At 59.3% G+C, this 227,907-nt stretch carries 228 protein-coding genes, 1 pseudogene and 1 riboswitch (2 of these 230 cut by a window edge); of the genes and pseudogenes, 102 read left to right on the top strand and 127 right to left on the bottom strand.

All coding sequences use genetic code 11. The features are described 5' to 3' along the window. Both aspS and ACRAWE_RS05580 read right to left on the bottom strand, forming a co-directional pair. Nucleotides 1–811: the 5' end (the start) of an aspartate--tRNA ligase gene (gene aspS, locus ACRAWE_RS05585; protein WP_019452809.1), read on the bottom strand. The gene continues 974 nt to the left of window position 1, outside the view; the window shows 811 of its 1,785 coding nt (coding positions 1–811); it begins with the start codon at nt 809–811; the stop codon falls past the left edge of the window. 74 nt (nt 812–885) lie between these two features. Further along, nucleotides 886–1,077 (bottom strand): FmdB family zinc ribbon protein, encoded by a 192-nt coding sequence (locus tag ACRAWE_RS05580; RefSeq protein WP_033632845.1) that lies wholly within the window; start codon nt 1,075–1,077, stop codon nt 886–888. 254 nt (nt 1,078–1,331) lie between these two features. On the opposite strand from ACRAWE_RS05580, the gene ACRAWE_RS05575 reads away from it, so the two are divergent. The 5 genes from ACRAWE_RS05575 to cmoB all read left to right on the top strand — a co-directional run bounded on the left by ACRAWE_RS05575 (nt 1,332) and on the right by cmoB (nt 5,085). Next, the gene (locus ACRAWE_RS05575) at nt 1,332–1,910 is read left to right on the top strand and encodes a hydrolase (protein WP_029988797.1); all 579 of its coding nucleotides are present in this window, start codon (nt 1,332–1,334) and stop codon (nt 1,908–1,910) included. 47 nt (nt 1,911–1,957) lie between these two features. Beyond that, nucleotides 1,958–2,773, top strand: a complete 816-nt coding sequence (locus tag ACRAWE_RS05570; protein ID WP_025159809.1) for a DUF72 domain-containing protein — start codon at nt 1,958–1,960, stop codon at nt 2,771–2,773. 102 nt (nt 2,774–2,875) lie between these two features. Continuing rightward, on the top strand, nt 2,876–3,271 hold the full coding sequence (locus ACRAWE_RS05565; RefSeq protein WP_004932387.1) for an MAPEG family protein: 396 nt from the start codon (nt 2,876–2,878) through the stop codon (nt 3,269–3,271). A 102-nt stretch (nt 3,272–3,373) separates the two neighbouring features. Then, nucleotides 3,374–4,117, top strand: a complete 744-nt coding sequence (cmoA, locus tag ACRAWE_RS05560) for a carboxy-S-adenosyl-L-methionine synthase CmoA (protein WP_432525083.1) — start codon at nt 3,374–3,376, stop codon at nt 4,115–4,117. Then, a complete protein-coding gene (cmoB, locus tag ACRAWE_RS05555) occupies nt 4,114–5,085 on the top strand; it encodes a tRNA 5-methoxyuridine(34)/uridine 5-oxyacetic acid(34) synthase CmoB (protein ID WP_432525082.1) in 972 nt (323 codons plus the stop codon). Before cmoA ends, cmoB begins: the two co-directional genes overlap by 4 nt. A 36-nt stretch (nt 5,086–5,121) precedes the next feature. Here cmoB and ACRAWE_RS05550 read toward each other — a convergent pair whose 3' ends face one another. The 3 genes from ACRAWE_RS05550 to cutC all read right to left on the bottom strand — a co-directional run bounded on the left by ACRAWE_RS05550 (nt 5,122) and on the right by cutC (nt 8,562). Continuing rightward, nucleotides 5,122–6,972, bottom strand: coding sequence for an FKBP-type peptidyl-prolyl cis-trans isomerase N-terminal domain-containing protein (locus ACRAWE_RS05550; protein ID WP_432525081.1), 1,851 nt, complete (start codon nt 6,970–6,972; stop codon nt 5,122–5,124). Continuing rightward, a complete protein-coding gene (locus tag ACRAWE_RS05545; RefSeq protein WP_025159811.1) occupies nt 6,969–7,373 on the bottom strand; it encodes a hypothetical protein in 405 nt (134 codons plus the stop codon). The genes ACRAWE_RS05550 and ACRAWE_RS05545 overlap by 4 nt, the downstream gene beginning before the upstream one ends. A gap of 430 nt (nt 7,374–7,803) precedes the next feature. Continuing rightward, nucleotides 7,804–8,562, bottom strand: a complete 759-nt coding sequence (gene cutC / locus ACRAWE_RS05540; protein WP_063918640.1) for a copper homeostasis protein CutC — start codon at nt 8,560–8,562, stop codon at nt 7,804–7,806. 101 nt (nt 8,563–8,663) lie between these two features. Here cutC and ACRAWE_RS05535 point away from each other — a divergent pair, with 101 nt between their 5' ends. Next, on the top strand, nt 8,664–9,812 hold the full coding sequence (locus ACRAWE_RS05535) for a MalY/PatB family protein (protein WP_432525080.1): 1,149 nt from the start codon (nt 8,664–8,666) through the stop codon (nt 9,810–9,812). Here ACRAWE_RS05535 and ACRAWE_RS05530 read toward each other — a convergent pair. Then, nucleotides 9,809–10,375: a VOC family protein gene (locus ACRAWE_RS05530; RefSeq protein ID WP_198636054.1), complete on the bottom strand. Its 567-nt coding sequence runs from the start codon at nt 10,373–10,375 to the stop codon at nt 9,809–9,811. The two genes, ACRAWE_RS05535 and ACRAWE_RS05530, sit on opposite strands and share 4 nt — an antisense overlap. An 827-nt stretch (nt 10,376–11,202) precedes the next feature. Here ACRAWE_RS05530 and argS point away from each other — a divergent pair. Next, nucleotides 11,203–12,933, top strand: a complete 1,731-nt coding sequence (gene argS, locus ACRAWE_RS05525; protein WP_432525079.1) for an arginine--tRNA ligase — start codon at nt 11,203–11,205, stop codon at nt 12,931–12,933. A gap of 64 nt (nt 12,934–12,997) precedes the next feature. On the opposite strand, the gene murJ is transcribed toward argS, so the two are convergent. From murJ to rimJ, 4 genes are all read right to left on the bottom strand, one after another. Further along, nucleotides 12,998–14,533 (bottom strand): murein biosynthesis integral membrane protein MurJ, encoded by a 1,536-nt coding sequence (gene murJ, locus ACRAWE_RS05520; protein WP_025159812.1) that lies wholly within the window; start codon nt 14,531–14,533, stop codon nt 12,998–13,000. A 106-nt stretch (nt 14,534–14,639) separates the two neighbouring features. Further along, nucleotides 14,640–15,560, bottom strand: coding sequence for a Gfo/Idh/MocA family protein (locus tag ACRAWE_RS05515; RefSeq protein ID WP_432525078.1), 921 nt, complete (start codon nt 15,558–15,560; stop codon nt 14,640–14,642). Continuing rightward, nucleotides 15,553–16,197 carry a YceH family protein gene (locus ACRAWE_RS05510; RefSeq protein WP_432525077.1) on the bottom strand — a complete coding sequence of 215 codons (645 nt, stop codon included), beginning with the start codon at nt 16,195–16,197 and terminating at the stop codon, nt 15,553–15,555. The genes ACRAWE_RS05515 and ACRAWE_RS05510 overlap by 8 nt, the downstream gene beginning before the upstream one ends. A gap of 9 nt (nt 16,198–16,206) precedes the next feature. After that, nucleotides 16,207–16,791 (bottom strand): ribosomal protein S5-alanine N-acetyltransferase, encoded by a 585-nt coding sequence (gene rimJ / locus ACRAWE_RS05505; RefSeq protein WP_025159814.1) that lies wholly within the window; start codon nt 16,789–16,791, stop codon nt 16,207–16,209. Between the two features lie 345 nt (nt 16,792–17,136). Here rimJ and mdtH point away from each other — a divergent pair, with 345 nt between their 5' ends. The 5 genes from mdtH (at nt 17,137) to ACRAWE_RS05480 (ending at nt 21,830) form a co-directional block, all read left to right on the top strand. Beyond that, nucleotides 17,137–18,342, top strand: a complete 1,206-nt coding sequence (mdtH, locus tag ACRAWE_RS05500) for a multidrug efflux MFS transporter MdtH (protein ID WP_074054003.1) — start codon at nt 17,137–17,139, stop codon at nt 18,340–18,342. Between the two features lie 73 nt (nt 18,343–18,415). Further along, a complete protein-coding gene (locus tag ACRAWE_RS05495; protein ID WP_019452827.1) occupies nt 18,416–18,664 on the top strand; it encodes a hypothetical protein in 249 nt (82 codons plus the stop codon). Between the two features lie 127 nt (nt 18,665–18,791). Further along, nucleotides 18,792–19,439, top strand: a complete 648-nt coding sequence (gene grxB, locus ACRAWE_RS05490; RefSeq protein WP_063918491.1) for a glutaredoxin 2 — start codon at nt 18,792–18,794, stop codon at nt 19,437–19,439. 34 nt (nt 19,440–19,473) lie between these two features. Beyond that, on the top strand, nt 19,474–21,114 hold the full coding sequence (locus tag ACRAWE_RS05485; protein WP_432525076.1) for an ABC1 kinase family protein: 1,641 nt from the start codon (nt 19,474–19,476) through the stop codon (nt 21,112–21,114). A gap of 152 nt (nt 21,115–21,266) precedes the next feature. Further along, nucleotides 21,267–21,830 (top strand): lipoprotein, encoded by a 564-nt coding sequence (locus ACRAWE_RS05480; RefSeq protein WP_432525075.1) that lies wholly within the window; start codon nt 21,267–21,269, stop codon nt 21,828–21,830. A 55-nt stretch (nt 21,831–21,885) separates the two neighbouring features. Here the strand turns inward: ACRAWE_RS05480 and yebF are convergent, their stop codons facing one another. The 5 genes from yebF to cspE (ACRAWE_RS05455) all read right to left on the bottom strand — a co-directional run bounded on the left by yebF (nt 21,886) and on the right by cspE (ACRAWE_RS05455) (nt 24,815). After that, nucleotides 21,886–22,245 carry a protein YebF gene (gene yebF, locus ACRAWE_RS05475; protein ID WP_019452830.1) on the bottom strand — a complete coding sequence of 120 codons (360 nt, stop codon included), beginning with the start codon at nt 22,243–22,245 and terminating at the stop codon, nt 21,886–21,888. Between the two features lie 70 nt (nt 22,246–22,315). After that, complete coding sequence (gene yqfB / locus ACRAWE_RS05470) at nt 22,316–22,624, bottom strand: N(4)-acetylcytidine aminohydrolase (RefSeq protein ID WP_432525074.1); 309 nt, start codon at nt 22,622–22,624, stop codon at nt 22,316–22,318. Between the two features lie 39 nt (nt 22,625–22,663). Then, nucleotides 22,664–22,987: a YebG family protein gene (locus ACRAWE_RS05465; RefSeq protein ID WP_019452832.1), complete on the bottom strand. Its 324-nt coding sequence runs from the start codon at nt 22,985–22,987 to the stop codon at nt 22,664–22,666. 88 nt (nt 22,988–23,075) lie between these two features. After that, nucleotides 23,076–24,458: an ATP-dependent RNA helicase DbpA gene (gene dbpA / locus ACRAWE_RS05460; protein ID WP_432525073.1), complete on the bottom strand. Its 1,383-nt coding sequence runs from the start codon at nt 24,456–24,458 to the stop codon at nt 23,076–23,078. Between the two features lie 147 nt (nt 24,459–24,605). Then, nucleotides 24,606–24,815 (bottom strand): transcription antiterminator/RNA stability regulator CspE, encoded by a 210-nt coding sequence (gene cspE, locus ACRAWE_RS05455; protein WP_004927572.1) that lies wholly within the window; start codon nt 24,813–24,815, stop codon nt 24,606–24,608. 246 nt (nt 24,816–25,061) lie between these two features. Between cspE (ACRAWE_RS05455) and purT the strand changes: the two genes are divergently transcribed. Then, the gene (gene purT, locus ACRAWE_RS05450) at nt 25,062–26,240 is read left to right on the top strand and encodes a formate-dependent phosphoribosylglycinamide formyltransferase (RefSeq protein WP_063918494.1); all 1,179 of its coding nucleotides are present in this window, start codon (nt 25,062–25,064) and stop codon (nt 26,238–26,240) included. Nucleotides 26,241–26,274: 34 nt separating this feature from the next. On the opposite strand, the gene ACRAWE_RS05445 is transcribed toward purT, so the two are convergent. Both ACRAWE_RS05445 and ACRAWE_RS05440 read right to left on the bottom strand, forming a co-directional pair. Continuing rightward, a complete protein-coding gene (locus ACRAWE_RS05445) occupies nt 26,275–26,520 on the bottom strand; it encodes a YoaH family protein (protein WP_063918495.1) in 246 nt (81 codons plus the stop codon). A 62-nt stretch (nt 26,521–26,582) separates the two neighbouring features. After that, on the bottom strand, nt 26,583–27,584 hold the full coding sequence (locus ACRAWE_RS05440) for a glycosyltransferase (protein WP_432525072.1): 1,002 nt from the start codon (nt 27,582–27,584) through the stop codon (nt 26,583–26,585). Nucleotides 27,585–28,115: 531 nt separating this feature from the next. Here ACRAWE_RS05440 and pabB point away from each other — a divergent pair. The 4 genes from pabB to ACRAWE_RS05420 all read left to right on the top strand — a co-directional run bounded on the left by pabB (nt 28,116) and on the right by ACRAWE_RS05420 (nt 33,730). Further along, the gene (gene pabB / locus ACRAWE_RS05435) at nt 28,116–29,489 is read left to right on the top strand and encodes an aminodeoxychorismate synthase component 1 (RefSeq protein ID WP_211130116.1); all 1,374 of its coding nucleotides are present in this window, start codon (nt 28,116–28,118) and stop codon (nt 29,487–29,489) included. Beyond that, nucleotides 29,486–30,064, top strand: a complete 579-nt coding sequence (locus tag ACRAWE_RS05430; protein ID WP_063918497.1) for a CoA pyrophosphatase — start codon at nt 29,486–29,488, stop codon at nt 30,062–30,064. Before pabB ends, ACRAWE_RS05430 begins: the two co-directional genes overlap by 4 nt. Nucleotides 30,065–30,512: 448 nt before the next feature. After that, nucleotides 30,513–31,877, top strand: a complete 1,365-nt coding sequence (gene sdaA / locus ACRAWE_RS05425; protein ID WP_025159820.1) for an L-serine ammonia-lyase — start codon at nt 30,513–30,515, stop codon at nt 31,875–31,877. Between the two features lie 266 nt (nt 31,878–32,143). After that, nucleotides 32,144–33,730: an EAL domain-containing protein gene (locus ACRAWE_RS05420; RefSeq protein WP_019452840.1), complete on the top strand. Its 1,587-nt coding sequence runs from the start codon at nt 32,144–32,146 to the stop codon at nt 33,728–33,730. A 16-nt stretch (nt 33,731–33,746) separates the two neighbouring features. Here the strand turns inward: ACRAWE_RS05420 and ACRAWE_RS05415 are convergent, their stop codons facing one another. Further along, nucleotides 33,747–35,291, bottom strand: a complete 1,545-nt coding sequence (locus tag ACRAWE_RS05415; protein ID WP_063918498.1) for a TerC family protein — start codon at nt 35,289–35,291, stop codon at nt 33,747–33,749. 562 nt (nt 35,292–35,853) lie between these two features. Between ACRAWE_RS05415 and manX the strand changes: the two genes are divergently transcribed. The 5 genes from manX to mntP all read left to right on the top strand — a co-directional run bounded on the left by manX (nt 35,854) and on the right by mntP (nt 40,023). Continuing rightward, complete coding sequence (gene manX, locus ACRAWE_RS05410) at nt 35,854–36,813, top strand: PTS mannose transporter subunit IIAB (RefSeq protein WP_025159821.1); 960 nt, start codon at nt 35,854–35,856, stop codon at nt 36,811–36,813. A 56-nt stretch (nt 36,814–36,869) separates the two neighbouring features. Next, entirely contained in the window at nt 36,870–37,670 is an 801-nt protein-coding gene (locus tag ACRAWE_RS05405) for a PTS mannose/fructose/sorbose transporter subunit IIC (protein ID WP_015378156.1), read from the top strand. Nucleotides 37,671–37,685: 15 nt separating this feature from the next. Next, nucleotides 37,686–38,528 (top strand): PTS mannose transporter subunit IID, encoded by an 843-nt coding sequence (locus tag ACRAWE_RS05400; RefSeq protein WP_015378157.1) that lies wholly within the window; start codon nt 37,686–37,688, stop codon nt 38,526–38,528. 54 nt (nt 38,529–38,582) lie between these two features. Beyond that, on the top strand, nt 38,583–39,041 hold the full coding sequence (locus ACRAWE_RS05395) for a DUF986 family protein (RefSeq protein WP_432525071.1): 459 nt from the start codon (nt 38,583–38,585) through the stop codon (nt 39,039–39,041). A 217-nt stretch (nt 39,042–39,258) separates the two neighbouring features. Further along, nucleotides 39,259–39,442, top strand: a riboswitch (yybP-ykoY riboswitch). Between the two features lie 11 nt (nt 39,443–39,453). Continuing rightward, nucleotides 39,454–40,023, top strand: a complete 570-nt coding sequence (gene mntP / locus ACRAWE_RS05390; RefSeq protein WP_025159822.1) for a manganese efflux pump MntP — start codon at nt 39,454–39,456, stop codon at nt 40,021–40,023. A 63-nt stretch (nt 40,024–40,086) separates the two neighbouring features. On the opposite strand, the gene rlmA is transcribed toward mntP, so the two are convergent. After that, the gene (rlmA, locus tag ACRAWE_RS05385) at nt 40,087–40,905 is read right to left on the bottom strand and encodes a 23S rRNA (guanine(745)-N(1))-methyltransferase (RefSeq protein WP_432525070.1); all 819 of its coding nucleotides are present in this window, start codon (nt 40,903–40,905) and stop codon (nt 40,087–40,089) included. 161 nt (nt 40,906–41,066) lie between these two features. On the opposite strand from rlmA, the gene pgeF reads away from it, so the two are divergent. Further along, nucleotides 41,067–41,783, top strand: a complete 717-nt coding sequence (gene pgeF / locus ACRAWE_RS05380) for a peptidoglycan editing factor PgeF (protein WP_019452846.1) — start codon at nt 41,067–41,069, stop codon at nt 41,781–41,783. Nucleotides 41,784–41,835: 52 nt separating this feature from the next. On the opposite strand, the gene cspE (ACRAWE_RS05375) is transcribed toward pgeF, so the two are convergent. From cspE (ACRAWE_RS05375) to ACRAWE_RS05360, 4 genes are all read right to left on the bottom strand, one after another. After that, entirely contained in the window at nt 41,836–42,045 is a 210-nt protein-coding gene (cspE, locus tag ACRAWE_RS05375) for a transcription antiterminator/RNA stability regulator CspE (RefSeq protein WP_002221949.1), read from the bottom strand. 41 nt (nt 42,046–42,086) lie between these two features. Continuing rightward, nucleotides 42,087–42,203, bottom strand: a complete 117-nt coding sequence (locus tag ACRAWE_RS05370; protein WP_002211058.1) for a DUF2627 domain-containing protein — start codon at nt 42,201–42,203, stop codon at nt 42,087–42,089. Nucleotides 42,204–42,271: 68 nt separating this feature from the next. Continuing rightward, nucleotides 42,272–42,439: a hypothetical protein gene (locus tag ACRAWE_RS05365; RefSeq protein ID WP_154746349.1), complete on the bottom strand. Its 168-nt coding sequence runs from the start codon at nt 42,437–42,439 to the stop codon at nt 42,272–42,274. A gap of 443 nt (nt 42,440–42,882) precedes the next feature. Then, entirely contained in the window at nt 42,883–43,908 is a 1,026-nt protein-coding gene (locus ACRAWE_RS05360; protein WP_211130118.1) for an MBL fold metallo-hydrolase, read from the bottom strand. 219 nt (nt 43,909–44,127) lie between these two features. Between ACRAWE_RS05360 and ACRAWE_RS05355 the strand changes: the two genes are divergently transcribed. Next, nucleotides 44,128–44,418 (top strand): hypothetical protein, encoded by a 291-nt coding sequence (locus tag ACRAWE_RS05355; RefSeq protein ID WP_063918500.1) that lies wholly within the window; start codon nt 44,128–44,130, stop codon nt 44,416–44,418. A gap of 41 nt (nt 44,419–44,459) precedes the next feature. Here ACRAWE_RS05355 and ACRAWE_RS05350 read toward each other — a convergent pair whose 3' ends face one another. The 3 genes from ACRAWE_RS05350 to ACRAWE_RS05340 form a co-directional block, all read right to left on the bottom strand. After that, entirely contained in the window at nt 44,460–45,821 is a 1,362-nt protein-coding gene (locus ACRAWE_RS05350; RefSeq protein ID WP_019452849.1) for an amino acid permease, read from the bottom strand. A 175-nt stretch (nt 45,822–45,996) separates the two neighbouring features. Then, nucleotides 45,997–46,233: a DUF4060 family protein gene (locus tag ACRAWE_RS05345; RefSeq protein ID WP_004927680.1), complete on the bottom strand. Its 237-nt coding sequence runs from the start codon at nt 46,231–46,233 to the stop codon at nt 45,997–45,999. 76 nt (nt 46,234–46,309) lie between these two features. Next, on the bottom strand, nt 46,310–46,612 hold the full coding sequence (locus tag ACRAWE_RS05340) for a phage protein NinX family protein (RefSeq protein WP_019452850.1): 303 nt from the start codon (nt 46,610–46,612) through the stop codon (nt 46,310–46,312). A 169-nt stretch (nt 46,613–46,781) separates the two neighbouring features. Between ACRAWE_RS05340 and fos the strand changes: the two genes are divergently transcribed. After that, the gene (gene fos / locus ACRAWE_RS05335; RefSeq protein ID WP_154746353.1) at nt 46,782–47,189 is read left to right on the top strand and encodes a fosfomycin resistance glutathione transferase; all 408 of its coding nucleotides are present in this window, start codon (nt 46,782–46,784) and stop codon (nt 47,187–47,189) included. 38 nt (nt 47,190–47,227) lie between these two features. Here the strand turns inward: fos and ACRAWE_RS05330 are convergent, their stop codons facing one another. Further along, complete coding sequence (locus tag ACRAWE_RS05330; protein WP_019452852.1) at nt 47,228–47,503, bottom strand: YebO family protein; 276 nt, start codon at nt 47,501–47,503, stop codon at nt 47,228–47,230. A gap of 80 nt (nt 47,504–47,583) precedes the next feature. Continuing rightward, complete coding sequence (locus ACRAWE_RS05325) at nt 47,584–47,742, bottom strand: PhoP/PhoQ regulator MgrB (protein WP_004927688.1); 159 nt, start codon at nt 47,740–47,742, stop codon at nt 47,584–47,586. 161 nt (nt 47,743–47,903) lie between these two features. Here ACRAWE_RS05325 and ACRAWE_RS05320 point away from each other — a divergent pair, with 161 nt between their 5' ends. Next, complete coding sequence (locus tag ACRAWE_RS05320; RefSeq protein ID WP_004927690.1) at nt 47,904–48,137, top strand: YobH family protein; 234 nt, start codon at nt 47,904–47,906, stop codon at nt 48,135–48,137. A gap of 40 nt (nt 48,138–48,177) precedes the next feature. Here ACRAWE_RS05320 and ACRAWE_RS05315 read toward each other — a convergent pair whose 3' ends face one another. Then, nucleotides 48,178–48,417, bottom strand: coding sequence for a DUF2766 family protein (locus ACRAWE_RS05315; RefSeq protein WP_025303170.1), 240 nt, complete (start codon nt 48,415–48,417; stop codon nt 48,178–48,180). Nucleotides 48,418–48,601: 184 nt separating this feature from the next. On the opposite strand from ACRAWE_RS05315, the gene ACRAWE_RS05310 reads away from it, so the two are divergent. Continuing rightward, nucleotides 48,602–48,814 carry a YccJ family protein gene (locus tag ACRAWE_RS05310; RefSeq protein ID WP_004927694.1) on the top strand — a complete coding sequence of 71 codons (213 nt, stop codon included), beginning with the start codon at nt 48,602–48,604 and terminating at the stop codon, nt 48,812–48,814. Nucleotides 48,815–49,261: 447 nt separating this feature from the next. Next, nucleotides 49,262–49,648 (top strand): helix-turn-helix domain-containing protein, encoded by a 387-nt coding sequence (locus ACRAWE_RS05305; RefSeq protein WP_432525069.1) that lies wholly within the window; start codon nt 49,262–49,264, stop codon nt 49,646–49,648. Nucleotides 49,649–49,672: 24 nt separating this feature from the next. Here the strand turns inward: ACRAWE_RS05305 and ACRAWE_RS05300 are convergent, their stop codons facing one another. The 5 genes from ACRAWE_RS05300 to lysM all read right to left on the bottom strand — a co-directional run bounded on the left by ACRAWE_RS05300 (nt 49,673) and on the right by lysM (nt 52,554). Then, nucleotides 49,673–50,026, bottom strand: a complete 354-nt coding sequence (locus ACRAWE_RS05300; RefSeq protein ID WP_019452855.1) for a DUF1304 domain-containing protein — start codon at nt 50,024–50,026, stop codon at nt 49,673–49,675. A gap of 427 nt (nt 50,027–50,453) precedes the next feature. Further along, a complete protein-coding gene (locus ACRAWE_RS05295) occupies nt 50,454–51,395 on the bottom strand; it encodes a pirin family protein (RefSeq protein WP_432525567.1) in 942 nt (313 codons plus the stop codon). Between the two features lie 106 nt (nt 51,396–51,501). Further along, nucleotides 51,502–51,666 (bottom strand): hypothetical protein, encoded by a 165-nt coding sequence (locus tag ACRAWE_RS05290; RefSeq protein WP_019452857.1) that lies wholly within the window; start codon nt 51,664–51,666, stop codon nt 51,502–51,504. Nucleotides 51,667–51,689: 23 nt separating this feature from the next. Next, nucleotides 51,690–51,845 carry a hypothetical protein gene (locus tag ACRAWE_RS05285; RefSeq protein WP_019452858.1) on the bottom strand — a complete coding sequence of 52 codons (156 nt, stop codon included), beginning with the start codon at nt 51,843–51,845 and terminating at the stop codon, nt 51,690–51,692. A gap of 262 nt (nt 51,846–52,107) precedes the next feature. Beyond that, nucleotides 52,108–52,554 (bottom strand): peptidoglycan-binding protein LysM, encoded by a 447-nt coding sequence (lysM, locus tag ACRAWE_RS05280; protein ID WP_019452859.1) that lies wholly within the window; start codon nt 52,552–52,554, stop codon nt 52,108–52,110. A 228-nt stretch (nt 52,555–52,782) separates the two neighbouring features. Here lysM and ACRAWE_RS05275 point away from each other — a divergent pair, with 228 nt between their 5' ends. Together ACRAWE_RS05275 and ACRAWE_RS05270 are read left to right on the top strand one after the other, a co-directional pair. Further along, nucleotides 52,783–52,974, top strand: coding sequence for a YebW family protein (locus ACRAWE_RS05275; RefSeq protein ID WP_004934567.1), 192 nt, complete (start codon nt 52,783–52,785; stop codon nt 52,972–52,974). Nucleotides 52,975–53,096: 122 nt separating this feature from the next. Beyond that, on the top strand, nt 53,097–53,321 hold the full coding sequence (locus ACRAWE_RS05270) for a biofilm development regulator YmgB/AriR family protein (protein WP_063918502.1): 225 nt from the start codon (nt 53,097–53,099) through the stop codon (nt 53,319–53,321). 79 nt (nt 53,322–53,400) lie between these two features. Here the strand turns inward: ACRAWE_RS05270 and ompC are convergent, their stop codons facing one another. From ompC to ACRAWE_RS05240, 6 genes are all read right to left on the bottom strand, one after another. Further along, complete coding sequence (gene ompC / locus ACRAWE_RS05265; RefSeq protein WP_063918503.1) at nt 53,401–54,483, bottom strand: porin OmpC; 1,083 nt, start codon at nt 54,481–54,483, stop codon at nt 53,401–53,403. Between the two features lie 567 nt (nt 54,484–55,050). Further along, nucleotides 55,051–56,034, bottom strand: coding sequence for a succinylglutamate desuccinylase (gene astE, locus ACRAWE_RS05260; RefSeq protein WP_432525068.1), 984 nt, complete (start codon nt 56,032–56,034; stop codon nt 55,051–55,053). A gap of 10 nt (nt 56,035–56,044) precedes the next feature. Next, on the bottom strand, nt 56,045–57,385 hold the full coding sequence (gene astB / locus ACRAWE_RS05255) for an N-succinylarginine dihydrolase (protein ID WP_019452863.1): 1,341 nt from the start codon (nt 57,383–57,385) through the stop codon (nt 56,045–56,047). A 52-nt stretch (nt 57,386–57,437) separates the two neighbouring features. Then, entirely contained in the window at nt 57,438–58,910 is a 1,473-nt protein-coding gene (gene astD / locus ACRAWE_RS05250; protein WP_025159823.1) for a succinylglutamate-semialdehyde dehydrogenase, read from the bottom strand. Continuing rightward, a complete protein-coding gene (astA, locus tag ACRAWE_RS05245) occupies nt 58,910–59,944 on the bottom strand; it encodes an arginine N-succinyltransferase (protein WP_432525067.1) in 1,035 nt (344 codons plus the stop codon). The genes astD and astA overlap by 1 nt, the downstream gene beginning before the upstream one ends. A 52-nt stretch (nt 59,945–59,996) precedes the next feature. Continuing rightward, nucleotides 59,997–61,211, bottom strand: coding sequence for an aspartate aminotransferase family protein (locus ACRAWE_RS05240; RefSeq protein ID WP_019452865.1), 1,215 nt, complete (start codon nt 61,209–61,211; stop codon nt 59,997–59,999). Between the two features lie 641 nt (nt 61,212–61,852). Here ACRAWE_RS05240 and ACRAWE_RS05235 point away from each other — a divergent pair. Next, nucleotides 61,853–62,827 carry an alpha/beta hydrolase gene (locus ACRAWE_RS05235; protein WP_063918505.1) on the top strand — a complete coding sequence of 325 codons (975 nt, stop codon included), beginning with the start codon at nt 61,853–61,855 and terminating at the stop codon, nt 62,825–62,827. A gap of 2 nt (nt 62,828–62,829) precedes the next feature. On the opposite strand, the gene ACRAWE_RS05230 is transcribed toward ACRAWE_RS05235, so the two are convergent. From ACRAWE_RS05230 to ACRAWE_RS05205, 6 genes are all read right to left on the bottom strand, one after another. Beyond that, nucleotides 62,830–63,798: an ABC transporter ATP-binding protein gene (locus ACRAWE_RS05230; RefSeq protein ID WP_019452867.1), complete on the bottom strand. Its 969-nt coding sequence runs from the start codon at nt 63,796–63,798 to the stop codon at nt 62,830–62,832. After that, nucleotides 63,788–64,774 carry an ABC transporter ATP-binding protein gene (locus tag ACRAWE_RS05225; RefSeq protein ID WP_019452868.1) on the bottom strand — a complete coding sequence of 329 codons (987 nt, stop codon included), beginning with the start codon at nt 64,772–64,774 and terminating at the stop codon, nt 63,788–63,790. Before ACRAWE_RS05225 ends, ACRAWE_RS05230 begins: the two co-directional genes overlap by 11 nt. Then, nucleotides 64,771–65,721 (bottom strand): oligopeptide ABC transporter permease, encoded by a 951-nt coding sequence (opp4C, locus tag ACRAWE_RS05220; RefSeq protein ID WP_063918507.1) that lies wholly within the window; start codon nt 65,719–65,721, stop codon nt 64,771–64,773. Before opp4C ends, ACRAWE_RS05225 begins: the two co-directional genes overlap by 4 nt. A gap of 4 nt (nt 65,722–65,725) precedes the next feature. Next, a complete protein-coding gene (locus ACRAWE_RS05215) occupies nt 65,726–66,682 on the bottom strand; it encodes an ABC transporter permease (protein WP_432525066.1) in 957 nt (318 codons plus the stop codon). A 48-nt stretch (nt 66,683–66,730) separates the two neighbouring features. Then, on the bottom strand, nt 66,731–68,386 hold the full coding sequence (locus ACRAWE_RS05210; protein WP_432525566.1) for an ABC transporter substrate-binding protein: 1,656 nt from the start codon (nt 68,384–68,386) through the stop codon (nt 66,731–66,733). Between the two features lie 187 nt (nt 68,387–68,573). After that, on the bottom strand, nt 68,574–69,992 hold the full coding sequence (locus ACRAWE_RS05205; RefSeq protein WP_019452872.1) for a PLP-dependent aminotransferase family protein: 1,419 nt from the start codon (nt 69,990–69,992) through the stop codon (nt 68,574–68,576). Between the two features lie 144 nt (nt 69,993–70,136). Between ACRAWE_RS05205 and ACRAWE_RS05200 the strand changes: the two genes are divergently transcribed. The 3 genes from ACRAWE_RS05200 to ACRAWE_RS05190 are packed head-to-tail and all read left to right on the top strand — an operon-like array spanning nt 70,137 to nt 72,714. Next, nucleotides 70,137–71,537 carry a cytochrome ubiquinol oxidase subunit I gene (locus ACRAWE_RS05200; RefSeq protein WP_004934615.1) on the top strand — a complete coding sequence of 467 codons (1,401 nt, stop codon included), beginning with the start codon at nt 70,137–70,139 and terminating at the stop codon, nt 71,535–71,537. A gap of 2 nt (nt 71,538–71,539) precedes the next feature. After that, entirely contained in the window at nt 71,540–72,547 is a 1,008-nt protein-coding gene (gene cydB / locus ACRAWE_RS05195) for a cytochrome d ubiquinol oxidase subunit II (protein ID WP_063918510.1), read from the top strand. Between the two features lie 14 nt (nt 72,548–72,561). After that, nucleotides 72,562–72,714 (top strand): DUF2474 domain-containing protein, encoded by a 153-nt coding sequence (locus ACRAWE_RS05190; RefSeq protein ID WP_004934619.1) that lies wholly within the window; start codon nt 72,562–72,564, stop codon nt 72,712–72,714. 9 nt (nt 72,715–72,723) lie between these two features. Here the strand turns inward: ACRAWE_RS05190 and ACRAWE_RS05185 are convergent, their stop codons facing one another. From ACRAWE_RS05185 to ACRAWE_RS05055, 27 genes are all read right to left on the bottom strand, one after another. Next, entirely contained in the window at nt 72,724–72,990 is a 267-nt protein-coding gene (locus tag ACRAWE_RS05185) for a hypothetical protein (protein ID WP_063918511.1), read from the bottom strand. Further along, the gene (locus ACRAWE_RS05180) at nt 72,987–73,211 is read right to left on the bottom strand and encodes a hypothetical protein (RefSeq protein ID WP_004934623.1); all 225 of its coding nucleotides are present in this window, start codon (nt 73,209–73,211) and stop codon (nt 72,987–72,989) included. Before ACRAWE_RS05180 ends, ACRAWE_RS05185 begins: the two co-directional genes overlap by 4 nt. A 106-nt stretch (nt 73,212–73,317) precedes the next feature. Next, nucleotides 73,318–74,403: an acyl-CoA desaturase gene (locus ACRAWE_RS05175; protein WP_198636572.1), complete on the bottom strand. Its 1,086-nt coding sequence runs from the start codon at nt 74,401–74,403 to the stop codon at nt 73,318–73,320. Further along, nucleotides 74,400–75,482 carry a fatty acid desaturase family protein gene (locus ACRAWE_RS05170; RefSeq protein ID WP_432525065.1) on the bottom strand — a complete coding sequence of 361 codons (1,083 nt, stop codon included), beginning with the start codon at nt 75,480–75,482 and terminating at the stop codon, nt 74,400–74,402. The genes ACRAWE_RS05175 and ACRAWE_RS05170 overlap by 4 nt, the downstream gene beginning before the upstream one ends. Continuing rightward, the gene (locus ACRAWE_RS05165) at nt 75,475–76,608 is read right to left on the bottom strand and encodes a sterol desaturase family protein (protein ID WP_432525064.1); all 1,134 of its coding nucleotides are present in this window, start codon (nt 76,606–76,608) and stop codon (nt 75,475–75,477) included. Before ACRAWE_RS05165 ends, ACRAWE_RS05170 begins: the two co-directional genes overlap by 8 nt. Continuing rightward, a complete protein-coding gene (locus ACRAWE_RS05160) occupies nt 76,605–77,222 on the bottom strand; it encodes a phosphatase PAP2 family protein (protein ID WP_019452878.1) in 618 nt (205 codons plus the stop codon). The genes ACRAWE_RS05165 and ACRAWE_RS05160 overlap by 4 nt, the downstream gene beginning before the upstream one ends. Next, complete coding sequence (locus ACRAWE_RS05155) at nt 77,219–78,505, bottom strand: F390 synthetase-related protein (RefSeq protein ID WP_063918514.1); 1,287 nt, start codon at nt 78,503–78,505, stop codon at nt 77,219–77,221. The genes ACRAWE_RS05160 and ACRAWE_RS05155 overlap by 4 nt, the downstream gene beginning before the upstream one ends. Next, nucleotides 78,502–79,308, bottom strand: coding sequence for an MBL fold metallo-hydrolase (locus ACRAWE_RS05150; protein ID WP_019452880.1), 807 nt, complete (start codon nt 79,306–79,308; stop codon nt 78,502–78,504). The genes ACRAWE_RS05155 and ACRAWE_RS05150 overlap by 4 nt, the downstream gene beginning before the upstream one ends. Next, the gene (locus ACRAWE_RS05145; protein ID WP_019452881.1) at nt 79,301–80,317 is read right to left on the bottom strand and encodes an NAD-dependent epimerase/dehydratase family protein; all 1,017 of its coding nucleotides are present in this window, start codon (nt 80,315–80,317) and stop codon (nt 79,301–79,303) included. Before ACRAWE_RS05145 ends, ACRAWE_RS05150 begins: the two co-directional genes overlap by 8 nt. Further along, nucleotides 80,314–81,321 carry a 3-oxoacyl-[acyl-carrier-protein] synthase III C-terminal domain-containing protein gene (locus tag ACRAWE_RS05140; protein WP_019452882.1) on the bottom strand — a complete coding sequence of 336 codons (1,008 nt, stop codon included), beginning with the start codon at nt 81,319–81,321 and terminating at the stop codon, nt 80,314–80,316. Before ACRAWE_RS05140 ends, ACRAWE_RS05145 begins: the two co-directional genes overlap by 4 nt. A 273-nt stretch (nt 81,322–81,594) precedes the next feature. Continuing rightward, nucleotides 81,595–82,272, bottom strand: a complete 678-nt coding sequence (gene narI / locus ACRAWE_RS05135) for a respiratory nitrate reductase subunit gamma (protein ID WP_019452883.1) — start codon at nt 82,270–82,272, stop codon at nt 81,595–81,597. Nucleotides 82,273–82,274: 2 nt separating this feature from the next. Next, nucleotides 82,275–82,997, bottom strand: coding sequence for a nitrate reductase molybdenum cofactor assembly chaperone (gene narJ / locus ACRAWE_RS05130; RefSeq protein WP_171454218.1), 723 nt, complete (start codon nt 82,995–82,997; stop codon nt 82,275–82,277). After that, on the bottom strand, nt 82,994–84,538 hold the full coding sequence (narH, locus tag ACRAWE_RS05125) for a nitrate reductase subunit beta (RefSeq protein ID WP_432525063.1): 1,545 nt from the start codon (nt 84,536–84,538) through the stop codon (nt 82,994–82,996). The genes narJ and narH overlap by 4 nt, the downstream gene beginning before the upstream one ends. Then, nucleotides 84,535–88,296, bottom strand: a complete 3,762-nt coding sequence (locus tag ACRAWE_RS05120; RefSeq protein ID WP_198636579.1) for a nitrate reductase subunit alpha — start codon at nt 88,294–88,296, stop codon at nt 84,535–84,537. The genes narH and ACRAWE_RS05120 overlap by 4 nt, the downstream gene beginning before the upstream one ends. A gap of 292 nt (nt 88,297–88,588) precedes the next feature. Beyond that, nucleotides 88,589–90,448 (bottom strand): carbohydrate binding domain-containing protein, encoded by a 1,860-nt coding sequence (locus tag ACRAWE_RS05115; RefSeq protein WP_074054879.1) that lies wholly within the window; start codon nt 90,446–90,448, stop codon nt 88,589–88,591. An 11-nt stretch (nt 90,449–90,459) separates the two neighbouring features. After that, nucleotides 90,460–91,203, bottom strand: a complete 744-nt coding sequence (locus tag ACRAWE_RS05110) for a glycosyltransferase family 2 protein (protein ID WP_029988798.1) — start codon at nt 91,201–91,203, stop codon at nt 90,460–90,462. A gap of 7 nt (nt 91,204–91,210) precedes the next feature. Continuing rightward, nucleotides 91,211–92,266, bottom strand: a complete 1,056-nt coding sequence (locus ACRAWE_RS05105) for a glycosyltransferase family 4 protein (protein ID WP_432525060.1) — start codon at nt 92,264–92,266, stop codon at nt 91,211–91,213. Between the two features lies 1 nt (nt 92,267). Further along, nucleotides 92,268–93,173, bottom strand: coding sequence for a glycosyltransferase family 2 protein (locus ACRAWE_RS05100; protein ID WP_019452889.1), 906 nt, complete (start codon nt 93,171–93,173; stop codon nt 92,268–92,270). Nucleotides 93,174–93,176: 3 nt separating this feature from the next. Beyond that, nucleotides 93,177–94,331 carry a hypothetical protein gene (locus tag ACRAWE_RS05095; RefSeq protein ID WP_432525058.1) on the bottom strand — a complete coding sequence of 385 codons (1,155 nt, stop codon included), beginning with the start codon at nt 94,329–94,331 and terminating at the stop codon, nt 93,177–93,179. A 6-nt stretch (nt 94,332–94,337) separates the two neighbouring features. Beyond that, nucleotides 94,338–95,186 carry an ATP-grasp fold amidoligase family protein gene (locus tag ACRAWE_RS05090; protein WP_019452891.1) on the bottom strand — a complete coding sequence of 283 codons (849 nt, stop codon included), beginning with the start codon at nt 95,184–95,186 and terminating at the stop codon, nt 94,338–94,340. After that, nucleotides 95,167–96,465 (bottom strand): flippase, encoded by a 1,299-nt coding sequence (locus tag ACRAWE_RS05085; RefSeq protein ID WP_063918520.1) that lies wholly within the window; start codon nt 96,463–96,465, stop codon nt 95,167–95,169. Before ACRAWE_RS05085 ends, ACRAWE_RS05090 begins: the two co-directional genes overlap by 20 nt. 4 nt (nt 96,466–96,469) lie before the next feature. Next, entirely contained in the window at nt 96,470–98,653 is a 2,184-nt protein-coding gene (locus ACRAWE_RS05080) for a polysaccharide biosynthesis tyrosine autokinase (protein ID WP_019452893.1), read from the bottom strand. A gap of 27 nt (nt 98,654–98,680) precedes the next feature. Continuing rightward, nucleotides 98,681–99,814, bottom strand: coding sequence for a polysaccharide export protein (locus ACRAWE_RS05075; protein WP_063918521.1), 1,134 nt, complete (start codon nt 99,812–99,814; stop codon nt 98,681–98,683). Nucleotides 99,815–99,859: 45 nt separating this feature from the next. Beyond that, nucleotides 99,860–100,909, bottom strand: a complete 1,050-nt coding sequence (wecA, locus tag ACRAWE_RS05070) for a UDP-N-acetylglucosamine--undecaprenyl-phosphate N-acetylglucosaminephosphotransferase (RefSeq protein WP_019452895.1) — start codon at nt 100,907–100,909, stop codon at nt 99,860–99,862. A gap of 173 nt (nt 100,910–101,082) precedes the next feature. Continuing rightward, complete coding sequence (locus ACRAWE_RS05065) at nt 101,083–102,045, bottom strand: NAD-dependent epimerase/dehydratase family protein (protein ID WP_063918522.1); 963 nt, start codon at nt 102,043–102,045, stop codon at nt 101,083–101,085. Between the two features lie 179 nt (nt 102,046–102,224). Further along, a complete protein-coding gene (locus tag ACRAWE_RS05060) occupies nt 102,225–103,127 on the bottom strand; it encodes a winged helix-turn-helix domain-containing protein (protein WP_019452897.1) in 903 nt (300 codons plus the stop codon). A gap of 773 nt (nt 103,128–103,900) precedes the next feature. After that, entirely contained in the window at nt 103,901–105,295 is a 1,395-nt protein-coding gene (locus ACRAWE_RS05055; protein WP_019452898.1) for a NarK family nitrate/nitrite MFS transporter, read from the bottom strand. A gap of 352 nt (nt 105,296–105,647) precedes the next feature. Here ACRAWE_RS05055 and narX point away from each other — a divergent pair, with 352 nt between their 5' ends. Both narX and narL read left to right on the top strand, forming a co-directional pair. Then, a complete protein-coding gene (narX, locus tag ACRAWE_RS05050; protein WP_432525053.1) occupies nt 105,648–107,432 on the top strand; it encodes a nitrate/nitrite two-component system sensor histidine kinase NarX in 1,785 nt (594 codons plus the stop codon). A 10-nt stretch (nt 107,433–107,442) separates the two neighbouring features. Next, complete coding sequence (gene narL / locus ACRAWE_RS05045; RefSeq protein WP_019452900.1) at nt 107,443–108,093, top strand: two-component system response regulator NarL; 651 nt, start codon at nt 107,443–107,445, stop codon at nt 108,091–108,093. Here the strand turns inward: narL and ACRAWE_RS05040 are convergent. Further along, nucleotides 108,090–109,601, bottom strand: coding sequence for a YchO/YchP family invasin (locus tag ACRAWE_RS05040; RefSeq protein ID WP_019452901.1), 1,512 nt, complete (start codon nt 109,599–109,601; stop codon nt 108,090–108,092). The two genes, narL and ACRAWE_RS05040, sit on opposite strands and share 4 nt — an antisense overlap. Nucleotides 109,602–110,027: 426 nt before the next feature. Between ACRAWE_RS05040 and ACRAWE_RS05035 the strand changes: the two genes are divergently transcribed. After that, complete coding sequence (locus ACRAWE_RS05035) at nt 110,028–110,696, top strand: prepilin peptidase (protein WP_154746371.1); 669 nt, start codon at nt 110,028–110,030, stop codon at nt 110,694–110,696. On the opposite strand, the gene ACRAWE_RS05030 is transcribed toward ACRAWE_RS05035, so the two are convergent. The 9 genes from ACRAWE_RS05030 to ACRAWE_RS04990 form a co-directional block, all read right to left on the bottom strand. Next, on the bottom strand, nt 110,693–112,303 hold the full coding sequence (locus tag ACRAWE_RS05030; protein ID WP_432525050.1) for a hypothetical protein: 1,611 nt from the start codon (nt 112,301–112,303) through the stop codon (nt 110,693–110,695). The genes ACRAWE_RS05035 and ACRAWE_RS05030 overlap by 4 nt on opposite strands. A gap of 230 nt (nt 112,304–112,533) precedes the next feature. Next, complete coding sequence (locus ACRAWE_RS05025; protein WP_025159828.1) at nt 112,534–114,108, bottom strand: ABC transporter substrate-binding protein; 1,575 nt, start codon at nt 114,106–114,108, stop codon at nt 112,534–112,536. Between the two features lie 132 nt (nt 114,109–114,240). Beyond that, nucleotides 114,241–114,912 carry an ABC transporter ATP-binding protein gene (locus tag ACRAWE_RS05020; RefSeq protein WP_432525048.1) on the bottom strand — a complete coding sequence of 224 codons (672 nt, stop codon included), beginning with the start codon at nt 114,910–114,912 and terminating at the stop codon, nt 114,241–114,243. After that, entirely contained in the window at nt 114,909–115,751 is an 843-nt protein-coding gene (locus tag ACRAWE_RS05015; RefSeq protein ID WP_154746375.1) for an ABC transporter ATP-binding protein, read from the bottom strand. The genes ACRAWE_RS05020 and ACRAWE_RS05015 overlap by 4 nt, the downstream gene beginning before the upstream one ends. After that, nucleotides 115,741–116,610: an ABC transporter permease gene (locus ACRAWE_RS05010; RefSeq protein WP_432525045.1), complete on the bottom strand. Its 870-nt coding sequence runs from the start codon at nt 116,608–116,610 to the stop codon at nt 115,741–115,743. Before ACRAWE_RS05010 ends, ACRAWE_RS05015 begins: the two co-directional genes overlap by 11 nt. Continuing rightward, nucleotides 116,607–117,662: an ABC transporter permease gene (locus tag ACRAWE_RS05005; RefSeq protein ID WP_154746376.1), complete on the bottom strand. Its 1,056-nt coding sequence runs from the start codon at nt 117,660–117,662 to the stop codon at nt 116,607–116,609. Before ACRAWE_RS05005 ends, ACRAWE_RS05010 begins: the two co-directional genes overlap by 4 nt. Further along, nucleotides 117,662–119,230 (bottom strand): ABC transporter substrate-binding protein, encoded by a 1,569-nt coding sequence (locus ACRAWE_RS05000; RefSeq protein ID WP_063918531.1) that lies wholly within the window; start codon nt 119,228–119,230, stop codon nt 117,662–117,664. The genes ACRAWE_RS05005 and ACRAWE_RS05000 overlap by 1 nt, the downstream gene beginning before the upstream one ends. Before the next feature lie 175 nt (nt 119,231–119,405). Then, the gene (gene cbl, locus ACRAWE_RS04995; protein WP_019452911.1) at nt 119,406–120,359 is read right to left on the bottom strand and encodes an HTH-type transcriptional regulator Cbl; all 954 of its coding nucleotides are present in this window, start codon (nt 120,357–120,359) and stop codon (nt 119,406–119,408) included. A 301-nt stretch (nt 120,360–120,660) separates the two neighbouring features. Continuing rightward, entirely contained in the window at nt 120,661–121,356 is a 696-nt protein-coding gene (locus tag ACRAWE_RS04990; RefSeq protein WP_025159829.1) for a gamma-glutamylcyclotransferase, read from the bottom strand. 500 nt (nt 121,357–121,856) lie between these two features. Between ACRAWE_RS04990 and ACRAWE_RS04985 the strand changes: the two genes are divergently transcribed. Together ACRAWE_RS04985 and chaA are read left to right on the top strand one after the other, a co-directional pair. After that, the gene (locus ACRAWE_RS04985) at nt 121,857–122,675 is read left to right on the top strand and encodes a siderophore-interacting protein (RefSeq protein ID WP_019452914.1); all 819 of its coding nucleotides are present in this window, start codon (nt 121,857–121,859) and stop codon (nt 122,673–122,675) included. Nucleotides 122,676–122,969: 294 nt separating this feature from the next. Further along, nucleotides 122,970–124,073 (top strand): sodium-potassium/proton antiporter ChaA, encoded by a 1,104-nt coding sequence (gene chaA, locus ACRAWE_RS04980; RefSeq protein WP_019452915.1) that lies wholly within the window; start codon nt 122,970–122,972, stop codon nt 124,071–124,073. A 36-nt stretch (nt 124,074–124,109) separates the two neighbouring features. Here the strand turns inward: chaA and lpxO are convergent, their stop codons facing one another. From lpxO to putP, 6 genes are all read right to left on the bottom strand, one after another. After that, nucleotides 124,110–125,012: a lipid A hydroxylase LpxO gene (lpxO, locus tag ACRAWE_RS04975; protein ID WP_019452916.1), complete on the bottom strand. Its 903-nt coding sequence runs from the start codon at nt 125,010–125,012 to the stop codon at nt 124,110–124,112. A gap of 234 nt (nt 125,013–125,246) precedes the next feature. Further along, a complete protein-coding gene (phoH, locus tag ACRAWE_RS04970) occupies nt 125,247–126,035 on the bottom strand; it encodes a phosphate starvation-inducible protein PhoH (protein WP_015378226.1) in 789 nt (262 codons plus the stop codon). Nucleotides 126,036–126,752: 717 nt separating this feature from the next. Further along, nucleotides 126,753–128,051 (bottom strand): iron uptake transporter deferrochelatase/peroxidase subunit, encoded by a 1,299-nt coding sequence (efeB, locus tag ACRAWE_RS04965; protein ID WP_432525040.1) that lies wholly within the window; start codon nt 128,049–128,051, stop codon nt 126,753–126,755. Between the two features lie 11 nt (nt 128,052–128,062). Then, nucleotides 128,063–129,199 carry an iron uptake system protein EfeO gene (efeO, locus tag ACRAWE_RS04960; protein ID WP_019452918.1) on the bottom strand — a complete coding sequence of 379 codons (1,137 nt, stop codon included), beginning with the start codon at nt 129,197–129,199 and terminating at the stop codon, nt 128,063–128,065. A 20-nt stretch (nt 129,200–129,219) separates the two neighbouring features. Next, the gene (gene efeU, locus ACRAWE_RS04955) at nt 129,220–130,065 is read right to left on the bottom strand and encodes an iron uptake transporter permease EfeU (protein ID WP_025159831.1); all 846 of its coding nucleotides are present in this window, start codon (nt 130,063–130,065) and stop codon (nt 129,220–129,222) included. A 244-nt stretch (nt 130,066–130,309) separates the two neighbouring features. Further along, complete coding sequence (gene putP, locus ACRAWE_RS04950; RefSeq protein WP_025159832.1) at nt 130,310–131,794, bottom strand: sodium/proline symporter PutP; 1,485 nt, start codon at nt 131,792–131,794, stop codon at nt 130,310–130,312. Nucleotides 131,795–132,365: 571 nt separating this feature from the next. Here putP and putA point away from each other — a divergent pair. From putA to ACRAWE_RS04935, 3 genes are all read left to right on the top strand, one after another. Continuing rightward, complete coding sequence (putA, locus tag ACRAWE_RS04945) at nt 132,366–136,337, top strand: trifunctional transcriptional regulator/proline dehydrogenase/L-glutamate gamma-semialdehyde dehydrogenase (protein ID WP_025159833.1); 3,972 nt, start codon at nt 132,366–132,368, stop codon at nt 136,335–136,337. A gap of 163 nt (nt 136,338–136,500) precedes the next feature. Next, the gene (locus ACRAWE_RS04940; protein ID WP_019452923.1) at nt 136,501–136,704 is read left to right on the top strand and encodes a type II toxin-antitoxin system HicA family toxin; all 204 of its coding nucleotides are present in this window, start codon (nt 136,501–136,503) and stop codon (nt 136,702–136,704) included. Between the two features lie 12 nt (nt 136,705–136,716). Beyond that, complete coding sequence (locus ACRAWE_RS04935) at nt 136,717–137,130, top strand: type II toxin-antitoxin system HicB family antitoxin (protein ID WP_019452924.1); 414 nt, start codon at nt 136,717–136,719, stop codon at nt 137,128–137,130. Between the two features lie 29 nt (nt 137,131–137,159). Here ACRAWE_RS04935 and tcyN read toward each other — a convergent pair whose 3' ends face one another. The 7 genes from tcyN to ACRAWE_RS04900 all read right to left on the bottom strand — a co-directional run bounded on the left by tcyN (nt 137,160) and on the right by ACRAWE_RS04900 (nt 143,128). Continuing rightward, entirely contained in the window at nt 137,160–137,912 is a 753-nt protein-coding gene (gene tcyN, locus ACRAWE_RS04930) for an L-cystine ABC transporter ATP-binding protein TcyN (protein WP_038876913.1), read from the bottom strand. A gap of 3 nt (nt 137,913–137,915) precedes the next feature. Next, a complete protein-coding gene (tcyL, locus tag ACRAWE_RS04925; protein ID WP_025303237.1) occupies nt 137,916–138,578 on the bottom strand; it encodes a cystine ABC transporter permease in 663 nt (220 codons plus the stop codon). Then, complete coding sequence (gene tcyJ / locus ACRAWE_RS04920; protein WP_019452927.1) at nt 138,578–139,378, bottom strand: cystine ABC transporter substrate-binding protein; 801 nt, start codon at nt 139,376–139,378, stop codon at nt 138,578–138,580. The genes tcyL and tcyJ overlap by 1 nt, the downstream gene beginning before the upstream one ends. 115 nt (nt 139,379–139,493) lie before the next feature. Further along, nucleotides 139,494–140,486: a D-cysteine desulfhydrase gene (locus ACRAWE_RS04915; RefSeq protein ID WP_198636602.1), complete on the bottom strand. Its 993-nt coding sequence runs from the start codon at nt 140,484–140,486 to the stop codon at nt 139,494–139,496. A 124-nt stretch (nt 140,487–140,610) separates the two neighbouring features. Continuing rightward, a complete protein-coding gene (gene fliZ, locus ACRAWE_RS04910) occupies nt 140,611–141,120 on the bottom strand; it encodes a flagella biosynthesis regulatory protein FliZ (protein ID WP_025159834.1) in 510 nt (169 codons plus the stop codon). Between the two features lie 56 nt (nt 141,121–141,176). Continuing rightward, the gene (locus ACRAWE_RS04905; protein ID WP_004934752.1) at nt 141,177–141,899 is read right to left on the bottom strand and encodes an RNA polymerase sigma factor FliA; all 723 of its coding nucleotides are present in this window, start codon (nt 141,897–141,899) and stop codon (nt 141,177–141,179) included. 182 nt (nt 141,900–142,081) lie between these two features. Continuing rightward, nucleotides 142,082–143,128: a flagellin gene (locus tag ACRAWE_RS04900; protein ID WP_211129855.1), complete on the bottom strand. Its 1,047-nt coding sequence runs from the start codon at nt 143,126–143,128 to the stop codon at nt 142,082–142,084. 281 nt (nt 143,129–143,409) lie between these two features. On the opposite strand from ACRAWE_RS04900, the gene fliD reads away from it, so the two are divergent. From fliD to ACRAWE_RS04880, 4 genes are all read left to right on the top strand, one after another. Continuing rightward, nucleotides 143,410–144,810, top strand: a complete 1,401-nt coding sequence (gene fliD / locus ACRAWE_RS04895) for a flagellar filament capping protein FliD (protein ID WP_432525033.1) — start codon at nt 143,410–143,412, stop codon at nt 144,808–144,810. Between the two features lie 24 nt (nt 144,811–144,834). After that, nucleotides 144,835–145,245, top strand: a complete 411-nt coding sequence (gene fliS, locus ACRAWE_RS04890) for a flagellar export chaperone FliS (RefSeq protein WP_019452932.1) — start codon at nt 144,835–144,837, stop codon at nt 145,243–145,245. Next, complete coding sequence (gene fliT, locus ACRAWE_RS04885; RefSeq protein WP_019452933.1) at nt 145,245–145,613, top strand: flagella biosynthesis regulatory protein FliT; 369 nt, start codon at nt 145,245–145,247, stop codon at nt 145,611–145,613. The genes fliS and fliT overlap by 1 nt, the downstream gene beginning before the upstream one ends. A 308-nt stretch (nt 145,614–145,921) precedes the next feature. Continuing rightward, nucleotides 145,922–146,782, top strand: coding sequence for a helix-turn-helix transcriptional regulator (locus ACRAWE_RS04880; protein WP_432525031.1), 861 nt, complete (start codon nt 145,922–145,924; stop codon nt 146,780–146,782). A gap of 476 nt (nt 146,783–147,258) precedes the next feature. Here the strand turns inward: ACRAWE_RS04880 and ACRAWE_RS04875 are convergent, their stop codons facing one another. After that, nucleotides 147,259–148,191, bottom strand: a complete 933-nt coding sequence (locus ACRAWE_RS04875) for a LysR family transcriptional regulator (RefSeq protein ID WP_063918539.1) — start codon at nt 148,189–148,191, stop codon at nt 147,259–147,261. Between the two features lie 128 nt (nt 148,192–148,319). Here ACRAWE_RS04875 and ACRAWE_RS04870 point away from each other — a divergent pair, with 128 nt between their 5' ends. Beyond that, complete coding sequence (locus tag ACRAWE_RS04870) at nt 148,320–148,919, top strand: FMN-dependent NADH-azoreductase (protein WP_063918540.1); 600 nt, start codon at nt 148,320–148,322, stop codon at nt 148,917–148,919. 450 nt (nt 148,920–149,369) lie between these two features. On the opposite strand, the gene fliE is transcribed toward ACRAWE_RS04870, so the two are convergent. Next, on the bottom strand, nt 149,370–149,684 hold the full coding sequence (fliE, locus tag ACRAWE_RS04865; RefSeq protein WP_025159836.1) for a flagellar hook-basal body complex protein FliE: 315 nt from the start codon (nt 149,682–149,684) through the stop codon (nt 149,370–149,372). Nucleotides 149,685–149,998: 314 nt separating this feature from the next. Between fliE and fliF the strand changes: the two genes are divergently transcribed. The 16 genes from fliF (at nt 149,999) to ACRAWE_RS04785 (ending at nt 162,181) form a co-directional block, all read left to right on the top strand. Further along, nucleotides 149,999–151,699, top strand: coding sequence for a flagellar basal-body MS-ring/collar protein FliF (fliF, locus tag ACRAWE_RS04860; RefSeq protein WP_211129852.1), 1,701 nt, complete (start codon nt 149,999–150,001; stop codon nt 151,697–151,699). Then, a complete protein-coding gene (gene fliG, locus ACRAWE_RS04855) occupies nt 151,696–152,688 on the top strand; it encodes a flagellar motor switch protein FliG (RefSeq protein ID WP_004934775.1) in 993 nt (330 codons plus the stop codon). The genes fliF and fliG overlap by 4 nt, the downstream gene beginning before the upstream one ends. Further along, nucleotides 152,681–153,385, top strand: a complete 705-nt coding sequence (gene fliH, locus ACRAWE_RS04850) for a flagellar assembly protein FliH (protein ID WP_432525027.1) — start codon at nt 152,681–152,683, stop codon at nt 153,383–153,385. The genes fliG and fliH overlap by 8 nt, the downstream gene beginning before the upstream one ends. Then, the gene (fliI, locus tag ACRAWE_RS04845; RefSeq protein ID WP_004934781.1) at nt 153,385–154,746 is read left to right on the top strand and encodes a flagellar protein export ATPase FliI; all 1,362 of its coding nucleotides are present in this window, start codon (nt 153,385–153,387) and stop codon (nt 154,744–154,746) included. The genes fliH and fliI overlap by 1 nt, the downstream gene beginning before the upstream one ends. A gap of 20 nt (nt 154,747–154,766) precedes the next feature. Continuing rightward, nucleotides 154,767–155,213 carry a flagellar export protein FliJ gene (gene fliJ, locus ACRAWE_RS04840; RefSeq protein WP_004934783.1) on the top strand — a complete coding sequence of 149 codons (447 nt, stop codon included), beginning with the start codon at nt 154,767–154,769 and terminating at the stop codon, nt 155,211–155,213. Beyond that, nucleotides 155,210–156,439, top strand: a complete 1,230-nt coding sequence (locus tag ACRAWE_RS04835; protein ID WP_432525024.1) for a flagellar hook-length control protein FliK — start codon at nt 155,210–155,212, stop codon at nt 156,437–156,439. Before fliJ ends, ACRAWE_RS04835 begins: the two co-directional genes overlap by 4 nt. 165 nt (nt 156,440–156,604) lie before the next feature. After that, the gene (gene fliL, locus ACRAWE_RS04830) at nt 156,605–157,090 is read left to right on the top strand and encodes a flagellar basal body-associated protein FliL (protein ID WP_015378245.1); all 486 of its coding nucleotides are present in this window, start codon (nt 156,605–156,607) and stop codon (nt 157,088–157,090) included. Nucleotides 157,091–157,095: 5 nt separating this feature from the next. Beyond that, a complete protein-coding gene (gene fliM, locus ACRAWE_RS04825; RefSeq protein WP_004934798.1) occupies nt 157,096–158,100 on the top strand; it encodes a flagellar motor switch protein FliM in 1,005 nt (334 codons plus the stop codon). Further along, nucleotides 158,093–158,509 carry a flagellar motor switch protein FliN gene (gene fliN, locus ACRAWE_RS04820; RefSeq protein WP_004934799.1) on the top strand — a complete coding sequence of 139 codons (417 nt, stop codon included), beginning with the start codon at nt 158,093–158,095 and terminating at the stop codon, nt 158,507–158,509. Before fliM ends, fliN begins: the two co-directional genes overlap by 8 nt. After that, a complete protein-coding gene (gene fliO / locus ACRAWE_RS04815; RefSeq protein WP_019452944.1) occupies nt 158,509–158,913 on the top strand; it encodes a flagellar biosynthetic protein FliO in 405 nt (134 codons plus the stop codon). The genes fliN and fliO overlap by 1 nt, the downstream gene beginning before the upstream one ends. Next, nucleotides 158,910–159,671: a flagellar type III secretion system pore protein FliP gene (gene fliP / locus ACRAWE_RS04810; RefSeq protein WP_004934802.1), complete on the top strand. Its 762-nt coding sequence runs from the start codon at nt 158,910–158,912 to the stop codon at nt 159,669–159,671. Before fliO ends, fliP begins: the two co-directional genes overlap by 4 nt. Nucleotides 159,672–159,692: 21 nt before the next feature. Continuing rightward, nucleotides 159,693–159,962, top strand: a complete 270-nt coding sequence (gene fliQ, locus ACRAWE_RS04805; protein WP_004934803.1) for a flagellar biosynthesis protein FliQ — start codon at nt 159,693–159,695, stop codon at nt 159,960–159,962. Nucleotides 159,963–159,964: 2 nt separating this feature from the next. Continuing rightward, nucleotides 159,965–160,747, top strand: coding sequence for a flagellar biosynthetic protein FliR (gene fliR / locus ACRAWE_RS04800; RefSeq protein WP_019452945.1), 783 nt, complete (start codon nt 159,965–159,967; stop codon nt 160,745–160,747). A gap of 351 nt (nt 160,748–161,098) precedes the next feature. Next, nucleotides 161,099–161,233: a stationary-phase-induced ribosome-associated protein gene (gene sra, locus ACRAWE_RS04795; protein WP_432525021.1), complete on the top strand. Its 135-nt coding sequence runs from the start codon at nt 161,099–161,101 to the stop codon at nt 161,231–161,233. Nucleotides 161,234–161,573: 340 nt separating this feature from the next. Beyond that, on the top strand, nt 161,574–161,840 hold the full coding sequence (locus ACRAWE_RS04790) for a hypothetical protein (RefSeq protein ID WP_015378248.1): 267 nt from the start codon (nt 161,574–161,576) through the stop codon (nt 161,838–161,840). A gap of 14 nt (nt 161,841–161,854) precedes the next feature. Further along, entirely contained in the window at nt 161,855–162,181 is a 327-nt protein-coding gene (locus ACRAWE_RS04785; RefSeq protein WP_019452948.1) for a hypothetical protein, read from the top strand. Between the two features lie 187 nt (nt 162,182–162,368). Here the strand turns inward: ACRAWE_RS04785 and flgL are convergent, their stop codons facing one another. The 11 genes from flgL to flgB form a co-directional block, all read right to left on the bottom strand. Continuing rightward, complete coding sequence (gene flgL, locus ACRAWE_RS04780) at nt 162,369–163,328, bottom strand: flagellar hook-associated protein FlgL (RefSeq protein WP_019452949.1); 960 nt, start codon at nt 163,326–163,328, stop codon at nt 162,369–162,371. Nucleotides 163,329–163,386: 58 nt separating this feature from the next. After that, on the bottom strand, nt 163,387–165,036 hold the full coding sequence (flgK, locus tag ACRAWE_RS04775; protein WP_019452950.1) for a flagellar hook-associated protein FlgK: 1,650 nt from the start codon (nt 165,034–165,036) through the stop codon (nt 163,387–163,389). 206 nt (nt 165,037–165,242) lie between these two features. Then, entirely contained in the window at nt 165,243–166,187 is a 945-nt protein-coding gene (flgJ, locus tag ACRAWE_RS04770; protein ID WP_432525018.1) for a flagellar assembly peptidoglycan hydrolase FlgJ, read from the bottom strand. After that, entirely contained in the window at nt 166,187–167,287 is a 1,101-nt protein-coding gene (locus tag ACRAWE_RS04765) for a flagellar basal body P-ring protein FlgI (protein ID WP_004934816.1), read from the bottom strand. The genes flgJ and ACRAWE_RS04765 overlap by 1 nt, the downstream gene beginning before the upstream one ends. A gap of 10 nt (nt 167,288–167,297) precedes the next feature. Then, nucleotides 167,298–167,999: a flagellar basal body L-ring protein FlgH gene (gene flgH / locus ACRAWE_RS04760; protein WP_004934817.1), complete on the bottom strand. Its 702-nt coding sequence runs from the start codon at nt 167,997–167,999 to the stop codon at nt 167,298–167,300. 83 nt (nt 168,000–168,082) lie between these two features. Continuing rightward, nucleotides 168,083–168,865 carry a flagellar basal-body rod protein FlgG gene (gene flgG, locus ACRAWE_RS04755; protein ID WP_004934819.1) on the bottom strand — a complete coding sequence of 261 codons (783 nt, stop codon included), beginning with the start codon at nt 168,863–168,865 and terminating at the stop codon, nt 168,083–168,085. 18 nt (nt 168,866–168,883) lie between these two features. Beyond that, nucleotides 168,884–169,639 carry a flagellar basal body rod protein FlgF gene (locus ACRAWE_RS04750; protein ID WP_019452952.1) on the bottom strand — a complete coding sequence of 252 codons (756 nt, stop codon included), beginning with the start codon at nt 169,637–169,639 and terminating at the stop codon, nt 168,884–168,886. Between the two features lie 12 nt (nt 169,640–169,651). Then, the gene (flgE, locus tag ACRAWE_RS04745; RefSeq protein ID WP_063918545.1) at nt 169,652–170,875 is read right to left on the bottom strand and encodes a flagellar hook protein FlgE; all 1,224 of its coding nucleotides are present in this window, start codon (nt 170,873–170,875) and stop codon (nt 169,652–169,654) included. Between the two features lie 54 nt (nt 170,876–170,929). Beyond that, nucleotides 170,930–171,607 carry a flagellar hook assembly protein FlgD gene (gene flgD, locus ACRAWE_RS04740; RefSeq protein WP_019452954.1) on the bottom strand — a complete coding sequence of 226 codons (678 nt, stop codon included), beginning with the start codon at nt 171,605–171,607 and terminating at the stop codon, nt 170,930–170,932. Between the two features lie 12 nt (nt 171,608–171,619). After that, entirely contained in the window at nt 171,620–172,024 is a 405-nt protein-coding gene (gene flgC, locus ACRAWE_RS04735; protein WP_004934826.1) for a flagellar basal body rod protein FlgC, read from the bottom strand. Between the two features lie 5 nt (nt 172,025–172,029). After that, nucleotides 172,030–172,443: a flagellar basal body rod protein FlgB gene (flgB, locus tag ACRAWE_RS04730; RefSeq protein ID WP_019452955.1), complete on the bottom strand. Its 414-nt coding sequence runs from the start codon at nt 172,441–172,443 to the stop codon at nt 172,030–172,032. A gap of 160 nt (nt 172,444–172,603) precedes the next feature. Between flgB and flgA the strand changes: the two genes are divergently transcribed. The 5 genes from flgA to ACRAWE_RS04705 all read left to right on the top strand — a co-directional run bounded on the left by flgA (nt 172,604) and on the right by ACRAWE_RS04705 (nt 175,074). Beyond that, nucleotides 172,604–173,257, top strand: a complete 654-nt coding sequence (gene flgA, locus ACRAWE_RS04725; protein WP_019452956.1) for a flagellar basal body P-ring formation chaperone FlgA — start codon at nt 172,604–172,606, stop codon at nt 173,255–173,257. A 129-nt stretch (nt 173,258–173,386) separates the two neighbouring features. Beyond that, a complete protein-coding gene (flgM, locus tag ACRAWE_RS04720) occupies nt 173,387–173,698 on the top strand; it encodes a flagellar biosynthesis anti-sigma factor FlgM (protein ID WP_019452957.1) in 312 nt (103 codons plus the stop codon). A 40-nt stretch (nt 173,699–173,738) separates the two neighbouring features. Then, nucleotides 173,739–174,173: a flagella synthesis protein FlgN gene (locus tag ACRAWE_RS04715; protein WP_019452958.1), complete on the top strand. Its 435-nt coding sequence runs from the start codon at nt 173,739–173,741 to the stop codon at nt 174,171–174,173. A gap of 230 nt (nt 174,174–174,403) precedes the next feature. Next, nucleotides 174,404–174,775 carry a type II toxin-antitoxin system RelE/ParE family toxin gene (locus ACRAWE_RS04710; protein ID WP_211129848.1) on the top strand — a complete coding sequence of 124 codons (372 nt, stop codon included), beginning with the start codon at nt 174,404–174,406 and terminating at the stop codon, nt 174,773–174,775. Next, on the top strand, nt 174,772–175,074 hold the full coding sequence (locus ACRAWE_RS04705; protein ID WP_033632742.1) for a helix-turn-helix domain-containing protein: 303 nt from the start codon (nt 174,772–174,774) through the stop codon (nt 175,072–175,074). Before ACRAWE_RS04710 ends, ACRAWE_RS04705 begins: the two co-directional genes overlap by 4 nt. A gap of 2 nt (nt 175,075–175,076) precedes the next feature. Here the strand turns inward: ACRAWE_RS04705 and ACRAWE_RS04700 are convergent, their stop codons facing one another. The 17 genes and pseudogenes from ACRAWE_RS04700 to flhD form a co-directional block, all read right to left on the bottom strand. Next, the gene (locus ACRAWE_RS04700; RefSeq protein WP_019452960.1) at nt 175,077–175,481 is read right to left on the bottom strand and encodes a flagellar protein FlhE; all 405 of its coding nucleotides are present in this window, start codon (nt 175,479–175,481) and stop codon (nt 175,077–175,079) included. Continuing rightward, complete coding sequence (gene flhA, locus ACRAWE_RS04695) at nt 175,481–177,559, bottom strand: flagellar biosynthesis protein FlhA (protein WP_019452961.1); 2,079 nt, start codon at nt 177,557–177,559, stop codon at nt 175,481–175,483. The genes ACRAWE_RS04700 and flhA overlap by 1 nt, the downstream gene beginning before the upstream one ends. Then, nucleotides 177,552–178,703, bottom strand: coding sequence for a flagellar biosynthesis protein FlhB (flhB, locus tag ACRAWE_RS04690; protein WP_019452962.1), 1,152 nt, complete (start codon nt 178,701–178,703; stop codon nt 177,552–177,554). Before flhB ends, flhA begins: the two co-directional genes overlap by 8 nt. Before the next feature lie 129 nt (nt 178,704–178,832). Then, nucleotides 178,833–179,232 (bottom strand): annotated as a pseudogene (vapC, locus tag ACRAWE_RS04685) (type II toxin-antitoxin system tRNA(fMet)-specific endonuclease VapC). Then, nucleotides 179,232–179,465: a type II toxin-antitoxin system VapB family antitoxin gene (gene vapB / locus ACRAWE_RS04680; protein WP_019452964.1), complete on the bottom strand. Its 234-nt coding sequence runs from the start codon at nt 179,463–179,465 to the stop codon at nt 179,232–179,234. Before vapB ends, vapC begins: the two are co-directional and overlap by 1 nt. Before the next feature lie 125 nt (nt 179,466–179,590). After that, on the bottom strand, nt 179,591–180,235 hold the full coding sequence (gene cheZ, locus ACRAWE_RS04675) for a protein phosphatase CheZ (RefSeq protein ID WP_004934858.1): 645 nt from the start codon (nt 180,233–180,235) through the stop codon (nt 179,591–179,593). Between the two features lie 10 nt (nt 180,236–180,245). Continuing rightward, entirely contained in the window at nt 180,246–180,635 is a 390-nt protein-coding gene (gene cheY, locus ACRAWE_RS04670; protein WP_004934862.1) for a chemotaxis response regulator CheY, read from the bottom strand. Between the two features lie 102 nt (nt 180,636–180,737). Then, nucleotides 180,738–181,787: a protein-glutamate methylesterase/protein-glutamine glutaminase gene (locus ACRAWE_RS04665; protein ID WP_016927288.1), complete on the bottom strand. Its 1,050-nt coding sequence runs from the start codon at nt 181,785–181,787 to the stop codon at nt 180,738–180,740. Continuing rightward, nucleotides 181,787–182,659, bottom strand: a complete 873-nt coding sequence (gene cheR, locus ACRAWE_RS04660) for a protein-glutamate O-methyltransferase CheR (RefSeq protein ID WP_025159837.1) — start codon at nt 182,657–182,659, stop codon at nt 181,787–181,789. The genes ACRAWE_RS04665 and cheR overlap by 1 nt, the downstream gene beginning before the upstream one ends. A gap of 28 nt (nt 182,660–182,687) precedes the next feature. Then, nucleotides 182,688–184,313, bottom strand: a complete 1,626-nt coding sequence (locus tag ACRAWE_RS04655) for a methyl-accepting chemotaxis protein (RefSeq protein WP_432525010.1) — start codon at nt 184,311–184,313, stop codon at nt 182,688–182,690. Nucleotides 184,314–184,389: 76 nt separating this feature from the next. Continuing rightward, on the bottom strand, nt 184,390–186,060 hold the full coding sequence (locus ACRAWE_RS04650; protein ID WP_074053877.1) for a methyl-accepting chemotaxis protein: 1,671 nt from the start codon (nt 186,058–186,060) through the stop codon (nt 184,390–184,392). Nucleotides 186,061–186,255: 195 nt separating this feature from the next. After that, nucleotides 186,256–186,756 carry a chemotaxis protein CheW gene (gene cheW / locus ACRAWE_RS04645; RefSeq protein WP_004934876.1) on the bottom strand — a complete coding sequence of 167 codons (501 nt, stop codon included), beginning with the start codon at nt 186,754–186,756 and terminating at the stop codon, nt 186,256–186,258. Nucleotides 186,757–186,788: 32 nt separating this feature from the next. Beyond that, nucleotides 186,789–188,804, bottom strand: coding sequence for a chemotaxis protein CheA (cheA, locus tag ACRAWE_RS04640; RefSeq protein ID WP_370520157.1), 2,016 nt, complete (start codon nt 188,802–188,804; stop codon nt 186,789–186,791). Next, nucleotides 188,801–189,877 carry a flagellar motor protein MotB gene (gene motB, locus ACRAWE_RS04635; protein WP_019452969.1) on the bottom strand — a complete coding sequence of 359 codons (1,077 nt, stop codon included), beginning with the start codon at nt 189,875–189,877 and terminating at the stop codon, nt 188,801–188,803. Before motB ends, cheA begins: the two co-directional genes overlap by 4 nt. Next, on the bottom strand, nt 189,874–190,764 hold the full coding sequence (motA, locus tag ACRAWE_RS04630) for a flagellar motor stator protein MotA (RefSeq protein WP_015378266.1): 891 nt from the start codon (nt 190,762–190,764) through the stop codon (nt 189,874–189,876). Before motA ends, motB begins: the two co-directional genes overlap by 4 nt. 144 nt (nt 190,765–190,908) lie before the next feature. Beyond that, nucleotides 190,909–191,493 (bottom strand): flagellar transcriptional regulator FlhC, encoded by a 585-nt coding sequence (flhC, locus tag ACRAWE_RS04625; RefSeq protein ID WP_019452971.1) that lies wholly within the window; start codon nt 191,491–191,493, stop codon nt 190,909–190,911. Continuing rightward, nucleotides 191,493–191,843, bottom strand: a complete 351-nt coding sequence (gene flhD / locus ACRAWE_RS04620; RefSeq protein WP_033643537.1) for a flagellar transcriptional regulator FlhD — start codon at nt 191,841–191,843, stop codon at nt 191,493–191,495. The genes flhC and flhD overlap by 1 nt, the downstream gene beginning before the upstream one ends. 1,357 nt (nt 191,844–193,200) lie before the next feature. Between flhD and ydgT the strand changes: the two genes are divergently transcribed. From ydgT to ACRAWE_RS04605, 3 genes are all read left to right on the top strand, one after another. After that, a complete protein-coding gene (gene ydgT / locus ACRAWE_RS04615; RefSeq protein WP_004934895.1) occupies nt 193,201–193,416 on the top strand; it encodes a transcription modulator YdgT in 216 nt (71 codons plus the stop codon). 197 nt (nt 193,417–193,613) lie between these two features. Continuing rightward, on the top strand, nt 193,614–194,033 hold the full coding sequence (gene uspC / locus ACRAWE_RS04610; protein ID WP_019452973.1) for a universal stress protein UspC: 420 nt from the start codon (nt 193,614–193,616) through the stop codon (nt 194,031–194,033). Between the two features lie 84 nt (nt 194,034–194,117). Beyond that, nucleotides 194,118–195,149 (top strand): NADP-dependent oxidoreductase, encoded by a 1,032-nt coding sequence (locus ACRAWE_RS04605; protein ID WP_432525005.1) that lies wholly within the window; start codon nt 194,118–194,120, stop codon nt 195,147–195,149. A 35-nt stretch (nt 195,150–195,184) separates the two neighbouring features. On the opposite strand, the gene pcp is transcribed toward ACRAWE_RS04605, so the two are convergent. Further along, complete coding sequence (gene pcp, locus ACRAWE_RS04600; RefSeq protein ID WP_432525565.1) at nt 195,185–195,832, bottom strand: pyroglutamyl-peptidase I; 648 nt, start codon at nt 195,830–195,832, stop codon at nt 195,185–195,187. Between the two features lie 97 nt (nt 195,833–195,929). On the opposite strand from pcp, the gene ACRAWE_RS04595 reads away from it, so the two are divergent. The 31 genes from ACRAWE_RS04595 to tssH all read left to right on the top strand — a co-directional run. Beyond that, on the top strand, nt 195,930–196,862 hold the full coding sequence (locus ACRAWE_RS04595; protein ID WP_432525003.1) for a LysR family transcriptional regulator: 933 nt from the start codon (nt 195,930–195,932) through the stop codon (nt 196,860–196,862). A gap of 812 nt (nt 196,863–197,674) precedes the next feature. Then, the gene (locus ACRAWE_RS04590) at nt 197,675–198,175 is read left to right on the top strand and encodes a hypothetical protein (RefSeq protein ID WP_154746400.1); all 501 of its coding nucleotides are present in this window, start codon (nt 197,675–197,677) and stop codon (nt 198,173–198,175) included. Between the two features lie 173 nt (nt 198,176–198,348). Then, nucleotides 198,349–200,901, top strand: coding sequence for a DUF2169 domain-containing protein (locus ACRAWE_RS04585; protein ID WP_432525001.1), 2,553 nt, complete (start codon nt 198,349–198,351; stop codon nt 200,899–200,901). Further along, nucleotides 200,898–201,965, top strand: a complete 1,068-nt coding sequence (locus ACRAWE_RS04580; RefSeq protein WP_432524999.1) for a pentapeptide repeat-containing protein — start codon at nt 200,898–200,900, stop codon at nt 201,963–201,965. The genes ACRAWE_RS04585 and ACRAWE_RS04580 overlap by 4 nt, the downstream gene beginning before the upstream one ends. A gap of 30 nt (nt 201,966–201,995) precedes the next feature. Further along, a complete protein-coding gene (locus ACRAWE_RS04575) occupies nt 201,996–202,631 on the top strand; it encodes a DUF3540 domain-containing protein (protein WP_432524997.1) in 636 nt (211 codons plus the stop codon). A 17-nt stretch (nt 202,632–202,648) separates the two neighbouring features. After that, nucleotides 202,649–203,041, top strand: a complete 393-nt coding sequence (locus tag ACRAWE_RS04570; RefSeq protein WP_004934933.1) for a DUF4150 domain-containing protein — start codon at nt 202,649–202,651, stop codon at nt 203,039–203,041. Nucleotides 203,042–203,089: 48 nt separating this feature from the next. Beyond that, complete coding sequence (gene tagV / locus ACRAWE_RS04565; RefSeq protein ID WP_019452982.1) at nt 203,090–203,590, top strand: type VI secretion system accessory protein TagV; 501 nt, start codon at nt 203,090–203,092, stop codon at nt 203,588–203,590. 29 nt (nt 203,591–203,619) lie between these two features. After that, nucleotides 203,620–204,150, top strand: coding sequence for a type VI secretion system lipoprotein TssJ (tssJ, locus tag ACRAWE_RS04560; protein WP_063918557.1), 531 nt, complete (start codon nt 203,620–203,622; stop codon nt 204,148–204,150). Between the two features lie 40 nt (nt 204,151–204,190). Then, complete coding sequence (tssK, locus tag ACRAWE_RS04555) at nt 204,191–205,537, top strand: type VI secretion system baseplate subunit TssK (protein ID WP_025159842.1); 1,347 nt, start codon at nt 204,191–204,193, stop codon at nt 205,535–205,537. A gap of 3 nt (nt 205,538–205,540) precedes the next feature. Beyond that, on the top strand, nt 205,541–206,761 hold the full coding sequence (locus ACRAWE_RS04550; RefSeq protein ID WP_025159843.1) for a DotU family type VI secretion system protein: 1,221 nt from the start codon (nt 205,541–205,543) through the stop codon (nt 206,759–206,761). Next, nucleotides 206,761–210,396: a type VI secretion system membrane subunit TssM gene (gene tssM, locus ACRAWE_RS04545; RefSeq protein ID WP_063918559.1), complete on the top strand. Its 3,636-nt coding sequence runs from the start codon at nt 206,761–206,763 to the stop codon at nt 210,394–210,396. The genes ACRAWE_RS04550 and tssM overlap by 1 nt, the downstream gene beginning before the upstream one ends. 18 nt (nt 210,397–210,414) lie before the next feature. Next, a complete protein-coding gene (tagF, locus tag ACRAWE_RS04540) occupies nt 210,415–211,134 on the top strand; it encodes a type VI secretion system-associated protein TagF (protein ID WP_019452987.1) in 720 nt (239 codons plus the stop codon). A 23-nt stretch (nt 211,135–211,157) separates the two neighbouring features. Continuing rightward, complete coding sequence (gene tssA, locus ACRAWE_RS04535) at nt 211,158–212,192, top strand: type VI secretion system protein TssA (RefSeq protein ID WP_063918560.1); 1,035 nt, start codon at nt 211,158–211,160, stop codon at nt 212,190–212,192. A 123-nt stretch (nt 212,193–212,315) separates the two neighbouring features. After that, nucleotides 212,316–212,852, top strand: a complete 537-nt coding sequence (gene tssB / locus ACRAWE_RS04530) for a type VI secretion system contractile sheath small subunit (protein ID WP_019452989.1) — start codon at nt 212,316–212,318, stop codon at nt 212,850–212,852. Nucleotides 212,853–212,855: 3 nt separating this feature from the next. Continuing rightward, complete coding sequence (tssC, locus tag ACRAWE_RS04525; protein WP_019452990.1) at nt 212,856–214,361, top strand: type VI secretion system contractile sheath large subunit; 1,506 nt, start codon at nt 212,856–212,858, stop codon at nt 214,359–214,361. Between the two features lie 67 nt (nt 214,362–214,428). Further along, nucleotides 214,429–214,812 (top strand): Rap1a/Tai family immunity protein, encoded by a 384-nt coding sequence (locus ACRAWE_RS04520; RefSeq protein ID WP_019452991.1) that lies wholly within the window; start codon nt 214,429–214,431, stop codon nt 214,810–214,812. Further along, nucleotides 214,809–215,300, top strand: coding sequence for a T6SS effector amidase Tae4 family protein (locus tag ACRAWE_RS04515; protein ID WP_025159845.1), 492 nt, complete (start codon nt 214,809–214,811; stop codon nt 215,298–215,300). The genes ACRAWE_RS04520 and ACRAWE_RS04515 overlap by 4 nt, the downstream gene beginning before the upstream one ends. A 300-nt stretch (nt 215,301–215,600) precedes the next feature. Continuing rightward, nucleotides 215,601–216,083 carry an Hcp family type VI secretion system effector gene (locus ACRAWE_RS04510; RefSeq protein WP_019452993.1) on the top strand — a complete coding sequence of 161 codons (483 nt, stop codon included), beginning with the start codon at nt 215,601–215,603 and terminating at the stop codon, nt 216,081–216,083. A gap of 59 nt (nt 216,084–216,142) precedes the next feature. Further along, a complete protein-coding gene (locus tag ACRAWE_RS04505; RefSeq protein WP_071532806.1) occupies nt 216,143–216,628 on the top strand; it encodes a type VI secretion system amidase effector protein Tae4 in 486 nt (161 codons plus the stop codon). Continuing rightward, entirely contained in the window at nt 216,625–216,984 is a 360-nt protein-coding gene (locus tag ACRAWE_RS04500) for a T6SS amidase immunity protein Tai4 family protein (protein WP_019452995.1), read from the top strand. The genes ACRAWE_RS04505 and ACRAWE_RS04500 overlap by 4 nt, the downstream gene beginning before the upstream one ends. A 105-nt stretch (nt 216,985–217,089) precedes the next feature. Beyond that, nucleotides 217,090–217,602 (top strand): T6SS amidase immunity protein Tai4 family protein, encoded by a 513-nt coding sequence (locus tag ACRAWE_RS04495; protein WP_432524989.1) that lies wholly within the window; start codon nt 217,090–217,092, stop codon nt 217,600–217,602. Nucleotides 217,603–217,614: 12 nt separating this feature from the next. Next, the gene (locus ACRAWE_RS04490) at nt 217,615–217,968 is read left to right on the top strand and encodes a T6SS amidase immunity protein Tai4 family protein (RefSeq protein WP_309531272.1); all 354 of its coding nucleotides are present in this window, start codon (nt 217,615–217,617) and stop codon (nt 217,966–217,968) included. 150 nt (nt 217,969–218,118) lie between these two features. Further along, a complete protein-coding gene (locus ACRAWE_RS04485; protein ID WP_432524987.1) occupies nt 218,119–218,379 on the top strand; it encodes a hypothetical protein in 261 nt (86 codons plus the stop codon). A 111-nt stretch (nt 218,380–218,490) separates the two neighbouring features. Then, nucleotides 218,491–220,218 (top strand): type VI secretion system-associated FHA domain protein TagH, encoded by a 1,728-nt coding sequence (gene tagH / locus ACRAWE_RS04480; RefSeq protein WP_432524985.1) that lies wholly within the window; start codon nt 218,491–218,493, stop codon nt 220,216–220,218. Next, nucleotides 220,218–220,991, top strand: a complete 774-nt coding sequence (locus ACRAWE_RS04475) for a PP2C family protein-serine/threonine phosphatase (protein WP_063918562.1) — start codon at nt 220,218–220,220, stop codon at nt 220,989–220,991. The genes tagH and ACRAWE_RS04475 overlap by 1 nt, the downstream gene beginning before the upstream one ends. Before the next feature lie 29 nt (nt 220,992–221,020). After that, on the top strand, nt 221,021–222,007 hold the full coding sequence (locus ACRAWE_RS04470; protein WP_154746409.1) for a type VI secretion system-associated protein: 987 nt from the start codon (nt 221,021–221,023) through the stop codon (nt 222,005–222,007). Between the two features lie 15 nt (nt 222,008–222,022). Next, the gene (locus ACRAWE_RS04465; RefSeq protein WP_370520158.1) at nt 222,023–222,844 is read left to right on the top strand and encodes a type VI secretion system accessory protein TagJ; all 822 of its coding nucleotides are present in this window, start codon (nt 222,023–222,025) and stop codon (nt 222,842–222,844) included. 2 nt (nt 222,845–222,846) lie between these two features. Further along, nucleotides 222,847–223,422: a type VI secretion system baseplate subunit TssE gene (locus ACRAWE_RS04460; RefSeq protein WP_019453002.1), complete on the top strand. Its 576-nt coding sequence runs from the start codon at nt 222,847–222,849 to the stop codon at nt 223,420–223,422. A 4-nt stretch (nt 223,423–223,426) separates the two neighbouring features. Further along, nucleotides 223,427–225,313, top strand: coding sequence for a type VI secretion system baseplate subunit TssF (gene tssF / locus ACRAWE_RS04455; RefSeq protein WP_019453003.1), 1,887 nt, complete (start codon nt 223,427–223,429; stop codon nt 225,311–225,313). Next, nucleotides 225,310–226,380, top strand: coding sequence for a type VI secretion system baseplate subunit TssG (gene tssG, locus ACRAWE_RS04450; protein ID WP_432524981.1), 1,071 nt, complete (start codon nt 225,310–225,312; stop codon nt 226,378–226,380). The genes tssF and tssG overlap by 4 nt, the downstream gene beginning before the upstream one ends. A gap of 56 nt (nt 226,381–226,436) precedes the next feature. Further along, nucleotides 226,437–227,907 carry the 5' portion of a type VI secretion system ATPase TssH gene (tssH, locus tag ACRAWE_RS04445; protein WP_019453005.1) on the top strand. The gene runs 1,184 nt beyond the window's last position, so the window shows 1,471 of its 2,655 coding nt (coding positions 1–1,471); its start codon is at nt 226,437–226,439; its stop codon lies off the right edge, out of view.

Below are 227,907 nucleotides of genomic sequence, written 5' to 3'. Positions count from 1 at the left end.
TCATGACCGGGAAATCGCCCAGATCCACGCCTTTCACGTCCAGCCACAGTTCACGCGCCAGTTTCTCCATCACTTCACGCACCTGATCGGCAGTCATGAAGGAGGTTTCGACGTCGATCTGGGTGAATTCAGGCTGACGGTCCGCACGCAGGTCTTCGTCACGGAAGCATTTGACGATCTGGTAGTAACGATCGAAGCCGGACATCATCAGCAGCTGTTTAAACAGCTGCGGGGACTGCGGCAGCGCGTAGAATTTGCCCTTGTGCACGCGGCTCGGCACCAGATAATCGCGGGCGCCTTCCGGCGTCGCCTTGGTCAGCATCGGCGTTTCGATGTCGAGGAAGCCATGGCTGTCCATGAAGCGGCGCACGAAGCTGGTGATCTTGGCGCGGGTCTTCAGACGCTCGGCCATTTCCGGGCGGCGCAGATCCAGGTAGCGATATTTCAGGCGCGCTTCTTCGCTGTTGACCTGGTTGGAGTCCAGCGGCAGCGGCTCGGAGCGGTTGATGATCTCGAGCGCGTGAGCGAACACTTCCACTTCGCCGGTGGCCATATCTTTATTGATCTGGCTGTCCGGACGCGCACGCACGGTGCCGACGATCTGGATGCAGAACTCATTGCGCAGGTCGTAAGCCTTGTCGAACGCCACTTTCTCGTCCGGATCGAAGAACACCTGCACGATGCCTTCGCGGTCGCGCATATCAATAAAGATCAGGCCGCCGAGATCGCGACGACGATTGACCCAACCACACAGAGTGACTTCCTGGCCCACGTGGGACAGATTCAACTGCCCGCAATATTCAGTACGCATACGCTATCCTTTTACACAGCCGATGCCGCGCCGGGCTACTGCGCCCCTGTCGCGCGGCTGTTATCTGATAAATTCTACTTGTTGCCCGGTTTAAAATCCGTCGCATACCAGCCGGTGCCCTTAAGCTGGAAACCGGAGGATGAGATCAACTTGGTCAACGCGGGCTGCCCACACGCCGGGCAGTCTGCCAGCGGCGCATCGGAAAATTTTTGCAATTTCTCTAACCGATGGTTGCAAGCACCACATGCATATTCATAAATCGGCATAGGTCGTTGGATTAAAGAGTGTTGAAAAAAGGGAGTCATTATAAAGGAAATTCATCCGCCCGATAAGTGCGAACACAGCATTGTTACTGCACTAAATGGCGCGTTTTTGTCCGAATCAACACATCGATTAACAAATTTCCCATTAACCTGCGACAGTTTTTTCACGTAGCCTGACTCTCCCCCGGTTTTGCGCCTTACGCCGCTCGGCTGGCGTGCCGAACAGTTTTTATCCACTTCGCAACGAGATGAAATCCATGCTGAAACTTGACGCCCAAACCACCGCTCTGGTGCTGATCGATTTGCAAAACGGCATTCTCCCTTACGCCGGCGGCCCGCACAGCGCCGATCAGGTCGTGGCGAACGCCGCGTTGCTGGCCGCGCGTTTTCGTATGCTGGGCGCGCCGGTACTGCTGGTGCGCGTCGGCTGGTCAGACTCCTTCGCCGAAGCGTTGAAGCAGCCGGTGGACAAACCGGCTCCCGCGCCCGCCGGCGGTTTACCGGCCAATTGGTGGGAGTTCCCCGCGCAGCTGGCGGTCAGCGACAGCGATATTCGGGTAACCAAACGCCAATGGGGCGCCTTCTACGGCACCGATCTGGATTTGCAGCTGCGGCGCCGCGGCGTCAAATCCGTGGTGCTGGGCGGCATTTCCACCAATATCGGTGTGGAGTCCACCGCCCGCGCCGCCTGGGAGCACGGCTATGAACTGCTGATCGCCGAAGATGCCTGCAGCGCGCAGAGTGCGGAAATGCACCGCTTCGCGTTCGAGCACATCTTCCCGCGGCTGGCACGGGTGCGCGACACCGGCGAAATTCTTGCCGCGCTCGAGCGGTAACGTTAAGTTGTAGCCTGATGAGCTAAGTAAAGGAAGACGACGCCGTGATCTACATCGGACTGCCGCAGTGGCAACATTCGGCCTGGAACCGTATCGGGCTGCGTGATTTGGCGGATTACAGCCGCTACTTCAACTGCGTGGAAGGCAACACCACCTTCTACGCGCTGCCGAAACTGGAGATCGTGCAGCGCTGGCGCGACATGACCGGCGACGATTTTCGCTTCTGCTTCAAATTCCCGTCGGACATCAGCCACAAGGCTGCCCTGCGCAACTGCGCCGCCGAGCTGCAGGCGTTTTACCACTGCCTGAGTCCGGTGCACCAGCGCATCGGCCAGCTGTGGCTGCAGTTGCCCGCCGCCTTCGGCCCCGACGAGCTGCCGCGCATGTGGCAATTCTTCGAAAGCCTGCCGAAGGAATTCACCTACGGCGTTGAAGTGCGCCATCCGGCGTTTTTCGCCAAGGGCGAGGAAGAGCGTGCGCTGAATCAGGGGCTGCATCAGCGCGGCATCAATCGGGTGATCCTCGACAGCCGCCCGGTGCATCACGCCGCCCCCAATAGCGCCGCCGTGCGCGATGCGCAGCAGAAAAAGCCGAAGCTGCCGGTACACGCCCTGGTCACCGCCGACCAACCGCTGGTGCGCTTTATCGGTGGCGATCAACTGACTGACAACCTGCGTTGGTTCGAAGCCTGGCAGCAAAAACTGCCGCTGTGGCAGCAACAGCATCAGCCTTATCTGTTTATTCATACGCCGGACAACGGCGATTCCCCCCAGCAAGCGCAAAAAATTTGGCAACAGCTGCGCCTGGCGATCCCCGATTTGCCTGCGCCGCCGGACTGGCCGGAACAGGATGCACTGTTTTGACCTATTAATCTGACCAATAACATCAAATATTTCCCCGCGACAGTGAATACAATGACGGCTATGATGCTGGCTGCCAGTTTTGGTTAGGGAACGGAGTGAAAAATGGTAAGCGCGCTTTATGTGGTGCTCGGCGCATTGTTGTTGATCAAACTCTCTTATGACGTAGTCAGATTAAGGATGCAGTACCGCGTAGCTTACGGCGACGGCGGTTTTTACGAATTACAGACCGCCATCCGCGTACATGGCAACGCCGTTGAATACATTCCTATCGCTGCCGTATTGCTGGTGATTATGGAGATGAACGGCGCGGAAATCTGGATGATTCACCTCTGCGGCCTGATGCTGATGGCCGGGCGGCTGGTGCATTACTACGGTTTACGCAACCGCGAGGTGCGCTGGCGCCGTTCGGGCATGGCCGCGACCTATATCTCTTTGTTGTTGATGGTGCTGGCAAATATCTTCTATCTGCCGTGGGATCTGATTTTCAGCCTGCATTGATCCCGTTTTATCATCAGGCGGCCGCGCCGCCTGCTTCCGCTCCGCTTTTTTGCGCTTTTCTGTTAGACTACGCAGCTTCGAATTCTGAACTGATTTGCCGCTATGCCAAACCGCGATACCCTTTTCTCCGCCCCCATCGCCAAACTGGGCGACTGGACCTTCGACGAACGCGTCGCCGAAGTGTTCCCCGACATGATCCAACGCTCCGTGCCCGGCTATTCCAACATCATCTCGATGATCGGCATGCTGGCCGAACGCTTTGTGCAACCCGACAGCCGGGTGTATGACCTCGGCTGCTCGCTGGGCGCGGCGACGCTGTCGATGCGGCGGAATATCAAGGTGCCCGGCTGCCATATCGTCGCCGTCGACAACTCGCCGGCGATGGTGGAACGCTGTCGCCGCCATATCGACGCCTTCCGTGCCGAGACGCCGGTCGAGGTTATCGAAGCCGACATTCGCGATATCGATATCGAGAACGCCTCGATGGTGGTGCTGAACTTTACGCTGCAGTTCCTCGAACCCGCAGATCGCCTGCGCCTGCTGGAGAAAATCTATCGCGGCCTGCGCCCGGGCGGCGCGCTGGTGCTGTCGGAGAAGTTCAGCTTTGAAGATGCCGAAGTCGGCGAACTGCTGTTCAACATGCACCACGATTTCAAACGCGCCAATGGATACAGCGAGCTGGAGATCAGCCAAAAACGCAGCATGCTGGAAAACGTGATGCTGACCGACTCGGTGGAGGCGCACAAGGCGCGTCTGCAACAGGCTGGGTTCGAGCATGCCGAAGTGTGGTTCCAGTGCTTCAACTTCGGTTCGCTGATCGCTCTGAAAGCGGGGGATATGCAATGATCGGGTTTGGTGACTTCTATCAGCATATCGCCAAGAGCCCCCTCAGCCACTGGCTGGATACGCTGCCCGCGCAACTCAGCGCCTGGCAGCGGGAGTCGCTGCACGGCAAATTCAAACAGTGGTTCAACTCGGTTGAGCACTTGCCGACGCTGACCCCAACCCGCCTCGATCTGCTGCACGGCGTGCGCGCCGAGATGGAACCGGGGCTGTCGCCGGGCCAGCTCGAAGGTATCGAGAAAATGCTGCGCACCCTGATGCCGTGGCGCAAAGGGCCCTTCTCGCTGTATGGCATCGATATCGATACCGAATGGCATTCCGACTGGAAATGGGATCGCGTGCTGCCGCACATCTCCCCGTTGGCCGGCCGTACTATTCTCGACGTCGGCTGCGGTAGCGGTTATCACCTGTGGCGCATGATCGGCGCCGGCGCACACTTTGCCGTAGGCATCGATCCGATGCAGCTGTTCCTGTGCCAGTTTGAAGCGGTGCGCAAACTGTTGGGCGGCGATCAGCGCGCCCACCTGCTGCCGCTCGGCATTGAGCAGTTGCCGGAACTGGCAGCGTTCGACACCGTGTTCTCGATGGGCGTGCTGTATCATCGCCGCTCGCCGCTCGATCACCTGTACCAACTGAAAAATCAGCTGGTCTCCGAGGGGGAACTGGTGCTGGAAACGCTGGTGGTGGAAGGCGATCGCCACCAGGTGCTGGTGCCAGGCGACCGTTATGCGCAGATGCGCAACGTGTATTTCATTCCTTCCGCCGAAGCGCTGAAATGCTGGCTGGAGAAATGCGGCTTCGTCGACGTGAAAATCGCCGATATGTGCGTCACCAGCCTCGAAGAACAGCGCCGTACAGACTGGATGACCAGCGAGTCGCTGGCTGAATTCCTCGACCCGAACGACCGCAGCAAAACGGTTGAAGGCTATCCGGCGCCGCTGCGCGCCGTGTTGACCGCCAAAAAGCCCTAGCGCTTGCTAATCGGGCCGGCCTGCGCCGGCCCGCATTTACCCGTTGCCGACATCGACAATCCGCAGCTCATAGACCATCGTCGCGTTCGGCGGGATCTGCGGCGCATAGCCCGTTTCACCGTACGCCAACTCCGGCGGCACCACCATCGTCAGCGAGCCGTGATTTTTCAGATGGCCTATCGCCTCGCGAAACAGCGGCGGATAGGCGGAGAGCGGCTGTGACATCACCTTCCCACTGCGATCCATATCCTGAATCACGCTGCCGTCGGTCAAGCTCTCTTTCACCACGATGTCCACCCGCGCATTTTCCGCAATGGCTTCATCACCGGCATAATCGATGCGATACCAGAAGCCGGCTGGCGACTTCTGCGTGCCCTTCTTCTTTTTAAACTCGGCGACGAACGCTTCGCCTTTGCTGGTTTGCGTCTTCGCCGCCTGGCTTCTGGCGTCGTTCACCGCTTTTTCCGACTCCGCCAATGCGCTGGCCAGCTGCGCATCGCTCAGTTGGTAATGGCCGTTGAAGGTATCAATTACGCCGGCCAGCAGCACGGTTTTATCGGGAATGATGCCCCAATTTTTACGCTCCGCCAGCATCGTTTGAATGTCGCGCCCCAGGGCGACACCGGCGGCATAGCTCTGTTGCTCCGGTTTTTTCTTGAGCGTCAGTGCATCCGGCAGCCATTTGGCCCGCGCTTTCAGCCCGTTTAGCTCCTCCTGCAAGGCTTGCTGCGCCTGATGGGCGGCTGCCAGCGCCGTCGCCGTTTTGTCCGCCTGTTGCGCCGCGTTATCCCGCTGCTGCGCTACCTGCGCGCTTTCCGCTACTGCTGTCGCCAAACGTTGTTCCAGCGTCTTAGCATGCTCAGTTTGCTTTTGGTTTTTTTCCTGCAGCTGCGCCAGCTGCTGTTGCAGCTCGCCCGTCGTCTTGGTGGCCTCGGCCTTTTGCTGCGCCAACGCCGCCTTCAGGCTTTTCTCTTGCTGCTCGGCCTGCTGGCGCTGGCTGCCCCGCTCTTTCTGCAGCGTTGCCAGCTGCTGCTGCAGTTCGCCCGCCGTCTTGGCAGCCTCGGCCTTTTGCTGCGCCAACGCCGCCTTCAGGCTTTTCTCTTGCTGCCCGCCCTGCTGTCGTTGGCCCTCCTGCTGTTTTTGCAGCAGCGTCAGCTGCTGCTGGAGCGTATCCTGCGCCTTGGCGGCCTCGGCCTTCTGTTGTTCCAGTTCAGCGGCGGCCGCTTTTTTGTCCTGCTCATAACGCTGGCGCGCTTTATCATTGGCGGTTTGCGCCGCCGTCAGTTTTTCCCGCCAGACCTGCTGCGGAACGTTATCAGACGGTTTAGACAACGTCGCCAACCGTTGTTCCAGCGATGCGATGCGTCGATCTCGCTCCTCGGTTTGTTGCTTTTGCTGCGCTAACGCCGTTTGCGCCGCGGCTATTTGCGCCTGAGCCTGCCGCTCCTGCGGCGTCAGGTTCAACGCCTGCCGCACGCCGCTGGCAAAGTCGCTCAACGCGTTCAGATCGGGTGCCGCTGCCGGTTTATCGGCAGCCGTCAGGGAGGACGCGACGCGCAACGCGGTCAGTTCCTGCTGCAATGATTGAATAGCGGCTTGCTGTTGATCCAATCGCGCATCTTTCTCGCGCAGCGTCTTTTGCAACTGCGCCAGCTGCCTCTTCTGAGTGGCCGCCTCGCGGGGTTGAACCGGCCGGCTCGCCGATTTTTGGGGTTCCTGGGGCTGGGCGGCCGTTGCAGCGGCGTCCGCCGCCGGGGCATCCTGCCGCTGGTAGCGCTCGGCAAATTGCAACAGCGCAGGCACATCGTCATCTGCCACGGCAACCGTTGGCGCAAACGCCAAGGGTATCATCAGGCTCAGCAATGCCTTTCTCGCACGCAGGATCATTTGGCGCGTTCTCCGCGCTCAGCCAGTCCGGTCATCATTGCAGAACTGATGTCCGCACAAAGGCGGTTGGTACGATAACGATACAGCGCGTCGACGGTTTCCTGCGTGTCCGTATTGACCCGTTGGCGTACCCCGGCATATTGCGCTGCACCGCCCATCAAGGTATCGAATTCGCGTTTGAATTTTTGGTACTTTTCGTTATCCATGCCGCGCATCGCGTCCAGTTCGCGCTGACATTGCTGCATGCGTTCGGCCTCACGCTGCCGCTTGTCTTGCTCCGCAATTTCTTCTGCGCTGGGCGGCTTGCTTAAGGTAGAAACAGGCCGTTTGGCGGTCTGACAGCCGGTCAGGGTCAAGGTCAGCAAAAGCGCAGCGGTCAAACAGTGTGCCGTTCGGGTCATTATCGTTATCTCCTTGTTAAGTCCGCCATCAGCGCGTTCTGCGGCTGCGCCGACGGCTCTCCTCAATTGATGCTGTGATGTTCCGGCCATCAGCCAGGCTGTGTTCGGACATGAAAATGCAGACGCAGCATTGAGAGGCATGGCGCCAATCATTCACTGCATCAATGCATATCAAAAAATCATTTAATATTATGATATTTAAAGGATTTTAACTCACAAACTTATCAGCAGGACATAACGATCGCAAGAGGAGTTAAGGCCTGTTCAGCCGCGAAACAGCGTTGGAATGGGCAGAGAGTCTTTACAAGGCATAAAAAAAGCCCCGGCAATACGCCGGGGCCTGGTACTTGCGCGATCGCCGAGGGCTCAGCGTCACGCAAAGGGGTCTTACGGCCCGGAAACCGGTTGTCAAACGCGGTTAGCTGCGTGTTTATGCGCTTTGCGCCAAGGGATCAACCAAGGCCAGCGCGTTTTTCATCGCCTCCACCATTTCGCCATCCACGCAATAATGGCTAAATTCGTCAAACTCGTTGTCGGAGCACATGGTGACCCCCGCCTTGCGGTAACGCATGGTCGACGGCACCAGATGGCCGGAAGAGCTGTGCAATTCGTGCAGGCCGATATCGACAAACTTGTGCAGATTGCTGAGGCGCACGCCAGCGCCCGCCATGATCACCGGCCCCTGACTGGCCTGGCGCAAATCGCGCAGCAGCGGCAGGCCCAGCTCGGCGCTCTGCTGTTGGCCGGAGGTCAGAATGCGCGCCACGCCCAGGTCGGTCAGCTGCTCGAGCGCCACCATCGGGTTCTGACACATGTCGAACGCGCGATGGAAGGTCACCGCCATGCCCTCACAGAGCTTCATCACTTCGCCCATGCGCGGCAGATCGATGTGCCCTTCTTCATCCAGCATACCGACCACCACGCCAGGGAACCCCATCTCGCGGATCTGGCAAATATCCTGCTTGATCACCGCGAAATCCACCGCGCCGTAGCAGAAATCGCCACCGCGCGGGCGTACGATCGGATGTACCGGGATCGAAACCCGCTCGCGCGCCAGACGCAACGTGCCGTAACTCGGCGTCAATCCCCCTTCGCTCTGGCTGGCGCACAACTCGATGCGATCGGCGCCCGCCCGTTCGGCCGTCAGCGCACAGTCGACGCTAAAGCAACAAACTTCCAGTTTTATCATTGTCACCCCCAGATAACGGCCAACATACGGCGGCAATTGTTCATTTCTTTATTTCTCACGTAGGCTCATGCTTAAGCATAAACCGGCTCAGGGTTATCACTATGGCATTCAATTTTGATCAATGGGTAGACCGCAGTCACAGTGACAGCGTTAAGTGGGATAAATATCGCGATCGCGACATCACTCCGCTCTGGGTCGCCGACAGCGATTTCACCTCACCGCCGGCGGTGATCGAAGCCTTGCAGCGCCGCGTAGCGCACGGCGTGTTCGGTTACACCCATCCATCCCATGATCTTATTGAGGTTTTTACCCGCCGCATGGTAGAGCGCTACGGTTGGCACATCAAGCCTGAGTGGATCATTTTCCTGCCGGGCCTGGTGTGCGGCCTGAACCTGTGCGTGCGCGCCTGCACCGATGCCCACCAGAGCACGCTGGCCCCTACCCCGATTTATCCGCCGTTTCGCAAAGCGGCTAAATTCGCCGGACGCCAACACCTCTCGGTGCCGCTGGCGGCAGTGGAGCAACGTTGGGTGTTGGATTTTGCCGCGATACGCGGACGGCTCAGCGGCAACGAAAAGCTCCTGCTGCTGTGCAACCCGCAAAATCCAGGCGGCACCGTTTATCGCCGAGAGGAGCTGTTGCAGCACCATCAGTTCGCCCGCGAACAGGATCTAATCGTCTGTTCGGACGAGATCCACTGCGAACTGCTGCTTGAACCCGGCGTGCGTCATATCCCTTTCGCCACCCTGAACGAAGACGCAGCCCAACGCAGCGTAACCCTGATGTCGCCATCAAAAGCGTTTAATCTCGCCGGGTTGGGCGCCTCGATGGCGATCGTCCCTAATGACGCGCTGCGACAAAAGCTGAAACGCGCGCGCAGCGGCATCGTGCCGGAGGTCAATCTGCTGGCGCTGGTCGCCGCCCAAGCGGCCTATCAATGCGGGCAACCCTGGCTGGACGAGCAGTTGATTTATCTGCGCGCCAATCGCGATCGGCTGACAGAGCGCATCAACGCCATGCCGGGATTGAAGTTGTTGCCGATTGAAGCCACCTATTTGGCCTGGATCGACTGCGGCGCGTTGCCGGTGGACAATCCGCATCAGTTCTTCGAGCGCGCGGGCGTTGGATTAAGCGCCGGTTTGGATTTCGGCGATCGGCGCTTTGTACGACTGAACTTCGGTTGCCGGCGGGCTCTGCTCGATGAAGCGCTCGATCGCATGGCGCAGGCCTGCGCCACGCTGTTCGACTAGCCTTGCTCGCTGGCGACAATGTCCCGAATGGAGTAAGGATGAAACTTGATCGTGACCGTTCCGTCGGTGATGGCCAGGATTGGATTCGGCAATCTCTCGCCTTCGTTTTTTGGCGAGCTTTGCTTCAGCTTGATCCCCGGTGCCAGCAATGCTTCATCGGCAAGATAGCTCAACGCCCGGGCGTGCAGCGTCTGCGGATCGCCGCTCAGGACCAACTCGACATGTTCCCAGCCTTCATGCGGATAGCGTTTCTCCCCGGGATACGGCAGCTCGACACAGTCTATGTGCCACGGGCCCACGACCAGCGGCTGCGACAAATCGAACAGACAGATAGGCCGCCCGTTGATCACCGCCTCGGAAAACAGTGTTCCGCACTGCATCAATCCCTGACGCCAGCGTTCGGCAGTGGCGTTTTGGTGGCAACGCAGGGAAATGTGATCGGCGGTAAACGAGGACAGATCGAGCCGCAGTCTGGCTGCAAATTGTTGCAACGCCTGTTCGAAACGCGGTAGGTCAAGCGTCAGATCGTCAAGCTCGGCAATAGCCTGCAAGGGAGTGGTCATAGAAACCTCAAAACAACGAGCGTAAAGTTAAACGCCGTAATTTACACGGTGGTGGCCGCACTCGCCAGAGATACGCGACAGTTCCTCCGGTTTTCTGACATCGGCGAAGAACAAGAAACCGATATCCTATAAGGGGGGGATATAAAATTGGCAATAAAATAACAAATCAGATTTTTCGCACTTCATTATACTTTTTAATCATGACGCCCGAATTTAAGTTATTTTACACAAGTTAAACCCGCATTGAGTCGTTAAACCGATTGAATTACTTCATTTATCCGGACCCTGATGATGCTTCCAGATTATGCAAAACAAAAAAACCCAACCCGTTGTATAAAAAGAAGATAAAATTATCAGATAAACAAAATCCTAAGGATTATCTTAATTTCGATCTGGGCAATTGATTCACCGAAGCAACTCGGCTACCTTGGAGGAAAATTTAATTCGAGATGATCATTATGCTATTGCTGACGATATCCTTGGTGTTGATAATTATCGCCGTATACGCCATTTACCGTCATTTTAAATCACGCAGCCCCAATACGTTTGGCAGCAAACGTCACAATAAAAAACGTTAGCCTCCAGGCTCTCTCCACCCTGCCTGCTCTTTTCTCGGCCGTACCATTTCCCACCTTCTGACAATCGACCTGACAATCGACGGCCGCATCCGACGAGGGTTTCATCGCGGCGGCCGTGCCAACTGCTGACGGGCTGTGTCAAATCGGTTACACTTGCAGGCTGTTTTGTGGCGGTCGCCGTCGGCGCCCACCACCGTTGAATCCCGCAGGGGCTGGCATCGGCCCCTCGTTCGTCATTAAGGTAACCCGGTGAATATTCAGGTTCTTCTTTCAGATAAAGTCAGCCAGGCGCTGATCGCCGCTGGCGCCCCAGCCGATTGCGAAGCGCAGGTCCGCCCATCCGCCAAGGCTCAGTTTGGTGATTACCAGGCCAACGGCGTGATGTCCGTCGCCAAAAAGCTCGGCATGCCTCCTCGCCAGCTGGCGGAAAAAGTGGTGCAACTGCTGGATCTCGGCGACATCGCCGGCAAAGTGGAGATCGCCGGCCCCGGCTTTATCAATATTTTCCTGAACAACGAGTGGGTCGCCCGTCAGGCGGACCTGGTGCTGAGCGCGCCGAAACTGGGCATCGCGCCGGTTGAGCCGCAAACCATCGTTATCGACTATTCCGCGCCGAACGTGGCGAAAGAGATGCACGTCGGCCACCTGCGTTCCACCATCATCGGCGACGCCGCGGCGCGCACCCAAGAGTTTCTGGGCCATAAGGTGATCCGCGCCAACCACGTCGGCGACTGGGGCACTCAATTCGGCATGCTGATTGCCTACCTGGAAAAAATGCAGAATGAAAACGCCAGCGATATGGGACTGTCCGATCTGGAACAGTTCTATCGCGAAGCCAAGAAGCATTACGACGAAGACGCCGAGTTCGCCGAGCGCGCGCGCGCGTACGTCGTGAAGCTGCAGGGCGGCGATCAGTACTGCCTGAAAATGTGGCGCAAGCTGGTCGACATCACCATGGCGCAAAACCAGCTGACCTATAACCGCCTGAACGTCACGCTGACCGAAGACGACGTGATGGGCGAAAGCCTGTACAACGCGATGCTGCCGGGCATCGTCGCCGATCTGAAAGCCAAGGGGCTGGCGGTGGAAAGCGAAGGCGCCACCGTGGTGTTCCTTAACGAATACCAGAACAAGGACGGCGACCCGATGGGCGTCATCATCCAGAAAAAGGATGGCGGCTACCTCTACACCACCACCGACATCGCCTGCGCCAAGTATCGCTACGAAACGCTGGGCGCCAACCGCGTCCTGTATTACATCGACTCCCGTCAGCATCAGCACCTGATGCAGGCCTGGACCATCGTGCGCAAAGCCGGTTACGTGCCGGAGTCCGTCTCGCTGGAACACCACATGTTCGGCATGATGCTGGGCAAAGACGGCAAGCCGTTCAAGACCCGCTCGGGCGGTACGGTGAAGCTCTCCGATCTGCTGGATGAGGCCATCGAGCGCGCCGAACAGCTGATCGCCGGCAAAAACCCGAATATGCCGGAAGACGAAATGAAAAACGTCGCTCGCGTGGTCGGCATCGGCGCGGTGAAATACGCAGACCTGTCGAAAAGCCGCACCACCGACTATGTCTTCGACTGGGATAACATGCTGGCCTTCGAAGGCAATACCGCACCTTATATGCAGTACGCCTATACCCGTGTGGCATCGGTATTCAAACGCGCCGGCATCGACGAAACCAGCCTGACGCTGCCGTTGACGCTGACCGAAGAGCGTGAAATTGCGCTGGCCACCCGCCTGCTGCAGTTCGATGAGGTACTCACCACCGTCGCGCGTGAAGGTACGCCGCACGTCATGTGTAGCTACCTGTACGATCTGGCCGGCCTGTTCTCCAGCTTCTACGAGCACTGCCAGATCCTGAACGCCGACAGCGAAGAAGCGCGTCAGAGCCGCCTGAAGCTGGCGCTGCTGACCTCGAAAACGCTGAAAACCGGTCTGGATACGCTGGGTATCGAAACCGTCGAGCGCATGTAAATCGCGCTGTGCGGAAAAACAAAAAAGGTCGCCAAGGCGACCTTTTTTCATTTTGGCATTCGGCTCAGGCGACCCGGCGCGCGAAATCACGCGGGCGGAAGCCCAACCCGGCCAGCACGCCGAAATAGGCCATCACACCGGCCACCACCACCGCAGCCAGGCGCAGCAAACGCTCCAGCATATTGCCCTGATCCCAGGCCGGCATCAGCCACATCGCGCCAATCAACACCGCCGACATCACCAGCACCGCGATCACCAGCTTGGTGAGGAACAGCGCCCAGCCCGGCTGCGGCTGGAAGATCTTTTGCTTGCGCAATTGCCAATACAGCAGCGAAGCGTTCAGACAGGCCGCCAAACCGATCGACAGCGCCAAACCGGCATGTTTCAGCGGGCCGATAAATGCCAGGTTCATTACCTGTGTCATGATCAGCGTAATGATGGCGATTTTGACCGGCGTTTTGATGTCCTGACGCGAATAAAAGCCCGGTGCCAGAACTTTCACCACGATCAGCCCCATCAGCCCTACCGAGTAGGCCACCAGCGCGCGTTGCGTCATCGCCGCGTCAAAGGCGCTGAACTTGCCGTACTGGAACAGCGAGACGGTCAACGGCTTGGCCAAAATACCCAGCGCGATGGCGCTCGGCAACGCCAGCAGGAAGCACAGACGCAGCCCCCAATCCATCAGACGCGAATACTCGTCGTGGTTGCCGCTCGAGAAGCTTTTGGCCAGCGACGGCAGCAGGATAGTGCCCAGCGCCACGCCCAGCACGCCGGAAGGAAACTCCATCAGGCGGTCGGCGTAATACATCCAGGACACCGAACCGGACACCAGAAACGAAGCGAAAATGGTGTTGATGATCAGCGAGATTTGGCTGACCGACACCCCGAGGATCGCCGGCCCCATCTGACGCATCACGCGCCAGACACCGGCATCGCCCAGCTTGAGTCGCGGCAGCACCAGCATGCCGATCTTGCGCAAGTGCGGCAGCTGGTAGCCCAGCTGCAGCACGCCGCCGACCACTACCGCCCAGGCCAACGCCAGCACCGGCGGGTTAAAGTAGGGGGCGGCAAACAGCGCAAAACCAATCATGCTGACGTTCAGCAACGTTGGCGCAAAGGCCGGGATCGAGAAGCGGTTCCAGGTATTGAGGATGGCCCCCACCAGCGATGCCAGCGAAATCAACAGAATATAGGGGAACGTGATGCGCAGCAGCGCCGACGTCAGCGCAAACTTGTCGGGCGTATCGGTAAAGCCCGGCGCGGTGAGATAGATAACCCAGGGCGCGGCCAGCATCCCCAGCACCGTCACTACTGCCAGCACCAGCGTCAGCAGCCCGGAGACGTAGGCAATAAACGTGCGCGTCGCCTCTTCACCCTGCTGGCTTTTATATTCGGCCAGGATCGGCACGAAGGCTTGCGAAAACGCTCCTTCGGCGAAGATACGGCGCAACAGGTTGGGAAGTTTGAACGCCACGAAAAAGGCGTCCGTTGCCATACCGGCCCCGAACACGCGCGCGACGATCGCATCGCGGGCAAAGCCCAACACCCGCGAAAACATCGTCATCGAGCTGACGGCAGCCAAGGATTTGAGTAGGTTCATGTGGTTATCTGATAGGTACCGTAAATATCAACGCCTGCTGTTGCAGGCGTCAGTGAAACAATCGGCTCAGTTTACGCATCCGGAAAAGAATAGCTACCGCCATATGTTACATAGAGTTATCCCGCAGCAAGCGCTCGACCATCCGCTGAGCCACCAGCGCCTGTTCGCCGCCGGTTTCCGGCGCGCTCTGATTGGCAACGGCATGGAGAAAATGCCGCACCGCCCCGTCGAAGCCGCGTTGCACCAGCGTGCTTTGCCATCCCGGCACCGGCTGCTCCAGCTCGCCCTGCGCATCTTCACGCAGCCAGTGACGCATATCGGTCAACTGGTACAGCGCGCCGTCGGTCACCGCCTGCACGCTTTCGCGCTGGCTGCCGCCGCGGCGATGCATGCTCGTCGTCACCTGCGTGTCTCCGCACGCGAAGTGGTGCTCGGCATACAGCATTTCGCCTGCGGCGTTAACCCGCAAGCTGCCGCTCAGCAGTTGCTCGCGCCCACCCGCCAGCCACAGAGCGGTATCCACCACATGCAGGTAATCATCCAACAGGGTAAAACGCAGGTCTTGAGGGCCGACGCTGTCCGCCCGGTGTTTGTCCATGCGAATGGAAGCCGGCTGGTTCATTTGCTGCTTGAGCTGCTGATAAAGCGGCGCGAAACGGCGGTTGAATCCCACCATCAGCGTTTTGCCCCGCCGCTCGGCCAGCTCGAGCAACTGCTCGCCCTGCTCCAGCGTTTCCGCCAACGGCTTATCGACGTAAACATGCACGCCACGATTGAGCAGCTCGCCAATCACCGAGAAATGGCTGGCGGTGCTGCTGTGGACAAAGATCGCATCGCACTGTTCGACCAGGCTGTCCAGACGAGGGAAGCAGGCCATGCGATAGCTGTCGCATATCGGCTGCGCCTTTTGTTGATTGGGGGAAAAGCCGCCCACCAGCGTCCAGTCCGCCGCCTGCCCAAGGATCGGCAGATACGCTTTCTGCGCGATGCCGCCCAATCCCACTACACCCACGCGCAATTTAGTCATTCGTCTCTCTCGCTAACAGTCGCTGCATTTGCCGTTTCAACTCCGCCACTTCAATTTCCAGCGCGCTGACCCTGGCGCTCAATTCGTCGTCGGTCTCCGGCTCGAGCGCCAGCGGCGCCTCATCAACCTGACCGCTGAACAGATGCATGAAGCGACTTTCGCGCTTGCCGGGCTCACGCACCAGGCGCACCACAAACGGACCATCTTCCCGGGTGGCCAGCTGCTGAAGCACCTGTTCAACCTCGCTGACATCGCTGAACTCATGCATCCGATTGGTACGGGTGCGCAGCTCGCCCGGCGTTTGCGCGCCGCGCAGCAGCAAGGTGGCGATCACCGCCAGCTCGGCGGGTGAGAGTTTCAACTGACCGAATTCGGAATTGCAAAACCGCTGCTCGTACTTCACCACCCGATTGCCGAACCCGCTGAGGGTGCGCAGGAAATGTTTACGCAGCAACAAATCGAGCAGTTGCTGCACCTCGCTTTCGCTCAGGTCCATCACCGGTTCGCGGTTGGTCTTTTGGTTACAGGCCAGGGTAATGGCGTTAAGCGAAAGCGGGTATTGGTCCGGGGTCGTGACCTGTTTTTCCAACAGGCAGCCGATAACCCGGGCCTCTTTGGCGCTCAATTCATATTTCATCGTTTGGCCTCAACGTGGCGGTAGCCACTCTTTATTGGTGTACGCCGTCAAAACGTGATCTTGCCACTTGCCGTCTATCAGCAGGTAATCCTTGGCGTAACCTTCGCGTTCGAATCCCAGTCGAGTCAGCAGTGCGCCGCTGCGCTGGTTGTGCGGCATATAGTTGGCCATGATGCGGTGCATCCGCTGTTGGCGCAGCATATAACGAATGGCGGACTGCAAGGCCTCGAACATCAGCCCCTGCCCCTGCCATTTCTCCCCCAGCGAATAGCCGAGGAAACAGGCGTGAAACGAACCGCGCAGCACGTTGCTGAAATTCGCCACGCCGCGCACTTCCTGTTCTTCCGGATCGAGCAGGATAAAATAGTAGGCGCTGCCCTGCTTTTGCATTTCGGTGATCATGCCCAGCCGAGCCTGCCAGCCGGAGGGGTAACAGTGGCTTTCGTCGCGCACCGGCTCCCAAGGTTTGAGAAAGGTCCGGTTCTCGGCATAATAGTCCGCCAGGCGATAGGCATCCCGTTCATGCACTAAACGGACCACCATCCGGTCGGTAGTAAGACGTACTTTTGGCGATGCAGAGCGGTAGCCGAACATCATTTCCCCCGCAGTCAAAACGGTTCGATAAGAAGTATTTATTAGGAAGCCGTGCGGATAATTATCCTGTGCCGATCTTACGCCACGGCATTATTTTGCCAATCACGCCGTCGAACCGCACTTTCCTGTCTTCAATATAACCGTTGCCCGCCCCCGAGGTAAAATCCCGGCCGCTCAGTAAATCGCCGAATGCGCGCTTTACGGCGTTTTTCCGCCAATTTTGCAGCGCAGATAACAGCTTGACGATAAAAAAATATTATCTACACCGCCCCTGTCGCCGCACGGAAATTGGGTAGAGAATGGAGAGGCTGTCTCCCCCTCTTTCTTAATTGCTCATGGTGAAGCATGTCTCTGGTGTCGCAAGCGCGCAGCTTGGGTAAATATTTTCTGTTGCTCGACAACCTGCTGGTGGTATTAGGCTTCTTTGTCGTGTTTCCGCTTATTTCGATTCGCTTTGTCGATCAGCTGGGATGGGCGGCGCTGATCGTCGGCATCGCGCTGGGTCTGCGTCAGCTGTTGCAGCAGGGGCTCGGCATCTTCGGCGGCGCCATCGCCGATCGTTTCGGCGCCAAACCGATGATCGTCACCGGCATGTTGTTGCGCGCCGCCGGTTTCGCCACCATGGCGATGGCCGATGAACCGTGGATCCTGTGGTTCTCCTGCGCGCTCTCCGCCCTCGGCGGCACGCTGTTCGATCCGCCGCGCACCGCTTTGGTGATCAAACTGACCCGCCCGCACGAACGCGGTCGCTTTTTCTCGCTGCTGATGATGCAGGACAGCGCCGGTGCGGTGGTCGGCGCGCTGATCGGCAGTTGGCTGCTGCAGTACGATTTCCACTTTGTCTGCTGGGTCGGGGCGGCGATCTTTGTGCTGGCCGCCGGCTGGAACGCCTGGTTGCTGCCGGCTTATCGTATCTCTACCGTGCGCGTACCGATGAAAGAAGGCATGCTGCGGGTCCTGCGCGATCGCCGTTTCCTCACCTATGTCCTGACGCTGACCGGCTACTATATGCTGGCGGTGCAGGTGATGCTGATGCTGCCGATCGTGGTCAACGAAATTGCCGGTTCGCCGGCGGCAGTCAAATGGATGTATGCGATCGAAGCCGCGCTGTCGCTGTCGCTGCTCTATCCGCTGGCGCGCTGGGGAGAAAAACATTTTCGGCTTGAACAACGCCTGATGGCGGGCCTGCTGCTGATGACCCTCAGCCTGCTGCCGATCGGCTTGGCCACCAGTCTGCAGGGGGTGTTTACGCTGATCTGCTGCTTCTACCTGGGTTCGATCATCGCCGAACCGGCGCGCGAAACGCTGAGCGCTTCACTGGCCGATCCGCGGGCGCGCGGCAGCTACATGGGCTTCAGCCGTCTCGGTCTGGCGCTCGGCGGCGCGCTAGGTTATACCGGCGGCGGCTGGATGTACGATACCGGCCGGACGATGAACCTGCCGGAGCTGCCCTGGTTACTGCTCGGTGCCGTCGGCTTCGCCACGCTGCTGGCGCTGTATTGGCAATTCAGCCCGCGGCGCAGCGCCTCTATGATGTTGCGCGGCGGTTGAGGCCATAGAAATCCGGCCGAATCGGCAGCAGCTGCTATCCTGTTAGTAAAAACACCTACAGGAGCCCGTCGGCATGATTGAAGAAGCGAAGTTACCGCAACTGCTCGAACATATGATATTGAACTTGCGCATGATCTATGCGCGCTCTACCCTGGTGGAAAAGGCGCTGGCCCAAATTATCGCCGGCGACAGCGCGCTGAAAAGCGATGTCATCAAGCAGTTACAGATCGTCACCGCCGCCAACGAGCGCGATCAGCTCGATCTGGAACAGGCCCGCATTCACCTGATCGATGTGCTCAACTCGGTACCGGTCAAGAAATAACGCCCCTCGCCCGCGCCTGTTGCGCGGGCAATGTCGCAATAACGCACCATCCAACACACGCACTTCAAGACAGCCTCGGTAAGCTGTGGTAACTATTGCTGTTAAAACCTGACAACCCGGAGCAAGCATGAAACTGTTCATTTACGATCATTGCCCATTCTGCGTTAAAGCCCGCATGATTTTCGGCCTGAAGCACCTGCCGGTTCGCCTGGTCACGTTGCTCAACGACGATGAGACGACCCCGTTCACCCTGATCGGCAAAAAAATGGTGCCTATCCTGGTCAAAGACGACGGTGAAGCGATGGCGGAAAGCCTGGATATCGTACGCTATGTCGACGGTCTGGACGGCAAACCCGCGCTGACCGGCAACACCAACCCGGCCATCGCCGAGTGGCTGCAGCGGGTCGGCGGTTACAGCGCAAAACTGCTGTTGCCGCGCATTGCGCATGCCGACTTCGAAGAATTTGCCACCGACAGCGCCCGCCGTTACTTTATCGATAAAAAGCAGGCGTCAATCGGTGATTTTACAGAGCATCTCGCCAACAGTGCCGATCTGATCGCCGAGTTGGAAGCTGACCTGCACGCGCTGTCGCCGCTAATCGTCTCCGCCGAGGCGGTAAACGGCGAGCTGTCCGAGGACGACATTCACCTGTTCCCGCTGTTGCGTTCGCTATCGATCGTCGCCGGAGTTGCCCTGCCGGACAATGTTGAAGCCTATCGCAACCGCATGGCGCAGCGCAGCGAGGTGCCGTTGCTGCTGGATATGGAACAATAACGTTAGCAAGTCACAACAAGGACATGGCGTACTGATGTTGAAAATGGTGCTCGCCACCGCTCGCGACCGGGCGCGGCTGAAGGAAATTACCTCCGTTCTGATTCGTTACGGCCTGCAGGACGTTCTGCGCCTGCTGGGGTTGGGCGCTTTGTTGCGCGGCGCCCGCAGCGAGCCCGGCCGACAGGACGCGCAGACGCTGCCTGAACGGCTGCGCGAAGCGCTCGAGGCGCTGGGCCCTACCTTCGTCAAATTCGGCCAGATCCTGGCCACGCGCTCTGATCTCTTGGATCCGGCCTGGACCGATGAACTGGATCGCCTGCACAGCCAGGCGGCGGTGCTGCCATGGGAAACGCTGGCGCCGCAAATCATCGCCGATCTGGGCGGCGAGCCCGAGCAGCAGTTTGCCGAATTCGATCGTACCCCGCTGGCCGCTGCGTCGATGGCGCAAATCTACCGTGCGCGCCTGCACAGCGGCGAACAGGTGGTGGTAAAAGTGCTGCGGCCCGGACTGGCGAAAACCATCCACGCCGATCTGCGGCTGCTGGCTTCGCTGGCGGAGACCGTGGAACAGCAGAGCCCGGCGCTGGCGCGCTATCGACCGAGGCAGATGGTCAGAGCGCTGGCGACGGCGCTCAATCACGAACTGGATTTGACTCACGAAGGGCATAACTGCGATCGCGTCGCCGGGATGTTCGCTCATCAACCCGACGTCGTGGTGCCGAAAATCTATTGGCAATACTCTTCCCCCCGCCTGCTCGTGCAGGAATACTTACCCGGCACCGCGCCGGAAAACCCTGAGCAGCTGGCGGCGGCGGGTTTTGACGGGCCGCTGTTGGCGCAACGCGGCGCCCGCGCCTTTATGAGCATGGTGCTGGAGCACCGGCTGTATCACGCCGATCCGCACCCCGGCAACGTGATGGCGCTGAGCGGCGATCGCGTCGGCTTTATCGACTTCGGCATGGTGGGCCAGTTGTCCGAACGGCGGCGCAACCAGTTGCTGTTGCTGCTGCAAGCCATCGCCGAACGTCAGTCCGAGGGCATCGTCAACACGCTGATCGCCTGGTCGGACAGCGAACCGCTGGACCTGATGGATCTGGAGCTGGCGGCGCAAAACTTTCTCGACAAGCAGGCCGCCGCCACCCTTACGCTGGGTAAAGCCCTGACCGATCTGCTGGTGATGGCGCGCGAACACCAGCTGGCGCTGCCGCCCGATCTGGTGCTGCTGTTCAAGGCCTTGATCACCGCCGATGGCGTGCTGCACCGGCTGGATCCGGCCTTCGACATTGTCGCAACGCTCAAGCCGATGTTGCAACAAACGGCGCTGCGGCGCTACGCCCCCGACGCCGTGCGCCAGCGGCTGTTGGCTCTGGGCGGGGAAGCGCTCGACGCCGGAGAGGAGCTGCCGCAAACCCTGCGGCTGTTGGTTCGCCGCCTGAAGCGCGGGCAGCTCAATGCTGATATCAACGTCAGTAACCTCGGCCAGTTGAGCAAAGCGCTGGAACGCGCCGCCGTCACCCTGGCCATCGCCATCGTCACCGCCGCTTTCACCCTGGGGCTGGCGCCTTATTTGATGCATTCGTCGCTGCGGCTGTGGGGCGTTCCGCTGTTCCCGCTGTTGGGAGGCGCGGCCTGCCTGGCCGGAGTGATTCTGTTGGCACTGCGATTGCGGCGCTGACGCTTTCGGCGTTATCCGATAGGTCTTGCCCGCTTTTGCGCGCACTATCCTCCCCATCTCTCCGCCGGCCATTTTCACGCGCAGGTGGAGCGTTTATAATGATTAATCAATTATCTGCAGCACTTTTCGCCAGCAGTCGCAATGAGGCATTAATGAAGAAGATCCTGATGGGCGCAGCCGCCCTGCTGTTCGCCGGCGTATTGGCCGGTTGCAACCAACTGACCCAGTACACCCTGAGCGAGCAGGAAGTGAATGATTACCTGCAGAAACACAACGACTATCAGAAACAGATCGGCGTGCCCGGTCTGGTGGACGCCAACATCGTGCTGACTCAGCTGCAAAGCCAGATTGGCCGCAGCGAACCGGGTAAAGTCACCCTTTCCGGCGACGCCAAGGTCAACATCACGTCGATTCTCGGCCCGCAGGCGGCGGACCTGAAGCTGACGCTGAAGGCGCAGCCGGTTTACGACCGAGCGCAGGGCGCCATTTACCTGAAGGACATGGAACTGACCGATTACAGCGTGCAGCCGGAAAAAATGCAGACGGTGATGAAAGCGCTGACGCCGTATCTGAACCAGTCGCTGAAATCCTACTTCGACCAAAAACCGGCCTATGTGCTGAACCCTGACAACAGCAAAACCGAAGCGCTGGCGAAAAAACTGGCGAAGGGGTTGGAAGTGAAGCCGGGTGAGTTGGTGATCCCGTTCAGCGGCTGACGTCGCCCTGAAGCCTCAAGCCCGCCGCCGGCGGGCTTTTTATTGCGGGTAAAGGTTACTGCGGCGCGCTGTAGGCGATTTCGCCGGTGTTGCAGTTGAGCGTCACGTTGTAGGTTTTATCTGCCTTGGTGCCACGCACCGTCAACGGCACCTGCCACACCTGATCCTTGCCGCTGATGGCATCCGGGCTGACCCAGGCAATCGGCGTTGCGGTACCCAACAGCTTTTTGTCCGACTCCCAGCGCGTGATGCGGTTCTGCAAGAAGTCGCGCTTAACCTGGGCGGCGATATCCGCCGGCTGCAGGCCCGCACACTGTCCCACCTTGGCGGTGCGCTGTTCGTGATCCTGCGCCCACACCGTCGTCGATGCTCCCACCATGGCCAACAAAGCGATAGCCAAACCCGTTTTTTTCATATGTCCTCCCGTTGTGATTAGCGCTATCCGGGCGCCCATCCCTGGCTCACAACAGGGTTTCGGCAAAGGATTACCGTTTGACGAACTCAATGACAAACAGCGCATCCAGGCCCGGATAGATTTCCTTGATCACCTGCTTCAACTCGCTGAGCGACATGTTCTCCTGCTGCGCGTGGCGTTCGGTCAGCGCATCCAGGCGCACCGGCATTACCGACAACACTTCGATAAAGCAGAAGAATACGCCGTCCTCATTGCGGCTTACGCGCAGCACCTCGCCCGGTTCGAAATGCGATTCGCTGGCATCCCGAATGGTAATGGTTTTACGCCCGGCCAGAATATCTTGCTCAAAACGGCTGAAGAAAGTTATTTCACGGCTCATTTTAGATCCTTTTTCATCACAACACCGCAACATAGGTCATTATGCCGCTTGCTTTTCTGACGCAGATCCCTCTTTTGAGTTAGACGGCGCTTTTTTCGCTTTGTTTTCCGCCGGTTTCTTGAGGGTTTCCGCCGGCGAAGCACCGCGCAGAATCAGACCCAGCGCGTCTTTATTTTCCGCCAGGAAGAAGCTCAGCCCTTCTCGCTGTTCGTCATCCAGGCTCAGAGGTGCTTGCTGCAGCCACTCCCCGAGGTTGTCCGCCAGATCCAGCATTTTGTCGTAGGCGTCGGCTTCTTTCTTGCTCGCGAAAGTCATTTTTTCCTCACCGTTTCTCACCACCACATATTTAACTTCAACCGCCATGCGTGCGTCCTCAAATACTCAAATGACTGTAATTATATACAGTATAAATAGATAATGGCGGGAAGGCAAACCGCCGCCCGCCTTCGGCTTATTTCAGCAGCCGTACCTTGCAGCTTTTGCCTTTGATTTTACCCTGCTGCAGCTGTTGCAGCGCCTTGCGCGCGCTGGCCTTGCGAATAGCGACATAGGCGTGCACCGGGAACATGTCGATCTTGCCCACTTCCGCCGCCGTCAGCCCGGCGTCGCCGGTCAACGCGCCAAGGATATCGCCGGGACGGATTTTCGCCTTACGGCCGCCGTCGATGCATAGCGTCACCATCTCCGCTTCCAGCGAACCGCTCGCCGCCCCGCTCAGCTCGGACACCGATGCCCAATCGACGCTCATCTGCAGATAATCTTCAATCGCGTGCGCCCGCGCCATTTCCTGCGGCGTGCACAGGCTGACCGCCAGTCCGCTCAGGCCGGCGCGGCCGGTGCGGCCAATGCGGTGCACATGCACTTCGGGATCGAACGCCAGCTCGTAGTTAACCACCAGCTCCAGCTCTTTGATATCCAGGCCGCGAGCGGCGACGTCGGTCGCCACCAACACCCGGCAACTGCGGTTGGCGAAACGTACCAACACCTGATCGCGATCGCGCTGCTCCAGATCGCCATGCAGCGCCAGTGCGCTGATGTTGCGGGCCTCCAGGGCTTCAAGCACCGTCTGGCAATCGCGCTTGGTATTGCAGAACACCACGCAGGACGCGGGTTGATGATGGCGAATCGCCGACACCAGCAGCGCCGGGCGCTGATCGCGGGTAGTCTCATAGAAGCGTTGTTCGATGGAAGTCTGCGCTTCGCCATCGTCCACCTCGACGCTCAGCGGCTGGCGCTGAACGCGCTCGCTGATGCGCTCGATGCCCGCCGGATACGTGGCGGAGAACAGCAACGTCTGGCGTTGCGGCGGCGTGTAGCTGATAACATCGTCGATATCGTCGGCAAACCCCATGTCCAGCATGCGATCGGCCTCATCCAGCACCAGCATTTTCAGCTCGTCCAACTGCAGCGTTTTCTTGCGCAGGTGCTCCTGGATACGGCCCGGCGTCCCCACCACGATGTGTGGCGCATGCACCAGCGAATCGAGCTGTGGCCCCATCGGCTGGCCGCCGCACAGCGTCAGGATCTTGATGTTCTGCGTGAAACGCGCCAGGCGGCGCAGCTCTTTGCTGACCTGATCGGCCAGTTCGCGGGTCGGGCAAAGCACCAGCGCCTGTGTGGCGACCTGACCGACGACGATGCTGTTCAGCAGGCCAATGCCGAACGCCGCCGTTTTACCGCTGCCGGTTTTCGCCTTGGCGCGCACGTCCCGCCCTTGCAGGATGGCGGGCAACGCGGCGGCCTGCACCGGCGTCATTTCGGCGTACCCCAGTTCGTTGAGGTTGGCCAACTGTTCGGCTGGCAGCGGCAGGGAAGAAAAAGAAACTGTGCTCACGGCGATAACTCTTATATGGCGAATGAAATGGCGGCGCGCCCGCAGGTTAGCGCCGAATCAGCGGTAAATGATAACAGAGATGGGCGGCGTTACGGGCTGCGGGCATAAAAAAACCCGCCGGCGGCGGGTTTCTTGGCAACGCTGTCGTTAAATAGCAACGACGTTGGCTGCAGCCGGGCCACGTTGGCTGTCCTGGATGGAGAACTCAACCTGCTGGCCTTCAGCCAGGGTCTTGAAACCATCACTAACGATAGCGGAAAAATGCACGAAAACGTCTTTAGAGCCATCGGCAGGGGTAATGAAGCCGAAACCTTTGCTTTCGTTGAACCATTTAACGTGACCAGTGATCTTGCTCATTTGTGTTTCCTTTACTTGATAAACCTGCCTTGACGGCACGAGACGCGAAAACCTTGTGATAAGTAGGCCTTCTTTCGCCGTCGGTTATTAACGCATAATCGCCCATGCAGGGCAAATATTTCTGCTTGTTATAAAAACAGTCAGTTAGCAACAAAACTGGCGCGACGGCTGTGCACGCAATCGTTTTCGTATATACTGCCCGCCGATCATCAATCCGCTTACTTTCACCGATCCAGGTACGAAACTATGTTAACGATTGGAACCGCCCTGCGCCCTTCCGCCACCCGCGTCATGTTGCTCGGCTCCGGCGAGTTGGGCAAAGAAGTCGCCATTGAATGCCAGCGCCTAGGTCTGGAAGTGATCGCCGTCGATCGCTACGCCGATGCGCCCGCCATGCATGTGGCGCACCGCAGCCACGTCATCAATATGCTGGACGGCGACGCGCTGAAAGCCGTTATCGAACAAGAACGGCCGGACTATATCGTTCCCGAAATCGAAGCGATCGCCACCGCCATGCTGGTGGAGCTTGAACATCAAGGGCACCGCGTCGTGCCCTGCGCCGAAGCCACGCGCCTGACCATGAACCGCGAAGGCATTCGCCGTCTGGCGGCGGAAGATCTCGGTTTGCCCACCTCGAGCTATCGCTTTGCCGACAGCGAGGCCGCCTTCCGCCAGGCGGTTGAACATATCGGCTACCCGTGCATCGTCAAACCGGTGATGAGCTCCTCCGGTAAAGGCCAAAGCCTGATCCGCACGCCCGACCAGTTGCAACAGTCCTGGGATTATGCCCAACAGGGCGGCCGGGCCGGCGGCGGCAGAGTGATCGTCGAAGGGCTGGTAAGATTTGACTTTGAAATTACGCTGCTGACCATCAGCGCAGTGGATGGCGTGCATTTCTGCGAGCCGATCGGGCATCGTCAGGAAGACGGAGATTATCGCGAATCCTGGCAGCCGCAGCGCATGTCGGCCACGGCGCTGAACCGCGCTCAGGCGATCGCGGAGAAAGTCGTGAAAGCCCTGGGCGGTTTCGGCCTGTTCGGCGTGGAGCTGTTCGTCTGTGGCGACGACGTGATCTTCAGCGAAGTGTCGCCACGCCCGCATGATACCGGCATGGTCACTTTGATTTCACAGGATCTGTCCGAGTTCGCCCTGCACGTTCGCGCGTTTCTCGGCTTGCCGATCGGCGCCATTCGCCAGTTCGGCCCTTCCGCCTCGGCGGTGATCCTGCCGCAGCTCACCAGCAGCGATGTGCGTTTCAGCGGGTTGGAAAACGCATTGCGCGGGTACAACCAGCTGCGTCTGTTCGGCAAACCGGAAATCGCTGGGCAACGCCGTCTTGGCGTTGCGCTGGCCACCGCGGACACCACTGAACACGCGGTGGAGCGAGCGAAGCAGGCCGCCGCCGCCGTGGCGGTTGAAAGCTGAAACTGACGGGGCCGCTTACGCAGCCCCGATAACATCAATAATCTTCGTCTTCTTCGGCATCGTCATCCAACGACGCATCCGGCGCGACTTCATGCTGCTCGTCTTCATCATCGTCATCGAACAATACCGCAACCTGAGCGCCCTGATGCTTCTCACGAATTTCCTGCGCAACGCGAGCAATGGCTTCACCGCTGCTCATGCCCTGCTCCATCAGTTGATGGATGCGATCCGCCGCTTCCTGCTGCTCCGCGTGACTCAGTAATGGCATACCTGCATGCATGTGTCGTTCTCTCCGGCAAAAGGGAGAAGGAGTATACGCGCTAATGCGGCGGATCCCAAGCCTCAGGCCGGTTGCGAACAGCCGTTATCGCTGCGCCACTGCTTCAGGCGATGCCGCCACAGCATAACATGCCACCCCTGCTTCACGCCGCGCGCATTGGCGGACATCGCTCTGTCAATGCCGCGCTGATAAAACTCTTCGGTAATCTGATTCTGGGCAAGCGGATCCGGCTCACGACGAATGCTATGGCAAATGCCCAACGCTTCGCGGGTGATTTGCCAGTGGAAAGCCGGACGAATGGCAATGCTGCCTGCATAGCGCAAGTTGAGGCGCTCCAGCATTTCGACGATTTTCATATAGTGGCGTTGATAATCCACGTTTGCTTTGCCGGTGCGGCGACGATTGCTGATCGACTTGTCGTGCACCCGTTGACGGTACAGCGGCGTGCTTAAATACTTGACCCGCTGGGCATTAAACATGACTTCGGTCGTCCAGGGAATATCCTGATGATGTAACCCTGGTTCAAAATAAAGCTGATGCCGGCGGATAAAATCGAGGCGATATATCGCCAGCCATACAACGTGAATAAATTTTCGCGATTTCAATGCCCGTTCGAACCACTGTACGCCGGTGATAACATCGGTGGTCTGTAAACGCTCTTGGGGAAAGATCGGCTGTAATTCGTTTTCACTGGCGAAATAGCGCTCGCCATTGCATTGCATCACGTCTAATTGATGCAGCTCGGCCTGTTCCAACAGCGTGGAATACATTTCTGGCGCCAACAGATCGTCGGCATCAGGAAACGCCACATATTTGCCCCGGGCGACGGCAAGACCGGCATTACGCGCATTGGAAACGCCGCCGTTGGCCTGATCGATCACTCTAATATGCGAATGCTGCGCCGCGTAACGGTGCGCAGTCTCACCCGAGCCGTCGGTAGAACCATCATTGACGATGATCACCTCCAACCGTTGTTCGCGCTGCGCCAACAACGAGGCCAGGAAGGGTTCCAGTAATTCTCCCGCATTATGCATCGGGACAATAACGCTCAGCATTAACGACATAGGCAGCTCTTCAATGATAATGTAACAAAATAATAATTTTATTTTTTTAGATAAAACCCACCCGTTCAGCGCTGGAGGAAAATGGCTGCTGATAAGGCACAGGCATTTCCAATACAGGCCAAATAAGATTAGTCTTATTTTTCTCTTTTCATGCTACGGGCAAGAAACGTTATATAATCAACCGTTAATCCAAAAATAATCGCCTCACCCTCTCAATACCGGGCGGTGCATCCTTTTCTCTTTTTTTTGATAACGAAGAGAAACAGTAAATTTGCGAAATTAACGAGTAATCTTTATATTCTTCGGGTTGCGCGCCCTCGATTGAAATACTTCCAGCTAACTTTAACGCTGAATTTTTAACATATTGAAGTGTAGTTAATGGCGCAAAAAATGCCTTATTTAAGGTCTATTGAGCTGCTGTTTATGTGAACTGTGCTTCATGTCGCGCATGGCAAGACATGCATGCGGCAGCCGTCTATGGCACACTAACGGCCGATATCGCCGCCCCCACAGCCAGGTTTATTGACGTTCATGAGCGTAACAGCCCCAAACATAAAGTCTTTGCCTTACAGCCGCAGCGCCCTGATGACGCTTTTCGCCCCGCTTTCATCCTCCCCTTGGGCGATGCTGCTGCATTCGGGGTTTGCCGAGCATTCGCATAATCGCTTCGATATCCTGGTCGCTGAGCCGCGCGTTACGCTCACCACCCATGGCGCCACCACCGAAATTTGTTGTGACGGCGTCACAAGCCTGTCTGAGGAAGATCCGTTTGCCCTGCTGCAACAACAGTTGGCGACGCAAGGTTGGCAGCCAGCCTTCAATCCAGATCTGCCGTTTCAGGGCGGCGCCCTGGGGCTGTTCGGCTACGATCTCGGGCGCCGGGTGGAAACTTTGCCACAGTTGGCCGACGCCGATCTCACTTTGCCGGATATGGCGGTAGGCATTTATGACTGGGCGCTTATTGCCGACCATCGGTTGCAAACGCTGACGCTGCTCAGCTATGGCGACGTGGAACAGCGCTGGCGCTGGCTCAATAATCAAACCGCGCCGACGGAACGCCCTTTTGCGCTGCTGAGCGACTGGCGCGCCAATATGAGCCGGCGGCAGTACGGTGAGAAATTCCAACGCATCCAGCACTACCTGCGCAACGGAGATTGCTACCAAATTAATCTGGCGCAGCGATTCTCCGCCGACTATCAAGGGGACGAATGGCAGGCATTTTGCCGCTTGAGCGCCAGCAACCGCGCGCCCTTCTCCGCTTTCCTGCGCCTGCCGCACAACAGCGTGCTGAGCGTCTCTCCCGAACGCTTCCTGTGGCTGGAACAACAGCGCATCCAAACCCGCCCGATCAAAGGCACGCTGCCGCGGCTGGCGGACGCGGAACAAGACGCCGCGCAGGCTCGCCGCCTGGCGGATTCTCCCAAGGATCGCGCCGAAAATCTGATGATCGTCGATCTGCTGCGTAACGATATCGGCCGTGTCGCCCAGCCCGGCAGCGTACGGGTGCCTCAACTGTTCGCCGTGGAGCCATTCCCGGCGGTACACCACCTGGTAAGCACCATTACCGCGATCTTGCCGAACCAGGCCTCAGCCACCGCGTTGCTGCGCTCCTGCTTCCCCGGCGGGTCGATCACCGGCGCCCCCAAGGTGCGCGCGATGGAAATCATCGAAGAACTGGAGCCGCAGCGCCGCAATGCCTATTGCGGCAGCATCGGCTATCTGAGCGCCTGCGGCACCATGGACACCAATATCACTATCCGCACGCTCGTCACCGAAAACGGGCGCATCCACTGCTCCGCCGGCGGCGGCATCGTGGCGGATAGCGAGGAACAGGCGGAATACCAGGAAACCTTCGACAAGGTAGGCCGCATTCTGCCGCAGCTTGGGGAGTGTGAGCTGTCGTGATCCCATCGAATTCACCGGCCTCTCTGCACGCCTTTATCAGCCGTTTTCAGCTGCAGCTGCCGCAGGCGGCGCAGATCTCGCACAACGTGCGCCCGGCGGCGGTGTTGATCCCGATTATCTGCCGCTCAGAGCCAACGCTGCTGTTGACTCGCCGCGCCGACTCGCTGCGCAAACATGCCGGCCAAGTGGCCTTCCCCGGCGGCAAAACCGACGCCGAAGACGGCTCGGCGATCGTCACGGCGCTGCGCGAGGCGCACGAAGAGGTAGCGATACCGCCGCAAGCGGTGACCGTACTCGGCCAAATGGCCCCGCTCGACAGCAGCACCGGATTTCAAGTCACGCCTATCGTCGGCCTGATCCCGCCGGAGGTGCAGTTCCGGGCCAATGAAGGCGAAGTGGCGGACGTGTTTGAGATGCCCCTGCGGGAGGCGCTGACCCTGTCGCGTTACTATCCGCTCGATATTCATCGCGCCGGGCATACGCACCGCATCTATCTCTCCTGGTATCACAGCCAGTTTATCTGGGGGCTGACCGCCGCCATCATTCGACGTCTGGCGCAACAGGTCAGCATTTAGCTTCCATTGCGTGATCTGACTCGCAATCTGGCATGACTATCGGCTTTCCGCTGCGGGTAAAGCGATCGAAATCACTTCATTTGATCGCTTTTTCAACTACCGTTGCGGTTGAATGGTTTTAAAAAAACTGTAAACCCTCTCTTAAACCTTACGAAATACCTGTAAAATACCACCGTCCGAGATAAACCACTGTAGAAACAGGGATTAAGCCGGCGGCGCTCAGCAAGGAAAAGCGGGCGCGATTACCGTTAATGGAGCTTGGGCGAAAGCGGATGCCACGCACAAGGGTTCGCCCCGGGTAATCAGTAAAAAAAGTGACACCACGGATTATTTAATTTCATGCGAAAAAGGCAGCCGAACCCGCACGGCCCTTTTACAATATCGCTGTTCCCTGCGCGGTTTTTAACCGCCGCAGCCATAACAATACGTCTCTTTAAGGAGTTTTAGCGTGATTAGCGTTTTCGACATGTTTAAGATCGGCATCGGCCCGTCCAGCTCTCATACGGTTGGACCGATGAAAGCCGGCAAACAGTTTGTCGACGATCTGGTAAATAAAGGCCTGATGCCTTCTATCACGCGTGTTGCCGTAGACGTTTACGGCTCACTCTCATTGACCGGCAAAGGTCACCATACCGATATCGCCATCATTCTCGGCCTGGCCGGCAACATGCCGGACACCGTCGATATCGATAGCATTCCGGGTTTTATTCGCGATGTAGAACAACGTCAACGTCTGATGCTGGCCAACGGCCTGCATGAAGTCGATTTCCCACGCGACGGCGGCATGGTCTTCCGCAGCGACAACCTGCCGCTGCACGAAAACGGCATGCAGGTCCACGCCTTCGCCGGCGATAAAGAAGTGTACAGCAAGACCTATTACTCCATCGGCGGCGGTTTCATCGTCGACGAGGAGAACTTCGGCAAGGCCGCCGAGCAAGAACTGCAAATGCCTTATCCGTTCAACTCCGCGCGCGAAATGCTCGACCACTGCCGCGAGACCGGGCTGTCGCTGTCCGGCATGGTGATGCAGAACGAACTGGCGCTGCACAGCAAGCAAGAGATTGACACCTACTTTGGTAACGTCTGGCAAACCATGCGCGCCTGTATCGATCGCGGTCTGAACACCGAAGGCGTGCTGCCGGGGCCGCTGCGCGTACCGCGCCGCGCCTCCGCGCTGCGCCGCATGCTGGTGGCGTCGGACAAACTGTCCAACGATCCGATGAACGTGATCGACTGGGTCAACATGTTCGCACTGGCGGTTAACGAAGAAAACGCCGCCGGCGGACGCGTGGTCACTGCGCCAACCAACGGCGCCTGCGGCATCGTGCCTGCCGTGCTGGCTTACTACGATCACTTCATTGAGTCTGTCAGCCCCGACATTTACATCCGCTACTTTATGGCAGCGGGTGCGATCGGTGCGCTGTACAAGATGAACGCCTCCATTTCCGGCGCCGAAGTCGGCTGCCAGGGGGAAGTGGGCGTCGCCTGCTCCATGGCGGCGGCCGGCCTGGCCGAACTGCTGGGCGGCAGCCCTGAGCAAGTGTGCGTGGCGGCAGAGATCGGCATGGAACACAACCTGGGGCTGACCTGTGACCCGGTCGCCGGCCAGGTGCAGGTGCCGTGCATCGAGCGCAACGCCATCGCCTCGGTCAAAGCGATCAACGCCGCCCGCATGGCTCTGCGCCGCACCAGCGAACCGCGCGTTTCGCTGGATAAGGTGATCGAAACCATGTACGAAACCGGCAAAGACATGAACGCCAAATACCGTGAAACCTCTCGCGGCGGCCTGGCGATCAAGGTGCAATGCGACTGACAGACAACCCCGCCGCCGGCGGGGTTTTTTATGGGTAATCAATTCATTGGCCGCTTTAGTGACAATGTCACCAAAAAATATCCTGCATTTTTCTCATCGATCCGACGGTTAGCCTGCAAATTGGCCTTCTGTTTTACCAAACTGAAATAATTTACTGAGTTACCATCAATCTTGTATAACCTCAGGCTAGAATTAGCCGAGCGCAACTTAAGGATCTATGGTCTGACTGTGACTCGGAGCTGGATTACCGAACAAGGATTTACCGGATGTTGATGACCCACCTCGCCGCGTCCCGATATCGTTACTACCGTTGGCTGCTGGCCGGAGCGGTGGGCGTGGCTATTCTGTTGGTATCGCTGTATACCCGTTACTACCAAGAGGTCAAAAGCATCGAACAGAGCCAACAGACGTTGGCCACCCGTACCGTTGGCAAGATCAACCAACTGTTGAGCCCGGCGCAGCTACAGGCGGAACGCAGTATGGATATGCTGGATCAGCCCTGCGAGAACGTCTCATCGACCCTGCGTTTTCGCGCCGCGCAAAATCAGGCGCTGCGCGCCATGCTGCTGGTGAAAAACGGCATCATTTACTGCTCCAGCCTGTTCGGCGCCCGCCATTATCAGATGGCCGCAGTGATGCCGACCCTGGTCAACAGCAATGCCCGGTTGGCGCTGCGCCCTTCGCTGGCGGTCAGCAAAGGTCTCCCCACGTTAGTATTGTGGACGCCATCCCCCACCGATAAAACCAGCGGCGTGCTGCACGTCTTCAATATCGAACTGCTGTCCAACTTTTTACTCGAGCCGCAGGAACCTTATGTTCAGCGAGTGGTGCTGAACGTCGCCGACAGCAGCCTGGAGTATGGCCGCCGTGAAATATTGAGCCGCGATACCCTGACTAACGATCTGCGCTACACCGCCGGTTCCGCGCTGTACCCCTTCTCAATTTCACTGTTCGGGCCACAGATTGGCATGCTCGCGCTTTCCGCGCTGCCGCGCCATATTCCGCTGGCGCTGCTGATCAGCCTGCTGGCGGCCTATGTGGTCTATCTGCTTACCGCTAACCGCATGAGCCTGTCTTATCACATCGGCCATGCCATCACCCATCGGGAATTTCGCGTCTACTGCCAGCCGATCATCCACAGCGACACCGGGCGCTGCGCCGGCGTCGAGATGCTGCTGCGTTGGAAAAAGAAGCGGCAGGGATGGATCTCGCCCGACGTATTTATCCCATTGGCCGAACAGCATGAGCTGATCATTCCGCTCACCCGCTATCTGCTGAACACCGTGACGGAAAACCTGCAGCTGTTCCCGCCGCGGCCGTCGTTTTACATCAGCATCAACGTCGCCGCCGAGCACTTTAAAACGCTCGATATCATCGACGATATCCGTCAGATTTGGCTGCCGGCGCACCCGATGCCGTCACTGATGCTGGAGCTGACCGAGCGCACCGCGCTGTCGGCGATCCAGTACGACCAGATCCGCACGCTGAAAGACATGGGCATCATGCTGGCTATCGACGACTTCGGCACCGGCCACAGTTCGCTGAGCTACCTGAAAAATCTCAGCCCGGACGTGTTGAAGATCGACCGCGGGTTTACCGCCGCCATCGGCACCGACGCGGTCAACGCCACGGTAACCGACACCATCATTACGCTGGCGCAGCGCCTGAAGCTGAAACTGGTGGCCGAAGGGGTAGAAACGGCGGAGCAGGCCGACTATTTGCGCTCGCGTGAGGTCAATGCCCTGCAGGGGTATTATTTCGCCAAGCCGATGCCGATCCACGTTTTCCCCCTGTGGTTACAGCAGTACGAATCGCGCGTCAGGAAAGCAGAAGAGAATACGCCGGAGGCCTGAGCCTCCGGCGGGAAGGTTACGAATGCGTTGATTCGTCAAACACGACGCGGGTAACGCGCACCAGTTCGATGCGGTATTCGGAGACCTCGACGATATCGAAACGCAGGTGGTTCAACTCGATGGTATCCCCCGCTACCGGCATCTGGCCATAATGGGCCAACAGCAGCCCGGCCAGAGTGGCGTAGTCGGCGGTAGGGCTGACCAGGTCATCGCAGGCCAGGGCCTGCTCCAGCGAGTGCAGGTCGGTCCCCCCCTTCACCAGCCAGCCGTCGCCTTCCGCCACGATGTCAGGCGTTTCATCTTCGTCCGGGAATTCACCGGCAATCGCCTCCAGCACGTCCAGCGGCGTCACCAGCCCCTGCACCACGCCGAATTCGTTGGTGACCACCACCAGACGTCCTTTGGCGCGACGCAGCACCGCCAGCAGCTTGATGACATCCATGGTTTCCGGCACCACGATCGGCGGCGTGCGGGCGGCGAACTCGGCGATATCTTCACCCTGTTCCAGCGCCACCAGCAGATCCTTGGCGCGCACGACGCCGACAATCTCATCCACCGACTCGCGGCATACCGGGAACAGGCTGTGCGGCGTATCCAGCAGCTGTGCGCGCACCTCTTCGCGAGAGCGCTCGCAGTCGACCCAGGAGATCTCGGTGCGCGGCGTCATCACGCTGCGCAATGAGCGCGAGGCCAGCGTCAGTACGCCGCTGATCATATAACGCTCTTCCGCCGCAAAGGTTTCATCCCTCGGCAACGCGACCGCGTCGTCCGTCTGCTGCGCACGCTGCTGCCCCATCAGGCGCATGATCGCTTCCGCGGTGCGCTCGCGCATCGGGCGACGCGCCTGATGCTTAATGAAGTTACGGCGCGCGATCTGGTTGAACAATTCAATCAGGATCGAGAAGCCAATCGCGGCATACAGATAGCCTTTAGGAATGTGCAAGCCGAAGCCTTCGGCGATCAGGCTCAGGCCGATCATCAACAGGAAGCTCAGGCACAGCACCACGATGGTCGGGTGCGCGTTGACAAAGTTGGTCAACGGCTTGGATGCCAGCAGCATCACCGCCATTGCGATCACCACCGCCGCCATCATCACCGGCAGATCGTTCACCATGCCCACGGCGGTGATCACCGCATCGAGCGAGAACACCGCGTCCAGAATCACGATCTGTACCACCACCGCCCAGAACTTGGCGTAGCCGCGGTTGGCGCCGTCCTGATGCGACTGCCCCTCCAACCGTTCATGCAGCTCCATGGTGGCCTTGAACAGCAGGAATACCCCGCCGAACAGCAGGATAAGATCGCGGCCGGAAAAACTGAAATCGCCTACGCTGAACAGCGGCGTGGTCAGCGTCACCATCCAGGAGATCACCGACAGCAGGCCCAAACGCATCAACAAGGCCAGCGACAGGCCGATGATGCGCGCTTTATCGCGCTGCTTCGGCGGCAGCTTGTCGGCCAATATGGCGATGAACACCAGGTTGTCGATGCCCAGCACGATTTCCAGCACCACCAACGTAAGCAACCCCGCCCAAATAGAGGGGTCCATTAAAAATTCCATATCAGACTCCAGAGAAAAGTGGGAATGAGCGCAGGCCGCTCAGACGTGACGATGCCGCCGCTGCATGGGTGCAGTCGACAATAGCAAGGTGACGGAATGGGGTTACCGGGAGGTGGCCGGACGGCCGAACAGCATATGTAACGCCAGCAGGTGGCGGGTGAAACCTGGAAAAACAGTAACTTCGGTGACAGTCCATAGGGAGGGCTGAGGCCCTTCACTCCTTAGTGATGAAAGAGGAAATTACTGTATCAGGATTTTTCTGGGGGACAAAGCGGCTTTTTCAACGACGGTTTAGGATGACACTCCGTCATCTCCCCCATGACAGCTAAGATTTCTCCGAGCATTCAATAGCGGAGCAACGTCACAAAAAATATTTTTTCACTCACTAAAATAAATGGCGCGTTCGTGAAATATCGCGCACAGGCATTTGAAACTGCGTGAGAAATGTTAGGGGTGCGTTTCTTTTTTTCTACCATAATGTATCTGAACCGCGGAAGTGACTGCCAAAACGGCGCGGAGGAACGACACAAACCGCGCCTGGAGTTCAACGAGGAGGTAGCGAGTGGCAATAGCTATTATCATCGGCACACACGGGGCTGCAGCGGAACAACTGCTGAAAACGGCGGAGATGCTATTGGGCGAGCAGGACAACGTCGCCTTTATAGACTTCGTTCCCGGTGAGAATGCCGAAACGTTAATCGTCAAATACAATGAAAAAATCAGTGGGTTGGATACCAGCGGCGGCGTGCTGTTCCTGGTGGATACCTGGGGCGGTAGCCCGTTCAACGCCGCCAGCCGCATTGCGGTCGACAAAGAACACTATGAGGTCGTCACCGGAGTCAACATTCCGATGCTGGTGGAAACCTTCATGGCGCGGGACGACAACCCCGCTTTCGATGAACTGGTGGCGCTGGCGTTGGAAACCGGCCGCGAAGGCGTGAAAGCGCTGAAAAAACCGCAGGAAGAACCCGCAAAACCCGCAGCACCCGTCGCCAAAGCCGCTGCCCCTCAGGCGCCGCTGGGGCCGAACGACCACATGAAAATCGGCCTGGCGCGCATCGATGACCGCTTAATTCACGGTCAGGTCGCCACCCGCTGGACCAAAGAGACCAACGTCAGCCGCATCATCGTCGTCAGCGACGAAGTCGCTGCCGACCATGTGCGCAAAACTCTGCTGACTCAGGTCGCCCCGCCGGGCGTCACCGCCCACGTGGTGGACGTGGCGAAGGCCATCCGCGTCTGGAACAACCCGAAATACGCCAACGACCGCGTGATGCTGCTGTTTACCAACCCGACCGACGTCTGGCGGTTGGTGGAAGGCGGCGTGGATATCAAATCTGTCAACATCGGCGGCATGGCGTTCCGTCAGGGGAAAACCCAGGTGAACAACGCCGTATCCGTCGATGAAAAAGATATCGAAGCGTTTAAGAAACTGAACGATCGCGGTATCGAGCTGGAGGTGCGCAAGGTCTCGTCCGACAGCCGGCTAAAAATGATGGACCTGATTAACAAACTCAATTAGTGGCGCCAGCCGCTGATTATTTTACTCAGAGCTTTTTTGGTCATAGGAGAAGTGCAATGGAGATCACCACTCTTCAGATTGTGCTGATATTTATCGTTGCCTGTATCGCCGGGATGGGTTCCGTCCTCGACGAGTTCCAGTTCCACCGTCCGTTGGTCGCCTGTACCCTGATAGGCTTCATCCTCGGCGACATGAAAACCGGCATCATCATCGGCGGTACGCTGGAAATGATCGCCCTGGGCTGGATGAACATCGGTGCGGCGGTCGCGCCGGATGCCGCCCTGGCCTCCATCATCTCGACCATTCTGGTCATCGCCGGCGGGCAAAGCGTCGGCGCCGGTATCGCCCTGGCCATTCCGCTGGCGGCAGCCGGCCAGGTATTGACCATCATCGTGCGTACCCTCACCGTAGCCTTCCAGCACGCGGCGGACAGCGCAGCGGAGCGCGGCAGCCTGCGCGCCATTAGCTGGATCCATGTCGGTGCCCTGCTGCTGCAGGCGATGCGTATCGCCATCCCGGCGGTCATCGTCGCCATCTCGGTCGGTACCGCCGGGGTACACGCCCTGCTCAACTCGATCCCGGAAGTGGTCACCAGCGGCCTGAACATCGCCGGCGGCATGATCGTGGTGGTCGGTTACGCGATGGTGATTAACATGATGCGTGCCGGCTACCTGATGCCGTTCTTCTATCTCGGTTTCGTGACCGCCGCCTTCACCAACTTCAACCTGGTGGCGCTCGGCGTCATCGGCGTGGTGATGGCCGTGCTGTATATCCAGCTCAGCCCGAAATACAACAAGTCTCAGGTTGTACAGGCCGGCCCGGCTAACGCGAACGATCTCGATAACGAACTCGACTAGGAATAGGTGAGAGAAATGGTTGATACGACTGCTCAAAAGAAACTCACGCCGGCCGATATTCGCGGCGTATTCCTGCGCTCGAACCTGTTCCAGGGTTCATGGAACTTCGAACGCATGCAGGCGCTGGGTTTTTGCTTCTCGATGGTGCCGGTGATCCGCCGCCTGTATCCGGAAAACAATGACGATCGCAAACAGGCGATCAAGCGCCACCTTGAGTTCTTCAACACCCACCCTTACGTGGCGGCGCCGGTGCTCGGCGTAACCATGGCGATGGAAGAGCAACGCGCCAACGGCGCGCCGATTGACGACGCCGCAATCAACGGCATCAAGGTCGGTTTGATGGGGCCGTTGGCAGGCGTCGGTGACCCGATCTTCTGGGGCACCGTGCGGCCGGTGTTCGCCGCGCTCGGCGCCGGCATCGCCATGAGCGGCAGCCTGCTCGGGCCGATCCTGTTCTTCGTGCTGTTCAACCTGGTGCGCCTGCTGACCCGCTACTACGGCGTGGCCTACGGTTACCGTAAAGGGGTGGATATCGTCAACGACATGGGCGGTGGTTTCCTGCAGAAACTGACGGAAGGGGCGTCCATTCTCGGCCTGTTTGTCATGGGGGCGCTGGTCAACAAATGGACGCACGTGAATATCCCGCTGGTGGTGTCCAAGATAACCGACCAGACCGGGCATACCAACGTCACCACGGTGCAGACCATCCTCGACCAGTTGATGCCGGGCCTGGTGCCACTGCTGCTGACCTTCGCCTGTATGTGGCTGCTGCGCAAGAAAGTCAACGCGCTGTGGATCATCATCGGCTTCTTCGTCATCGGCATCTTTGGCTATTGGATTGGCCTGCTGGGCCTGTAATCGTTCGAAACGGCCGGGGGGCGACCCCCGGCTTTTTTATGTGTGGAGCAAGAGATGTCACTGACCGACGCCGTACTGATGCTGTTTATCGCCCTGCTGTTGCTGTACTCGCTGTATGACGAATTCGGCATGGACCTGCTGAAAGGCAAAACGCGGCTTAAAGTGCCGCTCAAACGCCGCAACCGCCTCGACAGCCTGATTTTCGTCGGCCTGATCGCCATTCTGATTTACCGCAATATCACCGACAATGGTGCGGTACTCACCACCTATCTGCTTATTTCTTTAGCGCTGCTTGCGATCTATATCTTTTATATTCGCTCCCCCAAGATGCTGTTTAAAGCGCACGGTTTTTTCTTCGCCAATGTGTTTGTCGAATATAACCGCATTAAAGCCATGAATTTATCGGAGGATGGCATTCTGGCCGTCGATCTGGAACAGCGCCGGTTGTTGGTTCAAGTGACGCACCTGGACGACCTGGAGAAGATTTATCATTTTTTTGTTGATAATCAATAAATAAAGAAACAGTCATTTTTCCATTGCTCAAACCCTGCGCTGCTTATGGATAATTAATCGGCAGCGCAATTCCCTTCTGACTATTATTTCCGCAACATTGTTACCCCTGGCTACATTATATTCCCAGATGAAATTAGATTAATGAAAACGAGTCTCAATTAAGAACAAACATTGCCACAGAATAAGGTTGTCGGTGGCGGAAATAATATGGTATGGTTGCGCCGTCATTGGGGAGTAGCCGGTTTCTGGAGAATAAAACGCCAGAAACGCCCGTATCAACATACTCGTTTCGCCGTAAGAAACGTGGTGCGGGCAGCCAGGTAAGGTTGGCGAGACCATAGACACGTAACTCCGTCGTTTGGTTGGGGGTGGGTTACGTGTATATGGAGCCACCCGGCCGAGGCTATTTCACATGAACCTTTCAGCAACACTTATTCTCGCTTTCGGCATGTCCATGGATGCTTTCGCCGCTTCGATCGGTAAAGGCGCCAGTCTGCATCAGCCCCGTTTCCGCGAAGCTATCCGCACCGGCCTGATCTTCGGCGTGGTCGAAGCGATCACCCCGCTCATCGGTTGGGCCATCGGCCTGTTCGCCAGTCAATACATCATGGAATGGGACCACTGGGTCGCCTTCTCGCTGCTGTTCATTCTCGGCATGCGCATGATCGTCGAAGGGGTGCGCAACAGGCCCGATGAAGAAGAGAAGGTCAAACGTCATGGCTTCTGGTTGCTGGTCGCCACCGCCATCGCCACCAGCCTCGACGCCATGGCAATCGGCGTCGGTCTGGCCTTCCTGCAGGTGAATATCGTGCACACCGCGATGGCCATCGGCTGCGCCACCATGATCATGGCGACGCTGGGCATGATGATCGGCCGCTTTATCGGCCCGCTGCTGGGCAAACGCGCCGAGATCCTCGGCGGCGTGGTGCTGATCGGTATCGGCGTCAACATCCTGCTGGAACACCTCGGTTATCTAGCCTGAGGCGATTGCTCTGCAAAAAAAAACCTGCCGCGGCAGGTTTTTTTGTTTCTGAGCCCGGCGCTTTTAAGCCCGACGCCGATACAGCGCCAGGACGAAATCCGTCTCGCACACAAACTCCCCGCCGTCGGCCAACCGCTGCTGCACCTCCGGCGTGGCGCGCCAGGCAAACGGCGTCATCTGCAGCAGATTGGCGGCCTGCGTCCCCGGCAGGGTCATCGTATAGGCCAGCGCCTCTTTGCGCTCGCAGTCGAAACCGGCGAACTGTTCGTCCTGTTCGGCATGCAGCTGCACCTGTTGGTACACCTGCTCTTTCAGCTGGTACAGATGGCGCGGCCCCGGCGAAACCGTCGCCACTACGCCGCCCGGCTTTACCACCCGCGCCAGTTCCTCCGCCTTGCAAGGCGCATAAATGCGCAGAACCGCATCCAGCGCCCCGTCGGCGAACGGCAAACGGTGGCTGGAGGCGACGCAGAACGAGACCGCCGGATAACGTTTGGCCGCGTAGCGGATCGCCACCTTGGCGACGTCCAGCCCATAGACCGTCATATTGCGCTTCTGTGCCAGCCGTGCGGCCACGGCGGCGGTGTAGTACCCTTCCCCACAGCCTATGTCCAATAACGCGCCTGCATCGGCCGCCAGCGCCAAATCCAGCCACTCGGCGACCTGCTCTTGCAGCGGCTGATAAAATCCGCCGTCGAGAAATGCGCGCCGCGCCTGCATCATTTCCGCGCTGTCCCCCGGCTGCTTCGATCGCTTGTGCTGCACCGGCAGCAGATTGACGTAGCCTTCTTTCGCTTGATCGAACTGATGATTGCCGTCGCAACGCCATTGTTGTGAGGAAAAATGCAGCGGCTGATGACACAGGGGACATTGATAAGACATGAATGGGCTTCCAGAAAGACAGGGCGCGGCTAGTCTAAAGAAGGCGCCGGCCCGATGCAAGGCGCATCCCCGCTCGCTTTCACCGCCAACAACACCTGGCCAAGCAGGGAAAAAGCTGGCTACACTGAGAGTCTGTTTTCTCACGCAGGTGAAAATAACTTATGAGCGATCGTTCCGCGCTGCTCGATGCGGTGCCCCACATTCAGCACGGCTTCGGCAGCAAACTCGCGCTGCTGCCAGGGCATCTGCTGCCCTACAGCGCTACGCTGCCGGAAAAGAAGCAGGTGCACGGCACCCGCATCGTCGACGTGTTGCAACCGGCGCAGGCGTGCGGTGAGGCGGACGGCTTCTACACTCGCCAACCCGGCATTCTGCTCAGCGTGCTGACGGCGGACTGCCTGCCGGTGCTGTTCAGCCGCCGTGACGGCGGCGCCATCGCGGCGGTACACGCCGGTTGGCGCGGGTTGCTGGACGGCATTCTGGAACAGATGGCGGCGCGCATTCGCCAGGACGGCGACACCGCCGATTGGGTGGTTTCTATCGGCCCCGCCGCCGGCCCGTGCTGCTACGAAGTCGATGAAGCGCTGGTGGAAAATTTTAAACAGCGCCTGCCGCTGCCCGCTGCGCTGATCAGCCCGCATTATCGGCATCTGGATCTGGCCGCGATTGCCGAATACAAGCTGGCGGCGCTGGGCTTCGCCGCCGTTGACCGCGCCGGCAGCTGCACCATCTGCACGCCGGACGTCGACCCACAGCGGCCGCAGCGCTACAAATACACCAGCTATCGCCGCAACAGCCACCGGCGCGCGCAGGATCCGACGCATCCGGGGATCAAAGGCCGTAACCAGTATGCCGCCATCATCATCGCCGCCGGATGACGGAAACGAAAAAGCCCGCTCGAAGGCGGGCTTTTTGTACAGCTGACGCTGATTAGATAGCAGTAACGTTTACTGCAGATGGACCTTTCTGGCCATCTTGGATTTCGAACTCAACGTTCTGGCCTTCAGCCAGGGTTTTGAAGCCGTTACCCTGGATTGCAGAGAAGTGTACGAACACGTCTTTGCTGCCGTCAGCCGGGGTGATGAAACCGAAACCTTTAGACTCGTTGAACCACTTAACTTGACCTTTGATCTTTGCCATCTTGAGTATTTCCTTTGGATTGTTTAAACCGCCCGAGGGCGTTACATAGACAAACTAGAGTCGTTACTGCTTGAGGCACTAAGATAAGGATCGGCAGAGAAGCGGTATTCAACGCTAACGTCTTTACTCAGAACTTCTTTACTGAAAATGCCACACATATACAGAACTGTACCTCGTTTTACCCAGATGCGTTATCACATACTCTGTATGCGATGGCAAGCCATTTTTAATCACTGAACGACATGTCGCACATATTTGAAACGGTCGAGAGCCACATTTGCCTAAATAGGCCAAAAGATGTTGAAGCATCGGCTATTTTCTGCTTGCCGAAAACATCGCGCCAAGCCCCGCATTCTGGTGATGTTTTAACAAAACTTTCATCGTTTTGACGCATGTCTATCCGCTCTTTTTCACCTTTTCTGCGCTTATAGCGTTAAAAAATTTGAATCTTTATGGAATTTGATATGCAACATTTGAATATCGATGAACGGGGAACCATTTACGCCATGCTCCTCCGACCATTTACCGCACGAGAACGCACTCATCGCCGGTCTTCAGCCCTGCTGCCAAACGGCTCAAACGGCAGCGCCACGCGGGCAAGAGGCAGCGCCACGCCCTGCGCAACGGATGCATAAGCATGCAAAGCCATGGCGCGTCTCCGCCGGCCTGCGGCTTCTGGATAAATAATCCGAAGGCTGTTAGCCTCAATAGCCGGAATAATCTTATGCATGGTGAAAGTTCAACGTTGAATTAAATCCTGAAACAGAGTGGTTATTTGAATCACCGCCCGCGCTTATCAATTCTGCTAATTACTGTCACGCTTTCAAACCGTTGACATTATTCCTCCGGCGGGCAGATAGGCGATGCTTGCTGCAAGTTCTGCAACGCAATGCGCTCGCCAATCTTCAGCGGATGGAATTGATGTTGTTCCAACCCCGCTTCGCTCAACGCCAGATTCAACTGATGGGGCGGCTCATCCAGCGATTCATCCGCCAATTCGAACACCCCCCAATGGATGGGAATGGCGCGCGGTTGATTCAGCTGTCGATACAGCGTCACCGACTGCTGCGGATCCATATGCTGTTCCTGCATGAACCACCGCGGCGCATAGGCCCCTATCGGCAACGCCGCCACGTCGAACGGCCCCAGCCGGTGTCCGATCTCCGCCAGCCGCTCCGAATAGCCGCTGTCGCCGGAAAAGTAGAAGCGCAGCGCCGGATGGTGGATCACCCAGCCGCACCACAGAGAACGGTTGCGATCCCACAGCGTGCGCATGCTCCAGTGCCGCGCCGGCGTAGCGTAGACCGTCAGCTCGCCCAACGACAGACTCTGCCACCAGTCCAGCTCATGCACGTTCAGCCGATAGCGGCGAAACCAGCGTTTCAATCCGAGCGGCACGATGAACTCGGCTCGAGGAAAACGCCGCGCCAGTTGCCGCACCGTGCGTCTGTCGAGATGGTCATAATGGTTATGAGAGATCAGCACCGCGTCCACCGCCGGCAGTTGCCCCACCGCCAGCGGCGGCGGCGTTCTGCGTTTCGGGCCGTAAAAGCTCAGCGGCGACGCGCGTTCGGACAACACCGGATCGATCAGGACATAGCGCCCCCCCAACCGCAGCAGCATTGAGGCATGCCCCAACCACCAGACGCTGTCGTCGCTGCCGCTGAGATCGGCAGGTTGCCACCAGCGCTCGGTAAACTGCGCGTAACCGTGCTGCGGCGGCTTGGGCAATCCCTGCCGCTTGCGTTCATCCTGCCAACGCTGAAGGTCGCCCTCCTGGCGCTGCGAAGGCTCCGGGTTGCGAAATCCCTCCGGCGTGTGATGCGCCTTGGCCGCGTCGTAATAACGGTTGATTCTTTTCATTCAGTCTCTTCTCCCGACCGCTGCGCCCCGCACGGGCATGACCTTCAGTGTAACAAACCCGATGAAGCTCGCACTTCGTCAGCCGTGCGCTGCATCGCGGGAGCTTTTGCCGTATGCTGTTGTCTCACTTCGGTGAGCAGCCAGGGCCGCCAAGAGCCCGTTAAGACTCTCTTAAGATCTTTGTGATTGACTTGTAGGGCATACAGAAAAGGAGAAGTTATGAGCCGTTCTACATCCCGTAAATCAGGCGCAGGCCTGGGACGCCGTATTCGCAGCGCGCTGCTGGCGCAGAAGCAATACTGGAAAATGTATTTCGCCATGAAGCTGCGCCGCCTGCGCGTACCTGCACCGCTGGTGGTGCTGGGCGGTTCGCTGCTCGGGTTCTTCATGTTGACCCTGCTGATGCTCAGCGTGGTGGCCATCGACGTGATCAGCACTCTGCTGCTGTTGTGTCGGAAACTGCTGGGGCGGGATCGCAGTGAGGGGCGCGCCTTTATGCCGCGCGGCTGACGAAAAGAGAGCGGAGGCGCCAATACGCCTCCGCACGCAGATTAACGCTTGGCGCCTTTGCGGCGCGTCAGCATAAACCCGCCCCACAGCACCGCAACCCACACCGGCATCAGCAACACCGAAATGCGGATCCCTTCGCTGAAATACATTATCACCAGAATCAGGCCGAGGAACGCCAGGCACAGGTAGTTGCCGAACGGATACCACAGCGCTTTAAAGCTCGGAATAACGCCCTGCCGGTTCTTCGCCGCGCGGAATTTCAGGTGTGCCAGGCAGATCATGACCCAGTTGATCACCAGCGTGGACACCACCAACGCCATCAGCAGCTCAAACGCCTTGCCGGGCATCAGGTAGTTGATCAGCACGCCGACCGAGGTAATCAGCGCCGACAGCGCGATGGACAGCACCGGCACCCCACGTTTGTTGACGCGCGTCAGCGCCTTCGGCGCATTGCCCTGGCTAGCCAGCCCGAACAGCATGCGGCTGTTGGCATAAACGCCGCTGTTGTAGACCGACAGCGCGGCGGTCAGCACCACCACGTTGAGCACGGTCGCCACCAGATTGCTGTTCAGCGCATGGAAGATCAGCACGAACGGGCTGCCGCCCTCCACCACTTGTCCCCACGGATAGAGCGAAAGCAGCACGGTCAGCGAGCCGATATAGAAGATCAAAATGCGGTACACCACCTGATTGGTGGCTTTGGGAATGCTGCGACGCGGGTCCGCGGCTTCCGCTGCGGTAATGCCGACCATTTCCAACCCGCCGAACGAGAACATGATCACCGCCATCGCCATCACCAGCCCGGAGAAGCCGTGCGGCATAAAGCCGCCCTGCTGCCACAGGTTGGTGATGCTGGCCTGCGGTCCGCCGTTGCCGCTGACCAGCAGCCAGGCACCGAACACGATCATGCCGACAATCGCCACCACTTTGATGATCGCAAACCAAAACTCGGTTTCGCCGTACAGGCGCACGTTCACCAGGTTGATCAGGTTGATCAGCACGAAGAACAGCGCGGCCGAGGCCCAGGTGGGGATCTCCGGCCACCAGTACTGAATGTAGATGCCGACGGCGGTCAACTCCGCCATGCCGACCAGAATGAACATCGCCCAATAGTTCCAGCCGGAAAGGAAGCCGGCGAAATCGCCCCAATATTTATAGGCAAAGTGGCTGAAAGATCCGGCGACCGGCTCCTCCACCACCATTTCGCCCAGTTGGCGCATGATCAAAAACGCGATAAAACCGCCGATGGCGTAGCCCAACAGCACGGCGGGGCCGGCCATTTTAATGGTTTGCGCAATGCCGAGAAATAAACCGGTTCCGATGGCGCCCCCGAGGGCAATAAGCTGTATATGTCTGTTTTTTAAGCCGCGTTTTAGCGGGGTATCCTGATGCTGACCGCCCATCTTATCCTCATATGGCGTACACCCTTGCCGTTATCGGCCAAGATTTCACCAATCAATAAATGTATCTGCGGGCGGCTTTTTAACACTTAACCCCGTGAGCATCAAGGAGTAGCGCCCCGAGACGGTAGGCCGGAGCGCGATTTTTTAACCGAGGGAGAGCGAGTAATGACGGCGTTCAGCCAGGCATACCGCACAGTTTGGTCAGGTTGCGCGCGCCGATCATCAGCGTCGCGACATAAGATTGACTACGCGTAACCACTTCCACCGCCACGCGATCGTTTTGATATTTTATCAGGTAGGTCGAAGGCCACCCCTGACGACGCTGGCCGAAGCTTTCGGCATGACGATCGATCGCCGCGTGGGCAATCACCAGATGAGACAAGTTTTTATCACCTTTGATAATGCGCTTCATAAACAGCCTCCGCCAACGACAGCTCTGTTATTAGAAAAAGGAGAAACTCTTACCAATCACCGGTATTTTTATCGAATCAGTTAGCCTGTTGGCTCATCAGGAAACAGATCATCGCCGCGCGCAGCGGGCTGGCGCAGTCCGCCTGCCATTCACCGCCCTGGGTGCTCATGCGCGCTTGCCACTGCGGGCTGTCGTTTTGCTGGTCGGGGTTCAGACTGATTTTGTTGGCGCAAATGATCGGCCAGGCATCGGAGGGATTCTTGCAGTAATCTTTACCTTTCACACCACCGTAAGGATACCACTTGTCCGGGTTCTCTCCGGTCAGCAGCGCGATGCTGCGGTTCACTTCGGCATCGCTTTCTTCGTACCATTTAATCATCGGCTTTATCCATCTTTTGTAAGGTTCGCGCTACATTACGATGTCTATACGACAGTTTTATGACAGCGTCGCCGGTTTTCACATTATCTCTACTAATGTTTTATCCCCTTTATCTTTCCTCATCGCCTGCGTACACTTTTTGCCTGTTTACCGCCCAGGAAACGCCTACATGTTGACCGGTCTCAACCATCTGACGCTCGCCGTCCACGATCTCGATCGCAGCGTCGATTTTTATCATCATCTGTTGGGATTTATCCCGCACGCCCGTTGGCAAGGCGGCGCCTATCTTTCGTTGGGGGCCTTGTGGCTGTGCCTGTCGGTGGATGAATCGCGCACGCCACAAAACGCGCGCGATTATACCCACTACGCCTTCAGCGTAGCGCCGGAGCACATGGAGCAGGTCAGCGAGCGATTGCGCCAGAGCGGCGTAGAAGAGTGGAAAAGCAATCGCAGCGAAGGCGAATCGCTCTATTTTCTCGATCCCGATGGGCATCAGTTGGAGATTCATGCCGGCGATCTGGCCAGCCGCCTGGCGGCGTGCCGGGAAACCCCCTATCAAGGCATGGTGTTTTACTGAGGCGCTCCGGCGGCGCGGCCGCCAGCCGGAGCACATGTTCAGCGTTCGGGGATAAAACCTTTGAAGTTCAGCGCGGGGCTGAGTTCGTCGTCATCCGCGTCAGCATCGGCGCCGCGGGCGCTGTGCGCCAGACGCTTCAACAGCGCCGTTTGCTGGCGTTGCTGCTCGGCAATTTCCTGCAGCAGGCGAACCTGCTCGTTGGCGCGCACGCTGGCGCGGTTCACCAGGAACCAGACCCACAGCCCGACCAGCAACGCCACGGCGGCGAGGGCCAGCGACAGCAGGCCGTTCTGGCCAAAACCTAAATCGTACATGGACAACCCTATCTACTGCGACATTCAGGCCGCCATCTTAACACTCGCAGCGGTCGTGCGAACATCCCCGCCAAAAAAGCTTACCAGGGCACGAAGCGCGTCACCGAACAGATGCCCAGCGCGAAATTTCCACCATCGTCGCAATAACTGTCCAGCGCCAACAGGTAGAAAAACAGGCAGGCAGCGACGGCCGTCATTATCACGAGGATTTTTTTTCGCAACAAATTTAGCAGCCTCATTGTTATCTGGGTAATCTATCGCGCATGTTATCACAGCGAAGTTAAACGAAGTTTAACTTGTCGTTTAGATTTCTGACTACCGCCCATTTTTCAGACTGTTACCCTTGCCCTCACGCCGCCGCCGTGGCTAGATGCACACTCAGGGATAACGAGGAAGCGCAATGAGCAAATTGATTAAGTGGGTTCTGGTGTTGGCGGTCATTTACGGCGGTTTTTTGATCTCGGGCTACGGCGTGCTGATCGGCAGCAACAAGAACGTCGGCGGGTTGGGTTTGCAGTGCAAATACCTGACGGCGCGCAACGTGGCGATCGCCCAGTATGTCAATGGCGACAACGGTTTCATCGGCGTAGCCGACTGTCCGCTGTTCAAGAAAATCGAAACGGTGGTGGATTAACCGCCACCGCCAGATGCCGCCGCGCTGCGGCGGCCCCGCCTCAGCTGCGGGTAAACTTCATTTCGATCAGCGCAATCGCCTTGTCAATCGCTCGGCGAGTCACCGGATCGGCGCCGGCAGGGTGGGTGGAGAAATCGATGCTTTTGAGCTGGCCCGCCATCTTGTCGCGCACTTCGGTCGGCGCAATCACGTCGATAACGTCCAGAATCTGTTTGATGACCAGTTGGCAAGCGACCAGATCGGAAGCCAGTTCCTGCTCGTTGCTCAGCATGTCAGACATAATAATTTTTCCTCTTGATTCAAACGCCGCACAGAATAACACGCCGCCCGCGGCATTGCCTGCTCTCCCCGCCTTTTTCCCCATTCTGCGCACCACCGAGCAAAAGCCCGCGGCGGATTGGCCTATACTTGCAGCATGACGGTGGCAAAAACCACCCCTAAGCCACAACCAACAGGAGAAAGTTATGGCGAATCACAATGTGAAATCCTGGGCGACAGTGCGTGAAACTTCGGTGGAAATCGCCGAAGCCATTTTTGAACTGGCAGGGAACGACGAAGTGTTGGCGCAGAAGATCTGGGAAGAAGGCAGCGACGAAGCGTTGGAGAAGGCGTTCGCTAAAACCACCGCCGACCAGCTGTATTGGGGAGAGGAAACCGTCGAGCGGAAAAACGTTTAAGCCATCACGCAACAAAAAGCCCGGGTTTCTGACCCAGGCTTTCCCGATTGGCGATCGCCCTGCTCAGCGGCGGGCAAATTCTCTTGATCTCACGGCTCTTCACCTCCCACACCTTCCGCATTTTTCATGCTCATCACCGGCATCGCCATAAAAGCGCCGACGCCCACGATTACAACCAGAGTAATAATCACTGTCATTAACATGCGATCACCCCATCAACGTTGAGTTGTTACGGCTGACTCTGTTTTGGCGGTTATTTGCTGTGGCCTGCTCTGCGTCACCCACCGCGGCGGCGACAGTCTCAGATTAGCCGTTTTTCCTTTCGACTGACAAGCGGCGGTTGAACGGTTTTTCCGAATAATTGCCCTCTGTCATCGGCGGCGTTTTTGTCCGCGGCGGCAAGTTGTGTATACTTCACCGCTATGTAGATCTCACACTGACGCACTGATGATACAAGAACACCATCTCTCATTGGTCTGCGCCCTCAGCAAATGGGTCGAAACTCACCTCGGGCGAGTGATCCATCTCGAAGAGCTGGCCGAGTACTCCGGCTACTCGCTGTGGCACATGCAGAAGCTGTTCAAAGAAGCGACAGGGATTTCGCTGGGCAAATACATTCGCGAACGCCGTCTGGCCGGCGCGGTCTATCAACTGCGCAGCAGCGAAGCGTCGATCTTCGATATCGCCCTGGACTTTGGTTTCGGCTCGCAGTCCCATTTCACCTACATGTTCAGAAAGCGTTTTAATATCACGCCTTATGATTTCCGTCAGGATTTGAGCGTCGATCTGCACATCAACCCGCCGTTGCACGTCATTCACCAAAAATCCGCCTGATCTCCCCCGCCGTAAACCGGCGGGCTAGCGTGCGCCCCATACCGCCAGCAGCGCGATCAGGGCCGGCAACGCCTGCACCCACAGGATCTTGCGATTGGCGGTCAGTCCGCCGAACACGCCGGCCGCCAGCACGCAGCCGAGAAAGAACAGCTGCAGAGCGATATCCTCGCGCCAGTAACCCCATGCCAGTCCCAACGCCAGAAAGCCGTTGTACAACCCCTGATTGGCGGCCAATACCCACGTGGCCGCGGCAAACTCCGCCGTCGTGCCGAATGCCCGTCTGCCGAGCGGCGCACGCCACAGGAACATTTCCAGCACCAGGATATAAAGATGGAGAGCGGCAATTAGCAGCAGCAAAATGTCGGCGAATAGCTTCATGATTATCCTTAACGCTTATTTGAAGATGCCATTAAGTATAAGCGTACTGCCAATATCACCAGATGTTGGCGAAAAAAAACCCGCCGAAGCGGGTTTATGCAGGAGTCATTTTTTGAGGTTAATTTAACACGGCGACCAATAATGCCGCGACAGAGACCCAAAACAGCGCCGTAGCGATCACGACATGGGACAGTCTTGCACGATAGAGTACCTGGCTCATAATGACCTCACTGACATCTGACTAACGGGAGACAGCCTGACTTCCTGAGGATTATCCTAAACTTCTTTTCATTGTCGTTATATGAACCCGATCACTGTTTCGCCGAGAAAGCTTATATTGTCGTAAAGCTGGTGCCGCGATCACATTAATTGCGCCTTATTAGAGCAAAATAAACCGAATAATCGCGGCGATTATAGCTTAATGCTATCAAACATCGCTCCAGGGCAGGCGCGGCGCGGTCATTCGCTCGCCGGAATAGCCGCTAACGGCAGGGAAACGCGGTGTTCCTTGCTCCCAATCATGCTGGGCCTGAATAATGTCTGCCTTACTATGGCCAACAAAATTCCACCAGATAAGGATCTCTTCGTTTAACGGCGTTCCGCCGATTAATAATCCCCGGCTGCCTTTTTGAGCATTTAACTCGATAGAGTTATTTTTTATGCCCAAATAGGCAAACTCGTCAGGTGAAAAGATGTCGCCATTAAGTTCAAAGGTGCCAATCAGCGGCAGAAAACCGATTTCATAATCCTCGCGCAGCGGCAATGTTATCGTCGCCGTTTCCTGCCATTCCATATCAATGGCGATGAGCGGCGAAAGGGTAAACACCGGCGAACGATAAGCGCCAAACTCGCCGACCAACAAACGGTGATTCACGCCATTATTTTGCCAGTGCGGTAAATCAGGGTAATGATCAAAACGCGGCGCCATATCGGCATGCTCGGCCGGCAACGCAATCCACAGTTGCGCGGCGTGTAATCGGCGCGCTTCGCCCACCGACTGTTCCGTATGCGCGATGCCGTGTCCCGCAGTCATCAGATTGACCTGGCCCGGGCGGATCAGCTGTTCGCTGCCGAGGCTATCGCGGTGCAACACCTCCCCCTCGATCATCCAGGTAAAAGTTTGCAGACCGGTGTGCGGATGCGGCCCCACATCCATGCCAGGCGACGTGCCGTTAAATACCGTCGGCCCGGCGTGATCGAGAAAACACCAGGCACCGACGGTGCGTCGCTCACGAGTGGGCAACGCGCGGTTGATCGGAATGCCCCCCACTTCGGCGTTACGCACGGCAATACGCTGGATCTCGCGCACGCCGTCAACGACGGGGCGCTCGCGTGAAGGTAAAGAACGCGTAGGACGGGACTGACTCATCGCAAAGACCTCCTGAATGACGCCGATTCGCCAAAGGCAACCGCCCCAGCTTAGCACAGGACAGCCTCCCCCGGAGAACGACCACGCTCAGGCGCATTCGCGCGGATTAAGGCGCTTTGATATAGCAGCTTTTGATGTCGATATCGTCTTGCGCGTGCCTGAGATCGGAAAAATAGGTCACGCCAAAAAGAATGGATACGACCAGCAGCACGGAAACCAACAGGCCGATAATCGCCAGCAGTTTGGTTTCATCATGGAGATTAGGCTCCATTTTATCTCCCCTAGTTAATCGCGTCAGGTCACCCACAGCGTGACCGCCAGCGTAAAAATAATCAGCGAGCAGGACGCAATCGCCAGCACGACGATCGCAAATTGCGCATCACCCAAGGTTTCTCGATAGTTTTTATCCGTTGAGGCATTGCGCTGTTGTTTCACTAAATCGGTTTTCACTCGTTCAACTACTGCATTGCTGCTTGATGGGGCAAGACGCCCCCTCAGAATGGGATTGAAGCCGCCATCATGGTCTTTCAGGCCTCAACCGGGGCATGACGCTATCAATTTTCACCATCAGGGTCAACACTCCCCCATCAGGCAAACGACAGGAAGCGCCAGATATAGGTAACTTTTATTGGGTTCGAAGGGAAATAAAAGATGCTTATGACAGGACGCCAAAAAAGCCCGGCATGCAACCGGGCTATGGCGGAACGTCGGGTTATTGCGGGATGCGCAAGACTTGCCCCGGATAGATTTTGTCCGGGCTCGACAGCATCGGTTTGTTGGCGTCGAAAATCTTGTTGTACAAATTGGCGTTGCCGTACATCTCTTTGGAAATCGCGCTCAGCGTATCGCCTTTCTTCACGGTATAGAAACGGCTCTCGGCATCGGATTGCGCGACCGCCACCTTGTCTTCCACGCCGCTGATACCCGCCACGTTGCCGATCGCGACCAGAATCTTCTCTTTCAATTCCTGGCTGACGGCGTCGCCGGTTACGACGGCTTTCCCATCGACGACCTGCACATCGACCTTGTCGGTACCCGGCAAGCCGCTCTTATCGAGATGCTCCTTGAGTTTGGCGCTTTGATCTTCGGCGGAGGCATTGCCGGTGACTGTGTCCCACAGTTTTTCGCCCGCTTCTTTGACGAAGTTAAACAAGCCCATATTCACTCCTTTTGATGGTTGCACTAATGCGTTGAAGTAAGGCCTGTTAAGCTTAGCACCGTCAAAAGGATATGCCATCCGCTCGCGACGCCAGAAAGGGTTAGAGAATTCCGAAAGTGCCGCAAGCCGCGCTTCGGTGGCGATATATCAGGCAATTATGCTGAAAAATCACGCTTTTTTGCCTACACTGTTGCAGACAGGGCGGCTCGACGAAGGAGGCGTGCAACGATGTACGCATTGGTGATGTTTGTCTGTTATCTGGATGGCGGCTGCAGTGAGATGGTAGTCGACATATTGCGCGACGAACCGCAATGCCTGGTGGCGATGAAGGAACAGAACCTGCGCCACGCCGGCTGTTATCCCATGGAAGAGTTTATCGACGGCTTTTGGTTGCCGGCCAGCGAATACTCGGATTTTTAATCCTTTCCCACGCTGATGGCTGAGGAATTTCTGATTTCATCGGAAACTTCGTCTTCCTCCGAGGCATGAGGCCGCTGTTTTGCTAAATTGCGGCTCCCGAAGAAGAGAGACAGAGAAAGGTCATGTCAGCATCGGCTCATTCTAACGAGCATTATGAAACTCTGCTGCGCGACGTCAGCCTGGCGTTAGGCGACGCGGTGTTGCAGTTAATCAAAAACCACAAAAAGGTATCCGGCGGCAATATTCTTTCACAGCTGGTGACCGAAATAGAGCATGAGCAGGATCAGCAGCGTTTCGCCGCGCTGCGTTCCGCCATTGAGCTGGTGGGGCTGGCGCCAAAAGGCTGAGTTCCCAATAAAACGAAGGCAGGGCTTACGCCCTGCCTGATTACCGATCCCGACACAGGATGAAGGTAATGAGAGAAACTTAGAAGCGATAGGTCAGGTTGACGGCAACGATGTCGTCAGTGCTCAGCTTCAGTTTGTTATCGTCGTTCAACTGGTTGATCTTGTAGTCGACGTAGGTGTACATGTTTTTGTTGAAGTAGTAAGTCGCGCCCACTTCCACGTATTTCACCAGATCGACGTCGCCAATCCCTTCAATATCCTTGCCTTTAGACTGCACGTAGGCCACGGACGGGCGCAGACCGTTCTCGAACTGGTACTGGGCCACAACTTCGAAGTTTTGCGTTTTGTTGGCGAAGCCGGAAACGCCGTTGCCACTGATCGGCGTCATGTTGCGCGTATCGGCATACATGGCCGCCAGGTAGACCTGGTTGGCATCATATTTGACCGCGGTGGTCCAGGCGGTGGCCTTGTCGCCTTTACCGTACTTCAGCGCCTTCTGATCGCTGGTGCGGTTGGAGTCGGAGAACGCCGCCGCTACGCCGATGCCGGTGCCGCCGATGTCCTGATAGTCCAGAGACATGCCGTAACCGTCGCCATTTTGCTTGGTCACGCTGCGGCCGTCACCGTCGTTTTTACCCTGGTATTGCAACGCCAGGTTCAGACCTTCTACCAAGCCGAAGAAGTCTCGGTTGCGGTAGGTCGCCAGGCCGTTGGAACGCGCGGTCATGTAGTTGTCGGTGTAGCTGTAGGAGTCGCCACCGAATTCCGGCAGCATATCGGTGTAGGCTTCGGCGTCATACACCACGCCGTAGTTGCGGCCGTAGTCGAATGAGCCGTAGTTGGCAAACTTCAGGCCGGCGAAGCCCAAACGCGTTTTGGTGCCGGTGGTGCCCTGCGCTTCGTCGTGGTTGGAAGCAACCTGGTATTCCCACTGGCCGTAACCGGTCAGCTGATCGTTGATTTGGGTTTCGCCTTTAAAACCCAGACGAACATAAGTTTTGTCCCCGTCTTCACCTTTGTCTTTGCTGAAAACGTGCTTGGCAGCAACGCGGCCGTACAGGTCGAGTTTATTGCCATCCTTATTATAGATTTCAGCCGCGTTGGCGAAGGAGGTGACCGCCCCGAGGGCGACAGCTAAGGCTAATACACTGCGTTTCATCATTTATTTTCCTAGATATTATAATTAGAACCCTGCCCGTCACGCCCAATTTATAATTTGGGCTGTGATTTTATCTTTTGGTATTTTATGAGCGCCCCTAATGTGGGGGTGATGTGACATTAGCATCATGAATCAAAACTTAAAATCAAAAAGTTCATGAAACAACGAGGAGAAAGCATGTTTATTTGTAACCAAATATTACCACAAAATAACCAGCCAACTCATTGAATATAAGAATATTTTATCACATAAGTTATAACCAAAATGGTGCACTGCACTAAAATAGTGCGTTTTGGTTTCGTTTTGCGTGCTTTCTGCGCGATTCAAAAGTAGCAACAAGATTAGCATGGTTATTAAAAACGTTACTTATTTCACATTTTTATCTTAACAAAGACATCAGGCAATTAAGGCTTTTCTATAACGGCCTAATAGGATCTTTATTGATGCGCGGAAATGCAGGCATCTGCGGCGAATAAAATTCGCTTTGAGGCAATTAAAATAGCGGGAAATAGCAGATTAAAGTAATTAAAGGAATAACGGCGGCGCGCTGACGGCGCCACCGTGGATAATTCAATACAACGTAGAGCGGGAAACTTCGTTCAGCAACATCCCGGCACGCAGCCCCAGCGCCACATTGGGATTAGGGAACAGGATCCATGCGCCCTCTTGGCCGACGCGGTATTCCTCCTGCGGCTGCTCGCACAGCAACATGCCCGCTTTCAGCTCGGTGAAGTTGGCCGTATCATCGTCCAGGTGCAGTTTGAAATCCTCGCTGTGTTTGATTAACGAGTGCATCACACGGAATACCCGGATCGCATCGCCCACGCGCACCGGCAACGCCCCTTCGCTGACCGCCGCCCGCAGAGCGCGATCGATGGCGGCGAACTGCTGCAGATCGTTGCTGCCGAACGGCCGCGCCTTGCCCAGCTCGAGCGTACAGCTCGCGGCATTGAGTTGCTCGCTGGAATGGTGGCTGAAAGTACCGCCCGGCGCGCTGTGCACCACCAGCGCATCCAGGTCGGCGGCGTCCAGCAGCGTTAACATAGCATCGCTGTACGGCCGTTTCTGAAATGGCAGAATACCGAAGCGCGGCAAGTGCGACTCGCGAATGGCGGTGTGCAGATCGTAGTGGAAACGCGCCGCCTGCTCGCCATCAAAAAAGGCGGCAAGCGTGCGCTCCAGCTGCTGGGCACGCGCCGTTTCCCCGCTGGCGGCAAAGTTGCGATAGCGGCCGCCGAACATACGATTCATGTCGCTGTGCAGGTAACGCTTGCCCGCACGCATCGCAGCCGGATTACCCAGCACCACCAACAGCCGCACCGTCAGCGGCAAGCGGCCGGCCAGCAGATCGCCGACCAGCTGATTGAGCAGTTCAATCGGCGCAGTTTCGTTGCCATGCACGCCCGCAGACACCACCATCGCCTGGCGATAAGGCTGCCGCGGCGTGAGCTCCAATACCCCTTCCCCTTGCCAACGCCAGCGCAGCTGCGGCGTTTCACCTTGCCATTCGGCGGGTTCATTCCCTTCCAGCGTCAGGGGCAGTAGATCGATCATACAGCCTCCCTTAGCGTTGGAACGGATAGATAGAGCCGAGACCGAGGATCGACGTCAACGAATCCAACGCCTCACGCCCTTCGCGCAGCAGCGCCGGATCGGCCAGGTCATCCTGCGTCAGACGATCGCGGTAATGGCGATCCACCCATTCGTTCAGCGTCGTAAACAGCCGATCGTTCATCATCACGCGCGGATTCACCGCCCGCAGCTCTTGCTCATTGAGCGCCACCCGCAGGCGCAGACAGGCCGGGCCGCCGCCGTTACGCATGCTTTCGCGCAGATCAAACACGCGGATCTCATCGATCGGGCCGCCGCCGCCAACCATGTCGTTCAGATAACGCCAGACGCCGGCATGCTGGCGCGACTCCTCCGGCACCACGATCATCATCTTGCCGTTCGGCTTGGTGAGAATTTGGCTGTTGAACAGATAGGTCGCCACCGCGTCCGCTACCGACACGCGCTCCGTCGGCACTTCGATCGCCACCAGTTCGCTGTCCAGCGTCGCCATCTTGCGGCGCACTTCATCCAGCGCCTGTTGCTGGCGATAAAACGCCTGCTGGTGGTGGAACAGCACGTTCTGGTTGCTGACCGCAATCACGTCGTTATGGAACACGCCCTGATCGATCACCGCCGGGTTTTGCTGCACGAAGACCGTATGCCGCTCGTCCAACTGGTGCAAACGCGCGATCGCCTCACCGGCTTCGCGCGTCTGGCGCGCAGGGTAACGCGCCGGCGCCGTTTCGCCGCCAAACTCCTGACGACCGTAAACGAACACCTGCACGCTGCGCTTGGCGTAGTCGCCGCCCAGACGGTTATGGTTAGCCGCCCCTTCGTCGCCGAACAACGCCACCTGCGGCAGCGCCTCGTGGTGGGCGAAATGCCGATCATCGTTGAACATCGCCCGCAATACGTCGGTGGTGGTTTCCGCTTCGATGGCGCGGTGGAATTTGTTGTTCAGGTTGGCGGCGGTGAAATGCACCTTACCGTCGGCGCTGTCCGCCGAAGGCGACACCGTGGCCGCATTGGCGGTCCACATGCACGACGCCGAGCTGAGCGCCGACAGCAGGCGCGGCGATTGACGCATCGCCTGCGCCAGCACCGCCTCATCGCTGCCGCTGAAGCCCAGACGCCGCAGCATCGGCAAATGCGGCCGCTCCTGCGGCGGCAATACCCCTTGCTGGAAACCGAGATCGGCCAGCGCCTTCATTTTCAGCAACCCTTGTTTCGCCGCCAGCTTCGGGTTCGACACGCTGTTTTGATGCTGCGTCGAGGCCTCGTTGCCGAACGACAGCCCGGCATAGTGGTGCGTCGGCCCCACCAAACCGTCGAAATTGACTTCATATCCTGACATGGCTATCCCCTGGGGATGGCCTGCGGCGGCGCCACAGCACCGCCGCAGACGATTAACGGAACGACAAGCCCGGCGACAGCGTTGCCGGCAGCGACAGGCTTTCACTTTCCAGCGAAGCCATCGGCCAGGCGCAATAGTCCGCCGCATAGAAGGCGCTTGGGCGATGGTTGCCGGAGGCCCCCACGCCGCCGAACGGCGCCGCGCTGGACGCCCCGGTCAGCGGCTTGTTCCAGTTGACGATGCCGGCGCGCGCTTCCAACAGCAGCCGCTCGAACAGTTCGCGCTGCGGCGAGACCAGCCCCACCGACAGGCCGTAGCGCGTCTGGTTGGCGAGCCGCAGGGCCTCGTCGAAATCGCGGTAACGCACAATGGTGGTCAACGGCCCGAAATACTCTTCGTCCGGTACGCCGGCCACGCCGGTCAGATCGATGATCCCCGGGCTGAGCAGTGAGCTGCCCGGCTCCAGCAGGCGCAGGGTCAGCAGCGATTTGCCGCCCAGCGCCAGCAAGCGCTGCTGCGCTTTCAGCATGTTTTCCGCCGCGGCGGACGACACCACGCCGCCCATAAACGGCTGTGGTTCGGCATCCCAACGGCCGACGCGCAGTTCACCCGCCACCTGAACCAAACGCGCGATGAAGGCGTCGCCTTCCGCTCCCTGCTTCACCAGAATGCGGCGTGAACAGGTGCAGCGTTGGCCGGCGGAGATAAACGCCGACTGGATAGCCAGGTTGACCGCCGCATCGCGATCCTCGAAACCATCGACGATCAGGGCGTTGTTGCCGCCCATTTCCAGCGCCAGGATCTTCTCCGGCTGTCCCGCCAATTGGCGGTGCAGATGGTAGCCGGTCCCGGCGCTGCCGGTGAACAACAACCCGTCGATATCCGCACTGGCCGCCAGCGCTTCGCCGGTTTCGCGGCCGCCCTGCACCAGATTGATCACCCCCTCCGGCAGACCGGCTTTCAGCCACAGCTTCAGGGTCTCTTCGGCGGTCAGCGGCGTCAGTTCGCTCGGCTTGAACACCACGCAGTTCCCGGCCAGCAGCGCCGGCACGATATGGCCATTGGGCAGATGGCCGGGGAAGTTATAAGGCCCGAACACCGCCAGTACGCCGTGCGGACGATGGCGCAGCACCGAAGCGCCGTCGGCCATCGCCGTCTGGCTAAATCCGGTGCGCGTCTGATAGGCCTGCAGCGAAATGCCCACCTTGCCGATCATCGCCTGAATTTCGGTCAGCGTTTCCCAGCGCGGTTTGCCGGTCTCACGGCTGATAGTTTCCGCCAGCGACTGTTTGTGTTCTTCCAGCAAGGCGGCGAAGCGCTTCACCAGCTGTTCACGCTGCTCGAACGGCGTGCGCGCCCAGGCTGGGAAAGCGGCGCGCGCAGCTTCGCAGGCGGTGGCGACGTCATCGGCGTCAGCGGCGTTGGCGCGCCACAGCGGCTGATTGCCGACCGGGTCGGTCTTGCCGAACTCAGCGCCGCGGCCCTGCCGCCAGACGCCATTAATCAACAGAGCAGGATGGGACATCATGCTTTCTCCTGTGCAATAAGGGGGAGCACCCGCACCGGGCTGCCCTGCTCGACGCCCAGCGCCGCGGCGGTGGCGGCGTTGATATGCAGGCGGTCGTCATACAGATTGGCATTGACCAGCAGTGCGCGGTAGTTCTGATAGTTGTCGTTGGCCACCAGATGCACCGGCGCATCGGCGCGCATCGGCGTGTCATCCAGTACCACTTTCACCAGGCGGCTCTGCTTCACCGCGCGGATGTGGTCGATCTCGGCTTCCAGCGTCGGGCCGCCGTCGAAGATATCGACGTAGCCCTGATAACTCAGGCCTTCCGCTTCCAGCAGGCGGCGCGCCGGCAGGGTTTGCGGGTGCACCTCACCGATCACTTTCTGCGCATCTTCGGCCAGGAAATCGACATACAGCGGATGCTTCGGCATCAGCTCGGCGATAAACGCCTTTTGCCCGGTGCCGCTCAGGTAGTCCGCCTTGGCGAACTCGATGGAGAAGAAACGGTGACCGACGCTCTCCCAGAACGGCGAACGGCCGTTTTCATCGGAGAAACCGCGCATTTCGGCGATCAGACGCCGGGAGAAGCGTTCACGGAACGCGGCGATAAACAGGAAACGTACCTTCGACAGCAGCTTGCCGTTCTCGCCGTGACGATAGTCCGGATCGAGGAACAGCGTACACAGCTCCGAATGGCCGGTATGGTCGTTGCTGAGGAACAGCGTCGGCACCGATTTATAGACGTTCAGCTGTTTGGACGCGTGCACCTGCGTGCCGACGCGGAAGCTGTACCAGGGTTCCGCCAGGCCGACGGCCACTTCGATCGCGCAGACACCCACCGCCTGCCGGCGCTCGCTGTCTTCCAACACGAACAAATAACACTGGTCACTTTGCGGAAGTTCGCCTTGCCAGGTTTTTAACGCCCGCTCAATACGTGCCGACAGAGTATCTTCGTTTTGCGGCAGCGACGTGAGACCGATACCGGATTTGCCAGCCAACGTCAGCAAATCTGCCAGATCGCGGCGCTCTATAGGGCGAATAATCATCATAATGCGAACCTCTTCTGAATCAGGCTGCGCCGGTGAAGGCGCAGCCCGCTGATTAGCTGCAAATGCGCGCCACGGCGCGCGCGAATCGCGCCAGCCCCTCTTTCACATCCTGTTCAGGGATGATCAACGACGGCGTGAAACGCACCACGTCCGGTCCGGCGATCAGCGCAATGACGCCTTCTTCGTTGGCCAGTTGGGTGATCTGCTTCGCTTTGCCGGCATAGTCTTTCTTCAGTTGGCAGCCGATCAGCAAACCGCCGCCGCGAATCTCGGCGAAGATCGGATACTGGCGGTTAATGTCGTTCAACCCATCGATAAACCACTGGTGCCGCTGTTTGACGCCTGCCAGCACTTCCGGGGTGTTGATGATGGAGAACACCTCTCCCGCCACCGCCGTCGCCAGCGGGTTGCCGCCGTAGGTGGTGCCGTGGGTGCCGACGCCCAGCGTTTTCGCCAGGGCGTCGGTGGTCAGCATGGCGCCGATCGGGAAGCCGCCGCCCAACGCTTTGGCGGTGGTCAGCACGTCCGGCACCACGCCGTACTGCATGTAGGCATACAGGTGGCCGGTGCGGCCGACGCCGGTCTGCACTTCGTCAAAGATCAGCAGCGCGTTATGGCGATCGCACAGCTCGCGCAACCCCTGCAGGAAGCTGGCCTCCGCCGGCAGCACGCCGCCTTCACCCTGGATAGGCTCGACGATCACCGCGCAGGTGCGATCGTTGATAAGCTCGGCCGCCGCCGCCAGATCGTTATACGGCGTGTGGGTGATGCCGCCCGGCAGCGGCGCAAAGTCCTGCGAATACTTCGGCTGACCGCCGGCGGAGACGGTGAACAGCGTGCGGCCGTGGAACGCGTTGTTGAAGGCCACGATCTGATCTTTGCCGGCGCCGTGCTGGTCGTGCGCGTGTTTGCGCGCCAGCTTCAGCGCCGCTTCATTGGCTTCGGCGCCCGAGTTACAGAAAAACACCTTGTCGGCGAAGGTGGCGTCGATCAGCTTTTTGGCCAGACGCAGCACCGGTTCGTTGGTATAGCCATTGCCCAGATGCCACAGTTTGCCCGCCTGCTCCACCAGCGCCGCCTTGACCGCCGGGTGCGCATGGCCCAACGCGTTAACCGCGATGCCGCCGGCGAAATCGATGTAAGACTTACCCTGTTGATCCCACACCTGCGAGCCTTCTCCCCGCACCAGAATAAAATCGGCAGGGGCATAAACCGGGACCATCCAGTCATCGAAAGACTGGCGGGTAACTGCGATTGGCTGTTCCATAGTGACCTCATAATCTCAGCAAAGGCTGAATTTTGACTGTAAGGGCCGCACAAGCCCGGCTAGGCCGCCACAATGCAAAAAAAACGCTGTTCAAAACCGACTTTCCCCGCGGAGAAAATGCTGCCTTTCACCGCTGTTTTAGAAACAAATCTGTTACATAAAATCGGTTTTTCACTATTTATGGCGTATATCCGGTCCCTGAGCGGGGAGTAAATGTTAACGAGCAGTTAAAATACATGTCGTTTGATAAAGAGTGTAGAGCAGCTATCGTGCCAAAACGGGATTTTTGCCGGATTTTGCTATTTTTTACGTTAAAACAACGGCTTATAATGCATATCCATTCATTTTTTATGCATTGGTAATGCATAAATTAAAAAATAAGGCCTAAAATCATCATTGCCCGCGAAATCCTATTCAATTACGAAAAACTTCAGGATTTCTGATCGGGCTCGCAAAAATAATTTCATCCGATTTGCTCGTCATCACACTTTTTGCCCCAATCCGGTGCAGCGGTGCGCCAGGATCGTGCAATGCGGCGGCGAAGCGCCTATGCCCGACTGCCGCGGCTCTCGCTTTATGCGCCAACGACTACACTGTGATTCTGATCGCACCTTTTCTTCTTCCGCGCACAAGGAGTCACCATGTCCAAGAAAACCGTCGACCTCGGTCGGCCGCTCCCCCTGCATGACATCCGTACCTTTCTCGACGCGCTGAATGCCGCCGGCGGCAAACCCATGGAACACATGAAGCCCAAAGAGGCACGCAGGGTTTTGGAAGACGCGCAGCGCAGCGCCGAGGTGCCGCTGCGTGAGGTCGAGATCAGCGAGAAAAGCATTCATGTAGAGGGGCAGGATATTTTGCTGCAGCTGGTGCGGCCGGCCAGGGTCAAGGAAAAGCTGCCGGTCTTCATGTTCTTTCACGGCGGTGGTTGGGTGCTGGGCGATTTCCCCACCCACGAACGCCTGGTGCGCGATCTGGTGCACAGCTCCGGGGCGGCGGCAGTGTTCGTCAACTACCCCCGTTCGCCCGAAGCGCGATACCCTGAGGCGATCAACCTGGCTTACGCCGCCACGGAATGGGTGGCCGAGTACGGTGAAAAGATCAACGTCGACGGCTCACGGCTGGCGGTGGTCGGCAACAGCGTCGGCGGCAACATGGCGGCGGTGGTCAGCCTGATGGCCAAAGAGAAAGGCATACCGGCGCTGCGTTGCCAGATCCTGCTATGGCCCGTCACGCACGCCCAGTTTGATACCGACTCCTATCATCAGTTCGCCGAAGGCCATTTCCTGACCCGCAACATGATGAAGTGGTTTTGGGACAGCTATGCGCCCGATAAGGCGCAGCGCAAGGAAATCTACGCCTCGCCGCTCAACGCCACGGTGGAACAGCTGCAGGGGTTGCCGCCGGCGCTGGTGCAGACCGCCGAGCTGGACGTGTTGCGCGATGAGGGCGAGGCCTACGCGCGCCTGCTCGACGCCGCCGGGGTCGAGGTCACTTCCACCCGCTACAACGGATTGATCCACGACTACGGTCTGTTGAACCCGCTCGCCCATGTCCCGGCGGTGCATTCGGCGATCCACCAGGCCGGGCGCGCGCTGAAGCATTACCTGTCCTGATGCTAACCGACAAGGTGACAGGCCACCTGATGGCCGGGCGCCACGCTGCGCAGGTGCGGCGCCTGTTCACGGCACTGCGCCGTAGCCTGCGGGCAGCGAGGGTGGAAACGGCAGCCGCGCGGCGGGTTGGCGGGATTGGGCGGTTCACCGCTTGCCACCTGCGTCGGTAAGCGTTGCGTATCCAGCGTCGGCACCGCCGCCAACAGGGCCTGCGTATAGGGATGCAGCGGTTGGCGAAACAGCGCATCGCGGTCGGCGCTCTCGACAATCTGCCCCAGATACATCACCGCCACGTCCTGGCACAGATGCTCCACCACACCGAGATCGTGCGAAATAAACAGCAGCGTCACCCCCTGCCGTTCCTGCAAATCGGAAAACAGATTGATGATCTGCGCCTGAATCGACACGTCGAGCGCCGATATCGGTTCGTCGGCGACGATAAACTCCGGCTGCAGGATCAGCGCGCGCGCGATGCCGATGCGCTGCCGCTGGCCGCCGGAAAACTCATGCGGAAACCGCCCGTAATGCTGTGGAGACAGCCCGCAGATCGCCAGAGTGTCGAGCACCCGCTCGCGCAGTTCTGCCTTACTCGCCAGACCGTGCTGCAACAGCGCTTCGCCGATGGCGTCGCCCACGCGCAGGCGCGGATTCAGCGAACTGTACGGGTCCTGAAACACCAGCTGCATTTTCGGCCGCAGCGCGCGCAGCGCCTCTTTGCTCAGGCTATCCAGCGCCTGCCCGTTAAACCGCACCTCGCCGGCGGTTTTGTCGTGCAGGCCGAGCAAGGTACGGCCGACGGTGGTTTTACCGCTGCCGGACTCGCCCACCAGCCCGAAAATGCGGCCCTTGCGAATGCTGAAGCTGACGTCGTCCACCGCCTTCAACTGGCCGGTGGTACGCCCGAACAGCCCGTCGCGCAGCGGGAAATATTTCTTCAATCCCTTCACTTCCACCAAAGGTTCAGTCGACATGCGGGCGCCCTCCGGCGTTGAGAAAACAGGCGGACTGGCGCTGCCGGGAGCCGTACAGCGGAGGAATGCCGTCGCGGCAGCGCGCGGTGGCCTGTGCACAGCGTTCGGCGAAAGCGCAATGCTCAGGCAGCCGCGCCAGATCCGGTACCTGGCCGGGAATGGAATATAAGCGATGACGCCGCTGCCCCGGCGACGGCCGCGAGGCGATCAGCCCCTGCGTGTAGGGATGCTGCGGTTCGGCCAACACTTCCCGCGTCGTTCCCTGTTCGACAACGCGCCCGGCGTACATCACCGCCAGCCGATCCGCCATTTGGGCGATCACCCCAAGATCGTGGGTGATCAAGATCATCGCCATATTGTGTCGCCGGCTCTGTTCGCGCAGCAGCGCCAGGATCTGCGCCTGTACCGTAACATCGAGCGCCGTGGTCGGCTCATCGGCGATCAACAGCGCCGGGCGGCACCCGATCGCCATGGCGATCATCACGCGCTGCAGCATGCCGCCGGACAGTTGATGCGGATAACAGCCCATCAGCGCCTCCGCACGCGCCAGCCCCACTTCCGCCAGCAACTGAATCGCCTGCCGCCAGGCCGTTTTCGGCGACAGCAGCCGGTGACGTATCAGCGGCTCCACCAGCTGTTCGCCGAGCGTCAGCACCGGATTGAGCGCGCTCATCGGTTCCTGAAAGATCATCGCCAACCGGTTGCCGCGCAGATCCGCCATGTTTGATGCCCGCAGCGACAGCAGGTTTTGCCCTTCGAAGCGGATTTCACCGCCGTCTACCTGCGCCAACGGCTGCGGCAACAGCCCCATCAACGCCATGGCGGTCACGCTTTTGCCGCAGCCCGATTCGCCGACGATCCCCAGCGTTTGCCCGGCATGCAGTTCAAGGCTAACCTGCTGCACCGCCCGCACCGGCCCTTGCTCCCCCTGAAACGACACCGACAATCGATCGAACGCCAGCAGCGGTTGACTCATCGTTTTACCCCGTTCATTTTCGGATCGAGCGCGTCCCGCAGGCCGTCGCCCAAAATATTGATCGCCACCACGGTGACGAAGATCGCCAGCCCCGGCGGCATCCACAGCCAGGGGCGGCGCTGAAAATCGATCAGGCTATTGGCAGCGTCCATCATGTTGCCCCACGACGGCGTCGGCGGCACCACACCCAGCCCGAGGTAGCTCAGCGCCGATTCGCTGAGGATGGCATTGGCCACCGCCATGGTGGCCACCACCACCAGAATCGGCACGGTGTTGGGCAGCAGATGACCAAACAGCCGCCGCCGGGTGGAGAGCCCCAGCACTTCGGTGGCCAGCATGAAATCCCGTTCGCGCAGCGACAGGATCTGGCCGCGCACCAGCCGCGCCAATGACGGCCAACCCAGCAGGCTCAGCATGATCATCACCATGTAGATGCGGTAGTCCGGCGAGACGTCGAGCTCGGTCAGCATCGCCCCCATGATGATCAGCAGCGGCAGGCCGGGGATGGTCATCAGCAGATCGGCGAAACGCATGATCAGCCGATCCGCCACGCCCCCCAGATAACCGGCGAGCGCTCCCAGCACATAGCCCAGCGTCACCGACAACAGCATCGACACCAGGCCGATAGTCAGCGATATTCGCCCCGCCAGCAGCAGCCGGGTGCAGATATCGCGGCCGAGAAAGTCGGTGCCCAACCAGTGCGCACCGCTCGGTGCCTGATTGATATTCAGCATATCGCCGGCGTCGTCGCGCCACGGCGACAGCGGCGGCCCAATCAGGCACAGCAACGCCAGCAGCACCAGCAACGCCAGCGAAATCATCGCCGGCCGGTGGCGGCGCAGACGTCGCCAGGCCTGCGCGGCGGGCGGCGGCGACAGCTGAGCCAGCACCGGCAGCTGCGCCTGTCGCCAGCGGCGACGGCGGCCGAAAAACAGAGTAACCAACATCGTATTACCTCAAGCGAATGCGCGGATCGGCGTAGGCGTACAGAATGTCCGCCAGCAGGTTGCCGAGAATGGTCAAGGCGGCCAGAAACAGCGTAAACCCCATCAATACCGGGTAGTCGCGCGCCGCCAGCGAATCGATATGAATATGCCCGGCCCCCGGCCAGTTGAAGATTTTTTCGGTGATCAGCGCGCCGGAGAACAATCCCGGCAGCTCGAACCCCAGCAGGGTGATGATCGGCAACAGCGCATTGCGCAGCGCGTGTTTGAGGATCACCGTTTTCTCCCTGAGCCCCTTGGCGCGCGCGGTGCGGATATAGTCCATGCGGATCACCTCCAGCATGCTGGCGCGGAAATAGCGCGTCAGGCTGCCGGCCTGCAGCATCACCAGCGCCAGCACCGGCAACAGCAGATGCGCCGCCACCTCCAGTGCCCAGGCCAGCCCGCTCGCCTCACTGCCGGTGCGCAACATACCGCCCGCCGGCAGCCAGTGCAGATCGACGGCGAACCATTTGATCAGCAACAGGCAAAGAAAAAAGGTCGGAAACGACATGGCGGCGAACACCGCCACGGTGATCAGATGATCGAACAGCGAATAGGGTTTCATCGCCGAGACCACCCCCACCGCCAGCGCGATGCCCCAATACAGCACCATCGCCACCGCCGCCAGCAGGAACGAATTCCAGATGTATTGATTCAGCAGCGTGCTGACCGGGATCTGGTACTGCAGCGAAAAGCCGAGGTCGCCCTGCATCAATCGGCCAAGCCAGTGCAGGTAACGGCTGAACAGCGGCTGATCCAACCCGTACAGTGCCCGCAGCTCGGCGGCGCGTTGCGCGGTCAGGTTGATGTTGCCATCGATAAAGTCGCCGGGTGCCAGGGCGAAGATGCAAAAAATCAGCAATGAAGCCAACAGCAGCATCGGGATAGTCTGCAACAGACGGCGCAGAATAAAGTTTCTCATTGCGGTTTCCATCGCCGCCGCCCGAAGTGGCGCAGCGGCTTCAGGGCGTTACGGCGCCGGTTTGACGTTCGGCAGGCTGCCGACCAAGCCGTTGTAGATATCCGGTTTAAAGCCGGTGACGCGCGCGCTGCTGGCGCTCAAGATTTCGCGATTGCCCAGCAAGATCACCGGCGGATCGTCCGCCAACACCTGATACAGCTGATGGTACAGCGGTTTGCGCTGCGCGATGTCCAGCGTGGCGTTGGCCCTGGCGATCAGTGCATCCACCTGCGGGTTGTGATACCCGGTCTGGCTCTCGCGGCTGATGAAATCGCGCACGCCGTCGTGCGGATCGTTCAACGTACTGGTGCTGAGGGACGCCAGGTCATAATTGCCCGCCTTGCGCTGCGCCAGCAGCGCGTTGAAATCCAATACCTGCGGTTTCAGCACCACGCCGAGCCGGCGGTAGTTGTCCTTGGCGATCGGCACCAACGCATCGTTGATCAGTTTTTTGGTCACCAACAGCGTCAGCTCCAGCTTTTTACCGTCTTTTTGCCGAATGCCATCCGCCCCCACTCGCCAACCGGCCTCGTCCAACAGCTTACCGGCCTTATCGAGATCGTAAGCGTAGGGATTGATGCCGTTCGCGTCATAGGCCCAGGAGATCGGCGAGATTGGCTGGTTGGCGACCTTGCCGTACCCCTGGTATACCACGGCGATCAGCCTCTGCCGATCCAGACCGTAGATCAGCGCCTGGCGCACCCGTTTGTCCTGCAGCGCCGGGCGCCGGAGGTTGAAGTCGACGCGGCTGTAATCGCTCGAACTGTAGAGGTTGATATTGGCGAAGCCGAGCAGCTTCAGCTGTTCGATATCGTCAGGCTTGGCGGTAAAGGCGTCGTAGTCGGTCTCGCCGGTCTGGAACAGCTGGAAGTTGGTAGCCGGGTTGGTCAAGCGATAGATAAAGCGCGCCATCGGCGGCGGGCCAAGGTAGAAGTTCGGGTTGGCGTGGAAGCGAATCTCTTGCCCCGGCACATACCTGTCGTAAATGTAGGGGCCGTTGCCGAGCGGCTTGCCGTTGAAGGCGCGCACGCCGTCGAGCTTGCCGCGCTGATAGTCTTTGCCGTAGTAAGCACGAGACAGCACCGGCCCGCCGATCAACTGTAAGGTGGTCGCGCCCGGTTGCGTGGTGACGATCTGAATGGTGCGATCGTCGATCACCTTCAGCCCGCTAATGCTGGCCGCGGTGCCGTTTTTATAGTCGGCGCCGCCCTGAATGTGAGCCGGCGTGATATCGGTATCGCCGTCATAGGCCGGGTCGTGCAGCAGCGTCAGGGTAAAGGCGATATCGTCGGCCTTCAACGGCGAACCGTCGCTGTAGACCAGGTTCGGCCGCAGCTTGATGGTGTAGGTCAAATTATCGGGGCTGACCTGCCAGGACTCAGCCAGGCGTCCTTCCGGCTTGCCCTGGCTGTCCAGGCCGATCAGGCGGCTGAAGATCACGTCGGTCACGTTTTCGTCCCAGCCGTTGGTGAACAGATACGGGTTGAAAATCCCCTGCGGCTCCGAGATGCCCGCCACAACGGTGTCTTTGCGCAGTTTGGCGGCGGCCGGCACCCGAGCGGCGTCGCTGGCCGGCGTGATGCCTTCGGCCAGCGTTTCCGCCTGAACGCCGGCGCTCAGCCCCAGCGCGCAGACCAACGCCAGCGGCGTCAGCCGATAACGCAACAGTTTGTTTAGTTTATTTTTTATTCCACTCACCCACTGCCCCTTGTCTTCCCGTTGATAAAAATGTGACAAAATTTATCGCAGAGTAATGGGCGGCTGGAGGGCTGTCTAACAACGAAACCGGCATTCCATTGCCGAAAAAAGCATTATGAATTTTTCTGGGGCGAACCGTCGTGCCAAACGCGGTTCAACCGGTCGCCGCCAGCCCCCGGATAAGTTTGGCTAAGGTTTTTATCGCCTCTTCAAACCGGTCGTTCCATTCAAACGAGGCGTTGAGACGGAAGCAGTGATTGAAATGGTCTCCGGTGGTGAACATGCGCCCCGGCGCGATGCTGATACCCCGAGAAAGAGCGCGCCGGTACAGTTCCATCGACGACAGCGCCGGATCCAGCTCCAGCCACAGAAAATAACCGCCGTCAGGCTGGCTGACTTTCACCGTCGGCGGAAAATGGTGGGCGATCGCCTGACGCATGGCGCTTTGGCGCTGCGCCAGCAGGCGACGCAACCGCCGCAGGTGGGTATCGTAGCCGCCGTGCAACAGATAATCCGCCAGCGCCATCTGGGTCGGCACGCTAGTGGAAACGGTGCTCATCAGTTGCAAACGCTGGATCTGTTGCGCGTAACGCCCCGCCGCCACCCAGCCAACGCGAAAGCCTGGCGCCAAACATTTGGAAAACGACGAACAGTGCAGGATCTGGCCACCGCTGTCGAGCGCCTTGGCCGGCAGCGGCCGTTCGGCGCTGAAATAGAGTTCCCCGTAGACATCGTCTTCGATCAGCGAGATCTGCCGCTCGCGCAGCAGCGCCACCAGACGCTGTTTGTTGGCCTCCGGCAAGGTGGCGCCCTGCGGGTTTTGGAAATGGGTCATCAGCCAGCAGGCCTTGATCGGATACTGTTCCACCGCCTGCTGCAACGCATCCAGATCGATGCCGTCCTGCGGATGGGTGGCGATCGCCACCGCCTTCAGTCGCAACCGCTCCAGCGCCTGCAGCGCGCCGTAAAACGCCGGCGACTCGATCGCCACATAGTCACCCGGCTGGGTCACCGCCTGCAGACTGAGACTGAGCGACTCCATCGCCCCGGCGGTGATGACGATCTCGTCCGGCGCCACCTGCATGCCGCTCAGCGCATAGCGCTGGGCGATATGCCGCCGCAGCGCGTCGTTGCCCGGCGGCAGGTTGGCCAGCGAGCTGTGCGGCGTGAACTTGCGCGCCACGCTGCTCAGCGCCCGCGCCAGCTTCGGCTGCGCGAACAGCGTGGCGTCGGGAAACGCCGAACCGAAAGGCACGATGTCCGGGTCCTTGCAGGCCTGCAGCACGTCGAAGATAAAGGCGTTGATGTCCACCTGCTCGCTCAGCACCAGCTTCTCGCCGCGCGAAGGCTGCGGCAACGGCTGCGGGCGCGCCGCCACATAATAGCCCGACTGCGGCCGGGCGACGATCCATCCCTGGCTCTCCAACAGCTGGTAAGACTGCACCACCGTCATCAGGCTCAGCCCGGCGCGTTTGCCGCTTTCGCGCAGCGAAGGCAGCTTGTCGCCCGCCCGCCACACCCGGTTCTGGATCTGTTCTCTAATCTGCTGCGCAAGCTGTTCGTATCGGGTCATAGCTCTTAACTGTTATATGAAAAAGTAAAATAACTGTCACTATTATAGTCACTGTACTTCGTGATTAACTTCACGCCAAGCTTTTCACATAAAAATGACAGCTATACTCAAGAGGTTAATTTATGTTCAACCCTAGGAGGCGCCATGCTGGGTCTTGATGCACTGGAACTCGCCAGAATACAGTTCGCCTTCACCGTGTCTTTCCATATCATCTTCCCCGCCATCACCATCGGTTTAGCCAGCTATCTGGCGGTGCTGGAGGGATTATGGTTGAAAACGCACAATGAAGCCTATCGTGAGCTTTACCATTTCTGGTCAAAGATTTTCGCCGTTAACTTCGGCATGGGCGTGGTTTCCGGGTTGGTGATGGCCTACCAGTTCGGCACCAACTGGAGCTTCTTCTCCGAGTTCGCCGGCAGCATTACCGGGCCGCTGCTGACCTACGAAGTACTGACCGCCTTCTTCCTCGAAGCCGGTTTCCTCGGTGTGATGCTGTTCGGCTGGAACCGCGTCGGCCCAGGGCTGCACTTCTTCGCTACCTGTATGGTGGCACTCGGCACGCTGATCTCCACCTTCTGGATCCTGGCCTCTAACAGCTGGATGCAAACCCCGCAGGGACACGAAATTATCAACGGCCAGGTGGTGCCGGTCGACTGGCTGAAGGTGATATTCAACCCGTCCTTCCCGTATCGCCTGCTGCACATGTCCACCGCCGCCTTCCTCTCCTCGGCGTTCTTCGTCGGCGCTTCCGCCGCCTGGCACCTGCTGCGCGGCCGCGATACGCCGGCGATGCGCAAGATGCTGTCGATGGCGATGTGGATGGCGCTGATCGTCGCGCCGGTGCAGGCGCTGATCGGCGATGCGCACGGCCTGAATACGCTGAAACACCAGCCGGCGAAGATCGCCGCCATCGAAGGCCACTGGGAAAACCCGCCGGGCGAAGCTACGCCGCTGATCCTGGTCGGTTGGCCGGACATGCAGCGTGAAGAGACTCGCTTCAAGCTGGAGGTGCCTTATCTCGGCAGCCTGATCCTGACGCACAGCCTGACCGAGCAAGTGCCGGCGCTCAAATCCTTCCCGCCGGAAGATCGCCCCAACTCCACCGTGGTGTTCTGGTCGTTCCGCATCATGGTCGGGCTGGGCATGCTGATGATTCTGGCCGGGGTGTGGAGCCTGTGGCTGCGCTGGCGCGGCGGGCTGTATCAGTCGCGTCCGTTCCTGTACTTCATTCTGTGGATGGGCCCGTCCGGGCTGCTGGCGCTGCTCGCGGGTTGGTTCACCACCGAGATCGGCCGCCAGCCCTGGGTGGTATATGGCCTGCTGCGCACCAAGGATGCGGTCTCCGCGCACGGCGATCTGCACATGAGCATCAGCCTGCTGGCGTTCATCATCGTCTATTGCTCGGTGTTCGGCGTGGGTTATTCCTACATGATGCGCCTGATCCGCAAAGGGCCACAGCCGCATGAGCACCAAGAAGACAATACCGAGGGCCGCCCGGCGCGTCCGCTGTCCGCGGTCAACGACACTCTGGATGACAGGAGCTGAACATGGGCATCGATCTTCCGCTGATTTGGTTTGTGATCATCGTGTTCAGCACCATGATGTACGTGGTGATGGACGGTTTCGATTTGGGCATCGGCATCCTGTTTCCGTGGGTGAAAGCGAGCGACGACCGCGATCTGATGATGAACACCGTCGCCCCGGTGTGGGACGGCAATGAGACCTGGCTGGTGCTGGGCGGCGCGGCGCTGTTCGGCGCCTTCCCGCTGGCCTACTCGGTGATCCTCGATGCGCTGGCGATCCCACTGACGCTGATGCTGATCGGGCTGATTTTCCGCGGCGTGGCCTTCGAGTTTCGCTTCAAGGCAACACCGGAGAAGCGCCATATCTGGGACAAGGCGTTCATCTGGGGCTCACTGTTCGCCACCTTCAGCCAGGGGGTGGTGGTGGGCGCCGTGATCAACGGCTTCCCGGTCGAGGGCCGCACCTATGCCGGCGGCGCGCTGGACTGGCTGACGCCGTTCGCACTGTTCTGCGGGCTGGGGCTGGTGGTGACCTACGCCCTGCTCGGTTGCACCTGGCTGGTGATGAAAACCGCCGGTGATCTGCAGGCGCGCATGTATCACCTGGCGACGCCGCTGTTGGCGATCCTGTTGCTGGTGCTGGCTGCGGTCAGTATCTGGACGCCGATCGCCCATCCGGAAATCGCCGCCCGCTGGTTTACCTTGCCGAACCTGTTCTGGCTGCTGCCGGTGCCGGTGCTGGTGCTGCTCAGCGCCTGGGGCATTCAACGCGGGGTGAAACGCGGCGCGCACTACTCGCCGTTCATGCTGACGCTGCTGCTGGTGTTCCTCGGCCTGAGCGGGCTCGGCATCAGCATCTGGCCGCACCTGATCCCGCCGGCCATCAGCCTGTGGGACGCCGCCGCACCGCCGCAGAGCCTTGGGTTTATGCTGGTAGGCGCGCTGTTTATCATCCCGATCATTCTGGTCTACACCTTCTGGAGCTACTACGTGTTCCGCGGCAAGATCAGCCATGAACACGGCTATCACTGAGGAGGGAGGACGCTATGCAAGATAAAACGGCCGCAGCCGCCCCGGCGCCCTGGTGGAAACGCATCGGTTGGCTGGTGATCATCTGGAGCGCCAGCGTGCTGGGGCTGTTCGTGGTCGCCTCACTGTTCCGCTTGCTGATGACCGCGGCGGGCATGAAGTCGCATTAACGCGGCGCCTTATCTGGCCGCGCTGTTGGGAAAGTAGAAAGAGACCACCAGCGTGACCAGCGGCAAGGCGCCAATCTTCACCAGCTCGAACACCTGATTCAGCGCTTCATTTTTGTCCCAATACGCGTGGGCGGCGAATACGCCCACGCTGACCGCAAATATCCCACACAGCACCTGACGCGCCAGGCGCAGCCGCTCCATTTCGTCGAAGACCAGCGAAGGATCCAAATACAACCTTTCAGCATCGAGCTGCGGGCGCTCATTTTGCGGCTTCATGGAAAAATCCCCACCACCACGGCGACGGCCTCCAGCCCCTCGTCGCTTTCACGCACGATACCGAGGCGGGAACCATCCTGTTTCATCCACTCACGGTCGGCAATCGTCATTAAAGCAAACGCCAGCCGTATGACGTCAGTTTTGGCCATCCCGTGACGCCGGGCGATATCGTTCAAACTGTCGTCGATTTCATTGGATAACCGAATAGGTAAACTCCGCATACCCCACCTCCTGTGGCCGTTGATTCACAGGGAGAAAGTCTACTGGAAGGGCAAATATCGTTCAATTAGTGAACTGCGTAACGTCTCGCATAACCCGCATGCAACGCTAGTGCGGCTTGCGTCCCATCGCGCTGAGGAAGCGTTGCTGCAGACGCAGCAGTTCCTCCAACTCAAGCAGCCGGTAGTCGATGCCGAAACGCGGCGCCACCTCGCCGATAATGCGGCTCAGCGCCGGGTAATGGCGGTGGCTCCAATGCGGGAACAGATGATGCGTCAAATGCAGGTTCGCCCCGCCGAGCCAGTAGCCCAGCCAGCGCGGCCGGGTCAACCAGTCGAAGGTAGTGGCGAACACATGATGATACCAGCCGTGCGGCATCGCGCCCTGCGCCGGCGCCTGGTAAAAGTTGGCCTTGGCCCAGTGGGTGCCGATGATCAACATCACGAACAGCAATGAAGAAAGCATCTGGCTCAGCAAATAGACCAGCAGGATTTGCCCGATGCCGATGGCCGGCGGCAGCAGCCAGCACGGGATCGCCAGCGCCAGCAGCAGGTGCGCCGCCTTCCCCGCCAGAAAAGCGCTCCAGCCACGCACGCCCTGCTGCGCCATGCGGGCCGCCACGCGAGTGCGGCCCGCCCGGTCCAGCCAGTCGAACAGCCAGATGTAGTACGGGAACGTCAGCGCCGCCACCAGCGGCCAATAGTAACGCTGTGCGCGCATAAAGGGCCGCCAACGCTGGAACGGCGTTTGCCGCAGCACGCCGTTGGCGTCGATGTCGGGGTCGTAATGTTCGATATTGTTATGGGCATGGTGGAACAACACATGCCGCACGCGCCAGCAGTCAGGATCCAGCCCCAGCGGCACGCTCACCAGGGCGTTCAGCCAGCGGTTGGCCCAGGGCCGACGGAAAAACGCGTTGTGTGAGGCGTCGTGCACCACATTGACCGTCAGGAACATGCCGATAAAGATAAAACCGAAGTAACAGGCGAAAAACGCCCAACCGTTCTGCTGCTGCAGGCTCAGCCCGTAACACAGACCGCACAGCGCCAGCAGCAGCGCCACCTTCGCCAGCATACCGCCGTCGGCGAAGCGGTGGTCGCCATTGGTCGCCAGATAATGCTGGGCGGCCTGCATCAGCGCGCGATGCAACCCGCTGTCGTCGCGCCGATAGGCTAACGGTCGCAGCGCTTTCATGGCTGCCCCATGCGGCGCAGGAAACGCTGTTGCTGCGCCAGCAGTTCGCGATAGCCGATGCAGCGGTACGCCATGTCGTGCCGCTGCGCCACCTCCGCCACCGCAGCGGCCAGCGCCGGGTAATGGCGGTGATTCCAGCCGGGGAACAGGTGATGCGTCAGGTGATAGTTCAAGCCGCCGGTCAGGTGCTCCAGCCAGCGCGGCTCGGGCTGCCAGTCGCAGGCGGTGGCAAAATTGTGCCGGTACCAGCCGTGCGGCATGGTCTCGCCCGTCGGCGCCGGGTAAAACTCGGCCTGCGCCCAGTGGGTGCCCAACAGCAGGAACACCACCAGCAGCGAGGCGCACATCTGGCTGAGCGCGTAGGCCAGCAGCACCCATCCCCAACCGATGCCGTGCAAATGACACAGGATCAGCGGCACAATCAGCACCAGCGCCAGATGGGCCAGCTTGCACAGCACGAACAGCGCCCAACCGGCGCGCCCGGCCAGCACGCGTTTTTCCCGCAGCGGCGTTTTATCGAGCCGATCGGACCAATCGAAAATCCAGGCGATGTAAGGCAACGAGAGCGCGGCGATCAGCGGCCAGTAAAGATGTTGATAGCGCATATGGGGCCGCCAGCGCTGGAACGGCGTCTGGCGGAAAAAGCCGTTCTCTTCGGTGTCCAGATCGTAGTGTTCGACGTTGGCGTAAACATGGTGGTAATCCACGTGCCGGGTGCGCCAATAGTCCGGATCGACGCCCAGCGGCAATGTCACCAACCGACCCACCAGGCGATTGGCCCAGGGCGCGCGCAGGAAAGCGTTGTGCGAAGCATCGTGATTGACGTTGACGTTGAGCAGCATGCCCATGGTCACGAACAGGAAATAACAGAGGAAAAACGCCCAGGGCTGATGCTGCAGCAGGCTCAGCGCGTAAAAGCCGATACACGACCCCATCAGCAGCGCGGCCTTGGCCAATCGCGCCGCATCGGCATAGCGATGATCGCCCGCCAGGCAGGCATGCGCCGCACGTTTGAGATCGCGGTGGAATGCCTGTTCGCCATCGGCGGGAAAACTCAGCGGCGGCAGTGATTCAACCATGCGGCTCCTCCACGGCGACCGACGCGGCTATGCGCCCCCAGCCCAGCGCGACACACAGGGCATGCAGCGCCACGGCGGCCATGGCGATATGCCAATAGCGCTGCGGCCAGCCGAGATAGCCGATAAACAGCAGCGGCATACCTACTGCGATCAACAACCAAAGCGCGCTCGCCCACGGCCGCCCTTCCGTCATGCCGCCCAATGCCACCGATCCCAACGCCAGCAACGCCAGCAGCGCCATTTGCGGCCAGCTGACGTCAGCGTAGCCATAGCCGTATTGGTAGACGTAACCGACCACCAATGAGAACAACAGCATGGCGCCGCTGAATACGCTGAACGCCGAACGGCGGTCGCGCGGCCGCCCGGGCGTCGGGCGCCAACCCAGCCGTAAATAACGCAGGAACGGCAGATTGCTCGCCCAGAACGGGTTGGCGGATGGCCTGTCGCCGCTGACGCCATAGCTGAACGGCGTGGTCGGCAGTGCCGGGCAGAAGGTGCCGAACAGCTTGTCCCAGAAGATAAAGCTGCCGCCGAAATTCTTATTGGAATACGCCATGTCCTTGACGTGGTGCACCCGGTGGTGCGCGGGCGTGACCAGAATGTTTTCCAGCACGCCGAGCTTCGGCGTCAGCGCGTTGTGATTAAACAGCTGGATGCTGTAATGAAAAATCGACACCGTGACGAATACCGACAGCGGCACGCCCGCCAGCGCCAGCAGCAAAAAGAACGGGATCGACGTCAACGACGAATACCAGGAGTTGCGCACCCCCAACGACAGATTGAAATGCTCGCCCTGATGGTGCACCACGTGCACCGCCCACAGCAGCCGGAAGCGGTGGTGCAGACGGTGCAGCCAGTAGAAACCGAAGTCCCACGCCAGCAAAGCGAACAGCCACATCAACAGCGGCGGCCAGGCGTCCAATAGCCCCAGACTGAAATGTGCGGCCACGTAGCCGTAGCAGGTAATTTCCAGGCCGCGGAACAGCCACAGCATGATATGGCCGGAGTTCAGGTTGAACACCAGATCGTGCCAGTTAACCGGTTCACGGCGCCCCCACTGCAACGCCACCGCCTCGGCCACCACGATGAACAGCATGAACACTATCGGCAACGCCAGATCGCTCATCCCATTTCTCCTTTAACCACGCGCCCACGCAGGGTCTGCATGCGCAGAGCCAACCAGCCGGCGAACAGCGCCAACAGCGCGCCGCCGGCCAGATCGACAAACAAATGGCGGCGCAGTTGCAGAATGGAGAACGCGATCGCCACGCCCCACAGCATCCACAGCGCCGTGCGCATTTTGCGCTCGCCGTCGCTCAGCGCCCACACCGCCAATACCGTCAACGCCATGTGCAACGAAGGCAAACAGTTTTGCGGCGAATCCACCTGGGTTAACGCCGCCAGCAGCTGCGCGCTGATCCCAACGCCATCGTTCTGCGGATAGGCCATGGTGGTCGGCCACAACAGATAAACCGCACCGGCGCCCAACGCGGTGAGCTGCATCGCCAGCGTCAGCCATTTTATCCGCTGCAGTGGCGCCAACAGATAGCCTGCCGGGACGATGAGGAAGAACGACAGATAAAGCCAGATGGCCGAGGGGCTGAACGGGATCGCCCGGTCAAGCGCCGACGGCGGCAACAGCGTTCCCGCCCCCTGCAAGCGATCGGTCAGGTTATACACGATGCCAACCGTCCCCCAGCCCAGCAGCATCTGCCACAGCCTGAACAGTGCGTTTTTCATGTCTCCTCCGCCCGGCGCACAATGCGCCGCCGTTTGCGGTCGAACTGCGGCAGCACCGCCTGCGCCGTCAACCGCCATTCCAGCCATTCGGTGGCGATGCCCTGGCGAGCGAACAGCGCGTTCAACTGCGCCTGGCAGTGCACCAATTCAGCCTGGCTGCAATCGGCGATCAGCTCCAGTCGCCGTTCGCCATGCTGGATCAGCCGGTAATCGCTGGTTAACGGCAGTGCATTGGCGATCGTCCGGCTGCAGGCATCGGCGAACACCGCCTGCGGTTGCCGCTGCGTATCGGGCAGCATCAGCTGATCGTCACGCCGCCCCTCGATGCGGGCGATCGCCCGCGTCGGTTGCCCGCACGGACAGGGCTCCTTGCGCAGCACCAGCACATCGTCCAGCCGATAGCGCACGATAGGCTGGGTACGGCGGGTAAAGTCGGTGATCAGCGGCGTGAAACGCAATTCGTCGATCCACTGCGGTTCAATATGCAAGAACTCTTCGTTCAGATGCAACGTACCGTGCGCGCAGGTGGCGGCGAGGAAACCTTCGGTAGCCTGATACACTTCGCCGACCGCCGGAAATACCTGCAACAGCAGGCGGCGATCCTGCTCTTCCAACACCTCGGCGACCGAGATCGCTTTTTTGACCGGCAGCTTCACCTGCCCGGCCAGCACCGCCAACGCCAACGCGCGCAGCACCTGCGCCGGCGCCACAATGATGCTGGGTGCCTGCCGTTCCAATGCGGGCAGATGCCCGCTGAACGGCGCCAGCAGATCGTAAAACGCCAGGCTCAGCCAACGGTTGTTCACGCTGTGATAAAGATTATTGTCCGCCCGCAGAAACAGCGCGACGCGCTCGCCGGCCAACAGCCCGTCCGGCAGCATCTTCGCCAGCATGCCGCCGGCCCACACCTGTTGTTCGCGCGGGCTGACGACAAACACGCCGCGCTGCCCGGAGGTGCCGGACGACAATCCGACGCTGTAGCGCCCGATCTTCGGCGTGAAATCGCGATCCGCCTCGCTGCGCTGCGCGCAGGCCAGCACCGCATCGCGTTGCAGCCCGGCGGTGTTCATCCGATCGAATAGCTCCATCATCAACGCCTTGTCCATCTGCGGCCATTCGGCGAACGGCCGGCGGCTGAAGCCTTGAAAATAGGGGCTCTTGCTCAGCACCCGACGGGCAAAGCCCGCGAGCTGGCGGGCCTGATGCGCCTCCAGCGCCGCACGATCGCCAAAGCGCAGGCGCCGGGCGCGGAAATAGTGCCAAAGAGTCATGAAGGGGATCACAGGTCCCCCTCGTGGCACAGCAAAATGTTGACCTGGCCGCCCGCCCACAGCTGGTTGAGCCGCTCCAGCGTGCGGGTATACGCCGCCGCGTCGTCCATCACCAGATTGGCCAAGCGCGAAGGCCCGCGCAGCGTCTGGTAACTCTGCGGCGACCAGGCGGCGTCGCTGGCCAGCAGCGTCCAACCGGCGTCGGTGAGAATAAAGGCGCCGATATGGCCGGCCGCATGCCCCGGCAACGGCACCAGCACGATCTGCCCTTCGCTGCCCGGCAGCGCATAGCCGCGCTCGAACGGTGCCAGCAGCGCGGGCAACGCCACCGAGGGAAAAGCTTCCATAAACTGCAGGTTGCTCTCGAAATCCGGCGGGATCAGGCCGGGAATAAAGGCGCGCTTCAGCGCCGCGAAACCGCGCAGATCACGGGTTTGCCGCCAGCCCTCGCCAGAACAAATAAAGTCGAGTTGACCGAAATCATGCAGCCCGGCGATGTGATCAGCGTGAAAATGCGAGACGATCAGCGTCTGAATATCCCCCTCGGCGTAACCGGCGGCGCGCAGCTGATGCGCCAACGACTCGGCGGGATCGAAATAGACCGGCGTCATTCGGCGGTAAAGGCTGAACAGCCCCGACTGCGTGTGCTGCTGAAAATAACGCGCATAGCCGGTATCCCACAGCCAGCGCCGCTCTCCCACCTCCAGCAGATAGGCGCGCGCCGGGAATTTGCACACCCGGAACCCGGCGCCGCGCAGCGCCATGCAGCCGATATGCGTGCAGTAACCCACTTCAAAAACGGTGACCTTAGCCATGCTGTATGCCTCCTTGCTGCCGCAGCCACTCGCCGGTCAGGCGAATGCCCTCCTCCATCGAGTAACGCGGCCGATAGCCCAGCTCTTCGATCGCGCGGGTCTGGCTCAGCGTCATGTCAAAATGCACCGCCGCCACGCTGTAGCGCGTCAGCAGCGGTTCCTTGCCGCTCAGCGTCGCCCACAGCTCCATGCCGCCGGCCAGCGCGTGCAGCAGCGGATAAGGCACCGCCTGCAGCCGGTAGCTCAGCCCCAGCTCCTGACGCAGCAACGCATCCAGCATCTCCGCCAACCGCTGCGGCTGGTGGTTGGTAATGTTGTAAACGGCGCCGGACGGCAACCCGCGCTGCCGGCTGGCCAGTTCCATCGCGTGCACAACGTTGGGGGCGAAGGTCAGATCCAGCAGCGCTTGCCCGCCGCCGGGCAGCCGCAGCACGCCGCGATCGCGGTCGAGCTGCTGTAACAGCCGCGGCACGATCACCCGATCGTGCGGGCCAAATAGGCCGCGCGGCCGCAGAATAATGTAGGTGGTTTGCGGATAGATTTTCGCCTGCGCCAACAGCCGCTGCTCGGCGACGTGCTTGCTGGCGGCATAGTGATTGGCGAAGCGCCGGGCACGGAAACCTTCGTCCAGATCGTAATGCGGCCGAAAATCGAAGTAGATCGCCGGCGTGGAGATATGCACGAAGCGCCGCACGCCGCAGCGCCCCGCCGCCTCCGCCAGTTTCTCCGTTGCGGCGGCGTTGATGCGGTGAAACTCCGCTTTGCCGCCCCAGGGCGAGGACTTGGCCGCGCAGTGCCACACCCACTCGCAGCCGGTCACCAACTGCCGGCACTGCTGCGGCGTGGCCTGCGCCAGATCGAGCGAGAAAAACTCGGCACCCAGTTGACGCAACGCTTCGCCGGCCCGCTCGTCGCGGCCGGTGGCGCGCACCTGATGTCCCGCCTCCAGCAGCCACTGCGCCGCGTTGCGCCCCAGCCCGCTGGTCGCCCCGGTGACCAGCACCCTCATGGCAGCAACACCATGCCGGCCAGCGCCAGCCCGGCGGCGGTGCCGATCAGCATCACCGGCCGACCGGGATTGAAGCGCCCGGTGGTCACGGCGGCATGCAGCGCCGTCGGAATCGACGCCGCCACCTGATTGCCATGATGGCGGTAGATATCCACCAGCGCCTCGCTGGAGACGTGCAGCCGCTTGCGCATATGTTCGAGCGACAGATGACTGGCCTGATGCGGCACCACGGTGGCGATCTGCGCCAGGGTCAAACCGCTGGCGCTCAACAGCCGGTCGAGGTAATCCTCAATCAGCGCCGACGCTTGGCGGAACAGCGGCTTGCCCTGCATATGAAACAGGAAGTCTTGCTCGCACATGCCGGCGCGCGGGTTGCGCCGCGTGCCGCCGGCGCGGATTTCGCACAGCTCGCTGCCGGCGGGATAGGTTTCCACCAGGCTGGCGAGGATGCCGCTGGCGCCGTCGCCGCGTTCCACGATGGCGCAGGCGGCGCCGTCGCCGAAGATCAGCGACGACTCTTCGTGCTGCCAGTCGATGCCGCGTGAAGCGAGATCGGCCGAGACGATGGCGATGCGTCGATACGTTCCGGCGTTCAACAGCCCCGCCGCCACCTGCAGCGCAGAGATAAAGCTGACACAGCTGCTGTTGATGTCGAAGCCCGGCGTGCCCGGCGCCAGCCCCGCCACCTTGAGAATATGCGCAGCGGTGCACGGCAGCGCCTGCACCGAAATCGCCGAGGCGGAGATCAGCAGGTCGATAGAGGCTGCCGGGAGGGCGCTGCGAGCCAGCGCGTCTTGCAGCGCGGCGGCGGCGAGTTCGGCCTGGCTGGCGTCGTCGGCGGCATGATAGCGGTAAACGATGCCCGAGCGTTTCTCAACGTAGCCGGCCGGTTTCCCCAGGCGGGCATCGAGCGTAGAAGAAGCCACGCGGTTGGGCGGCAACGCAGCCCCGGTGGCGATGATTTTCAGAGGCAGCGGCTCGGGTGAGCAAAATTGTGTGGTCATTATTGTTATTGATTAACCTGACTATCCATAAAGCGATTCTCCCGCACGACGCGAAGGCCACGCGGATCATCCCCGGTTTTTATATCCCAAAATGCCTTTCATCAAGGCGGTATCTCTTGTTATCGGCTACCACGGGCCGACGTCCGTCGGCGTAAGCATAAGCGTAACATGACTGAGATATTCAGTTTACGACATGGCGGGGAGAATGGGCAGACGGCGGGCGAATTATCGGAATAGCGCCGCCGCTGGCGATCAGCGGCGGCGAGGTCAGGCTCAACGGCGGTTGCGCACCAGTTGGTAACGGCGAGTCAGGTATTCCACCGGCGCACTCCAGATATGCACCAGGCGGCAGAACGGGAACAGCACGAACAGCGTCATGCCCAACACCATGTGCAGCTTGAAGATCAGCGCCACCCCTTCGAGATGCGCAGAGGCGCCGGCGTGGAAGGTCACCACCGCCTGGGCCCAGGCCACCAGCTTCATCATTTCGCTGCCGTCCATATGCTGGGCGGAGAACGGAATGGTCAGCAGGCCGAGGCACACCTGTACCACCAGCAACGTCAGGATCATGATGTCGGCGAAGCTGCTGGTAGCACGCACCCGCGGGTTGGTTAACCGGCGTTTGAGCAACAGTGCGCCGCCGATCAGCGTCATCAGGCCGCAGGCGCCGCCGGCGATCATCGCCAGCTTCTGCTTCACGTCGATCGGCAGGAAGGCCTCATACATCCAGTGCGGCGTCAGCATGCCGAGGAAGTGGCCGGCGAAGATGCCGATAATGCCGATATGAAACAGGTTGGACGCCAGGCGCATGCCCTTTTTATCCAGCATCTGGCTGGAACCGGCGCGCCAGCTGTACTGCCCGTAGTCGTAGCGCAGCCAGCTGCCGATCAGGAACACCGCACCGGCCAGATAAGGGTAGATGTCGAAGAAGAACTGATTCAAAAATTGCATGATTAGCGTCCTTTGGTTCCGGTTAACGCATCCGTCAGGTCCAGATACTGTGGCGCCACCGCGCCGGCAAAGCGCCGCTGGTGCGCCGTCTGCTGGGCGGAAGCGCAGCCCTGTTCACCGAGAAACTTGACCTGCTCCTCTTCCCACACCGCATCCAGCGCCTGCGGCGTATCGTCGCGCGCCTCTTGCGCCACCTGCGTCTCCAGCGCCTGCGCCTGCACCTCGCTGCCGGACAACGCCAGCAGCAAATCGAACAGCACCGCATACGGGCTTTCACGCTGCTGCAAACGCGCACCCAGCAGCGCCAGGATCGGCGCGATGTCCTGCAGCCCTTCGCGCGCTTGCGCCGCGTTGCGGCTGGCCAGATACTCCAGGTACAGCGGCAGGAAGTCCGGCAGCTCACGGCTGTCGATCTCCAGCCCGGCGGCGCGGTACTGGGCCATCAGATCGACCATCGCCTGGCCGCGATCGCGCGATTCGCCGTGCACGTGTTCAAACAGCAACAGCGAGGTGGCGCGGCCACGATCGAACAGTTCGCAATAGTCGGCCTGCGCGTCCAGCAACGGGCGCGCGCACAGGCGGCGGATAAACAGAATCAGCTGCGCGCTGTGGTGCAGATCCAGCTCGCTGGCCGGCTCCAATGCTTCGATCAGCGTCTGCTGATGGTCAAACAGCGCCTGCTCCGGGTAATCCAGCAGGCGGGCGATCACTTTCAGGCTGATCATGAGGCGTCCTCCGGCCGCGCAGTTTTCGCTGTCACGTCGATGGCATCGATACGGCGGCTGTTGAACAGGTTGAATTTGCCGTCGCTGCCGTGGCAACCGTCGCCGAAGCTGAAGCCGCAGCCTTTGCTTTCCGGGAAGGCTTCACGCGCCAGTTCGCGGTGGCTCGACGGCACCACAAAGCGATCTTCATAGTTGGCGATCGCCAGGTAGCGGTACATCTCCTGCGCCTGCGCTTCACTCAGACCGACCTGCTCCAGCGCGCTGGTGTCCACTACGCCGTCGACGGTTTCCGCCCGTTTGTAGTGGCGCATCGCCAGCATGCGCTTCAGCGCCAACAATACCGGTTCGGTATCGCCGGCGGTCAGCAGGTTCGCCAGATACTGCACCGGAATGCGCAGGCTCTCGACGTCCGGCAATACGCCGCAGTGCGCCAGCTCGCCGGCGTCGGCGGCAGACTGAATCGGCGACAATGGCGGCACGTACCAGACCATCGGCAGCGTGCGGTATTCCGGGTGCAGCGGCAGCGCCAGTTTCCAGTCCATCGCCATTTTGTACACCGGCGACTGCTGGGCGGCTTCAATGACGCCCTGCGGCACGCCGTCCGCCAACGCCTGAGCGATCACCGCCGGGTCATGCGGATCGAGGAAGATATCGAGCTGGCTCTGATACAAGTCCTTGTCGTTCTCCACCGCCGCCGCCTGCTCGATGCGATCGGCGTCGTACAGCAGCACGCCGAGGTAACGAATGCGGCCGACGCAGGTCTCCGAACACACCGTCGGCTGCCCGGCTTCGATGCGCGGGTAGCAGAAGATGCACTTCTCGGACTTGCCGCTCTTCCAGTTGAAGTAGATTTTCTTGTACGGGCAGCCGGTCAGGCACATGCGCCAGCCGCGGCACTTGTCCTGGTCGATCAGCACGATGCCGTCTTCGCCGCGTTTGTAAATCGCCCCGCTCGGGCAGGTGGCGACGCAGGCCGGATTAAGGCAGTGCTCGCACAGACGCGGCAAATACATCATGAAGGTGTTTTCGAACTGGCCGTACATCGCCTTCTGCAGGTTGTCGAAGTTCTTGTCCTGCGAGCGCTTTTCAAATTCCCCGCCAAGGATCTCTTCCCAGTTCGGGCCGCTTTCGATCTTGTTCATGCGCTGGCCGGTGATCAGCGAGCGCGGGCGCGCCACCGGCTGGTGTTTGCCCTGTTTGGCGGTGTGCAGATGCTGGTAGTCGTAATCGAACGGCTCGTAGTAGTCGTCCAGCGCCGGCACGTCCGGGTTGGCGAAGATTTTCGCCAGCACGCCGACGCGGTTGCCCATGCGCGGCTCCAACTTGCCGTTGATTTTACGGATCCAGCCGCCCTTCCATTTTTCCTGATCTTCCCAGGCGTGCGGATAGCCGACGCCGGGTTTGCTTTCCACGTTGTTGAACCAGGCGTATTCCATGCCTTCTCGGCTGGTCCAGACGTTCTTGCAGGTAACCGAACAGGTGTGGCAACCGATGCACTTGTCCAGATTCAGCACCATGCCGACTTGCGAACGAATTTTCATTTGCTGTTCTCCTGCTGACTGCCCTGCGCGTAGTCGTTGCCTTCGTCGTCCAACCAATCAATGCGGTTCATCTTGCGCACCACCACGAACTCGTCTCGGTTGGAGCCGACGGTGCCGTAGTAGTTGAAGCCGTAGGCCAGCTGCGCATAGCCGCCGATCATGTGGGTCGGCTTCGGACAGGCGCGGGTCACCGAGTTGTGGATGCCGCCGCGTTGGCTGGTGATCTCCGAGCCAGGCAGATTCACGATGCGCTCCTGCGCGTGATACATCATGGTCATGCCTGCCGGAATACGCTGGCTGACCACCGCGCGCGCCGTCAGCGCGCCGTTGGCGTTGAAGGCCTCGATCCAGTCGTTGTCCGCGATGCCCAGATCTTTGGCGTCGTCTTCGCTCAGCCAGACGATCGGCCCGCCGCGCGACAGCGTCAGCATCAGCAGGTTGTCGCTGTAGGTGGAGTGGATACCCCACTTCTGGTGCGGCGTCAGGAAGTTCAGCGCCTTCTCCTTGTTGCCGTTCGGCTTGCTGTTGAGCAGCGGCTGGGCGGCGCGGGTGTCGATCGGCGGCCGGTACACCAGCAGGCTTTCGCCGAAAGCGCGCATCCACTCGTGATCCTGATACAGCTGCTGGCGGCCGCTGAGCGTGCGCCACGGGATCAGCTCGTGCACGTTGGTATAGCAGGCGTTATAGGAAACGTGTTCATCCTCCAGGCCAGACCAGGTCGGGCTGGAGATGATTTTGCGCGGCTGCGCCTGAATGTCGCGGAAGCGGATCTTTTCGTCTTCCTTGTTCAGCGCCAGATGCCGGTGATCGCGGCCGGTGACGTTGCTCAAGGCCTCCCAGGCTTTTACCGCCACCTGGCCGTTGGTTTCCGGTGCCAGCGACAGGATCACTTCAGCCGCGTCTATCGCGCTTTCGATCTTCGGCCGCCCCGCCGCCGGGCCGTCGGCCTTGACGTAGTTCAGCTGCTTGAGGAAATCGACCTCGGTTTGGGTATTCCAGCTGATGCCCTTGCCGCCGTTGCCCAGTTTGTCCAGCAGCGGCCCCAGCGAGGTGAAGCGCTCGTAGGTGGCCGGGTAATCGCGTTCCACCGCGATGATGTGCGGCGCGGTTTTACCGGGGATCAGGTCGCATTCGCCTTTCTTCCAGTCCTGCACGCCGTAAGGCTGCGCCAGTTCGGCGGCGGAATCGTGCTGGATAGGCAGCGTCACCACGTCGGTTTCCTGGCCCAGATGGCCGACGCACACCTCGGAGAAGGCCTTGGCGATGCCTTTGTAGATCTCCCAGTCGCTCTTCGAGTCCCAGGCCGGATCGACCGCCGCCGACAGCGGATGAATGAACGGGTGCATGTCGGAGGTGTTCATGTCGTCTTTTTCGTACCAGGTGGCGGTCGGCAGCACCACGTCGGAGTACAGGCAGGTGCTCGACATGCGGAAATCGAGCGTCACCACCAGATCCAGCTTGCCTTCGCCGCCCTGCTCGCGCCATTCCACTTCCTGCGGCTTCACGCCACCCTGCTGGCCGAGATCTTTGCCCTGAATGCCGTTTTCGGTGCCCAACAGGTATTTGAGCATGTACTCATGGCCCTTGCCGGAAGAGCCCAGCAGGTTGGAGCGCCAGACGAACAGGTTGCGCGGGAAGTTCTGCGGATTGTCCGGCTGCTCGGCGGCAAAGCCCAGCGAGCCGTTCTTCAGGCTGTCGACGGTAAATTCGACCGGCGATTGGCCGGCCGCGCGGGCCTGCTCCGCCAGGTGCAGCGGGTTGGTGCCCAGCTGCGGCGCCGACGGCAGCCAGCCCATGCGCTCGGCGCGCACGTTGAAGTCGATCAGGCTGCCGCCGAAGCGCGACTTGTCCGCCAGCGGCGACAGCAGCTCGTCGGTGCCGACGGTTTCATAGCGCCATTGGCTGGAATGGTTGTAGAAGAACGAGGTGCTGTTCATGTGGCGCGGCGGGCGCTGCCAGTCGAGGCCGAACGCCAGCGGCAGCCAGCCGGTTTGCGGCCGCAGTTTTTCCTGGCCGACGTAGTGCGCCCAGCCGCCGCCGCTCTGGCCGACGCAACCGCAGAAGATCAGCATGTTGATCAGGCCGCGGTAGGTCATGTCCATGTGATACCAGTGGTTGACGCCGGCACCGACGATGATCATCGAACGGCCGTGGGTCTTCTCGGCGTTTTCCGCGAACTCGCGGGCAATGCGGATGATGTTGTGGCGCGATACGCCGGTGATCTGTTCGGCCCAGGCCGGGCTGTAAGCCTTGACCTCGTCATAGTCGGCGGCGCAGTTGGCGTCGCCCAGCCCGCGCTCGAGGCCGTAGTTGGCCAGCGTCAGATCGTACACGCTGGTCACCAGCGCTTCGCTGCCGTCCGCCAGCTGCAGGCGTTTCACCGGCAGCTTGTGCAGCAGGATCTCGTCCAGCGCCACGCTGTTGAAATGCTCGCTGTCGGCGCCGCCGAAGTATGGGAAGCCCACCTCGGCAACCTCGTCATGCACGCCCAACAGGCTGAGCTGCAGCTCGATTTCCTGCTGCGCCTTGCCTTCGCGCTGTTCCAGGTTCCACTTGCCCTTTTCGCCCCAGCGGAAACCGATGGAGCCCTGCGGCGCCACCAGATCGCCGCTGCGGCCGTCGATAGCGACGGTTTTCCACTCGGGATTGTTTTCCTGGCCCAGCCCGTCCACCAGATCGGCGGCGCGCAGCAGGCGACCGGCGGCGTAATGGCCGCCTTCACGCGGCTCCAGCAGCACCAGCATCGGCATGTCGGTATAGCGACGCACATAGTCGCGGAAGTAGCCGACTTCGCGATCCAGGTGGAACTCTTTCAGCATCACGTGGCCCATCGCCAGCGCCATCGCGCTGTCGGTGCCCTGCTTCGGATTCAGCCAGTGGTCGCACAGCTTGGCGACTTCGGCATAGTCCGGCGTCACCGCTACGGTTTTGGTGCCCTTGTAACGCACTTCGGTAAAGAAGTGGGCGTCCGGGGTGCGCGTCTGCGGCACGTTGGAGCCCCAGGCGATAATGTAGGAGGAGTTATACCAGTCGGCGGATTCCGGCACGTCGGTCTGTTCGCCCCAGGTCATCGGCGAGGCCGGCGGCAGATCGCAATACCAGTCGTAGAAGCTCAGGCAGGCGCCGCCGATCAGCGACAGGTAGCGGGCGCCGGCGGCGTAGGACACCATCGACATCGCCGGGATCGGCGAGAAGCCGATAATGCGATCCGGGCCGAAGGTTTTGGCGGTGTAGACGTTGGCGGCGGCGATCAGTTCATTGACCTCCTGCCAGCTGGAGCGGACGAAACCGCCGCGGCCGCGCGCGACCTTGTAACTTTTGGCTTTTTCCGCATCGCCGACGATAGAGCCCCAGGCCGCGACCGGATCGCTGTGCTGCGCTTTCGCCTCGCGCCACAGCTTGAGCAGGCGCTTGCGCATCAGCGGGTATTTCAGCCGGTTGGCGCTGTACAGGTACCAGGAGTAGCTGGCGCCGCGCGGGCAGCCGCGCGGTTCATGGTTGGGCAGATCGGGACGGGTGCGCGGATAGTCGGTTTGCTGGGTTTCCCAGGTCACCAGACCATTCTTCACGTAGATCTTCCAACTGCAGGAACCGGTGCAGTTCACGCCGTGGGTGGAACGCACCACTTTGTCGTGCTGCCAGCGGCTGCGGTAGCCGTCTTCCCAGTCGCGGTTGGTGTTCAAGGTCTGGCCGTGCTCGCCAGAAAAAGGCTCCGCCAACTGCTTGAAATAGCGGAAACGGTCTAAAAATTTGCTCATCCGGAATGCTCCTGAAGGCTCTTGTCGTTATAAGAAGACATGCTCAATCTGCCGCCAGCCTACTGACGGCCAAGCGGCGGCAAATTGATTGCGATCAAGAGAAAGCGGGCGGCGACGCGTGCGTCGGGAGAGGAATACCACCAAAGTATAGGGGTGAAAAATGAGGTTAATTGATTGAATTACAATAAATAAAATGGAGCATTAGGGTAAAGGCGAACGGGCGGTAGGCAAGACGAGGTATTTGGGGGTAGGACGCGGGAGAAACCTCCCGCGTGACGTTCACTCGATGCTTTCAGCGTTGAAGCCACAGCGTCGCGGTGCCCACGGCGGGCAACGCCAGCATGAGCTCCGCCCCCCCTCCCTGCTGCCGCCAGCCCGCCGGAAGGCGCAATCGGGTGCTTCCCTCTCGATAATAGGGGTTGGCTACCAGCAGCAAGGCGCGATCGCCCAGAATAAACATCCGCGCCGGCATTTGAGGGTCGCTTCCCGCCAGCGGCGTCGATTTTCCTGTCAGCAGATAAGGGGTGAAGGCGGCGATTTGCTGCGACACGGCAGCCACACCACGCCAGGTAGCGTCAAACTCCCGTTGGTCGAAGCGGCCGGTTTTGCGCTTGTAAAACAGATCGGTATAAGAATAAAACAACAGTCCCTTGGCGCCGCCGATCAGCGCCTGCCAGGCCTGATTGCGAATTTCCGCCTCTGACGGTGGATGTGGCCTACGGCGAGCGTCATAAGCGGCGTGATCCATGATTTGCATCACCACCCAGGCCCCGCGAGCCTGACGGGCGGCCTGTACCGTCAGGGCGGTATAACGCGTGGTGCGCGTCAGATCGCTATCGTTCCCCACCGGGTAAGGATCGGTCGCCAAAATGTCGCTGCTGTTAAAGTAGGCGTCCAACTCCCCGGTTTTGTTCAACACCTGGAAGGTAGGATGATCGCCGTCAAGCCGCTTTATTTGCAGGTTTTTTTCCTCGATCTTATCGAGATACTCCGGCCCCAGTTCATCGTTGATGTACCAGGCGAGCAGGTTGGGCTGAGAGCGCAAACGCTGCACGTACCAGGCCGTCATCGCCGCGTAGTCGCCACCGCGAACGGCCGGAGCGAAACGGCTGCCGCTGTACTGATCTTTGACGGAGTAAATGACCAGCAGCCCGCGGTTGCGTGCGTTGCGGAAAAAGGTGTAAGGATCTTTCTTTTCCCCATAATCATAGTTCAGCACCGTGTTGAATCCCGCCGATGCGATGCGCGCCAAATGCTCATCGGTAGCCACGTTGGCATAAATGCCCAACGGGAAAAGTCGTTGACCATCGCGCAGGGTAAAGCCTTCGCTGTCGATCGCCACTTTGGCCGCAGGCTGCCCGACGCGAAAAGACAGCTCGCTACCCTGTACCGGCTGGGATTGCTGCCCGGTGACCTGCTGACGCAGGCGATATTCCCCCTGGGCCAGGCCAGTCGGCAGTTGATATTCGATACGGCGCTGCCCTTCAACCTGATAACGGTCGCGGCTACTGTGAACAACCTGCCCTGCGGCATTGAGCAATTCGCTGTCGACCTGCAAATGCTGCGGCTGCGGAGTAACCAGCAGCGTGTCGACTTTCCCCTGTGTCGACGCGCCGAGCTGATATAACGCCGGCGTAGGCGCTCGAGCACACGCATAGGCGTCATCAAACCAGGCGGTACCGGTGCTCCCCTTGCGCAGATAGACGCCAAAAGTGACTCGCGCCGCCTGCGGCGGCACGGTATAGCTGGCGCTCACCTGCCGCCAGCCGCTGTCACCGGTCACCCCTGCCGGGTAGCTGCCTTCCAGAAAGCGCCCTTGCGCATCGAAGCTCTGCAGATAAACCCCGGCACCACCGTCGCGGCTTTGCCCGCGTACGCCATGGGTCTTGAGCCAGACGCCGAAATCGATCGTCTGCCCGGGCACAACCCGCAGCATCTGGCTGAAGGTGCGGTACTGCGCGGCATCTGCATTGTCATAACGCAGACTTCCACGGCCGCTGTGCGTATCGCCGTCGGCCTGCGCGCCTTGCGCACGCCAGCCGCTGAGACCCTGTTCAAAGCCGGGGTTGGCCAACAGATTGGGTTGGCAGCTCTGCGCCAGAGCAGAAGCACTCCACCAGGCACAACAGACCAGAGCCACCCTCTGATACATCCCCTTCATGGTCATTTCCTTTTCACCACGGCATTGAACAGGTAGGTGGCGAACAGATAACAGGATTTCTGGTAAGACAGCCCCAAATGCTGACGGTAAATCCGCCATTGCCAGTCTGCGGCGCGGATTTTGTTGCCCGACAGCGAATGGGTAGACAATCGGTAGCAGGCCAGCGGTTCAGGAATGCAGTAAGCCAGGCCGTTGCGCGCCTTCTGCAGCACCGCCAGCCACATCAAATAGTCCTCATGGCCTACTTTTTGCTGATACACCTTACCGATGCGCTTCTGGTTATAGATCCCGGTGAGATTGCCGATCCAGTTGCTTTTCAACATGTCCTGATAGCCAATAAGCTCATCCGCGCCACGGGTGTTTTTGACCAATTTCAGGTCGTCTTCAAAGGTGTAATAATGGGAACACACCACGTCATAGCGGCGGGTTTGCAAAATGCTCGCCTGGCGCGACAGCTTGTTGGGCAGCCATACGTCATCACTGTCACAGAAGGCGATATAGTCGCCCTTCGCCGCCTCAATGCCGATGTTGCGCGTTTCCGCCACGCCCTGGTTATGCTCATTACGTATATAGGTGAGGCGATCGTGGATAAACGGCCGCACAACCTCGGCAGTATCGTCGGTAGACGCATCATCGATCACATACAGGTGATAATCGGTAAATCGCTGGTTCAGCACGCCTAAAATCGACTCTTTAATAGAGTTCGCAGCATTGTAGGCCGGCATTATCACGGATATCTTTTCCATACTGTCCTCACTCGGTGAGCTGTTGCCACTGGGGATAAATACGTTCGGGGGTAAAACGACGAGACTTCTCTAACGCGGCAATAGAAAAGTGCTCGCGCAAACCCGGATCGAGCATCAATTTGATCACCCCTTCGCTGAAGGCGGCGGCGTCGTCATCGGGCACCAGATAGCCGTTGACGCCGTCGTCTATCAACTCGGCCGGGCCGGTCTTGCAGTCGTAGGCCACCAGCGGCAGGCCGAAACTCATGGCTTCGATCAGCACCATCGGCAACCCCTCATAGCGAGAAGTCATCAGATACAGACTGGCTTGGCGATAATAGGCCGCCACGTCGGCGGTGGCCGGCAGTAGGCTCACCTGCTGCTCCAACCCGGCGTCTTCAATCTGCCGCCGCAATGCGTCGCGCTCTGGACCGTCGCCAATAATCAACAGCCGCCAATCCGGCACCTGCGTCGCCACTCCTCGCCACAACGCGATCAGACGATCGAAGCCTTTCTGATTGCTCAATCGCCCCACCGCCAGCGCCACCTTGTTCTGCAGCGCCGGCGTCGGCGCCTGCGTGCCGAACGGTGAAACGTTCTCGATCACCCGACATTTCCCGGCCCCCACCCAGCGAGCGATGGCGTCGCTATCTTGCCGCGTCAGGAAAATCACGCGGTCGCCCAGACGGTAAACCAGCAACTTCAACCACTTAAATACGCGTGGATACTGGTGAAAGCTGACGTGTTCACTCAACAGCAGCCGGCTGCGGGCACAGAACAAACGCAGAAAAGGCGTCATCACCACCGATAGTTTCCCCATGGAAACGGTAATGATCACGTCCGCGCGTTCACGCCGCAGGGCCATCGCCAGCCGCCATGGCCAGAACAGCGAATCGCCGCCGCCGCAGCGCAGCCGGACGTCGCTCGCCAACGGAAAGAAGCTCCGCTCGCCAAACAGCGAAAACACCGCCACCTCGTAACCCGGCAGACGTGCCAGCGCATTGGCCAAGCCGCTGGCGACCCGTTCAGTACCGCCCTTGCCCGCTATATTTTCGATAACGATGATTACCTTGCGTGGTTGCATATCATCTCCTGAATCCCTGGCGCACATTGCGCAGTAGCCGGCCGCCAACCGAGAACAACCCCAACCGCGCCAGACAATCGCCATACCATTTGATCATCTTGAACTTGCCGCTCAGACTGTGCCGCACGATGCGCGACGAGTAATAATTGAACGCCTGGGCGTTCTCCGAATACAGCGAGGCCAGCAGGTGCTTGCAGGCGAATCCGCTGATATGGCGATCGCTGGGGCTGAGAAAGGTATTGATAAAGCGATCGCTGGCCTCCAAATTTAGCTTCGCCGTCATGCGCCCGTAGCGTCCTACGTCGAGAAACACCCCTCCGCCGGCGTCGTGTGCCACATGCGCGCCCAAATTGGTGGCATTGACTAAAAAGCCCCAATCCTGATGCTTATTGAGGAATTCGGGAAATAAAAAGCGGCGATCGCTTTTTTTACGTATGCTGATGGTGGATGAACGGATATCACCCATTTCCAGAAAAAGGAAATCTTCGCCGGAAGAACCGGATTTGTAGTTGAAGTTGAAGTCACGTACCGAATCGCCGCTCACCTCCGCATAGTTACCGAAGATAATATCAATCTGGCGATCTTCATGTTTATTCATGCGGCGAATAATATAGTTGGTCGTGAAGTAATCATCAGAGTCGAGAAAAAACACGATCTCCGATTGCGCCAACCTGATACCTAAGTTACGCGATACCGCCGCATTGCTCTTCTTTTTTTTCTCATGCAACATCACGTTGCTATTGGTCGCTGCTATCTGGCGAATATATTTGATATCATCCTCGTCAGAGCAATCATCAACCAAAATCACCTGATAGTCGAACCCCTGGCAAGCGTTGAAAACCCGCTTCAGAGTTTTAGGCAGATAACGTGCACTATTATAAATAGGGATCACGATCGAGAAATCCATTTCTTAGCCCTCTAATTTAGAATTTATCATTTCTTTTCCACGGCAAAGCAACAATAACGACACGTTAAATACCGGGACCAAAAAATAGGTTTCCGTCAACGTAGTTAACAGGAAAACCACCACTACCCAGCGCATGAATCGACTCAGCCTGCGCATGTTACCCAACAGGTGAAAATAACAGAAAAGCATGACAACAGAGGCGATGCCACCGGCCGAATAAAACATGGCAATGAAGAAGAAATCGACGGGTTTATAAGGTTCTATATTCATACCGAACAGAGGATTGGGTAGTCCCACCGCCTGAAACATCTGCCAGGAGAACCAGACTCGCCCGGTCAACGCCTGGTTCAAGAGGACGTCCAATGCCGGATTGCTACCCCAGAGCATAACGCTGGCGAATTGAAAGCCGATAATGATCAACGTCAGCACGATGCAGACTTTTCTATTGGGGGCGACACGCAGCAGCGGCGCCAGCCAAAACAGCAATAACATCAACAACGCCAGCATAAAACAGGTGCGCGAATAGGAATACATCAGCACCGGGAGAATTAACGTCGACGCCGCCAACGACGCGATATTTTTCATTCCACGCGTTAATTTCGCATGGTCGATCAGGCACAGCAGGGTGGCGAACAAGGCAAAAGAATAATACGCCAGGGTATTCGGGTTATCGAAACCCAGCGTTAATCTGTTGCCGTAACGCTCATCAAGATAAACAAATCCATTGGTGTAAAAGGTATAGGGAATGACCATCAGCAACCCTGCCACCACAAAGGCAATGGCAAACATTTCAGCGCCACGTCCCATGTCTATGCGGCGAAATAAAATTATCACCGCCGTACTGAATACCGCGCCAAAAAGATAATCGCCATGCCCGGTGGCAATATTAACCAGAAACAACAGAGCCAAAAAACCCGCAACCGCTTTTTCCGCCAGCGTAGCGATAAAAAATGCATAACCGACATAGAGCAACATCAGGCCATTAAGCCCCATCACGGTTTTATTAATCAGCTCGCTATTGAACGATCCCGAGGTCAGGAAAGTTTTCACGAAAAACATCAGCAGAAAGGTCAATACGATGGATTGATTGACTAAATCCCGCGACTGATTATAACCGGCATTGGTATGCATTTGAAAATTGGAGGCGACTCTTTGCATAAGTGTTTACTCAGTAAAATAACTGCCCCATTCCTGCTCAATGTTTTTCGGCATGAGCTTGCTTAGCCCCGCGCCAGGCGTAAACGTCAACTCACCGAAATACACCTTCTCGCCGATCTGGTAGAAATCCACACGGACATAAGAGAACTGCTGCGCTGCCTGGCGAGCCAAACGCGTCATTTCGTCCAACCGCGTAGGGCGCGGCATCGGTTCGTCGGCATTCGGCAAGCTGATACGGATTTCGGTGCGGTTCCAGTCGATATCAAAAATATCGCGCCGATGAGTGCCAAAACGCTGATAATCCACCTGGATGAACATGCGAATTTCATGATTGTCGTTGAAACAATGAAACTTGATATCGTTCGGCACCTGCTCGCCATCCAGCAACAGGCGCTCCACCATGATGCAGGGTTCGATATCCAGATAATGCTTTTCGCGACTCTGCTCGTAGAAGTTGCTGCGCATCCACGCGTTGCTGAGATCGTACAACTCCGCGTAGCTAACCTGCTGTTTGTCGAACACCAACCGGTTATAACCGCTGCCGTGGTTGGCTTTCAGTACAAAGGCGTTGGGCAATTGCCTGAACATGTCGTAGCTGAGTTCGGTGCCATGCGCATACAGCTCTACCAGATACTCCTCGCCCCACAGACCGGCGATAAATTCACGTACCTTGAACTTGTCCGACAAGGTGGTGTAGATGCTGCGCGGGTAAATTTTGCGTCGCATGATCTTTTCGCTGAAGCCGGTCGGTTTTGACAGGTGCGGCAGCTTCTTGAAATAGAGCGCGTATTTAACCTGATGGTGCCAGGCATCGGGCAGGCGCTTGGAAATGTTTTTAACCAGGATGTTTAACATGTTCTCTCCTTAATTTGCTGACAAGACGCGGCAAGCAGTAAAAACAGGTCAGCTGCAGTCGGGTAATTTTTCCGCCACGGAATAAACTGTTCAGCACGAAGAACGAAATGAATTCCGCCAGCAGCGTAGACACCGCCGCGCCGATCAGGCCGTAGCGCGGGATCAGCAGCAGATTCATCACCACGTTCGCCACTGCCACCAACGGCATCTTGATGGCGATAAAGCGATAACCGGCGAACAGCACGATGCTGCGGTAAGAAACTGTCCCCATTACCGAGAACAACGAGGTCAGCGTACAAATAGCCAGGATGCTGGCGGCCGGTTGGAAAGCGGCACCGTACAGCAGCGCAATGGCCGGGTGGGCGAACCACCACAGGCCCAACAACACCGGCAACGATAGGCCCAAGACCACCAAATACAGCACCCGTATACGGTATTCTTGCTCCAACGGATCGCGACAGCTGGCAATGCCCGGCATCAACGAGGTGATCAGCGCCATCGGCACGAAAACCCAGCCTTGGCTGAGGGTGGTGGCGGCACTGAACCAGCCTACCGCCTGCTCGCCGACCAGATTGCCCAGCATGATTTGATCGATGCGGGTATAGATCACTATCGACAGGCTGGAGATGGCCAACGGCAGGCCCACCTTTAGCAAATAACGGCCATAGCGCCCGGCCTGGCGCGGCGTAACCTGCGGCGAGGCCGCCGCTTCCCCACGGAATAACCAGAGGCGCGCCAGGTAAGGTACGGCGCTGCTGAGGATGTAGGGTACCGCGAACCACACCAGCGGCAGCGCGGCGCTCACCAGCGCCAGCCGCAGCCCGATCGACAGCAGCAGCGCCAGGTTGTTGATCAGCGTATTGCGTTTCGACTGCAGGCGGGCATCGTAATAAATCTTGTACACGTCCTGAATCGAGAAATAGGCACTGACAAGCAGCAACAGCGTCATCAGTTGGCTGGCGGGCGATTGGCTGAAATAGCTCCATGTCAGTATCGGCAGCGCTACCACCAGGAACAGCCAACGGCGCAGGCGTATTGACGCCAGCATCAGGCGAATGCCGCTCGGCTGTCGGCGGGCGACGCGGTTGAAAATGATGCTGTCGGCGCCCAACTGCACCAGTGGCACCACGATGGCAATCGTCGCCAACAGATAGTTGAGAGCGCCAAACTGTGCGGGCCCCAGATAGCGCGCAACGTAAATGGAGACGAAGATGCCGGACAGGCTGAGCGAAACGCGTTCGAGCATCAGCCACAGGGCATTGGTGATAATGGCCTTCACCCGCTTATTCCCCTGCCTGCGGGCGATCTTCCCGATGGCTTGGGTAGGCGAAGTTGTAGTAGCTCATGTCGGTTGCCGCCTTCTTCACCATGCCGTTGAGGATCACGCCCTTGATCCCCACCCCATTCTGTTCGAAACGACGCATGCTGGTTTCGATCTGCTTGACGGTATTCACCTCAAAACGCACCACCAGCAGCGAGGTGCCGGCGTGGTTGCCGACGATCGCCGCATCCGTCACCGCCAGAATCGGCGGCGTATCGATCAACACCAGATCGTAGTTTTGCCCGGCCCAGCGCAGAAAATCGGCGAAACGGCGGTGCATCAGCAGTTCGGACGGGTTCGGCGGTACCTGGCCGCGCGGCACGAAGTCCAGATTGGCGATGGCGGTTTTCCGCACCGCCTGTTCCGCCATCACGTTGCCCACCAGCAGGTCAGACAGGCCCTGATGCCCATCATCCGCCAGCCAGCGGTGCAGGAAGCCTTTGCGCATATCGGCGTCGATCAACAGCACCCGCTGCCCGGCCTGCGCCACCACCACCGCCAGGTTGGTGCTGGTAAAGCTCTTACCGCTTTCCGGGCTGGCACCGGAGACCATCAGAATGTTGTTCTTGGCCTCCATCATGGCGAAATGCAGGCTGGTGCGCAGGCTGCGGATCGCTTCCACCGATAGATCCGTCGGCTCGGCCACCGCCAGGATTGGCAAACGTCGGCCGCCGGATTTAGGCAACAGTTGGCGCTGCTCGCGGTTGCGCTTCACCTGCCACGGCGACAGCGGCACGGTGGCGTAGACGTTGATGCCCCGCCTCTCAAGGGTATCGATATCATTGATGCCGCGATGGAAGGCCGCGCGCAACAGCACGACCGAGACGGTGCCCGCCGCGCCCAGCAACAGCGCCAACAGCACGATCAACACCTTTTGCGGCTTAATCGGCCGGATAGCGGTTTCCGCTTCGTCGATAATGCGGACGTTGCCGACCGTGCCGGCCTTGCTGATGCTCAGCTCCTGCTGCTTGTTCATCAACTGCATGTAAACCTGCTGATCCACCTGCACGTCGCGGGTAAGGCGCAGGATCTCTTGTTGCATTTTCGGCAGCGTCTGCACCTGCTTACCCAGCCGCGCCTTTTCCGCCTCCAGCGTGGCACGCTTTTCCAACAGCGCCCGGTAAGCCGGGTGCACACGGGTATAGAGTTTGGAGATCTCCGCTTCCTTGAAGGTCAGCTCGTTGAGTTGGGCCTCGAGCTGCACCTGAGTATCCAGCACCGATTTGGCTTCCAGCGACAGATCCACCGAGTCGTTTTGCTGGCGGAATTGATTGAGCTGGGTTTCGGCGTTGTTCAACGAAGTTTGCGTTTGCGGCAGCTGCTGTTGCAGGAACGCCAGCATCCGCTGCGTTTCTTCCGTTTTGCGATCCACGTTCTGCTGCAGATAGTTGTCGGTGATGTTCTTCAACATCGCCTCGGCGCTCTGCGGATCTTCGCTCGGCAGCGTAAAGGTCATGATGCCGCTGTCCTTGCCACCCGGCACCACGTCCAGGTATTTGCGCAGCTCATCCACCGCTTTTTGACGCGCGACTTTCACCACGGTGAAACTGGCGCCCGGCGCTGCATCGAGCGCCGAAACGGTCATGTTCCATCCGCCCTGTGCGACCGCCTGCCCGACCACGCCGCTGAACAGTTTGTCGCCGTCATGGCTCAATTCATAATGCTGCCCGTCGCGCACCGTCAGCGTCAGCGCTTCGTCCAGCATGTCCTCCGGCGTCGTCAGCGTGGCAATCTCCAGGACCGGCGGTTTTTCGCCGCTCAGCCGGGCAAAGCCTTTGCCGAATACCGGGAAATAGTCCGGGCTGACGCGCACCGTCAGGCCGAGGGCGTCCACCGTTTTGCCAAGCACGTAGCGCGACTTGACCAGCGTCACCTCATCCTCCGTCGCCGAACTTTGCCCCATCATCGAGCTGTCCAGCGTTTCGCGCAGCAGCGAATCGCCGGACAGCTGCTTCTCCACCTGCACCACCGCCGTGGCCTGGTACACCGGGGTGGCCAACAGGGCGTAGACCACGCCCAGCACACCGGCCAAACCGGTCACGGCGGCGATCCGCCAACGGTTATCCCACAGCGGCCCGATTAGGCGCTCCCACTCCAGCTTTTCATCTTGTTCGGCCACCATAACGGACAGCGCATTGTTTTTCATTTTCTGTTCCTTGTTCATCCTGCGGACTCACCAGTTGCGCACGCGCAAGGTAGCCTCGCTGAGATCGTTAAAGCTGCTGATGGTCGGCACCAGCTGGCTGATCAAACGGTTCCAGCGCGCGACCGGCGCCGCAGTGACGTACACGACGTCGTAAGGTTGCAGCTGAAATTCAGCGCCCATCGCCAGCGCGCTGGCGTCTGAAAGATCGAACTGGTACAGCGTCGCCAACCGCTGCGGCTGTTTGCCGCCGCTCGGTCGGATCACAAATACCCCGGTCGCATCCGCCACCGTCTGGCTGATCCCTTCGGAAGAACCGAGGGCTTCGGTCAGGGTCATGCCGCTGCGGTCCATCTTCAGCGTCGTTTGTTTGCCCACCTCGCCCATCACGAACACTTTCAACTCGTCATTGCGCGGGACGTAAAGGATATCGCCCGGTTGCAGCAGCGCGTTTTGGCTGATGTCGCCGCGCTGCATCAGCGCCTGCAGCGAGATGGCCCGCTCCTTGCCCTGATGGGTCAGCACGACGTTGCGCCAGTCGGCGTTGTCCGTCAGGCCGCCGGCGGCGTTGATCGCATCCAGAATGGTCAGCGGCACGTTGGTGATTGCCTGCTGGCCGGAGGTTTTCACTTCGCCGGTGACATAAGCCTTCTGCGAGCGGAACGCGGCGATACTGACATCCACCTGCGGGCTTTCCACATACTGTGCCAGACGGCCGGCGATCAGACTGCGCACTTCGGTGACGGTCTTGCCCACCACCGCCACGCGCCCGATATAGGGATAAAAGATCGTGCCATCCGCATGCACCCAGTTGCCGGTGTCGCTGGCGCTGCGGTACTGCCCGGCCGGTGTGGTCAACTCGGGATGATCCCAGACGGTGACGTTCAACACGTCGCCGACGCCGATGCGGTATTGATAACTCTGCAACCGCCGATCCAGCGCCGGGTTCGGCCGGGCGACCGGTTCTATGCGCCGCATTTTCTGCAGCAGCATCGGCGACATGCGATAGACCTGTACCTGGTTGTTCAAATCGAAATCGTCGTCTTGCTGCACGACGATGGCTTTTCCACTGGTCGGTAAATGCGAGCCGGGGACCACCGTACAACCGCTCAACAGCGCGGAGGTACAGACCAACGGCATCAAAAGAGGCAAATGAAAATTCATGGGGTTACCGTGATAGACGGGCTGCTGTCGCAGCCCGTGAGAGGATTAGCGACCAACGGTCGGGTTGTCGCTAAGCACCGTTGCCTGCCGCGGTTCGCGCAGCATGGCGAAATAGCCGCAAAAACAGAACAGGAACGCCACCAGCATCAGGCTCTCCTGGAGCTTCAACACTTCGCTGCAAATGCCGATGCAGGCCAGCGTCACCGCCAGCATGGTGCTCATGGCCAGCGCCTGGCGCGCATTGAGCCCGCGGCGCATCAGAATATGGTGCAGATGGTCACGGCCCGCTTTGAATGGGCTTTGGCGACGCAACAGGCGGCGCACCATCACGGTCACCATGTCCATCAGAGGAATGGCGATCAGCCACAGCGCGGTGACCGGGCGCATCACCGCCTGTGGCCCCTGCGTCGCCAACAGCACCAGCCACAGCACGCTAAAGCCAATCACCATGCTGCCGGCATCGCCCATAAAGATTTTGTTACGCGCGCCGAACAGGCTCAGGTTGAACAGCAGATAAGCTGCCAGCGCGACGAGCAGACCCAGGCACCACAGCGCCAGGTCTTCCCGCCCGCCCAGTCCAAACACAACGGCCAACGCGACGAAAGTGACGCAGGACAAGGCGCCCAGTTGCCCGTCGATGCCATCCACCATGTTGTAGGCGTTGATCGCCCCCCAGACCGCCAGCGGCGTGAGCAGCAGCGCGCCATAGCCGAGCATCACTTCCTGATGCCCCCAGACATAGCCCAGAGAGGAGAGTTGCATCCCTGCCGCCAGCATCATCGCCAGCGCGATCCCTCCCTGCACCATGACGCGCGGCGCCACGGGCAGATCAAAGCGGTCATCCAGCACGCCCAACACCACCAGCGCCGTGACGCACAGCAGGTAGATCGTGCTGTCGGGCAGCCAGGCGGGTTGCCACAGCGTCATCAGCGTCAACGTCAGGTATACGGCGATGCCGCCGACCAGCGGAATATGCCCCAGATGTTGCTTGCGCGCATTGGGCTTATCCACTAACCCCACCGCCAAAGCGGCCCGACGGGCAATAAGCACCCAGGCGACCGCCAGCACAAATATCACGCTCAGTTGATATAACATCGTTCCTCCAGCGATTAAGCACGCTACCGCCCTTGAGTTACAGCTCCCAATGCGCTATTAGCAAAAACAAAATTGATCCTGCCAGGATATAAGTCAGCATGAGTTAATCCTGAAAATGCAGATTTATCCGCTTGTCGGCGGAAATACATAAATAACGCCAGCGTGCGGTTAAGTTATCGGTCAGAAAACTCATGTTTAATGGTTCTTTCGATGGCCGAATCAAGTTCCACCGGCGCTACGAAATCATTCTTCACATTGGTTTTAAATTGCGTTCTGGCGCAGAATTTCTGCACTCTGACGCGGCTGATTGGGAATTTTTTTCGACTTATTTTACTCACAACATCTAATGCGGTCGCCCCGCAGATTCCCACTGCATAGGGAATGCGAATCGTCTTATTTTCACGACCAAGAGAAGAGGAAATAACCTCAACCAGTTGATTCATCGTGAAGTCTGGTTTATCAACGTAGTTGCTGACCTGATAGCTGGATTGCTGATCCAGCGCGTGTTCCAATCGTGCGGCAATATTTTCAACATACGCCATCGACTTCATATTATTGCCGCTGCCGATCATCACGAATCGGCCGCTGGCGATCTGACGGAACAGGTTATACACGTTGCCGCGATTCCCTTCGCCGAATACCACCGTCGGGCGAATGATGGTCAGCTTGTTTTCACTATCGGCTTTGCGCCACGCTTCATAAACGTATTCCGCTTCGAGCTTGGATTTGCCGTAGTGATTGAAGGGTTCGAAACGCCCCTCTTCGCCAGTCTCTTGTTTGACGAAACCATAAACGGCGACCGATGAGGTGAAAATGATTTGGCGGATATTCAACGCGGAAGCGGTCATGCAGACATGGCGTGCACCTTCGACGTTGACCTGGTAGTAGAGCGAAATGGGGTCGACATTGTCCTGATGCTCCGCAGCCAGATTAATGATGGCGTCACAGCCCGTCAGCGGTTGCTGCAAGGTCTCGGGCTGAGTCACATCACCGTACTGGTAGAGCGCCGGAAAGTGCTCGCTGGGCCGTTTATCCACGATGATCAGCGTCAGATCATCGCGTGCACTGAGACGTTTCGCCAGGCGCGTTCCGATAAAACCGGCCCCCCCGATAATAGCTACTTTACGCTTATCCATAATTTGTCACTCAGCAGGTTCTCATTATTCCCGTCACAACATTGAGACAGGACGCTAATACGCGTTAGGTAATGAGATTCAGACTGGACAAATCGAATCAGGCTTTCAAATAACAAATAATGAAATAAAAGATTTCATTAAATGTGAAATTATCGCTAAAGATAAAACCTCATTCAGTGCTAATTTTTAACATCGTAAGCAACTTGATATTGCAAGGTTTTATTGGGCAGTATGAGATTAATCCGACCTTTACCAGGCATAGAAAAGGCCTCATATTTTACCGGCAGCTTAATCTGGCCTTGCTTAGGATCGACACATTCAATGGTCGCCTGCTCCATGCTCTCTCCCTGGTAAAGGCAGAACAGGGTTTGCGGGCTATTGGTATGAGGGTTGTTCAGCGTCAACGTCAACACGACGCGCGTGTTATTCTGAATATCATTGATCACCGGCGGGCGGGTTTGGTTGCCCAACACATATGAAAAATGTGAAATGACCAGTAAAGAAGCGAATACCGTCAGGTATTTCACTACGCGGCTAGCGGGCATGCTGAAAAAACGCCGCCCCGATGTTGGCTTCTTTTCAGACGCCGGTGTTTCCTGGGATGGCGTCTCTGCCGCGAGAGGCGCAGAAACCAGTGTCGATTTACGTTGCTTAACTATTTTCTCATCGTTTGTTTCAGGCGCTCCATTTACATTTTCAGAAAGTTCCGCTTGAATATCAACATTAATATCATCATCGCCGTTTAATATATCATTACCGACGTAGTCTTCATCTTCAGATATAAAGTGAAAAACCGCCTGATTTTCCACCTTGTAACCCAAGCGAGGAATGGTTCTGATAAGCGTATGTTCGGTGTCGCTAATTTTCTGACGAATGGATTTAATTGTTTGATTTATCGTTGAATCTGAACAATAAGTCCCTTTCCAGATATTTTCTATAATTTCCGTTCGGGTAACCAGTTCGGGGGATCTGGCGACAAGCAGCGAAAGGATTTGATACTCTTTCCAACGCAGACGAAATTTCTCCCCGGCAGGAGTCAGAACATCGAGATTCCTAATCTTTATTCTTTTATCAAGATTCACTTTTAATTTCCTTAGCGTGCCTGTCCTGCACACTTTGTATAGAAATATCAAAAAATGTTCAAGAAATTAAATGTAAACTCAACAGGTTGCATTCATCGGATATTGGCTTTTATAAAAATTTTCTGATTTCATTTTTTACATTAAGCCTGATTAAGGATGTTCTGTTTATCCAGACGACTCTTTTTCCCTGTTGGCAACATGGATTTCTCTCATGACCGCCGTAAAATCCAACCTGGCACCTCATTGATTTAAAAAAGAAAAACTAACAATGTCGTTTAATTGTTAATCGAGTAAAATTGTGAAATTTCATTCCGTGATGTGAATTCATCCTATTTTCCCACTTAATCTGGTTGGCAGATAGACTACAAAAAGCCGAAAAAAACAGAATGAGAGTTATCTGATTTAACTCCAACACTCATTCATTCCAGCAAGTTTAGCATCTAAGACAAATCCCTATTGATGATTTTATAACAATCGCACTAATTATGCCTTCCCCACCCAGAAATTTCATTTAACCTGCGGCGATGGCATTAATATTTTAATGTAAGAATACTCTCAACAAAAAGAAAAAACCGTGCAAATAATATAATCCGTTTGTGAGAAGACATTCCTACATTGAGAGATATGGCTATAAAAAAAGAAAAAAACGGCAAGCGGAGATGAGAATTTTACCTAAAAGCAGAAAATTTCACTGAGAAGGCGAGGAGAGATGATTCGGTATGAGCGAAATATCCCTCCCCTGTCGGGGAGGAATTGAGACAATCGTTTGGTGCTCAGGCCTTTTTCTTACGGCCATACACTGCCCAGGTAATGACCACACACAAGATATAGAATACCAGGAACACTTTCATCGCCCCCGCCGGCGAACCGGTCAGCGCCAACGAGGTGCCGAATGCCTGCGGAATGAAAAAGCCGCCGGCCGCACCGATCGCCGAGATAAAGCCCAATGCGGCGGCGGAGTCGGTCACCGCTTCACGCTGCGCGCTCTCGTCGCTGCCGCCGGCCGCTTTGACGCGATCGACCGTGATTTTACGGAAGATGACGGCGATCATTTGGAAAGTCGAACCGCTGCCCAGCCCCGCAGTGAGGAACAGCACCATGAAGATGCCGTAGAAGGCGATGAATGAACCGCCCTGCCCTGCGTCCGGCAAGGTCAGGAACAACAGCGCGGCAAAAACGGCCATCACCACAAAGTTGATCAACGTGACCCGCACCCCGCCGAAACGGTCAGACAACGCACCGCCAACCGGCCGCGCCAGCGCCCCGAGGAACGGCCCGAAGAACGCGTAGTGCAGGATCACCACATCCGGGAACTGTGTTTTCGACAGCATGGCGAAACCGGCGGAGAAACCGATGAAGGAACCGAAGGTCGCGAGGTACAGCAGGCTCAGCATCCACAAATGCCCGCGTTTGAGCACCGGCAGTTGCTGGCGCAGCGACGCTTTGGCCGCCGCCAGATCGTTCATGCCGAACCAGGCTGCCAGCGTGGCGATCAACAGGAACGGCACCCAGATCCAGGCGGCATTTTCCAGCCACAGCGGACTTCCGTCCGCCTGATTTTGCGCCGCGCCGCCAAACAGGCCGAACAGGCTGAAAGAGATCGCCAGCGGCGCAACCAGTTGCATCACGCTGACGCCCAGATTGCCCAACCCGCCATTGAGCCCCAACGCGCCGCCCTGGCGTGCTTTCGGGAAGAAGAAGCTGATGTTGGCCATGCTGGAAGCAAAGTTGGCACCGGCGAAACCGCACAGCAGGGAAATGACGACAAACACGCTGTACGGTGTGCTGCTGTCCTGTACCGCGAACCCCAGCCACAGGCAAGGCACCAGCAGGAAGCAAGTGCTGATAGCGGTCCAGCGACGGCCGCCGAACAGCGGGATCACGAACGAATACGGCACGCGCAAAATAGCGCCAGAGACCGACGGCAACGCCGTTAACAGAAACAGCTGGTCGGTGGTGAAGTTGAAGCCGACCTTGTTCAGGTTGACCGCGACGGCGCTGAACAGCATCCAGACACAGAAGGCCAGCAGCAGACAGGGAATGGAAATCCACAGATTGCGGGTGGCGATGCGCTGGCCGCGTTGCTGCCAAAAAGCACTGTCTTCAGGGCGCCAGTCCTGAATCAGCGCGCCGGTTTTCTTTGATGAAGGCGTTGCAAGTTGCGACATAAAAACCTCAGACACGGGGGATTATTCCGCACACCCTAGGGGGCGGCCCCGGCGGCAAAGTTGATGTACATCAACCCGAATGCAAGTAGTTGGCGGCGTAAACGGCGCCTTCATCCCCTTAGGGGTACGGGCAAACAAAAAATTAAATAACTTAAAATCAATAAGTTGATCAACATCACTTCCTTGTTTTTACCGGCTCGCCACTTCACTGGAAACTAATGGGTACTTCATTCGAGGTATGGGGTTATGCTCAGGGATAATCAAAAATATGGCTGAATCGTTACTTTTTTTATCCCCGTCGCCGCCTTCGCCCCTGAGCTTCAGCGGCGCTAAACGCCAGGAATCCGGACTTATGAAACGCCTGTTGGCCCCGCTTTCGATCGTGAATCAGGTCGCCCTGCTGATGTTACTGTCGGGCATTCTGGGCGTGGCCGGCATGGGCATTTCCGCCTGGATGTCGCAAAGCATTCAGGGCAACGCGCATGCCATCAACAAGGCCGGTTCGCTGCGTATGCAAAGCTATCGCCTGCTGGCGCAGGTGCCGCTGGACGCTCGGCACGAAATTCTGATTCAGGAACTTGAACGCGACGAAAACAGCCCAGACCTGCAGCGCTCGGTGGAACAAGAGGGGCTGACACAGCCTTTCGTCGCCTTGCACGACTACTGGCAGCAGACTCTGCAGCCTCGCCTGCGCAGCGCGCAGCGCCCGGCCGATGCCGCACCGCAGGTGGCGCACTTCGTGCAGCTGCTGGACAAGCTGGTATCGGACATCGATCGGCAAACCGAGCGCCGCCTGCTGATGGTGACGCTGGTGCAGGCCGGCTTCATCGCACTGACGCTGTTGCTGTTGTTCGGCACCACCTGCTACCTGCGCCGCCGGTTGCTGCATCCCTGGCGGCAACTGGTAGAGATGGCGTTAGCGGTGGGCCGCGGCGATTTCAGCCGCCGCTTTCCCCAGCGCGGACACCAGGATGAAATGGCCTCGCTCGGCGGCGCGTTGAATACCATGTCCGATGAGCTGTCTGCCACCTACAGCGGGCTGGAGCAACGCGTAGCCGAAAAGACCGCCGACCTGCAGCAGAAAAATCAAGTGCTGAGCTTCCTCTATCGCGCCAGCCGCCAGCTGCACGCCAACGAACCGCTATGCAGCCGCCTGACGCCGCTGCTCAACCAACTGCAAACCCTGACGCCGCTGCGCGCCATCCAGGTGCGGCTGTATGAAAACGACAGCCGGGAACCGCTGCTGCAGCTGAGCGGCAACCAGCCGTTGCGGCCGGAGCACTGCCACAACCCGGTGTGCAGCGCCTGCCTGAACGACAGCGATCGCCAGCATCCCGATAACCCGTCGCTGAGCTGGAGCCTGAGCGACAAACTCGGCGACTACGGCGTGATCGTGGCTCAGCATGCGCCGCAACAGCCGCTGAACGATGAGCACCGCCAACTGATCAACACTCTGGTAGAGCAACTGACCAGCGTGCTGGCCATCGAACGCCAGGTCGACCACCAGCAACAGCTGATGCTGATGGAGGAACGGGCGGCGATCGCTCGCGAACTGCACGACTCCATCGCTCAATCGCTCTCTTGCCTGAAAATGCAGATCGCCTGCCTGCAGATGCAGGGCGAAACGCTCTCTTCCGCCAGCCAGGCGCTGGTGCAACAGATGCGCGAAGAGTTGAACGGCGCCTACCGCCAGCTGCGCGAGCTGTTGACCACCTTCCGCCTGCAGCTGACCGAACCGGGCCTGCTGGCGGCGCTGCAATCGACGGTGGCGGAGTTCAATCCCAAACTGGGCCTGACCATCAACCTCGATTACCAGCTCGGGCCGCGCACGGTGCCCGCCTATCAGGCCATTCATCTGCTGCAGATCGCCCGCGAGGCGCTCAGCAACATCCTTAAGCACGCCGCCGCCAGCCAGGTGAGCATTCAGGTCATCAATAAACGGGGCGAAGTGACCCTGAGCGTTTGCGACAACGGACGCGGCCTGCCGGCCGAGACGTCCCGCCCCGACCATTACGGCCTGATCATCATGCGCGATCGCGCCAAGAGCCTGCATGGCCGCTGCGACATTTTACCGCGCAGCGGCGGCGGCACCGAAGTGCGAGTCAGCTTCACGCCGGATAACCACGCCATCGACTAACGGAGACACCATGACGACAGAAACCGCCGCCACAATTTTACTGATCGACGACCATCCCATGCTGCGCAACGGCGTAAAACAGCTGATCGGCATGGACGCTCGCCTGCAGGTTATCGCCGAAGCCGGCAGCGGTGAGCAAGGCGTGGAACTGGCGCAACAGCACGATCCGGATCTGATCCTGCTCGACCTGAACATGCCCGGCATCAACGGGCTGGAAACGCTGGATCGCCTGCGCCAGACCGACCTGTCAGGGCGCGTCGTGGTGTTCAGCGTATCCAACCATGAAGACGATGTCGTCAGCGCGCTCAAGCGCGGCGCCGACGGCTATCTGTTGAAAGACATGGAGCCGGAGGAACTGCTGAAAGCGCTGCATCAGGCGGCGGCCGGGCAGATGGTGCTCAGCGAAACGCTGACGCCGATCCTCGCCGCCAGCCTGCGTGAAAACCGCCCCAGCGCCGAGCGCGATATTCAGCAGCTGACGCCGCGCGAACGGGATATTCTCAAGCTGATCGCCCAGGGGCTGCCGAACAAGCTGATCGCGCGCCGCCTGACCATCACGGAAAGCACCGTCAAGGTGCACGTCAAACACCTGCTGAAAAAGATGAAGCTGAAATCCCGCGTCGAGGCCGCCGTGTGGGTGCTGCAGGGTAAAAACGGTTAATCTTCCCCGTACAACGGCCCGGTTTGCGCCGGAATGGGCGGCGGCGTCAGGGTTTGGATCGCCGGCAGGTCCTCGCCATCGCCGGCGCTCGCCGTCAGCGGCGGCGCCACTTTCAGCTCGATCCAGTTGGACGTCACGCGTTGCTGCTTGTCGTCCTCCAGCGTGACCGACAGCCGGTAACTGTTGGCGGCACCCGGCGCGTCATCCCACGGCGGCACGATCGCCGTCCAGCCCTGCGGATCGTTGGCGTTGTGCGGCGGCGTCAGGCTCAGCGCCTGCGTATCCCCCTGCCAACTGACATGAGAAATCCCGTGCAACGCCTTGATTTCCAGCACCAGCGGCACAGTCTCTCCCGCCTGCAGGTTCCACGGCGGCGTAGCCAGGAACACCTGCAGCGTCTTGCGCTGACGGAATTCCAGCACCGGCACATTTTTACGCTCGATGGGATCGTAGCGGCTGCCGCGCAACGACTTGGCCTGCGCCACATACTCCGGCGAAATCTGCTTCACCAATGGCACCCCGAGCCGATAGCTCAGCGCCAGCTCAACCTGATCCTGGCTTTGGCCGCCCGCGCCAATCTTATGCAACGCCTTCATCGTCACCAGCGGCACCGGGGTGTAATTGAGCCCCAGCTGCATGGCGCGCGGATCGTTTTGCTTTTTCCCGCTGCCGAACAGATCGACATTATCGCCCAGATATTGCTCATAGCTGAGCGAACCGCCGATCTGGCGATAAAACGGCAGATAGCCTTGCGTCGTGATGTCGTAGCCTCGCGCCGGACGGCTGAAGAACACCCCATCGCCGGGCTGTTGCGACAACGCCGACAGCGGGTAGTAATAGTTGGTGGAGAAACGCAGATAGTCTCCCCAGGCCTCCGCGCCGATGCTGCCGCGATTGCGCTGCCGGGCGAAATCGCTGTCGAGCGCGGTGTTGTAACCCAGCAGCCAATCGCCGGCGATCCAGCGCTGCCCCAGTGCAAAATTGCCCAGCGCCCCGGCGCTTTGCTGCAGCCAGCCGATCTGGCTGTAGGTCAATAGCCCGTCGACGTCGTACAGCGGGCTGAATAGCTGACCATTGCTGCCGGTAAAGTCGCCCTCACCGGTCATCTTCAGCGACAGCCTGGCGGTCCCCAGCGGAGACAGCAGCTCCTGCGCCTGTTGCTGCAGCGCGCCGGTCGCCTGGCCCAGCAAATAATCCTCAGCGCGGCTGCGCATCTGCTGACGAGACACATTGTTCAACTCTTGTTCACCGAGCTGCTTGGCCATCTCGGCCCACTGCTTTTCGCGCGCCGCGTCGTCGGGCGCACCGCCCAGCTCGGGCAAATTCGCGGCAGGATCCGCGGCGGTCTGTTCGGAAGGGATCACGCTGTCCGGCGCCGGTGGGGACTCGGCGCACGCGGGCGCCGCTCCGGCCAGCCACATCAGCGGCCCGGCCAGCCACGCCGTCTGACGCCGGCGCCAGAATCGTTTTTTGGTCTTGTTGAGTACTGCCTGAATGACGTCGTTCATGACACCGTTAGCTCCCTCCTTCCTGGAGCACGCCAACCCACTGCTGCGCCGCCGCCTTCCCGCGACAGTTCTGAAAAACCTCACGCCCCGACCAGGCGGGTGTGCCTCTACCCTAAAGCCTAACGGCTTGACGAGAAGAAACAATAGGATAAACCCCTAATCCCTCTTTTGTGACGACGTCACATTACGCGGTTTACCCTTTCATTTCAGCCATCGGGTGAATTCACGCCATTTTAGCGCCGATTTTGCCGATAAAAAGTACGCCAGCCTCTGCGCGCCGCCGCGCATGGCGTTGCACTGCCATGTAATCAGCACAGTGCCGATGCGTGCTATCGCGCGTTCCCCGCAGGCAGCCGCGTTTCACTCCGATGAAATCAGCATTTTGCCGTTATTTTAAACGCCTGTTTTACGGTTGGCGGAGTCCTGATGTTAATTTCTCTACTGTGGCACGCGCTGTTTTTCACCGCGCTGCTGGCGGCAGGCCTGGGCGCCTTCGCACTCATCACCCGACTGGAGCGAACGGTAACCGCACGCGCCACCCCGTCGACATTACGTCGCCGCAGCCTGCTGTTGACGGCCCTGGGTTTGACTGTGGCGGCGCTGCCTTTCGAGCTGCCGGCGGCGCAGCGGTTATGGTTGCCGGCGGCGGCGGCGCTGCTGATCGCCCTGGCGTGGCTGGACTGGCGTCATCGCTGGTTGCCGGACCGACTGACTCAGCCGCTGCTGTGGGGTGGGCTGCTGTGCAACCTGGACGCTCGCTGGGCGCCGCTGGACGACGCGGTTATCGGCGCCGCCGCCGGTTACGGGGCACTGTGGCTGCTCAACGCGCTCTATCGGCTGGTGCGGGGGCGTAACGGCATTGGCCAGGGCGATTTCAAGCTGCTGGCGGCACTGGGTGCCTGGCTCGGCTGGACGGCATTGCCGCTGCTGGTCTGTCTGGCGACAGTATTCGGACTCGGCGCGGCATTGGCGCACGGCCTGCACAACCGCCGCGCCTGGCGCGCACCGCAACCTTTCGGCATCGCCCTGGCGGCCGCCGGCTGGCTGTTGCTGATGATGAACGCCGGCCAAAATGTGCCGGCGTTGTTCGGTTAGTTCTTCAGCGCGTCGATCAGTCGATTGAGTACACCGGCCACTTCCGCCGTGCTGGCCGTTGTCGGATTGGCCAGGGGCTGGATCGCCGCAAGCCTGGTCGTGGAGAGCACCTCATCGCTGCGGACTTCCAGCGCATCGGATGGCGGTGCGTTTAACGATCCGCCATCCGGTCGCCAATAGCTGCCTCGCGTAGTCTGCACCTGATAGCTGCCAAAACCAAAGTCCTTCTCGACGCGGTAATATATTTCGCAGCTCAGCGGCCCGGTGCGCCGCAGCATAAAAGCGCCTTTCGCGCTATAGCTGCCTTTATTGACGACAAAGGCGGCGGCCTGCGAAGACAGATCGAACGTGATATACAAATCGCACGCCAGCACTTTGGTGCTTACTCCCTGTTGCAGAGTAATGTGCGTTGTGGGTTGCCGATCCGGCGCAGTCAGGGTGCCTAAAAAAGTCCACGATTGCTGTTTCGAGATATTGCGTGGCAGATGATTGCTGGTGGCGGAAGGCGCTATCCCCCGCTCCCCCAAACTGTTCATCACCTCAACTCCGCTCAAAAATGACGTGACGTCGACGGTGCTTTTGCCGGCTACCGCTACGCCGCCGTTGTATACGTTGCTGAACGTCACCTCGGTATTGTTGTTGCAGGCGGCGATCGCCACCGGGAAGGAAGTCGTCGAACCGCTGTAAAGACTCAACTGGCCGATATCCCAACGGGATTCGTTGATGAATCGGCACAACACGCCGCCGCTCTCCACGTTCTGCGCGTCCTGGATATTGATATTGCCTATTGTGCCTTGGGCAAAGTTGGTGGACAGCACGCTGACATTGGCGGCGCGCTGCGTGTTGCGGTTCTCGCAGCCCAATGAATTGATCGTGCCGTTAAAATCTTTGAAATAGTAGATATCGCCGATGCAGTCATCCGCAGCCAACGAGCCGACAGTAGAGTAAAACCCTGAGATTCTGAACGCAGTACCCTTGGCACGCGCAGCATAAAGGCCATCGATAAAGTTGGTGGTGCCGGACTTGTCCATCCACAACACCCCATCGCCCGGGCGACTGGCGTTAGCCTCCATCTGCACATTCACCAGCCAGTTAATGAACATGTCGCCCGAGACAAACAGCGAATAACCGCCGACGTTGGTGTAGATATCACGGATATCGAACTTCGTCATATTGCGATCGCTAAACCATACGCCGTGGGTGTCGTCTACGCCGGTATCATCCCGCAGCGTCAAGCCGTGCAGCGTCAGATTGGCGAATCCTTTCACTACGATTACCGCTTTCTTCGTTTCACCCTGTTCATTGGTGTAACTGCTGTCCGCGGTCTTGACGATTTTGGTCGCTCGCCCCAATCCGACCACCCGCAAACCGATGCCGCCGTAGATGTCCGTTGTCGTCTGAATGAGTACATGTCCAGCGACCGTATATACCCGTTTCCCCAGAGACAGTGTACCGCCTGCTTGCAACGCCGCCTCCGCCGCTTTGTTGATAGCCGGCCCCCAGTTGCTTCCGTCGCTGTCCTGATAAAACTGTTCCGGCGTCACAACCTCACCGGTGGCGAGCAAGGTTGCTGCGCGCTGTACTGGAACGTTTTCGTTATTGTCCATAATATCTCCTGACGTGATGTGTTCGCATCATTGCGAACGACCGCGCTGAAAGGCGTAAATAACGCCACCTTTCAGCGCCAATCTATCACCGCCACATGAGCACGTTATGAAATTTCATTTTATTTCACCTTGATACAACATCTCGCGTTTCGCGGTTGCAACAGCACGCGATTTCACACGCTGTCGGCCTTTGGCGCGCCAGAAGCCCGGCCAGGCGCGCGGCGCGGTCGCTACTTACTCACCCGGTCCAGATACAGCATGCTGTTGGCGATATCCACCCGAGCATCTTGAACGTTGTTGCGTAATGCCACCAGCGTTTGCCCCTGCAGCGCCACAACATAGGGCGAACTGGCCTGCAGTTCCCGCTGCAGCGTAACGTAGCGTGCGCTGCGCGCGGCGTTGTCGCCCTCCGCGGCCGCCGCGCGCGTTTCCGCGCTGATGGCGGGTATGCGCCATTGGGTGCGCCAGGCCAGGGTTTTCGGCCCGTCGGCCACGTTATAAGCAAATGCGCTGGCGTTGGTGTTCGGATCCAGGTAGTCGGCGCCCCAATAGGTGAATATCGCCTGAAAATCGCGACCGCGCATCTTGCCCCACAGATCGCTTTCCACCACCGGATGGATATCCAACCGCAGCCCGGCCTGCGCAAAACTGGCCTGCAGCGCCTGGGCGATATCGGTATACGGCGGCTGATTGATGACGATTAGGTCGATGCGCGTGCCTTCAGCGATGCCGGCATCGCGCAGGATCTGTTTGGCTTTATCCACGTCGAGCTTAAACGGCCGATCGTTGAGCGCACCGTCCAATCCCTGCGGCAAGAAAGCCTGATGCACCCGATATTGCCCTTTCAGCAACCGCTCGGCGATGCTCTGATAGTCCACCAGCCAGCGCGCCGCCTGCCACAGCGCCGGATTGCCCAGCGCCGGGTTGTCTTTGCTGCCGGTGTTGAAACCGAGATAATACACCCGGGGCGCATCGGCCTGCTCGATGCGCACGCCCGGCGCCTTGCGCAGCGAGTCGAATTGATCGGCACCCAGATCGTAGGCCACGTCGGCATCCCCCTTCAGCAACAGCAGGCGGCGGGTGCCGGCGTCGCTGACATTCTTGAACAGCACCGTTTTCAGCCGAGCCGGCGACGGCGCATAGTCGTTGCGGCCAAACAGCAGTGCCTCGTGCGGCACATAGTTATTCACCCGATACGGGCCGCCGCCGGCGGAATGGCTGCGCAGCCAGGCGTTGCCGTAATCCCCCTGCTGCGCATGCTCATTCAGCAGCTTCTCATCCACAATCGAAGCCACATTCGCCGTCAGCAGACGCAGCGCCAGCTCACTGCCGATATTGGCCGGCCAGCTGAGCTGCACCTGGTCATCCCCGATCTTCTTCAGCTGCTGTTCAACGTTATCCGGCGTCCAACCAAACTCGGCGAGAATAAACGACGGCGCCTTGTTCAGCTTCACCGCACGCACCAGTGAGAAAATCACGTCCTCAGGCCGTAACGGATTACCAGAGGCGAAGCGTTGCTGCGGTTTCAGGGTAAAAGTCAGGCTGCGGCCATCGGCGCCCGCTTGCCAACTGCCTGCGGCGTCCGGCGCCAGCTTTTGCGGCGCGGCGCGATCCGGCGCTACCAGGCGCTGATAGAGGTTGACCAAATTGGCCGAGCTGACGGTTTCAAAGCTCTCCGCCGGATCGAGGCTGATAATGCCCTCCAGCGAACTGACCACCACCAGGGTGTCTTGCGGGGTGGCGGCCTGCGCACCGAAAGCGGCCGCCAGCGCGCCACACAACAAAGTTGGAATTAACCGTTTCATCGATACACTCTCCACAATCACGCGGTTGCGTTGTTTTTCGAGTGTAGGGGGTAAAAATTAACAGAAGAACGACGATAAATTGCTTTATTTATTACCAAGATGGATATGCCCGCCGCGTTGGCGGGCACAGGTTTAAATGATGATGCGACCGTGCGCCATCGCTACCGCGCGATCGCACATGTGGTCGATGACGTCCGCATCGTGGCTGACCAGCACCATGGTCAGATCGCCCGCCTGCTTCAGCTCGTTGAGCAGATTGAGGATCTCCGCCTGTACCGACATATCCAGCGCCGAGGTCGGCTCATCCAGCAGCAGCAGCTTCGGCCGCAACAGCAGCGCGCGCACGATCGCCACGCGCTGGCGCTGGCCACCCGACAGCTGATGCGGATAGCGATCCAGCAGGCGCGGATCCAACCCGACCTGGCGAAATCCCGCGCTGATCTTGCGTTCGATATCGCTTTCCTGCAGCAGTTTGAGCGGCTCGGACAACGTGCGCAGCAGCCGGTGTTTGGGGTGCAGCGAAGCATAGGGATCCTGAAACACCATCTGCACTTCGCGCCGCAGTGGGCCGGTAAACGCCTGGCCCGGTTGCAGCCGCCGCCCCAACAGCTCAAAGCCGCCGCGCCAGCTGTCGTTCAGCCCGGCCAACACCCACAGCAACGAAGACTTGCCGCAGCCGGAAGGCCCCACCAGCCCGAAACACTCGCCCGGTTCGATGCGCAGGTTAACGTCATGCACCACGGTGCGCAGTTCGTATCCCTGACGATGGCTGATACTCAGGTTATCCAGTGCAATCACGCTCATTTCAAGGTCTCCAACAGCGCCCGATCCAGCACCGGCAATGGTTTGCCGCGCGTCTCGCGGCTCGGCCGGCACGCCCACAGCGTGCGGGTATAGGGATGCGTGGCCTGCGCCAACTGCGTCGCCGGCAGCTGATCCAACAGCTCACCCTTGTACATCACCAATACCCGTTCGCAGTGGTGCGCCACCTGCTGCAAATCGTGGCTGATCAGGATCAGGCCCATATTGCGTTGTGCGACCAGATTTTCTATCAGCTGCAGCACCTGATCGCGCATCTGGTGATCCAGCGCCGAAGTCGGTTCGTCGGCAATCAGCAGCTGCGGATCGTTGATCAGCGCAATGGCCAGCATCACCCGCTGCCCCATGCCGCCGGAGAGCTGATGCGGATAGCGCCGGCACAGCGCCGCCGGATCGGGCAACCCCACCGCCGCCAGCATCTCCAACACTTTTTCACGCCGCTCGGCGCGACTCAGCTTCGCATGCAGCACCAGCGGCTCCTCGACCTGACGCCCAATCGGCTGATTGGGGTTCAGCGCATGCTTGGGGTCTTGCATCACCATCGCCACCCGATCGCCGCGCAGCCGGCTCCACTGGCGTTCGCTCAGCCGCGTGAGGTCTTCGCCGCCCAGCGTCAGGCGCTGCGCCTGCAGCTGCAACGGCGGCGGCAACAGCCCCATCAGCGCACGCGCGGTCAACGATTTGCCCGAGCCGGACTCGCCGACCAGCGCCAGGCGCTCCCGCCCCATGCTGAACGAAATATTTTTCACCAGCGCCACCGGCTGCGGCCCCGGCACGCCGATCGCCAAACGCTCGACGGTCAATAAGGTGTTATCAGTGCCCATGACGAGGATCCATTTTGTCGCGCAGGCCATCGCCCAGCAGGTTAAAGGCCAGGCTGGCGAACAGGATCGCCCCGCCCGGTGCGGCGGCGACCCACCATTGGTCGAAAATCACTTTGCTGCCTTCGGCCACCATCGAGCCCCATTCGGCGGTCGGCGGCGCGACGCCCATGCCGAGGAACCCCAGACCGGCTGCGGACAGGATGATGCCGCCCAGGCTCAGCGCCGCGCGCACCACCGCGCTCGGCAGGCACAGCGGCAAAATGTGGCCAGCCATCAGCCGCAGCCCGCGGATACCCTGCATGCGCGCCGCCGCCAGGTAATCGCTGCGCCTCAGCGCCAGGGTTTCGGCCCGCGCCTGGCGGGCAAAGGCCGGCCAACTGGTCAATGCCAGCGCCAGCGCGCCGTTCATCAGCCCCGGCCCCATCACCGCCACGAACGCCAGCGCAATCACCAGACTCGGCAACGACAGGAAAATATCGGTCAGGCGCATCAAAACGCGTTCAACCCAGCCGCCGAGATAACCGGCACAGATACCGACCAGCAGACCGATAGGAATGGTCAGCACCAGAATCAGCGACACCAGAATCAGCGTCGGCCGCGCGCCGTAAATCACGCGGGAGAGCAAATCGCGGCCGAAGCCGTCGGTGCCCAGCCAATGCTCGGCGGAAGGTGGCAGCAAACGCAGCTCGATATGCTGCAGATTAGGATCGAAAGGCGCCAGCCACGGGGCCACCAACGCGGTGACGATCAGGATCGCGACCAGCGCCGCGCCCAGCGTCAGCGTGGTCAACCGCCGACCGGTGCGGTAACCGACGGCCGGCTCGCTTTGCGGTTCGTGTTCAGAAAGATATTGGCTCATCGGGTTCGCGGATCCACTAAATAGGTCAAGGCGTCAGCCAGCGCATTCAACAGCACAAAACAGGTGCCGATCAGCAGCGTGGCGCCGAGGATCGCCGGCGTGTCGGCGGCAAACAGCGCCGAAGTCAGGTAACGCCCGACGCCGGGCCAGGCGAACACCGTTTCGGTCAATACCGCGCCCTCCAGCAGGCTGGCGTAGGAGAGAGAAAGTACGGTGATCAGCGTGCCCAGCACGTTAGGAAACACGTGGCGCAGCAGAATGCGCAGACGCCCGGCTCCCTTGGAACGCGCCAGCGTCACGTATTCCTTGTTGCACTCTTCCAGCATCGCCGCACGCAGCAGCCGGGTGATGCCCGCCATCGACAGCAGCGCCAGCGCCACCACCGGCAGCCACAGGTGGCTGATGGCGTTATAGAACATCTCGCGATCGCCGGACAGCCAGCTGTCGATCAACACGAAACCGCTGCGCGGCTCCATGCTGTACAAGTAGATATCGTCCAGCCGCCCCGGCCCCGCCGACCAGTGCAGCGTGGCGTAGAACAGCAGCAGCCCGAGCAGGCTCAGCCAGAAAATCGGCACCGAATAGCCGATCAGCGACAGCAAACGCGCCGCGTTATCCAGCCAGCTGCCCGGTTTGAGCACCGCCAGAAACGCCAGCGTAATGCCGCCGAGGGCGCCGAGGATAATGGCGCAAGTGGCCAGCTCCACCGTCGCCGGGAAGGTACGCAGCAGATCGCTCAACACCGGCTGGGCGGTGATGCGCGAAATGCCCAGATCGCCGTGCGCCAGGTGCGTCAGATAACGCCAAAACTGCACCGGCAGCGGCTGATCCAGCCCCAGCTCATGCCGCACCTGCGCATAGGTGGCTTCACTGGCGTGATCGCCCGCCACCTGCAGCGCCGGATCGATCGGCGCAAGGTGCGACAACATGAAGGTGAACAACAGCAGGCCGAGCAGCGTTAACGCCAGTGACAGCGCGCCGCCAAGCAGCCGCCCGCCCCAGCGCCAATACCGCCGGGCAGCTCCGGCGGAAGCGGAGAGTTCAGCGGCCATTACTTGCTGACCTTGCTGTAGAACACCATGTCAGGGTTGATGCCCTGTACATAGCCCTTGAGATTGTCGCGCACCGCGATCAGGCTGCGCGCCTGCAGGCCGATGACGAACGGCGAGCTTTGCTGCACCTGTTTTTGCAGTTGCTGGTAGTCGGCCACCCGTTTGGCGGTGTCGTTTTCCGCGGTGGCGGCCAACGTCAGCTTGCTCAGCGCCGGGATCTGCCAGTTAGCGCGCCAGGCCAGCGTCTTGCTGCCGTCTTCCGGATTGTAGGCGAAGGCTGCGGCATTGGTGTTAGGGTCGAAATAATCCGGCCCCCAGGAAGTCAGCGTCGCATCGTAGTTAAGCGCTTTCACCTTGGTGGAGACCTGTGAGCTGATGCCCGGCACCAATTCGACCTTCACGCCGCCCTGGGCGAAACTGGCCTGCAGCGCCTGGGCGATATCCAGATACGGCGGCTGATTGTTGACGTCCAGACGGAAACTGACGTTGCTGAGCCCCGCTTTGGCCAGTATCTCTTTGGCTTTTTGCGGATTGAAGCTGTATGGCTGATCCTTGAGCGCCCCCAGATAACCCTCCGGCAGAAACGCCTGATGGCTCTGGAACTGCCCTTTCAGCAGATCGTCGGCGATGCCTTTATAATCGAACAGCCAACGCGCCGCCTCCCAGAACGCCGGATTGCCGAGCGCCGGCGACGCCTTGGCGTTGAACTGCAGGAAATACAGCGAAGCATAGGGAATAGCCAGCGGTTTGACGCCCGGCTTGCCCTTCAAGGCCGCCATTTGGTCGGCCCCCAGGTTGCGCGCGATATCGGCATCGCCCTGCTCGATCAGCAAGCGACGCGCGGCCGGATCGGGCACGTTTTTGATCAGGATGGTTTTCAGCGTCGGCGCGCCTTCCGGCGAGCCCGGGTTGGCGTCCAGCACTACCACTTCATGCGGCACATAGGTGCGGATTTTGTAAGGACCGCTGCCGGCGGAGTGGCTGTTCAGCCACTGGTGGCCCAGATCGTCGCCCTGCTGATGTGCCAGCGCCTCTTTGGCGTCGACGATCGACGATACCGGCGCCGACAGTAGGCTGAGCACAAAGGCCGGGCTGACGTTTTCACTCCAGCTGATTTTCACCTGGTGGTCATCCACTTTGATCAGATGTTGCTCGACGTTTTTCGCGTTCCAGCCCAGCTGCGTCAGGATAAACGACGGTTCCAGATTCAGCTTCACCACCCTTGAAAGCGAGAAGATCACATCCTCCGGCCGCAGCGGGTTGCCGCTGGCGAACCTGGCGTCCGGGCGCAGACGGAAGGTCAGGCTGCGGTTGTCGGCACCGGCCTGCCAGCTGCTGGCCAGGGTCGGCTTGAGATCGATGGGGTTGTGCGGATCGGACTGGATCAGACGTTGATACAGGCTGTTGAACGACTGCACCGTGGTCAACTCAAATCCCTGGGCCGGGTCAAAACTGACCACGTCATCGATAGATTGCGCGATCACCAGCGTGTTGGCCGGCGTCGCCGCCTGTACGTTTACGCTGGCCGCCACGGCCAAAAACAGCAAAGAAGGAACGAGCGCTTTCATCTGAAACTCTCCAAGCGGATGGAATTTATAATAATTTTGCGAGTGTATGCGAGCACGATCGGCAGCTGAAGGTACTTAAATCACTATAGATATTCTTTTTATGTATATAGCTGGGATTTTGATTATTAGGCGGGCTTTGGGGCAAATGCGGCAGGAATTGCCTGCCGCCTCTCGCTTAAATCTGATAGTCAATCACCGCATCCAACTGCGACGAGAAGACTTTGTCCTTGATTTCGGTTAGCGACAGCGTGGGGTTGCACAGTTGGATAAAGCGCCAGGCATAGTTGCGCTGCAGCTGGCTGCGCTTCAGGCCCAACCATACCGTATTAGGTTCAAACAAATGCTCGGCGTTGAGGCTGACCAATCCGCGATCGCGTTCTTTTTCATACGACATGTCAGCCAGCACGCCCACGCCTAACCCCAATTCAACGTAGGTTTTAATCACGTCGGAGTCCTGTGCGCTGAGCGCGATGTCCGGCGTCAGCCCCGCCGTTTTAAACGCCGCATCCAGCTTCGCGCGCCCGGTAATGCCCTGGCGGTAAGTAATCAGCGGCAAGGTGCTGAGCATCTCCAGCGTCACCTGCGGCTGTCGCGTCAACTCGTGCCCTTCCGGCACCAGAATGGTGTGATGCCAGCGATAGTAAGGAAACGCCGCCAACGATTCGTCACTCATCAATCGTTCGCTGGCGATGCCGATATCGGCTTCGCCGGCGGCCAACATCGAAGCGATCTCCTCCGGGCTGCCCTGGTTGAGCACCACCCGCACCCGTGGATAAAGCGCGCGAAACTCTTTGATCACCCCCGGCAGGCTGTAGCGCGCCTGAGTGTGCGTCGTCGCGATATGCAGCTGCCCCGAATCGTTGCTGCTGAAAACGTCCGCCAGGCGACGGATGTTATTGGCATCGTTGAGAATGCGCTCCGCCACCACCAGCAGCTCTTTGCCGGGTTCGGTCATGCCCAGCAAGCGCTTGCCGCGGCGAATGAATATTTCGATACCCAGTTCTTCTTCCAGCTCGCGAATATGGCGGCTGACGCCGGACTGCGAGGTAAATAAGGTATTGGCGACCTCAGTCAGGTTGTAGTTGCAGCGCGCCGATTCACGAATAATTTTTAATTGTTGAAAGTTCATCCCCGTCTCCCTGTTTCTTGCAGTAGCGTTTGCCATATTGATACGGAGTCCTGCGAGGCTGAACAAATAAGAAATAACCTTTAGTTATGCAATTTAATACTAAGTGAATTATTCATCGTTGCTCTCGGCTCAACAAGGCACAACGAAATGCCAAATGACTTTAAAAATAAAGAGATAAATAACCATACAAAAAATAAGCATTAAATAATCATGCAGAAGAAAGTTATTAAATATAGGCATTAGATATATAAAAAGGGCTCAGCATGCTGAGCCCTTCAGTGTCTGCTGCCCTGCTAACGCCTCAGGCCGTGGCTTCAGCCCCGAAAGCGCCAGGGCGGTTCTGTTGCAACCACTGCTGTACATAGCGCACCAGATCGCCGATGCAATCATCCTGCATGCCGTGGTGTTTCAGCTCGTTATCCAGCGCAAACAGATATTGCGCGTTGGTGCCCAGCGGGCCGCTGGCGCTAGCGATCAATGGCGCGATCACCTGGTAGCTGGTGTCTTCTTCAAACAGCGGGTGCTGCGGGTTCATCACAAATACCAGCGCGGTCACGACCTCGCCGCCATCCAGCTGCAGCTCGCACCAGGTAGGCACGTAGCAATCGGTGATCATCTCGCGCTTCCACAGCAGTTCCAGCTCTTCGCGCAGCTTGTTTTCCGGCAGGCGGAATGCCAGGCCGGTGGTCTGGCCGCCCTCTTTCAGCGCCAGCATCCGCCCCGGCTGGTGCAGCGTGCCGCGCCCGGCGGTCAGGCGCATGCAGAACGCCCGATGCCAGCCCGGCAGCGTGGCGGGCCGCACTTCTTCCGATTCAAAAACCGGATTCCACATCAGCGAGCCGTAGCCGAATACCCATACCGGGCTGTGATCCGGCCGGCGCGATAACGTGCAATCCAACGAGGCTGCCCGCTGTTCAGGCGTCAGCAACATCGACTCCTCAATAGCGCCGAATGCGGTTTTACAATCCGCTTTTTGCAGAAAATCTCGCGTTAACACTGTTACAACCTCCCGGGAATACGATTGCTCGTCCTCCCTCGCCACTGCTGAACCTTTGCAATTTTATTTTTGGTGCGGAATTTTATTAATTCAATAACCGCGCCTATTAATAATGACCTTATTCTTTTCCCGTCGCGCAATCAAGTTGCAAAGCGGTATTAAAGTGAAAAAGTATTTGTACTGAGCAGCAATAATATTAATTCCCGTGGTCGCATAGCGCATGTGCGATCCTCACCGCGGGGAAAACGTGACTTTTTGCGCCCGCACGCGTTGTCGCCGGGCGCTGTTGAACGCTTCCTTATAATAGAGCGCCTGCGCATGTTTGGCTTCACCGCGTTCGGCAAGCCGTTCGCGGCGTGGCAGAACATCATGCCCTCGGTGCATGTTCCGAGAATCCTGACTAAACCGGGTTCGCGGCCGATGCGCCTCAATGAGCAAACAATTCTCATTATCAAACGGCATGATATACTCACCGCCAAACGAACTATAAGGAGATCCCCGTGACTACCGAAGCCCCTCGCTCACGCGCCCCCTACCTGATTGCCGTCAGCGCCGTACAGGACATTACCCCGCATCTGCGCCGCATCACCTTTACCGCGCCCGATCTGCGCTACTACCCGGCCAACGCCGCCGCAGCGCACATCAAGGTATTTTTACCGCTCGCCGGCCAAACCCAGCCGGATCTGCCGACGCTGACCGAAAACGGCCCGCGCTGGGCCGCGGACGCCGTGCGCCCGATCGTGCGCACCTATTCCATTCGCGCCGTGCGCCCGGAGCAGGCAGAAGTGGACATCGAGTTCGCCATCCATGACCACCAAGGCCCGGCGGTCGACTTTGCGCGCCAGGCGAAAGCCGGCGATAAAATCGGCATCAGCAACCCGGGTGGCCCGAAACCGATGCTGCCGCAGGCCGACTTCTACAGCCTGGCGGGCGACCCCTCCTCGCTGCCTGCGCTGGCCGCGCTGCTGGAAAACCTGCCGCCGCATAGCGCGGGGCGCGCTTTTGTCCGCGTTGACAGCGCCGCCGACGTGATTGAGCTGAAGAAACCGGCGGACGTTGAAGTCAACTGGGTCGTTGGCGGCACGGAAAAAACCGACGAATTGATCGCACTGTTCCGCGAGCAGTCCTTGCCGCAAGGCGAGACGCATTTTTGGCTGGCCGGTGAAGATCGTTTGGTGGTAGGGCTGCGCCGTTACCTGCGCCGCGAACGCCAATGCGATCGTAATCGTCTTTATGCCGTACCTTACTGGCGTGAGGGACTAAATGAAGAGGGTTATCATAATAAACGGCATGAAATCATGGATAATATTGACGACTAACGGTCGCATTTTCCTTGATTAACCACGCACTAAATAAGTAAACACGACTTTTCTCAAATCTAACGTTAAAAAACAGCGTTATTGCGTAAAAGTAAGTAAATAAAACCGCACCCCGTGCGGTTTTTTTGCTACCCTAATCACATAAAGCAAGCAATTGCTTTCTCAGATAAAAACAACATCACACCGGCGCCGTGGGTGTATCCTAATATAAAATACCTACTGGAAACGCAGAGTTGCCGTGTTACGGCGACCGGCGCTGACGGGCTACGCTGTTTGAGAAGGAGTGCCACCCTCATGAAGTCGCAACACGATCCTGGCCGATCCACCAAATCTCGCCACACCGAATACTCGCTGATCTTCCCCATCGCCGCACTGGTGGTGTTGAATCTGTGGAGCAGCACCACTAATTTTCCGCTGATCGTCGGCATCAATATTCTCGCGCTGGTGGGGATCCTCAGCAGCGCCTTCAGCGTTGTGCGCCACGCCGACGTGCTCGCCCACCGTTTGGGCGAACCCTACGGTTCGCTGATCCTCAGCCTGTCGGTAGTGATCCTCGAGGTCAGCCTGATTTCGGCGCTGATGGCCACCGGCGACGCCGCGCCGGCGCTGATGCGCGACACGCTGTACTCCATCATCATGATCGTCTCCGCCGGCCTGGTCGGTTTCGCACTGTTGCTCGGCGGGCGCAAGTTCGCCACCCAGTACGTCAACCTGGGCGGCATCAAACAGTACCTGATGGCGATTTTCCCGCTGGCGGTGATCGTGCTGGTATTCCCGAGCGCGCTGCCGGGCGGCAACTTCAGCACCGGGCAAGCGCTGTTGGTGGCGCTGATCTCCGCCGCCATGTATGGCGTATTCCTGGTGATCCAGACCAAAACCCACCAGAGCCTGTTCGTGTACGAGCATGAAGACGATGATGGCGACCCGCATCACGGCAAACCTTCTTCGCACAGCAGCGCCTGGCATGCCGCCTGGCTTATCGTGCACCTGATCGCGGTTATCGCCGTCACCAAATTCAACGCCAACCCGCTGGAAGGCCTGTTGACCAAGGTGAATGCGCCGGCGCAGTTCACCGGTTTCCTGGTGGCGCTGTTGATCCTGTCGCCTGAAGGGCTGGGTGCGCTGCGCGCCGTGCTGAACAACCAGGTGCAGCGCGCCATGAACCTGTTCTTCGGTTCGGTACTGGCGACCATCTCCCTGACGGTGCCGGCGGTGACCATCATCGCCACCCTGACCGGACAGACGCTGATCTTCGGCCTGCAAACGCCGCATATCGTGGTGATGCTGACGGTGCTGCTGCTGTGCCAGCTGTCGTTCTCGACCGGCCGCACCAACGTGCTAAACGGCACCGCCCACCTGGCGCTGTTCGCCGCCTACATGATGACTATCTTCGCCTGATCAAAAAGGGGCGCACTCTGTGCGCCCCTGTCTGCGTTATACCGAGAAGAATATCGCCGCGGCGATCCCCCCGAACAAAATCCACTTGATGATGTAATAACCGGTGCGGTTCCAGGCCTTCAGGCGTTTCCCCACCCGGCGTATCGCATAGATATATTTGAACATCTTGTTGACGCCGCCGGTGCGATCGCCCTCTTCATTCGGCGCCGTGGCAGCGCTCATCAGATTGCGCCCCAGCCAATGGTTCACCGCCTGCGTCCAGCGGTAGCGCATCGGCCGTTCGATGTCGCAGAACAGGATCAGACGATTCTGCCCGCTCTGGTTTTCCGCGTAGTGCAGATAGGTTTCATCGAACATCACCCCTTCACCGTCGCGCCAGCTGTAGCGCTCGCCGTCCACTTCAATGAAGCAACGGTCGTCGTTGGGGGTAATCAACCCCAGGTGATAACGCAGCGAACCGGCGTAAGGGTCGCGGTGACGCGGCAAACGGCTGCCGTCCGGCAGTTCGGCGAACATCGCCGCCTTGACCGAAGGCAGGCTGCGCAGCAGCTCAGTGGTCTGCGGGCACAAGGTCATGGCGGAAGGATGGCTGTCTTCATACCATTTCAGATAAAAGCGCTTCCAACCGGTCTTGAAGAACGAGTTGAAACCGGCGTCGTTGAATTGATCGGACGCTTTGATCTGCTGGATCTCCATCAGCTTCTGTCCTTCGTCGCGGATGGTCTCCCAATTCTCCCGCAGTACCGCCAGCTCAGGGAACTGCTCCGGCTTCAGGTACGGCGTAGTCGGCACGCGAGAAAACAGATACATGAAGACGTTCAGCGGTGCGGTAAAGGTGGAATGGTCAGACAGCTGCCGCCATACGTTGTAGCGCACTCGTCCGCGGTAATGCACATAGACGACGCATAAAATAAGCAAAATCAGAATGATATATTTCATGTTTGAATCGCAGCAAAGAACCCACACTCAATGCGCCGCGCGGCGCACACCCCAGATAGTGTCCTTTTGGCGGCACACGCAAACTGCGCGCCAATCTGGAACCCATTAATCATTAACGCTAACTCAACGAAAATCTATACAAATAACCACAATAATTTACACAAAGGTTAAACGAGAGGGGAGATTGCGGAGATAAAAAAGGCCGCCGAAGCGGCCTTTCCATTAGCGGATAGGTTAACTGTAAGCGTTGAGCGTGCGCTGGCACAAAGCGGAGCGTACGCAGTCCTGTTTTTCAAAGCGGATAACGCCGATCATCTCGTCCTCTTCGAAGCGCTCCAGGGCGTCGCTGAGGCCGGATTTTACGCCGCGTGGCAAGTCGCACTGGGTCACGTCGCCGTTAACGATAACCGTCACGTTTTCCCCTAGGCGGGTCAGGAACATTTTCATCTGGCTGGCGGTCACGTTCTGGGCTTCATCCAGGATAACGACCGCATTTTCGAAGGTGCGTCCGCGCATATAAGCGAACGGTGCAATCTCTACCTTGCCGATTTCCGGCCGCAGGCAGTACTGCATAAAGGAAGAGCCCAAACGGCGCACCAGAATGTCATACACCGGGCGGAAATAAGGGGCGAATTTCTCGGAGATATCCCCCGGCAGGAAACCGAGGTCTTCATCCGCCTGCAAAACAGGACGGGTAACGATAATCCGATCCACCTCTTTATGGATCAGCGCCTCCGCCGCCTTGGCGGCGCTGATAAATGTTTTGCCGCAGCCGGCTTCGCCGGTGGCGAAGATCAGCTGCTTATTTTCTATGGCTGATAAGTAATGACCCTGAGCTTCGGTTCTAGCCTCGATGGGTGAGCTATCGCGCTTGTCTCGCGCCATGCCGATAGACTCGACTCCCCCCATTTGCACCAGCGAGGTCACAGACTCTTCTTCCAGCTGGCGATGACTACGAGCGTCACGACGAATAACGCGTTTCGCTTCACGACGTGCTTTGATCACTGCTTTCTGTCTACCCATAGTGGCACCTTACAGTTTGTTTCACCTACCGCAACGGCCAGGCCGCGCGATTATGTTTCACACACGTATTAGGTTTTGGCCTCCTCCGAGCCAATAAGAGCCAAGGGACAAAGTGAATCGACGGCAATGCTTCGACGCCGTATCTTCACGGGACAACGCGGACTGCATCAATAAACGTGGAGTAAAAAACGATGAGATTCGGTAGCGATAAGGGTGCGGAGTTGCCGGTAAAAGAGAGTCGGAGAGAGAACCCTCGTAACAACGAGAAATCAGGGGAGATGTGTTATTTTTTCTTTCCAGCCCAACCAAGGACTTTACCATTAGCGATCCCCGCAGTGATATTTACAGCTTCAAGCTGTGCACCGTGTGAAAACTACCGCCAGATGATTACAGTATAATGACATTCAATCCCACAGCGTTACTAAAATGTAAAAAAATTTAATATCTTTTGTTTTCAGTTAACGAAAAAACACTATATCACGCCTAAGACGTCATTCCATAGAAAATTATAATCAATAAATATCAATGAATTACAATTAAAAACCACGAATGACACTTTGGTTTCCCGATTAAATTTTGCGCAATCAAAAACAGCGCAACTGCGGTTTTTTTAATCTGCCGGCACAGCATTGAATTGCGTTTCATCGTTCATTGCCCCCTACGGCGGGAAAGACAAACGTAAAGCGAGGCGGAAGATCCCGCCCCGCCATTCCGTCTTCAGGCCTTGAGCAAGCCGCTGGCCAGATAGTCGCCGCCCTCTTTCACGCCCGGCAATACGAAGAAATACCCGCCGCCGATCGGCTTGATGTATTCCTCCAGCGCTTCGCCGTTCAGTCTTTTTTGCACCGTCAGAAACCCTTTTTCCAGATCGGCCTGATAGCAGACGAACAGCAGCCCCATTTCCAGCTGGCCGGCATTGGATACGCCAAGGGAATAGCTGTAGCCACGCCGCAGCATCAGATTGCTTTGGCTTTCCGGCGTGCGCGGATTAGCCAATCGGATATGCGCATCCATCGGGATCACCTTGCCGTCGGGATCGTTCGCATAGTTCGGCTCATCATGTTCATGCTTCATGCCGAGCGGCGCGCCGCTGTGCTTTTCACGGCCGAAAATGGTTTCCTGCTCCTGCAACGGCGTGCGGTCCCAAAACTCAACGCGGAAACGAATAATGCGCGCGGCCTGATAGCTGCCGCCCGCCGTCCACGCCGGCTCGCCGACGTTGTCACCGACCCATACCACCTTATCCATCAGCGGCTTATCGTCGGTTTTCGGGTTAGCGGTGCCGTCTTTGAAGCCCAACAGGTTAATCGGCGTCTCTTTGCCTTTGCTGCGCGCCGCATGCGCGGAGATAAACCCTTCCCGTTTCCAGCGCACGCTGAGCAGATCCGGCGAATGCTTGATGATGTCGCGCAGTGCGTGAATCACCGTTTCATTGGTGTTGGCGCAGATCTGCAGCAGCAGATCGCCATGGCACAGCCCGGCGTCCAACGCATCGTTGGGGAAGCGTGTCATCTTCTGCAACCGCAGCGGCTTGTGCGCCTGCAGGCCAAAGCGCTCGTCGAACAGCGAGGCGCCGACCGAGACGGTGACGGTCAGATTGTCCGGGTAAATCTCCGGCCCCATGATGCCGGAATCGAGCGGCGGCAGCTTGGCATCCACCTCCGGCGCCTTGCCGCCGCGGGTCAGGAAAGCGATGCGATCGGTCAGCAGCCTAAACAGACGCTCCAGATCCGCTTTGCTGATCGCCAGCACGTCGAACGCCACCAGCATCATCGCCGCCTGTTGCGGGGTCAGCACCCCGGCCTGATGGCGGCCATAAAACGGCTGTTTCTGCCAGCGCTCATCCTGCGGCGCTGCCAACGGCTCCGCCGCTTTGTCCGCCGCCTGCACCAGGCGGCTGCCGCCCAGCGCCAGCGCGCTCAGCCCCAGTCCCTGCAGCAAACGGCGGCGTGAAGGGGATGCAGCCCCCTGAGAGTGCGGATGAGGCCCGTTATTCGGGCCTGCCTTGTTGCTCATAACCGTATGCCTCAGTCCAGACCCAATACGCCACGCAGTTGGGAAAGATCTTCCGCCAGGGTGGTGATCGGCCCTTTCAGCGCATTGCGATCGGCATCGGTCAGCTTCTCGTAGGACTCATACCCCTCTTTGGTTTGGTACTTCGCCAAAATGGTGTCGACGGTTTTGAAGTTGGCGTCGATCTTGTCCAGCAGCGGCTTGTTGGCTTTGATCAACAGCGGGCGCAGCAGGTTAACTATCTTCTGCGCACCGTCGACGTTAGCCTGGAAATCCCACAAATCGGTGCGGCTGTAACGGTCTTCTTCACCGCTGATCTTGCTGGCCGCCACTTCTTCGATCAGCCCGGCCGCGCCGCCCACCACCTTGCTCGGCGGGAAGGTCAGTTCACTCACGCGTTTTTGCAGCTCAACGGTGTCGTGATACAGGCGATCGGCATATTTACCCATGTCTTTGGTGGAGTTATCAGCAAACAGCGCCTTCTCCAGACGGTGGAAGCCGGTGAAGTTAGGGTCCGCCGATTTCTTTTCGTAGTCGTCTTCACGGGCGTCGATACTGCCGTCCAGATCGGAGAACAGTTCGGCGATCGGTTCGATGCGCTCATAGTGTTGGCGGGTAGGCGCATACAGCTTGCGCGCTTGCTCCACATTGCCGGCCTTCACCGCGTCGGTGAACAGCTTGGTCTGTTTCACCAGCCCATCGACCTCTTTGGTGACGTAGACCTTGTATTCGGCGATCGGGCCGACCAGGTCCAGCGCGCTCGGCTTGCCGTCGGTGGCGCCGCCGGCCGCTGCGGTGACGGTCAGTTTGCCTTTCGGATTGCTCAGCAGCCCGCAGGTCATGTCATATTCGCCCGCCTCGAGCGTGGCGGTCATTTTCTGGGTGAAGCCCGGCGCGATGTTCTCGCGCTCTTCCACCACCATCACCCCTTTCAGGATTTCCCATTCGACGTTTTTCTGGCTGGTGTTGTGCACCACAAACTGCGTCTTGCCGGCCGGCACGGTCAGCTGCATCGGCTCACACTGTTTGTCGTTGACCGTGACCTTGACCTGCGGCACATCCGCCGCCAATGCGTCGATGCTCAGCGCAAACGCCGGGATAGCCAGTAATGCTGCGTGCAACGCCTTGCGGCGAAATAACGGAGTAGACATACGAGATTCCCTATTAAATATTAATGATTGATTTTACGTTGCGCCGGGGCCGCTGCCGGCTCCGCGCGCTGCGGCAGGAAGAAGAAAATCAGCGCCGGGATCAGATACAGGAAGTAGACCGCCACTTCGCTGACCGTCGGCGCTTCCTGATAGCCGAGAATGCCTTCCAGCAGGGTGCCGAACAGCGAATGGGTCGACAGGGTGCTGCTGAAGTCGAAGGCGATATCCTGGAAGTGGTTCCACAGACCGGCTTCGTGGAAGGCGCGGATCGCCCCGGCGGCCAGGCCGGCGGCGACGAACAGAATGAACAGGCTGGTCCATTTGAAGAATTTGGCCAGGTGCAGCTTCACCCCGCCCCAGTAAATCATCATGCCCAGCACGATGGCGGCCACTAGGCCGAGCACCGCGCCGATCGGCGCTGCGGCGCCCACGTCTTGCTGAAACGCCGCCAGCAGGAAGAACACCGACTCCAGCCCTTCGCGCGCGACGGCGAAGAACACCATCGCCACCAGCGCCCAACCCTGCCCTTTGCCGGCGTTGAGCGCCTGATCGATCGCCCCTTCCAGATGCACCTTGACCGACTTGGAGACTTTACGCATCCAGAACACCATGTAGGTGAGGATCACCACCGCCACCACCGCAACGATGCCTTCGAACAGCTCCTGCTGTTTCTGCGGGAACTCGCCGGTGGTCTCATTGATGAAGATGCCGAGCGCCAGACACAGCGCGGCCGCGACTATCACGCCGATCCACACCGCGCCGAGCCATTGACTGCGCTGCGTGCGCTTCAGGTAGCTGGCGATCAGGCTGACGATCAACGCCGCCTCCAGCCCCTCGCGGAACATGATAAGAAAGGGAACAAACATAAATAATCACCCCTGAAAAGAGCGCGGCGGCAGAAACGGTGGCTGCGAAATAAGCCGCGCGGCTATGTAAAGAAACGTAAAACTCAACGAGAGTGATTATCATTCGGTCAAGGATAAATACAAGAGGCGCGAGGGTGATTTTTTCTAATCAAATGTCGCCAGGTGTTACAGCTGGGTGACAGTAACGAGCAGGCAAAAAGAAGGGGCGCTCTGGGCGCCCCTTGCTGACTGACATCGAACGGCGTTATACCGTTTTGTACTCGGCTTCCGCCTGATCGAAACGCTCGGTCATGGTGGCGGAAGGCTGCCGGCCCATCAGGCTCACCACCACGATGGCCAGACAGCCCAGAATGAAGCCTGGGATGATTTCATACAGGCCCAGCCATTCGTACTGTTTCCAGACGATCACCGTCACCGCGCCGACCAGCATGCCGGCCAGCGCGCCGTTGCGGGTCATGCGTGACCACATTACCGAGATCAGCACCACCGGGCCGAAGGCGGCGCCGAAACCGGCCCAGGCGTAGCTCACCAGGCCCAGCACGCGGTTTTCCGGGTTGGCCGCCAGCGCGATGGCGACCAGCGCCACCACCAGCACCATCACGCGGCCGACCCACACCAGCTCACGCTGGCTGGCGCCTTTGCGCAGAAACGCCTTGTACAGGTCTTCGGTGATCGCGCTGGAGCACACCAGCAGCTGGCAGCTCAGGGTGCTCATGACCGCCGCCAGAATCGCCGACAGCAGCACGCCCGCCACCCATGGGTTGAACAGCAGCATCGCCAGCTCGATGAACACGCGCTCGCCGTTCTGCGACACGTTGCCGGCCTGATCAGGGTTGTTGGCGAAGTAAGCGATGCCGAAGAAACCGACGGCGATGGTGCCGGCAAGGCACAGGATCATCCAGGTCATGCTGATGCGACGCGCGCTGCGGATGGTGCGGTGAGAATCCGCCGCCATGAAACGCGCCAGGATGTGCGGCTGGCCGAAGTAGCCCAGGCCCCAACCCAGCAGCGACAGGATGGCGACGAAGTTCAGGCCTTTCAGCATGTCGAGGTTGGCCGGGTTCTGCGCCTGGATCACCAGCATCGAGGTATCGATGCCGCCGACGGCGAAGATCACGATCACCGGCGTCAGGATCAGCGCGAAAATCATCAGGCTGGCCTGCACGGTGTCGGTCCAGCTCACCGCCAGGAAACCGCCGATAAAGGTATACAGGATGGTCGCTGCGGCGCCGGCCCACAGGGCGGTTTCGTAGCTCATGCCGAAGGTGCTTTCGAACAGACGCGCGCCGGCCACGATGCCGGAGGCGCAGTAAATGGTGAAGAACACCAGGATGACGATGGCCGAGATCACCCGCAGCAGCTTGCTGTTGTCTTCAAAACGGCTGGTGAAATAGTCCGGCAGCGTCAGGGCGTTGTTGTTGGCTTCGGTATGCACGCGCAGCCTGCCTGCCACCAGCTTCCAGTTCAGGTAAGCGCCGATGGTCAGACCGATGGCGATCCAGCTTTCGGAGATGCCGGAGAGGAAGATGGCGCCCGGCAGGCCCATCAGCAGCCAGCCGCTCATGTCGGAAGCCCCGGCGGACAGCGCGGTCACCACGCTGCCCAAACTGCGACCGCCGAGAATATAATCATCAAAGTTGTTGGTTGCCCGGTAGGCAAGCAGGCCGATCAGCACCATCCCGAAAATGTACACCAGGAAGGTCACCAGCATAGGTGTGCTCATTGTCATTTAATTCTCCACTTTCATTATTATTCGCGTTTCGCTCCGGCCAAGCCGGCGCTGGTAAACCCACGCGCAATGCATTTCACTGGCCGCCGCGCCGGAACGTGGCGCAGCCTGCGAGCAAGTGCAGGTAAAATAGTTTCTGCCCGTAATTGTTGACCGTCGGTTATCCTAGATGAGCCTTTCATCAACCAACAAGATATTTAACAACAAAGTTACACAAAGTTTACCCTGCGTCACATTTACCGGGCCTGCAGGTTGCACTCACGACAAACAAAATGAGTTGCACCTGGTGATTACCCTTATATACCGCAAGGTAAAGCGCCTGCGGCATAATAAACCCCGCCGCATTCGCTCAATAACGCAACATTCATGCCAACTGTCCATGTTAAAAAATCGATGAAACTCACACTTCACTCATCAGCCTGATTTAACAAGGTTGCACAAAGTTGCAACATGCAGGATATTGTCTGCATTCTTAACACCACACATCTCACGAACCTATCCCAACAGGCTTTCCGGCCTGCTGTTTGTCTAGCCTGATGGGATAGGTTCTAAACACAGGAGTTGGACAGGCATGGGCACTACCACAATGGGCGTGAAACTCGACGAGGCAACACGCGACCGGATCAAGAGCGCCGCGCAGCGCATCGATCGCACGCCGCACTGGCTCATCAAGCAGGCCATCTTTAATTACCTCGAGCGTCTCGAGAGCGGTACCGATATTCCTGAAATTCCAGCGCTGGCCGCAGCGGGCCAGCCTGAAGCGGACGACATTATGCCGCAAGCGCAGGAAGAGTCACACCAACCATTCCTCGATTTCGCCGAACAAATTCTGCCGCAGTCAGTCACCCGCGCCGCCATCACCGCCGCATATCGCCGTCCAGAGACCGAAGCGGTGCCGATGTTGCTCGAACAGGCGCGATTACCCGCCGATCTTGCACAGGCCACTCACAAAATGGCCTACGGCATCGCCGAGAAGCTGCGTAACCAAAAAAGTGCAAATGGCCGCGCCGGCATGGTGCAAGGCCTGCTGCAAGAGTTCTCCCTCTCCTCGCAGGAAGGTGTGGCGCTGATGTGCCTGGCGGAAGCGCTGCTGCGCATTCCGGACAAACCGACCCGCGACGCCCTGATCCGCGACAAGATCAGCAACGGCAACTGGCACTCGCACCTGGGGCGCAGCCCGTCGCTGTTCGTCAACGCCGCCACCTGGGGCCTGCTGTTCACCGGCAAGCTGGTGTCGACCCATAACGAAGCCAACCTGTCCCGCTCGCTGAACCGCATCATCAGCAAGAGCGGCGAACCGCTGATCCGCAAAGGCGTGGACATGGCGATGCGCCTGATGGGCGAGCAGTTCGTGACCGGCGAAACCATCGCCGAAGCGCTGGCCAACGCGCGCAAGCTGGAAGAAAAAGGCTTCCGCTACTCTTATGACATGCTGGGCGAAGCCGCCCTGACCGAGGCCGACGCTCAGGCCTACCTGGTTTCCTACCAGCAGGCGATCCACGCCATCGGCAAAGCCTCCAACGGCCGCGGCATCTATGAAGGCCCCGGCATCTCCATCAAACTGTCCGCTCTGCACCCGCGCTACAGCCGCGCGCAGTACGAACGCGTCATGGAAGAACTCTACCCGCGCCTGCTGTCGCTGACCCTGCAGGCGCGCCAGTACGATATCGGCATCAACATCGACGCCGAAGAGGCCGACCGTCTGGAGATCTCGCTCGATCTGCTGGAGAAGCTGTGCTTCGAGCCGCAGCTGGCCGGTTGGAACGGCATCGGCTTCGTGATTCAGGCCTACCAGAAACGCTGCCCGTTCGCCATCGACGCGGTGATCGACATGGCGCAACGCAGCCGTCGTCGCCTGATGATCCGTCTGGTGAAGGGCGCCTACTGGGACAGCGAAATCAAACGCGCCCAGATGGACGGCCTGGAAGGCTACCCGGTTTACACCCGTAAGGTGTACACCGACGTTTCCTACCTGGCCTGCGCCCGCAAGCTGCTGTCGGTGCCGAACCTGATCTATCCGCAGTTCGCCACCCACAACGCCCATACCCTGAGCGCCATCTATCACCTGGCCGGCAACAACTACTACCCTGGCCAGTATGAGTTCCAGTGCCTGCACGGCATGGGTGAACCGCTGTACGAACAGGTGGTGGGTAAAGTGGCCGACGGCAAACTGAACCGCCCGTGCCGCATCTATGCGCCGGTCGGCACCCATGAAACGCTGCTGGCCTACCTGGTGCGTCGCCTGTTGGAAAACGGCGCCAACACCTCGTTCGTCAACCGCATCGCCGACGCCACCCTGCCGCTCGACGAGCTGGTGGCCGATCCGGTCAGCGCCGTGGAAGCCATGGCGGCCAGCGAAGGCCAGATGGGCCTGCCGCATCCGCGCATACCGCTGCCGCGCGAGCTGTATGGCGAGAAACGCACCAACTCCAGCGGTCTGGATCTGTCCAACGAACAGCGTCTGGCCTCGCTGTCCAGCGCCCTGCTCACCAGCGCCAGCCATCCGTGGCGCGCGGAACCTATTATCGACGCCGAGTTGGATCAGGGCGTGGAACAGCCGGTGATCAACCCGGCCGAGCCGGGCGATGTGGTCGGCTACGTGCGTGAAGCCACCGAAGGCGAAGTCAGCCGCGCGCTCGACGCCGCCGCGGCCGCCGGCCCAATCTGGTTCGCGACACCGCCAACGGAGCGCGCCGCGATCCTCGAACGCGCCGCCGAACTGATGGAAAGCCAGCTGCAAAGCCTGCTGGGCATTCTGGTGCGCGAAGCGGGTAAAACCTTCAACAACGCCATCGCCGAAGTGCGTGAAGCGGTCGACTTCCTGCACTACTACGCCGGCCAGGTGCGCGACGATTTCGCCAACGACAGCCACCGCCCGCTGGGCCCGGTAGTCTGCATCAGCCCGTGGAACTTCCCGCTGGCGATCTTCACCGGCCAGATCGCCGCCGCGCTGGCGGCAGGCAACAGCGTGTTGGCCAAACCGGCCGAGCAAACGCCGCTGGTGGCCGCTCAGGCGGTGCGCATCCTGCTGGAAGCCGGTATTCCGCAAGGCGTGCTGCAGCTGCTGCCAGGCCAGGGTGAAACCGTCGGCTCGACGCTGGTCAACGACGCCCGCGTACGCGGCGTGATGTTCACCGGCTCCACCGACGTCGCCGGCATTCTGCAGCGCAGCATCGCCGGTCGTCTGGATCCGCAGGGCCGTCCAACGCCGCTGATCGCCGAAACCGGCGGCCTGAACGCCATGATCGTAGACTCTTCCGCCCTGACTGAACAGGTCGTCACCGACGTGGTGGCCTCCGCCTTCGACAGCGCCGGCCAACGCTGCTCCGCGCTGCGTATCCTGTGCATTCAGGAAGACGTGGCCGAACACACGCTGCAGATGCTGCGCGGCGCGATGGCCGAATGCCGCATGGGCAACCCGGAGCGCCTGTCCACCGACGTGGGCCCGGTGATCGATGCCGAAGCCAAAACCGGCATCGAGCGCCACATCCAGGCGATGCGTGCCAAAGGCCGCAAGGTGTACCAGGCCGCCAAAGGTAGCACGCAGGATGAAAAAGAGTGGGCGCGCGGCACCTTCATCAAGCCGACGTTGATCGAGCTCGACAGCTTCGACGAGCTGCAGAAAGAGATCTTCGGCCCGGTGCTGCACGTCGTACGCTTCCAGCGCAACAACCTGGACGCGCTGGTCGATCAGATCAACGCCGCCGGTTACGGCCTGACGCTGGGCATTCACACCCGTATCGATGAAACCATCGCCCGGGTGACCGAGCGCGCCAAGGTCGGCAACCTGTACGTTAACCGCAACATGGTGGGCGCAGTGGTCGGCGTGCAGCCGTTCGGCGGCGAAGGCCTGTCGGGCACCGGCCCGAAAGCCGGCGGCCCGCTGTACCTGTACCGTCTTTTGGCCAACCGGCCGGACGACGCGCTGCAGCGCACGCTGCAGCGCCAGGACGAGGAGCGCCCAATGGAAGCCACCGCACGGCCGCAGCTGCTGGGCGCGCTGCAATCGCTGGAGAAATGGGCGGTCACCAGCCAACACGGCGAACTGGCGGCATTGGCGCAGCGCTATGCGGAACTGGGCCAGGGCGGCACCGTCCGTCCGCTGCCAGGGCCGACCGGCGAGCGCAATACCTATGCCCTGTTGCCGCGTGAACGCGTGCTGTGCCTGGCGGATAACGAAGCCGATGCGCTGATCCAGCTGGCCGCCGTGCTGGCGGTCGGCAGCTGCGCGCTGTGGCCGGAAGCGGAACTGCAGCGCAATCTGTTCCGCCGCTTGCCGAACGATGTGCAGGCGCGTATCGCCTTCAGCAAAGACTGGCAGCAGGATAAGGTTGAGTTCGACGCCGCCATCTACCACGGCGATGCCGACCAACTGCGCACCCTGTGCGAGCAGATCGCCCAGCGCGGCGGCGCCATCGTTTCGGTGCAGGGCTTCGCCCACGGGGAAACCAACATTCTGTTGGAGCGCCTGCTGATCGAACGTTCGCTGAGCGTCAACACCGCCGCCGCCGGCGGCAACGCCAGCCTGATGACCATCGGTTAACGCATCGTCAAGGCGGCGACACGTCGCCGCCTGATTTGCTTACCGCTACGCAAACCCTGCACTCGTGCAGGGTTTTTTATTGTCCGCCGCCCGGCCAGTCGTTAGCGTATTAATCTCCTTGCCTGAGAGTGTGTATGGTGTGTAGATTAAGGACGATAACATCGTGAAGAGTTCAGAGCTGATCGCGCTGCTGGAAAGCCACGGCTGGGTATTGCGGCGGGTAAAAGGCAGCCACCATCAATTCAAACATCCCGATTTTGCGCTGATCATCACCGTGCCGCACCCAAAGAAAAATCTCAAGCTGGGCACGCTGCGGCAGATACTTAAAGACGCGGGGTTAACTGCACTTCACATCGCCACGCGTTAGACAGGAGAAACCATGTTTTATCCCGCTTATATCCATACCGAATCAGACGGCAGTGCCAGCGGTTTCTTTCCCGATGTCCCCGGTTGTTATTTCGCCGGCGCCAGCCTGGACGACGCCTTTGCCGATGCCCAAAGCGCGCTGGATGCGCACTTTGAGTTGTTGAGCGAAGACAATCAGCCGATACCGCGTCCGCGGGCCGTCGCCGTGCATCTTGCCAAAAACGCGGAATCCTTCGAGGGGGGGCAGTGGCTGTTGATCGCTATCAATATGGATAAGTTTGACGGCCGGGCCGAGCGAATCAATATCACGCTGCCCCACCGACTGTTAAGCCGCATTGATTCTCTGGTTCGGCAACATCCTGGATACGGCAGCCGCAGCGGGTTTCTCGCCGCCGCCGCGCGAAATGAATTGTTGAAAGTGGAGTGAACGCAGTCGGGGGAAGCTCCCCCGCCGCCTTATTGATTCAGAAACTTGTCGAGGAATTGCTGGGTGCGCTGGTGCTGCGGGTTGGCGAACAGCGCTTTGGCCGGGCCCTGTTCGACGATGCGGCCATGGTCCATAAAGATAACCCGGTCGGCCACGTCGCGGGCGAAGCTCATCTCATGGGTGACAATCACCATGGTGCGTTTCTCTTCCGCCAGTGAGCGCATGGTATTGAGCACTTCCCCCACCAACTCGGGATCGAGCGCCGAGGTCGGCTCATCGAACAAAATCACCTCCGGCTGCATCGCCAGCGCGCGCGCAATAGCCACCCGCTGTTGCTGCCCGCCGGACAACCGCCGCGGATAGGCCTGCTCTTTGCCGCTCAGCCCCACCTTGGCCAGCAACGCACGAGCGCGCTGTTCAGCGCTGGCTTTTGCTTCGCCCTTGACGATAACCGGCCCTTCGATAATGTTTTCCAGCACCGAACGATGCGGGAACAGGTTGAAGTTCTGGAACACGAAGCCAACCTGCTGACGCAGCGCACGCACCTGGTTCTTCTGTTTGCTCAGCGGTTTGCTGCCGTCGATCAGGATATCGCCGACGCGAATGGTGCCGGAATCCGGCTCCTCCAGCAGGTTGATGCAACGCAACAAGGTGGTTTTCCCCGAACCGCTCGGCCCGATGATCGCCACCACTTCGCCGGCGTCCACCGCCAGATCGATTCCATGCAGCACCGTCTGACCCTTGAACTGCTTGGTCAACTGTTTAACTTCAATGGCACTCATGCGTTACTCCTGATCCTGGCGATTTACGTGGGCTTCCAGACGGTTTTGCAGTGCGGAAAGCAGGGTCGCCATCACCCAGTAAATCAGCGAGGCCGCCAGGTACATGGTGAACACTTCCAGCGTGCGCGAGGTGATCAGCTGCGCCTGACGGAACAGTTCCGGTACCTGAATGGTGGCGGCCAGCGAGGTGTCCTTCACCAGACCGATAAAGCTGTTGCCGAGCGGCGGCAAGGCGGTGCGCGCCGCCTGCGGCAGGATCACCCGGCGCAGAGTTTGCCAGCGGGTCATGCCGATGCTGGCGGCGGCTTCCCACTGCCCTTTATCGATCGACGAAATCGCCGCGCGCAGCGTTTCCGAGGTGTAGGCGGCGGTATTGAGCGACAGGCCAATCAGCGCCGCCGGGAAGGGATCGAATTCGATGCCGAACTGCGGCAGACCGTAATAGATCATAAACAGCTGGGCGATCAACGGCGTGCCGCGGAACAGCGACACGTAAATGCGCGACAGCCACGACAGCGGCCACAGCGGCGAAAGGCGCATCAGCGCCAGCAGAAAACCGAGCAGCAATCCCAACGCCATCCCGCCCAGGCTGAGCTGAAGCGTCAGTATGGCGCCCTTCAATAAAAATGGCGCTGAATCCAGCGCCAGTTGAATACTTTCGTGCATTATTTAGTTACGTCCGCGCCAAACCATTTCTCGGAGATCTTCGCCATCGTGCCGTCTTTTTGCATCTCGGCGATCGCCTGATCAATCGCGGCCAGCAGCTCTGGGTTATTTTTGCGCAGCGCCACGCCGGACTCCTGACGAGAGAACGCCGGGCCGGCTACCGCCAGCGTATCACCGGTTTTCTTCACCAGATCCAGCGCCGCCAGACGATCCACCAGAATGGCGTTGATGCGGCCAACGCGCAGATCCTGATACTTGGTCGGGTCGTCGTCGTAGGTACGCACGTCCACGCCCTGCACGTTCGCGCGCAGCCACTGTTCATAGTTGGTGCCAAGACCCACGCCAACCTTCTTGCCCTTCAGGTCTTCCGGCTTGGTGATGGTGCCTTCGTTGCCTTTCTTCACCAGCGCCTGAATACCGGAAACGGTGTAAGGGGTGGAGAAGTCATATTTCTTCTTGCGCTCATCGGAGAGGGTCACCTGGTTGATGACCACGTCGATACGTTTCGAGTCCAGCGAAGCCAGCATGCCGTCCCATTTGGTCGGGTTCAGCTTGGCTTTCACGCCTAGGTGTTCCGCCAACGCGTTGGCGAAATCCACTTCGAAACCGGTCAGCTTGCCGTCTTCACCCTGGAAGCTGAACGGCGGATAGGTGCCTTCCAGCCCGACGATCAGCGTACCGCGCTGTTTCACCTGCTGCAGCAGATTGTCGGCGGCATAGGTTTGCGTCGACAAACCGGCGGCCAACGCGACACCCACTACGCCCAACAGCCATTGACGACGAACTTTCGCAAACATCATAAACACCCCTGTGTGTTATTTATCTTTTTTGATATCAGCACTTTAACAGTGCGTCCGTCCGCATAAAGGAATATAACTTTATAAATATAGTTCAAAATGGAATAACAAGCGGTATTTACACCTGCGGATGATAGGCGAACAGCGCCGGCGCACCGCCGGTGTGAACGAACAGAATAGGCCCCTCATCGCGGAAACGCCGCTGGGCGATGCCGTCGATCAAACCGGCCATCGCCTTGCCGGTGTATACCGGATCCAGCAACACGCCCTCTTGCTGCGCCAGCAACTGCACCGCCGCCATGCCTTCTTCATTCGGCATGCCGTACTGCGGCGCGAAGTAATCGTCCCACAGCGCGATCGGTGCCAGTTCGTCGATATTCAGCGAACAGGCCAGGGCCTTTTGGATCTGCTCAACCTTCGGCAGCTGATCGATCACGGTGCGCGAAACCGTCACGCCGATCAGCTCGGTTTCCGGCAACAGCTGCTGCAGCCCCACCGCCAGCCCGGCGTGGGTACCGGCGCTGCCGGAGGCCACCACCACCGAGCTGAACGCCACGTTGCTGCGCTGACTCTGCTCAGCGATTTCCAATGCGCACTGCACATACCCCAGCGCGCCCAGCGCATTGGAGCCACCCACCGGCACCACGTAAGGCCGGAAGCCCTGCGCTTCAAGGCGCGTGGCCAGTTCCGCCAACTGCTGCTGCGGATCGTGCAACGCTTCGCACATCACCACTTCGGCGTTGAACAGGCCGAGCAGCAGGCGGTTGCCGTTAGTCAGATAATTTTCTGCGCGGGTGTCGATAGGATTTTCCAACAGCGCGACGCAATGCAGGCCCAGCTTCGCTGCCACCGCCGCCGTCTGGCGCACGTGGTTGGATTGAATGGCACCGGCGGTGACCAGCGTGTCGGCGCCTTGGCGCAGGGCGTCGGCGGCCAGAAACTCAAGCTTTCTCAGCTTGTTGCCGCCCATTGCCATAGGAGTGACGTCGTCACGCTTAAGGTAAATATCGCGGCCGAGATAATCGGAAAGACGGGACAGCTTTTCCAGCGGTGTGGCGGCGCCAACCAGGTCCAGGCGCGGGAATTGCGCCAGTTGTTGTTGCAGGTTCACTACTTCCCCCCAGGGAATCGAATATCAACATCTGATAACCGATAGATTTAGCAGATGTGAACTGAATAATCATCCTTTATCACGGGGGAAACAGCCAGCCCCGGCCCAACGGCCGGGGTAAAGCTCAGTAGCTGCGCTGCCAGGCGAGATACTGATCGTATTTGCGCAGCGCAATGCGGTAGTTGTTGTGCGCCGCGGAAGGCAGATCGTCGATGATGCGCTGATGGCTGGCGCTGTTGGCGAACTTGTCCGCCGGGTAGTTGCGCGCCACCAGCATTTCGTCCAGCCGGCGCAGCCGCACCACATACTCGCGGATGGTGCTGTGGCTCATCTCGGTCTGTTCGAACAGATACTGTTTGAACGCCATGATGTCGAAATAGCTCGGGTGGCTGTTGCAGGAGATCTCGCTGCAAAAGCGGCACAGCGCGGTCAGCTCATGCTGTACGTTCAGCCAGACCGCGTCGTCGATCGGCTGATCCATGCGCGCGATGGCTTCTTTATTGATGATCTTGCCGCGAAACACCAGCGCCATGCGGTCCAACAGTTTACCGCACTGGGAGCAATGGGTCTGGCTGTGCTTGTAATCTTTCAGGTAACGGCTAAGCGGCCGTTTTTTCAACAGTATTCCTGGCATAAGGGGCAGTCCGATTGTCGCATGAGTCTTCGAGTTGAGGGGGCGGCGAGCCGCCGTCAGGTATCGTTCGCCAGCCGCGCGCGCAGCCGTTTGATCGCCTGACTGTGCAGTTGGCTGACGCGGGATTCCCCGACGTCCAGCACGGCGCCGATCTCCTTGAGGTTCAACTCTTCCTGGTAATACAGCGTCAGCACCATTTTTTCGCGCTCCGGCAACGCCTCGATGGCGTCGATCACTCGCTGGCGCAGGCTGCCTTCCAACAGGTGATGCAGCGGGTTGGCCTCTTCATGCCCTTCCAGCATCGGTTCCGCGTTCTCGCCATGCTCCTCGCGCCATTCGTCGTAGGAGAAAAGCTGGCTGTTATTGGTGTCCAACAGAATTTGACGGTACTCATCCAGCGAGATATTCAGCGTCTGCGCCACTTCCGTCTCACTCGCCGGACGGCCATAACGCTGTTCCAGTTGCCGCATCACCTGCGCGACCTCGCGCGCATGGCGCCGCACGCTGCGTGGCACCCAGTCGCGGCTGCGCAGCTCGTCGAGCATCGCGCCACGAATGCGCTGCACCGCATAGGTGGTAAAGGCGGTTCCCTGTAGGGCGTCATAACGCTCAACGGCGTTCAATAACCCGATTCCTCCGGCCTGCAGCAAATCGTCGAGCTCCACGCTGGCGGGCAGCCTGACCTGCAGGCGCAACGCCTCGTGGCGCACTAACGGGACGTAGCGCAGCCAGAGAGAATTTTTGTCCATCACGCCTTCGGCGGTATACAGATCGCTCACTATGTCTTAAACCTGCGGATAAGAGAGTCAGCGCTATTATGCTTAGGGGGGGAAATGCCAATCGGCTGAACAGTCGCACAAAACAGGCTTTATTTGTGCCATGTAATAACCGCGCGGTGCGCGAACATAAAAAAACCCCGCCGAAGCGGGGTCTTTTTGCGACAGTTAATCGGGAGAGACGATTAACGCAGCAGGGACAGTACGTTCTGAGTAGACTGGTTAGCCTGTGCCAGAACAGAGGTGCCAGCCTGTTGCAGGATGTTGGCACGGCTCATGTTGGACACTTCGGTCGCGTAGTCAGCGTCCTGGATACGAGACTGAGAAGCAGCCAGGTTGTTCACGGTGCTGTTCAGGTTGTTGATAACAGAATCGAAACGGTTCTGTACCGCACCCAGGGAAGAACGCAGACCGTCAACCTGTGCCAGCGCTTTGTCCAGAGTTTCCAGAGGGTTGGACATCTTGGCATCGGCACCTTCGGTGATTTTAGCCTTGCCTGCGGTTGCACCGTCTTCAGCGATGGTTGCTGATTTGTAGGTTTTGGCGCCTTTGGCATCGGTAGTCTCAACAAAGAAAGTATCTTTGCCATCAACATCTTTACCAGAGAACAGTTTTTTACCTGCAGCCATTGGGTCAACAGTCAGATCTTTACCGCCAACGTTCACAGTACCGGTAACTTCTGCACCCAGTTTAGGACCTTTGTCGGTCACGTTGAAGGTATCCAGACCCAGCTCTTTTGAATCAATCTTTTTCAGGTCGATATCGATGGTTTCGCCGTCGTTAGCGCCAACCTGGATGGTCAGTTTCTGATCGCTGCTCAGCACTTTCACGCCGTTGAAGTCGGTCTGCGAGGAAATACGGTTGATTTCAGACAGACGCTGAGTGATTTCGTCCTGGATGGATTTCAGGTCGCTGGTGGAGTTAGAACCGTTCTGCGCCTGTACGGTCAGACGACGGATGTTCTGCAGGTTGTCGTTAACTTCGTTCAGTGCGCCTTCAGTGGTCTGCGCCAGAGAGATACCGTCGTTGGCGTTACGGGAAGCCTGAGTCAGACCTTTGATGTTAGCGGTGAAACGGTTGGAGATCGCCTGACCCGCAGCGTCGTCTTTAGCGCTGTTGATACGCAGACCGGAAGACAGACGCTCAATCGCAGTGCCCAGAGAAGACTGAGATTTGTTCAGGTTGTTCTGCGCCATCAGAGACAGGCTGTTAGTGTTGATTACTTGTGCCATTGTTTGCTTTCCTTACGAGTCAGTTGCGTTCTTCGCAACACAGTTAAAAGGTTCGGGCTTGTTTGCCCACGGCGTCAACCACCGTCCCCTCAGGTATCGGCCCTCCCCCAACAACCTTTAGAATTTTTTTATTTTTTTTTACGTCTGCGGCAATGGCGGAAATAACGCGCTTTTTCCCTCCTCTATTGCGCCATCGTTTTTTTGTTTTTTTCGGTAAACTTTTTCATTACTGGGCCGATAACGCGTAAAGCGAATAAAGTCATAATCAAGGAGAATTACTCATGGCAACGATCAGTTCATTAGGTCTCGGCTCAGGACTCGACCTCAACGGCCTGCTGGATAAGCTGACTAAAGCGGAACAACAGCGCCTGACCCCTTACACCACCAAACAGTCCAGCTATAACGCACAGCTGACCGGTTACGGCACGCTGAAGGGTGCACTGGAAAAGTTCGACAATCTCAGCAAAGAGATGGCGAAAGAGGACTTCTTTAAAGCCACCACCGCCACCGAACACGACGCCTTTAAAATCACCACCAACGCCAAGGCAGTGCCGGGTAACTACGTGGTGGAAGTGAACAAACTGGCGCAGGCGCAAACCCTGACCACGCAGGCGAAAGTCAGCGACCAGGGCGCTAAGTTAGGCGCTGAAGGCGTGACGGACCGCTCATTGACCATCACCGCCGGCAACCCGCCGAAAGCCACCAAGATCCCGCTCAGCGACGATCAAACCTCGCTGCTGGAGCTGCGCGACGCCATCAACGGCGCCAAAGCCGGCGTCACCGCCAGCATCATGCGCGTCGGCGACAACGACTATCAGTTGGCGGTCAGCTCTTCCACCACCGGCGAAAACAACAAGATTTCTCTGCAGGTCGATAACGACGACAAGCTGGGCGATATCCTGAACTACAACGCCACCCGCGGCACCGGCACCGCCATGAAGCAGACGGTCGAGCCACAGGATGCGGAGCTGACGGTGAACGGCACCGCTATCAAGCGCAGCACCAACTCGATCAGCGATGCCCTGCAAGGCGTCACCATCGATCTGAAAACCAAAACCAAAACCGATGAACCGCAACACCTGGTGATCAGCACCAACACCGCCGGCACCACCGACAAGATCAAAGAGTGGGTCGACAGCTATAACTCGCTGCTGGATACCTTTAATGCGCTGACCAAATATACCCCGGTGAAAACCGGCGAAGCGCCAAACCCAAGCAACGGCCCGCTGCTCGGCGACAACACCCTGCGCGGCGTTCAGTCTTCGATCAAAAGCGCCCTCAGCGCAGCGCAGGATAACCCTGAGTTGAAAGGCCTGGGCAACCTCGGCATCTCCACCAACACCAAAACCGGCAAGCTGGAAATCGACAGCACCAAGCTGAAAAAAGCGATGGATGAAAAACCGGATCAGGTCACCAACTTCTTCGTCGGCAACGGCAAAGACACCGGCATGGCCACCGAGATCCACAACCAGATCCAAAGCTACATCAAATCCGGCGGCATCATCGAGAACTCGACCAAGAGCATCAACACCAACCTCGATCGCCTGAACAGCCAGATCACCACGGTCACCGCCAGCATTCAGAACACCATCGATCGCTATAAGCAGCAGTTCGTTCAGCTGGATACCATGATGTCGAAAATGAACGGCACCAGTAACTATTTGGCTCAACAGTTCAAGTAACCCTTAATCAGGTAAAGAAACAACATGTATAACCGTAGCGGCACTCAGGCCTACGCACAGGTCAGTCTGGAAAGCGGCGCCATGAGCGCCAGCCCGCACCAGTTAATCGTGATGTTGTTCGACGGGGCGCTCAGCGCCCTGCTTCGCGCACGCATTTTGATGAACCAGGGCGATATCGCAGGCAAAGGCATGGCGCTGTCCAAAGCCATCAACATCATCGACAACGGCCTGAAAAGCGGCCTCGACCATCAACAGGGCGGCGAGATCGCCGAAAACCTGGCGGCGCTGTATGACTATATGAAACGCCGGCTGATGCAGGCCAACCTGCACAACGACGAAGAGGCGATCGCCGAAGTGGTCAAGCTGCTGGAAAACATCGCCGACGCCTGGCGCCAGATCGGCCCCAACTACCACCCTTCGCAGGACGCCGTGTAATGGAACGTCAACAACAGCTCTTAGCCGCTTATCAACAAATCTATGCCCTGAGCAGCCAGATGATCGCGCTGGCGCAGACCGGGCGCTGGGAAGAGCTCGTTGAGCTCGAATTCGCCTACGTGACGGCGGTGGAAAAAACCGCCGCCTTTACCGGCCAGGCCGGCCCGTCAATGGCGTTGCAGGAGATGCTGCGCAATAAGTTGCAGCAAATTCTCGACAACGAAACCGAACTAAAACGCCTGCTGCAGCAGCGCATGGATGAGCTGAAAATGCTGATCGAACAGTCCACGCGCCAAAACGTGGTCAATAATACCTACGGTCAGTTTAACGACCGTTCGCTGCTGTTGGGGGAGCCACAGGTCCGATAAGATCGACAATACCGGCGAAAATGGATTAAATAGCACTATGCGCTATTACTCTCGGGTTAGGTTAGGATATTAATCTATGGCATTTGAATTATTCAGTTTATGGGTAATTGGTAAAATGCGCGCTTTGAGCTTTGCTCTCACTTTAATGGATAAACATCATCCCGACACGGACGTTTTCTGTTCAGCAGGAAATTGATTTTTGATAGATAAAACTCGCCGCTGTGTTTCACGGCCCATGGAAAAATGTTGCTCCGACGCTGATCAAAGCGTAAAGATATTCTCAGATAATGGCTGCGAAATGAATATCGATGGAACGTACAATTAATCTCTGTCCTGGAATTGGTGCCTCAGCGCACATCATTCAGCATACTGAATTATTATTCCCTTCAGTCTATTTTGAGCAACCACATCTGTATCTGATACAACAAGGCCATAAGCGCGTACGCTGGCAACAACAGGAAGTGGTGGCTCATCCCGGCGAGCTGTTGATTATCGACGGCGGTCAAACGGTGGACATTATTAATGGCCCATCCGAAGAAGGTGTTTTCAGCTGTCAGGTGCTGACCTGCGATCCGCTGCTGCTCAACGTCCAGCCGCCGGTAGAAGAAATGCCGCCACCGATGCCGTTCGACGCCGTCCTGACGCTGCGCAACCTGCCCTGTGCCCTGAAACACAGCTTTGAGACCACCAGCCTGGCACTGGCGCTTCGGCAGCGTTTTCCCACCCTCATCGTGCGGCACAAAATGCTGGAAATTCTGCTGTGGTTGGCCCAGTTCGGTATTCGCTTCATCCATAACGAAGCCAAGGATCTCACGCAGCGCGTGCGCCGCTGCCTGGCGACCGATCCGCACAGCATTTGGACAGCGGCCAAAGTCGCGGAAAGCCTGTCGATGAGCGAAGTGATGCTGCGTCGCAAACTGTCGATGGAAAATACCGCGTTGCGCAATCTGATGATCGACGTGCGTATGAGCAGCGCGCTGGCCCTGCTGCAGTCGACCGACTGGCCTATCTCCGCCATTGCGCAACATGTCGGCTATGAAAGTGCGTCGCGTTTCGCCGAACGTTTTCGTAAACGCTTCGGTTTTGCGCCTACCGCCATTCGCGGCCACCAGAGAATTATGGAGCCCGGCCTCCAGGGGGGCGAGGCGATAGTCGCCGGAGAAACCTAAATAGACGCGCAACAAAACGGTTTTATTTAACACAAGCCCTTAACGGTTGTAACAATGCTGAGATACGCTATGTAACGTCCACCCGCCGAACAGCGAATTAAACGATGCATAATGAAAAGCGGTTATTTTCTCTGGCAATAATGTTGTTGGGGCTGTGGCTGTTGGCACTACTGTATGAAGAAGACATGATGCGCTTACTTGCCGCACAATAAGACGACCAGGCTTTTTATCGCCTGGTCAGACTTCAATCCAGTTTGACCAAAATGCCAATTAACACGGCGAGCACCGTCAACATTAAAATACTGATCAAACGCCATCTGGATTCGCTTTTACTGCTCATTGACCCGTCTCGAATAATAACCCTACTAATAAGGTTATAATAAACGCTCGCCTGCGCATTCAATAAGCCCGGCAGCACAGGTTTCATCCCTCTATTCGGTGCATTGCCCTCCCTTTCCCGCCGGTGCGGGCACCGGTCATGGCCGATGCGACATCGACGGCGCAACAAGCGCCAATTTTCCCGGCAGCTCCGCCACCAGTTTGTCCACCGCCAGCCGCACCTTAAGCGGCTGATAAGGCATAAAGGGCCACACAACGCTCACCGGAAAACTGAGGCTGGACTCACCGCGCATGACCTCCGTCAACGTCCCCGCCATCAACCGATCACGCACCAGCCACTCCGGCAGCCACGCAATGCCGGCACCGGCGGAAACCGCATCGACGATCCCCTGCATATCATCCATCATCATCTTGGCCGGCGGCCTGAACGACCGGAGTTCACCGTCTGCGCCGCGCAGCTGCCAGGGCAACACGACGCCGCCGTGTAAATACCCGACGGCCTGATGCCGGCTTAACGCTTCCGGCGTCCTGGGCTCGCCGTGGCGCTGTACGTAATCGGGCGAGGCGCAGAGGATCATGCCGTGTTCCCCCAGTCGCCGGGCAACCAGACTGCCGCTGTCCGCCAGCTCACCGATGCGCACCGCCAGATCGAATCCCTCGTCGATCAGATCGATCCTGCGATCGCTGAACGACATCTCCAGCGTCAATAGCGGGTGCTCATTCGCCAGCGCCGTCAGCAAGGGCGCAATGCACAGATGGCCAAACAATACCGGCACCGAGACTCTGAGGCGGCCGCTGACCTGCATCTTGCCGCTGTCCAGCTGATTTTCCGCCGCCTGCACATTCGCCAACGCCTGCCGGCAATGTTCATAGTACAACGCCCCTTCATCTGTCAGGCTCAGGCTGCGCGTGGTGCGCATAAACAACATGACCCCGAGCCGATCCTCCAGGCGCGACACGATTTTGCTGACCGCAGAACGGGTCAGATGAAGCTTGTCTGCGGCGGCGGCAAAACTGCCGCCTTCCGCCACGGCGACAAAAGCCGGCAGTGCGCTGAGATCGCTTTTCATCCTATGTTTCCAATTTGGAATCAATAATGTGAAAACCTATCACCACTGGTGAATACTAAGCAATGATAACCTGCAGTCATTCCGGTACTCCCGGTGAAATCCACAGATTACCGTCAGAGGACAACCACATGAAAAATATACTGGTGCTCAAATCCAGCATTATGGGAAACGACTCGCAGACCAATACCCTGATTGATCATTATCTGGCGGAACGTCGGGCCAAAGGATATGACGATAAGATCGTCGAACACGACCTGGCGGCGTTGGATCTGCCGGTATTGGACGGCGAGCTGTTCAGCGCGCTGCGCGGCGCGGAAAACACCAGCCAACGCGCCAAAGCGGCGGTGGCGCTCTCCGATCGACTGATTGCCGAACTGAAAGAGAGCGATCTACTGCTGATCGGCGCGCCGATGTACAACCTCAACGTACCGACCCAGCTGAAGAACTGGTTCGATCTGGTGGCCCGCGCCCGGGTAACGTTCAACTACACCGCCACCTATCCGGTTGGGTTGGTCGAGGGCGTCAATGCGCTGGTGTTCAGTTCACGCGGCGGCGTGCACGTCGGTCAGCCAACCGACGCCGTGACGCCCTACCTGCGCTCGGTGCTGGGGCTGATGGGAATTGGCGACGTGCAATTTATCTATGCTGAAGGGCTGGACATGAAACCGCACGGCCACGCTCAAGGGTTGGCGAATGCTCACGAGCGGATCGCAGAATTGGATGGCTGAGGTAAACGTACAACGGCATTGATTTGTTATAACATAACAAATATGATAACCGCGTCGGCGCCACTTCGAGCGGGCGTCGACGCTCCTACATTACACAAATGTTTTATCGCACCTTCAACCAGCTATTTCGATAGCTGGTTTTTTTTGTCCATCGGCTGGGGCCACGACGTCAATATTGCCGGGCGACGCGTTTCATCTCTCGCTCGCCGGGCGACTGCGTCTTCACGGACAGCGGTGCGACAAACGCTTTCCATTCTTTGCTGCTTTCCTGCTGAGCCGCATTCTTTTGGGCCGATGAATAATCATCGTTTTGCCCAGCGCATCCTGACAACGCTATCAAGGCCAGAACAAAACACCGTGATTTGCACATAATCATATCCCTATCAACAACAGTCGCTATAGGGTAACAGCGCCGAGCAAAATTTCACTGAAAAATGACCGGCATGCTCATCACACCGGCATATTCATGATGTCCTGGTAGGCCGCCACCAGCTTGTTGCGCACCTGGACGCCCAATTGCAGAGATACCGACGATTTTTGCAGATCGACCATCACATCGTTCAGGCTGATGCCCGGCACGCCCAGCTCGAAATCCTGCGCCTGTTTGCGCGCCGTTTGCTGCGTCTCGCTGATCTTACCGAGCGCAGCGGTCAGTTCACTGGCGAAACTAACGCCCTGCGGCGCCGCATTTTGCCCCATCTTGCCGGCCTGAACCGCCATGGTCTGCATCTGCTGCAGCACCCCTTCAATGCCCTGAATCGCCATCTGACCCTCAATCATTTCGTCTTGCCGGGTGAAGTTTCACCCTGCACTTCTCCAATGATGCACACCCTAGCACAGCGTTTTCAGAGCTAAAGCGGTTAATTAACTGCAAAAAACCCGGCTTATCGGGCAATCAGAATCATCTGATAAGGCGAATAATGGCCTGCCCAGAAATGGGAGCGCCGCTATTTAGAAGATATGTGTATCAGGGAGTCTGTTTTGTCACACAACGCTAACCATACCGTTCATCAGCCTGGCAGGGAGCTGCTCAGCGGCCCGTACGGGATCGTGAGCGCCATTGAAGGACGAGACCTAAAATGAGTGCTTCGATAACCGCCGGCGAAAGCCGCGACAACGGCCTGCAGGCCATCTGGAATCGTCTGCGCGCCAACCCGAAAATTCCGTTGCTGGTCGCCGCCTCCGCCGCGATCGCGATCGTCGTCGCACTGCTGTTGTGGGTGAAAAGCCCCGACTACCGCGTGCTGTACAGCAATCTGAACGACCGCGACGGTGGTGCCATTGTCACTCAGCTGACGCAGATGAACATCCCTTACCGCTTTGCCGAAAATGGCGCGGCGCTGCTGATCCCGGCGGAAAAAGTGCATGAAACCCGTCTGCGTCTGGCGCAGCAAGGGCTGCCAAAAGGCGGCGCTGTCGGTTTCGAACTGCTGGATCAGGAAAAATTCGGCATCAGCCAGTTCAGCGAGCAGATCAACTATCAGCGCGCCCTTGAAGGCGAGCTGTCGCGCACTATCGAATCGCTGGGACCGGTGCAAAACGCCCGCGTTCACCTGGCGTTACCTAAGCCTTCACTGTTCGTGCGCGAACAAAAATCCCCTTCCGCCTCGGTGACGCTGACTCTGCAACCGGGCCGCGCCCTGGACGACGGCCAGATCAACGCCATCGTTTATATGGTGTCGAGCAGCGTTGCCGGCCTACCGCCAGGCAACGTGACCGTCGTCGATCAGGCCGGACGCCTGCTGACGCAGTCCGACGGTACCGGGCGCGATCTCAACGCCTCGCAGCTGAAATACGCCAACGAAGTGGAAAACGGCTTCCAGCGCCGCATCGAAGCGATCCTGGCCCCGGTGGTCGGCAGCGCCAACGTGCGGGCTCAGGTCACGGCGCAGATCGATTTCGCCACGCGCGAACAAACCGATGAACAGTATCAGCCGAACCAGCAGCCGGACAAAGCCGCTATCCGCTCCCAGCAAACCAGCCTGAGCGAGCAGATCGGCGGGCCACAGGTCGGCGGCGTGCCGGGCGCGCTGTCCAATCAGCCGAGCGCGCCGGCCACCGCGCCGATTGAAACCGCCAAGCCGGCCACCGCGGCGGGCAACAACGCCAACGCGACCGCGCAAAACGCCGCAACCACCCGCAGCGCAGCGGCCAGCGGCGTGCCGCAAAACACCCGACGCGACGCGACGACCAACTACGAGCTTGACCGCACCATCCGCCATACCCAGCAAAAAGCCGGCACCGTGCAGCGTCTGTCGGTCGCCGTGGTGGTCAACTACCTCGGCGTAGACAAAGACGGCAAACCGCAGCCGATGAGCAAAGAGCAGCTGGCGCAGATCGAAGCGCTGGTGCGTGAAGCGATGGGCTATTCCAGCAGCCGCGGCGATACCCTGAACGTGGTCAACACACCGTTTACCGACAGTCAGGTTACCGGCGGTGAACTGCCGTTCTGGCAAAGTCAGTCGTTCATCGATCGTCTGCTCGACGCCGGCCGTTATCTGCTGGTGCTGCTGGTTGCCTGGCTGCTGTGGCGCAAACTGGTGCGGCCGCAGCTGCAACAGCGCCAGGCGGCGCAACAGGCCGCCCTCGCCGCCGCCAACGCCCCTGTCACTAAAACGGTCGACAGCAACAAACCGAGCAACGAGGAGCTGGCGCAGCGTCGCAAATCGCAGCAGCGCGTCAGTGCAGAAGTCCAGAGCCAGCGGATCCGCGATCTGGCTGACAAAGACCCACGCGTGGTCGCTCTGGTAATCCGCCAATGGATGAGTAACGAGATATGAGCCTGACCGGAACCGACAAAAGCGCCATCTTGCTGATGACGCTGGGTGAAGATCGCGCGGCGGAGGTGTTCAAACACCTCTCCTCGCGCGAAGTACAGCTGCTGAGCGGCACCATGGCCGGCATGAGCCAGGTTTCACACAAACAACTCGGCGAAATACTGACCGAGTTTGAAGACGACGCCGAGCAATACGCGGCGCTGAGCGTCAACGCCAGCGACTACCTGCGCTCGGTGCTGGTCAAGGCGCTGGGCGAAGAGCGAGCCGCCAGCCTGCTGGAAGACATTCTCGAATCGCGCGAGACCACCACCGGCATGGAAACGCTCAACTTTATGGAGCCGCAGAGCGCCGCCGATCTGATCCGCGACGAACACCCGCAGATCATCGCCACTATTTTGGTGCACCTCAAACGCGGCCAGGCGGCAGACATCCTGGCCCTGTTCGACGAACGCCTGCGCAACGACGTGATGCTGCGTATCGCCACCTTCGGCGGCGTGCAGCCGGCGGCGTTGGCGGAGCTGACCGAAGTGCTGAACAACCTGCTCGACGGTCAGAACCTCAAGCGCAGCAAAATGGGCGGGGTGCGTACCGCCGCCGAGATCATCAACCTGATGAAAACCCAGCAGGAAGAAGCGGTCATCGACGCGATGCGCGAATACGACGGCGAGCTGGCGCAGAAGATCATCGACGAGATGTTCCTGTTCGAAAACCTGGTGGAAGTCGACGATCGCAGCATCCAACGCCTGCTGCAGGAAGTGGAAGGCGAGTCGCTGCTGATCGCGTTGAAAGGCGCCGAACAGCCGCTGCGCGAGAAGTTCCTCAAGAACATGTCGCAACGCGCCGCCGACATCCTGCGCGACGATCTGGCCAACCGTGGGCCGGTGCGCATGTCGCAGGTGGAGAACGAGCAGAAAGCCATCCTGCTGGTGGTAAGACGCCTGGCGGAAACCGGCGAAATGATCATCGGCGGCGGCGAGGACACCTATGTCTGATCGCATTAACACCCTGCCCTGGCAGCCCTGGTTGCTCAACGATTTGGGCGAGCAGAAACCGGCTCTCGAGCTGCCGCCATTGCCGGATCTCGAACTTGACGATCCGTCGCCGGACGCGCAGGCCGAATTGCAACAGCAGCTGGCGACGCTGCGCCTGCAGGCAGAGCAACAGGGCCAGCAGCTGGGCTATGCCGACGGCCAGCAAAAAGGGTATGAGGCCGGTTTTCAGTCCGGTCTGGAGGAAGGCCGCCAGCAGGGGCTGCTGGAAGCGCAGCAGCAGCAACAGCCGCTGACCGCTCACTGGCAGCAGTTGGTCACCGAATTCCAGCACACGCTGGACGCACTCGACAGCGTGATCGCTTCGCGGTTGATGCAGCTGGCGCTGACCGCCGCCAAACAGGTGCTGGGCCAGCCGCCGGTGTGCGACGGCACCGCCCTGCTCGCGCAGATCCAACAGCTGATTCAGCAGGAGCCGATGTTCAACGGCAAGCCGCAGCTGCGGGTCCACCCGGACGACTACCAACGCGTCGAACAGCAGCTGGGGGTCACCCTCAGCCTGCACGGCTGGCGCCTGCTGGCGGACGGCGAACTGCACCCGGGCGGCTGCAAGGTCAGCGCCGAAGAAGGCGATCTCGACGCCAGCCTGGCGACGCGCTGGCATGAACTGTGCCGCCTGGCGGCACCAGGAGAAGTCTGATGACCGCGCGTCTCGGCCGCTGGCTGAGCTCTCTGGATACGCTGGAAAAGCGCATCGCCCGCGCGCCGACGGTGCGCCGTTACGGCCGCCTGACCCGCGCCACCGGGCTGGTGCTCGAGGCCACCGGGCTGCAGTTGCCGCTCGGCGCGACCTGCCTCATCGAACGGCACGACGCCGGTGAGGTGCAGGAAGTGGAAAGCGAAGTGGTCGGCTTCAACGGCCAGCGGCTGTTTCTGATGCCGTTGGAAGAAGTGGAAGGCATCGTGCCAGGCGCGCGGGTTTACGCCCGCATCGCGCCGGAAGGCCAAAGCGCCGGCAAACAGCTGCCGCTCGGCCCGGCGCTGCTGGGCCGCGTACTCGACGGCAGCGCCAAACCGCTCGACGGCCTGCCCTCCCCGGAAACCGGTTACCGCGCGCCGCTGATCACCGCGCCGTTCAACCCCTTGCAGCGCACGCCGATCGAGCAGGTGCTGGACGTGGGAGTGCGCACCATCAACGGCCTGCTGACCGTCGGGCGCGGCCAGCGCATGGGCCTGTTCGCCGGCTCCGGCGTCGGTAAGAGCGTATTGCTCGGCATGATGGCCCGTTATACCCAGGCGGATGTGATCGTCGTTGGCCTGATCGGCGAACGTGGCCGCGAGGTCAAAGACTTTATCGAGAACATTCTCGGTGCCGAAGGCCGCGCGCGCTCGGTAGTGATCGCCGCTCCGGCGGACGTGTCGCCGCTGCTGCGCATGCAGGGAGCGGCCTACGCCACCCGCATCGCCGAAGATTTCCGCGATCGCGGGCAGCACGTGCTGCTGATCATGGACTCCCTCACCCGCTACGCCATGGCGCAGCGTGAGATCGCCCTGGCCATCGGCGAGCCGCCGGCGACCAAAGGCTATCCGCCTTCGGTCTTCGCCAAGCTGCCCGCCCTGGTGGAGCGCGCAGGCAACGGCATCAGTGGCGGTGGCTCCATCACCGCCTTCTATACCGTATTGACCGAAGGGGACGATCAGCAGGACCCGATCGCCGACTCGGCCCGCGCCATACTCGACGGCCATGTGGTGCTGTCGCGCCGCCTGGCGGAGGCCGGCCACTACCCGGCGATCGACATCGAAGCGTCGATCAGCCGCGCCATGACGTCGCTGATCGACGAAGAGCATTATCGCCGGGTTCGCACCTTTAAACAGATGCTGGCCAGCTATCAACGCAACCGCGATCTGATCAGCGTCGGCGCCTACGCGGCAGGCAGCGATCCGTTGCTGGACAAAGCGATGACGCTGTATCCGCAGATGGAAGCCTACCTGCAACAGGGCATCTTTGAACGCAGCGGCTATGATGAAGCCTGTCAACAGCTGCAGCAGTTGATTGTTTAACGTCACAGAGGCGCAGAGCGATGAAATCACAGTCACCCCTGATTACCCTACGCGATCTGGCGCAGGATGCGGTGGAACAAGCCGCGCAACAGCTGGGCCAGGTACGGCAGGCGCAGCAGGCGGCGGAGCAACAGCTGTCGATGCTGCTCAACTATCAGGACGAATACCGCCAGAAGCTGAATCATACGCTCTGCGACGGCATGGACAGCTCACGCTGGCAAAACTACCAGCAGTTTATCGGCACGCTTGAGCAGGCCATCGACCAGCACCGCCAGCAGCTGCTGCAGTGGGGGCAGAAAGTGGATCACGCGGTGAAGCAATGGCAAGACAAACAACAGCGGCTGAACGCTTTCGAAACCCTGCATACCCGCGCAATGAATGCGGAGCAGCAGCAGGAGAACAAACGGGATCAAAAATTGATGGATGAATTCGCTCAACGCAGCGCACAAAGGAATATCAACCCATGAATCTGAACGCCCTGCCCGGCCTGGCCTTACCCGGCGACGCCGGCGGTCTGACCGAACTGACCTCGGCGCTGGACGAAAGCCAGCTGTCGTCCGCTTTTGCCCAGTTGCTCGGCGCGCGTTTCGCGCCCGCCGCCGATGGCAAACCTCAGCCGGCCACGCTGAGCGCGGACAATGAACGTGCCCCGGCCCTGAGCCGCAACCAGCTCAATCAACTGCTGGCCACCTTCGGCGAGCGCGGCGGTCTGTTGCCGAACCTGTCAACCTCAGCCGACGCGCCTTCACCTGAAGCCGTTGAAGGCGATGCGCCCGCCGCCGGCGATAAACCGGCGCAGACGCCGATCGTCGCCGCCAAAGAGCTGGATGCCGCGACGCTGCAGGCGCTGTACGCCATGCTGCCGGCCGCGATCGTCGCCCAGGCGCAACCGGCCGAAGGCCAACAGTCGCTGCCGATGGAAAACGCTGACGAGGCCACTGCGCTGCAGCCGGGCAACGGCCTGCTGAACATCGCGGCGGCCGGTGATAAAACCCCTGCTCGTTCAGCGGCGCCAGCCGCCCCGACGGTGACCAGCGTTAAAACACCGGCCACCGACGGCGATAACGCTACGGCGGCGCTCACGCAGCCGGCTACCGGCGAACGTGCAAGCACCGCGCAACCGCTGCCGGCGAGCGATGCGCAGCAGCCGCCGACGCTCAATCACGCCGTCGCCCTGGCCGCCGCCAGCCCGACGCAAACGGCCGCCCCGGCCAGCGCACTGGTGACTGCACCGCCTACGCCGCAGCTCAACGCGCAGCTGGGCAGCCCGGAATGGCAGCAGGCGTTGAACCAACAGGTGCTGATGTTCCACCGCAACGGCCAGCAGAGCGCCGAGCTGCGCCTGCACCCGCAGGAACTGGGCGCTTTGCAGATCACGCTGAAACTGGACGACCAGCAGGCGCAGCTGCACATCGCCTCTGCGCACGGCCAGGTGCGTGCGGCGGTGGAAGCGGCGATGCCACAGCTGCGCCACGCGCTGGCGGAGAGCGGTATCAACCTGGGGCAGAGCAGCGTGGGCGGCGAATCCACGCCGCACTGGCAACAGGCGCAACAGCAGGCTTCCAACGGCCAGGGGCGTTCCAGCTATGCTGAACATCATGGCGGCGAGGCGGCAGCAGCCGACAACGTCAGCGCGCCGGTGGCGCTGCAGCGCATGGCCAGTGCGGTCAACGGCGTCGATATTTTCGCCTGAGCCGCCGCAAACGCTCAAGCTGGCACCCATTTGCGCGTTTATTCAGGCTATTGCACGCCGCAATAGACGCGATAATACCTTTACATGTCATGCGTGCGGCTTTGCTGCGCGCTATGCTCGCCGCCTCGCAGGCCGCGGGTGGAACAACAGGAATTAGATTTGGCTATGTCTCAGAACTCCCTTCCGGCAGCACCGAAACGCCCCCTTCTGGTCATCCTGCTGGTGTTGATCAGCGTCGTCGCCTGTGGCGCCGCGGGTTACAGCTGGTGGCTGCTGCAACAGCATAAAAACGGCGCCGAACCGGCCGCCGTCAAAGAACAACCGCCGGCGGCGCCGGTGTTCATGCCGCTCGACACCTTTACCGTCAATCTGGTGACGCCGGACAACAACCCGGATCGCGTGCTGTATATCGGCCTCACGCTGCGTCTGCCGGACGAAAGTACCCGCCGTCAGCTGAACGATTTTCTGCCGGAAGTGCGCAGCCGTCTGCTGATGCTGCTTTCCCGCCAGGAAGCGAGCCAGCTGGCCAATGAACAAGGGAAGCAACAGTTGGTGGCGCAGATTAAGGATGTGCTCAGCCCGCCGCTGGTTAAGGGACAACCGAAGCAGGTGGTCAGCGACGTGCTGTTCACCGCCTTCATACTGCGGTAATCACTATGGGCGATAGCATTCTTTCACAGGCAGAGATCGACGCCTTGCTCAACGGCGACAGCGCGGGTGACGAACCCGAAGCGGTGGTCGGCAAAGAGAGCGAGGTCAAGCCTTACGATCCGAACACCCAGCGCCGAGTGGTGCGCGAGCGTCTGCACGCGCTGGAAATCATCAACGAACGTTTTGCCCGGCAGTTCCGCATGGGATTGTTCAACCTGCTGCGCCGCAGCCCGGACATCACCGTCGGCCCGATCAAAATCCAGCCGTATCACGAGTTCGCCCGCAATCTGCCGGTGCCGACCAACCTGAACCTGGTGCATCTGAACCCGCTGCGCGGCACCGCTCTGTTCGTGTTCGCGCCGAGCCTGGTGTTCATCGCCGTCGACAACCTGTTCGGCGGCGACGGCCGCTTCCCGACCAAGGTCGAAGGCCGCGAGTTCACCCCGACCGAACAGCGGGTGATCAAGCGCATGCTGCGCCTGGCGCTGGACGCCTACGGCGACGCCTGGAGCGCCATTTACAAGATCGACGTGGAATACGTGCGCGCCGAAATGCAGGTGAAGTTCACCAATATCACCACCTCGCCGAACGATATCGTGGTCACCACGCCGTTCCAGGTGGAGATCGGCGCGCTGACCGGCGAATTCAACATCTGCATTCCCTTCGCGATGATCGAACCGCTGCGCGAGCTGCTGACCAACCCACCGCTGGAAAACTCGCGGCAGGAAGACAGCCACTGGCGCGAAACGCTGGTGAAGCAGGTGCAGCACTCCGAACTGGAGCTGATCGCCAACTTCGTCGATATCCCGATGCGGCTGTCGAAAGTCCTGAAGCTGCAACCGGGCGATGTACTACCGATAGACAAGCCGGAACGCCTGATCGCCCATGTGGACGGCGTACCGGTTCTGACCAGCCAATACGGCACGTTGAACGGGCAATACGCCCTGCGTGTTGAACATTTGATTAACCCTATTTTGAATGCTCTGAGTGAGGAACAGCCCAATGAGTGATCCTAAGCAACCGTCTGGCGAAGGAAAGGAATCCGTGGACGATCTGTGGGCTGATGCGTTTAACGAGCAGCAGTCCTCAGAGAAATCCGGCGCGAGCACCGAAGGGGTGTTCAAGTCGCTGGAGGCTCAGGATGCGCTCGGCAGCCTGCAGGATATCGACCTGATCCTGGATATTCCGGTCAAGCTGACCGTGGAACTGGGGCGCACCAAGATGACTATCAAAGAGTTGCTGCGCCTGTCGCAGGGCTCGGTGGTGGCGCTGGACGGCCTGGCCGGCGAACCGCTGGACATCCTGATCAACGGTTACCTGATCGCACAAGGTGAAGTGGTGGTGGTGGCCGACAAGTTCGGCGTGCGCATCACCGACATCATCACCCCGTCCGAACGCATGCGTCGACTGAGCCGCTGATGACCGCCGCCGCGCCCGTTACCGTGCAAAGCACCCAACAACCCGCCGCGCCGGCCCTGCCGGCCGGTTCGGTGTTGATGCAGGTCAGCAGCGCGCTCGGCGGCATTCTGCTGCTGATCCTGCTGGCCGGTTGGCTGTTCCGTCGGCTGGGGTTCGCCCCGCAGGCGCGCAACAACAAACTGCTCAACCTGCGCGCCAGTTGCCAGGTCGGGCAGCGCGAGCGCGTGGTGGTGGTGGAAGTCGACGACACCCTGCTGGTCTTGGGCGTCACCGCCCAGCAGATCACCCCGCTGCACACCCTGCCCGCCCCGCCGAAAGACGAAGGCGAGACCAACGCGGCAACACCGGCGGACTTCCGCCAACTGATGCAAAAAGTTCTGAAACGCCCGGAAAAATCGGCATGACCTCGACTCTTCATACCCTCGTCCGCCGTCCGGCGGTTTGGCTCCCTGCCGCCCTGCTGCTGATCAGCCCGGCGGCTTTTGCACAACTGCCGGGGCTGATCAGCCAGCCGCTGGCCAACGGCGGCCAAAGCTGGTCGCTGCCGGTGCAGACGCTGGTGCTGTTGACCTCGCTGACCTTCTTGCCCGCCATGTTGCTGATGATGACCAGCTTCACCCGCATCATCATCGTGCTCGGGCTGCTGCGCAATGCGCTGGGCACGCCGTCGGCGCCGCCGAACCAGGTGATGCTGGGGCTGGCGCTGTTCCTGACCTTCTTCATCATGTCGCCGGTGTTCGACAAGGTCTATCAGGACGCCTACCTGCCGTTCAGCCAGGACAAGATCGGACTGGAGGTCGCGCTGGATAAAGGCGCGCAGCCGCTGCGCGAATTCATGCTGCGCCAAACGCGCGAAACCGATCTCGCGCTGTACGCCAGGCTGGCCAATCAGCCGCCGCTGGCCGGCCCGGAAGCGGTGCCGATGCGCATCTTGCTGCCCGCCTACGTCACCAGCGAACTGAAAACCGCCTTCCAGATCGGCTTTACGGTGTTTATTCCGTTCCTGATTATCGATCTGGTGGTCGCCAGCGTATTGATGGCGCTGGGGATGATGATGGTGCCGCCGGCGACCATCTCGCTACCGTTCAAGCTGATGCTGTTCGTGCTGGTCGATGGCTGGCAGCTGCTGCTCGGCTCGCTGGCGCAGAGCTTCTATTCGTAACCCCCGACCGGAGAAAGCGAGATGACACCTGAATCGGTTATGGCGCTCGGCACCGAGGCGATGAAAGTGGCGCTGGCGCTGGCCGCCCCGCTGCTGCTGGCGGCGCTCATCAGCGGCCTGGTAGTCAGCCTGCTGCAGGCCGCCACCCAGATCAACGAAATGACGCTGTCGTTCATCCCCAAAATTCTGGCGGTGGTGGCCACCATCATCATCGCCGGCCCCTGGATGCTGAACCTGTTGCTGGACTACATGCGCACCCTGTTCAGCAACCTGCCTACCCTGATCGGCTGACCGTGCTCACTTTCGACAGCGCCCAGCTCACCGTCTGGCTCAGCCACTATTTTTGGCCGCTGCTGCGCATTCTGGCACTGATCAGCACCGCGCCGATATTCAGCGAAAAGCAAATCAGCAAAAAGGTCAAAATCGGCCTTGGCGGGCTGATCGTCATCCTGATCGCGCCGACGCTGCCCGCCAGCAATATTCCGATCTTCTCCGCTGCCGGCCTGTGGCTGGCGATTCAACAGATTCTGATCGGCGTGGCGCTGGGGTTGACCATGCAGTTCGCCTTCGCGGCGGTGCGCCTGGCGGGCGAAGTGATCGGCATGCAGATGGGCCTGTCGTTCGCCACCTTCTTCGATCCCAGCGGCGGCCCGAACATGCCGGTGCTGGCGCGCCTGCTCAATCTGCTGGCGATGCTGCTGTTCCTCAGCTTCAACGGCCATCTGTGGCTGATTTCGCTGCTGGCTGACAGCTTCCACACCCTGCCTATCCAAACGCAGCCGCTGAACGGCAACGGCTTCCTGGTGCTGACCCAGGTCGGTTCGCTGATCTTCATCAATGGCATGATGCTGGCGCTGCCGCTGATCTGCCTGCTGTTAACGCTGAACATGGCGCTCGGGCTGCTCAACCGCATGACGCCACAGCTGTCGGTGTTCGTGATCGGCTTCCCGGTCACCATGACCTTCGGCATCATGACGCTGGGCATGATGATGCCGATGCTGGCGCCATTCTGCGAGCACCTGTTCGGTGAGATATTCGATCGTCTGGCGGCGGTGATCGGCGGCATGACCTTCTGAATCCACCTCCTCCTTCCTTCCCCCCTTTTGCCTGAGACAAAATGGCAATAAAACCGTTTTATTGGGACAAAAGCCTGAGAAACGCCTTTTATCCGGATTAAGGTTCAAATGTCTCCGGCGGCTTGAATAAATAAAACCCCGACCTAGAATAGACCCGGTAACAAGAAAACATCGCCTCCCCGTTAGCCATCGGCGGCGATAAAAACGCTTACTCCTCAGCGAAAATAAAAAATAACGCAGTCACGCAGAGTTAAATGCGCGACAGATAACTTACACCCTGAATAAATGCGTCCGGCAGCCTGCCGGCTGCAGGGCGCAGCATCGACCTTTGCTAACCACAGGAGCGAGATCATGATTAAAGCGAAAAGCAACCGCAAGGCACGCCGATTATTCGGTTTGACCCACTGGAAAAGCAACAAGTTTAGAGTATCCTTCAGCGAGACCAGCGATGGCGGAAAATGGAAAGTGGTGAAGAAAAAGAAATAATCACGCAGGACCTGTAGCAAAAATTCCGGGTTGCGCCCCTATCCGGCTTCTGCAACGTCATTCGACGCGGCGCCGCATCGGCAGCCCGGGACCCACACTCATCACTCGCCGGCAAACCGTGCCGGTGTACTTTATTCTTAGGAAGGGAATAACGCGCCACATCACCCTGGCTGCTGCATTAAATTTAAAAATAATGTATTAATGATTTTATTTACTCACATCCCTTATTTATTCACTGACAAGAAAAATCGATTTCCCACCTTATTTCCCCAGCGTTATATTGAAAACAACCTTGCTACCAGTACGCGGCAAGCCTCACTAAAATATAAACGGTGTAAATATGAAGATAAAGTTTCAGCTGAGTGATTTATTCATCAGCGGCATCGCCCTTTTGATCATGAGCACTATTTTAAACACACTGGGTTTTTCCTGGGGTTTATTTGCTCTGCCGCCTGGCGTCGATAGTTTTGTCATCATCCCGTTTACCTTATTTGGCTCATTGAAGTTGGCCGAGTGCCTCTATAAGCCAATACGCTGGCTGCTAAATGAGAGCCGCAAATCTCAAATCGAAAATAACAACCCTAAAAATAACGCTAAGTCGCGTTAACAGGAGATCGACCTATGCTGAGAGAACTGACCAGAGAAGAAATGCAACGGATTGGCGGCGCCGGTGACGGCAATAACGGCGGCGACCGGGATCGCGACTATGGCCCAAGCTCCTACGGCGCGCAGGCGAACGGCTTCCAGCCTAATTGGGCGGCGAAAGGCTATGGGCTATTTCAGGATCCTTGTACCGGTGCGGTGGTGACCGGCGCCATTGCCATGGCCGGCGCCCTGGCCAGCCGTAACGGCAGTGCGATTAGCACCGCGGCGGCCTCAGCCTTTGTCAACATAGGCGGTCAATGCACTAAAGGGTCCGGCAACGATCGCGGCGTGCCTTTCCGCTAACGCGTAAGCTGAATGAGGAAAACGCAGACAAAAAAAGGCGCGTCGCTCAGTCAGTAGTGGGAGAACGAACGACGCGCCAAACGAGTGCGCCCGGTTTCAAGAAGCCTCCCTCCCCGCGGGGCGGAGAGGGCATTTTCTAAGCGCACTAAAGGGAAACCCGTCGCGGTCAGGCAACGGGGTATTGCTCTTAACGATTCATCTGGAACAGCGACATGCCCTGCATATCGCTGAAGGTTTTGTACGACGCCTGCAGCGCCGCCTGCTGCATGAAGTAAGACGAGATAGACTCGGCCAAGTCGGCATCCGTCAACGCGCTCATCTGGATCTGGTTGGTCATGTCACGCTCTTTACCGATGCTGTCCAGTTGATCCATCTCCTGCAGCTGGCTACCCAGCTCGGCACGCACGCTCAACACGTTGTTGTAGGAGTTGTCCAGGCCGCGGTTGGCTTTAGCCAACGCATCGTTCACCTGCTGTTTGGTGGCCTCGTCGGCGCCCTGCAGCGGCGTTTTCAGCGCATTCAGCGCGATGTCGATGCTCTCGAAAACGTTGCTGACCGGCGCGCTGCCGTCCGGCTCAGGCTTCGGGTTGCTGGTCAATGACATGAACACCGCGTTGCCGGTATGGCCGATGGTCATGGTGCGGTTGGCGTCCACTTTCTGCTCAACCGTCTTGTCGCCCCCCTGATAGCTGACGGTGCCGCCGTTGTCGACGAACGGCGCCTTGTCGTTCACGTATCCGCCGAACATATAGCGGCCGTTGCCGTCGGTGCTGTTGGCCTGGTTCAGCAGCTGATCTTTCAGCCCCTGCAGCTGGGTAGCCAACGACTGGCGGTCGTTATCGCTTTCGGTGCCGCCGGCATTGACGATCAGCGCCTTCATGTCCGCGATGGTGGAGGTCGCGCCGGCCAAAACCGTTTCTTCCATCGACACGCTCTGACGCGCGAAGGTGCGCGCCAGCGTGTATTGGCTGTTTTCCGCCTGCGATTGCGACAACATCACCGCGCGCGACGCCGCCAGCGGATCGTCGGACGGATTGATCACCCGCTTGCCGGAGGAAAGCTGCTCGGCGGCCTTCATGAACAGCGACTGGTTGCCCGTGATGCCGCTCATGTTCTGTTGGTACATCATGCTGGTGCTCATGCGCATGCTGTGGGTTCCTTACTCTGAACGACCGGCACCGCAACGGCGCCGGCTAACAATGAAATCAACGAATATTCAGCAACGCATCGAACAGCGAGCTGGCGGTCTGAATGACCTGCGCGTTGGCCATGTAGTACTGCTGGAAGCGCAGCAGCTCACCGTATTCTTCGTCGAGGTTAACCCCTGACAGCGATTGCTGTTGCTCACCCAGTTGCTTGACGATCTTGGCCTGCGAGGTCGCGATCGCCTTGGCGGCGGCGGTCTGGTTGCCCACGCCACTGACGATGCCGGCGTAAGCGCCGCTCAGGGTCGCCTTACCGTCCACCAGATTTTTGGTTTGCAGATCCAGCAGCTTCTTGGCGTTTTCGTTATCGCCGCGGCCGCTGTCGTCTTTACCGGCGGCGGCGATCTTGGACGAGTCGGTGATGGCGACTTTCAGGTTGCCCGCCACGTCGCTGACCGGCTTCACGGTGAAGCTGTCTTTGGCTTTCGCATTGCCGTCGATACTCACTTCCAGGCCGTCGAAGTTCAGCGTCGGTTTGCCGTCGGCACTGGTGCCCGGCGTGGCGTTGACTTTTACGTTGTCCGGCAGGCGGCTGACCTGCCAGTTGCTGCCGTCGAACTCGACGCGATAATCGTTGGCCTTCACTTTGCCGGTGTCGGTGTAAGCCACCGACAGCGAAGCGTCGCCGGTGTTGCGGGTATTATCCACGACCCGACCGCCGCTGAAGCTGAAGAAGTCGCCGCCCGCGTCGCCGTTCAGATCGAAGCCTGCACGATGCTGCTGGTTAAAGCTGTCCGCCATCGCCAGCGCCAACTGCCCCAGCTGATTGCGCACGCCGTCCAGCGTTTCGCTGCGGAATTTCAGCACGCCACTCAGGCTGCCGCTGGTGATTTGTCCTTCCGGCACTTCGCTGGCGCCGTTGCCGCGGTTGTAACCGATAGTCAAACGGGAAGGATCGCTGCTGGAAGGCATCGCCTCCACCTGATAGGTATTGCTGCCCTGCACCAGGGTCAACCCATTGGCGAAGGAGACGGTATACGCGTCGCCATCCTGCTGCGTGACCTGAACCCCCACCAACTGGTTCAGTTCGGTGACCAGTTGGTCACGCTGATCCAGCAACGCGTTCGGCTCACCGGCGGCGCTGCCGCGCAGGCGGGTGATCTCGTCGTTCAGCTTGGCGATCTGTTGGCTGTAGCTGTTGATCTGCTGCGCCGTATCGCTGATCTGCTGATTGACGCCGCTGTCCATGTCGCGCAGGAACTTGTCGGTGTTATTGAACTGGTTAACCAGGCCATTGGCCTTGCCCAGCACGGTCTGACGTGCGGCGTCGTCGCCGGCGTTGCTCACCAGGTTTTGCAGATTGGTGAAGAAGTCCTGCATGTTGGCCGACAGCGGGTTGGTTTTGCTCGCCAACAGATTGTCGATCTGCGAAATCTTCTCGTAATAGGCGTTTTGCGCCCCGAACGCGCTCTGTGAACTGCGCAGCTGATTGGTGATGAACTGGTTGTATTCACGGTTGACGCTGGTTACGGTCACGCCGTTGCCGATGAAGCCGCTCATGGTGGCCATGCCGCCGTTCTGCGCCAGGATCGCAGTCTGGCGGTTGTAGCCCGCCACGTTATAGTTGGAGATGTTGTTGCTGACGGTACTGAGCGCCACCTGAGCCGCATTCAGCCCGCTCATCGCGGTATTGATTAAGCTATTGGACATCGGAATTCCTTATGCTGCGGCGCCGGTGGCCCACAGAGTTCTTAATTGAGCTGCTGAGCCTGTTCGCTCAGCCTGTCTCGGTTATCGGCCAAAATGGGAAGAACTTGAGGAAAAAAAGCGGCAACGCGCTCAGCATCCAGCTAGCCTTCGTTACCGCCTATCCCCTAAATAATTGGCGCCGCTGCGGCGTCAAGAATGACGGGGATTTAGAACAAATCTTTCAGATCGTGGGTATAAGCTTTGACCGCCTGTTCCCCGGCGTTCTTCATCTGCTGAATCACGCTGACCAGTTTGCTGGCGTACTGCGGGTCGGTGGCATAACCGGCGCGCTGCAGCGCATGCGCCGCCTGTTCCGGGCTGCGCGCGGCGGCCACGTCGGCGTAGCGCGGGTTGTTGGTCAACAGCTTGACGTAATCGGCGATCGCTTCGACGTACGAGCCGTAAACGCGGAATTTCGCCTTCACCTTCTTCGCGGCGCCCTGCTCAAACTCGGTGGTGGTGATCTCCGTCACCGGCCCATTCCAACTGCCGCCGGCCTTGATGCCGAACAGGTTGTAGCTCGGCGTGCCGTCAGAAGTCGGGATCTCGCGCTGCCCCCAGCCGGACTCCAGCGCCGCCTGCGCGACGATCAGCTGATGCGGAATGCCGCTCTGCTGGCTGGCGACCTTCGCCGGGATCGACAGACGGGCGACGAAGTTGCCGTTGTTGAGCGACAGCGGCGCGGCGGCCGGCGGCGCTTTCGGCATCGCCCGGCGCACCATCTGCTCCAGCGCCTGGTTCGGCAGCGTTTGCAGCACCTCGTTGTCCAGCGCCATCGGCGACAAGCCCGCCGTTTCGCTCGGCACCGTATTGGCGTTGCTCATCTGCTTGACCATCATGTCGGCCAGCCCCAGCCCTTTTTGCGACATCTGCTGGGCGATTTGCTGGTCGTACATCGAGGTATAAAGCCGCGTTTGATCGCTGCTCAATACCCCGTCCTGCGGCAAGGCAGAACGCATGCTTTTCAGCATCATCTGCACGAACATGCCTTCCACCTGCTGCGCTACCTGCTTGAGGTTGCCCTGCGGATCGGTCGCCGCGTCGCGCTTCAGGCCGTTCAGCGCCTGGGCGTCATAGGCCGCGCCCGACATCGCCATCAGATCGCCGGCCATCAGATGATTTCCAGCTTGGCGCGCAGGCAGCCGGCGCTCTGCATCGCCTGCAGGATCGACATCAGATCGATCGGCGTGGCGCCCAGCGCATTCAGCGCGCGGATCACGTTGTTCAGGTTGGCGCTGGCGTTCACCTTCTGCAGCGACCCACCCTGCTGTTGCACCGAGATCTGGGTGTTTGGCGTCACCACCGTCTGGCCGCCGCCGAACGGCGTCGTCGGCTGGCTGACGGTGTTCTGCCGATCGACCACCACCGACAGATTGCCCTGGGCCACGGCGCAAGAATCGAGGATCACGTCGCGGTTCATCACTACCGAACCGGTGCGCGAGTTGATGATCACCTTGGCGTCCATCGCACCGACGTTGACGGTGATGTTCTGAATCTCCGCCAGGAAGCGCACCTGAGAGCTGTTACCCTGCGGCACCAGCACCTGAATGGTGCGGGCGTCGAGCGGCGTCGCGGTGCCGCCACCGCGTTGGCGGTTGATGGCGTCGCTGATCTGCTGCGCCAGCGTGAAATCCTCGTCGTTCAACTGCAGATTGAGCACCCCGCCGCTGCCGAAGGTGGTCGGCAGCTCGCGCTCGATGGTGGCGCCGTTGCTGATGCGCCCGCCCGCCAGCTGATTGACCTGCACGCTGCTGCCGCCGGCCGCCGCGCCCGCACCGCCGACCAGCACGTTGCCCTGCGCCAGCGCATAGACCTGGTTATCCACGCCTTTAAGCGGCGTCATCAGCAGGGTGCCGCCGCGCAGGCTCTTGGCGTTGCCCATCGAAGAAACCACCACGTCGATGTTCTGCCCGGCGCGCGAGAACGGCGGCAGTTTGGCGGTCACCATCACCGCCGCCACGTTTTTCAGCTGCATGTTGGTGCCCGGCGGCACGGTGATGCCCAGCTGCGACAACATGTTGCTCAGGCTCTGGGTGGTGAACGGCGTCTGCATGGTCTGGTCGCCGGAGCCGTCCAGCCCCACCACCAGGCCGTAGCCGATCAGGGCGTTGTCTCGCACGCCCTGCACCGTCACCAGATCGCGGATGCGCTCCGCCGCCGCCGGCAAGCACACCAGCCCGACGCACAGCGCGATAAACCATTTTTTCAGCATCAGTCAATCCTTAGAACGGTGAAACATTTAAGAAGAAGCGCTGCAGCCAGCCCATGGTCTGCGCTTCGTTGATATAGCCATTGCCGACGTATTCGATACGCGCATCCGCCACCTGCGTCGAGGTGACCGAGTTGTTGCCGCTGATGGTGCGCGGGTTGACGACGCCGGAGAAACGAATGAATTCGGTGCCCTGGTTGATGGCGATCTGTTTTTCCCCCACCACGTGCAGGTTGCCGTTGGCCAGCACCTGGTTGACCGTCACCGTAATGGTGCCGTTGAAGGTGTTGTTGGCGTTGGCGCCGCCCTTGCCGCCGAAGGTGCTGTCGCCGGAAATGTCCATATCGGCGCGCGCATTGCCCAACAGGCCGTCGAGGTAACGCGGCGAGGTGGCGACGCCGAACTTGCTGGCGCCGTTGCGGCTGGCGTTGGCGGAGGAACTCTTGCTGGCGCTGACGTTTTCCTGCAGCACGATGGTCAGGGTGTCACCGACGTTGCGCGGACGGCGGTCTTCGAACAGCGGCTGATAGCCATAGTTCATCGGCTGCACCGTCTGGAAGATCGAGCCGTTCGGCATCGGCGCGCTGGCCGGCGCGGGCTGCGCCGTGGTCGCGCCGTCCACCAGCGGTTTGTGCGGGATATAAGCGCAGCCGCTCAGCGTCAGCATCACCATTCCCGCCAGCCAGCGTTGTCCCTGCCGCGGCAGGATTGCCATCGAATATGTGGTTACCACGGGTATCGCCTTTGTTTCACGAAAGAGAATGACGGGCGCGGCATGCCGGGCCCGTCAATGACAGATTACAGTTGCGTCAGCTTTTGCAGCATCTGATCGGAGGTCGATACCGCTTTGCTGTTGATCTCGTAAGCGCGCTGAGTCTGGATCATGTTGACCAGCTCTTCCGCCACGTTGACGTTGGAGGTTTCCACGTAGCCCTGATACAGCAGACCGGCGCCGTTCAGCCCCGGCGTGCTCTCGTTCGGCGCGCCCGAGCTTTCGGTTTCCTGATACAGGTTCTCGCCCACGCTCTCCAGACCGCTGTCGTTGACGAACGTGGTCAGCGTCAGTTGGCCCACCTGCTGAGCGGCGGTCTGCCCTTGCTGGGTAACGCTGACGATGCCGTCGCGGCCAACGGTGATGGACAGCGCGTTCGCCGGGATGGTGATCGCCGGCTGCACCTGGAAACCGCTGGAGGTCACCAGCTGGCCGTTCTGATCGATCTGGAACGACCCGTCGCGGGTGTAGGCCTGGGTGCCGTCCGGCAGCATCACCTGGAAGAACCCCTGCCCCTTGATGGCGACGTCTTTACTGTTGTTGGTCTGCGACAGGTTGCCCTGGCTGTGCAGACGCTCGGTCGCCACCGGACGCACACCGGTGCCGATCTGCAGACCGGATGGCAGCGTGGTCTGCTCGGAGGACTGTGCCCCCGGCTGACGCATGGTCTGATACAGCAGATCTTCAAATACCGCACGCTGGCGCTTGAAGCCGTTAGTGCTGACGTTCGCCAGGTTGTTGGCGATCACGTCCATGTTGGTCTGCTGCGCGTCCAGACCGGTTTTGGCAATCCATAAGGATGGAATCATCGGTTATTTCCTTGCTGCTTAACTCAATGAGAGCAGTGAGTTGGCACGCTGTTCGTTTTCATCCACGCTGTGGATGACTTTCATTTGCATTTCAAAGCGACGGGCGTTGGCGATCATATCGACCATGGTTTCCATCGGCTTGACATTGCTGCCTTCCAGCACGCCCGGCATCACCCGCACCTGCGGATCGTTTTGCAACTGATTGCCGCGCTGCTGCTGGGTTTCCGGCGTCAGGCGAAACAGCCCGTCGTCGCCACGCATCACTTCGCGCGCATCGGCTTTGACCAGCTTCAGGCGGCCGATCTGCGCGATGGTGTTCGGCGGATCGCCGGCGTTCAGCGCCGAAATGGTGCCGTCGGCCGCGATGGTGATCTCCGCCGACGGCGGCACCTCGATCGGGCCGCCGTCGCCCATCAGCGGCATCCCCTGCACCGTCAACTGCCCGGTGGAGGAGATCTGAATGTTGCCGTTGCGGGTGTAAGCTTCACCGCCGCCTGGCAGACTCACCGCCAGGAAACCGTCCTGCTGCAGCGCCACGTCCAGCGGACGCGCCGTGTAGTTCAGCGCGCCCTGGCTCATGTCGGCGCCGGGCGTCGAGGCCGTCACCAAGGTGCGTGTCGCCATGCTCGGCCCGTCGACCGGCACCGCGCGCAACGCGGCGAGCTGGGCGCGAAAGCCCGGCGTCGACGCGTTGGCCAGGTTGTTGGCGGTAATGGACTGCTGTTCCAGCGTTTGGCGCGCCGCGCCCATCGCGGTATAAATCGCGTGATCCATAACTCGGCCCTATTAGCGCAGGCTAACCAGCGTCTGCAGGATTGAGTCCTGCGTCTTGATGGTCTGGGCGTTGGACTGGTAGTTACGCTGTGCGACGATCATGTTCACCAGCTCCTGGCTCAGATCGACGTTGGAAGATTCCAGCGCGCCGCTGGTCAGCTTGCCGAAGCCGCCGCCGCCCGCCAGACCAACGCGCGGCTGGCCGGACGCGCCGGTTTCCTGCCAAACGTTATCGCCCTGCGACGCCAGCCCTTCCGGGTTGGAGAAGTTGGTCATGACGATCTGACCCAACAGCTGGGTCTGCTGGTTGGAGTAGATACCCACCACTGTGCCGTCGTTGTTGATCTGATAGCCCGTGTATTCACCGGCGGCATAGCCGTCCTGCGATACCTTGCTCACCGAGTCGCTGCCCACGTTCTGCTGCATACTGCCGGCGAAGCTCAGGGTGAAGTTTTGCGCCGGCGCACCGTCTTTGGCGGTCATCGGGATCACCATGCTGAACTCGCCCGGCGCGCCGTTGGTGCTGGTGGTTTTCACCAGGTTGCCGCTTTCGCTGAACTCCATGGTGCCGGCGTCAACCGGTGCAGCGCTGCCGTCCTGGGTGTAGACCTGCCACTTGTTGTTTTCGGTCTTCACGAAGTAAGCGTTGATGTTGTGCGCGTTACCCAGCGAGTCGTAAGCGGTGATGGTGTTGACGTAGTTGTAGCTGTCCTGCTTGGTCGGATCGAACTTCGTGTTCTCCGGCACTTTATGGGTGGACTTCAGGTTGGCCACCATCTGGCCGGAGGTGGACGCCTTGGCGTTCATCATGCCTTCAGGAATGCTCAGCGGCACCGGGTTGGCGCCCTGCTGGATGGTCGGCGGGGAACCGGCCGCCGGGTAGCCGGTCAGCTGCAGGCCCTGCATGTTGGTCAGGTTGCGGTTTTCGTCCAGCTTGAACTGGCCATTGCGGGTATAGAAGATGCCGCCATCTTTATCCTGCATGCGGAAGAAACCGTTGCCGTTGATGGCGATATCCAGTGAACGGCTGGTACCGGTGGTGGTGCCGCCCTTGAAGTTCTGGGTGATGCCGGACACTTTGACGCCCAGACCGACCTGCGAACCAGCGAACATGTCGGCGAAAGATACGCTGCCGGATTTGAAGCCCGCGGTCGCAGAGTTGGCGATGTTGTTACCGATCACGTCCAGGTTGGTTGCTGCCGCGTTCAAGCCGCTGACTGCCTGAGAAAAGGCCATGTTATTCTCCGAATAGTGGTCAGGCTATCGTCCGATTGAGCCTGATGCTTAGGGTTATAAGATCTGTCGCACGTCTTCCAGGGTGGCGTTGCCCGCCAGGCCGAGATCCAGCTTGGCGCCGTTGCCGTCGCGGATCACGCCGTTCACCAGGCCGAAATGCAGGCTGCGCGCCACCAGTTGCTCGCCGTTGCCTTTGGCGTTGACGGCCACTTTGTAGGCGCCGTCGGGCGCGGTGGTGCCGTCATCCAGCGATCCATCCCAGGTGAAGGCGTGCACGCCGGCGGTCAGACCGCCAATTTCGATGGTGCGCACGACCTGCCCGCTGGCGTTGGTAATGGTGGCGGTCACCTGATCGGCTGCGCGCTCCAGTTCTACGCCGAACGGCGTGGTGCTGACCTTGCCGTCCTTGCTGCCGACCAGAATATTGTTGCCCGGCACCATCACGCCGTGACCGATCAACGCAGTGGCCTGCAGCGACTGGTTGCTGTTGATCTGGCCGGAGATCGAGCCCAGCGTGGTGTTGAGTTTTTCGATGCCCTGAACGGTGTTGATCTGCGCCAGCTGCGAAGTCAGTTCGTTGTTCTGCATCGGGTTGGTCGGATCCTGGTTTTTCAACTGCGCGACCAACAGCGTCAGGAAGCTGTTGTGCAGATCCTGACTGTTGGTGGTCTTGCTGTTGTTACCGATGACGGTGTTGTCCAACGACTCGTTAGTGGTTGCGGCGATAGCCATGGGAATCTCCGGTTACTGACCCAGCGTCAGGGTTTTCATCATCATCGACTTGGTGGTGTTGAGCACCTCGACGTTGGCCTGGTAGCTGCGCGAAGCGGAGATGGTGTTGACCATTTCCCCGACCACGTCCACGTTCGGCATGCGCACGTAACCCTTGGCGTCCGCCAGCGGATTACCCGGCTGATACACCAGGCGCTCGGGCGCCGGATCGTCCACCACCTGGGCGACGCGCACCCCGCCGGTCGGTTGTCCAGGTGCTGCGGCGACCTGGAACACCACCTGCTTGGCGCGGTAAGGTTCACCGTCCGGGCCGGTCACGCTGTCGGCGTTGGCCATGTTGCTGGCGCTGACGTTCATGCGCTGAGACTGCGCCGATAACGCCGAGCCGGAGATATCAAAAATGTTCAGTAAAGACATGCGCCTTATCCTTGTTGCAGCACGGACATCATCCCTTTGATCTGACCGTTGAGCAGCGTCAGGTCGGTCTGATATTTCAGGCTGTTATCGGCAAAGTTGGTGCGTTCGCGATCCATGTCCACCGTATTGCCGTCCATCGACGGCTGGTCCGGCACTCGAAACAGCAGATCAAGCTGTGGCGGCTGCATGGTCTGCGCCGGGATGTGGCGCGCCGCCGTCAGGTTCAGCGCCATGCCGTTGCCGTTGACGCGCCCTTGTTCCAGCACCTTGTTCAATTGGCTGGCGAAATCGATATCCCGCGCCTGATAACCCGGCGTGTCTGCGTTGGCGATGTTGGCGGCCAGAATTTCCTGCCGCTGGGCGCGCAAGTTCAGCGCCTCTTGGCCAAAGCGCAGAGCCGCGTCCAGTTTGTCGAGCATGCTCCCTCCGCGAGGTTAGAATTTGGAGTCGACAGCATAAACGCCCGCCGTGCCACCCTATCGCGGGAATAAACGCAAAATGGGGCGCTATTTATCTGCTTAGCCTGCGCGCGCTGCGGGTACACTTACGCGTATCCCGATGAAGCTTGAGAAGATGACGATGAAAGGTAAAATGCTGCTGCTTATCGGCCTGCTGTGCAGTCTGAACGCGCGCGCCGACGATCTGGCGACGCAAATCGAAAGCTTCATCAAAGGCAAATTCAACGGCGAACCGGTGCAGGTGAAAGTGCGGGTGCGCACGCCGCCGAACCAATGGCCCGCTTGCGAACTGCCGCAGCTGTCGCTGTCGCCCAATGCGCGGATCGGCGGCAATGTCAGCATTTCGGCGCGCTGTGGCCAGGAGCGGCGTTTTATTCAGACGCAGGTGCAAGTGTTCGGCCGTTATCTCGTGTCGGCACGCGGCATCAGCGCCGGCGCCCGATTGACGGCGGCGGATCTGACGTTGAAGCAGGGTCGGCTCGATACCCTGCCGCCGCGCGCGCTGACCGAACCGGGCAAAGCGTTAGGCGCCGTCAGCCTGCGCAATATCAGCCCCGGCCAGCCGCTGACGCTCGCCATGCTGCGCCGCGCCTGGCTTATTAAAGCCGGGCAACCGGTGCAGGTCACCGCGCAGGGCGAAGGATTTAACATCAGCGGTGCGGGTAAGGCGATGAACAACGCCGCCGCCGAAGACAGCGTGCGCGTGCGCATGGCGTCCGGGCAGATCGTCAGCGGCGTGGTCGGGGACGACGGCGCGATTCGCATTACGTTATAAAAAAGTAAAGGTTCCGCCAACCTTGCCGATAAGACAAATCAAGCAGCATTTTATTGGCCACCAGGGCCGCAACACTTTCATTGCAGCGTCGTCGACCGCAAGCGGCGACGGCGTAAACGGAGATGGACCATGAGTATCGATCGCACCCAGCGGTTACAGCCGGTTTCCACTGTGCAACCGCGTGAAACCCCGGCCGACAACCCGCTCCAACCGCGTAAGGCCGCCGTGGCCGAAACCGCCGTCAGCGGCACCCAGGTCAAACTGAGCGAGGCGCAGGCACGCCTGATGCAGCCGGGCACCCAGGATATCGATATGGGCCGGGTCGAAGCCATCAAGCAGGCGATCCGCAACGGTGAACTGAAAATGGACGCCGGCAAAATCGCCGACGCGCTGCTGCAAGACGCGCAGAGCGATATTCAATGGATCGCCGGCCGCGACTGACAGCGCGGCGGCGGGTAGCGGTAAAGGATAAGTCATCACTATGGAAAACCTGGCACAACTGCTGGATAAACTGTTGGAAACCCTGCAGGCGCTCAATGGCGTGCTGGAGGAAGAGCACGACTTGCTGTGTGCCGGTCAACTGCCCGGTGTGGCATTGCAGCGCGTCACCGACGCCAAAAGCCAACTGCTGGCAACGGTCGCCTATCTCGAGCAGCAGCGTCTGGGGCAGGAGAAAGCCTGCGGGCAACGCGCCCCTTACGCCAGCCATGCGCCCCTGGCCGATCGCTGGCAGCGCGTTCAGTTGCTGAGCCAAACGCTGCGCGAGAAGAACCAGCACAATGGCCTGCTGCTCAATCAGCAGATCGACCATAACGCCCAGGCGCTGTCGATCCTCAGCAAAAACAACAAATCGCTGTATGGCCCGGACGGCCAGTCGCACGTCGGCAGCCTGCTCGGCAGAAAAATCGGCGTCTGACCTGCCCCATTTCGCCCGGTGTACGTGTCGCCGGGCGCAGCTTTATCGGCTTTTGCGCCTCCCTTCGCATTTTCCCCTTGTCGTTTTCTGAGTTCCCTTAACGTTATGCGCCAGGCTGCGCAGAACGGATATTTGCCTGTTCCCCATCACTCCCTATTTCGTCATCTTAGCTCGGTCGTTAAACATCTTGATCTATACCCATTAAGGGTATATTTTCACATGGAGAGTGAATGACCGACATTTATCTCACAAAAGCCTTCCAGACATTTGCCAGCGACGAACGCATCAGTGACGCCACGATAGTGAAAGCGGCGCAAGAGATGCAAAATCAGTTGTACGACGCCAATCTCGGTGGTTGCGTTTACAAAAAACGCATCGCCCGGATGGGGAGTGGAAAACGGCGCAGGTATCGGGTATTAATCGCAACGGCAGATGAAGGCAGGATCTTTTTCATGTATGGCTTTGCCAAAAACGAAAGAGACAACATCAATCAGGATGAGTTAATTTCCTGGCGGCATTTGGCGGCGCTGTATCTGGATTATTCACCATTCAGGCTGTATCAACTGGTCAACTGCGGGGAATTAATAAGGTTACAACTATGAGCAAGATGCTGAAATCGATCCACCAGGAAGTTCAGGGCCTGCATCGCGCCGGTTTCGTCGATGACGTGACCATGCGCACCTTCGACATGCTGTGCCTGCGGCCGGTGAAACAGTTCGGGCCGGCCGAGATCCGCGCGCTGCGCGAACGGGAAAACGTCAGTCAGCCAGTGTTCGCGCTGTATCTCAACGTCAGCAAAAAAGCGGTGCAGAAATGGGAGCGCGGCGAAGCGCAACCGAACTCCGCCGCGATGAAGCTGTTGACGTTGGTGGAACGCAACGGCCTGCAAATTTTGGCCTGATCCTACTGGTAATTGACGATCACCTGATTGCCAATCACCCGCAGCGGCGGGTTCAACCCGCCTTGCGACTGCACGTAATAGACAAAGCGCAATTCCGCATTGGCCGGCTCGCCCTGCAGACCGATGCTGCTACCGCTACCGCCGCCCAGCGGAATGCAGCGGTTCACCGTGCAGAGCTGCGCCTGCAGGCCCACCGGTTCCGGCCCCAGCAAACGGTAGCGCCAGCTGACGCTGGTGATGCGCGCGTTGGCGTCCGGCAGTGCGTTCGGCGGCCGCAAACCGGCGGACTCATCGCGCATGCCGCCCTGTTCCAGCGTAACGCCCGCCCCTTCCGCCACCCAGGAACCAGACACCGCGCCAGCGGCAAGCGGCGCCAACAAACCCAGCAAGCACAAACGGCGTTTCATCAGGCGGCTCCGATGGTCGAGGTCATGCGAATCTGGCGATCGTCGTTGATCTCCAGGTTGGACAGCACCACGATCTGCGGCAAACTGCGGCGCAAGAAGCGCGCCAGCAAGGCCCGCAGCGCATGGTTGACCAGCAGCACCGGCGGCGCGCTGAGCATCTCTTGTCGCTGCAACGCCTGGCGCGCCTGATCCAACAGGCGGTCGGCCAGACCTGGCTCCAGGCCACCGCCGCCTTGCAACGCCTGCAGCAACAGGCGCTCCAGCTGGGTATCCAGCCCGATAACCTGAATCTCGCCGTTGCCCGGGAACCACTGCTGCGTGATAGCCCGGCCCAGTGCCACCCGCACCACGGTGGTCAATTCATAAGGATCGCTCTGCGCCGGGGCATGCTCCGCCAGCGTTTCGACGATGGTGCGCATATCACGAATGGAAACGCGCTCGGCCAACAGGTTTTGCAACACCTTGTGCAGCGTGGTCAGCGACACCACGCCCGGCACGAAGTCTTCGGTCAGCTTCGGCATTTCCTGCGAAACGCGGTCCAGCAGTTGCTGAGCTTCCTGGCGGCCAAACAGTTCGCTGGCGAACTGACCGATCAGGTGATTGAGGTGCGTCGCCACCACGGTGCTGGCCTCCACCACGGTAAAGCCCTGGATCTGCGCCTGCTCGCGCAAGGCGCTGTCGATCCACACCGCTTCCAGCCCAAAGGCCGGATCGACGGTTTTATCACCCGCCAGCTCGCCTACGGCATTGCCGGGGTTGATCGCCAGCCAGCGGCCCGGTTGCGCTTCGCCGCTGCCGATCTCGACGCCTTTCATCAGGATGCGGTAGCTGGCAGGCGGCAGTTCCAGATTATCGCGAATGTGTACCACCGGCGGCAGATAGCCCATGTCCTGCGCGAATTTCTTGCGGATGCCGCGAATACGCCCAAGCAGCTCGCCGTTCTGCTGAAAATCGACCATCGGAATCAGCCGGTAGCCCACTTCCATCCCCAACGGGTCTTCCAACTGCACGTCGGCCCAGCTGGCTTCGGCAGCCTGCGGATTCTCCGGCATCACCGGCGCCTCTACCGTCTTCGGCGCCTGTTGTTCACGGCCGCGTAGCCACCAGGCCAGGCCCAGCAAAGCGGCGGTAAACAGCAGGAACACCAGGTTCGGCATGCCCGGCACCAGGCCCAACAGCCCCAGCACCCCGGCGCTCAGCAGCATCACGCGCGGATTGTTGAACAGCTGGCCTACCATCTGCTCGCCGACGTCCTGATCGGTCGCTACGCGGGTGACGATAACGCCGGCGGCGGTGGAGATCACCAACGCCGGGATCTGTGCCACCAGGCCATCACCGATGGTCAGCAGCGTATAGCTTTCCGCCGCCGCCCCCAGCTCCATGCCGTGTTGCACCACGCCGACCAACAGGCCGCCGACTACGTTCAGCACCATGATCATCAGGCCGGCGATGGCGTCGCCGCGCACGAATTTACTGGCACCGTCCATCGAGCCGTAGAAATCGGCCTCTTGGGTAACTTCGGCGCGGCGTTTCTTCGCTTCGTCTTCGCCGATCAATCCGGCGTTCAGATCGGCGTCAATCGCCATCTGTTTGCCCGGCATGCCGTCCAGCACGAAGCGCGCGCCCACTTCGGCGATACGCCCCGCACCTTTGGTGATGACCATAAAGTTAATCAGCACCAGGATGATGAACACCACGATGCCGATGGCGAAGTTGCCCCCCACCAGGAAGTGGCCGAAGGCTTCCACCACGCGGCCGGCGGCGGCGGAGCCGGTATGCCCTTCCAACAAGATGATGCGCGTTGACGCGACGTTGAGCGACAAACGCAGCAATGTGGAGAACAGCAGGATGGTCGGGAAAGCGGCGAACTCGAGCGTGCGCTGGGTGAACATCGCCACCAGCAGCACCATGATCGACAGCGCGATGTTGAAGGTAAACAGCAGATCAAGGATGAACGCCGGCAACGGCAGCACCATCATCGACAGAATCAACAGGATCAACACCGGGCCGGCCAGCACCTGCCACTGCGTATCTTTAAAATTGCCCGGCAAACGAAGCAGGGAGGCCAAATTAGCCATCAGAGTCACTCTCTCTCGCAAAATCCAGTGCTTCCGGCACCGGTAAACGTTCAGGTTTTTTCGGGATCAGGCCGCCCTCGCGCCGCCAGCGGCGCAGTTGGTACACCCAGGCCAGCACTTCGGCGACCGCGGCATACAGGGTGGCCGGAATATGTTGTCCGATCTCGCTGTGCCGATACAGCGCGCGCGCCAGCGGCGGCGCCTCCAGCATCGGGATGCGGTGTTCCGCACCGAGTTCGCGAATGCGCAAGGCGATTTCGCCGGCCCCTTTGGCCAGCACTTTCGGCGCGCTCATTTTTTTGTCGTTGTACTGCAACGCGACGGCGTAGTGCGTCGGGTTGGTGACGATCACGTCCGCCTTGGGCACATCGGCCATCATGCGGCGGCGGGCGATCGCCCGCTGCTGCTGACGAATGCGCCCCTTCACGTGCGGGTCCCCTTCCTGGTCTTTGAACTCGTCGCGAATATCCTGCTTGGTCATCTTCAGCTTCTTGAAGTGACTCCACAGCTGATAAAACACGTCGAATGCCACCATCGGCGTCAATCCCAGCACGACCAGAAAGCCGCAGAACAGAATCATCTGCAGCGCGTTGCCCAGCGCATCGAGCGGTTGCTGAGTCATCAGATGCAGCATCGCCGCCCAGTTGTGCCACAGATAGAGGCCGGTCACCCAACCGACCAGCGTCGCTTTCAGGATCCCTTTCAGCAGCTCGGCCAGCACCTGGGTAGAAAAGATGCGCTTCAACCCGGATAGCGGGTTCAGCCGCTTCAAATCGAACTTGATCGACTTGCCGCTGAACAAAATGCCCCCCAGCAACATCGGCGCGGCGAGCGCCACCAGCACCAGCCCCGCCATGATCGGCAGCAGCGCCAGCACCGCCTGGCGCAGCAACATGCCCAATTGGCGCAGCATCTGTTTATCGTTGCTGACCATGCCGTGATCGAAGTTCAGACCTTGCGTGAGCATCGCCGCCAGCTGTTGCGCCATGTTGCTGCCGGACATCAGGATAATCGCCAGGCCGGAGAGCAGCATCAGTACCGAGGTCAGCTCACGCGAGCGCGGGATCTGGCCGTCTTCACGCGCCTTCTCCAGCCTGTGGGGCGTGGGGGCCTCGCTTTTTTCCAGATCGCTGTCTTCAGCCACGAAACGCCGTTCCTGTGTCGGGAGGGTAAAGAATGGCGGTCAGCATGCCAAAAAATTGGCGATGTCATTGGGGGAACAACGAGGAAAAAGGCGGGTTATTTGGGGGATGAGGCAATCAAGGGGAGGACGTTACAGCCAATTTTCCAGCCGTAAGCCATCTAACGCGCTCAAATTCGCGTCGGTTATTGGTCACCAGAATCAATCCTTCGCTGCGCGCATGCCCGGCGATATACAGATCGTTTACGCCAATAGGCGTTCCCTGACGTTCCAGCGCAGCCCGAATGTTGCCGTAGTGCGAAGCCGCTTTGGCGCCGTAATCGAGAATGTCCAATCGGGAGACAAAATCCTCAACCACTCTGGCGTTAACCGCCGGACGCGAGCTTTTCTCCACTCCGTGAACCAATTCGCCATAGGTGACCGACGAAATGACCATTTTGCCCGCATAGCGATTGAACGCCTCCAGCACTTCCAGAGGCCGGCGCTTGATGACATAGATAACAATATTGGTGTCCAGCATATGGCTGAACATCAAAACTCTTCCCGCTCACGCTGGTGTTGCCCGGCACGTTCATTGAGGAAGTCATCGCTCACCTCATTTTCCGCGCAGAAGAAACTGTCCCAGGTATTCTCCACCGGCGCAAGAATGCGCTCTTTGCCCACCACGCGGACGGTCACTTTAGAAACGGTATCGGGGAAACGCACCTCTGCAGGCAAGCGCACGGCCTGCGTCCGATTATTGGTAAAGACAGAACCTAACGTCATGGCGACCTCCTTTAACTGGAGTACAAATTATAATCGCCACAATGTATATAGCAACGCTATATACTCCAATCTTTGCGCGACGCTGCGCAACTTTCGGGGCGCGCCGTCGCGCGCCCCGAAAAGCCTCAGAAACCGAGGCTGTCGAGCAGATCGTCGACCTGCGCCTGATTGGCGATCACGCCGACGCCGTTCTGGTCGAGCTGCGGACCGTTCAGCAGGCTGTCGTTCGGCCGTTTTTCCTTCACCGGCTGCTCCGGCATGTTTTCCATCAGTACCATCAGCAGCTGCTTTTCGATCTCCTGCACCACGTCCATCATGCGCTTGATTACCTGACCGGTCAGATCCTGGAAATCTTGCGCCATCATGATCTCCAGCAGCTGGGCGTTGGTGAAGGCCGTATGGCCCGGCACCTGATCCAGATACTGGCGCGTGTCGTTGACCAGAGAACGTGCGTCGTCCAGTTCGATGGGATTGGCGAACCACTCGTCCCAGCGCCCTTTCAACGCATTAGCGCCGGATTCCAGCTCCGCCTGGCGCGGTTGCGCCGCCTCTACGCAGTTCAACGCCCGTTCCGCCGCCTGCGCCGTCATGGTTACGACATAGTCAAGACGGTCGCGCGCATCCGGGATCGCCTCTGCCGCCTGGGCGATCGCCTGATCGAGCCCCAGTTCGCGCATGCTGTCGCGCAGCATTCGGGTCAGTTGGCCGATGCGGGAGATGATCTCTCCCGCGGTCGCTGCATCGCTGGCAGGCATTGGAATGTCTCTCATCGCCCTCTCCTTACATGCCCAATTTTTCAAAAATCTTGTTGAGCTTTTCTTCCAGCGTCGCCGCCGTAAATGGTTTCACTACATAACCGCTGGCGCCGGCCTGCGCCGCCGCGATGATATTTTCTTTCTTGGCTTCCGCGGTCACCATCAGTACCGGCATCGCGGCCAGCGCGCTGTCGGCGCGGATGGTTTGCAACAGTTCAAGCCCGTCCATGTTCGGCATGTTCCAGTCGGACACCACGAAGTCGAAACCACCGGCGCGCAGCTTGTTCAGCGCATCCGCCCCGTCTTCAGCTTCTTCGACATTGTTGAAGCCCAGCTCTTTCAGCAAATTTCTGACGATGCGACGCATGGTGGAGAAGTCGTCCACAACCAGAAATCTGAGGTTCTTGTCTGCCATTGTTACTCCTGAAATAGTTAACCGTTTAATGATGCAAAACCGCAGGCCGCCGCGCGGCGGCCGTGGGTCATATCGCCGCCGGGTAACCCCGGCGGACTAAAATTAAATACGCAATGCCTGGCCGCCGGCAATCTGCGCCAGCATCCGTTGGCTCATTCTGTCCAGCTCGACCACTTCGCTGACGCCGCCGCTGGCGATCGCCTCGCGCGGCATGCCGAACACCACGCAGCTCGCCTCGTTCTGCGCCAGGGTATAAGCCCCTGCGCGATGCATCTCCAGCATCCCCGCCGCACCGTCGTTGCCCATGCCGGTGAGGATCACCCCCACCGCATTGCGGCCGGCGTATTGCGCCACCGAGCGGAACAGCACATCGACCGACGGGCGATGGCGGTTGACCGCCGGGCCGTCATGCAGCTTCACCTGATAGTTGGCGCCGCTGCGCGCCAGCTCCAGATGGCGGTCCCCCGGTGCGATATAGGCGTGGCCCGGCAGCACGCGCTCGCCGTCCTCCGCTTCTTTCACCGTGATCTGGCACAGTTTGTTCAGCCGTTCGGCGAACGAACGGGTGAATCCCGGCGGCATGTGTTGCGTGATCAGCAGCGCCGGACTGGTGGCCGGCAGCGGCTGCAGCACCTGGCGGATCGCTTCGGTGCCGCCGGTGGAGGCGCCGATGGCGATCAGTTTTTCACTGCTCAGCAGCGGCGCATGGCTGAGGATCGCCGGCGCCGGGCTGCTCGAGCGCTGAGGCAGGCGCGCCCTGGCCGCGGTGCGGATCTTCTCGGCGATCAGCTCACTGTAGGCCAGCATGCCCTCGCGAATGCCGAGCTGCGGTTTGGTGACGAAATCCACCGCGCCCAGCTCCAGCGCGCGCAGCGTGATCTCCGAGCCTTTGCCGGTCAGCGAAGAGACCATCACCACCGGCATCGGCCGCAGGCGCATCAGTTTCTCGAGGAAATCCAGTCCGTCCATGCGCGGCATCTCGACGTCCAGCGTCAGCACCTGAGGATTAAATTTTTTGATCAGATCGCGCGCAACCAGCGGATCCGGCGCGGTCGCCACCATTTCCATATCGGCATGGCCGTTCACGATTTCCGTCATCAGCTGACGCATCAGTGCCGAATCGTCTACGCATAACACTCTGATTTTACTCATTACCTCTCCTTGGTCAGCCCATACACGGTCTGCCCACGCAAGTAGAAATCCCGGCTGATCTGGCTGAAGTTCTCGGAGTGGCCGGCGAACATCAGCCCCCCCGGCTTAAGCAAGGGAACGAAGCGGCGCAGGATGCGCTCCTGCGTCGCCTTATCGAAATAGATCATGACGTTGCGGCAAAAAATGGCGTCGAACTGCCCCGGCAGCGCCCACTCCGGCGCCAGCAGGTTCAGCGGCTGAAAGTTCACCCGCGCCGCCAGTTCCGGCCGCACCCGCACCAGCCCCTGATGCGGCCCGGTGCCACGCAGAAAATAGCGCTGCATTTGGGTCGGCGTCAGGGTGCGCAGATCTTCCTGGCGGTAAACGCCCGCCTCCGCTTTTTCCAGCACCTGCGTATCGATGTCGCTGGCCCAGACCTGGCAACTGCCGGCCCGCTGCCCCAAGGCATCGCTCAGCGTGATGGCGATCGAATACGGCTCTTCGCCGGTCGAGGCCGCAGTGCTCCAGACGCTGTAGCCGTTCGGCCGTGAGCGCGCATGCTCCGCCAGGATCGGGAAGTGATGCGCCTCGCGGAAAAATGCCGTCAGGTTGGTGGTCAACGCGTTGATGAACGCCTGCCATTCCGCGCTGTTCGGATCGCTTTCCAGCAGCGCCAGATAGTCGCCGAAGTCGTGCAATCCCAGCAGCCGCAATCGGCGCACCAGACGGTTGTAAACCATCTCACGCTTATGCTCCGCCAGCACGATGCCGGCGCGTTGATAAATCAACTGGCTGATACGACGGAAATGCACGTCCGACAGCGGCAGGCGCTGCACCATTTGCGTCAACATCGACGCAGTATCCCGGTTAGAAGTTGACGGCGCCTGTTTCATGCCGCCTCACCGGGGAAAAACGTGCTGTTTATGCGGTTTGACAATCTTGGGCTTCCTTTACCACGGATGAAACTGCGTTGTTGCTGTTACCTGGCGCGACGAAGTTATCGTCCGCCAGACGGAATACCGCGACCGCATCGGCCAAGGTAATAGCCTGCTCTTCCAGCGCGGTGGCGGCAGAGGCGGACTCTTCCACCAGCGCGGCGTTCTGTTGGGTGACCTGGTCCATCTGGGTCACCGCCTGCGTCACCTGCTCGATGCCGCGGCTTTGCTCATCCGAAGCCGACGCGATCTCGCCCATGATGTCGGTGACGCGGGTCACCGAACGTACGATGTCCTGCATGGTGGCGCCGGAATTTTCCACCAGCACCGAGCCGTGTTTGACGCGGCTGACCGATTCGTCGATCAGTACCTTGATCTCTTTCGCCGCCTGGGCGCTGCGGCTCGCCAGGTTGCGCACTTCACCGGCGACCACGGCGAAACCGCGCCCCTGTTCACCGGCACGCGCCGCTTCCACCGCCGCATTGAGCGCCAGAATGTTGGTCTGGAAGGCGATGCCGTCGATCACGCTGGTGATGGCACCGATTTTCTGCGAGCTGTTGGCGATATCGTGCATGGTGGTGACCACGTCACCGGCCAGTTCACCGCCCTTGGCCGCCGTGGCCGAGGCGTCGCGCGCCAGCTGAGACGCCTGCCGCGCATTGTCGGCGTTCTGTTTCACCGTCGCGGTCAGTTGCTCCATGCTGGCGGCGGTCTCTTCCAGCGAAGCAGCCTGCTGCTCGGTGCGGGAAGAGAGATCGTTGTTGCCTTCGGAGATCTCCTGCAGGCCGATCAAAATCGATTCCGCCCCGTCGCGCACCGCGCCGACGGTGCCGATCAGCGACTGCTGCGTGCGTTGCAGGCTGGCGAACAGCATGCTGATTTCATTGCGGCCATACACCTGAATCGGCGTCGCCAAATCGCCGGCGGCGATACGTTCAAAGTGGCTGCGGATTTGGTTCAGCGGCTGCACCAGCATGGTACGCAACCACCACATGGCGCTGCCGGTCACCACGATCAGCATCAAGACCGCCCCCACCAGCATCAGGCCCGCCAGCGTGAAGGAGAACTGGTTGGCGTCTCTGGCTTCGCTGATGTCGCCGTTGACCAGCTGCAGGTACTGCACGAAGTCGGCCTCGAACAGGTCCTGGGTTTTCTGCGTCGGCTGATCCATAAATGCCTGCAGCTCCCCCTTCTCCAGGAAGCCGATCAGCTCGCGCAGCGCGCCGCGCAGCCGCTCGTAGCTGGCCTTGGTCGTTGCCGTCTGCTGGCTCTGTTGCTCACTGCTGCGCTCAACCGCCATGAACTGATTGAAATAGAGATCGGCCTTCTGCAGCGAACTGCGGGCGCTGCTCATCAATTCGTTCACCTGCTCCTGCGGCAGCTTCAGCGCCGCGCGGGTGCCGGCGCGGTTCAGCGTATTACGCGCCTGCAACAGCGACACCCAGCTCAGGCTGAGCGAATCGCGCTGCTGGCTGCCGAGGGTGATGATGTCGAGGTTGTGGTTATCGGAGCGAAACGCGGAATACGACAGGCCGCTGCTGGCCAACTGCAGAACGCAAAAGGTCATCAACAACAGGAACAAGCTGGTAGAGATACGGATTCGGTTAAACACTGTGAACCTCCTTGCAGCCGGCCGGCGACCGGCCTACGTAGGGAAAAGGGCCTCTGCGAGAGAGGCCCGATACCGGTCAGAACGTTTCCCAGTTATCCTGCAGATCGCTGGCGTTCATTTTCTTATGATTGATTACCGGTGTTACCGTCGCCTTGCTGGTGACAGGCGCTTTAAACTCTTCCTGGCCTTCCGACCTCAGGCGGAATACCGCCACCGACTGGGTCAGCATGCTGGCCTGTTCTTCCAGCGCCGCCGCCGCCGAGGCAGATTCTTCTACCAAAGAGGCGTTCTGCTGGGTCACGCGGTCCATTTCCGCCACCGCCTGGCCAACCTGATCGATGCCACGGCTCTGCTCGTCCGAAGCCGACGCGATTTCGCCCATGATGTCGGTCACACGGGTAACGGCGTTGACGATGTCGCCCATGGTTTCGCCGGCGCTCTCGACCAACACGGAACCCATATCGACGCGGCTGACCGAGTCTTCAATCAGGCCTTTGATCTCTTTCGCCGCCTGTGCGCTGCGCTGCGCCAGGTTGCGCACTTCACCGGCCACCACCGCGAAGCCACGGCCCTGTTCGCCGGCGCGCGCCGCTTCCACCGCGGCGTTCAACGCCAGGATGTTGGTCTGGAAAGCGATACCGTCGATCACACCGGTAATATCGGCGATCTTCTGTGAACTGCCGGCGATGTCGTGCATGGTCTGCACCACGTTAGCCACGACCTTGCCGCCTTTCTGCGCGGTTTCGGAGGCGCTCAGCGCCAGCTGAGAGGCCTGACGGGCGTTTTCGGCGTTCTGTTTCACCGTCGCGGTCAACTGCTCCATGCTGGCGGCGGTCTCTTCCAGCGAAGCGGCCTGCTGCTCGGTACGGGAGGAGAGATCGTTGTTGCCTGCGGCGATTTCAGACGCGCCGCTGTAGATGGCGTCTGCGCCCTGACGCACGCCGCTGACGGTTTCGATCAGCTCACTTTGCATGTGTTTCAGGCTGGCTGCCAGCACGCCCATTTCGTTGCGGCTGGTGACGACGATCTGTTGAGTCAGGTCGCCGGCGGCGATCTGTTTGATGTGGTCGATCATGCGATTCAGCGGACGCACCAGGATGTGATGGATACCGGTCCAGGCCAGTACGATCACCGCCAGCACCACCACCAGCACCACGATCAGCGTCCAAATGGCCGAGTTGTAGGAGCTGTTGCTGCCGTCGACCGCGATTTGGTACAGCTTGCCGTTTTGCTCCAGGTAAACGTTGTAGCTCTGCTCAAAGTTGTCCTGGTAGCTCTGCGTAGGCTGATCGAAGAAGGCGTTGATCTTGCCTTCGCCCAGCAGCTGGATCAGTTCGGAAAGCGCGCCGTACAGAATGTCGTATTGCTGCTTCACGCGCTCTGCCGACTGAGGATCCTGACGCGGATCCTGAGGGATTTTCTCGTACGCGGCGTAGTGTCTTTCCGCCTCGGCCAGCTCTTCTTTCGCCTTGGCCAGCAGTTCATCAATGGTGGCGCCGCTGCCGATCTTATTGGTATCCATCATGTAACGAATACCGGCGCGGTTCAGCGAGTTGCGCGCCTGCAGCAGGTCAACGCGGCTTTCACTCAGCTGCAGCTGCTGCTGACGGATAGTTTGCAGGACGGTAAAGTTTTCCTTATCGCTTTTCAGCGAGGAGAAAAAGAGTCCGCCCGAAATCAACTGCAAGGCGCCAAACAGCACCAACACCAGCAACAGGCTGGTGACCACCTTCATACGATTTAACATGATTTCCCTTGTTGAAGCCCGCGCAGACAGGCTTTGATGACGTTGAATGTGAGAGTTATCGGCGCAGCGCGGCAAAACTTTATGCGGGAAAGTAACTATTTTTAGTGGGGGTTCAGGGCACGGCCTGCGGCGTCGCGGCAAGTCATGGAAAGTGAAGGTGATAGGGGGCAGCGCCCTGCCCCCTTGGGTCTTGAATCAGACGCTTTTCGCCACGCTGTCGACCAGCGACATCTCTTCGCTGCTCAGCAGCTTTTCGATATCCACCAGGATCAGCATGCGCTCGCCCAGCGAACCGAGGCCGGTGAGGTATTCGGTCGCCAGCGTCACCGCAAACTCCGGCGCCGGGCGGATCTGATCGGCGGTCAACGACAGCACGTCGGAAACGCCGTCGACCACGATGCCCACCACGCGCTGGCCAAAGTTCAGCACGATCACCACGGTGTTCTCATCGTAAGACACGCTCTGCTGCGAGAACTTCACCCGCAGATCGATGATCGGCACGATCACGCCGCGCAGGTTAGTAACGCCCTTGATGAACGCCGGGGTGTTGGCGATGCGGGTTACCTGATCGTAGCCGCGAATTTCCTGCACCTTGAGGATATCGATGCCGTACTCCTCGTTGCCCAGGGTAAAAATCAGAAACTCTTGCCCTACCGTTTCGCCAGCCAATTTGCTGACGGCTGCCAATCCTGCCATATCATTCACCTTTTAAATCAATAAACTCATTATTATGCGGCGGCGTCCGTCAGACGCTTTTCACGGTTCAAGGTTTGCAACGCCGAGACATCGACGATCAATGCCACGCTGCCGTCGCCCAAAATGGTCGCGGCGGAGATGCCCGGCACTTTGCGGTAGTTGCTTTCCAGATTCTTCACCACCACCTGATGCTGGCCGATCAGCTGATCCACCAGCAACGCATAGCGGCGGCCGGCGCTTTGCAGGATAACGACGATGCCCTGCGTGGCGTCGGTTTTGGCGCCTTCCACTTCGAACACCCGATACAGCTCCACCAGCGGCAGGTATTCGCCGCGCACCTGCAGCACGCGTTCGCCGCCGGCCAACGGATGCAGGTCTTCCGCCTGCGGCTGCAGCGACTCCATCACCGCGTTCAGCGGCAGGATAAAGACTTCGTCGTTCACCTTAACCGACATGCCGTCGAGGATCGCCAGCGTCAGCGGCAGCAGGATACGGATGGTGGTGCCTTTGCCGGCCTGCGAGCGGATCTCGACGTGACCGCCCATCTCCTGAATGTTCCGTTTCACCACGTCCATGCCGACGCCGCGGCCGGAAACGTCGGTCACCTGTTCGGCGGTGGAGAAGCCCGGCGCAAAGATCAGCATGCCGACCTCTTCGTCGCTCATGCTGTCACTGACCGCCAGCCCTTGCGACGCGGCCTTGGCGAGAATTTTTTCGCGGTTCAGCCCGGCGCCGTCGTCGATGACCTCAATGCAGATGTTGCCGCCCTGATGTTCGGCAGACAGCACCAGATTGCCCACCGCCGACTTGCCGGCGGCGATGCGGGTGGCCGGCTCTTCGATGCCGTGATCGAGGCTGTTGCGCACCAGGTGCGTCAGCGGATCGATAATGCGTTCGATCAGGCTCTTGTCCAGTTCGGTGGAACTGCCCTGCAGCGTCAGCTCCACCTGTTTGTTCAGCTTGCCGGCCAGATCGCGCACCAGACGCGGATAGCGGCTGAAGACATATTCCATCGGCATCATGCGGATCGACATCACCGACTCCTGCAGATCGCGCGCGTTACGCTCCAGCTGGCTCATGCTGTTCAGCAGGTCGCCGTGGTTCACCGGATCCAGCGTGCCGGAGCGTTGCGCCAGCATCGACTGGGTGATCACCAGCTCGCCCACCAGGTTGATCAGTTGATCCACCTTTTCCACCGCTACGCGAATGCTGGTGGACTCGCTCGCCTTGGCGCGCGCTTTCGGCGCTTCCGCCTGCGCGGCGGCCGGTTTGGCGGCAGGCGGCGCGGCGTTCGTAACCGGCGCCGGCTCTGGCGCAACGACCGCCTCCGGCGAGTTCGCTGCCGCGACGACCGGCGCACTCTGCGTCGGCGTCGAGAAGCTGATTTGTTCCGGTTCCAGCACGAAGCACAGCACGGCGCTGATGTCGTCCTCGCTGGCGGAGGTGAGCAACGTTACGTCCAGACTGTGCTCCGTCTGATGAGGGTCTTTAACCTCGCCGAGGTTGCCCAGCTCTTCCAACATCAACGGGATTTCACTGGCTTTCAGCCCGTTCAGGCTGATGCGCATACCGCCTTCGATCGCCGCCGGCGCGGCCGCTGGCTGCACAACGGGCTGCTGAACGACCGGCTGAGCCGCGGGCGCCTCCTGCTGCTGTTGCGCTTCCAACGCCAGCTGACGCAGCGCCTGGCAAATGTATTCAAAGCTTTCAGCGTCAGGCTGTTGCGAGGTCTTATAGGCGTCCAGTTGCTCCTGCATAATGTCTTTGGTTTCCAGAAACAGGTTGATAATCTCGGTGCTCAGGCTCATTTCTTGGCGCCTTGCACCGTCCAGCAGGTTCTCCAGCAGGTGGGTGGTTTCCTGCAGCACCGAAAAACCAAAGGTCGCCGCCCCGCCCTTGATCGAATGCGCCGCGCGGAAGATGGCGTTCAACGGCTCGATATCGGGGGCCAGCGGATCCAGCTCCAGCAGGTGTTGCTCCATGTCGGCCAGCAACTCGTCCGCCTCATCAAAGAAGGTCTGATAAAAATCGCTAATGTCCATGCTCACGGGGTCACCTCTGGCTGTGAGTCGCGGTTAGTCGGTGCGGGCGCGGCTGCCGGCTGTTCCGGCGTTTGACCGGCCGTGGCTAGCGCCGGGGATGCCTGCAATTGACCGTCGGGATCCGCCGCCGGCAGCGGCGTTGGATCGGTCGGCGTTGCCGCCTGGGGTTCCGGCGTTTGGCTGGCCGGCGCAGTCGCCGACGGTGCCAGCTGCTTCAGGCTGTCCGGCTGGGCGATATCCACCGCGTTGCCTTCAGCATTTTCGTGTTCGATGCCTTCTTGCGTTTGCTTATTCAGCACCAGCACGGTGATGCGACGGTTGATCGCGTCATCGGCGCCGTGCTGTTTCAGGCTCATGGTGGCCGCCATGCCCACCACTCGCAGCACCTTGCCTTCCGCCAGACCGCCGGCGATCAGCTCGCGTCGGGAGGCGTTGGCGCGATCGGCCGACAGTTCCCAGTTGCTGTAGCCGCGCTCGCCGGTGGCGTAAGGGATATCATCGGTATGGCCGGACAGGCTGATCTTGTTCGGCAGATCGTTCAGAATCGGGGCTATCGCCCGCAGAATATCGCGCATGTAGCTCTCGACCTGCGCGCTACCGGTTTTGAACATCGGCCGATTCTGGCTATCGATAATCTGGATGCGCAGCCCCTCGTCCATCATGTTGATCAGCAGATGCGGACGCAGCGCCTTCAGGCGCGGATCGGACTCAATCAGTTCATCCAGCTTTTCGCGCAGCTTGTTCAGCCGCAGCTCTTCGGCGCGCTTGTCCGGCGAATCGACCTGTTTTTTCACCAGGCCGTGCTGTTGCGTCGGATCGTCGCCGCCGCCCGGAATCGGACTGCTTTCGGAACTGCTCTTGTCGCCGCTGGTCAGGGCAACCTTGAGCGGCGTGCGGAAGTATTCGGCGATTTGCGTCAGCTCCTGCGGGCTGGCGATCGCCAGCAGCCACATCACCAGGAAGAATGCCATCATCGCCGTCATAAAGTCGGCATAGGCAATCTTCCAGGAGCCGCCGTGATGGGCGGCATGATGCGACTTGCGCTTTCTGACCAGGACGACCGGGTGATTCTGTTTCATGCTTCTTCTTCTTCCGTCGCCTGCTGTGCCGGCGCTTTCACGCGGCGCACATGTTCTTCCAGCTCAACGAAAGAAGGACGCTCGGTGGTATACAGTGTTTTACGGCCGAACTCGACCGCGATCTGCGGGGCATAACCGTTCAGGCTCGACAGCAGCGTGACCTTGATGCACTGCATCATCTTGACGTTTTCGGCGCTCTTCTGGCGCAGCAACGTGGCCAGCGGCGAGATAAAGCCGTAGGCCAACAGAATGCCGAGGAAAGTACCGACCATGGCGTTGGCGATCAGCGCCCCCAGCTCAGCGGCCGGACGGTCAGCCGAAGCCAGAGCGTGCACCACCCCCATCACCGCCGCGACGATACCGAACGCAGGCAAGGAATCGCCCACCATCGCCAGGCTGCCGGCGGGCACTTCACTTTCCTGCTCGTAGGTTTCGATCTCTTCGTCCATCAGCGCTTCGATCTCGAACGCATTCATATTGCCGCTCACCATCAGCCGTAAATAGTCGGTAATGAACTCCACCAGGGTGTTATCGGCAAGGATGCGCGGATAATTAGAGAAAATTTCACTTTCTTGCGGATTATCGATGTCGAACTCGAGCGACAGCATGCCCTGCTGACGCGATTTGGCCAGCAGGCGGAACAGCAGCGCCATCAGATCCATGTACAGATCTTTGTTGTATTTGGAGCGCCGCATCAGGCGTGGCAACGCGCGCAGCGTGGCCTTGATCGCCTTGCCGTTGTTGCCGACGATGAAAGCGCCGACGCCCGCCCCGCCGATGATCAGAAATTCAGCCGGCTGATATAACGCGCCGAGATGACCGCCCACGATCAGGTAGCCGCCAAACACCGCACCCAATACCACGAGATAACCCAAAATAACTAGCACACGCATTCCTTAAATTAACAATGTGGATGGAAGGTGGGGCAAACGCGCCCTGGCCAACAGACCAGGCGGCATGTCTGGGGGCGGCATGCCGCCCCTGCGTATCACACGTCGGTGTTCATTGCCGAGAGCCGGCAACGTGGCGGCTCAAATGGCGCGTTTGACCTGCTCGTCCAGCAGTTGAGGAATAATATCGGCCAGTTGCGGCGAAAGTTTACGTCTTTTTACTGCGCGGGATGGGGGTTGGCATAAACTGCAGATGAAACCATTCAGCGGCTGGTGCGCATGGGTGATAAATGCGCCGCCGCAGCAGCTGCAGGCGGAGAGTTGCAGCATGCCGCTGTCGACGAAACGCACCAGCGTCCAGGCGCGCGTCAACGCCAGCAGCGGCGCATCGCCGGCCTGCTGGGGACATTGTTCCAGATAGAGGCGATAAGCTTTAATCACCGCCTCCACTCCGCTGCACTGCCCACTTTTCATCAGGAACAGGTAAGCGTTGTAAAACATCGAAGAGTGAATATTTTGTTCCCAGGTCATAAACCAGTCGGTTGAGAACGGCAACATCCCTTTCGGCGGCGGACTGCCGCGCAACTCCTTATAAAGTTTAATCAAGCGCCCGCGGCTGAGCTGGGTCTCGCTCTCCAGCATCTGCAAACGGGCTCCCAGTGAAATCAGCTCCATCGCGAGCTGAATGTCCTTGGCTTCTTGAACAATACTTTTCTCAACCATCATCAGGCTCTTTTCTTCGTCGGGCTAGCGTCTTTACTCGATAGCTCTTGCAGTAAATGGCTTGATAGCAAAATGCCGGTATGGATTTGTTGCAGATCGTCGACGCGCGACTCTTTGGTCAGGCGTTCGATGGTCTGGTGATCGTTAAAGCGGAAGTGGCAAACCAGCTGGTTGGTCTCAGCCAGTTTAACCATTTGCGGCAAAGTCAGCTGCGCCAACGCGTCAGCCATGGTTTCATCGATACCAAGGCGGAACATCGCGGACGCTTTTTCATCGTTGATCAAACGTTGTGCTAAAAGTAAATATGACAAATTGATGTCATAAATATGCTTAAGTAATTCAGACGTACCCATATTCCCCATCCCGACAGACTATGTTTAAAAACATACGCTGGGTGATAAATTTTATCGCCCGTGACCTGGGTTTTTTCCCAAAGTTGGCAAATTAATCTCTCAAAAACGACCGCTATAACTTTCGCCAATCGCTAAATTCGACCACTGTTCAGTATTTGCTACGAGCGTAAACCTACGTGTATGGATGTACAGCATTTTGCTTCGATAGTGTTTAGCCACCATGAAACTATTTTTACAAATTTAATAAGATTATTCCTAAAGCAACGCAACTCTACCCCCGAACCATTAGCACACACAATGTAAGTGAGAGGCAATTTTAAATACAATGTGACATAGATCACAAAAATAAAAAATATTTAAGCCAAATACGACTAAATGCGCACATTTATTGACCTCATTTTCGCTCACAAAATAGCCATAGGTAAAAAAACGTCTTAAAAACAATGTTTATAAGCCAAAAAATTATCTTTTTTAGATCAATTCGAACAAAAGCATCACCAAACCAAAATAACAGAACAAAAATCTGTATATAGGCGACAAACTCAGTATAAATAACCAATTACGTTGCTAAAAAATATCCAAGATGAAAAATAACCAACGTAAACTATAAGGTTATTACCTTTCAGATTTGACTTAAGCCCCTCGCTTCGGGCTGCTCTAATTTTCAACATAAGGTGATTAGGGCTTATCAATGATTCGCTGACGTTGTGAACAAGCCAACAGACGTAACGATATGTTTCCGTATTAGCCTGACGCAAGAATGCCATTTTTACGTTAAAAAGTGCCAGAACGACATATCGGCAGCGCATCGTAAAACTTTAATGCTTTTTTATTTCTTTTTTGTCGCCGCTTTAATTATCACGCAGAACTGTGAATTATTAAAATACCCCGCGCGCCCATCACTTCACTGCAATAAAATAAAACGCAGTTTTGTTTTTCTCCTCAAAACCCTCAGGCCAATGAGACGACGTTTCAGCGCGAGCGGCAACGCCAAAAGCCGGACAACGCCGTAGCGGTCTTGCTAAAAAAGGAAGAAATCCCCTTCCCAGGGCGAAAACGCGCTACCGCGCCTCTACACGCCGCCGCAACCCTACGGTTTCATCCCCTCCCCGTGCAGCCTCACCTGAGACTTTCCCTAATTCTCCATTTATCAGCAGGATGAGATTGCTGACAGCGCACCGGCATATTATGATTTAGCAACGCTCCGCCTCAGGCGGTGTCTCAATTATTACCCAGTGCAATTTATCTACTTGAAATGATTTTTGTCAGGTCGTACATCGCTGCCTCGACGGCATCGCCGAGAGTCGCTGATGTGTTATTCACCCGGCTTTAACTATTAACAGGCTATATTTTAATCATGACCGATACGCTCGAATATCTGCTGACATTCCGTAAATGCTCCTCTTTGGACAGCCTGGAGAAGGTGTACGACAAACTGAACTACTCCATTGAAAATGATACAGAAATGAGCAATATGTACCGCGCTGCAGACCACCGTCGCGCCGAACTGGTTGCAGGTAAATTGTTCGATCTGGGCAAGGTGCCGAAAACGCTGTGGGCGCAGGTGCTTTAATTCAGTGGAATTACGTGCGGCAACGGTTTTATCTTTTATTGCTATATAACCGGGCAAACTCAGCTTTTATTGCCGCGCGTGATGCGAAACACATTTATTACGCCCGCCAGGTTCTACCCTTTATCCGAGCGTAGCATTTTCTCTAAGGCCACCGACGCGGCAGCCTGAAACACGACGGATACAACAAGGAGTGGGATATGGGGTATCAAAACGTTCTGGTCACCGTCGCCGTCGCGCCTGACAGTCACCGCCTGGTGGAAAAGGCCGTCTCCATCGTCCGCCCCTATGGCGGCAACATCACGCTGCTCAGCACCCTCGCCAATCCGGAAATGTACAATAACTTCGCCGGGCCGATGCTCGGCGATTTGCGCACGCTGATGGAGGAAGAAACCCGGTTGTTTATGGAGGAACTGCGCCAACGCGCGGATTATCCGATCGCCGATACGCTGATCGTACACGGCGAGTTGGGCGACAGCCTGGCATTCGCCAGCCGCCGTCGGCCGTTCGACCTGCTGCTCTGCGGCAATCATCGCGACGGCATGATGAACAAAGTCTCCTGTTCCGCCGCCCGCTTCATCAACATCAGCCATATCGACGTGTTGATCGTGCCGCTCTAACGCTAAGCACATTCGGTAACGTTGCCTTGCCGCCCCTGGACTAGGCTTAACCAACCTGTCTGTCGCAACGCAAAGGAGCTTTCGATGTCCCCTTCTCAACAGAACCGTCGCTTCCTGCTGGCCTCGCGCCCGCACGGTGAACCGACGGCGACGAACTTCCGTCTCGACACGGTTGCCACGCCGCAACCCGGTACCGGCCAGCTGTTGCTGCGCACCGTTTATCTGTCATTGGATCCTTATATGCGCGGCCGCATGAGCGATGCCCCCTCCTATGCGCCGCCGGTGGAGATCGGCCAGGTGATGGTCGGCGGAACGGTATCGCGCGTGGCCTCCTCACAGCATCCCGATTTCAAGGTTGGCGATTGGGTGTTGGGCTATGACGGTTGGCAGGATTACGCGCTGTCCGACGGTAGCGGCCTGCGCAATCTCGGCCCGCACCTGGCGCACCCTTCCCGCCTGCTCGGCGTGCTGGGCATGCCGGGCTTCACCGCTTATATGGGATTACTCGACATCGGCCAACCCCAGGCGGGCGAAACGCTGGTGGTAGCCGCCGCCAGCGGTGCGGTCGGCTCGGTGGTCGGCCAAATCGGCAAGCTGAAAGGCTGCCGCGTGGTCGGCGTTGCCGGCGGCGCGGAAAAATGCCGCTATGTGGTGGAAGAATTGGGTTTTGACGCCTGTATCGATCACCGTGCCCCCGACTTTGCCGAACAGCTGGCCGCCGCCTGCCCACAGGGTATCGACATCTATTATGAAAACGTCGGCGGCGCGGTATTCGACGCCGTGCTGCAGCTATTGAACACCAAAGCGCGCATTCCGGTCTGCGGCATCATCGCCCATTACAATGCCACCGGATTACCCGCCGGGCCGGACCGTTTGCCGCTGCTGGAGGGGCTGATTCTGCGTAAACGCATCCGCATGCAGGGCTTTATCATCTTCGATGACTACGGCTCACGCTTTGATGAATTCCTGCAACAGATGAGCGGTTGGGTCGAGCAGGGGAAAATCAAGTTCCGCGAGGACATCGTCGACGGACTGGAGCAGGCGCCCCAGGCGTTTATCGGTCTGCTGCAAGGCAAAAACTTCGGCAAACTGGTGATTCGCGTCGCCGACGAATAACCCGCAGCTGGGCGTGGTGCGCCACGCCCCCTTCTTTAATGTATGGCACCGTCGCCGAATCGCACATCTTCCTCAACCGTCAACGTGACCTCTACGATAGTGCGCACGGCCTCAACCATCGTCGCCAACGCCATGCTCGGCTTGCCCGGATGCGCCGCCGCCAGCTCATGACTGTACGGGATATGCACGAACCCGGCGCTGACCGCCGGGCGATGCGTCTGCAGATAGTGGCGCAAACCGTAAAAAATATGGTTGCAGTTATAGGTGCCCGCCGTGTAAGAAACCGCCGCCGGGATCCCCTGCCGGCGCAGTTGCTGTACCGCAGCCTTGACGGGCAACGTGCTGAAGTAGCCCACCGGGCCGCCGGCGACCACCGGCACATCAATCGGCTGTTTGCCGGCATTATCGGGGATGCGGGCATCGATCAGATTGATGGCCACCCGCTCCAGGGATATTTCGGCCCGGCCGCCGGCCAGGCCCAGACAGATCACCGCCAGCGGCTGCAGTTCCTCAATCGCCGCGATTAGCCGCTGATTGGCTTCACCCAGCACGCAAGGCAATTCACGCACTATGATCTCCGCGCCGCCGCTTCGCTCACCGGCCAACGCCTGCGCGACCTGCCAGGAAGGATTTACCGCATCGCCATCGAACGGCTCAATACCGGTTACCAACACTTTGTTCATCATTTCCCCTGCTTGAAGGCTAAATTCGTGTGCTACCAGCCTAGTGAACGCAGTATGATTCTGGAAATGGATTATCTATATATAGAGTATTCATAAAATGAATTTAGCCAACGTCGATCTCAACTTGCTGGTGGTGTTTGAAGCGTTGTATCAGACGCGTAACGTTACCGCCGCAGGCCGGCGCCTTAACCGCGCTCAACCCTCCGTCAGCAATGCGCTGGCGCGGCTGCGCATTCTGCTGAACGATCCGCTGTTTGTTCGCGGCGGCGGCGGCATGGCGCCTACGCCGCGCGCCCACCAACTCATGCCGCAGATACAGCAGGTGCTTGAACAGATCCATCTTGCGTTAGCTCCCCCAACGCGTTTCGATCCGGCCACCGCCGGGCAACGGCGCTTTACGCTGGCCGCCGGCGACTATGCCGATATTTTGCTGCTGCCCGCCATCATCAGCCGGTTGCGTCAGGCGGCACCCGGTATCGATATTCGCGTTTCGCGCCTGGATCGCCGCAATATTTACCGGCAGTTGGAAAGCGGCGAGGTGGACATCGCGTTGGGAGGGCATCTTTCCGGCGCTGAAAGCCACTATGTGCACGCGCTGTTTGAAGAGCATCTGGTGTGTATCGCCAGCCGCACACATCCGCAGCTGGCAGACGGTCGTTGGGATCTGGCCCGCTACCTCAGCCTGCCGCACGGGCTGTACGCACCGGCAGACGACGGTTCCGCCAGAGGATTGGTCGACCGACGTCTGGCGGAAATCGGCGGCCAGCGGCGCGTCGCCGCAACCTTTTCACATATTGTAGCCCTGCCGGCCGTGGTTGCCGACAGCGATCTGATCGCCACCCTGGCCGCCAGCGTGGCCCGACGTTTTTCCGATCCGCAACGCGTACGCTTTCTCCCGCTGCCTGACGAGTTGGCCATCGCCCCTTTTCCCATTGAACTGATCGCCGGTCGGCAGGCACAACGCGACCCGGCCTTAATCTGGCTTTGCGATCTGATAGGCCAACTTCCCCTCGCCCCCCGCTCAAATTAACGGCGGCATTCGCTGCATTATCAACCGCTCAAATACACGCGCAAAGGCCCGTTGCGGTGCCTTTTTGCGTCCGCCAAATAGGAATCATCCGAATTCACATTCAGTAAATTTATATATTTGATCATCTTTAACTGACGAATGGTAAGGATAAAAAACAATCAGTGACTTTTTTCACGAAAAAAAAGAGTTGTTTTATAAACACCTTGACTTAAGTGTTACACATTTACTTCATGGTATTACCAATTTCCCAATAATTTGAGATAAAAAATGATCTAAGTGTATCTATATGTTTTAGATAATAAAAAACAGGATCGTGAGCGAGTTAACGAATTGAGCATTGATCCACAAGGCTATTTTGCAAATGCGAAGCTCTATTGTAGACTGCACAAATCGTGCCTTTGTGTAAACTTTGTTAAATCTTTCGTCAGCCCCTGTCTCAATTCGTGACAGATACGCCATCGGGATCGCGCGTTCACTCTCGTGCGGTAGCTATGCCTAAACCCGGGGATAGTATGAATCGCCTTATCAATGCGCATACGCCTTTGTCCGCCCACCAGCCGTTGTTCAGCAGCCTTTTCGGTGCGGAAAAACTGGCCGGCGGTCGAGTTCGACGTCGAGCAGCTCAGCTCTGACAACCGGGCATTTCACCGCGATAAAGTACGATCCGAAGCTCCCCAAAAAAGCGGTGCCCGAAGAGCGCTCGCGGCTTTGAGCAAAAAAAACGGTCAAACAACGCGATCTGGTCTCTACGTTCTGAAAACGACTTGTCGTCTATCAGTTCGCTAAATCACCTTGCATAAGGAAGTGTCACGATGGGCGAGTTTATTGCCTTTTCGACGCAGGACAGCCTCTGGGGACAAATCCTGTTTACCCTCTTTGGTATCCTGGTTGGCTGCGTCTTGCTCACCGCGATCGGCAAAACCTTTTTGTCGGCCGGCCGAGCAGCGGCGTTACCTGTGCGGCTGCTGATCTTTGTCGCACTGATGCTGGCGCTCCTGAAATACAACCAGCAAGTGATGTCGGCGGTGAATGCCCCCGCAGAGCTGATCGGATTCCTGATTCTGCCCGGTTTTTTGATGAGTTGTCTGGTTACGGCGACACCCGGCAGGCTGGCGTTGGCCATAGAGCTGGGCTGTTTTGCAGCGCTCACCGCGCTGTTGATTCTGGGCACCGCCGACATCGGCTTTTTTGCACCTTACCATCTGGAGAGCGCCGGCCAGGCTATCGCCAAGGCGATCGCCGCGGCGTTATCCGTGGCCGCCGTGTTGCTGGCTCGCGGAATCAGCGGCAAGGACAACGCGCTGTCCTCTTGATCATCCATTTCGAAGCGGGGCTCTCTCCGCGCATTAACGATCGGTTCTGAACGCCGCCTCGTTTTCTTCATCTGTTGTGACATAGCCTGATATCTATTAAACCGAAAAACGGATTGTTTTTGAGCAAGCAGCCTGGCTGCCGGCTGATATCCACAGGAAGCTTTACACACACAATGAAAGTCGTGAAACCTCTGCGCCTCAGCGCACTTCATCGCCCCTTCTCTTGGCAAGGGCAAAATCATCTTGGCGTTTCCGTTTTGGCCTTGGCCGACATGGGGGCCTCCCCGCGCCTGCGCCCCGAGCCGGAGCTGTGGCAACTGGCCGCCGAAGAGCTCACCTTGAGCGGCGGCGTGCTCGATTTAGCCATCCCGAAAGCCTGTGCGGAGTTTCTCGCCACCGGCAACGCCTACACCCATCATCAACAAGACAAAACCGCCTGCGCCGTGAAGATCCAGCTGGATTCGCTGGAAAAAACGTTGGTGGTTTTCGGCGATCGCCACTGGACCAACGATCGTCCCTCCACTCCCCTCCCTTTTGCAGAAATGCGTCTGGACTGGCGCCGGGCTTACGGCGGCACCCAGTTCGCCGATAATCCGCACGGCATCGGCGCCACTCCAGAAACATGTCCGCAAGGCCGTATCCATCGCCTGCCGAATGTCGAACCACTGCAGGGGCGCCTTACCTCTCCCCGGCAAAGCGCGCTACCGGCAAGCTTTGATGCGCTGGATATCACCTGGCCGCGCCGCTTCTCCCGCATCGGAAAAAACTACGACGCCGACTGGTTGAAAAACGGTTTTCCCGGTTTCGCCAACGACATCGACTGGCGCCTGTTCAACATGGCGGACAGCGATCAGCAGTTTCCTCAACGCGACAGCTTGCCTCCCCAGGCCGCCTACCGGATATGGAACATGCACCCGTCAGAGCCGGTGCAGCAAGGGCACTTGCCGCCGTGGCGCGCACGCTGCTTCATCAACCGGCTGCGCGCCAGCGAAGCGCATTTCGAAGAGATTGCCATGCGCCATACCACCGTCTGGTTCTTCCCCCATCGGGAGCAGATGCTGCTGATCTATCAGGGCAGCGCGCGCATCAATGAAGACGATGCCGCCGACGTAATGCAACTGATGCCGGCATTGGAAATAGAAGGAGAGCCCCGCGCCACCGAGCATTATCGGCAGGTGTTGGCCCAGCGGCTGGATAAAGAACAGGGAGCCCTGCGCGCTTTTCGTGAGCAGGAGTTGCTGCCGGAAACCTGCATCGGCGCCTGGCTGGATACCGAAACACCGACGCAGCAAAGCCCGACAGCGCAAAATATCGCCGCCTACGAGCACCACCAACGCGAAGATCACCGCCAGCGCCTGCTGCGTGAGGGCCAGGACATCGATGAACTGTTCCCGCTGCCATCGCAAGAGGCACCGCCGACGCTGGACCAACTCGCCGAATTCGTCGAGCGACTGGAAAGCCAGGCCGAAGCGCAGTATCAGGACATGCTCAAACAGGCACAAGATAACGGTATCGACCCGCTCAACCCTAGCGGAGAGCACATGCCGCCATCCGGTGTGGAAAGCTACCAGCATCAGCGCGATCTGCTGTTTCAGCAGGGGCGTCACTATCCCGACGCATTTAGCGACAAGCAGTTGGGGGAAAGCGAGCGTGCGCTGCACCAGATGTATTTAATGTCGGCACAGGCGCAAAGCCCGGCGCTGCGTTTAAGCGGCGATCTGGCGCAGATCATTCGCCAACGCGTCGTTGCCGCCATGCTGCGCGATAAAGATCTCAGCGGTCTTGATCTAACCGGCGCCGATCTGTCCGGCATGGACCTCTGCCAGGCTAACTTGCGCGGCGCACTGCTGGAAAACGCCAATCTGCGCCAAACCCGGCTGGTGGGCTGCGATCTTCGCGAGGCGATGCTGGCGCGCGCCGATCTCAGCGGCGCCGTCTTGCAACAGGCCAATCTGAGCCACGCCTCCCTGGCCCTGGCGAAATGCGATGCGACGGATTTCGGCGGCGCGCAGCTGCACGAAACCCACATTCAGCAAACCTTGTTTCAACGCTGCGACTTCACGATGGCGTCATTACGCGATTTGCTGGGGTATGAAACCTTGCTCGGGCAGTGTGATTTCAGCCGCGCCACGCTGGCCAACATCACGCTGATGGAACTGCAGCTGGAGCAGTTGACATTCAGCCACGCCCGGCTCGACAAAGTCAGCTTCGTCAAATGCCGGCTGCTGGCGGTGAACTTCAGTCAGGCACGGCTGGAAAACTGCGCCTGGGTTGACACCGAGACGCAAAGCCTCAGCTTCCGCGCCGCACGCCTCACCGCCTGCGCCTTCGCAGCAAAAACACTGTTGCCGCAGGCGGATTTCAGCGATGCGACGCTGACCCAGTGCAATTTACGCCAGATGCCATTGCAACGGGCTAATTTCAGCCGTGCGCGCCTCAATAATTGCGACCTGTCGGAAACCCGATTGAACGAGGCCGATTTTCGCCAGGCCAACGGCAGCGGCAGCCTGTTCATCCGCAGCGATCTGTCCCAGGCCACCCTGCGCGACGCCAATTTCATTGCGGCGATCCTGCAGAAATGCCTGCTGTCAGGCGCCGACCTGCAGGGCACCAATCTGTTTCGAGCCGATTTGTCGCAGTCGCAAGTGGATCAGGCGACCCGGCTCGACGGTGCCTATACCGCCAGGGTGAAAACATTGCCTCGCCACAACGGGAAGGAAGTATGACCTCAAAGTCTGAGCAGATACGCCAGCGCGTGAAACGCGGCGAGCTGATTGCCGGTGAGGATTTGCACGGTCTGTCATTCGCCGGTATGGATTTGGCCGGCGGTATGTTTAACCAGTTGGACCTGAGCGGTGCGAACTTCTCCGATTGCGATCTGCGCGACAGCGTGTTCAGCGATTGCCGGCTCGACCATGCTCAGTTTGCGCGAGCGGACCTGAAACAAACCGCCTTCAATCAGTGCGCCATGTCGGCCAGCCGCTTCGGCGAGAGCCATATCGAGCTGACGATGTTCAACGATTGCCGGCTTGAACAGGGCGACTTTAGCCGGCTGTCGCTCAGCCAAAGCCACTGGATGTCATGCCAATTGGCCGGCGCGAATTTTTCCGCCACTCAGCACGATCGCACCACCTTTTACGAAAGCCCGCTCAATGGCGCGAGTTTGGAGCATGCGCGGCTCTCTCTTGTCACTTTCTTTAGACTAAATCTCTGTGAAACAGGGTTTGAAGGTGCAGATTTCGACCGCGTCACGTTTTTCGAATGCGACCATCGCGGCAAAAGTTACGCCGGGCAGCGCCTGATCGCCTGCCAGTTTACCGATAACCAATTGGACGACGTCGACTTCAGTCAGGCGACGCTGCGCCAGAGCAACTTCAAGGGCGCTTCGCTGCGGCGCGCCACCCTGACGGGCGTGCAGGCGCAGCAATCGCTGTGGCTGGAGGCCAACCTGACCCAGGCTCACTGCCGCAGCGGGCAGTTCGATCAGGCAATTTTCAGCGAAGCGACGCTGGACGCCGCCAACTTCAGCCAGGCGCGCCTGTATCAGTGCGTGTTCCAGCATAGCCGCGCGGCGCGCTGCGACTTCAGCGACAGCGACCTGACCTACGCCGATTTCTGTTATGCCGACATCGGCGCCGCCGATTTCCGACGTGCGCGCTTTATGCGCACCCGCATGCACCGCGCCCACCAGCAGCAAACGCGCTGGGGCGATCGCAGCGGCATTCTCGAGCGCGACGACGAACTGTACGCCGCCGAAACCTGGAGCGCGCAGCGCCAGAGCCGCATTTGACCGTATTGACCACTTCACGAGGGGATCACCATGAGCGTTGCCAACTCTACTCGCGCCGTCAACATCGCGCCGCCCCGGCAGGCCGCCGGCCAGATCGTCAATCTGCTGCCGGACGGCAGCCTGGTGGTGGAATGTGAAGGCCGCGGCTGGCATTGCCGCCGGGCGGCGAGCTGCCTGCTGACGCCGGCCCTCGGCGATAACGTGCTGGTCGCCGGCTGCGGCCACCAGCTGTGGGCGATCGCCGTCCTCGAGCGCGCGGAGCCGCAAAGCGCGGCGCGGCTTTGCGTCGAAGGCGACCTGCAGATCGAAACGCCGAGCGGCTCGCTGTTGCTGCACAGCGCGCAGGCGCTGCAACTGCGTGGCGACGCCATGACGCTGCAGGCCAACAGCGGCGATTGCCACGTCGACAAAATGAAATACAGCGGCGAAGAGCTGTCGGCCTTCGTCAGCATCAGCCGCCTGGTCGGCAAACGCTGCGAGTCGCTGTGGCATTCGGTCAGCCAGATCAGCCACTCGCTGTTTCGCAAAGTGCGCCAGACCGAGCATGTGCGCGCCGGGCAGCTGGATTATCAGGCTGAAGATTACGCCCGCATTCATGCCCGCAACACGCTGATTACCTCGAAAGACATCACCAAGCTGGATTCGGAACAAATCCACGTCGGATAACCTTGCGGAGGCCTTCTATGTTTGCCAACAGCCAAATGATCGGCGTAGACCTGGCGTTTCCCGACGTCTGCCTGACGCCAAGCCCGGCGCCGGTGCCCGTGCCCTACCCGGATATCGCCCTGGCGCCGACCGCCATTCCGAACGCCTTCAATATTCTGTTCGTCGGCACTCCGGCGCACAACATGGCGACGGTGACGCCGCTGACCAACGGCGACAACCCCGGCGTGGCCACCGGCGTGGCTTCCGGTACGGTGATGGGGCCATCCCGCCACCTGACCGGCGCCTTTACCGTGCTGCTTAAAGGCACCCCGGCCACTCGGCTGACCAGCCTCAGCCTGCAGAATTCCACCAATGCGCTCGGCATGCGCATCGTGCCGAGCCAATTAAAAGTGTTGCTGCTTGCGCCCTGATGACGGCGCCCTATTACACAGCCATTCAATCAAGAAAATGAGGATATTGTGAAAACACGGATTACCCTGACGCTGCTGACCGCCCTGACGCTTGCCGGTTGTTCCACCCCTCCACCGCCGCCGCCGGCGCTCAATAACGACGCCATCGTCAGCAGTGAAGTCAATGGCGTCACGCTGCAGCACCGCGCCGCGGTGAGCGCGCCGAAACAGTTCAAGCCGATCGGTGAGGAGTACCGCAGCCTGTACGCCGCCAGCATCATGAGCAGCCCGAATTATACCGGTACCGCCGTCGGCAGCCTGGACAACGCCGCCGCGTTCTATGCGCTGGGCGAAGTGGAAAACAACTGGCTGGCGATCTCCGCCATCCGCGGTGGCGATCTGGTGGGCTATATCCAGGCCAACGCCGGCGTGCCGGAAGCGCGCTACAAGTCGACACTGCGCAAAGATCTGCCGCGCCGCGCGCGAGCTGCCAAACAGGACTGCGTCAAAGTCGGCGGCGACAGCAAGGCGTGTAAAAACGCCGGCTCAGCCACCTGGATCCTCCAGTAGTCAGCACGCCTGCGGGCGACGAGATTCCCATGATGACGACCCCTATCGCTTCCCGCTGGTGCGGGATGCTGTTTCTGCTGCTGGGCGCGCTGGCGCTCGGCGGTTGCATGTCTTCCGCCAAAAGCGTGCCGTCGCGCTACAGCCTGATCTTCGACGCTGACCGCCAGGTCAACGCCGCCGCCGGCGCGCAACCGGCGCCGATTAAAATTCGCGTGCTGCTGCTGCGTTCGGATGCGGAATTCATGGATGCCGACTTTTTCAGTCTGCAAAACGACGCCAAAAGCGTGCTCGGCAACAGCCTGCTGGACAGCGATCAGTTCTTCCTGACGCCTGGCCAGACCGGCAAAAAGCTCAGCGGGCAAAGCACATTGGACGCACGTTACCTCGGCGTGATCGCCGAATATCAAAATCTGGACGGCAAGAGCTGGCGCATTTCGCTGCCGCTGCCGGAACCCACCGAAACCAATTTCTACAAGGTATGGCAATTCTCGCCAGATGAGCTGGAAGCGCATATCGTCGCGGGCGTGAATGGCCTGCGCCCCGTAAAAAAGACCGACTGACCCACCGCTGCGCGGAAGCGAAGTCACTATAGGTGTGATGATGAAAGATGCTCATAAGGTTGTCTGGACCGAGGGAATGTTTTTACGCCCTCACCATTTCCAGCAGGCGGAAAACTATCTCGAAGGCTATATGCGCAACTGGGGCCAGGCCCACAGCGGCTGTTTCTGGGGATTCCTCACCCTGGATCTGGACCAAACGCTGCTGCGCCAGGGCAAGATCGCGCTCAACGCCGCCAGCGGCATCATGCCGGACGGCACGCCGTTCCGCTTCTCCGGCGCCCAGCAGGCGCCCGCGCCGCTGACCATCGCCGAAAACCAGACCGGCGAAAACGTGGTGCTGGCCCTGCCGACCTACCGCGCGGGGCGTGAAGACGTGATCTTTCAGGAAAGCCCCGAAGCGCTGGCGCGCTATCTGGCTTACGAGAACGAGGTCGACGATCTCAATGCCGTGTCCGTGGGCAGCGCGGCGCTGCAGTTCGGCCGTCTGCGCCTGCGGCTGATGCTGGAGAGCGAGCTCAATGCCGAATGGACGGCGCTCGGCGTCACCCGCGTGCTGGAAAAACGCGGCGACAACAGCCTGCGTCTCGATACCGCGCAGATCCCACCCATGCTGAACTGCCAGGGCAACCCGGTATTGAAGACCTTCATCAACGATCTGCAGGGCCTGCTGCAACAGCGCAGCCAGCAGATGAGCCAACGCCTGTTGCAACCGGGCCGCGGCGGCAGTTCCGAAATGGTGGATTTCATGCTGCTGCAGCTGATCAACCGTCATCTCGGCCAGGTGAGCCACGCCTACCACCTCGACCATCTGCACCCGGAGCGTCTGTTCGCCGATTGGCTGCAGTTCGCCACCGAACTCGCCAGCTTCTCGGCGCAGCGCACTCCGGAAGGCCGCCTGCCGGTGTATGACCACGACAACCTGGCGCTGTGCTTCGGCAAGCTGATGCTGTTGTTGCGTCAGGGGCTGTCGGTGGTGCTGGAAGACAACGCCATTCAGCTGACGCTGGTCGAGCGCTCCCACGGGCTGAACGTCGCCACCGTGCAGGACGCCAAAATGATGCGCGATTTCGGCTTCGTGCTGGCGGTGCGCGCCGACGTGGCCGCCGAGGTGTTGCTGACCCACTTCCCGGCGCAGATGAAGATCGCCCCGGTCACGCGCATCCGCGATCTGGTCCAGCTGCAGCTGCCGGGCATCGGTTTGCGCACCATGCCCGCCGCGCCGCGTCAGATCCCCTATCACGCCGGCTACACCTACTTCGAGCTGGAAAAAGGCGGCGACCTGTGGAAACAGATGGAAAAATCCAGCGCCTTCGCTCTGCACCTGGCCGGCGAATTCCCGGGGCTGGACATGGAATTTTGGGCGATTCGCAGCCATACGGACCGGTAATCTATGACTCAGGAAAATAGCATGGCGTCGGCGGCCAATCCGCTGGTGGACGCCGCCAACCCGCTGCTGAACGCCATTTCGCAGATCCGCCAGTCGGCCACGCACGCCAACCCGGCGCAGCTGCGCCAACAGCTGATCGACGAAGTGCGCCGCTTCGAGATCCGCGGCCAACGCGCCAATCTGCCGTACGAGGTGATCATCGGTGCGCGTTATTGCCTGTGCACCGCGCTGGATGAAGCGGCGGCGCTGACGCCTTGGGGCAGCAACAGCGTATGGTCCGGCAGCGGGTTGCTGGTGACCTTCCATAACGAAACCTGGGGCGGCGAGAAGTTCTTCCAGCTGCTGGCCAAGCTGTCGCAGAGCCCGCGTGAGCACATCAACCTGCTGGAGCTGATCAATTATTGCCTGCTGCTGGGTTTTGAAGGCCGCTACCGGGTAATGGAAAACGGCCGTTCGCAGTTGGAGACCATGAAGCAGCGCTTGCTGCAGCTGATTCGGTCGGTGCGCGGCGGCTACGCTCCGCCGCTGTCGCCTCATGCCTTGGATCTGCCGGTGCAGCAGAAACGGTGGCGCCCGCTGGTGCCGCTGTGGGCCTGCGTGGCGCTGACCGGTTTCCTGGCTTCGCTGCTGTTTATCGCCCTCAACTGGCGGCTGGGCGACAACACCAGCCCGGTGCTGGCGGCGATCTACCAAACCAATCTGCCGCAGGTGGCGATCGGCAACCCGGCGCCGGCCGCGCCGCCGACGCTGAGCCTGAAAAGTTTCCTGCGTAAAGAGATCGCCGAAGGGCTGGTGGTGGTGCGCGACGAAGCGCAGCAAAGCGTGGTGATCCTGAAAGGCGACGGGTTGTTCGACTCCGCCGCCACCACGGTGCGCGCCAACTATATTCCGGTCATCGACCGTATCGCCGCCGCCATGAACGGCGTCAGCGGCAAGATCCTGGTCACCGGCTACAGCGACAACGTGCCGATCCGCAGCGCCCGCTTCGCCTCCAACTGGGAACTGTCGCTGGCGCGCGCCGAAGCGGTCAGCGCCCGCTTGCAAAAGCGCCTCGCCAACCCGCAGCGGGTCAAGGCCGAGGGCCGCGGCGAAAGCAACCCCGTTGCGCCGAACGATAACAAAGTGAACCGCGCGTTGAACCGCCGGGTAGAAATTACGCTGTTGGTCGCCCCGGAAAACACCCAGGCGGAAATCAACGGCTTGCCGCAAGGAACCGGAAAGTAATGCTCAGTACGTTATTCTCCATCATCACCAGCCGCCTGCTGTGGGGCTTTGTCGGCATCACCGCGCTGGCGTTCATCATCTGGATGATCGGCCCGCTGGTGGCCATCGGTGACTATCGCCCGCTGGAACCGGAACTCAACCGCCAGATCGCCATCGGCGTTATCTACCTGATCTGGTTCCTGTGCCGCCTGATCCCACGCCTTTACAGCGCCTGGTTCAACAGCCGCCTGCTGAGCAACCTGCGCGCCGCCGAAGCGGCGCCGGCGGAAGACGGCAAGCCCGAGATCAAACAGGACGAACAGCTGGCGCAGCGTTTCGACGAAGCGGCGCAGCTGCTGAAAAAGGCACGTTTCGCACCGGGCCAGGGCGACGGCAAACATCGCTGGATGACCCGCTTCAGCCGCCAATACCTGTACCAGCTGCCGTGGTATGTGATCATCGGCGCGCCCGGCGCCGGCAAGACCACCGCGCTGGTCAACTCCGGCCTGCACTTCCCGCTGGCCGACCGCTTCGGCAAATCCGCGCTGCGCGGCGTGGGCGGGACCCGAAACTGCGACTGGTGGTTTACCAACGACGCGGTGCTGCTCGATACCGCCGGCCGCTACACCACGCAGGAAAGCCAGCGTGAAGAAGACGCCGGCGAATGGCAAAGCTTCGTCGCGCTGCTGAAAAAATACCGCACCCGCCAGCCGATCAACGGCGTGATGGTGACCATCAGCGTCGCCGATCTGCTGAGCGACAGCGCCGAAGCGCGCGCCGCGCAGGCCAGCGCGCTGCGTAAGCGCCTGATCGAACTGCACGAGCAGCTGGGCATTCACTTCCCGGTCTATGTGCTGGTCACCAAAACCGACCTGCTCAACGGCTTTATGTCCTATTTCGGCAGCTTCGACAAAGCGCAGCGCGACCAGATCTGGGGGTTCACCTTCCCTTACGAGCGCTCGCGGCAGCCGGACTTCAATCTGAACGCCGCCTTCGAACAGCAATACGCCCTGCTGCAACAGCGGCTGGACGCGGCGCTGCCGGATACGCTGCTGATGGAACACGACGCGCGCCAGCGCGCCGAAAGCTACCTGTTCCCGCAGGAATTCGCCGCGCTGCGCCCGCTGCTCGGCCAATATCTGGAACAGGTGTTCGCCACCTCCAGTTTTGAAACCCGCTTTACCCCGCGCGGCATCTATTTCACCAGCGGCACCCAGGAAGGCCTGCCGTTCGACCGGGTAATGGGCGAACTGAACCGCTATCTGCAGCTGCCGACGGCAAACTCAGGGGCACAGGCCAACGTGGCCTGGGACAGCGTGGGCCACGAGGCGCCGATCCCGGCGGCCAAAGGCCAGAGCTTCTTCCTGAAAGAGACGCTGGAATCGGTAGTCTTCCAGGAATCCGGGCTGGCGGGCAGCAACCGCTGGTGGGAATACCGCAATCGCGCCCTGCACTGGGCGGGTTACATCGCGCTGGCGGTGATCCTGGCGGTGCTGGCGATGTTCTGGTTCACCAGCTACGGCAACAACAAAGCCTATCTGGCGGAAGTGGCCGCCAAGGTGCCCGGCGTCGAGCGCCAGGGGCAAAGCCTGACGCAATTGGGCAACGGCGACATGTTCTCACTGCTGCCGTTCCTCAACAGTCTGCAGCACCTGCCGGAGAGCCAAAACTTTGCGCTGGACGATCCGCCGTTCACCTACCGCATGGGATTGTACCGCGGCGATCAGGTCGGCGACGCCGGCAATGCGCTGTACCAAAAAGCGCTGAAAGAACTGCTGCTGCCGCAGGTAGCACAACAGATCGCCACCACGCTGCGCAACGACAACCACGGCGACGCGGACTTCAGCTACGAAGCGCTGAAGGCCTACCAGATGCTGTATCTGCCGAAGCACTACGACGGCAAGTTCCTGCGCGCCTGGGTGATGCTCAACCTGCAGCGCAACCTGCCGCAGGGCAGCACCCAAAAACAGCTGCAGCAGATCGAATGGCATCTGAGCCAGCTGCTGGACACGCAGATCCAGGCCTCGCCTTACGCCAAAGACGAACAGCTGGTGGCGCAGGCGCAGGCCGCGCTCAATCGGGCGCCGCTGTCGCAGCGCGTCTATGGCCGCCTCAAGCGCCTGTTGCTGAAACAGACCGACATCAAACCGGTCAGCCTGGTCGATTTGGCCGGCCCGCAGACCGAACTGGCGTTCAGCCGCAAAAGCGGCAAACCGGTGACTGACGGCGTACCGGGTCTGTTCACCTCACAAGGGTATTGGAAGGCGTTCAACGACAACATCGATCCGGTGACCGACACCCTGCGCAAAGAAGACGTCTGGGTGTTGAACAGCCAGACGCCGGAGCAGAAAAGCGCCGATCTGACCAAAACCATCCGCCAGCTGTACATGCAGGACTTCATCAGCGCCTGGGATGAGCTGTTGGGGGATATCCAGTTGGCCAACATCGGCAACCTGACTCAGCGCATCAGCAGCGCGCGTCTGCTGTCCGGCAACCCGTCGCCGATGCGCAACCTGCTGGTCAACGTCAGCAAAAACGTCACCCTGCACGACGAGAAAAACGACGCCGATTCCCGCTCGCTGCTGGCCAAAACCGAAGACAAGCTGAACCAAAACGCCAACCGCACGCTGGAAGCGCTGTTCACCAACCGGCCGGCCAACGCCGACGGCGACGTCTCCGCCCAGCCGGAACAGCTGGTGATGGCGCACTTCGCGCCGTTGCTCGAACTGGCGCAAAGCCAGGGCGAAGGCAACAAGGCGATCCCTTTCGACAGCGTGCTGAAACAGGTCGATGAGCTGTACAGTTACCTGACGGCGGTTCAGGGCGCGGCCAACAGCGGCATGTCGGCGCCGCCGAGCGACATCATCCCGCGCCTGCAGGCCGAGTCCGGCCGCTTGCCGGTGCCGTTCAAGCAGATGCTGCTGTCGCTGGCCATCGGCGCCAGCAGCGACACTCAGCGCAAAGAGATGGAGAACGTGAAAAAGCGCATCAGCTTCGAAGTCGGCAGCTTCTGCCGCCAGGCGATCGCCGGGCGTTATCCGTTGGTGGCCCGGGCGCGCCAGGAAGTGACGCCGGACGACCTGGCGCGCATGTTCGCGCCGAACAGCGGGCTGATGGACAGCTTCTTCCGCGACAATCTGCAGGGCAAGGTCGACACCACCCGCGCCAACTGGCGTTTCACGCCCGGCGTGGACGGCAAGACACTGCCCGGCGGCGAAGGCATCCTGCGGTCGTTCCAGCAGGCGCAGCGCATCCGCGACGCGTTCTTCGCCAACGGCACCGCTACGCCCTCTTACCGCGTCACCGTGCGGCCGGTGCGGATGGATAACGACATCCTCAACCTGACGCTGGATATCGACGGGCAGCTGTTCAAATACAGCCACGGCCCACAGGTGCCGCTGGTGGTCAGCTGGCCGGGCACCCGCAATACCAATCAGGTGCATCTGCAGCTGGCGCTGGCCAACGGCACCACTGCCAGTCTGGTGACCAGCGGGCCGTGGGCGCTCAACCGTTTGGTGGATATGGCGCAATCTTCGGGTACCGCCGGCCTCGGCCGTCAGGCAACCTTCAATCTCGACGGCCATCGCGTCACGCTGGAGTTCACGCCCAACAGCATCCGCAATCCGTTCCAACTGCCGGCCTTCTCGTGCCCGTAGCCCCGAAAGGACATGACCATGAGCACTGATTCAAGCGCCCCGGCGAGCATCGGCTGGTATGGCAAACTGCCCTCCGCCGGCGACTTCCTGCAACGCCGCCTGCCCGATCCGGTGGTTAACCACTGGGCCCACTGGTTCCATAACGGGCTGGTGAACTTGCAGCGCGAGGCGCAGGGGCCGAACGGCCATCCGTTCAGCAACGCGCCGGTGTGGAACTTCGTGATCCCCGCCACGCTCGGCAGCCAGTACGTGCAGATGGGCTGTCTGCTGCCGGCGCGCGACCGCGTCGGGCGCCGCTATCCGATCTGCGCGCTGCGTCTGTTCAGCCAGCAGGATTGGCGCCCGCAACAGCTGAATATGGCGGCGGGCTGGTACCAGCAGCTCGGCCATACCCTGCTGAACGGCGTACGCAACGGCTTTTCCGCCGAACAGATCGACCGCACGTTGCAGGCGATCCCGGCGCTGCCCAGCCCGCCGGCCGAAGCGGACTCCGACATATTGTCGATCATCGGTTTTCAGCATCCGGACGTGCCGGGCCTCGGCTGGCAACAGGCCGCCGACTGTTTCGACCCGGCGCAGTACACCAGCTTCTGGTGGACCAATCAGGCCGACGGGCACCCGCTCTACACCCACGTGCACAGCGGCAACCTCACCGTGCAGCTGTTTTCGTTGCTGTTCGAGCCCAACGGTTGGGCGCGCCCCGGCCGCGGCGGCCAGTACCCGCAAATGTTTGATTAACATCGTTCGTTGAAGGAAATTCTATGGCTATCGATACCGATACCCTGCTGGCCCCGGTTGACGCGGACAATCCCTGCGGCGACAACCTGGAATACGACGCCGACTTTCTGGCGATGGCGCGCGCCGCCACCGGCAAGGCCGAACAGCAGTTCGGCAGTACCATCATTCCGGAAGAGGCGCCGGATTGGGTGCAGGTCGAGCGTCTCTCGACCTCGCTGCTGGCACGCACCAAAGACCTGCGCGTCATGCTGTACCTCACCCGCGCCTGGACCCAGCTGCGCGGCTTGCCGGGCTACGCCGACGGGCTGACGCTGATCAACCAGGCGATACTCCGTTACTGGGACAGCCTGCAGCCGGCATTGGAGTTCGACGGCGAGGCCGATCCGCTGTTTCGCATCAACGCGCTGGCCGACCTTGGCGACAAAGCCGCGCTGGCCGCCAGCGTGCGCGCCGCGCCGTTGCTGAAAAGCGCCGCCGGTGAAATCTCGCTGCGCGACGCCGGCGCCCTGCTCGACGGCAGCAAGCAAGAGTGCCCCAACTTTCCCGGCGGCCGCGCGCGGCTGCAGGATGAGCTGGCGCAACAGGATCGCCCCGAAGGCGCTCTGGTGACGCACATCGCCAACACCCTGAGCGCCATTCGCAGCGAAGTGACCCGCCATCTGGGGGAAAGCGCACTGCCTGAAATGAGCGCGTTAACCAAGGTGTTTTCTCTGGTGGCGCTCGCCGGCCAAAGCGACGCCCCGGCCGCCACCGAACCGGACGCCGCGCCGCAAGCCGCCGCCGCCGAGCCGCAACCGGCCGCGGTACAAAACGTCACGGCGCCGCTCAACTGGCGCAGCGCGCAAATCCAGTCGCGCGACGACGCCCAGCTGATGCTGGACAAGGTGAAAAATTATTTTCGTCTTCATGAGCCGAGCCACCCGGCGCCGCTGATGATCGATCGGGTCCAGCGGCTGATTACGCTGGACTTTATGCAAATCGTCCGCGATTTGGCGCCCGATGGGCTTAACCAACTGGAGACCATTCTCGGTCGCCCCGACCACGAGGAGAACAGCTAGCCACCGACTTTTGTTCTCTTGACGACACCCGATACCGTCTGCCGCCTGCGCAGACCCGAATCAGAACCTGACTCTCCCAGCCGGACGAGGCGCGTTCCCAATCGCCATTAGATGGAGTAAATCATGTCAAACTCGAAATCCCGCAGCGGGCAGAAATTCATCGCCCGCAACCGCGCGCCGCGCGTACAGATTGAATACGATGTCGAAATTTATGGCGCAGAGCGCAAAATCCAGCTGCCGTTCGTGATGGGCGTGATGGCGGATCTGGTGGGGAAAGCGGTCGATCCGCAAGCCAGCGTGGAGGAACGCAAGTTCATGGAAATCGACGTCGACAACTTCGACGAGCGCATGAAATCGCTGAAGCCGCGCGTCGCTTATCAGGTCGACAACACCCTGACCGGCGAAGGCAAACTGAACATCGATCTGACCTTCGAAAGCATGGAAGACTTCTCCCCTGCCGCTATCGCCCGCAAGGTCGACTCGCTGGGCAATCTGCTGGACGCCCGCACCCAGCTTTCCAACCTGCTGTCCTATATGGACGGTAAAAACGGCGCCGAGGAGCTGATCTCCAAGATCCTGCAAAACCCGGCCTTGCTGCACTCCTTGACCGACGCGCCAAAGCCGGCGGTTAACGACGACAACAACGAGCGTGAGGATTAATCGATGAGCAACTCGCCTCAGCAACAAAATGCGTTGCAAACCACCGAGACTTTTTCCAGCGACGAATTCAGCGCGCTGCTGAACAAAGAGTTCCGGCCGAAGACCGATCAGGCTAAAGAAGCAGTCGAGAACGCGGTGAAAACCCTGGCGCAACAGGCGCTGGAAAACACCGTCACCGTCTCTTCCGACGCCTACCGCACCATTCAGGCGCTGATCGCGGAAATCGACGAAAAGCTGTCGCAACAGATCAACCAGATCATTCACCACGACGACTTCCAAAAGCTGGAAGGCGCCTGGCATGGCCTGCACTACCTGGTCAACAACTCCGAAACCGACGAGATGCTGAAGATTCGCTTCATGAGCATTTCCAAGCAGGAGCTGGGCCGCACGCTGAAGCGTTATAAAGGCGTGGGCTGGGACCAAAGCCCGATCTTCAAGAAAGTCTACGAAGAAGAGTATGGCCAGTTCGGCGGCGAGCCGTTCGGCTGCCTGGTGGGCGACTACTACTTCGATCACAGCCCGCAGGATGTGGAACTGCTGGGTGAAATGGCCAAGATCGGCGCCGCCTCGCACTGCCCGTTCATCGCCGGCACCGCGCCAAGCGTGATGCAGATGGAGTCCTGGCAGGAGCTCTCCAACCCGCGCGATCTGACGAAGATCTTCCAGAACACCGAGTACGCCGCCTGGCGCAGCCTGCGCGAATCGGAAGACGCGCGTTATCTGGGCCTGGTGATGCCGCGCTTCCTGGCGCGCCTGCCGTACGGTATCCGCACCAACCCGGTGGACGAGTTTGACTTCGAAGAAGAGACCGACGGCGCGACCCACGGCAACTACACCTGGACCAACGCCGCCTACGCCATGGCCGCCAACATCAACCGTTCGTTCAAAGAGTTCGGCTGGTGCACCGCCATTCGCGGGGTGGAATCCGGCGGCGCGGTGGAAAACCTGCCGTGCCACACTTTCCCGAGCGACGACGGCGGCGTGGACATGAAGTGCCCGACCGAGATCGCCATCAGCGATCGCCGCGAAGCCGAGCTGGCCAAGAACGGCTTTATGCCGCTGGTGCACCGCAAAAACTCCGACTTCGCCGCCTTTATCGGCGCGCAGTCGCTGCAGAAGCCGGCGGAATATTACGATGCCGACGCCTCCGCCAACGCCCAGCTTTCCGCGCGCCTGCCGTACCTGTTCGCCTGCTGCCGTTTCGCGCACTACCTGAAATGCATCGTGCGCGACAAAATTGGCTCCTTCCGCGAACGCGACGACATGGAGCGCTGGCTGAACGACTGGATCATGAACTACGTGGACGGCGATCCGGCCAACTCCTCGCAGGAAACCAAGTCGCGCAAACCGCTGGCCGCAGCGGAAGTGCAGGTGGAAGAGATCGAAGACAATCCGGGCTACTACAGCGCCAAGTTCTTCCTGCGCCCGCACTACCAGTTGGAAGGCCTGACCGTCTCCCTGCGCCTGGTGTCGAAACTGCCTTCACTGAAGCAAAACGACGCGTCCTGATGGACTGAAGTCAGGCCGCGATAGCGCGGCCTGACGGATACATCAACCTCATCACAGGGAAAGAAAGATGAAGACAAAACGGTTTTATCTGGCATCGCTGTTGGCTGTCGTCTGCTCGCTCTGCGCCGCGACGCCCGCTTTCGCAGAGCAGACATCGATAGCGCATTTGACTTCCGATGATGTCAATCTGTCAGGCAGCGACTTTTTCCGTTTCTACCGCAGTGCAGATAAACAGGAAAAAGAGAAAGCGCGAATTTATTTGCTGGGCGTGCTGGACGCGACGGAAGGAAAAAGCTGGTGCCAATACAGCCAGCTACAAACCGTCACTCTGCAGGAGTTTGTATTCGAATTCTTTAATAAACTTCCCGCTGCGCGCCTGCATGAAAGGGCTGCCCCCCTGATTGAAGAGGCTCTGGCGACTCGCTTCCCCTGCAAAGGAGGCAAAGCATGAAACCTTTATATCGTCAGCTAAAAAGCAGCCATTACTCCTCTGATTACTCTAGCCCGGGATATTTGGCAGCAGAAGCCGTTTACGCTGAGATTGGCTATGAGCTTGATACGCTTCTAAAGCAAAATCCTGGTTATGCCAATACCTGTGCTGTCCGCATGAGCCTGGCGCTGTTGAAAGCCGGCATCAGCTTCAAAGGCCGCCTGCCAATCAAAAAAGGTGCCTATAAGGGTAAAACGATTGAACCGGGAGCCAAACTGTTGGCCGATCAATTGCATCGCTCCAGTAGTTTTGGCAAAGCCAAAATTTTCTTTAATGCTCCAGATGCAGAGAAAGGTATTGGCAATAAAAAAGGCGTCGTGTTCTTCAATAAAATCACCAACTATGATGGCGGACACATTGATCTGATCGAACCAGAAAACTCACTATTGACCTGCCATTCCCATTGCTATTTTAACTGCAAAGAAGTCTGGTTTTGGGAATTGAGCTAGTGTGCCATCGGCTTATCAGTAAAAGCATGAGGTTGGGTTTAACTGCATGCTTGCTCATAGCAGGCAATCCAGATCGCACGTGAAACCAAGACAACGCGAAATAATTAAGCATTGAGCCATTATCATCTTAATAATGGCTCGGTAACCCGTACCGATAGTTTTCGGTATTTAAGAAGGTGCATGGCACAAGGATATAAATTGGTAATGCATTACCACACTTGCAATTCCTGCTGCTATTACCTGAGTTTTTCAACGTAACGTTAATACTACTGTTAACCCTTAATAAAGAGTGAAGAAACTATGGCTATTGATATGTTCCTGAAAGTTGAAGGTGCCAGCGGCGAATCTAAAGATTCGAATCACAAAGGCTGGACCGACATCACTTCTTTCTCCTGGGGCGCTTCTCAACCGGGCAATATGGGCGTTGGCGGCGGCGGTGGCGCCGGCAAAGTGTGCTTCAACGATCTGCACGTCAACGCGCTGGTCGACAAGTCAACCCCGGCGCTGCTGAAGCACTGCTCCAGCGGTAAACACCTGACCAAGGTTGAGTTGTCTGTCTGCAAGGCGGGCGGTACTCAGGTTGAGTACGTCAAAATCACCCTGGACGACGTGCTGGTCACCGCCGTGCAGTACACCGGTGCAGGCGGCGAAGACACCGTAGGCATCACCTACTCCTTCCAGGCGGCGAAAGTGAAGCAGCAGTACTGGGAGCAGAGCGACAAAGGCGGCAAAGGCGCCGAAAGCAGCGCAGGTTGGAACATCAAGGAAAACCGCGAAGCTTAATCTGCATCCCCCCGGTTACGGCCGGGGGGTACATAACATGGATGCAATGGAGAGTCAGGATGAAAAAACCTCTGTTTGGGCCCGCATGGATTCGTTTTTCTGAAGTCAATATCAATGTAAAAAAAGTGGGTGCATTGATTGGTGGAAAAGTAGAAAGCAATATTGAAAACGGTATTTTTGAAAATGCTTGCCCTATACGGATGAGCTATGTACTCAACTATACAGGCATACCAATTCCCTCTAACTCCGGTTATGCGACTGTGTCTGGTAAAGATAAAAAATGGTATCTTTATCGTGTTAACGATATGATTCTCTTTTTAGAAAAGAACTTCGGCAGGCCTGATATCACGGTGAAATCCCCTACCCCAGCTAAATTTTCAGGTAAAAAAGGGATAATGGTTATACAAGGAAATGGCTGGCGAAATGCCAGAGGACATGTCACATTATGGAACGGTGACATTTGCTCTGACTCTTGTCATTTCATGGGGGATCCTGAGAATGGATCTTTTGTTCCTGAAGTCGCATCACTTTGGATATTAAAATGAAAACTACCCACATCGCCCTTGCTCTTCTTCTCGTTTCTCCTATGCTTCTGGCGGAAGATATAAAAATAGAAAACTTACCACAAAGCGAACTTTATGAAAATTGGCTGGTTAGCCGCTGCATTGGGAAGTCTACTGACTCAGAAAAAACCAAGCAAGATGCCTTCCGTTCCGCTTCCGCATATTTAGAATTCAGTAAACTCCCCATGGATGCATTCGAACAAGGCGAGAAGCTGGCGGAACAGTACGCAAATAAAAATAGTCAAGGCTCAGTTAAAGGAAGTTATCATACTTTAGATTGCCTTTCGCTGCAGAGTTCCAGTGAGGCTAAAGCCATCTTCGAACGTTACTCTAATTAATAATTAACATTGTAGGTTGCAATTTTATAAGACCATCAACTCAGCCAAATTAGAGTTTTATTAATTATTTTCACTGGGTATTAGCCATCAAGCATTGAGATACTCATGCACTGGTTATCTATTACTCTGCACAAACCATACGGATTTTGGAGTGTTGAGATGAAAAAAATCCTTATCTCCTTTTTTTGTCTATATGCCACTTGTGCTATAGCACAGAAAAACCAAGAAGAACCCATTGAAAAGTGGCCACCGCAAGCGGCGTACCGAAACTATTTGCAAAACTACAAGGATATTGCTCTGACCTACTGCATTTCCGTCGCTTATAAGACATCACCAGAAGCTAGCAAAGATGCAATTGCCTCATCGAATGGAATCGATGCTTGGTCATACTATGCAATTCGTGATGAAGAATCCCCTATCATCAAGCTGACAAAGCAGTATTTGCAAAAGAATTACAATGCTAAGGACGGGAAAAGCCGCTTAGACTTAATGAAGTGCATGGATATGTACCATAGTGAAGAACTTGACAAACTTGCGAAAGTTTATGCACAGCGCCCTAATGATAATTGGGTGAAAGACAATCCGGACAGAGTAAATGAAAATCCTCCTCGGAAATAACCAGTGAAAAAAATATCACTGACTGTGACCTTCGCCGCAACGTTGAGCGTTAATGCAGCGACAGAAATTGACTATTCCCCTGCCGATAACCTCAAAAACTACGCGCTCAGCGTTTGCATCGCCGAGGGGTACTCAGCAAAAGAAGTCAAAAACGATGCCGCCGCCGCCGCTCGGGGTTACATGGAATTCGGCGATTACTCTCTGGAGGCACATACCGCCGTCAGGGCGCTGGCAAAAGAATTTCTGGCAAAGCCTTATGACAGTATGTCAGGGGAGCCGATGACAATGGCCAAGTGCATCGATCTTGTACACAGCCAAGCGCTGCAAGCCATCATCAAGAAATACCATGGAAAAGACGACAATTGATATCCAGGCTTATTAAACGAGGGGTTTTCTTAAAGGTCATCTCGGATGAGAATAACACAATGACTTTCTGGTGTTTCTACTGCTCGCAAAAACCTCTATTGACTCTCTGCCGCAAGAAACATTGTATAAAATTGGTTAATCAGTCGTTGTTTGGGAAAGTTTACAGACTCAGAAAATACCAGGAAAAACACGTTCAGAAGCGCCAGCGCTTATCTGGAATTTAGCAAACTTCCCCTTTCCGCGTTTGAAGAGGGTGAGAACCTGGTGGAGAGTTATTTAACACAAGAGCGTCAAGCGGCTACCACTGATAGTTATCATACGCTTGAATGCCTCGCTTTATCCCAATCAAAAGACGCCCATAAAATCTTCATCAAGAATAAAAGCAACTCACGCAGCGAAAGCAAACAATAAACCTTAGTCACAAAATCACTTTTGCGGCTTGCCAAAATACCCGCCAATTTTGGCAAGCCAAAGAGCGAATCATTAATTATTGCACTACCTCCTAATCAGCAGGAATGCCTTATGCGATTTTCCATTGTAAAAAATAAAAGCGGCCAGGTTCCGCCGCAGAGCAGTTGCGATTTTCTGCCGCCGGGCGGCACCATCGGCCGCAGCGTGGATAACAACCTGGTGTTGCCGGATGAAGAACGCGCCATTTCCCGTCTACAGGCGATCGTGCATATTTCCGCTGACGGCGAATGCCGCATCACCAACCGCGGCAACGTTACCCGCGTGCTGCTGAACGACATTCCGCTGGAGCGCGGCCGCCAGGTTGAACTGCAGGACGGCGACGTACTGGGCATCGACGATTACCAGATCGAAGTCAGCGCACTGCAGCAACACGCCGCGCCGCAGGCTCAACCGGTGGCCAAGGTCGCCGCCGTTGCTGCGGCGGCAGCCCCTGTTGCCGCCGCCACCGAAAAATCCGCCGCGCCAATCCCCAACGAAATCTGGGACAGCCTGGTGGAAGAGTTTACGCCGAACGCGCCGGCCGCCGCCGCACCGCCGCCGGTCGCCAACCCGGACAATCATCCGCTGCTGGATACCCCCACTCGCGAGCTGAACCCGGCCGATCCGCTGGCGCAGCTGGCGGGCAATGTCGATCTGCGCCAACTGCAGCAGCAGCAAACCGATCCGGCGGCGCTGTTCAACACCGACGCCACCTTTGAGCGCGAGCACATCCTGGCCGATACCACCCCTAGCGCGCTGCTGGCAGAACAGGCGGCACCGCCGCGTCCGGCAGCCCCGGCGCAGAATGCGCAGCAACCGGAGCAAGAACTGGATCCGCTGGCGCTGTTCGGGGGCTCATCCGCCCCCGCTTCGCCAGAGACGCTGAACAGCAACGATCCGCTGGGGTTGCTGATGGGCGGCGCCGTGCCGCTGGCTCAGCCGGAGGAACCGGTACAGCCGTCGTCCCCGCCGCCAGCACCGGCACCGATCGCCGCACAACCGCAAGCGCCGCGCCCACAGCCGACGCCGCTGCCCGAGCCGCAACCCCAACCCGCGCCGCAGTTCAGCCAGCCGGAACCGCCCGCGCAGCCGCCGCGCCCGCGCCAGGGCAACCGCCTGGGCATCGATCCAGTCGCCTACCAGTCCGCCCAGCGGCAACACGCCGCCGCGCCGAATGGCGACGCATTGGAAGGGCCGTTGCTGACGGCACTGTTGCAAGGCATCGGTCTCGACGATCTGCAGCCACAGCCGCATTTCGACGAACGCCAGATCCGCCAGGCCGGCCGCCTGCTGAGCCTGTTCTCGCAAGGCACCGTCGCCCTGCTCTCATCCCGCTCGATCCTCAAGCGCGGCGTGAAGGCCGAGATGACCATGATCCTCGACGAAGCCAACAACCCGTTCAAGCTGTTGCCTTCGGGTAAAACGGTGCTGATGCAGATGTTCGGCAGCCAGATGCCGGGCTTTATGCCGCCGGAGCAGGCGGTACGCGACGCGCTGATCGATCTGCAGGCGCACCAGTTGGGGATGATCGCCGGCATCCGCGCCATCATCGCCGCCATGCTGCAGTCGTTCAATCCGGAGCGCCTCGAAGAGGAAGCGCGCAAAGAAGGCGTGGCGCCGCGCCTGTCGCTGCCCGCCAACCGCAAGGCCGCGCTGTGGGACTACTTCGTGAAGAACTATCAGCAAACCTCCGGCGAGATCGAGGACGATTTCCACACCCTGTTCGGCGAAGCCTTCCTGCACGCCTATGACGTTGAAGTGAATCAATACAAAGACTCACAGACCAAACCGGACGCGTAATGAATATCACCATAGCCTCTACCTCCAACCAGGGCGGCCGCGCCTCCAACCAGGATCAAACCGGCGAGGTGCTCGGCAACCGCGCCGCCTGCTTCGTGGTGTGCGACGGCATCGCCGGCTTTCCGGGCGGCGATATCGCCGCCCAGTTGGCGCGCGACACCATTTTGCAAAACTTCGACGGCGAAAAGCATCTGAACGCCCAGAGCATTCGTCAGCACATCACGCGCGCCAACGCCGCGATCCACCAGCAGCAGCGGCAGTCAGACGAATACAGCAAGATGGGCACCACGCTGGTCAGCCTGTTTATCGATCGCGATTATCAGCTGGCCTACTGGGCGCACGCCGGCGACAGCCGCCTGTACCTGTTCCGCCGTGGCTACTTGCATGCCGTCACCACCGACCACAGCCTGATCCAACAAATGCAGGACGCCGGTTATCAAACCAACGGCATCAACAGCAACCTGCTGTATTTCGCGCTGGGGCTCAACGAAGAGCGCGACGCCACCTACAGCGACGTGCTGCAGCTGGAGGACGGCGACGTTTTCCTGCTGTGCACCGACGGCTTCTGGCACAGCTTCAGCCAGGCCGAACTGGAACAGTCGCTGCACATGGTCAACTCCCCCAGCGAGTGGATCGCCCTGATGCAGCAGGCATGGAAGAAAAACAATAACAGCGATAACTACAGCGCTATCGCCGTCTGGATTGGCTCACCGCAGGAAACCACCCTGCTGCATTCGCTGGCGGATGCGGAACGGTTTTTGATTCGCGACTGAGTCGGCGCACATTCACAGCAAGGTTCACTATGAAATACTGGATGCCGGGGCTCGTTGCCCTGATGGCGGTACCGACCGCGCAGGCGATGAACTATCGCCTGGTTTACTCCCCCAGCCAGAAGCTGGAAGTGTTTATCGATGACGTCAAGAACAGCAATCCGGAAAGCTGGTGCGGCAAAAGCATCCCGCTGCGCATCGTCTCGGCGCAAGGCAAAGATCCGGCGGTGCTGAACGACTTCCTGCCGCGCGTCGGCAATCTGCTGGAAAAGCAGTGCCCGAAAGCCGGCCACCTGCCCTGGACGCTGACCGACAAGCGCGGTGAGAAGCTGGCCAGCGGCGAAGCCGCCAAAGCGCGCGGCTGGAAACCGGTGGTCAAACAGGAGACCGCCGAGCAGCCGGAAACTCCGCCGCAGCCGGCGATCCCTGCGGCGGTGGCCGTGACCTCTCCGCAGGCGGACACCGCACCGCCGCAGCGTTTCAGCCTGCCGCAGGGCTGCCATTTCCGCACTTTCTGGCGCGATGAAGCCAACGGCGGCGCGTTGTTCATTCCCGCCGGCGACGCGCTGCGTTGCGGCGAGGACGGCTGGCTGCAGGGCAGCGGCGCGGTCACGCTGCAACAGGGCGGCCAGACCCTCTCGCCGACGCTGTGGTTCCTGCAGGGCTACCCGCTGGCGAAGATCAACGGTGGCGATCGCGCGCTGACCGTCGTCAGCGCCAACGCCCAACGGCTGGTGCTGGGCGGCAACCCGCAGGCGCCGGGCAGTTTCCTGCTGCTGAGCTTCGAACCGCAGTTGCACGCCTGGGCGTTCAACGGTGAAGCGATCGTTGAAATGGCGCGCGTCGACGCCGCCGACGAGAACAAGATCAAACAGCGCGTGCAACAGGCGCAGGCCGCCTGGCAACCGCTGCTGAGCGCCCCCGCCCCGCTGGCCTTCAAACTGGTGGAGAAGCTGGCCGAAGACCGGGTCGATCCGGCTAGCGGCAGCTACCTGTCGGTTAACGGCGCCACTCACTGATTATAAGGAAAGCCTGTGAAATCATTAGCAAGCATGCTGCAAGGCCACTCGATCGGCGCGGCCATTACCGCCGTCGAAAATGACATCAAGGCGAAACCGGCGGATGCCGATCTGCGCGCCGCGCTGGTGCAACTGCTGTGCCTGAGCGGCAACTGGACGCGCGCCAACGCACAGCTGAAGTCCTGGCAGGCGCTGAAACCGATCGCCCAACCGACCACACTGCTGCTGATGCAGTCGGTCAACGCCGAGCTGCAGCGCCAGGCAGTGTTCGCCGGCACGGCCGCGCCGGCGCTGCTGCGGCAGGATCAGCCCTGGCTGCAACTGCTGGTGCAGGCGCTGCATCAGGATGCACAAGGGGCGGCCGAACAGGCCCAGGCGCTGCGCGACCAAGCGCTGGAAGCTGCGCCGGCCGGCGCCGGGCGGTTAACGCTGGCCGAAGGGGAGCAAGAGCGGCAGCTGAGTTTCGACTGGCTGACCGACGGCGACGGCCGCCTCGGGCCGGTGTGCGAGCTGGCGCTGAATGGCGTTTACTACTGGCTGCCGTTCGCCGACATCGCCGCGATCCAGTTCCAGGCGCCGCAGAGCGCCATCGATCTGGTGTGGAGCCATGCGCTGGTGCGCCTGACCGATGGCCGCGAACAGGTGTGCCAACTGCCCGCCCGTTATCCGCTGGCTGCAGACAGCGACGACGCGCTGTTGCTGGGCAAACGCACCGAATGGCAACCGCTGGGCGACGGCACCCACTATGCCGGGCTCGGCCTGAAGACCTGGCTCAGCGAAAGCGATGAATTCCCGCTGCACAGCCTGCGGCAGCTGAGCTTCGACGCGAGCGCCTGAACATGAACGATAAGCGCCCACCCCACTACGACGGCGGCGATCTGCGCCGCCAGGGCTATCGCTATCGTCAGGACAGCGAACGCCTGACGTCGCGCGACAAAATGCAGCCGGTGCTGCTCGATATGCTGACCGACGACGAACCGCATAAAAAGCAGGAGGCGCAGGTGCGCAACCTGGTGTCGCACAGCGAGCTGCGCCGCCGGGTATTGCGCGATCTGCAGTGGCTGTTCAACTGCGTCAACAGCGAATCCAATCTGGATCTCGGCGATTTTCCGCAGGTGCGGCGTTCCACCCTGAATTACGGCATCGCCTCGCTGGCGGGCAAGCGCATGTCGGACATCGAATGGCTGGACATTCAGCGCGCGCTGACCGATTCCATTCTCCATTTCGAGCCGCGCATTCTGCCCGAAGGGTTGCAGGTGCGTTGCATCTCGGACACCGGCTCGCTGGAACTGCACAACGTGCTGTCGATCGAAATCAAGGGCCGCCTGTGGTGCGTGCCCTATCCGCTGGAGTTTCTGTTCCGTACCGACGTGGATCTGGAAAACGGCCACTTCGATCTGAAAGACATAGGGTAAGGCGATGGACAGTAAACTTTTAGACTATTACAACCGCGAGCTGGCCTATCTGCGTGAGATGGGCGCCGAGTTCGCCGAACAGTACCCGAAGGTCGCGGGCCGCCTCGGCATGCGCGGCATCGACGTGGCGGATCCCTATATCGAGCGCCTGATGGAGGGTTTCGCCTTCCTCACCTCGCGCGTGCAGCTGAAAATGGACGCCGAGTTCCCGCGCTTTTCTCAGCGCTTGCTGGAGATCATCTATCCCAACTATCTGTCGCCGACGCCGTCGATGGCGATCGCCGAGCTGCAGCCGGACAGCAGCAAGGGCGACATCAGCAACGGCTTCGTGGTGCCGCGCGGCACCATGATGGACAGCCAGACGCTGAAGAAAAGCGGCATCACCTGCAGTTACACCACGGCGCATGACGTCACGCTGCAGCCGGTGCGCATCGCCGGCGTCGAACTGGGCGGCATTCCGGCCGATATCCCGCTGGCTTCGCTGGGGCTGCAGCACAGCGGCTGCGTCAGCGCGCTGCGCATTCGTCTCGAGTGCTACGAAAGTGTCACGCTCAACAACCTGCAGTTGGACCAGTTGATGTTTTATCTGGCCGGGCCGGACATGCAGGCGCAGCAGCTGCTGGAACTGCTGATGCAGCACAGCGTCGGGCTGATTTGCCAAACGGTGGAAGCGCAGCCGCAGCGGCGGGCGCTGGCGTTGGACGGGTTGCGGCAGGAGGGCTTCGCCGCCGAACAGGCGCTGCTGCCCAACGACCTGCGCAACTTCGAAGGCTACCGGCTGCTGCAGGAGTACTTCGCCTTCCCGGCGCGCTTCCAGTTCTTCAGCGTCAACGGCCTGCGCCCGCTGCTGCAGAGCGTGCGCGAAGGGAAAAAGGCGCTGCGCCAGTTCGAGATCGTGGTGCTGCTGGATCGGCACGACGTCGCGCTGGAACGGGTGGTCGACGCCGCCCATTTGGCGCTGCACTGCACGCCAGTGATCAACCTGTTTCCGAAGGTCGCCGAACGCATCGCGATCAACGAAAAAAGCCATGAATACCATCTGGTGGTCGACAACATCCGCCCGCTGGATTACGAAGTGTTTTCGGTGCAGCGGCTCGGCGGCAGCGCCAGCGAAAAACGCTACGAGCAAGAGTTTCGGCCGTTTTACAGCACCCTGAGCGCGGACGACGGCAACTATGGTGCCTATTTCTCTTTGCGGCGCGAACAGCGCACGCTGTCGGAACATGCCCGCCGCTACGGCACCCGCACCGGCTATGCCGGTTCGGAAGTGTTCGTGTCGCTGGTGGACGAGCGGCAATCGCCGTGGCACAGCGATCTGAAATACCTCACCGCCGACGTGCTGTGCACCAGCCGCGACCTGCCGTTGATGCTGTTGCAACAGGATCAGGGCAATTTCGTGATGCCCGATTCGATCCCGATCAAGCAGGTTTCGCTGCGCAAAGGCCCCACTCCGCCGCGCCCGGCACTGGCCGAAGGCATGATCACCTGGCGGCTGATCAGTCAGCTGCAGCTGAACTACCTCAGCATGATGGACGGCGATCCGGAACAGGGCGCCGCCAGCCTGCGCCAGCTGCTGGGGTTGTACGGCAATCTGAGCGAACCGGCGATCGCCAAACAGATCCAGGGCGTGCGCCACTGCAACCTGCGGCCGGTCTATCGGCGTGTGCCGGAGCCGGGCCCGATCGTGTTCGCACGCGGTATCGCCATCGATCTGACGGTCGATGAGCAGGCGTTCTCAGGCAACAGCCCTTACCTGCTCGGCAGCGTGCTGGAGCGCCTGTTCTCGCGCCTGGTGGCGATGAACACCTTCACCGAGATGACGCTCTCGAGCCAGCAGCGCGGCGAAATCGCCCACTGGCAGGCGCGCATGGGCAAAAGGACGCTGATATGAGCGCGGAGATGATCGCCACCGAACTGGCGCCGCCGCAGATCAATGCGCTGTATCGGCTGCCGGACGACTTCTGGCCGCGGCTGCGCAGCGCGCCTTACAAGCACGATCTGTTTCAACTGCTGCGCCGCATCGACGCCCAGGGCGGCCAACCCTATCTGCTGGGGCGAGCGCCGCTGCCGCGCCACGAGATGCTGCGCCTGGGCCAGGAGCCGTCGCTGTCGTTCGCGCCCTCCACGCTGGCGCAGGTGGCGCCACGCGCCAACAGCCCGCTGCACGACGTTTCGATCTTCAGCTTCGGCCTGTTCGGCCCCAACGGGCCGCTGCCGCTGCACCTGACCGAATACGTGCGCGAACGGGTGTACCACCATCAGGACACCACCCTGCTGGCGTTCACCAACCTGTTCCATCACCGGCTGACGCTGCTGTTTTACCGCGCCTGGGCCGACGCGCAGCCGACGGTATCGCTGGATCGCCCGGACAACCGGCGCTTCGACGAGTATCTGTCGAGCCTGATCGGCATCGGCCAGCCGGCGCAACAGGAACGCGACAGCCTCAACGCCCACGCCAAGCATTTTATGGCCGGTCATCTGATTCGCCACAGCCGCGATCCGGAAGGCCTGAGCAAAATATTGCAGCAGTATTTCAAGGTGCCGGTGCGCATCGTCGAAAACGTGCCGCACTGGCTGCGGGTGGAACCGCGCGAACAGGCGCGGCTCAAGGCCGGGCGCGGTGCGCCGCGGCTCGGCGAGTCAGCCTTTCTCGGCATCGCGGTGCGCGATATCCAGCATAAATTCCGCATCGAGCTGGGGCCGATGCCGCAGCAGGACTATGACCGCTTCCTGCCCGGCGCCGAGCTGTGCCGGCAACTGCGCGACTGGGTGCGCCAATACCTGGGCATCGAGTTTGTCTGGGAAGTACGCCTGATTCTGGCGAAGGAACAGGCGCACGGCATCCAGCTCGGCGGCACGCAGCGCTTGGGCCTGAGCAGTTGGCTGGCCGACGATCGGCGAAAGCGCGATCTCGACGATCTGATCTTCAGCCCTGAACCGCTGGAAAATCCGTTCTGACCCTATTTCGGCCGGCGCCCTGCGGCGTCAGGCCACCCTGAGACCTGAGGAAAACCATGTCTGAAATCAGCCGCTCGGTATTATTTGGCAAACTGGATAGCCTGTTATTCACCTCTCTGGAAAGTGCGACGGCGTTTTGCAAGCTGCGCGGTAACCCCTATGTCGAACTGGCGCACTGGCTGCATCAGCTGATGCAATCACCGGACGGCGATCTGCAGCAGATCGTTCGCCACTTCGCGCTGGACGAGGCGCAGCTGGCACGCGACATCGTCGAAGCGCTCGATCGCCTGCCGCGCGGCGCCAGCGCCATCTCCGATCTGTCCGAGCACATCGACAGCGCGGTGGAACGCGCCTGGGTCTATGGCTCATTGAAGTTCGGCGCGGCGCGCATCCGCGGCGGCCACCTGCTGCTCGGCATTCTGAAAACCTACAGCCTGCGCCATCTGCTGAAGGCCATTTCCCCACAGTTCGAACGCATCAACGCCGATCTGTTGATGGAGCAGTTCGCCGTCATCACCGCTCACTCGGCGGAAAACGCCCAGGATGCGCCGGCGGAAAACAGCGCTGAACCCCTGCCCGGCGCGCCGCGCAGCGGTGAAAGCGTGCTGGCGCAGTATGCCCAGGATCTGACCGCCAGAGCGCGCAATGGCGAGATCGACCCGGTGGCCGGCCGCGATGAAGAGATCCGGCAAATCATCGATATCCTGATGCGCCGCCGCCAAAACAACCCGCTGCTGACCGGTGAGGCCGGCGTCGGGAAAACCGCCGTGGTGGAAGGCCTGGCACTGCGCATCGTGGCCGGCGACGTGCCACCACAGCTACGCGACGTGAAGCTGTGTCTACTGGACATCGGCATGCTGCAGGCCGGCGCCGGCGTCAAGGGCGAGTTTGAAAAACGGCTGCAGGCGGTGATCGACGAAGTGCAGTCCAGCCCGACGCCGATCATCCTGTTTATCGACGAAATTCACACCCTGATCGGCGCCGGTGGCGCCCAGGGCACCGGCGACGCCGCCAACCTGCTGAAACCGGCGCTGGCGCGCGGCCAGTTACGCACTATCGGTGCCACCACCTGGTCGGAATACAAGAAGTACATCGAGAAAGACCCGGCGCTCACCCGCCGTTTCCAGGTGGTGCAGGTGCACGAGCCGAGCGAAGACAAGGCGCTGCTGATGCTGCGCAGCACCGTCAGCCCACTGGAACAACACCATCGCGTGCTGCTGCTGGATGAAGCGGTGGACGCTGCGGTGCGGCTGTCTCACCGCTATATTCCCGCCCGCCAGCTGCCGGACAAGGCGGTGGCGCTGCTGGATACCGCCTGCGCGCGCGTGGCGGTCAGCCAACACGCCGAGCCCGCTCAGGTTGAAGACTGCCGCCACCGCATCGATGCGCTGCAAATAGAGTTGGATATCGCCCACCGCGAGGCCAAGGTCGGCATCGGCGATCCCCTGCGCCCGCAGGAGATTGAAGCCCAGCTGACCGCGCTGCGCCAGGAGCTGGAACTGTTGACCGAGCGCTGGCAGCAGGAGC

The organism is Serratia sp. BFP-2025, assembly GCF_050880365.1.
Taxonomy (GTDB): domain Bacteria; phylum Pseudomonadota; class Gammaproteobacteria; order Enterobacterales; family Enterobacteriaceae; genus Serratia; species Serratia surfactantfaciens.
Note: the sequence above shows the minus strand (reverse complement) of the source record. Positions and strands in the feature narration are given on the sequence as shown.

Coding starts and splice junctions, on each gene's coding strand:
- ACRAWE_RS04875 (WP_063918539.1), bottom strand. CDS start 148,191: ATGAAAAGCGATCTCAGCGCACTGCCGGCTTTTGTCGCCGTGGCGGAA.
- flgB (WP_019452955.1), bottom strand. CDS start 172,443: ATGCTCGACAAACTGGACGCGGCTCTGCGCTTTGGCCAAGAGGCGCTG.
- narH (WP_432525063.1), bottom strand. CDS start 84,538: ATGAAAATTCGTTCGCAAGTCGGCATGGTGCTGAATCTGGACAAGTGC.
- putA (WP_025159833.1), top strand. CDS start 132,366: ATGGGCACTACCACAATGGGCGTGAAACTCGACGAGGCAACACGCGAC.
- ACRAWE_RS05030 (WP_432525050.1), bottom strand. CDS start 112,303: ATGGACAATAACGAAAACGTTCCAGTACAGCGCGCAGCAACCTTGCTC.
- chaA (WP_019452915.1), top strand. CDS start 122,970: ATGAAGTCGCAACACGATCCTGGCCGATCCACCAAATCTCGCCACACC.
- tcyL (WP_025303237.1), bottom strand. CDS start 138,578: ATGCACGAAAGTATTCAACTGGCGCTGGATTCAGCGCCATTTTTATTG.
- ACRAWE_RS05355 (WP_063918500.1), top strand. CDS start 44,128: ATGAGCCGTTCTACATCCCGTAAATCAGGCGCAGGCCTGGGACGCCGT.
- ACRAWE_RS04550 (WP_025159843.1), top strand. CDS start 205,541: ATGACTCAGGAAAATAGCATGGCGTCGGCGGCCAATCCGCTGGTGGAC.
- tcyN (WP_038876913.1), bottom strand. CDS start 137,912: ATGAGTGCCATTGAAGTTAAACAGTTGACCAAGCAGTTCAAGGGTCAG.
- ydgT (WP_004934895.1), top strand. CDS start 193,201: ATGACCGATACGCTCGAATATCTGCTGACATTCCGTAAATGCTCCTCT.
- ACRAWE_RS05295 (WP_432525567.1), bottom strand. CDS start 51,395: ATGAGTCAGTCCCGTCCTACGCGTTCTTTACCTTCACGCGAGCGCCCC.
- flgE (WP_063918545.1), bottom strand. CDS start 170,875: ATGGCCTTTTCTCAGGCAGTCAGCGGCTTGAACGCGGCAGCAACCAAC.
- sra (WP_432525021.1), top strand. CDS start 161,099: ATGATTAAAGCGAAAAGCAACCGCAAGGCACGCCGATTATTCGGTTTG.
- ACRAWE_RS04715 (WP_019452958.1), top strand. CDS start 173,739: ATGGAAAACCTGGCACAACTGCTGGATAAACTGTTGGAAACCCTGCAG.
- ACRAWE_RS05120 (WP_198636579.1), bottom strand. CDS start 88,296: ATGAGCAAATTTTTAGACCGTTTCCGCTATTTCAAGCAGTTGGCGGAG.
- ACRAWE_RS05230 (WP_019452867.1), bottom strand. CDS start 63,798: ATGTCGACTGAACCTTTGGTGGAAGTGAAGGGATTGAAGAAATATTTC.
- cbl (WP_019452911.1), bottom strand. CDS start 120,359: ATGAACTTTCAACAATTAAAAATTATTCGTGAATCGGCGCGCTGCAAC.
- fliO (WP_019452944.1), top strand. CDS start 158,509: ATGACCGCCGCCGCGCCCGTTACCGTGCAAAGCACCCAACAACCCGCC.
- ACRAWE_RS04900 (WP_211129855.1), bottom strand. CDS start 143,128: ATGGCACAAGTAATCAACACTAACAGCCTGTCTCTGATGGCGCAGAAC.
- ACRAWE_RS05055 (WP_019452898.1), bottom strand. CDS start 105,295: ATGTCGCAACTTGCAACGCCTTCATCAAAGAAAACCGGCGCGCTGATT.
- ACRAWE_RS04700 (WP_019452960.1), bottom strand. CDS start 175,481: ATGAAACGCCGTTTGTGCTTGCTGGGTTTGTTGGCGCCGCTTGCCGCT.
- flhD (WP_033643537.1), bottom strand. CDS start 191,843: ATGGGTACGTCTGAATTACTTAAGCATATTTATGACATCAATTTGTCA.
- lysM (WP_019452859.1), bottom strand. CDS start 52,554: ATGGGCTTGTTTAACTTCGTCAAAGAAGCGGGCGAAAAACTGTGGGAC.
- ACRAWE_RS05565 (WP_004932387.1), top strand. CDS start 2,876: ATGGTAAGCGCGCTTTATGTGGTGCTCGGCGCATTGTTGTTGATCAAA.
- efeU (WP_025159831.1), bottom strand. CDS start 130,065: ATGTTTGTTCCCTTTCTTATCATGTTCCGCGAGGGGCTGGAGGCGGCG.
- tssJ (WP_063918557.1), top strand. CDS start 203,620: ATGATGACGACCCCTATCGCTTCCCGCTGGTGCGGGATGCTGTTTCTG.
- ACRAWE_RS05200 (WP_004934615.1), top strand. CDS start 70,137: ATGCTGGGTCTTGATGCACTGGAACTCGCCAGAATACAGTTCGCCTTC.
- ACRAWE_RS05530 (WP_198636054.1), bottom strand. CDS start 10,375: ATGACCACTCCCTTGCAGGCTATTGCCGAGCTTGACGATCTGACGCTT.
- ACRAWE_RS04790 (WP_015378248.1), top strand. CDS start 161,574: ATGAAGATAAAGTTTCAGCTGAGTGATTTATTCATCAGCGGCATCGCC.
- fos (WP_154746353.1), top strand. CDS start 46,782: ATGTTGACCGGTCTCAACCATCTGACGCTCGCCGTCCACGATCTCGAT.
- ACRAWE_RS04870 (WP_063918540.1), top strand. CDS start 148,320: ATGAAAAATATACTGGTGCTCAAATCCAGCATTATGGGAAACGACTCG.
- ACRAWE_RS05115 (WP_074054879.1), bottom strand. CDS start 90,448: ATGTATCAGAGGGTGGCTCTGGTCTGTTGTGCCTGGTGGAGTGCTTCT.
- ACRAWE_RS05025 (WP_025159828.1), bottom strand. CDS start 114,108: ATGAAACGGTTAATTCCAACTTTGTTGTGTGGCGCGCTGGCGGCCGCT.
- fliH (WP_432525027.1), top strand. CDS start 152,681: ATGTCTGATCGCATTAACACCCTGCCCTGGCAGCCCTGGTTGCTCAAC.
- ACRAWE_RS05145 (WP_019452881.1), bottom strand. CDS start 80,317: ATGAGGGTGCTGGTCACCGGGGCGACCAGCGGGCTGGGGCGCAACGCG.
- ACRAWE_RS05465 (WP_019452832.1), bottom strand. CDS start 22,987: ATGGCGGTTGAAGTTAAATATGTGGTGGTGAGAAACGGTGAGGAAAAA.
- flgM (WP_019452957.1), top strand. CDS start 173,387: ATGAGTATCGATCGCACCCAGCGGTTACAGCCGGTTTCCACTGTGCAA.
- ACRAWE_RS04495 (WP_432524989.1), top strand. CDS start 217,090: ATGCACTGGTTATCTATTACTCTGCACAAACCATACGGATTTTGGAGT.
- murJ (WP_025159812.1), bottom strand. CDS start 14,533: ATGAACCTACTCAAATCCTTGGCTGCCGTCAGCTCGATGACGATGTTT.
- fliM (WP_004934798.1), top strand. CDS start 157,096: ATGGGCGATAGCATTCTTTCACAGGCAGAGATCGACGCCTTGCTCAAC.
- ACRAWE_RS05165 (WP_432525064.1), bottom strand. CDS start 76,608: ATGAGCGATCTGGCGTTGCCGATAGTGTTCATGCTGTTCATCGTGGTG.
- putP (WP_025159832.1), bottom strand. CDS start 131,794: ATGACAATGAGCACACCTATGCTGGTGACCTTCCTGGTGTACATTTTC.
- ACRAWE_RS05420 (WP_019452840.1), top strand. CDS start 32,144: ATGTTGATGACCCACCTCGCCGCGTCCCGATATCGTTACTACCGTTGG.
- ACRAWE_RS05000 (WP_063918531.1), bottom strand. CDS start 119,230: ATGAAAGCGCTCGTTCCTTCTTTGCTGTTTTTGGCCGTGGCGGCCAGC.
- flgG (WP_004934819.1), bottom strand. CDS start 168,865: ATGATTCCATCCTTATGGATTGCCAAAACCGGTCTGGACGCGCAGCAG.
- cmoB (WP_432525082.1), top strand. CDS start 4,114: ATGATCGGGTTTGGTGACTTCTATCAGCATATCGCCAAGAGCCCCCTC.
- efeO (WP_019452918.1), bottom strand. CDS start 129,199: ATGTCTACTCCGTTATTTCGCCGCAAGGCGTTGCACGCAGCATTACTG.
- ACRAWE_RS05550 (WP_432525081.1), bottom strand. CDS start 6,972: ATGATCCTGCGTGCGAGAAAGGCATTGCTGAGCCTGATGATACCCTTG.
- ACRAWE_RS05190 (WP_004934619.1), top strand. CDS start 72,562: ATGCAAGATAAAACGGCCGCAGCCGCCCCGGCGCCCTGGTGGAAACGC.
- ACRAWE_RS05270 (WP_063918502.1), top strand. CDS start 53,097: ATGTCAGCATCGGCTCATTCTAACGAGCATTATGAAACTCTGCTGCGC.
- ACRAWE_RS05095 (WP_432525058.1), bottom strand. CDS start 94,331: ATGCAAAGAGTCGCCTCCAATTTTCAAATGCATACCAATGCCGGTTAT.
- cspE (WP_004927572.1), bottom strand. CDS start 24,815: ATGAGCAAGATCACTGGTCACGTTAAATGGTTCAACGAAAGCAAAGGT.
- ACRAWE_RS05140 (WP_019452882.1), bottom strand. CDS start 81,321: ATGACCACACAATTTTGCTCACCCGAGCCGCTGCCTCTGAAAATCATC.
- ACRAWE_RS05065 (WP_063918522.1), bottom strand. CDS start 102,045: ATGGATAAGCGTAAAGTAGCTATTATCGGGGGGGCCGGTTTTATCGGA.
- ACRAWE_RS05185 (WP_063918511.1), bottom strand. CDS start 72,990: ATGAAGCCGCAAAATGAGCGCCCGCAGCTCGATGCTGAAAGGTTGTAT.
- cheR (WP_025159837.1), bottom strand. CDS start 182,659: ATGAAACAGGCGCCGTCAACTTCTAACCGGGATACTGCGTCGATGTTG.
- ACRAWE_RS05170 (WP_432525065.1), bottom strand. CDS start 75,482: ATGGTTGAATCACTGCCGCCGCTGAGTTTTCCCGCCGATGGCGAACAG.
- flgL (WP_019452949.1), bottom strand. CDS start 163,328: ATGCGCATGAGCACCAGCATGATGTACCAACAGAACATGAGCGGCATC.
- ACRAWE_RS04520 (WP_019452991.1), top strand. CDS start 214,429: ATGAAGACAAAACGGTTTTATCTGGCATCGCTGTTGGCTGTCGTCTGC.
- cheY (WP_004934862.1), bottom strand. CDS start 180,635: ATGGCAGACAAGAACCTCAGATTTCTGGTTGTGGACGACTTCTCCACC.
- ACRAWE_RS05100 (WP_019452889.1), bottom strand. CDS start 93,173: ATGGATTTCTCGATCGTGATCCCTATTTATAATAGTGCACGTTATCTG.
- ACRAWE_RS05315 (WP_025303170.1), bottom strand. CDS start 48,417: ATGTCTGACATGCTGAGCAACGAGCAGGAACTGGCTTCCGATCTGGTC.
- tagF (WP_019452987.1), top strand. CDS start 210,415: ATGAGCACTGATTCAAGCGCCCCGGCGAGCATCGGCTGGTATGGCAAA.
- yqfB (WP_432525074.1), bottom strand. CDS start 22,624: ATGAGCCGTGAAATAACTTTCTTCAGCCGTTTTGAGCAAGATATTCTG.
- ACRAWE_RS04500 (WP_019452995.1), top strand. CDS start 216,625: ATGAAAACTACCCACATCGCCCTTGCTCTTCTTCTCGTTTCTCCTATG.
- ACRAWE_RS04470 (WP_154746409.1), top strand. CDS start 221,021: ATGAAATACTGGATGCCGGGGCTCGTTGCCCTGATGGCGGTACCGACC.
- ACRAWE_RS04665 (WP_016927288.1), bottom strand. CDS start 181,787: ATGAGTAAAATCAGAGTGTTATGCGTAGACGATTCGGCACTGATGCGT.
- fliF (WP_211129852.1), top strand. CDS start 149,999: ATGAGTGCTTCGATAACCGCCGGCGAAAGCCGCGACAACGGCCTGCAG.
- grxB (WP_063918491.1), top strand. CDS start 18,792: ATGAAACTGTTCATTTACGATCATTGCCCATTCTGCGTTAAAGCCCGC.
- fliT (WP_019452933.1), top strand. CDS start 145,245: ATGGAACGTCAACAACAGCTCTTAGCCGCTTATCAACAAATCTATGCC.
- ACRAWE_RS04935 (WP_019452924.1), top strand. CDS start 136,717: ATGTTTTATCCCGCTTATATCCATACCGAATCAGACGGCAGTGCCAGC.
- ACRAWE_RS05405 (WP_015378156.1), top strand. CDS start 36,870: ATGGAGATCACCACTCTTCAGATTGTGCTGATATTTATCGTTGCCTGT.
- ACRAWE_RS05075 (WP_063918521.1), bottom strand. CDS start 99,814: ATGAATTTTCATTTGCCTCTTTTGATGCCGTTGGTCTGTACCTCCGCG.
- ACRAWE_RS05175 (WP_198636572.1), bottom strand. CDS start 74,403: ATGAAAGCGCTGCGACCGTTAGCCTATCGGCGCGACGACAGCGGGTTG.
- ACRAWE_RS04595 (WP_432525003.1), top strand. CDS start 195,930: ATGAATTTAGCCAACGTCGATCTCAACTTGCTGGTGGTGTTTGAAGCG.
- rimJ (WP_025159814.1), bottom strand. CDS start 16,791: ATGTTCGGCTACCGCTCTGCATCGCCAAAAGTACGTCTTACTACCGAC.
- ACRAWE_RS05035 (WP_154746371.1), top strand. CDS start 110,028: ATGTTAATTTCTCTACTGTGGCACGCGCTGTTTTTCACCGCGCTGCTG.
- ompC (WP_063918503.1), bottom strand. CDS start 54,483: ATGATGAAACGCAGTGTATTAGCCTTAGCTGTCGCCCTCGGGGCGGTC.
- ACRAWE_RS05320 (WP_004927690.1), top strand. CDS start 47,904: ATGAGCAAATTGATTAAGTGGGTTCTGGTGTTGGCGGTCATTTACGGC.
- ACRAWE_RS05305 (WP_432525069.1), top strand. CDS start 49,262: ATGATACAAGAACACCATCTCTCATTGGTCTGCGCCCTCAGCAAATGG.
- ACRAWE_RS05015 (WP_154746375.1), bottom strand. CDS start 115,751: ATGGGCACTGATAACACCTTATTGACCGTCGAGCGTTTGGCGATCGGC.
- ACRAWE_RS05300 (WP_019452855.1), bottom strand. CDS start 50,026: ATGAAGCTATTCGCCGACATTTTGCTGCTGCTAATTGCCGCTCTCCAT.
- ACRAWE_RS04580 (WP_432524999.1), top strand. CDS start 200,898: ATGACCTCAAAGTCTGAGCAGATACGCCAGCGCGTGAAACGCGGCGAG.
- flhC (WP_019452971.1), bottom strand. CDS start 191,493: ATGATGGTTGAGAAAAGTATTGTTCAAGAAGCCAAGGACATTCAGCTC.
- pcp (WP_432525565.1), bottom strand. CDS start 195,832: ATGAACAAAGTGTTGGTAACCGGTATTGAGCCGTTCGATGGCGATGCG.
- ACRAWE_RS04880 (WP_432525031.1), top strand. CDS start 145,922: ATGGAACGTACAATTAATCTCTGTCCTGGAATTGGTGCCTCAGCGCAC.
- ACRAWE_RS04710 (WP_211129848.1), top strand. CDS start 174,404: ATGACCGACATTTATCTCACAAAAGCCTTCCAGACATTTGCCAGCGAC.
- ACRAWE_RS04585 (WP_432525001.1), top strand. CDS start 198,349: ATGAAAGTCGTGAAACCTCTGCGCCTCAGCGCACTTCATCGCCCCTTC.
- ACRAWE_RS05515 (WP_432525078.1), bottom strand. CDS start 15,560: ATGACTAAATTGCGCGTGGGTGTAGTGGGATTGGGCGGCATCGCGCAG.
- ACRAWE_RS05150 (WP_019452880.1), bottom strand. CDS start 79,308: ATGGCTAAGGTCACCGTTTTTGAAGTGGGTTACTGCACGCATATCGGC.
- lpxO (WP_019452916.1), bottom strand. CDS start 125,012: ATGAAATATATCATTCTGATTTTGCTTATTTTATGCGTCGTCTATGTG.
- ACRAWE_RS05215 (WP_432525066.1), bottom strand. CDS start 66,682: ATGAGAAACTTTATTCTGCGCCGTCTGTTGCAGACTATCCCGATGCTG.
- fliE (WP_025159836.1), bottom strand. CDS start 149,684: ATGGCGATTCAGGGCATTGAAGGGGTGCTGCAGCAGATGCAGACCATG.
- fliS (WP_019452932.1), top strand. CDS start 144,835: ATGTATAACCGTAGCGGCACTCAGGCCTACGCACAGGTCAGTCTGGAA.
- ACRAWE_RS05365 (WP_154746349.1), bottom strand. CDS start 42,439: ATGCGTCAAAACGATGAAAGTTTTGTTAAAACATCACCAGAATGCGGG.
- wecA (WP_019452895.1), bottom strand. CDS start 100,909: ATGTTATATCAACTGAGCGTGATATTTGTGCTGGCGGTCGCCTGGGTG.
- ACRAWE_RS05400 (WP_015378157.1), top strand. CDS start 37,686: ATGGTTGATACGACTGCTCAAAAGAAACTCACGCCGGCCGATATTCGC.
- ACRAWE_RS05440 (WP_432525072.1), bottom strand. CDS start 27,584: ATGTCGTTAATGCTGAGCGTTATTGTCCCGATGCATAATGCGGGAGAA.
- astB (WP_019452863.1), bottom strand. CDS start 57,385: ATGTCAGGATATGAAGTCAATTTCGACGGTTTGGTGGGGCCGACGCAC.
- vapB (WP_019452964.1), bottom strand. CDS start 179,465: ATGACGTTAGGTTCTGTCTTTACCAATAATCGGACGCAGGCCGTGCGC.
- ACRAWE_RS05485 (WP_432525076.1), top strand. CDS start 19,474: ATGTTGAAAATGGTGCTCGCCACCGCTCGCGACCGGGCGCGGCTGAAG.
- narJ (WP_171454218.1), bottom strand. CDS start 82,997: ATGATCAGCCTGAAAGTGATCGCCCGCCTGCTGGATTACCCGGAGCAG.
- ACRAWE_RS05235 (WP_063918505.1), top strand. CDS start 61,853: ATGTCCAAGAAAACCGTCGACCTCGGTCGGCCGCTCCCCCTGCATGAC.
- cspE (WP_002221949.1), bottom strand. CDS start 42,045: ATGGCAAAGATCAAAGGTCAAGTTAAGTGGTTCAACGAGTCTAAAGGT.
- ACRAWE_RS05330 (WP_019452852.1), bottom strand. CDS start 47,503: ATGTACGATTTAGGTTTTGGCCAGAACGGCCTGCTGTCGCTGGCCCTC.
- ACRAWE_RS05275 (WP_004934567.1), top strand. CDS start 52,783: ATGTACGCATTGGTGATGTTTGTCTGTTATCTGGATGGCGGCTGCAGT.
- tagH (WP_432524985.1), top strand. CDS start 218,491: ATGCGATTTTCCATTGTAAAAAATAAAAGCGGCCAGGTTCCGCCGCAG.
- cheW (WP_004934876.1), bottom strand. CDS start 186,756: ATGGCAGGATTGGCAGCCGTCAGCAAATTGGCTGGCGAAACGGTAGGG.
- ACRAWE_RS05350 (WP_019452849.1), bottom strand. CDS start 45,821: ATGGGCGGTCAGCATCAGGATACCCCGCTAAAACGCGGCTTAAAAAAC.
- narI (WP_019452883.1), bottom strand. CDS start 82,272: ATGCAATTTTTGAATCAGTTCTTCTTCGACATCTACCCTTATCTGGCC.
- ACRAWE_RS04475 (WP_063918562.1), top strand. CDS start 220,218: ATGAATATCACCATAGCCTCTACCTCCAACCAGGGCGGCCGCGCCTCC.
- ACRAWE_RS05040 (WP_019452901.1), bottom strand. CDS start 109,601: ATGAACGACGTCATTCAGGCAGTACTCAACAAGACCAAAAAACGATTC.
- opp4C (WP_063918507.1), bottom strand. CDS start 65,721: ATGTTGGTTACTCTGTTTTTCGGCCGCCGTCGCCGCTGGCGACAGGCG.
- ACRAWE_RS05180 (WP_004934623.1), bottom strand. CDS start 73,211: ATGCGGAGTTTACCTATTCGGTTATCCAATGAAATCGACGACAGTTTG.
- tssM (WP_063918559.1), top strand. CDS start 206,761: ATGCTCAGTACGTTATTCTCCATCATCACCAGCCGCCTGCTGTGGGGC.
- ACRAWE_RS05010 (WP_432525045.1), bottom strand. CDS start 116,610: ATGAGCCAATATCTTTCTGAACACGAACCGCAAAGCGAGCCGGCCGTC.
- fliD (WP_432525033.1), top strand. CDS start 143,410: ATGGCAACGATCAGTTCATTAGGTCTCGGCTCAGGACTCGACCTCAAC.
- flgH (WP_004934817.1), bottom strand. CDS start 167,999: ATGGCAATCCTGCCGCGGCAGGGACAACGCTGGCTGGCGGGAATGGTG.
- ACRAWE_RS05020 (WP_432525048.1), bottom strand. CDS start 114,912: ATGAGCGTGATTGCACTGGATAACCTGAGTATCAGCCATCGTCAGGGA.
- flhA (WP_019452961.1), bottom strand. CDS start 177,559: ATGGCTAATTTGGCCTCCCTGCTTCGTTTGCCGGGCAATTTTAAAGAT.
- ACRAWE_RS04515 (WP_025159845.1), top strand. CDS start 214,809: ATGAAACCTTTATATCGTCAGCTAAAAAGCAGCCATTACTCCTCTGAT.
- fliL (WP_015378245.1), top strand. CDS start 156,605: ATGTCTCAGAACTCCCTTCCGGCAGCACCGAAACGCCCCCTTCTGGTC.
- pabB (WP_211130116.1), top strand. CDS start 28,116: ATGAGCGTAACAGCCCCAAACATAAAGTCTTTGCCTTACAGCCGCAGC.
- ACRAWE_RS04510 (WP_019452993.1), top strand. CDS start 215,601: ATGGCTATTGATATGTTCCTGAAAGTTGAAGGTGCCAGCGGCGAATCT.
- ACRAWE_RS05290 (WP_019452857.1), bottom strand. CDS start 51,666: ATGGAGCCTAATCTCCATGATGAAACCAAACTGCTGGCGATTATCGGC.
- ACRAWE_RS04835 (WP_432525024.1), top strand. CDS start 155,210: ATGAATCTGAACGCCCTGCCCGGCCTGGCCTTACCCGGCGACGCCGGC.
- mdtH (WP_074054003.1), top strand. CDS start 17,137: ATGTCTCTGGTGTCGCAAGCGCGCAGCTTGGGTAAATATTTTCTGTTG.
- ACRAWE_RS05495 (WP_019452827.1), top strand. CDS start 18,416: ATGATTGAAGAAGCGAAGTTACCGCAACTGCTCGAACATATGATATTG.
- flgA (WP_019452956.1), top strand. CDS start 172,604: ATGAAAGGTAAAATGCTGCTGCTTATCGGCCTGCTGTGCAGTCTGAAC.
- ACRAWE_RS05240 (WP_019452865.1), bottom strand. CDS start 61,211: ATGGAACAGCCAATCGCAGTTACCCGCCAGTCTTTCGATGACTGGATG.
- flgC (WP_004934826.1), bottom strand. CDS start 172,024: ATGTCTTTACTGAACATTTTTGATATCTCCGGCTCGGCGTTATCGGCG.
- ACRAWE_RS05340 (WP_019452850.1), bottom strand. CDS start 46,612: ATGATTAAATGGTACGAAGAAAGCGATGCCGAAGTGAACCGCAGCATC.
- flgD (WP_019452954.1), bottom strand. CDS start 171,607: ATGGCTATCGCCGCAACCACTAACGAGTCGTTGGACAACACCGTCATC.
- efeB (WP_432525040.1), bottom strand. CDS start 128,051: ATGAGCAACAAGGCAGGCCCGAATAACGGGCCTCATCCGCACTCTCAG.
- narL (WP_019452900.1), top strand. CDS start 107,443: ATGACGACAGAAACCGCCGCCACAATTTTACTGATCGACGACCATCCC.
- ACRAWE_RS04750 (WP_019452952.1), bottom strand. CDS start 169,639: ATGGATCACGCGATTTATACCGCGATGGGCGCGGCGCGCCAAACGCTG.
- tcyJ (WP_019452927.1), bottom strand. CDS start 139,378: ATGATGTTTGCGAAAGTTCGTCGTCAATGGCTGTTGGGCGTAGTGGGT.
- ACRAWE_RS05005 (WP_154746376.1), bottom strand. CDS start 117,662: ATGGCCGCTGAACTCTCCGCTTCCGCCGGAGCTGCCCGGCGGTATTGG.
- fliZ (WP_025159834.1), bottom strand. CDS start 141,120: ATGCCAGGAATACTGTTGAAAAAACGGCCGCTTAGCCGTTACCTGAAA.
- yebF (WP_019452830.1), bottom strand. CDS start 22,245: ATGAAAAAAACGGGTTTGGCTATCGCTTTGTTGGCCATGGTGGGAGCA.
- ACRAWE_RS04705 (WP_033632742.1), top strand. CDS start 174,772: ATGAGCAAGATGCTGAAATCGATCCACCAGGAAGTTCAGGGCCTGCAT.
- ACRAWE_RS05345 (WP_004927680.1), bottom strand. CDS start 46,233: ATGAAGCGCATTATCAAAGGTGATAAAAACTTGTCTCATCTGGTGATT.
- ACRAWE_RS05395 (WP_432525071.1), top strand. CDS start 38,583: ATGTCACTGACCGACGCCGTACTGATGCTGTTTATCGCCCTGCTGTTG.
- cmoA (WP_432525083.1), top strand. CDS start 3,374: ATGCCAAACCGCGATACCCTTTTCTCCGCCCCCATCGCCAAACTGGGC.
- ACRAWE_RS05105 (WP_432525060.1), bottom strand. CDS start 92,266: ATGCAACCACGCAAGGTAATCATCGTTATCGAAAATATAGCGGGCAAG.
- narX (WP_432525053.1), top strand. CDS start 105,648: ATGAAACGCCTGTTGGCCCCGCTTTCGATCGTGAATCAGGTCGCCCTG.
- ACRAWE_RS05310 (WP_004927694.1), top strand. CDS start 48,602: ATGGCGAATCACAATGTGAAATCCTGGGCGACAGTGCGTGAAACTTCG.
- ACRAWE_RS04605 (WP_432525005.1), top strand. CDS start 194,118: ATGTCCCCTTCTCAACAGAACCGTCGCTTCCTGCTGGCCTCGCGCCCG.
- phoH (WP_015378226.1), bottom strand. CDS start 126,035: ATGGGTAGACAGAAAGCAGTGATCAAAGCACGTCGTGAAGCGAAACGC.
- cheZ (WP_004934858.1), bottom strand. CDS start 180,235: ATGAGAGACATTCCAATGCCTGCCAGCGATGCAGCGACCGCGGGAGAG.
- fliQ (WP_004934803.1), top strand. CDS start 159,693: ATGACACCTGAATCGGTTATGGCGCTCGGCACCGAGGCGATGAAAGTG.
- ACRAWE_RS05205 (WP_019452872.1), bottom strand. CDS start 69,992: ATGACCCGATACGAACAGCTTGCGCAGCAGATTAGAGAACAGATCCAG.
- astA (WP_432525067.1), bottom strand. CDS start 59,944: ATGATGATTATTCGCCCTATAGAGCGCCGCGATCTGGCAGATTTGCTG.
- ACRAWE_RS05535 (WP_432525080.1), top strand. CDS start 8,664: ATGGCATTCAATTTTGATCAATGGGTAGACCGCAGTCACAGTGACAGC.
- ACRAWE_RS04765 (WP_004934816.1), bottom strand. CDS start 167,287: ATGCTGAAAAAATGGTTTATCGCGCTGTGCGTCGGGCTGGTGTGCTTG.
- ACRAWE_RS04785 (WP_019452948.1), top strand. CDS start 161,855: ATGCTGAGAGAACTGACCAGAGAAGAAATGCAACGGATTGGCGGCGCC.
- ACRAWE_RS05415 (WP_063918498.1), bottom strand. CDS start 35,291: ATGGAATTTTTAATGGACCCCTCTATTTGGGCGGGGTTGCTTACGTTG.
- astE (WP_432525068.1), bottom strand. CDS start 56,034: ATGATCGATCTACTGCCCCTGACGCTGGAAGGGAATGAACCCGCCGAA.
- ACRAWE_RS05110 (WP_029988798.1), bottom strand. CDS start 91,203: ATGGAAAAGATATCCGTGATAATGCCGGCCTACAATGCTGCGAACTCT.
- motB (WP_019452969.1), bottom strand. CDS start 189,877: ATGAAACAGAATCACCCGGTCGTCCTGGTCAGAAAGCGCAAGTCGCAT.
- ACRAWE_RS05510 (WP_432525077.1), bottom strand. CDS start 16,197: ATGAAATATGAATTGAGCGCCAAAGAGGCCCGGGTTATCGGCTGCCTG.
- fliG (WP_004934775.1), top strand. CDS start 151,696: ATGAGCCTGACCGGAACCGACAAAAGCGCCATCTTGCTGATGACGCTG.
- ACRAWE_RS04590 (WP_154746400.1), top strand. CDS start 197,675: ATGGGCGAGTTTATTGCCTTTTCGACGCAGGACAGCCTCTGGGGACAA.
- ACRAWE_RS05225 (WP_019452868.1), bottom strand. CDS start 64,774: ATGAGTCAACCGCTGCTGGCGTTCGATCGATTGTCGGTGTCGTTTCAG.
- cydB (WP_063918510.1), top strand. CDS start 71,540: ATGGGCATCGATCTTCCGCTGATTTGGTTTGTGATCATCGTGTTCAGC.
- ACRAWE_RS05445 (WP_063918495.1), bottom strand. CDS start 26,520: ATGCATGCAGGTATGCCATTACTGAGTCACGCGGAGCAGCAGGAAGCG.
- pgeF (WP_019452846.1), top strand. CDS start 41,067: ATGAGCGATCGTTCCGCGCTGCTCGATGCGGTGCCCCACATTCAGCAC.
- ACRAWE_RS05080 (WP_019452893.1), bottom strand. CDS start 98,653: ATGAAAAACAATGCGCTGTCCGTTATGGTGGCCGAACAAGATGAAAAG.
- ACRAWE_RS05575 (WP_029988797.1), top strand. CDS start 1,332: ATGCTGAAACTTGACGCCCAAACCACCGCTCTGGTGCTGATCGATTTG.
- flgJ (WP_432525018.1), bottom strand. CDS start 166,187: ATGGCCGGCGATCTGATGGCGATGTCGGGCGCGGCCTATGACGCCCAG.
- mntP (WP_025159822.1), top strand. CDS start 39,454: ATGAACCTTTCAGCAACACTTATTCTCGCTTTCGGCATGTCCATGGAT.
- tssA (WP_063918560.1), top strand. CDS start 211,158: ATGGCTATCGATACCGATACCCTGCTGGCCCCGGTTGACGCGGACAAT.
- fliN (WP_004934799.1), top strand. CDS start 158,093: ATGAGTGATCCTAAGCAACCGTCTGGCGAAGGAAAGGAATCCGTGGAC.
- ACRAWE_RS04460 (WP_019453002.1), top strand. CDS start 222,847: ATGAACGATAAGCGCCCACCCCACTACGACGGCGGCGATCTGCGCCGC.
- uspC (WP_019452973.1), top strand. CDS start 193,614: ATGGGGTATCAAAACGTTCTGGTCACCGTCGCCGTCGCGCCTGACAGT.
- tssB (WP_019452989.1), top strand. CDS start 212,316: ATGTCAAACTCGAAATCCCGCAGCGGGCAGAAATTCATCGCCCGCAAC.
- flgK (WP_019452950.1), bottom strand. CDS start 165,036: ATGTCCAATAGCTTAATCAATACCGCGATGAGCGGGCTGAATGCGGCT.
- ACRAWE_RS05360 (WP_211130118.1), bottom strand. CDS start 43,908: ATGAAAAGAATCAACCGTTATTACGACGCGGCCAAGGCGCATCACACG.
- ACRAWE_RS04570 (WP_004934933.1), top strand. CDS start 202,649: ATGTTTGCCAACAGCCAAATGATCGGCGTAGACCTGGCGTTTCCCGAC.
- ACRAWE_RS05480 (WP_432525075.1), top strand. CDS start 21,267: ATGAAGAAGATCCTGATGGGCGCAGCCGCCCTGCTGTTCGCCGGCGTA.
- ACRAWE_RS05580 (WP_033632845.1), bottom strand. CDS start 1,077: ATGCCGATTTATGAATATGCATGTGGTGCTTGCAACCATCGGTTAGAG.
- ACRAWE_RS05370 (WP_002211058.1), bottom strand. CDS start 42,203: ATGTGTGGCATTTTCAGTAAAGAAGTTCTGAGTAAAGACGTTAGCGTT.
- ACRAWE_RS04650 (WP_074053877.1), bottom strand. CDS start 186,060: ATGTTAAATCGTATGAAGGTGGTCACCAGCCTGTTGCTGGTGTTGGTG.
- ACRAWE_RS04575 (WP_432524997.1), top strand. CDS start 201,996: ATGAGCGTTGCCAACTCTACTCGCGCCGTCAACATCGCGCCGCCCCGG.
- astD (WP_025159823.1), bottom strand. CDS start 58,910: ATGTCCCATCCTGCTCTGTTGATTAATGGCGTCTGGCGGCAGGGCCGC.
- ACRAWE_RS05090 (WP_019452891.1), bottom strand. CDS start 95,186: ATGTTAAACATCCTGGTTAAAAACATTTCCAAGCGCCTGCCCGATGCC.
- cutC (WP_063918640.1), bottom strand. CDS start 8,562: ATGATAAAACTGGAAGTTTGTTGCTTTAGCGTCGACTGTGCGCTGACG.
- fliI (WP_004934781.1), top strand. CDS start 153,385: ATGACCGCGCGTCTCGGCCGCTGGCTGAGCTCTCTGGATACGCTGGAA.
- ACRAWE_RS05325 (WP_004927688.1), bottom strand. CDS start 47,742: ATGAGGCTGCTAAATTTGTTGCGAAAAAAAATCCTCGTGATAATGACG.
- tssF (WP_019453003.1), top strand. CDS start 223,427: ATGGACAGTAAACTTTTAGACTATTACAACCGCGAGCTGGCCTATCTG.
- purT (WP_063918494.1), top strand. CDS start 25,062: ATGTTAACGATTGGAACCGCCCTGCGCCCTTCCGCCACCCGCGTCATG.
- tssG (WP_432524981.1), top strand. CDS start 225,310: ATGAGCGCGGAGATGATCGCCACCGAACTGGCGCCGCCGCAGATCAAT.
- tssK (WP_025159842.1), top strand. CDS start 204,191: ATGAAAGATGCTCATAAGGTTGTCTGGACCGAGGGAATGTTTTTACGC.
- ACRAWE_RS05160 (WP_019452878.1), bottom strand. CDS start 77,222: ATGAAAAACGCACTGTTCAGGCTGTGGCAGATGCTGCTGGGCTGGGGG.
- fliJ (WP_004934783.1), top strand. CDS start 154,767: ATGAAATCACAGTCACCCCTGATTACCCTACGCGATCTGGCGCAGGAT.
- fliP (WP_004934802.1), top strand. CDS start 158,910: ATGACCTCGACTCTTCATACCCTCGTCCGCCGTCCGGCGGTTTGGCTC.
- ACRAWE_RS04505 (WP_071532806.1), top strand. CDS start 216,143: ATGAAAAAACCTCTGTTTGGGCCCGCATGGATTCGTTTTTCTGAAGTC.
- ACRAWE_RS05545 (WP_025159811.1), bottom strand. CDS start 7,373: ATGACCCGAACGGCACACTGTTTGACCGCTGCGCTTTTGCTGACCTTG.
- tssC (WP_019452990.1), top strand. CDS start 212,856: ATGAGCAACTCGCCTCAGCAACAAAATGCGTTGCAAACCACCGAGACT.
- rlmA (WP_432525070.1), bottom strand. CDS start 40,905: ATGTCTTATCAATGTCCCCTGTGTCATCAGCCGCTGCATTTTTCCTCA.